The following is a 184,872-nucleotide window of genomic DNA, read 5'->3' on the forward strand; positions in this document are numbered from 1 at the left end:
CCCAGCAAATAAATAACTGGCATCATCAAAAACAAACAAACACGCTATTGAGTTCTCAAAGAACAGACACACAAACCGATCCAACCAGACACAAACAACGCCCAGCCCTCACCGAAAGGTGCTCTCCATATAATCGTTACAGCCAAACCGCTCACCCGGATATTCACGCACCGTTTCCGCTGCGTTCTCCCTGACGAACGAGTTGTAACTCTATCCCCACCCGAACCAGCTCCGCAAATCACCTTTACGTGATCCGCGTCACACCCCCGGAGACGCTGCGAAACCGCCGCGATCCAGAACCTCGAGTGGATGTTGCCGACTGCCGTTCCAGTGGTACCAGGCGACTGCGGTTCGTATGCGACCGGCCGTCCTGTTCTCTTCGGTGTTCCCGTCGAGCAACAGATGTAAATCTATGCCACGACCAGCGGACAGCGCAACTCGGAACGCGGTGTCACCGGTCACACCTGCGTCTTCAGGCGCCGGGAGCGCATCAGAGTCCCGCACAGGACCGCGCCGGCGAGCCCGAAGACGACCCATCCCGCGACGCCCAACGGACCAGCAGTCGCACCGTCGACGTCAGGACTGGCAGACACGAGCAGGTACAGGCCGGCCGCCGCATTCAGCGCGCCGTGCGCGACGATCGCAGGCCAGACGGAGCCTCCGCGGATCCGCAGCCAGGAGAACCAGGCGCCGACGCAGATGCTGCCGGTGATCATGAGGAGCAGTCCGTCGATCCCTGGACGCGAGAAGTTGTAACCCAGGAGGATGACAGGAGCGTGCCACAGTCCCCAGACCGCGCCGGACAGGGCGACTGCGGCGGGGATCCCGGTCAGCCGGACGAGACGGGGAAGCATGTATCCGCGCCACCCGATCTCCTCCCCTGCCGCGAACAGACCGTTCGGCATGACGGCGGCGACCGGTATCGCCACCACCTGGATGAGGACCAGCACCGCTGCCGGAATGCCTGCCGCGGTCGCGGACTCCGCGAGCAGGGGGAAGGACCAGTCCGGTTCGAGCAGGCCGAAGAGGATCGCGACCGCCACGCTGAGCATCACGAGCAGCACGGTCACGACGATCGCCGCGGCGCTCCAGAGGAGAGCGGTGACGGCAGGGTGTCGCCTCTGCTCCGCTCCCCGCCGCGGGGCGAGTCCGAGCTCCGCGAACATCGGCCGGAAGCGGATCCCGTCGACCCACCGCACTGCGATCCACGCAGCGAGCGCCGGGGTGAGCATCATCGCGGACGGGAAGACCTGGAGCATGAGCTGCCGCATGAGCTGCTCCGGCGAGGGAGCAGCGGTGGGGTCCGCCCCGAGCGAGTCCGACCCTGCGGCCTCACCGGCAGTGCGGGAACCGTAGACGGGTTCTCCGCCGACGACGATCCACAACGGGATCATCACGGCCCACCCGAGTACCAGAGCCGTGGTCGTGAAGACGAGGAGTCCGCGCAGGTCGGTCCTCTTCGACGCCACCGTCGACTCCGCTCAGCTGTTGACGATCGACAGCGCGCCCAGCGTCTTCTTGCCGCGGCGCAGGACGATGACGCCGGAGCCGCCGGCGTCAAGGACATCAGCCTGGGTGACGACGGCGTCCTCGCCCTCCACCTTCGCGTTGTTGACGTAGGCCCCGCCCTCACGCACGGCACGGCGTCCGTCCGACTTGGACTTGACGATCCCTGCCAGTGCCAGAGCGTCCGCGACGGGCACTCCGTCTTCCAGCTGCGCCGCCGTCACCTCTCCGCGCGGCAGCTCCGCCGTCGCCGCGGCCAGCGCCGATCCGTCGATGCCGCGCAGCTCACCGCCGCGGAACAGCGCGTCTGCGGCGGCGAATGCCTGCTTCGCCTGCTCGTCACCGTGGACCATCGCCGTGATCTCTTCAGCGAGTGCCTTCTGGGCGATCCGAGTGTGCGGTGCCTCCTCGAAGCGGACACGGATGTCCTCGATCTCCTCGAGCGACCGGAAGGAGAACACATGGAGGTACTTCACGACGTCGCGGTCATCCGCGTTGAGCCAGAACTGGCTGAACGCGTACGGGCTGGTGAGTGCCGGGTCCAGCCACACGGTGCCGGATTCGGTCTTGCCGAACTTGGTGCCGTCCGCCTTCGTGATGAGGGGCGTCGCCAGTGCATGGACGGTCTTGTGCTCCACGCGGCGGATCAGATCCGCGCCGGATGTCAGGTTGCCCCACTGGTCCGATCCGCCAGTCTGCAGTGTGATGCCGTGGCGGCGGTTCAGCTCGAGGAAGTCATTGCCCTGGAGGATCTGGTAGGAGAACTCCGTGAAGGAGATCCCGTGCTCGCTGTTCAGCCGGGTGGCGACCGTCTCCTTGGCCAGCATCCGGTTGAGCGAGAAGTGCTTGCCGATGTCCCGGAGGAAGTCCAGCGCCGTGAGGCTGCCGGTCCAGTCCAGGTTGTTGACCATCTGCGCGGCGACCGGGCCGTCGAAGTCGAGGAACCGTTCGATCTGCCCGCGGATGCTGTCGACCCAGCCGTCGACGACCTCGCGCGGGTTGAGCGTCCGCTCCCCCGACATCCGCGGGTCGCCGATGAGTCCCGTCGCGCCGCCCACCAGCGCGAACGGCTGATGTCCGGCCTCCTGCAGGCGCTTCGCGGTGAGGATCTGGACGAGATTGCCCATGTGCAGGCTGGGGGCGGTGGGATCGAAGCCCACATAGAACCGGACCGTCTCCTCGGTGAGCGCCCTGCGCAGCGCGTCTTCGTCGGTGGACAGCGCCACGAGATTCCTGGCCTGCAGCTCGCTGAGGATGTCAGTCACAGCATTCCTTCCTTCACAGTCGCCTTCCGCCCCTGCAGCCGATTCCCGGCCGGGTCGCAGTCGCGCGCCGCCCAACAGTGTAACCGTCCCGCACGCATCCGCCGGTCACCATCCTGCCCCTCGCCGTGCGGCCCGGCGCAGGCGAACGAAGCAGGCGAACGGCGCAGACGAACGAGGCTGCCGTCGAGGGCAGACGGACGAGGGCCGACCACGGCCGAGGTCGTCGTCACCGCTGCGGTGCGATCCCCGGCCGTGGTCGGCCCCGTGCCTGCCACCAGGCGGACGCTGCTCCCTGCTCAGCGGAGTCGCTGACCGGCGAACTCCCGCAGGCGAGCCGCCTCGGTCCGCGCGTTCTCCAGCTGACGGGCGACGGCGCTGCGAGCCGTCCCGCCCTTGGCGCTGCGGGAGTCGATCGAGCCGTGCGTCGTGAGCACATCGCGCACTGCCGGGGTGAAGTGCTCGGAGATCCCCGCGTAGTCGTCGTCGGTGAGATCCCACAGCTCGACCCCGCGGCCCTCCGCGAGGCGGACGGCCTCGCCGGACAGCTCGTGCGCGACGCGGAACGGCACGCCCTCGCGGACCAGCCACTCTGCCACATCGGTCGCGAGCGCGAATCCCCGCGGCGCCAGATGCTCCATCCGCTCGACGTCGAACACCAGGGTGGAGACCATCCCGGTGAACGCGGGCAGGAGCAGTTCGAGCGTGTCCGTCGCGTCGAACACCGGCTCCTTGTCCTCCTGGAGATCCCGGTTGTAGGCCAGCGGCATCGCCTTGAGCGTCGCGAGCAGGCCCGTGAGATCACCGATGAGGCGACCCGACTTCCCTCGCGTGAGCTCCGCGACGTCGGGGTTCTTCTTCTGCGGCATGATCGACGAGCCCGTGGAGAAGGCGTCGTCGAGGGTGACGAACGAGAACTCCTTCGTCGCCCACAGGATGATCTCCTCGCTCAGGCGCGACAGGTCGACGCCGATCATCGCGGCGACGAACGCATACTCCGCGAACACGTCGCGGGAGGCCGTTCCGTCGATCGAGTTCTCGACCGAGTCGACGAAGCCCAGCTCCTCCGCGACCGCCTGCGGGTCGAGGCCCAGCGACGACCCGGCGAGCGCTCCCGACCCGTACGGAGACACGGCGAGGCGCTGATCGAGGTCGACCAGTCGGGCGACGTCCCGCAGCAGCGGCCACGCATGCGCGAGCAGGTGGTGGGCCAGCAGGACCGGCTGTGCGTGCTGGAGGTGCGTCCGGCCGGGCATGGACGCCTCGGGGTGTGACGCGGCCTGCGCGATCAGGGCCTCGACCGTGTCCAGGAGCAGTCCCGCGACGACCCGCGAGTGGTCGCGCAGGTACATCCGCCCGAACGTCGCGATCTGGTCGTTGCGCGATCGGCCCGCGCGCAGGCGACCGCCCAGCTCCGGCCCCGCGATCTCCATGAGACCGCGCTCCATCGCGGAGTGCACGTCCTCGTCGTCCTGCGCGGGCAGGAACTCACCCGCGACGACCCGGCGCTCGAGCTCGTCGAGCGCCTCGATCATCCCGGTGAGGTCCCTCTCGCCCAGCAGCCCCGCGCGGGACAGCACGCGGGCGTGGGCGCGGGAGGCGGCGAGGTCGTAGCGGGCCAGCCGCCAGTCGAAGTCCGTCGACTTCGACAGCTGGGCCAGTGCATCCGCAGGCCCGGTCGCGAACCGGCCGCCCCACAGGGCGACCCGTTCGCCGTCGCCCTGCCCCGCGCCGGCGCCGGCGCCGGTGTGCGAGACCTTCTGCTCCTCGCTCACTTCAGCTTGTCCTGGCCGAACCGCACGTCGCGGGCCGCAGCCTGCTTGGACGAGAGGCCGTAGATGTCGATGAAGCCGCGGGCCGCGGACTGGTCGAAGGTCTGGCCCTCGTCGTAGGTGGCGAGGCCGAAGTCGTAGAGCGACGAATCGGAGCGGCGGCCCTCGACGGTCGCGCGACCGCCGTGCAGCACCATCCGGATCTCTCCGCTGACGTACTGCTGCGAGTCCTCGATGAACGAGTCGAGGTTCTGCTTGAGCGGGGAGAACCACTGGCCGTCGTACACCAGCTCGGTCCACCGCTGCTCGACCGTCTTCTTGAAGCGGGCCTGCTCGCGCTCGAGCGTGATGTTCTCCAGCTCGCGGTGCGCGGCGATGAGGGTCATCGCGCCCGGGGCCTCGTACACCTCGCGCGACTTGATGCCCACGAGGCGGTCCTCGACGATGTCGATGCGTCCGATGCCCTGTGCGCCTGCGCGCTGGTTCAGTTCCACGATCGCCTCGAGCGGCGTGACCGCGCGGCCGTCGATCTTCACCGGGATGCCCTTCTCGAAGGTGATCGTCACCTCGTCCGCCGGCGGCGGGAAGGCCGGGTCGTCGGTGTACTCGTAGACGTCCTTCGTGGGGCTGTTCCAGATGTCCTCGAGGAAGCCGGTCTCCACGGCGCGTCCCCACACGTTCTGGTCGACGGAGAAGGGGTTCGTCTTGGTCGTGACGATCGGCAGCTGGTTGCGCTCCGCGTACTCGATCGCGGCCTCGCGCGTGAGCGCCAGGTCGCGGACCGGGGCGATGCACTTGAGGTCCGGGGCGAGCGAGGTCAGGGAGACCTCGAAGCGGACCTGGTCGTTGCCCTTGCCCGTGCAGCCGTGGGCCACGGTCGTGGCACCGAACTGGCGGGCTGCGCGGACCAGGTGCTTCGCGATGATCGGGCGGGACAGCGCGGACACGTTGGGGTAGGCGTCCATGTACAGCGTGTTGGCCTTGAGGCCCGCCATGCAGTACTCCTCCGCGAACTCATCGCGGGCGTCCGCCACGTACGCCTCGACGGCACCGCAGTCCAGGGCGCGCTGGCGGATGGTCTCGAGGTCCTCTCCGTCCTGGCCGACGTCGACGGCCATGGCCACGACCTCGGCGCCGGTGGCTTCGTGGATCCAGCCGATCGCGACAGAGGTGTCGAGTCCGCCCGAGTAGGCGAGGACGATCCGTTCGGTCATGAGGGTTCTCCTTGTGTCTCGTGTGCGCCGCCCGCGGGCGGCGTGCTGTGATTGAAGTCTGCGGCATCGTGGGCGCGTGCGCGCGCCCGGGTGGTCAGTTCAGTGTGCCTGGGTCGCGGCGGGTCCCGCGACCTCGTGCCCGGCCAGTTCGAGGAAGAGCCGTGCGATCCGCTCTCCGCCCGCCTCCGCGGATGCGATGACGAGCACGGTGTCGTCCCCCGCGATCGTCCCGAGGACGCCCGTGAGGACGGATCGGTCGATGGCACTCGCCAGGTACTGGGCCGCGCCGGGAGGCGTGCGGAGGACGACGAGGCTGTCTGAGTGGACGGCACTCACGAGCACCTCCTCCAGCAGCCGCTGCAGGCGGGCGTCGAAGACGTCCTCCCCCTGCGCGGAGAAGAGGGTGCCCCTGTCGCCGCCTTCGCCGGGCACGGCGTACACCGCGCCCGAGGCCCCCCGCACCTTGACGGCCCCGATCTCCCCCAGGTCGCGGGAGAGGGTGGCCTGCGTGACCGTCACGCCCATCGCGGCCAGGCGGGTGGCGAGCTCGGACTGCGACGCGATCGTCTGCCGCTCGATGAGCGAGACGATGAGCTGCTGGCGCGCAGTCTTCGTGGTCAGTTGCTCAGCAGCCACGTGAGCAGCGCCTTCTGTGCGTGGAGCCGGTTCTCGGCCTCATCGAACACGACGGAGGCCGGCCCGTCGATCACGGACGCCGCGACCTCCTTGCCCCGGTAGGCCGGCAGGCAGTGGAGGAAGATCGGGTCGCGGCCCAGGCTCATGAGCTCATCCGTCACCTGGAACCGTGCAAACGGCGAACCGCTGTCGTCGCGCCCGGTGGAATCCTGTCCCATCGACACCCAGGTGTCGGTGACCAGGACGTCCGCATCCTGAGCGGCGGCGAGCGGGTCCTCCGTGACCGTGAGCGTCCCGCCCGTGCGCCGGCCCAGGGCCCGGGCCTCGGCGACGACGTGGTCCGCCGGCTGGTAGCCGGCGGGGGCGGCGATGCGCACGTGCATGCCCGCATTCACACCGCCCAGCGCATACGAGTTGGCCATGTTGTTCGCGCCGTCCCCGTAGTAGCTCATCGTCAGGCCTGCGAGTCCGTTGCCCTCTCCCGTGCCGCGGTGCTCGCGGATGGTCACGAGGTCGGCCAGGATCTGGCAGGGGTGGTAGTCGTCGGACAGGGCGTTGACGACGGGCACCGACGCGTGCTCAGCCATCTGCTCGAGGCCGGACTGCGCGAACGTGCGCCACACGATCGCGGACACCATGCGGTCGAGCACGCGAGCGGTGTCCGGGATGGACTCCTTGTGCCCCAGCTGGCTCTCCCCGGGGTTGATGATGAGCGGGGACCCTCCCAGCTGGCTCACGCCCGCCGCGAAGCTCACCCGGGTGCGGGTCGAGGTCTTGTCGAAGAACACCGCGACGGTCTGCGGACCCTCGAGGGGCCGCATCGAGTACGGAGCGGCCTTGAGCTCCTCCGCGAGGTCGAGGACCTCGGTGAGCTCGTCCGGCGAGAGGTCCGTGTCCTTGAGGAAGTGGCGGGTCATGCTGCTCCTTCGGCACCCGCGCCGCTGTGGGCGGCGGAGGCGATGATGCCGGGCAGCGCGTCCGCGAAGCCCAGCAGCTGGTCGTCGGTGATGATGAGGGGCGGTGCGAGGCGCAGGCGGGTCGGGGTCACGGGATTCACGATCCAGCCCGCTTCCAGCGCCGCGTCTGCGACGGCCTTCGCGTTCCCGTCGCGCAGCTCCATGCCGATGAGCAGGCCCGCGCCCGTCACCTCGGTGATCTGGGGCAGTGCGGCGAGCGTGCTCCGCGCCCGTGCTCCCAGGTCCGCCGCGTGTGCGAGCAGTTCCTGCTCCTGGACGGTGGTGAGGACTGCCAGGCCGACCGCGGTGGCGAGCGGGTTGCCGGAGAATGTCGAGCCGTGCTGCCCGGGCTGCAGGAGCTGGGTGATCCGCTCCCCGAACGTGAGTGTCGCACCGATCGGCATGCCGCCGCCCAGGCCCTTGGCGAGCGTGACGACATCGGGGGTGATGCCCTCGCCGATCTCCGACTGCTGGAAGGCGAACCACGATCCGGTCCGTCCGATCCCCGTCTGCACCTCGTCGAGCACGAGCAGCGCGCCGACGGCGTCCGTCGCCTCACGCGCGGCGCGCATGTACCCCGCAGGGTGGCGGCGCACGCCCGACTCCCCCTGGATCGGCTCGAGGACGACGGCCGCCGTGTCCGCGTCGACCGCCGCGCGCAGTGCCGCCTCGTCGCCGAACGGGACGTGGACGACGCCGGGCACCCCGGGGTCGAACGGTTCGCGGTAGGCGGCCTTCGCCGTGAGCGCGAGAGCGCCCATCGTCCGGCCGTGGAACGACCCCTCGACCGCGACGATCTTCGACCGCCCGGTGCGCCGGGTGATCTTGAGTGCCGCTTCGTTCGCCTCGGCTCCCGAGTTGGAGAAGTAGACGCTCGAGCCCGACGGGGCCTGCGCGAGTGCGAGGACCCGTTCGGCCAGCGCAATCTGGGGCGGGGACGCGAAGAAGTTCGAGATGTGCCCCAGCGTGGACGCCTGGTCGGTGAGTGCCCCGACGACAGCGGAGTGCGCATGGCCGAGCGCATTCACGGCGATGCCGGCGAGCAGGTCGACGTACTCCCTGCCCGCCTCGTCCCAGACGCGGACGCCCTCTCCGCGGACCAGCAGCCGCTGGGGCCTCCCCAGTGCGGGGAGGATCGCCGCTTCGTGGTGCGAGCGCCACTCGCTCGTGTCGGTCATCATGCCCGTGCCCTTCGTCTCAGTCATGCGTGGCCTCCGATGGACTTCTCCAGTGCGTCCGGATCCGCGCTCACCATCGTGCCGATCCCCTCGGTCGTGAAGACCTCGAGGAGGATCGAGTGCGCGACCCGGCCGTCGACGATGTGGGCGTGTCCCACACCGGCCTCCACGGCTTCGAGCGCTGCGGTCATCTTGGGGATCATCCCGGAGTCCAGGCGGGGCAGCAGGTCCCGCAGCTCGTCGGTCGAGATCTGCGAGATGAGGCTGTCCGTGTCCGGCCAGTTCCGGTAGAGGCCCGCCACGTCGGTGAGCATGACGAGCTTGTCAGCCTGCATGTGCCGGGCGATGGCGGCCGCGGCGAGGTCCGCGTTGATGTTGAGCGGCTTCCCCGGCTCTCCCCCCACCTCACCGGCGATCGAGCACACGACGGGCACCCGTCCGGCATCGAGCAGCTCGTGGAGGAGATCGGTCGATACCTTCTCGATCGTCCCGACCCGGCCCAGCTCGACGGGTTCGCCGTCGATGAGCACCTGCGCGGGCCGGGCGAGCAGGAGGTCCCCGTCCTCACCGGACAGCCCGACGGCCGAGCTGCCGTTCTGGTTGATGCGCGCGACGATGTCGCGGTTCACGTGCCCCGACAGGACCATGCGCGCCACGTGGGCGGCCTCGTCGCTGGTGACCCGCTGGCCGGCGCGGAACTCGCTCTCGATGCCCAGTCGGTCGAGCATCGCGGAGATCTGCGGGCCCCCGCCGTGGACGACGATCGGACGGAGCCCGGCGAACCGCAGGAACGCGATGTCGTCGGCGAAGGCCTGCTGCAGCTCCGGGCTGACCATGGCGTTGCCGCCGTACTTGATGACGATCGTCGCACCCGCGAACGTCTTGATCCAGGGCAGCGCCTCGGTGAGCACGTCGGCCTTCGCCTGTGCCTGGGCGAGCCGCTGCGCGGGCGTGGTGCCGGATGCGGCGCCGGGTGCGGTGGAGTCCTCTGTCGTATCGCTCATGTCGAGTATGCGCTGTTCTCTTCGACGTAGTCATGGGTGAGGTCGGAGGTCCACACGGTTCCCGTGTGGGCGCCGGACTTCAGGTCGATGTCGACGCTCACCTCACGGGTGAAGACGACGGAATCCGGGTCCTGGTCCGGTGTCGAATCGGTGCACACCCGCACTCCATTGATGGTCACGTCGATGCGTGCGGGGTCGAACGCCGCATCGGTCGTCCCGACCTGGGCGACGACACGGCCCCAGTTGGGGTCCTCGCCGAAGATCGCGGCCTTGAAGAGGTTCGACCGGGCGACGGAACGGCTCACGGTGACGGCGTCGGCGACACTCGCCGCGCCGCTCGTCGTGATCGCGATGTCGTGGTGGGCGCCCTCCGCGTCGACGTGCAGCTGACGCATGAGATCGAGGCACGCATCCGTGAGCAGGGCGGTGAAGGACTCCTCGTCCGGCACTGCGCCGGATGCTCCGGAGCCCATGAGGACGACGGTGTCGTTCGTCGACATGCAGCCGTCCGTGTCGAGGCGATCGAAGCTGTGCGCGGTCGCATGCCGCAGGGCGCGATCGAGCACAGGCGCCGGCAGGTCGGCATCGGTCGTGAGGACGACCAGCATCGTCGCGAGCCCGGGCGCGAGCATGCCGGCGCCCTTCGCCATGCCGCCCAGGCGGTACTCCCCCGCACCGGCCGCTTCGGTCCGCTCGATCGTCTTCGCCACCGTGTCGGTGGTCATGATCGCCTCTGCGGCCGCGCGTCCCTGGTCGGCACCGTCGGCCGCCGCCTCGACGAGGGCGGGAAGACCATCGACGATCCGGTCGCGGAAGTCCTGTCCGCCCACACCGATCAGTCCGGTCGAGCAGATGAGCACGTCGTCGGCGGACGTCTCGAGCAGCTCGCCCGCCCGTGCGGCTGTGAGGCGGGACGTCTCGAAGCCGAACTCTCCCGTGTAGCAGTTCGCACCGCCGGAGTTCAGCACGACGGCGCGTGCGCGACCGTCGCTGCTCGCCCGCTCCGACCAGAGGATGGGGTTCGCCTTGCAGCGGTTCGAGGTGTACACCGCCGCCACCGCATCGGAGGGTCCGTCGTTCACGACGAGCGACAGGTCGGGTCTGCCGGAGTCCTTGAGCCCGACGGTGAGGCCTGCAGCGCGGAACCCGGACGGATGGGTGACGGTCATGGTGCGACTCCATTCAGAGGGAGGGCGAGTGCTTCATCGAGGCCGAGCGCGAGGTGGGCGGACTGGAGCGCCTGACCCGCGGTGCCGCGCACCAGGTTGTCGAGCGCCACCGACACGAGGACCGTGCCCGCCCGCTCGTCGACCGCCCACTGGACATGGGCACTGTTCGAGCCGGTGACCGAGGAGGTGCGGGGCCACTGTCCGGCCGGCAGCACCGTGATGAACGGTTCGTCTGCGTAGGCCGCATCGAAGGCCCTCCCGATGGCGTCCGGGAGATCGGCGACCGATCCGGTCGTGGCCAGAGGTGCGGAGAGGGTCGCGTGGATACCGCGCACGACGGGCACGAGGGTGGGTGTGAACGCGATGCGGACCCCTCCGGCGTGCTGGGCATCCGTGCCGATGCCGAGCACTCCCGCGAGGTTCTGCTCGATCTCCGGCACGTGCCGATGGGTCCCGGCCTGACCGTAGGAGCTCACGTCGCCGATGATCTCGCCGCCCAGGAGGTGCGGCTTCATCGCCTTCCCCGCTCCGGACACGCCGTTCGCCAGCGTCGCCGTCAACCGGGTCGGATCGATGAGACCCGCCTGCACGAGCGGCTGGAAGCCCAGCGTGACCGCGGTGACGTTGCATCCGGGCACGGCGATGCGCGTCGCGTCGCGGAGGACCTCACGCTGCTTCGGTCCGTCCGCACGAAGGAGTTCCGGCAGGCCGTAGTCCCAGCTGCCCTGGTGCTCGCTGCCGTAGAACTCGACCCATGCGGCGGCATCTGTGAGGCGGTGATCGGCCGCGAGGTCCAGGATCAGGGTCCCCGGGCTCGTCGCCTCCAGTTCCGCGGCGATCGCTCCGGACGCACCGTGCGGCAGCGCGAGGACGACGACATCGTGTCCGGCCAGCGCCTCGGCGGTGGAGGGCTGGATCTCCATGTGCGCGAACGAGACCAGATGCGGCTGGTGGGTTCCCAGGAGATCGCCCGCGGTCGAATGCCCCGCGACCGTCGTCACCCGCAGCTGCGGATGGCCGGACAGCAGGCGGAGGACCTCGCCGCCGGCGAAGCCGGTCGCACCGGAGACCGCGACAGTGTATTCACTCATACGAATAATCATACGCCTTCCGGTGCCATCGTGCACGGCGTGCGGCTCCATCCTCACAGACGGCGCGGTTCCGGGCGATCGTCCGGCTGGCGGAAGGACGGATGCGGGCAGGTCCAGGCACGCTACGATCGCGGGGACGAAGCAGTCACGGTGCGCGCACGCGCACGATGAACCAGCGCGGAGGACGCGCGAGGAGGGGGACGACGATGGTCGCAGCGCACGGTGTGAGGGCGATGCAGGCAGGCGGACCGGAGGTCCTGGAATTCGGTGAGATCGAGGTCCCGGCGCCCGGACCCGGGGAGATCCTCGTCGAGGTGGGGGCCGCCGGCATCAACTTCATCGACACCTATCGGCGCTCCGGCGTCTACCCCATGGACTACCCCCACACGGTGGGCGTCGAGGGATCGGGGGTCGTCGCAGAGGTCGGCGAGGGCGTGACCGCCTGGAGCGCTGGTGACCGCGTCGCCTGGCACGACGGTCCGGGCTCATACGCCACCCGGGCGATCGTGCGCGCCGATATGGCGATGCGCGTGCCCGAAGGGATCGACTTCGACGTCGCCGCCGCGATTCCGCTGCAGGGGCTCACCGCGCAGTACCTGGTGACCGATTCCCACCGGATCGAGGCCGGGCAGACCGCCCTCGTCCACGCCGCGGCCGGCGGCGTGGGCCTGCTCCTCATCCAGCTGATCAAGCACCTCGGCGGACGTGTCATCGGGACCGTGTCGACGGAGGAGAAGGCGCAGCTCGCCCGCGCTGCGGGAGCGGACGACGTGTTCCTCTACGGCGAAGGCGTCGACGTCGCCGAGACGGTGCTCGACCTGACGGACGGCCGCGGCGTGGACGTGGCCTACGACGGAGTCGGCAGGGACACGTTCGACGCGTCGCTCAAGGCAACTGCGGTGCGCGGCTCGATCGTGCTGTTCGGCGGAGCGTCCGGCCAGGTGCCCGCGTTCGACATCCAGCGGCTCAACGGCGAGGGCGGAGTCTTCCTCTCCCGCCCGTCCCTGGTCTGGTTCGTGCGCACGCCGGAGGAGCTCGCGACGCGATCGGAGATGCTGTTCGCGGGTCTGACCGACGGCTGGCTCGACTTCCGCGTCGGCCAGTCCTTCGCCCTCGCGGATGCGGCCGAGGCACACCGCGCGCTCGAGGGCCGCCTGACGACGGGGAAGGTCGTCCTCACGACCTGAGGAACGACTCCTCACCCTCAGCTCATTCCGCAACGCCTGGCGGTTGCTTCTCAGATGGCAACCCGTGCGGAGGGCACACGTCCGGCGTTGGACGTGTGCCTCGTCAGATCTCGGCGCGTCTGTCGCGCAGTGCGGGAGCCAGCACGATGGCGGCGAGCACCATGCCGCCCAGCAGCAGCCACGCGCCGAAGTACGTGAAGATCGTGAACCCCGTCGCCAGCGGCGGCCCGAAGTCGAACGCCATCATGATGACTCCCCCGAGCACCAGCGCGGTCGCCAGGACCACCTGGACCAGCTGGTCCACGACCGTGCGCACGAGGTTCCTGATGAGGTCGATGTTGAGCCCGCTCGTCCCGATGTCGAGCGTTCCGTCCTGCAGGTGCTTCACGACGCGGGACAGTTCGACGGGGAAGTTCGCGAGGACCGGTGCCGTCGCCCCCGCGTAGAGCGCGGCGTCCTGCGCGCTCCCGCGCACGTCACGGGTGCCGGCGAGCAGATCCCGGCCGTGCTCGCGGACGAGCCCCAGGAGGTCGGCGTGCGGATCGAGTCGACGCAGGCTGTCCTCCAGCGTCGTGATCGCCCGGAACGCCTGGGCGACGGCGGACGGCATCGTGAACCCGTGGGACAGGATGAATGACAGCAGCTCGCGGAAGAACCCCGATGCCGCACCGCCGAAGCCGTCCGCCGTGCCGGCCGCTGCCGACGCCACTCCCCCGTCGTAGCGCAGCATGATCTGCCCGATCTCCCGCTGCACCTGGCGCAGGTCGAGCCCAGGCGGCATGCCGAAGAGGTCGATGACCGCGTTCGTGGCCGCCAGTGAGTTCTGGCGCTCGAAGGCCAGCAGCAGCTGGAGGACGTCGCGACGGTCCCGCGAGTCCAGGCGACCCACCGCGCCGAAGTCGATGAGGCCCACGCGCGCTGCGTCCGACACCATGATGTTGCCGGCGTGGAGGTCCGCGTGGAAGACCCCGGACTCGAGCATCTGCCGCGCGACGACGACGAACAGCTGCTCCGCCGCCTCGCGACGGGCGATCATCGACAGGCCGCCGAGGACGTCCTCGCCCCGGGTGAGGGGGCGGCCCGGCATCCGCTCCATCACGATGATCTGCCGCCCCGACAGTTCGACGAACACCTCCGGGATGCGCACCAGCGAACCCGGCTGTGCGCCCAGGTCCTCCCGCATGGCGAGCGTCTGCCGGATCTCTCCGCGGTAGTCGAGCTCCTCCGCCAGCGAGTCGAGGAAGCCGCGGGCGATGTCGGTGAGGCCGATCGTCTGCGCCCAGGACGCCGTCTTCTCGAACCGCTCCGCCAACGACATGATGATGTCGGAGTCCGCGCGGACCTGCCGGCGCAGGTTGGGCCGCTGCACCTTGACGACGACTTCCTCCCCCGAGCGCAGCACCGCACGATGGACCTGCGCCACGGAGGCGGCGGCGAGCGGCTTCTCGTCGAACTCGCGGCAGACGTCCTCGATCGGACGTCCCCACTGGCGTTCGATCTCCGGCCGGATCTCCGCGAACGCGACGGCTGGCACCTCTGACTGCAGTCGCGAGAACTCCTCGACGAACTCAGCGGGGATCATGTCCGCCCGCGTCGCGACGAACTGGCCCAGCTTGACGAAGGTGACGCCGGCCGCCGCGAGCGCCTGGGCGGCCGCCTGCGCGATCTCCGTCATCGACACTCGCAGGCTGGGGATGCGGGGACGCAGGTAGCGGCGCAGGCCGAAGCGGATGAGGAGGTTCTGGATCTCTCCGATCCTCCGCAGGCGGCGATACCAGGTGGGCAGTCGCGACACGGTGCGCGCCGCCTGCGAGAACGATCCGGACGGCAGGACCAGTTCGATCGCCAGCATGACGAACAGCTGGATCGCGACGAACCAGGCGAAGATCAGCAGGAACACCATGACGGCGGGGAAGCTCATCCCCAGGAACGGGACGTCGCCGCGCTGCACGATCTCGAGCATCTCGAACGCCTGGAGCGACACGGGCCAGATCGACAGGCCCATGACGAGGGAGACCAGCGTGTTGCGCAGCGCCCCCGTGCCCACGTTGATGAGTCGACGCACGAACACGCCGACGATGACGGCATTGACGAGGCCGAGCACGATCGTCCACAGGACGTCCACGGTGCCCCCTTCCCCAGGGTCGGTCCACTCCCTGCCCGGTGCCCGCTGCGGGCACCGGCGGCAACGCTACTGCATGCGCACGGCCAGCGTGCGGAAGCCGTCGCCGAGGTCCCCCGGCGTCAGCGTGTCCGCGGCACTCTCGAGCGACTCGGGTGTGTCGACACCCGCCCGGACGTAGCGTCCGGTCCACGCGTCGAGGCGTCCCGACGCGAGGGCGAGGGCGAGCTGAACCACTGCCTGCGGCGGGGTCCAGTCGTCCCCTGTCCGGTGATCGTGCATCGGCATCGATCTCGTCATGTCGGATGCGACGACCCCGGGCGCCATCTCGAAGACGCGCAGGCCCCGGTCGTGGCCGTGGTCGACGAGCGACTGGGCCAGCCGGAACAGTCCGGCCTTGGACGCCGAGTACGCGGCGTGCGCCGTCGTGCCGGAAGCGCCCGAACCGGAGTTCAGGTCGATGATCCGCACGGGCTCGCCCGACTGCGCGGCGCTCTCCAGGAGCGTGGGCACGAGCGCACGGACCACGCGGAAGACCCCGATGAGGTTCGTCTCGATGACCGATGCCATGTCCTCTGCATCGACCTCCCAGATCGGACCTTCGCTCGCCTCCACGGTGCCGGCGTTGTTCACCAGCGTGCGCAGGGGCGCGTCCCATTCAGCGGCGACGCGGGAGACCTCGTCGGTGAAGGCGGCCACCGAGTCGGGCGCTGTGACGTCGAGCGCGATGCCCCGCACGCGCGGGGTCACCTCTGCGCCGTCGACGTGCACGCAGGATCTGTCGACGATCCCCACTGCCGCGGCCCGTGCGGAGTCTGCGGAGCGCGCGGTGACGAGGACCGGGTGCCCCGCGTCGGCGAACCCCTCCGCGAGCGCTCGTCCGATCCCGCGCGACGCGCCGGTCACGACGACGAGGCTCGAGGTGGGATCGACCGCCGGAGCGTGCTCGGTCGGTGCGGTCACGAGCGGACCTCCGCGCCGTGCTTCGTCGCCGCCGCCGTCGTCGCCGCCTCGCGCAGTCGGGAGGCCTCGTCCGCCGTCAGAGTGCGGTCCGTCGCACGGAACGTCATGCGCAGCGCCAGTGACTTGGCACCAGCGGGCACCTGGTCGCCGGTGTACACGTCGAAGACTTCGAGCGCCTCGAGCTCCTCACCGGCGGCCGAGCGCAGGGTGTCCATGAGCTCAGCTGCCGGCAGTGCCTCGTCCACGACGAGCGCGACGTCCTGACGGGACACGGGGTATGTCGACAGTGCGCCCGTCCAGTCCCGTTCGTCGGGCTGGGCGAGCAGCGCATCGAGGTCGATCTCGAAGGCCGCGGTCCGCACCGGCAGACCGAGGTTCTCGCAGACCTTCGGGTGCAGTTCGCCGGCCCAGCCGAAGACCGATCCGTCGGCCAGGGTGAACCGCGCGCACCGGCCCGGATGCCACGGAGCCCGCGCGTCGGCCTCCGCCCGGACGGTCTGGCCGTTCACAGCTGCGATCCGGTGGACCAGGTCGATCGCGTCGTGGGCGTCTGCGCGCCGTCCCCCGCCGAGCACACCGGGCAGCACGGCGTGGCCGGCGATGACGCCCGCGATGTGGTGCGGCTGTGCGGGCACGGAGCCGCGGACCCGGTTCAGTTCGAGAGCGGTGGGGTGGTAGCCGGGGGCGAATCGCGGACCAGGCTCATCCGTGGGACGGCCCCCGTGCGTCACGAGGCCGGCTTCGAACACCGCCACGTCCTTGAAGCCGCGACCGGTGTTGCGCACCACTGCGTCGACGAGGGTGGAGAGGAGCGTCGACCGCATCAGCGGGCGATCCTCGCCGAGCGGATTGGCGAGCTTCACCAGCGTCCGCCGTTCGTCGTCCTCGGGATACAGCAGGTCGTCGGCTCGTGCCTGCGAGGTGAACGGGTAGGTGAGGACCTCGGTCAGTCCGCTCGCCGCGAGCATGTTCGAGACGCGGCGGCGCGCACGCTGGGACTCGGTGAGTCCGGCACCGCCGGGAGCCTGGGGCTCGACGGAGGGGATCCGTTCGTATCCCCCGGCCCGAGCGACCTCTTCGACGAGGTCGACCGCATGGGTGAGGTCTGAGCGCCAGGTCGGGACCGTGACGCGCAGCGTGGGCGCTTCGTCGGAGGTGTCCGAGGCACGCACGGCCTCTGCGCCCACCGCGGCGAGCAGCCGGGTGACGTCGTCGACCGAGTAGTCGACTCCCACCCGCGCGGAGGGCAGATCCGCTGCGAGTTCGATGACGCGCGGCTCCGGCGCATCCCCCGCCTGCGTGGTGTCCGTGCTGAGGACGCCTCCCGCCAGCTCGACCAGGAGGTCGGCGGCCCGACGTGCGGCCGCAGGGCCTACGGCGGGGTCGACCCCGCGCTCGAATCGCTTCGCCGCTTCGCTCGGCAGCCTGTGCCGGCGTGCCGTCCGCGCGATCGACACGGGGTCGAAATGGGCGGCCTCGAGGATGACCTCGCGCGTCGTATCGGTGACCTCCAGCTCTGCCGAGCCCATGACGCCGGCGAGGCCGACGATTCGGCTGCCCTCTGCGCCGTCGCCGGCATCGGTGATGAGGAGGTCCTCCGGGTCGAGTGTCCGCGTCGCGTCGTCCAGCGTCACGAGCGTCTCCCCCGCTCTCGCCCTGCGCACGGTGAGGGGCGCCGTGAGCTTCTGCGCGTCATACGCGTGGAGCGGCTGGCCGAGCTCAAGCATCACGTAGTTCGTGATGTCCACCGTGAGGCTGATCGGCCGCATCCCGGCCTCGAGCAGGCGGCGGGCCATCCAGAACGGGGTGCGCGCCGTCGGGTCGATGCCCGTGACGGTGAGCGCGGTGAAGCGGCTGCACCCGGGTTCTCCGTGGATCGGCGACGAGTCGTCCAGGACGACGGGGAAGCCCCTGTCCGTCGGCGCATCCGTCGGGATGTCTGCGGGGTCCGTGAACGCCTGGTCCTTGAGCATCGCGTACTCGCGTGCGATCCCGCGCATGCTCAGCTGATAGCCGCGGTCCGGAGTCACGTTGACGTCGAGGGTCACCCGGTCGAGTCCCAGCAGCGCGATCGCGTCGTCTCCGGGCGCCCCGTCGAGTCCGAGCTCGGACAGCACGATGATGCCGTCGTGGTCATCGCCCAGCCCCAGTTCCCGGGATGAGCAGATCATGCCGTCGGACACGTGGCCGTACGTCTTGCGCGCCGCGATGGCGAAGTCTCCCGGGAGGACCGCACCCGGCAGCGCGGCGACGACGAGGTCGCCGGGACCGAAGTTGTGAGCGCCGCACACGATCCCCTGCGGCTGGGGCCTCCCGACGTCGACCGTGCACCAGTTGACGGTCTTGCCGTTCGAGTGCTCCTCCGGTTCGGCGGTCAGCACACGGCCCACGACCAGCGGCCCGGTCACGGACGGACCGATGTACTCCTCCTCCTCGAGCCCGATCCCGGCGAACTCGGCCGCGAGCTCGTGCGGATCGTCGACCACGGAGAGGTCGACGTGGTCGGACAGCCATTCGAGTGGAACGCGCATCAGGCATCCACCCCGAACCGTGCGGAGAAGCGGAGATCGCCCTCGACCATGTCGTGCATATCGTTGATGCCCTCCCTGAGCATGAGTGTGCGTTCGATGCCCATCCCGAAGGCGAAGCCCTGGTACTCGTCGGGGTCGATGCCCGCCGCCGCCAGCACGTTCGGATGCACCATGCCGCAGCCGCCCCACTCGATCCAGCCGGGACCGCCGACCTTCTGCGGGAACCAGAAGTCCATCTCTGCGCTGGGCTCCGTGAACGGGAAGAACGAGGGACGCAGGCGGGTCCGCGAATCCGGGCCGAACATCGCGCGCGCGAACGCATCGAGTGTGCCTTTTAGATGCGCCATCGTGAGGCCCTTGTCGATCGCGATGCCCTCGACCTGATGGAACACGGGCGTGTGCGTCGCATCCAGCTCATCGGTGCGGAAGACCTTGCCGGGGCAGACGACGTAGAGCGGGACCCCCCGCTCCAGCAGGCTGCGCGACTGGACCGGTGAGGTGTGCGTGCGCAGGACGAGGCCCGCATCGGGAGGGTCCACGAAGAAGGTGTCCTGCATCTGCCGCGCGGGGTGGTCGGGACCGAAGTTGAGTGAGTCGAAGTTGAGCCATTCGGCCTCGATCTCCGGTCCTTCGGCCACTTCCCATCCGTGCCCCACGAAGTGATCCGCGATCTGCTCCTGCAGCAGCTGGAGCGGATGACGGGCGCCCTGGGAGGTCCGAGCGGACGGGAGCGTGACGTCGATGGCCTCAGCGACCAGCACCTCGGCCTCGCGCTTCGCCTCGAGCTGCGACTGACGTTCTGCGAGCGCGCGGGACACGCGCCCGCGGGACTGACCCACGAGCTTGCCGGCGACCGCCTTGTCCGCCTTGTCCAGGGCGCCGATCCCCCGGTTGGCGAGGGCCAGCGGAGACTTGTCCCCCGTGTGCGCGATCTTCGCCGTCTTGAGCTCCTCGAGGTCACCGGCGGCGCGAAACGCCTGGAGCGCGGCGTCGACGGCCGCGGTGACCGCGGCCTCGTCGCGGGGGTCGATGGTGGTCGGATCGACGGCACTGGGCTCGGACATCGGCCTTCTCTCATGAGTGCGTGACGGACAGGACGGGCGCACGCGACGCCGTGGAACAGTCTAGCCCCGCAGGTCAGTGCGCAGCACGGGGACCGGGTCTGCTCCGGTGGGGTCCCCGCAGAGGTGCCGGCGCGGTTCCCGCAGAGGTGCGGGCGCGGCCCCCACAGAGGCCGCAGGAGCGTGCCTCAGAGGTGGGCGTGGCTCAGAGATGTGCGTGTCTCAGAGATGGATTGTGCGGGCGGACTCGTAGATGCAGATGCTCGCGGCGGATGCGAGGTTGAGGCTCTCCGCCCGTCCGTAGAGCGGGATGGCCACGGCTGCGTCGCACTCCGCCCGATCAGCCTCCGGCAGGCCCCACGCCTCGTTGCCGAACACCCACGCAGTGGGACGCGACATGTCGAGTCCCGTGTCCCAGGGCGCGTGCAGATCGTGCGCGGGCGGATGGGCGTCGGCGGCCAGGACCTGCAGGCCCCGTGCGCGTGCGAGCTCCGCGACCTCCGGCAGGCCGACCCCCGTCACCACGGGGACGTGGAACAGCGAGCCGGCCGTCGATCGGACGGTCTTCGGGTTGTACAGATCCACGCTGGACGAGGTGACCACCACGGCGTCCGCCCCCGCCGCATCCGCCACTCGGAGCACGGTGCCCGCGTTGCCCGGGTCGCGCACCTGGGACAGCACGACGATCAGGCGGGCATCACGGTTCACGACATCCGTCAGCGGCACGTCGAGGCGCTCGACCACGGCCACCACGCCCTGCGAGGCGACGGTGTCCGTGAGGGTCCCCAGGACCTCGGCGGTGGCCTGGCGGATGCGGACTCCCGCAGTGCGAGCGGCATCGAGGAGGTCCTCGTTGCGGTCTGCCGCCTCTGCGGTGGCCCAGACGTCCAGGATCGCGCCCGCAGGCACCAGCTGGGGTGAGTCCTCGTGCGACGGCAGCGTCGCCGGTGCGGGCCTCAACTCGCCGTGCCTGACCAGCGCCTCCCGCAGCGCCTGCGGCCCCTCCACGAGGAACCGACCGGCCTTCGTCCTCCAGGATCGCTTCGAGAGCTTCGCCGCCTCCTTGATCCGCGGAGCATCGGGACGGGTGACGACGGGGCCGGTCAGGCGCGGGTGAAGGTCCATATAGGAAGAGTACCCAGCCACGGCCACCTGCGGCACGCTGCGTCACTGCGCCCGCACAGCACGAACGGGGCCGAAGACCCGGTGGGTCTTCGGCCCCGTTCGTGGGACGTCCCTCAGAGAGGGAAGCGGCTCAGGCCGCTGAAGTCTTCGGCGCGTTGACGTCCGAGGGGAGCGCGTCCTTGGCGACCTTGACGAGCGTGGCGAACGTCGCCTGGTCGTTGACGGCGAGCTCAGCCAGCATGCGACGGTCGACCTCGACGCCTGCGGCCTTGAGACCCTGGATGAAGCGGTTGTAGGTCATGCCGTTCGCGCGCGCACCGGCGTTGATGCGCTGGATCCAGAGGCGACGGAAGTCACCCTTCCGGGCGCGACGGTCGCGGTAGCTGTAGACCAGCGAGTGGATGACCTGTTCCTTGGCCTTGCGGTACAGACGCGAACGCTGTCCGCGGTATCCGCTCGCCCGGTCGAGGATGACCCGGCGCTTCTTCTTGGCGTTGAGCGCCCTCTTCACACGTGCCACGTGTACTCCTTGTGAATATCGCCACTGCGGCGGCAGTGGTCGCGCGCATCCGTCAGACCATCGGTCTGCTCGTGATGCGCAGTGCTGTCTGCGTTGTCAGGGACTCAGCGCTTGCCGAGGAGCTTCAGGCCCTTGGCCCGATCGCCCTTCGTGAGCACCTGGTCCATCGAGATCCGGCGCTTGCGCCGCGAGGACTTGTGCTCCGCGAGGTGGCGCTTGTTGACGCCCTCACGCATGACCTTGCCGCTGCCTGTGAGGCGCAGACGCTTCTTGGCGCCGCTGTGGGTCTTCTGCTTCGGCATGGTGCCGTTCTCCTTCACATCTCGTTATCGGCGTCGGCGGGTCAGGATTCCGCTGCGGAGGGCTTCTCCGAGCGAGCCTCAGCCTTGGCCTGTGCTTCGCGGTCGCGGCGGGACTTGACCTCCGCCTGCGATCCCTTCGATCCAGCGGTCGACTTGCGCGATTCCGCCTTCGCATCGGACTTGGACTTCGCCGGAGCGATGACCATGACCATGTTTCGTCCGTCCACGCGGGGCGAGGACTCGACCGAACCGAGTTCGGACACATCCTCCGCGAGCCGGTTGAGGAGCCTGACGCCCATCTCCGGTCGCGACTGCTCACGGCCGCGGAACATGATCATGACCTTGACCTTGTCCCCGCCGTCGAGGAACCGCGTGACGTGCCCCTTCTTGGTCTCATAATCGTGTTCGTCGATCTTGAGTCGGAAGCGGATCTCCTTCAGAGCCGTATTGGCCTGATTCTTCCGTGCCTCACGTGCCTTCTGAGCGGACTCGTACTTGAATTTGCCGTAGTCCATGAGCTTGGCGACAGGGGGCTTGGCCTGCGGCGCCACCTCGACCAGATCGAGGTCCGCTTCACGGGCGAGATCGAGGGCCTTCCGCATTGCGACGATGCCCACCTGCTCCCCGTTCGGTCCGACGAGGCGGACTTCCGGGACTCTGATCTTGTCGTTGATACGCGGCTCGCTGATGTGCTGCTCCTTCTCGGCTCTGAAGACGACTCTCCGACGGTCGGGAATGCAAAAGGCCCCGACTGCCGATGCAGAGGGGGCCTGAAGATACACCACAGGGACGCACGGCAAGAGCCTGCGTAACTGTAAAGTACGACCAGAAGGCCGTACTGGAGTACCCGATCACCAGAAGCGATCCAGGTGGGAGCCCGAAGCCCCGCTTTGCACTCCCACCACGATACTCCACTTCCGGCAGGAGTGCACATCGACCCGCGCGGGCGTGTGGGAGACTGGTCCTATGACCCAGTCGCACTCCTTCAGCTTCGACGCATCCGCCGGCGCACAGACCACGGCCGATGCCACTACTCCATCCTCCTCCTCGGATCAGCACGCTGCGGATGCCGCCGCCCAGGCTGTCCGCGACATCGCAGAGGTGCCCGCAGTGGAAGTGATCTCCACTGCGGCCGTCCACCTCATGAGCGCATCGGCGGTCAAGCTCGGCCTCAGCGAGGACACGGACGCGGAGAAGGCTGCGGATCTCGTCGACCTCGACGAGGCGCGCAAGCTCATCACGGCGCTCGCCGGACTGGTCACCGCCGGCGCGACGGAGATCGGGGATCACCATGCGCGACCGCTGCGCGACGGCCTCCGCTCTCTTCAGCTGGCGTTCCGCGAGGCCTCCTCAGTCCCGGATGAGCCGGGGAAGGGACCCGGGGAGAAGTACACCGGTCCAGTGCGCTAGCCGCGGCAGCCGCACTCCTGCGGCACGGCAGGCAAAGGCCGCCCGATGACTCTCAGCGTCCCCTTCCCGCGCATGGTGCCCGGCACCGCGCGTCGACGCTGAGGAAAGGGCCGGGGCCCGGAGCAGATGCTCCGGGCCCCGGCCCTTTCCGCTGGGTGCTCTCGTCAGCGCCGCACGAAGCCGAGCGTGAGGGAGTCGATGCGATCGGTCACTGTGGGATCCGCGGCCAGGGCCCGGCGGAACGCCGTCCTGTCGTCGTCGGTGGATGCTCCGTCCACTTCGTCCACCCGCACCTCGACCCGGACCTCCGGCCCCTCCGCGTGCACCGCTGGGGTCGCGGGCCCCATGCCCACTCCCCCGATCCAGGCGAAGTCCGTCGCGACGGAGCGCAGCGCTGATGCCACGACGGCATCTGCCCAGGCCGGCAGCCAGGGCTTCCGCTGGAGGAACGACCACAGCGCGGGTCGCCTCAGGAGGAATGTGTGCGGGGTGCCCGGATCGACCACGACCAGCTGGGCTCCCTCCTCGACCGCGGCGGCGCCCAGCCGCTCCGCTTCGATCGGCACGGGGCGGGCTTCCCGGTGCCAGGCGGTCAGCGACGGGATGTCGGTGAAGGCGGGCGTCGCCTCGCGCCCGTCGCCGGAGCGCAGCCGCACCATCGACATCTCAGACGAGTTGTCGTGGATGAGGCCCCGCTCGTCGACGGACTGCGTGAGCACCGACGGCAGGACCGGCGCATAGAGCCGCGCGTCCACGAGGGCCTCGACGACCGCGCGGTGACGCTGCGGATCGAGGGGCTCTGCGGCCACGGCCACCAGTGCCTCGCGCAGTGCGGGCTCGGCCTCGCCCGAATCGCCGGCGAAGGGATTCGAATGGAGTTCCCGCCCGCCCCAGGGCACACCGGCAGAGTCGGCCGGGCCGCCGATCGCGCCCCGCAGGTGTGCGGGGATCTGCGGCTCGCCCGGCACGCGGTCCTCCGATGAGTCCGGCATGTCAGCGTCCTGCGACGTCCAGCGCCTCGGCGAGGGTGAAGCGACCCGCGTAGAGCGCCTTGCCCACGATCGCCGCATCGACGCCTTCCGGCACCAGCGCGCGGAGCGCGGCGATGTCGTCCAGGGTCGAGATCCCACCGGAGGCCACGATCGGACGGTCCGTGCGTGACGCCAGCTCGGCCAGCAGCTGCGTGTTCGGCCCCTTGAGGGTCCCGTCCTTCGTCACATCCGTGACGACGTAGCGGGTGCAGCCTGCGGCCTCGAGCTGGTCGAAGACCTCGTAGAGGTCACCGCCGTCCTTCGTCCACCCGCGCGCTGCGAGGGTTTGTCCCCGCACGTCCAGGCCGATCGCGATCTTGTCGCCGTAGTGCGCGATGACCTCTGCTGTCCACTCCGGATTCTCCAGGGCCGCGGTGCCGATGTTGACGCGCTCCGCGCCGGTGTCCAGCGCGCGCTCGAGGCTCTCCGTGTCCCGGATCCCGCCGGACAGCTCGACCTTGATCGACAGCGACTTCGTGACCTTGCTGAGCAGGTCGTAGTTCGAACCGCGTCCGAATGCGGCGTCGAGGTCCACGAGGTGGATCCATTCGGCGCCCTGATCCTCGAATGATCCGGCCGCCTCGAGCGGCGAGCCGTACATCGTCTCCGTGCCGGCCTCGCCCTGGACGAGCCTCACTGCCTGTCCGTCTGACACATCGACGGCCGGCAGCAGGGTGAGTGCGGGGGTCTCCACGAGCGGGGTCATTGCTGTTCCTCCGAGTTCGGATGAGTGTGTGATCGAGTCTTCAGCGTGCGCAGCCAGTTCTCCAGCAGGGCCCGGCCCGCGTCCCCGGACTTCTCCGGGTGGAACTGGGTCGCCCAGGTCGCACCGTCTTCGACGGCCGCGACGAAGGGTGCGCCGTGGTCGGAGACAGTGGTGAGTGCGTGGTCGGGCCCGTGCGGCGCGGCGTACGAATGGACGAAGTAGAAGTGCTGGTCGCGGATCCCCTCGAACATGCGGGAACCCTCCGGCGTCCTGACCCGCGACCATCCCATGTGCGGAACGATCGGGGCGTCGAGGCGCGTCACCTCCCCCGCCCACAGCCCGATGCCGTCGGTCCGTTCACCGTGCTCGGAACCGGCGGCGAACAGCACCTGCAGGCCGACGCAGATGCCCAGTGTCGGGAGTCCCGCCGCGTGGCGCTCCCGGACGAGCGCACCGCCGTCGACGGTGTCCAGCCCCTCCACAACGGAGGCGAACGCACCCACTCCGGGGACCACGAGACCGTCGGCTTCCGCGATCACCGCATGGTCGTCGGTGAGGCTCACGCGAGCGCCCGCATGCTCGAGCGCGCGGACGACCGAGTGGATGTTGCCGGACCCGTAGTCCAGGACGGCCACGAGCGGTGCGGTCACCGCGCCGCCCCGGGATTGAGCACGCGTCGCACCCGCAGCAGGGACGCGCCCAGGACGAGCGCACCGAACACGGCCACGACCCAGCCCATCACGGATCCGCCGACGCCCTGCACGACGCCGAAGACCACGACCACCAGTGCGAGGAGGGCGGCGATCAGCCACAGCATCGCGGTCCGGGCCAGGGCGGCCCGCTGCGGGGTCATCGTGGCGCGCGATGCCTCGAGCTTCGACATGGATGAGGTGTCGATCCACCCGTCGACGTCACGCGGGTCCGTCACCTCGAGGAGGAGCTGCTCGAGCTCGCTCGGCAGGTTCGACAGCGCGAGCCCGGCCGGGACGTCCGCCTCCCGGTCGCCGCCGCGGTAGTGGGCAGCGTCGATCTGCTCCTCGCTGCGCACCATGAGGAGCACTTCGTGCTTCCCCGTCAGCTTCGAGATCGCGGCCGCCGCGCGGTTGCCCGCCTCGATGTCCGTCCCGCTCTGCACGATCGCGGAGAAGTCGCCGATCGGCACGACGTCGCCGGGGATCTCCGACAGCACGCACGCGGCCGCCAGCTGATCGGGACGGCCGAACGGCGTGACGATGACGGTCCTGCTCACAGAGCCCCCTTCGTCGACGGCACGCCGTGCGCCCGCGGATCAGGCTCCACCGCAGTGCGGAGCGCCCGCGCGAACGCCTTGAACTGGGCTTCGGCGATGTGATGCGCATCGCGACCGGCCAGCAGTCTCAGGTGCACGGTGAGACCGGCCTGGAAGGCCAGCGATTCGAGTGCGTGCCCCGTCATGGAGCCGGTGAAGTGCCCACCGATGAGGTGGTAGCGCTGCGCATCGGATTCGCCCTCGTGGACGAAGTACGGGCGTCCCGAGATGTCCACGACGGCCTGCGCGAGCGCTTCGTCGAGCGGGACCATCGCGTCACCGTATCGACGGATCCCGGCCTTGTCGCCGAGTGCGTCCCTCAGCGCCCATCCGAGGGTGATCGCAGTGTCCTCGACCGTGTGGTGCACGTCGATGTGGACGTCCCCCTGCGCGCGTATCTCCATGTCGATGAGCGAATGCTTCGACAGGGCCGTGAGCATGTGGTCGTAGAACGGGACACCGGTGTCGATCGTCGATGCGCCGGTCCCGTCCAGGTCGATCGAGACGGAGACGTCGGATTCGCTCGTCGTCCGCTGCGCGCTCGCGGTGCGTTGCGTCACTGCGGGCTCCTTCCAAGGGTGTCGGGGTGGGTGGAGAGGATCTCTGCCATGGCGGTGAGGAACGCGGTCGTCTCCGCGTCCGTCCCCGCGTTCACGCGGAGGGATCCGGGGATGCCGACATCGCGGATGAGGACCCCCTTCTCGACGAGGCGCGTCCAGAGTAGCGTGGGGTCTGCGACTCCTCGGAACAGGACGAAGTTCGCGTCGGACGCCACCACGTCGAACCCGTGCTCGCGCAGGCCCGCGACCATGCGATCGCGCTGGCGGGACAGCTCCTGGACTCCTGCGAGCAGGGAGTCCGGGTGCGCGAGCGCGGCCTCTGCCGCGGCCTGCGTGAGTGACGAGAGGTGATACGGCATGCGGACCAGCCGCAGACCGTCCACGAGTCCAGGGTCGGCGGCCGCGTATCCCAGACGGGCTCCGGCGAACGCGAATGCCTTGCTCATCGTGCGCGACACGACGAGGCGGGGTCGCCCGGGCAGCAGGCTCAGGGCCGTCCGGAAGTCAGGGCCCGCGAACTCCGCGTACGCCTCGTCGACGATGACGATCCCGTCTGTCGCGTCGTACACGGCCTCGATGACCTCGAGCGGAGTGCTGTTGCCCGTCGGGTTGTTGGGAGTGCAGAGGAAGACGACATCGGGCGAGTGCGTCCGCACCGCGTCCACCGCATGGTCGACCGTGATCGCGAAGTCCGCACCGCGGGGGACTTCGATCCAGTCCGCACCGGTGGACTGCGCGATGAGGGGGTGCATCGAATAGCTGGGCCCGAAGCCCAGGGCCGAGCGACCGGGCCCCGCATACGCCTGCAGGATGTGGAACAGGACTTCGTTCGAGCCGTTGGCGGCCCAGATCATGTCCGGGGAGATCGAGGAGGGCACCGGAGCCTGCAGAGCAGTGGGCCGACCCTCACGCCGCAGAACGCCGCTCAGGTAGTCGGCGAGCAGATTCCGCAGCGCGGTGAATTCCCGATCGGGATAGCGATTCAGGGTCGAGCTGATCGCCGCGACCCGTTCCTGCAAGGCCGCTGTGACGTCCGCAGGGACGTCGAACGCATTCTCATTGACGTTGAGGCGGACGGGCACATCGATGACGGGTGCACCGTAAGGAGAGCGCCCGCGGAGGTCGTCCCGCAGCGGGAGGGAGCCGAGTGAAGTCACGCATGGAGTTTAGCGCGCGGGGAGTACGAGCCTCTGCCCGGGGTGGACCACGCTCGACTCCATGCCGTTGAGGGTGTGGACCTCATCGATCACGACCCGCGGGTCGCGGTCGTACGCGCGGTCCCCGACCACGGACCAGAGGCTCTCGCCCTCCGACACCACGACCGTGACGGTGCCGGCTGCGGCCCCCTCATCGTCGGCCGCCGCACTGGGCGACCACGCGGCCGCGAACACACCGGCGAGCACCGCGATGAGCACGATGCCCAGCAGCACCGTCCGCGCGAGCCGGACGCGCCGCGGCACCCCGGCGCTGCGCGGGACCTCACGGGTCGTCGTGGACGACGACGTCCGCGACGCGACCTGACGCGAGCGTGCACCGGTGCCCCCGGCGCCGATGGCCGCCGCGCCGCCTTCGAGGACACGCAGCAGATCGCGCGGGACGACAGCAGGGACACGGTCTGTCGAGCGGGTGAGAGCGGGAGCACTCATGTCTGCACCTCCGTGGGGGATCCGGTCCGGCTGACGCCCGACCACATGCTTTCGAACACGTGTACTATTGAACACGCCGTTCGAAGATTTGTCCAGCCTGTATCGAACGGATATGCGATGATGGGAATCGAACGTCGATGGTGCGGTCATGTGGATGAGTCGATCACGAGGCACGGACACAGCCCCGCAGCACAGCGTTCATGCAGGTGAGAAGCGAATGATTACGGCAGCCGTCAGGCTCGGGAGGGGAACGCCGATGACTCCGGAACAGCAGCAGCGTCGCAGGGGGCGTCCGCGCAAGAGCGGACTCGACGAAGAGATCGAAGTGGTGCGCAGGGCGCAGAGCGAAGAGGTGGAGCTGCCGGGCGGCTCAGCGGCGGAGGGCGACAGCCGGCTCACGCAGCGCCAGCGCCTGGTGCTCGAGACGATCGAGCGTGCCGTGTACGTCAACGGCTATCCGCCGAGCATGCGGGAGATCGGAAAGGCCGTGGGACTCGCGTCCCTGTCGTCGGTCGCCCATCAGCTCTCCCAGCTCGAGCGGCTCGGATATCTCCGCCGGGACCCCAAGCGCCCGCGGGCGATCGAGGTCGTCACTCCACCGGAAGAGGTGCGCAAGGGCATCGATCCGTCCCCCAACACCGCGATGGTGCCCGTCGTCGGACGCATCGCCGCGGGCGGTCCCATCCTCGCGGAGCAGGACGTGGACGATGTCTTCGCCCTCCCCCGCCAGGTCGTCGGGTCCGGAGAGCTGTTCCTCCTGAATGTCGTCGGCGACTCGATGCAGGACGCCGCGATCTGCGATGGCGACTTCGTCGTCGTCCGCCGGCAGCCGGATGCGGAGAACGGACAGATCGTCGCCGCCCTGCTGGACGATGAGGCGACCGTCAAGACCCTCAAGCGCGTCGACGGGAAGCAGTGGCTCCTGCCGCAGAACCGCTTCTACGATCCGATCGACGGCGACTTCGCCTCGATCATGGGCGTGGTCGTCGCAGTGATCCGCAAGGTGGACTGATCCGCACCGGGAGCCGCACCGCAGTGACGCGGGGCGGCTCCTGACGGCGCGCCTCCGTCAGGCGTCGGCTCGACGGAGGCGCTCGAGGGCCCCGCGCACCAGCGCGGGGTCCTCCGTCTTCCACATGGGCGGAAGGGAGGCGAGCAGGAATCCGCTGTAGCGCGCGTTCCTCAGCCGTTCGTCGAGGACGGCCACGACTCCCCGGTCCGCCGTCGAGCGGACCAGTCGTCCGGCACCCTGAGCCAGCAGGAGGGCCGCGTGCGTGGCGCTGACGGACATGAAGCCGTTGGCCCCCGCCCGCTGCGCGGATTCCGTCCGTGCCCGCACGAGTGGATCATCGGGGCGCGGGAACGGGATCCGGTCGATCACGACGAGCCGGCACGTGCGCCCCGGAACGTCGACGCCCTGCCACAGGGACAGGGTCCCGAACAGCGACGATTCGTCGTCGGAGGCGAACCGGGAGACGAGCGAGCCCAGCCCGTCCTCTCCCTGCAGGAGTATCGGCAGGTCTGTGCGCGCCCGCATCTCCTCGGCAGCCCGAGTCGCGGCGGCTCGAGACGAGAAGAGGCAGAGCGCGCCGCCGCCCGATGCCCGCAGCAGCTGCTCCAGCTCGTCCAGCGATTCCTCGCTGGCACCGCTCCGACCGGGCCGCGGCAGGTGCGATGCGACGTAGAGGATCCCCTGACGCGTGTAGTCGAACGGTGAGCCCACGTCGATCGCGTCATAGCGCGGAGCACTGGGTCCGCCCAGCCCCAGCGCTCCTGCGACGGTCTCGAACCGTCCGCCCAGCGCCAGGGTGGCGGACGTCGCGACGACGGTCGACTTCTCGAAGATCCCCGACCGCATCGTCCCGGCCACCGACAGCGGAGCGACGACGAGCGAGGTCGTGGTCCGTTCGCGGAAGGTCGAGCGCGAGACCCACGCGACGTCGTTGTCCGCATCGTCGGCGAGACGCGACGCGACCTCGAACACCTCGAGCGCACGCGCCCGTGCGAGCTGCCGACCCGCGTCGGGGTCCGCATCACCGCCGGATGCACCGGAGCCGAGGTCGGCGATGAGCTGGCGAGACGCGTCGCGCACCTGGGCCACGCCCACGGCGAGGGCCTCCGGCCACCGCTCGATGAGTCCCTCCTCGGCCACCTCCAGTGCCTTCTCCAGCCGTGCGCCCGCTGACTCGAGCAGGCCGATCACACCGTCCTGCACGAGACCGCTCCTCCGCACCGACGAGGCGGCGTGGTCGATCATCGCGGCGGTGAGGGTCCCGGACAGCGCGTTCGTCACACGATCCCGCAGTTCGTGCGCCTCATCCACGATGACGGCTGAGTGCTCCGGGAGCACTGCGTGGTCCCCGAACGCGTCGATCGCCAGCAGCGCGTGGTTCGTGACGACGACGTCAGCGCCCCCCGCGCGGATCTTCGCCATCTCCGCGAAGCACTCCTCGAACGCCGGACACTTCGATCCGAGGCAGTCGAAGGCGTTGACCGATGCCTGCGACCATGCGCGGTCGGAGACCCCCGGGGTCAGGTCGTCCCGGTCACCCGTCTCCGTCGTGCGCACCCACGAGCGGATGCGCTGGATCTCCTCCCCCAGCGCACTCGCAGAGGCGCTCCCGTCGCCGGCGCGCCGCGAGGCCGCCTCGTCGGCGCCGAAGTCGAAGAGCATCCCCGCCCCGTCCTCCGGATAGCCGCCGTCCAGCTTGTGCCGGCAGGCGTAGTTCCGACGGCCCTTGAGGACTGCGAACGAGGGCTTCCTGGTGAGCTCGTCCTTGACCGCGCGGACCAGTCGGGGCAGGTCCCGATCGACGATCTGCGCCTGCAGCGCGAGAGTCGCCGTGGAGACGATCACCCGATCGCCGGTGCGGGTCGCGTGGTCGAGCGCCGGCACCAGGTACGCGAGGGATTTGCCCGTGCCCGTCCCCGCCTGCACCAGCAGGTGGCTGCCGCGGTCCAGGGAGCTCGCGACGGCCTCGGCCATGGTCCTCTGACCTTCGCGCTCACTGCCGCCCACCGCGTGGACGGCGGATGCGAGAAGGTCCGGAGTGTCGCTCACCCCTCGTCTTCCTGCGTCGTGCTCCGCTCTCCGTCGTCCTCCGGCTGCGGAGCGGTACCCCCACCCGCGTACATGTCGGGCTGGAGGTACGGCTCGAGCTCCGCTGCGAGTGCCTCGTCGACCCGGGCCTGCAGCAGAGTGCCCTCCGGGAGGAACCGTTCGTCGAGGACGGTGCCCCGGTCGTAGACGCGGCTCACCAGCTCTCCGCGGTCGAACGGCACGAGGACGGTGAGCTCGTGCGCCATCGCCGGGAGCATCCGCGCGATCGCCGCACGCAGCTCGTCCAGTCCGGCTCCCGTCTGCGCCGACACTGCGAGCGACCCCGGGTGATCCAGCAGCAGCCCCGCCAGCGCGGCGGGCTCCGCGGCGTCGGCCTTGTTGAAGACGAGGAGCTCCGGCAGCTCTGCGGCAGACGCGTCCGCGAGCACTTCGCGCACGGCTGAGATCTGCCCGCCGGGGTCCGGGTGCGATCCGTCCACGATGTGCACGACCAGGTCCGCGCCGGCCGCTTCCTCGAGTGTCGAGCGGAATGCCTCGACGAGCTGGTGCGGGAGGTTCCGCACGAACCCGACGGTGTCCGTGAGCGTGTACACGCGGCCTTCGTCCGTCTCCGCTCTGCGGACTGTGGGGTCGAGGGTCGCGAAGAGCTGGTTCTGCACCATCACGCCCGCGTCCGTGAGGCGGTTGAGCAGCGAGGACTTGCCCGCGTTGGTGTAGCCGACGATGGCGACCGACGGGATGGAGTGCCGGGTGCGGTCAGCGCGCTTCGTCTCCCGCGCAGGCGCCATCGCCCGGATCTGCTTGCGCAGCCTGGACATCCGCGTGCGGATGCGACGGCGATCGAGCTCGATCTTCGTCTCGCCGGGACCGCGCGAGCCGATGCCCTCGCCGCCGGCGACACGACCGCCCGCCTGCCGCGACATCGATTCGCCCCAGCCGCGCAGGCGCGGCAGGAGGTACTCGAGCTGGGCCAGTTCGACCTGTGCCTTGCCCTCGCGCGACTTCGCATGCTGCGCGAAGATGTCGAGGATGAGGGCGACCCGATCGATGACCTTGACCTTCACGACGTCCTCGAGGCCGCGTCGCTGGCTGGGCGCGAGCTCCGTGTCCACGACGACCGTGTCCGCCCCGACCGCTTCGACGATGTCGCGCAGCTCGCGGGCCTTGCCGCTGCCCAGGTAGGTCCCGGGATCGGGCTTGTCGCGCTTCTGCAGGACGCCGTCGAGGACTGTGGAGCCTGCGGTCTCCGCCAGCGCGGCGAGTTCGCGGAGGCTCGTCTCCGCATGCGCGGATCGCCCCTGACCGTAGAGTCCTGCGAGCACGACCTGCTCGAGGCGCAGCTGTCGGTACTCGACTTCGGTGACGTCCTCGAGCTCGGTCGACAGGCCGCTCACCCTCGTGAGCGCGGATCTGTCGAGGACGTCCAGCTGCGACGCCTCATCGTGCGAGACGCCTCCCGCGTCCAGCGCCGAGGCCCGGCCGAGGATGCGGTCGATCACTCGGTCCCCGCCCTCGTCGCTCCGACCGGTGGAGTCCGGTTCGGCCGCGTCGGGGTGGGTCGCCCCGTCATCGATCTGCGTCATGTACTCCCTCTCTGCAATGGATGACCATTCTCCCACAGCGCCTACACTTCCCCCATGGCCGATCACTACTTCTCCGCGGCACCCGCCAGTGCAGCCGAACGCCGGGACCGCTCCGTGCGGCTGGGAGGTCGTGACGTCGACGTCACGACCGCCGGCGGAGTCTTCTCTCCCGAGCACGTGGACACCGGCACGCGTGTCCTGCTGGATCACGTCCCGGAGCCGCCGAGCGGTGATCTGCTCGATCTGGGATGCGGCTGGGGTCCCATCTCCCTGGACGCCGCTCTCCGAGCGCGCGAGGCCGGTACGGCTGTGCGGGTGTGGGCGCTCGACGTCAACGAGCGGGCGCTCGGGCTCACCGCCGACAACGCGGCTGCGCTGGGTCTCACGAACGTGAACGCGGTGACGGACGCCGATGTTCCCGCAGACCTCGGCTTCTCCGCGATCTGGTCGAATCCCCCCATCAGGGTGGGCAAGGCGGCGCTGCACGACATGCTCCTGACGTGGCTGCCACGTCTGCTCCCGGATGCGAGCGCCCACCTCGTCGTCGCGAAGAAGCTTGGCGCCGATTCGTTCCTGCGGTGGCTGGACACCGAACCGGGAGCGGAGTTCTCAGCCGAGCGGATCGCCACGGCGAAGGGATTCCGCGTCCTCCGCGTCGATCGTTCCGCCTGAACCGCGCGTCACTCGAGCCGGTCCGCCCGTCGCGTCACGCGACAGAGAGCTCAGTCCAGCAGGGTCACGTCGGCAACGAGGACTGCGGGCCCGGACAGGAACACCCGGTCGGCTTCGATCTCGACCCGCACGGGTCCACCCGGCTGGTCCACCGTCCAGTCGACGGGTCCGTCGTGACCTGCCCAGAAGCGGGCGGCCAGCGCGGCGGCGCACGCACCCGTGCCGCATGCCATCGTCTCCCCCACTCCGCGCTCGTGCACCCGCATCCGGAGGCGACCGGTGCGCGGATCGTCGTCGCCATCGGCGTCGACGACGATGAACTCGACGTTCGTCCCGTGCGGCGGGACGGGGTCCACGTCCGGGACGGCTCCCAGATCGGCGCTGATCAGTTCGTGCAGGGAGGGCAGGGCCACCACGGTATGGGGATTCCCCATGTCGACGCTCACCGCGGGGCGGGCGACGTCCGTGCCGCGGGTCGTGACGATCGAGTCCGCGCCGCGCTCCACATCCCCCGTCCGCGCCGCGGGCAGGTCCCAGGCTCCCATGTCGACCCGGTACCAGGGTGCGGGTCCGCCGGCGGGATCCGGAACGACGGTGACGGTCTTCACGCCGCCGCGCGTGCCCACGAGGATGGGCGCAGAGGCGTCGACGAGCCCGTTCTCCACGAGGTAGTGCGCGAAGACGCGGACACCGTTCCCGCACATCTCCGCGATCGACCCGTCGGCGTTCCGGTAGTCCATGAACCACTCCGCCCCGGCAGCAGCGGCATCACCGGCACGATGCGCGGTCTGGTCGCCGTGCATGAGCGCGCTCGACCGGACGACGCGGATGAGCCCGTCACCACCGATCCCCCGTCGCCGGTCGGTCAGCTCGCGCACGGCTTCCGCGTCGAGCCGCTCGCCGGCGTCCGGATCGTCGATGAGGACGAAATCGTTGGCTGTTCCGTGTCCCTTGGTCACCCTGGCTGTGCTCACGCGCGCAGTCTACGACGTGAGGCTCAGGGCTCGCTCCACGAGGTCGGGGGCGTCTGCGGGCAGGAGGTGGACGCGGGCATCACGGCGGAACCACGTCACCTGGCGCTTCGCGAACTGCCGCGTGCGGATGATGGTCCGGTCGATCGCCTCCGCCCGCGTCATGGTGCCGTCGAGGTGTGCCGCGATCTCCGCATAGCCGATCGCCTGACCGGCCGTCGATGAGGCGCGCAGCCCCAGGGCGCGGAGCCCGACGACCTCGTCGACCCACCCCGCTTCCCACATGCGATGCACGCGATCCTCGATCCGGCGGTGCAGGACATCCCGGTCGAGGACGAGCCCGATCTGCACTGTGGGGCGCACGTACGTGTAGTCCGGGAGGTGGGCGGTGAACGGCGAACCGGTGATCTCGATGACTTCGAGTGCGCGGACGATCCTGCGCGAGTCCCCCGGCGCGATCGTGTCCGCAGCCGGCGGATCGAGCGCGCGCAGCCGGCTGTGGAGGGAGGCGGCTCCCTGCGACGCGACCTCCGCCTCCAGACGCGCGCGCACGTCCGGATCGGTCCCGGGGAAGCGGATGTCGTCGGTGACCGCACGGACGTACAGTCCGGAGCCGCCGACCATCACCGGCTGTCCGCTCCGTGCCTCGATGTCGCCGATCGCCTCCCGCGCGAGCCGCTGGAACTCCGAGACGCTCGCCGATTCGTGGATGTCCAGGACATCGATGAGGCGATGGGTGATCCCGCCGCGCTCGTGAGGCGGGAGCTTCGCCGTGCCGATGTCCATCCCGCGGTACAGCTGCAGTGCATCGGCATTCACGATCTCTCCGCCGAGCTGCCGGCTGAGTGCGATCGCGAGGTCGGACTTCCCCGTTGCCGTCGGGCCGACCACCGTGATGAGAGGACGGGTCATGCGCGCTGCTTCGCGGACTGCGCCATCCGGCCCACCCGCGTACCGGAGGCTTCCGGGACCGCCTCTGCGGGGTCCACTGCGATGAGTCGATACCGCACGTGGTGCACGTCGACGGCCGCGACAGCCGTCCCGTGCGCGCCTGCGAGGTCCACCGCCGCCAGCGCGTCCGTGCACGCAGCCGCAGCGTCAGTCTCGCCGTGGAGTATCGCCAGGACGGAAGTGTCGATGGGCCCGGTCAGCGCGCGCTCCAGCCGGTCGTCGAACTCCGCTGCTCCGGGGCGACGCTCCAGCGGGGCGTCGGGGTGGGCCGCCCCGGAGAAGTCGATGGGGACGAGCAGCGGCTCCGTCTGACCCGCTGTCAGGGGCAAGCGGGCTGGGGACGTCGGCACGAGGCGTACGGTGCGCGACGCCTCCAGCGCGACGAGCACGGCGACCGCGACACCGATCGGGATCTCGCAGTCACGGGCTGCCGCGGTGGACCCGTCCGCGCGCAGCCTCCGGACCTCGACGGCGAGGTCCTCGCCCGTCAGAACGGACGAGGGGTCCACGACGCATCCGCCTTCGGTGCGGTCGATTCGGACTCCGACCCCGATCCCGAGGCCGCCCAGGCTCAGCAGGGGCGGAACCGGGCCGTTGGGAACCGCGACCCGCCACGTCTGCGCGCGGCCGAGCCGGCGGTGCAGCGCCGTGCGGAACTCCCGCATCGCGGTCGGTTCGCGATGGTCGACGCCCTCCAGCAGGAGGGCGGTGCCGGGGATCACGAGCACGGTCAGGTCACCCGTCCAGGCCCGCACGCAGAGTCGGCATCCCGAGTGCGGTGGTCGCGGGGGCCTGTCCCGGACCCGCTGCGGGGGCACCGCAGGAATCCGCCTGCGCACGGTCGTATGCATCGCCCGCACCGGTCCTCCGGAGCGCATACCCGGAGTCGCTTAAGAGGAAGTAGGGCTTGGCGTCGTCGATGACGACGGAGACCACGTCGCCGGGACGGGGCACGGGTGCGCCCTCCGACACTCCGACGTGCACGAGGCGGTGGTCCTCGGCACGGCCGGAGAACCGCCCGTGCTGCGCATCGGGCAGCGAGTGCACCAGCACGTCCTGCCGGGTGCCGATGAGCTCTCGGTTCAGGTCGTGGGAGATCTCATCCTGCAGCGCGACGAGTCTCTCGAACCGCTCCTGCACGATCTCCTTGGGCACCTGATCGGGCATGGTGGCCGCGGGGGTGCCCGGACGGATCGAGTACTGGAAGGTGAAGGCCTGGGAGAAGCGGGCGGCGCGCACGACGTCGAGTGTGGCGTCGAAGTCCTCGTCCGTCTCTCCGGGGAAGCCGACGATGATGTCCGTCGTGATGGCCGCGTGGGGGATGCGCTCCCGTACCTGCTCGAGGATGCGGAGGAACCGTGAGGAGCGGTACGACCGTCGCATCGACCTGAGGATCGTGTCGGAGCCGGACTGCAGGGGCATGTGCAGCTGCGGCATCACGGTGGGCGTCTCCGCCATCGCATCGATCACGTCGGTGGAGAAGGCGGCGGGGTGCGGACTGGTGAAGCGCACCCGCTCGATTCCCTTCACACGGCCGACCGCGCGCAGCAGCTTCGCGAACGCCCCCTTGTCGCGGAACTCCGCTCCGTAGGAGTTGACGTTCTGGCCCAGGAGGGTCACTTCGACCACGCCGTCCGCCGCGAGCGCCTCGACTTCGGCGAGGATGTCCCCCGGCCGCCGGTCCTTCTCCTTGCCCCGCAGCGATGGGACGATGCAGAACGTGCAGGTGTTGTTGCACCCCACGCTGATGGAGACCCACCCGGAGTGGGTCGACTCACGGCGGGTCGGGAGCGTCGAGGGGAACACATCGAGTGAGTCGAGGATCTCCACCTGCGCTTCCGCGTTGTGCCGGGCACGCTCGAGAAGAGCGGGCAGGGACCCCATGTTGTGGGTACCGAAGACGACATCGACCCACGGCGCCCGCTTCACGATCTCGTCGCGATCCTTCTGCGCCATGCACCCGCCCACGGCGATCTGCATGCCCGGTCGCTGCTCCTTCACGTGGGACAGCCTGCCGAGGTTGCCGTAGAGGCGGTTGTCCGCGTTCTCGCGCACCGCGCACGTGTTGAAGACGACGATGTCCGCCTGCTCTCCGACCACCGCAGGCTCATACCCTGCGCCATGGAGCAGGCCCGACAGTCGTTCAGAATCGTGGACGTTCATCTGACAGCCGTACGTCTTCACTTCGTACGTCTGCGGGTTCGCAGGAGCAGGTGCGAGGGCGGTGGGAGAGATCTCAGTCATGGCGGGACCATCCTACCGATGGAGGACGCAGGCGCTCGCGCGCACAGGTGCGGCGATCAGGCGGGGTGATCACTCACATGCCGAGGCAGCTCAAGCGCCCGCCGTCCGACCACCCGACCGCGGCGAGGACGTCATCCGCCACCGCGCGAGCCGCCGCGTGGTCGAGGGGGCCGTTGACACCTCTGAAGGCCACCGCGAGGGTCGCGGTGCCGTCGATCTTCACGAACCGCGTCACCGCACCGCCGATGAACAGCGATCCGGCGTCGACGATCGCGGAGTACGCATAGGTCCAGCCCGGGGAGTCGAGGGGCACGATGCGCACGCCGGGGTGGTCATACTCCTCACGGACGGCGTCCAGCGAGTGATCGCGCGGTTCCGTATCGGAGGAGACGACGGAGACGAACACGTGGTCTGCACGGCCGGTCCTCTGCTGGTGCGCGCCCCCTGCGGGGTCGGTCCCGAACGAGAGGATCGCGCCGCTGCCGTCGGCGTAGACGCTCACCTGTGTGACGAGCAGGGCAGACTCCGGCAGGCCGAAGTAGGCGGCTGCTCGGGGTGTGAGGAGCTCTGCGGAGTCAGGAGGCAGCAAGTCGTCGACGTGCCTGCGTGAGTGCGCGGCACGGACATGGTCTGCGGACATCGTCGTTCCTGTTCCTCGCGGACGCACAGACCGAACGCCATCGTCGATCCGTGGAAGGACCAGCCTACGAGCGACGATCTCTCCTGCTGCGGCTGATGCACGATCTGTCACCAATCCGTTACAGGACGCGTCTCGTCACTGAGCTTCGCCGGACTCCTCTGCGAGCGCCTGCTCAGCCGCCCGGCGTCCGACGGAACCGCCGAAGCCGCGACGCGCCAGCAGTCCGAGGGTCCGCCGCAGGCGCACCTCATGAGCGAGTCCGCGAGTCCCGGCCGCCTTCTTCCTGGCTGCGGCCAGGGCCAGGGGGAAATCGTCCCCCAGGTCGTCCAGTGCGTCGCGCGCGTCGTCGTCCGACACGCCCTTGTCCCGCAGAGCGCGGCTGATGGCGGAGAGCGACTTTCCCCTGCCATCCCGCTGCGACCTCACGAACTGCTCCGCGAAGCGCGCGTCGTTCAGGAGACCGGCCTCTTCGAGACTCACGAGCAGCCGGTCGACGATGGGCTCCTCACACCCCTTGCGGATGAGCTTCTGCCTGAGCTCCGTGCGACTGTGGTCGCGCAGCGCGAGGATCGCGTAGGCCCGCTTCGTCGCCTCGCCGAAAGCCTGGTCGTCGTCCTCCGCTGCGCCCGCGGAGCCGGCACCGCTGTATGCGTCGCCGGCCCCGACCGGATCGGCACGGGGGGCATCAGGCACCGCGTCGATCGCCCGCTGGAGGGAGTCGAGCAGCGACGTGCGGTCGTCCGGCTCCCCCATCGGGTCAGAACTCCGCGTCGGCCGGAGCCGGAACGGCATCGACGGGTGCGTCGGCTGCGTCTTCCTCCACGGAATCAGCAGCATCTGCCGCGGGCTCCATGATGAGGCCGAGCTTGTGCTTGATCTTCAGCTCGATCTCCTCCGCGAGACCCGGGTTGTCACGGAGGAAGTTGCGCACGTTCTCCTTGCCCTGCCCCAGCTGATCGCCGTCGTAGGTGAACCACGAACCGGATTTGCGGACGATCCCGTTGTCGACGCCCATATCGATGAGGCTGCCTTCGCGGGAGATCCCCTGGCCGTAGATGATGTCGAACTCCGCCTGCTTGAAGGGCGGGGCGATCTTGTTCTTGACGACCTTGACGCGCGTGCGGTTGCCCACCGCGTCGCCGCCCTCCTTCAGCGTCTCGATGCGGCGGACGTCCAGACGCACGGATGCGTAGAACTTCAGTGCCTTGCCGCCCGACGTGGTCTCCGGAGACCCGAAGAAGACGCCCACCTTCTCACGCAGCTGGTTGATGAAGATCGCGGTCGTCTTCGAGCTGGCGAGAGCACCGGTGATCTTGCGCAGGGCCTGTGACATGAGCCGTGCCTGGAGGCCCACGTGCGAGTCGCCCATCTCCCCCTCGATCTCCGCCTTGGGCACGAGCGCGGCCACGGAGTCGATGACGATGACGTCCAGAGCACCGGAGCGGATCAGCATGTCCATGATCTCCAGTGCCTGCTCACCCGTGTCCGGCTGCGACACGAGCAGCTGATCGGTGTCCACACCGAGCTTCTTCGCGTACTCCGGGTCCAGCGCGTGCTCGGCATCGACGAATGCGGCGATGCCGCCCGCCTTCTGGGCGCTCGCGACGGCATGGAGCGCCACGGTCGTCTTGCCGGATGATTCCGGGCCGTAGATCTCGACCACGCGACCGCGCGGAAGACCGCCGATCCCCAGCGCGATGTCCAGTGCGACGGACCCGGTGGGGATCGCTTCGATGGGTGCGCGCGTCTCCTCGCCCAGTCGCATGATCGCGCCCTTGCCGTACTGACGGTCGATCTGACCCATCGCGGCTTCGAGCGCCTTCGCCTTGTCCGCACCTGCTGTGCGCGGCGTGCGGGTGTTCTTCCCTGCCATGTCTCCTCCTCCAGCGGATCTGCCGTGGTTGTCGGTACCAGCGTAGGCACCTGCACGGACACGGCACCGCGAGCGCTTCGAATCTGTGCACGGCCGCGCCCTTCGTCCCCAGGCGGATCGACGCATCGCGGCCGGTTCAAGAGTAACCCAATGGGAACACGTGTTCGAACGTCGAGGCGGGCGTGTCGCCCCCGGACCACGGCTGCGCGCCGCCCCAGTGGGACGGCGCGCAGCAGGTGAGGCCGTTCGTGCTCCCGCCTCTGGTCAGCGACCCCGGGTCACAGGGGTGCGGAGTTGGGCTTGTCCCGGCCCAGCCGGCGCTCTTCCGGCACACCGGCCGCATCGCAGACCGCGGCCCACACCTCGCGTGGACCGCTGCCGGCTTCGAAGGCCTGTGCGGGGGTGCGGGAGCCCAGGGTGCTGAGAGCGAGGTCCGTATGGAGCGACGAGGCCCGGACACGGCCGAACTCATCTTCCATGAGCTCCCAGTAGAGCGCGTGACGCACGGTGCGGGATCAGACCCGGCTCGCCATGGCGCGGCCGTCCGCCAGCGGGTCCTCGGACAGCACGCGGCGGGAGAGCTCGACCGGCACCGTGTCCGGGATCGCGACGCCTTCGTCGAGCGCGAAGCGATCACTCACATCCCGCAGGAGGATCGAGACCGGCATGTCGAGGGCTCCGCAGATCGATGCGAGGAGCTCCGAGGAGGCCTCCTTCTGACCGCGTTCGACCTCACTGAGGTAGCCGAGCGACACCCGGGCATCGGACGACACTTCACGCAGCGTCCGGCCCTGGCGTCGGCGTGCAGTGCGGAGCGCATCGCCTAGCTCGATTCGCAGAAGAGTCATGCGGATCCTTTCTCGCCGAACATCCGACCGGACTCGTCGCCGCGGTGGTTGACAGAGTGCATAACCGATGCGGTCCGGATTCTGTTCCCACAACTCTACAGGCGACCCCTGACACATCCCTCAGAGCGACCTGCCGATCGGGTGGACTCACGATCCGAAGTCCGCCGCAGCCGATCCGAAGTCTGCCGCAGCACCTGGAGCACGGTGGACAGGCATTCCTCGACGGTCGCCGTCCGGATCCGCTCGCGGTCGCCCTCGAGCGCGAGCTCTCGCACTGCTCCCGGATCGGTGCCGGCGTCCACCGCGATGAACACCCGCCCCACCGGATGACCGTCCTGGGAGTCCGGGCCCGCCACTCCGGTGCAGGCGACTCCGACGGTCGCGCCGCAGGCCGTGCGGGCTCCTGCCGCCATCTGGCGCGCCACCTCCGGATGCACGGGTCCGTGCTCGCGCAGCAGGGACTCGTCCACGCCCGCGAGAGATGCCTTGAGATCAGTGGCGTAGGTGATGAGGCCCCCGCGCAGCACTGCCGAAGCGCCCGGCACGGAGGCGACCGCAGCGCCGAGGAGTCCAGCGGTGAGGGATTCGCAGGTCGCGAGGGTCGCACCGCGGTCTGCGAGCGCCCGCACCACGTCCTCAGCCGTCACTGCCCGAACCCTGCCGTCACGACCCCTTCGCCTCACGGACCAGGCGGTAGGACTTCACGCAGTAGTCGATGCCGGTCACCAGCGTGACGACGATCGCTGCCGTCATCGCGATCCACGCGACGACGGTCCACACGACGAAGAGCGCGGGCACCCACGCCAGGACGGGGATCCACAGCAGCATGAGTCCGATCGCCAGCGTCTGGAGGACGGTCTTGAGCTTGCCGCCCTTCGACGCGGGGAGCACCACCCAGCGGATGATGACGAAGCGCAGCACCGTGATGCCGAACTCGCGGACGAGGATGACGATAGGCACCCAGAGGGGCAGAGTCCCCACGACCCAGAGGCCGATGAGCGCCGCGGCCATGAGTGCCTTGTCCGCGATGGGATCCGCGATCTTGCCGAAATCGGTGATCATGTCCCACCGTCGGGCCAGCGTCCCGTCGATCCAGTCCGTGAGCATCGCCACGACGAAGACGACGAAGGCCCAGACGCGCCACGTCGGATCCACGCCGTCCTGCCCCACGAGGAGCACGAGGAAGACCGGGACCAGCAGGATCCTCACCACGGTGAGGACGTTCGGCAGGTTCCAGTTGCTGGGTGCGGGCGTCGCGCGGTGGTCGTTCACGCCCACAAGCCTAGCCCTCTCCCATCGCGGTCGACCGGCCCGCAGGGATCCGCCGTGCGGACCGGGGCGATCATGGTCCTCCGGCTCACCGGCCGGTCAGCTCCCACGCGTCGTCCGACGTCTCCTCGACGACCTCGAGGCCTGTCGCGTCGTCGTACATGCGGTCGCCTCCTCCGCCGTCGGGTCGGTGATCGTGGGGGGCGGACCCCTCGTCGCCGTCGTCACCGTGTCCGTGGGCTGCGGATGCCCCTGCAGGTCCGGACGAGTCGTCGCCCGCCGGTTCGTCACCGCGGATGACCGCGAGGATCGACGGCAGGTCCTCGGGGCGCACGAGCACGTCGCGCGCCTTCGATCCCTCCGAGGCCGCGACGATCCCGCGCGATTCCATGAGGTCCATGAGTCGACCGGCCTTCGCGAAGCCCACGCGCAGCTTCCGCTGGAGCATCGAGGTCGAGCCGAACTGGGTCGTGATCACGAGTTCGGCAGCCTGCAGCAGCAGGTCGAGGTCGTCGCCGATCTCCTCGTCGATCTGCTTCTTGGGCGCTTCGACGGCGACGTCTTCGCGATAGTTGGGAGCGAGCTGCGACTTGACGTGCTCGACGACCTCTTCGATCTCCGACTCGTTCACCCACGCGCCCTGCACGCGGATCGGCTTCGCGGTGCCCATCGGGAGGAACAGCGCATCGCCCTGCCCGATCAGCTTCTCCGCACCGGGCTGGTCGAGGACGACCCGCGAATCCGCGAGCGATGAGGTCGCGAACGCCAGGCGGGACGGGACGTTGGCCTTGATCAGACCTGTCACGACGTCCACGGACGGACGCTGGGTCGCGAGCACCAGGTGGATGCCCGCGGCGCGCGCCAGCTGGGTGATGCGCTGGATGCTCGCCTCGACGTCGCGCGGTGCGACCATCATGAGGTCTGCGAGCTCGTCGACGATCACGAGCAGGTAGGGGTACGGGTTCAGTTCTCGCTCGGAGCCCGGCGGCACCTCGATGCGGCCCTCGCGCACCGCCTTGTTGAACTCCTTGACGTGCTTGAAGCCGAAGTACGCGAGGTCGTCGTACCGCGCATCCATCTCCCGCACGACCCATTCGAGCGCCTCCGCGGCCTTCTTGGGGCTCGTGATGATCGGGGTGATGAGGTGCGGGATGCCCTCGTAGATCGTGAGCTCGACGCGCTTCGGATCCACGAGGATCATGCGGACCTCATCCGGCGTCGCACGCATCATGATCGACGTGATCATGGAGTTCACGAAGCTGGACTTGCCGGCGCCGGTCGCACCCGCGACCAGGAGGTGCGGCATCTTGGAGAGGTCCGCGACGACGAAGCCGCCCTCGACGTCCTTGCCCACGCCCATGACCATCGGATGCTCGGTCTTCCGCGCCGCGTTGGACCGCAGCACGTCGCCGAGCGAGACCGTCTCACGGTCCGCATTGGGGATCTCGATGCCGATCGCCTTCTTGCCGGGGATCGGCGAGAGGATGCGGACATCAGCGCTCGCGACGGCGTACGAGATGTTCTTCGACAGCGCGGTGACCTTCTCGACCTTCGTGCCGGGCGAGAGCTCCACCTCGTACCGCGTGACGGTCGGTCCGCGGGAGAAGCCGGTGACCTCCGCATCGATCTTGAACTGCTGCATGACATCGCGCAGCGCTTCGACGACGCGGTCATTGGCCTCGGAGCGCTCCTTGGGCGGCGGCCCCGGGGTCAGGGCGTCCGACGACGGCAGCGTGTACGTGACATCGCCGTTGAGCTCCAGCTGCGTGACGCGCTGCGGGAGCTCGCCGGTCGCCTGCGGGACCGGTGTCGAGACGGTCGGCACCTGTGCGGTGTCGTCCTCGCTGCCCGCCGACGGATCGGTGGGCTTCCCCGCCGCGCTGCGGCTGTCGAGCACCCGCGTCTCGTCCTCCATGCCGACGTCGCGGCGGAGCTTCTGTGCTTGCTTCTCCGCCTTCGTCGGACGGCGCTCACCCGGACGGTAGGCGGGCTCGGACGTCGCATCGACGTCGTAGACGTCCGCGTCCTTCTTCGGCTCGCCCTCGACGTCGGCCTCGTGGATGTACGCCTTGTCGTAGGCGACGTCCTTCTCCTCTTCGTGCGACGGGGTCGAGGCGTCGTCCTGATCGGCCTTCTTCCGCGAACCGCGCTTACGGCCCATCGGCTTGAGGGTCGACGTGGTCTTCCCAGATGCGATGAGGTCGTCCTCACCCGCTTCGCCCGCGCCCCCCTCACTCGGCGCTCCGTCGACCAGACGGTGGTACGCGCCGACGAGTCGCGAGGGGATCTCGCGGACCGGCGTCGCTGTGAGCACGAGCAGCGAGAACAGGCCGAGGAGCACCAGCAGCGGGACCGTCACGTATACGGTCGTGGCCGCGATGAGCGGAGACGAGATGATGTACCCCACAGCGCCGCCGCCGTTGGCCATCGCCTCACGCGTGTTCACGAAGCTCGGATTCCCCGCAGCGACATGGGCCAGCCCGGCAGCCGCGATGATGAGTGCGATCACGCCGATGAGGATGCGGTTGTTGCCGCGTGTGTCGTCGCCCCGCAGGAACAGGCGGATCGCGTATCCCACCAGGATGATCGGCAGTGCCAGGGCGACCCTGCCGAACGTGCCCTCGACGACGGAGCGGACGCCGTCGCCGAATGCTCCGGGGATGTGCCACCACTCGAAGGCCGCGATGAGGATCGCCAGCGCGACGAGCGCGAAGCCCGTCCCATCGCGGCGGGTCGGCTCGTCGGCCGCCTCGTTCGGGTCGAGGTTCCTGCGTGTCCGGTCGCCGGCCATGTGAGCCACTCCCATCCATGCGCCGGTGAGGATGTTCCCACTCCGGGCAGCCTTGTCGGCATCGGGGCCCCCGGCGTTCCGGTTCGCGTTCGGTGTCCGCTTGCTGCCACGAGGCGCCTGTGAGGCGCCCCCTGAGCGCGGGGACGTGCGAGCGCGACCGTTCTTGGCGGGGGAAGTCGTACGGGTCGCCATGGTCCCCATGGTATTCCCAGGAGACGCTGTGCCCTCGGATCAGCCGGACGTCGGCGTGTGAGGGCACGGGACGCGCTGCACAGGTGCTGTCCGCGGATCAGCGCGGAAGACCGATAGGCTTCACCGCAGTCCTGTCATCCGCGATGAGCAAAGGGTCCCCCATGTCCCACGCCCCGTCCCCCACCGACTCCGCCGCTCTCAGCGCCTCACCGCGGCGGGAGGGCGGGCCTCCCGTCGGCTTCGACCGGGACCGGTACATCGCCCTCCAGTCCGAGCACATCCGCGAACGCCAGCGCAGGATCGGCGGTCGCCTCTACCTCGAGATGGGCGGCAAGCTCTTCGACGACATGCATGCGGCTCGGGTCCTGCCCGGGTTCGATCCGGACACGAAGATCGCGATGCTCGAGGAGCTGCGGGACGAGCTGGAGATCGTCATCGCGGTGAACGCGCGCGATCTCCAGCGGCACAAGGTCCGCGCCGACCTCGGGATCACCTACGAGGAGGAGGTCCTCCGCCTCGTCGACGCGTTCCGGTCACGGGGGTTCCTCGTCGAGAACGTCGTGCTGACCCAGCTCGACGACGACGACCAGTCGGGGCACGGATTCCGGAATCGTCTGGAGCGCCTGGGGCTCCGCACCGTGCGGCACCGGACCATCCCGGGCTATCCCACCGACGTCGCCCGCATCGTCGGCGATGACGGCTTCGGCCGGAACGAGGCGTTCTCACCCTCCCGCGACCTCATCGTGCTCACCGCGCCCGGCCCCGGATCCGGGAAGCTCGCGACGTGCCTGTCGCAGATCTACCACGACCATCGCCGCGGCGTGTCGTCCGGATACGCGAAGTTCGAGACCTTCCCCGTGTGGGACCTGCCGCTCGAGCATCCCGTCAACCTCGCCTACGAGGCCGCGACCGCGGACCTCGACGATCTCAACGTCATCGATCCCTTCCACCTGCGCGCCTACGGGGAGCAGGCGACGTCCTACAACCGCGACGTCGAGGTCTTCCCGCTGCTCACGGCACTGCTGGAGCGGATCGACGGGAGCAGCCCCTACCGGTCGCCCACGGACATGGGCGTCAACCTCGTGGGCAGGTGCATCTCGGACGACGCCGCGTGCCGTGACGCCGCGGGGCAGGAGATCATCCGCCGCTGGTTCCAGGCCCAGGTCGCCGAGCATCGCGAGGGGGCGGCGGAGGACGTCTCCAGCCGGGTGGGCCTCGTGATGAGCCGGGCCGGCATCGACGTCGGCGACCGGACCGTCGTCGCGCCCGCGCGCGGACTCGCGCAGCAGACCGACGCGCCCGCCTCCGCGATGCGCCTGCACGACGGCACCCTCATCACGGGGAAGACGTCCGCGCTCCTCGGGTGCTCGGCCGCGATGCTGCTCAATGCGCTCAAGCACCTCGCCGGCATCGACGAGGAGGAGCACCTCCTGTCCCCGGAGTCCATCGAGCCGATCCAGACGCTCAAGACTTCGCACCTGGGCAGCCGCAATCCGCGGCTGCACACCGACGAGGTCCTCATCGCCCTGTCCGTGTCCGCGGGATCCTCCGAGACGAGTCGCCTGGCGCTGTCCCGCCTCGCCGATCTCACGGACACCGACGCGCACACGACGACGATCCTCGGCTCCGTCGATGAGGGGATCTTCCGGAGCCTCGGCATCCGCGTGACGAGCGACCCCCAGTACCAGCGGAAGGCGGACCTCTACCACAAGAGGTGACCGCGGCCTCGGCGGCGGTCGCCTCATCCCAGTCGCCCACAGGCAGGCTGCGCCCTCGCGAAGCCCCTGCTCCGAACGACGAAGCGCCGGGTGCACCGTACGGTGCACCCGGCGCTCACGCGTCGGCGCTGAGACTCAGCCGAGCATCGCTCAGCCCAGCAGCTCGTACGCGGGGATCGTGAGGAAGTCCGCGTAGTCCTCCTGCGTCGCCATCGTCGCGAACAGATCGCGCGAGGTGGCCCAGTCGGACTCCTCGCCCGGCAGGTTCGCGACCTCTTCGGCGATGAGGCGGTCGACGAGCTCCTTCGAGACGCTCTCACCGGTGTCCGCGAGCTTCACGCCGAAGTGCAGCCACTGCCACACCTGCGAGCGGGAGATCTCCGCGGTCGCCGCGTCCTCCATGAGGCCGTTGATCGCCGCCGCGCCGTTGCCGCTCAGCCACGCCTGGACGTACTGGATGCCCACGGCGATGTTCGCCCGCAGGCCCGTCTCCGTCACGTCACCGGGGGTGTCCTTGACGTTGAGGAGGTCCGCCGCCGTCACGGAGACGTCCTCGCGCTTCTTCGCAATCTGGTTCGGCTCATCGCCCAGCACCTTGTTGAACTCGGTGCGGCAGGCCTCGACCATGCCCGGGTGCGCGACCCAGGAACCGTCGAACCCGTCGCCCGCCTCACGCGACTTGTCGTTCTCGACCTGCTTGAACGCCTTGGTGTTCGCCTCCTCGTCCTTGGACGGGATGAACGCGCTCATGCCGCCGATCGCGTGTGCGCCGCGCTTGTGGCAGGTGCGGACCAGGAGCTCCGTGTACGCGCGCATGAACGGCACGGTCATCGTCACGAGGCCGCGGTCTGGGAGGATCCAGTCCTCGCCCTTCGCACGGTGCGTCTTGATGACGGAGAAGATGTAGTCCCAGCGGCCGGCGTTCAGGCCCGCGGAGTGGTCGCGCAGCTCGTAGAGGATCTCCTCCATCTCGAACACGGCCGGGTAGGTCTCGATGAGGCAGGTCGCGCGGATCGTGCCCTGGGGCACGCCCAGCTCGTCCTGCGCGTGGACGAACACGTCGTTCCACAGACGCGCCTCGAGGTGCGACTCCATCTTCGGGATGTAGAAGTACGGGCCACGGCCCTTCGCCAGCTGCTCGCGGCCCGCGGTCGCGAAGTAGAGGGCGAAGTCGACGAGCGAGCCGGATGCGATCTGCCCGTCGATCTTCATGTGCTTCTCCTCGAGGTGCCAGCCGCGCGGGCGGACCACGATGGTCGGCAGCTCCTCGTCGGGGCGGAGGCTGTACGACTTGCCCTGCTCGGAGACGAAGTCGATCTCGCGACGTGTGGCGTCCAGCAGGTTGAGCTGACCGCCGATGACGGAGTCCCATGCCGGGGTGTTCGCGTCCTCCTGGTCGGCCAGCCACACCTTCGCGCCGGAGTTCAGCGCGTTGATCGTCATCTTCTTGTACGTGGGGCCGGTGACCTCGACGCGGCGGTCCTCGAGGCCCGGGGCCGGTGCCGCGACCTGCCATGAGTCGTCCTCGCGGATGGCGCGGGTCTCCTCGAGGAAGTCGAGCTCCTCTCCGGCGTCCAGGCGCGCCTGGCGGTCGACGCGCGCTGCGAGGCGCTCCTTGCGGGTCGCGGCGAACTTGCGGTGCAGCGAGACGATGAGGGACAGCGCGTCGGGCGTGAGGACCTTCTCAGCGCCCTCCGGCAGTGCGGTCGTGATCTCGAGGCCTTCCGGCAGCTCGACGGTGGATGCGGTCATGTCCTGCTCCTCTGGTGGTGTGTTCGTGGATGGACTGGCTGGTGTTTCGCTGTGGAGTGAGACGCGCTCAGGACGCGGTCTCTGCGGGATCTGCTCCCAGTGCGGCGAGGACCGCGTCCGCGATGGCCGCGTCCTCGGGCGGCTTGCCGCCGGCCACGCCGAGGCCGCCGACGACGACTCCGTCGAACGCGATCGGGACTCCGCCGGCGATGCTCGTGAGCAGGCCGCCGGTGCCGTGCTCGAGCTTCTGCGCGAGCTCCGGGAGGATGAGCGCGCTGGGGCGCCGGGTCGAGGCGGCGGTCTGCGCCTTCCTGCGGCTCGTCTCGACGCTGTGCGGGGTCATGCCGTCGGTGCGGCCGTAGGCCACCAGCTGGAGGGCCGGATCGACGATCGTCGCGCAGGTGCGCACGCCCGCCTTCTTCCCCTCCTCGATGGTGAGCGCGACGGCCCGCGCTGCGAGGTCGTACGTGATCGTCGGGGTCGAGAAGCTCACGGGTTCTCCTGTGGTCGAGGTCATGGGTGCGGGAGCATCAGTCTGCACCGCGGCCGAGGCTGCGGCGGCTCCTGCTGGGGCCGCCGCCGCAGCAGCTGCGCCGGCGGGTGCCTCCGCAGTCACGGGATCCGATTCCGGACGGGCGTCGAAGACGACGCCGGGGTTGAGGATCCCCTGGGGATCGAGCGCATCCTTGACGCGCTGGTTGATGTCAAGGACGTCCTCGCCCAGGTAGCCGGCCAGCCACGGCTGCTTGAGGCGCCCCACTCCGTGCTCGCCGGTGATCGTGCCGCCCAGCGAGACCGCCAGGTCCATGATCTCCCCATACGCCGTGTGGGCGCGCTCCCGCTGTTCCGCGTCCGTCGGGTCGAAGACGACCAGGGGGTGCGTGTTGCCGTCGCCGGCGTGGGCCATGACGGCCACGAGCACGTCGTGGCGCTGCGAGATCTCGTCGATGCCGGAGACCAGAGCGCCCAGGCGCGGCAGCGGCACGCCCACGTCCTCGAGCAGGATCGTGCCCTTCTTCTCCACGGCGGGGATCGCGATGCGGCGGGCGGCGATGAACGCCTCGCCCTCGTCCGCGTCGTCCGTGGAGAAGACCTCAGTGGCCCCGTTCGACTCGCAGAGCTGCGTGACCTCCGCGATCTCGACGCCCGCGTGGCCCGCGGGCTCGTCGGACTGCACGATGATCATGGCGGCCGCGTCGCGGTCCAGCCCCATCTTCGTCTCGTCCTCGACCGCGTTGATGGTCGGGCGGTCCATGAACTCGAGCATCGAGGGGCGCATGCGCTGCGTGATGGCGAGCACGGCCGCCGTCGCGGAGTCGAGGGTGGGGAACGTCGCCACGAGAGTGTGCGGAGGACGCTGGGCGGGCACGAGTCGCAGCGTCACCTCCGTGATGATCCCGAGGGTGCCCTCGCTGCCGACGAACAGCTTCGTGAGCGACAGTCCGGCGACGTCCTTGAGACGGGGACCGCCCAGTTCGATCGCGCGTCCGTCGGCCAGCACGACCTTCATGCCGAGCACGTAGTCGGTGGTGACGCCGTACTTCACACAGCACAGTCCGCCGGCGTTCGTCGCGATGTTGCCGCCGATGCTGCAGAACGTGAAGGACGCGGGGTCCGGCGGGTACCAGAGGTCGTGCTCTCCGGCGGCTTCCTTGACCTCGACGTTGAACGCGCCCGGCTGCGTGACCGCGGTGCGGGTGACCGGATCGATCGTGATGTCGCGCATGCGCTCGAGCGAGAGGACGATCCCGCCGTCGATGGCGGTGGAGCCGCCGGACAGGCTGGTCCCCGCGCCGCGCGGGACGACCGGGGTCCCCGTCGCCGCGGCGTAGCGGACGACGGCCTGGACGTCCTCCGTCGACGTCGCGCGCACGACGGCAGCGGGCGTGCCCGCGTTCGGATCCTCCGCGCGATCGCGACGGTAGGCCTCGGTCTTCACAGGATCGGTGATGACTGCGCCGTCGGGCAGCTGGGCGACGAGCTCGTCGAGAGTCGCCGCGGTCCGGCCTCCCGAGGCAGCGGATGGTGCGGTGGAAGTCAACTCTGGCCTTTCGTGGTCGGTCCGGCCGGACTGTATGTCGGTCGTCACGTCTCTGCCTGCACGCTAGCACCGGGACTCATCACTGGTGAAATCACGATCCCGTGTCGTGGAATCACGGCTGATTCTGTCCGGCGAAATCACGGTTTCATTCCGATTGGAGTCCGCTGTGCAAGATTCCCGACCGTCGCTCACGGCAAACGAGCAGGAACGTGATAGAAAACTCACAGTGACCGAACTCTCAGCACTGCGCTGGGTCCGGTCGACATCCGACTCTGAACACTCGACGGGACTCCCTCATGGACAACATCGCAGTCGCAGCTCTGCTGGCGGCTTCACCCATCATCGTGGCGGGCGTGCTCCTGCTCGTCTTCCGCACCCCCGCCACCGTCGCCATGCCTGCGGCACTGGTCGTCGCAGCACTCGTGGCGTTCTTCGGCTGGGGCATCTCCGCCGTCACGATCACCGCATCGGTGATCCAGGGGATCATCGTGGCCCTCGGCCTCCTCTGGATCGTCTTCGGAGCGCTCCTGCTCCTCTCGACCCTGACCAAATCCGGTGCGATCGACTCGATCAAGGCCGGTTTCGTCTCCATCTCCCCTGATCGCCGCATCCAGGTCGTCATCATCGCGTTCCTGTTCGGCAGCTTCATCGAGGGCGCCGCCGGTTTCGGAGCCCCCGCCGCCGTCGTGGCCCCTCTCCTGCTGGCACTCGGGTTCCCCGCCGTCGCCGCCGTGCTCGCGGGCCTCATCATCCAGTCGACACCGGTGAGCTTCGGCGCCGTCGGCACTCCGATGCTCACCGGCATCGGGCAGGGCCTCATATCCGGCGATTCCGGACGCTTCCCGCAACCAGTCCTCGACCGGATGGCGGAGCTCGGGATGACGGAGCAGTCAGCGTTCGTCGCACACACCGCTGTGCAGGTCGCCACCCTCCACGCGATCTGCGGCCTCATGATCCCACTGATCCTCGTGTGCTTCATGACGCGCTTCTTCGGTGAGCAGAAGAGCTTCCGCGCCGGTCTCGCCGTCGCCCCGTTCGCCTTCTTCGCCGCTGTGTCCTTCGTCGTCCCCTACCTGCTGGTCGCGATCTTCCTCGGCCCCGAGTTCCCTTCGCTCCTGGGCGGCATCATCAGCCTCCTGATCGTCGTGTCCGCGGCTCGCGCCGGATTCCTCCAGCCGAAGGACACGTGGGACTTCGCTCCGCGTCACCGCTGGCCCGACCGCTGGATGGGCAAAGTCGACCCGCGCACCGAGGAGGTCGTCCTCGAGAAGAAGATGCCACTCGTCCTCGCGTGGTCGCCCTACCTCATCATCGTCGCGCTGCTGCTCCTCACACGGAACATCCCGCCGCTCAAGGAGCTCCTCGGCACGACGCTGGCCATCGACTTCTCGAACCTCCTCGGTACCGGAATCAGCCAGACGTCCGACCTGCTGTACTCCCCCGGCTTCCTCTTCATCATCGCCGCACTGCTCACCATCCCGCTGCAGCGCATGGGCAGGAACCAGGTCGCCGGGGCGTGGCGGGTCGCGGGCAAGCAGATCGCCGGCGCCGCGTTCGCACTGCTGTGCTCCGTGCCGATGGTCCGCGTGTTCATCAACTCCGGCGCGGACTTCAACTCGTCCGGCATGGACTCCATGCCTCTCACCCTGGCGGAGGCGGCGGCGAACTCGATGGGCAGCGCGTGGCCGCTCGTCGCACCGTTCGTCGGAGCATTGGGAGCGTTCGTGGCCGGGTCGAACACGGTCTCCAACCTCATGTTCTCGCAGTTCCAGTTCGCGACCGGTGTGAATCTCGGCGTGGAGTCGCCGGAGACGATCGTCGCCGCCCAGGCCGTCGGCGGAGCCGCCGGCAACATGGTCGCCGTCCACAACGTCGTCGCAGCCGCCGCCACGGTGGGCCTGCTGGGACGCGAGGGCGAGATCCTGCGGAAGACCGCACTGCCGATGGTCGTCTACAGCCTCCTGGCCGGGTCCATCGCGTTCATGATGGTGTTCGGCGGTGGGCTGAACCTCGGCACGATCGTGTTCGCGCTGCTCGTCATCGGACTCGTCACAGCGTTCTTCACGCTGCGCAGGACGAACGACGTTCCGAACGGCGACCTGCTCCCCGACCGGCCCAGCGGGTCTGTCGAGGACGCGCCGGTGAGTCGCTGACGCACACCGCACGTAGCCGCCGCGGGGCCTCCCCGCGGCGGCTACGCTGGTGAACACGATGACTTCCCAGACCTCCCCCTCCCGCCCCGCCCGCGTCCAGTCGGTCGATCGCACGATCGACGTCCTCGAAGCCCTCGCCGAAGTCGGGGGCATCGCGCGGTCCAAGGAGATCGCCCAGGCGGCCGGGCTCCCGGTCCCCACGGTGCACCGTCTGCTCGCAACCCTGAACGTCCGCGGATATGTGCTCCAGCTCCCGGACCGTCGATATGCGCTCGGAGCACGCCTGGTGCGACTGGGAACAGTCGCGGCGCAGCAGTCGGGCGCCCAGGTCCAACCGGCACTCGACCGGCTGGTGACGCGGCTCGAGGAGACGGTGAATCTGGCATTCCTCACGCAGGACACGATGACCTATGTCGCACAGGCCTCGTCGCACCGCTCGATGCGCATGTTCACAGAGGTTGGGCGACGCGTGGCCCTGCACGCGTCCGGAGTCGGCAAGGCGGTTCTCACGACGCTGCCGGAGTCCCAGGTCCGCGACGTCCTCACGACAGCAGGCACACAGGATCTCGACGCGGTGCTCGCGGAGGTCGGCGCCAGCCGCGAGCGCGGCTACGCGATCGACGATGAGGAGCAGGAGGTGGGAGTGAGGTGCCTCGCGGTCGCGGTGCCGGGTGGCCCCGCACCCGCTGGGCTGTCCGTGTCCGGTCCCAGTTCCCGACTGGGACCGCTCGTGTACGAGCAGGTGGCCGCGCAGCTGCACGCGACTGCGAAGGAGCTCGCACAGGGCTGGGCGCTCGACACGGGCTTCTGACCTCGACGAGCATCACCAGCGCACGTCACCGTGGCGTACACGTCACCGCGCGCCGCGCATCGTCGCTGATCACCCGGAGACACAGACAGGGGGCCCTGGAGAACCTTTCGGTTCTCCAGGGCCCCCTGTCTGTGTCCGGCGACCGTCAGAGCACGACGACCATCGGGACGATCATCGGCTTGCGACGCAGCTTCGATGAGATCCAGCGTCCGATCGTGCGGCGGATGATCTGCTGGAGCTGGTGCCGGTCCTTCGTGCCGTTCCGCAGCGCATCCAGCACCGCAGCTTCCAGCTTGGGCGCGATCGAGGCGAACACCTTCGCCTCCTCCGCGACACCGCGCGTATGGATCTCCGGTCCCGCGATCACTTCCCTGCGGGATGCGTCGACCGCCATGAAGACGGAGACGAAGCCCTCCCCCGCAAGTGTGAGGCGATCCTTGAGGTCCGCCTCCGTGATCGCTCCGACGGACGATCCGTCGACGAAGAGGTCCTGCGTCGGATAGGCCCCCGCGACGGTCGGTACGCCGTCGACCAGGTCGACCGCATAGCCGTTCTCCGCCAGGATGATCCGATCCTCCGGCACACCCGTCTGAGCCGCCAGTTCGCCGTTCGCCAGGAGGTGGCGCCATTCGCCGTGCACCGGCATGACGCCCTTCGGCTGGACGATGTTGTACGTGTACAGGAGCTCTGCCGCGGACGCGTGACCCGACACGTGGATGTTGGCGGACCCTTTGTGCACGACCTTCGCGCCCAGCTTCATGAGTCCGTTGATGACGCGGAAGACGGCGTTCTCGTTGCCGGGGACCAGCGAGGACGCGAGGATGACCATGTCATCCTCGCCCACATCGATGGGGTGGTTGCGGTTGGCCATGCGTCCCAGCGCGGCCATGGGCTCGCCCTGGCTGCCGGTGCTCATGAGCACGATCTGGTCATCCGGGTAGTCGCCCACCCGCTTCATGTCGATGACGGTCCCCGGAGGTGCCGTGAGGTACCCCAGATCCTGTGCGATCTTCATGTTGCGGACCATCGACCGCCCGACGAAGGCGACCTTGCGGCCGTGCGCGCTCGCCGCATCGAGCACCTGCTGGACGCGGTGCATGTGCGAGGCGAACGAGGCCACGATGATGCGGCGGGGCGCCTGCGCGAACAGGTTCACGAGGACCGGTCCGATGTCCTTCTCGAACGGAGTGAAGCCCGGGACCTCTGCGTTCGTGGAGTCCGTGAGGAAGAGATCGACGCCCTCCTCCCCCAGCCGGGCGAACGCGCGCAGGTCCGTGATGCGTCCGTCGAGCGGCAGCTGGTCCATCTTGTAGTCGCCCGTGTGCAGGACGTTCCCCGCGCCGGTCCGGATCATGACGGCCAGGGCATCGGGGATCGAGTGGTTCACCGCGATGAACTCGAGGTCGAACGGACCCAGCTGGTCCTTGTCGTTCTCCTTGACCACCCGAGTGGTCGGCTTGATGCGGTGCTCCTTGAGCTTCGCCTCGATCAGCGCGAGCGTCAGCGTGGATCCCAGCAGCGGGATATCGGCACGCTTGCGCAGCAGGTAGGGCACAGCACCGATGTGGTCCTCGTGCCCGTGGGTGAGCACCATGCCGACGATCTTGTCGTACCGGCCCTCGAGGTAGGTGAGGTCCGGGAGGATCAGGTCCACGCCCGGCTGCTCCTCTTCCGGGAACAGCACGCCGCAGTCCACGATCAGGATCTTGTCGTGGTATTCGAAGACGGTCATATTGCGGCCGACTTCTCCGAGTCCGCCGAGTGCTACGATTCTCAGAGCATCGCGGGAGGCCTTTTTCGGCTCCGCGATCTCTGTCTGATAAGTCAACACGTGAGGTATTCGCTCCTTTGCAGGGCCAGGCGCACCGCCTCCACCTGCTGGGCGTCAGCCGGCAGCAGAGGGAGGCGCGTCGTGCGCGTCGGGATCACACCCAGGAGTTCGAGCGCCGCCTTCGCGGCGACGACACCGGGCATGTGGTTCATGATCGCGTCCACCAGTGGTGCCAGGTCCGCCGCGATCCGGCGGGCCGCCGCGACATCATTCGACGCGACGAGGGAGACGATGGTGCTGATGCGGTCCGCGGCGACATGGCCAACGACGGACACGACGCCGGAGGCGCCGATCGCGAGCAGCGGGAGGTTGAGTGCGTCCTCACCGGAGTAGACGGCGATCGCTCCGTGCCCCAGGACATCCTGGGACGCGCCCAGCGCGCCCTTCGCATCCTTGACCGCCAGGATGCGCGGATGCTCCGCCAGGGACAGGATCGTCGGGGTGGTGAGGGGGACGGCCGAACGGCCGGGGATGTCGTAGAGCATGACGGGCAGCTGTGTGGAGTCGGCGATCGCACGCGTGTGGGCGATGATCCCGTCCTGCGTGGGGCGCGAATAGTACGGGGTGACGACGAGGAGGCCGTCGGCTCCGCACTCCTCTGCGCTGCGCGACAGCGCGATCGACTGGGCCGTGTGGTTCGTGCCGACTCCGGCGACGACCTTCGCACGCCCTGACGTGGCGGAGATCACGGCGCGGAGGATCTCCGCCTTCTCCAGATCCGTCGTCGTGGACGCCTCCCCCGTCGTGCCGGACACGACCAGGAGGTCGTTTCCGAGCCGCACGAGATAGTCCGCCGTCGCTTCGAGCGCGGCGTAGTCGACAGCGCCGTCCGCGGTGAACGGGGTGATCATCGCAGTACCGACGCGGCCGAAGGCCTTTCGCGCCTCGATGCCTGCTGCGTCATCTATCATGGCCATGCTCCGATCCTACCCGCCGTGCGCGGGCGAACCCGCGAAGGCTTGCCGTGCCCCCCACTCCCGCATCGCACGATCCGCAGACACCGCGACCGCCCCTGCGTGCGCGGATCCTCGGCATCGACATCGCCCGCGGTCTCGCCCTCTTCGGCATGATGGCCACGCACGTCCTGCCCCGCATGGACGAGACCGGCGACCTCACGGCCGTCGCACTGCTCCAGGGGCGCGCGTCGGCACTGTTCGCCATCCTGGCCGGCTTCTCCATCATCCTGTCGACGCGCAGCGCGCTGGCGCACACCGGCGGTCGCGGGTGGGCCGCGGCGTCCGCAGGACTCGTGATCCGCGGCGCACTCATCGCGCTCATCGGATTCGCACTGGGCGAGCTGCCCTCCGGCATCGCGATCATCCTCGTCAACTACGGCGTGCTGTTCGTCATAGCCCCGCTGTTCCTGCGCCTGCCCACCTGGCTGCTGGGCGTGAGCGCGTGGGCCTGGTTCCTCGTCACCCCGCAGCTGTCCCACGCCATACGGTCCAGCGTCGATTCCGGCTTCGCCGATTCGGGGCTGACGGTGCCGGCGTTCTCCAACATGCACATGGCGGACACATGGGTCGGGCTGTTCCTGACCGGCTACTACCCCTTGCTGCAGTGGGTCGGATACATCCTGCTGGGCATGTGGCTCGCACGGATCGACTGGTCCGATCTCCATCGCCGGATCACGCTCCTCATCGCGGGCGGAGCGCTCACCACGCTCGCACTGTCCGCCTCGGCCCTCCTCATGAACATGCGCGGACGCTGGGAGCTGGATTCGCTCTACGGTGAGGAGTCCGTGACCGGGGTCCACACATACGTCGACCGCGTCATCATGCTGGGCGCCTACGGGGTCACTCCTGCGGACTCCCCCTGGTGGCTCGTCACCGCGGGCCCGCATTCGGGCACGACGTTCGACCTCGTGCAGACCGCCGGGGTCGCGATGGCGGTGCTCGCCCTCTGCCTCCTGCTGGGCCCGCTCCTGGACCGCGGCCCGGCACTCGTGCACGCGTGGCTGTCGCGTCCGGGCTCGATGCCCCTGAGCATGTACACGCTCCACATCTGCCTCCTGGCGCTCGGAGAGATGACCGCGCTGAGGACCGTGCCCTGGCTCGACACGCAGACGGAGTGGTTCTGGGTCAACGTCGTCGCGGTCATCGTCGCCGGACTGGTGTGGACCGGCCTCGTCTCGAGCCGGGGCCCGCTGGAGGCGGTGCTCACCGCGGCCGTGCGAGCGGTGCAACGTTCGGTGCTCGGCGACGGTCTGGATCCGTCCGGGGGCCAGACTCCTGCCGACGATCGGTCACCGCCCGACTGTCAGAATCCCCCCGACGGTGCGCGCGTCAGCGGGCCGAGGCGGCCGCAGCCTCCCCCATCTGCGTGACGGCCTCCGCGAGGATCTCCGGTCGTGTCGCGAAGTTCAGGCGCACCGCGTTCTCCCCGCCTCTCCCGAACACGTGCCCGGAGCTCAGCGCCACCTGAGCCTCGTCGAGGAAGAACTTCGCCGGTCCGGCGAGATCGGAGACCACTGCGAGCGCGTCTGCGGAGGCGGATGCCTCCAGACCCAGCGCCGAGGCGTCCAGCCAGGCGAGGTACGTGGCCTGCGGAGGCGTCCACGCCACCTGGGGAAGATGGGTCGACAGCAGATCGCCCAGGAGCGATCGGTTCTCCTCGAGTCCCGCGAGCAGGGCATCGAGCCAGTCCGCGCTGTGGGCGAACCCGGCGGTGTGCGCGAGGATGCCGAGGTGGCTGGGCCCGTGGCCGACCTCCTCCGGCAGGCGCGCGAGGTCGGACGCCGCATCGGGTCCGGCCATCAGCAGCGCCGCCTTGAGCCCTGCGAGGTTGAAGGCCTTCGAGCCGCTCGTGAGCGCGAACGCGTTCTCCGCACCCGCGACCGACAGCAGGGGCACGAAGGACGCGTCGGAGTAGACGAGCGGCGCGTGGATCTCGTCGGAGATGATCCGCGCGCCGTGGCGGCGTGCGACCTCTGCCGTCGCCTCGAGCTCCGTCCGCGAGTGCACCGTGCCCGTGGGATTGTGCGGGTTCGACAGGAGGACCACGGGATGTGCGGAGCCGAGCGAACGTGCGCGCACCAGTGCGTCTTCGATCGCGGCGGGGTCGAGCCTGCCGTCGGCCGTGAGCGGCGTCTCCACCACCTGCCGGTCCGCGTGCGTGACGAAGGCGAAGAACGGTGCGTAGACCGGCGAGGTGACGACCACGGCGTCCCCCGGTGCGGTCAGCAGGCGGAGCGTCTCGACGATCCCCATCATCACGTCCGGCACGAGTGCGGCGCGCGACGGATCCAGCCCGTCCCATCCCCAGCGCTCCGATGCGAAGCGGGCCACGGCCTCGGCGTAGTCCGTGCCGTACGGATAGCCGGTGTCACCGGATTCCGCCGCGCGGATGATCGCCTGGGACACGGCGGGCGCGAGCGTCACGTCCATCTCCGCGACCCACAGCGGCAGGACGGTGTCCGGATACAGGCGCCATTTCATACTCGTGCGCGCTCTGAGGTCTGCGCGCGTGGGGCCGAGGAGCGGGTTGGAGATCATGCGCTCACGCTATCGCGCTTCTCCATCCGGATGGCTCGTCGCATCGATTCCCGCGCGCGCTTGCGATCCCCCGCGGCGTCGTACGCGCACGACAGCCGGAACCAGGAGCGCCAGTCATCGGGCGCCGTATCGGTCTCCGCGCGGTAGCGCTCGAACTCCGCATCCGCCGCTTCCCGCACGATGCGGCCGCCGGGCGTGCGCGGGAGGTTGTCCGGGGGCAGTCCGCCCTCGCTGGCGAGCACATCGGCGATGCGCTCCGTCTGGGCACCGAACATCAGCTCGCGCACGAGCGTCCAGGCACCGACGATCGGCAGCGCGAAGAGCGCCAGGCCGAGTCCCTTCGCGAGCAGCGACTCGTCCGTCACCATGATCCAGGCCCGCTGATACGTGAACCAGAAGTAGAGCAGCAGCGCGATCGAGACGATCGCGACCCCCACCTTCGCCCGGGTCATGCGAGGTCCAGGTAGGACTCGAGCCCCACGTCCAGGCCGCTGCGCTCACCGATCGTGCGCACGGCGGTGAGGATCCCCGGCATGAAGGCACTGGTGGAGAAGGTGTCCGTGCGCAGGGTGAGCGCTTCGCCGTCGGAGCCGAACATGATCTCCTCGTGGGCGTTCATCCCCTGCTGGCGTACCGCGTGGACGTGGACGCCGTCGATCGCCGCACCGCGGGCGCCGTGGGGATCCGAGTCGGTGGCATCCGGCATGTCGGGCAGCCCGGCGTCCGCACGCGCCCGCGCGATGCGCTGTGCCGTGTGCACGGCGGTTCCCGACGGCGCGTCCAGCTTGCGCGTGTGGTGGATCTCGAGGATCTCCGCCGAATCGAAGTACGGAGCCGCGAGCTCTGCGAAGCGCATCGCGAGCACGGCACCGATCGAGAAGTTCGGAGCGATGAGCACGGCGGTCTGCGGCTGATCGGCGAGGCGGGTCCGGAGTCCGTCGAGGCGCTCCGCAGTCCACCCTGTCGTCCCGACGACTGTGTCGATGCCGTGATCGACCAGGAACGCCACGTTGGCCTCCGTCGCGCCGGGGACCGTGAGCTCGACGGCGACGTCGACCTTCGCGTCGAGGATCTGCTCGATCGGATCCGAGCTGCCGAGCGCGGCGGTGAGGACGAACCCGTCTGCGGCTTCGATCGCCTCGACGGCATGCGACCCCATGCGCCCCTGTGCTCCGATGACGCCCACTCGGATGTCGCTCACGTGTCACTCCCTGTTCCCCGATCCCGGTGGATCGGCCTGTGCTTCGCGGTCGTGACCGATTCTACGGGCCGGCGCCGAACGACGAAGCGCCCCCGCTCCGAAGAGCGGGGGCGCTGTCGCACTGGCAGTGGTGCGTCAGGCGATGAGGCCCGGCGTCTGCGTGCGTGCGCGCTCGAAGCGTGCCTGCACGTCCTCCCAGTTGACGATGTTCCACCAGGCCTTGACGTAGTCCGGCTTCACGTTCTGGTAGTCGAGGTAGAAGGCGTGCTCCCACATGTCGAGCTGCAGCAGCGGGATGTAGCCCACCTGCACGTTGCCCTGCTGATCGTAGAGCTGCTCGAGGGTGAGGCGCTGACCCAGCGTGTCCCACCCGAGGATGGCCCAGCCGGAGCCCTGGATCGACGTCGCCGCGGCCGTGAAGTGGCCCTGGAACGCATCGAATCCGCCGAACTGGTCGTCGATCGCCGCTGCGAGCTCTCCGGTGGGCTTGTCGCCGCCGTCCGGGCTCATGTTGTTCCAGAAGATCGTGTGGTTGATGTGGCCGCCGAGGTTGAAGGAGAGGTCCTTCGACAGCTTGCTCACCGTGCCGAATTCGCCCTTCTCACGGGCCTCCGCCAGCTGTTCGAGCGCGGTGTTCGCACCCTTCACGTAGGTCGCATGGTGCTTGTCGTGGTGCAGCTCCATGATGCGACCGGAGATGTGCGGCTCCAGCGCTGCGTAATCGTACGGAAGGTCGGGAAGGCTGTACTCAGCCATGTGATGCCTCCTTGTGTTCGTCGGGTGGGCGGAACGCCCCTCCACATTCATCGACCCTATCCCGGGCCGCTATCAGGGACAACGGCACCGGGACCTGCGGATATTCCCCCACGGCGGGACCTTCTGGAATCAGCGAAGCGAGGGCATCGGCAGATCGCCCCGCGGGCCGACTGCTGCGAGCGCCCATTCCTGGGAGAGCAACCCTACCGCGTGCGCACGGATCTGCTCCGGCGTCACGGAGCGGACCCGGTCGATGAGCACCTCGGCGCTCAGCAGGGGCACTGCCGTCAGTTCGTGGCGGGCGATCCGATTCATGCGCACCGCAGTCGATTCGAGTCCCAGAACGGTGCCGCCCGCCAGCTGCGACACGACGTCGTCCACCTCGTCCGCGCCCGGTGCGCGGTCCGCGATGCGGAGCAGCTCCTCCCGCACGAGCGCGAGGACCTGGTCCGAGGATTCCGGCGCGCACCCTGCGTACACGCCGAACAGTCCGGCGTCCGAGTACTGGCTGAGCACGGTCTGGACGGAATACGCGAGACCATGCTCTTCCCGTATCCGCTGGAACAGCCGTGACGCCATGCCTCCGCCCAGCAGGTTCGACAGGACGAGGTGCACGAAGCGGTCATCATGCCCTTCGGGCAGGCCTGCTGTGCCCAGGATGATCCCCTGCTGCTCGGTCGCACGTTCCCGCACATGGATGCCGGGGGTGAAGAGAGCGGGGGTCAGAGCGTCGGCAGCGGTGTCCCGGGCTTTCGCGCTCTGTGCGAGAGGCCGGACTGCGCGGGTACCGGCGATGTGCGCCGTGACCTGCTCGACGACCTCGGCATGGGATGCTCCCCCGGCGGCGGCGAACACCAGTCCGGGACCGGCGTACGCGTCCTCGTAGTGCTCACGCAGGACGCTGTGCTCGAGCACACGGATCTGCCGGCGCGTCGCCCCGACGGGGCGCCCGAGCGGCTGATCGGCGAACGCGAGCTGCTCGAAGTCCTCGAACAGCTGGTCCGTCGGATCGTCCGCGGCCATCGCGAGCTCCTCCACGATGACGCCGCGTTCGCGCTCGAACTCCGCTTCGTCGAGCGTGGACCGCAGGACCATGTCCCACAGCAGCTCGCCCACGCCGTCGAGGTCGCTCACGAGGCACCGCGCGTAGTAGCAGGTGTACTCCTTCGCCGTCACGGCGTTGGAATCACCGCCGGTGCGCTCGAGGCCGCGTGCGATGTCCCGCGGGCTGCGGGTCGCCGTTCCCTTGAAGAGCATGTGCTCCAGGAAATGCGTGGATCCCGCGGCGACGTGGGACTCGTGGCGTGAGCCCGAGCCCACCCAGACGCCGACGGTCTCCGACTGCAGGCCGGGAACGGTCTCGGTGATGATGCGAATGCCGCCGGGGAGGACGGTGCGCTCGATGCGACCGCCCTCCCCGGCTGAGAGGAGCTCACTCACGTGTGCGGATCAGGCCTCCTCGGCCGTCTCCGCGGCCGCGTCGTCGTCCGAATCGTCCGTCACCGGCACGAGCGACAGCTTTCCGCGATCATCGATCTTGGTGATCTCGACCTGGACCTTCTGGCCCACGCTGAGAACGTCCTCGACCTCTTCCACGCGCTTGCCCTCGTTCAGCTTCCGCAGCTCCGAGATGTGGAGCAGGCCGTCGCGGCCCGGGCTCAGCGACACGAACGCGCCGAAGCTCATGAGCTTGACGACGGTGCCGAGGTAGCGCTCTCCGACCTCAGGGACCTGCGGGTTCGCGATCGCGTTGATCGCACTGCGGGCGGCTTCCGCCGCGACGCCGTCCGAGGCACCGATGAGGACGGTGCCGTCGTCCTCGATGCTGATCTGCGCGCCGGTGTCCTCCTGGATCTGATTGATCATCTTGCCCTTGGGCCCGATGACCTCACCGATCTTGTCGACGGGGATGTTCACGGAGATGATCCGCGGTGCAGTCGGAGCCATCTCCGCCGGAGCGTCGATCTCCTCCTTCATCACGTCGAGGATCGCGAGGCGCGCTTCGCGCGCCTGCTTGAGCGCGGCGCTGAGCACGGTGGCCGGAAGGCCGTTGAGCTTCGTGTCGAGCTGGATCGCGGTGATGAACTCACCGGTGCCCGCCACCTTGAAGTCCATGTCGCCGAACGCGTCCTCTGCACCCAGGATGTCCGTGAGCGCGGCGTAGGCGGTCTGAGGTCCGTCCGGCGTGTCGACCAGGTCGGAGACGAGGCCCATCGCGATTCCGGCGACGGGAGCGCGCAGCGGCACACCCGCGTGGAGCATCGCCAGCGTCGAGGCGCAGACCGAGCCCATCGAGGTCGAGCCGTTGGAGCTCAGTGCCTCGGAGACCTGGCGGATGGCGTAGGGGAACTCCTCGCGCGTCGGCAGGACGGGCATGAGCGCGCGCTCAGCGAGGGCACCGTGACCGATCTCGCGGCGCTTGGGGCTGCCCACGCGACCGGTCTCACCGGTGGAGTACGGCGGGAAGTTGTAGTGGTGCATGTAGCGCTTCGACTTCACCGGCGACAGCGAGTCGATCTGCTGCTCCATCTTGAGCATGTTGAGCGTCGTGACGCCGAGGATCTGCGTCTCGCCGCGCTCGAAGAGGGCCGATCCGTGGACACGCGGCAGCACACCGGTCTCCGCGGACAGGGGACGGATGTCCTTGAGCCCACGGCCGTCGATCCGGACCTGCTCGGTGAGGATGCGCTTGCGGATGACCTGCTTGGTGAGCGCATTGAGCGCTCCCGCGATCTCTCCCTCGCGTCCCTCGAAGCGCTCTGCGAGCTGCTCGTAGAGGGAGGTGAGCAGCACGTCGCCGGCGGCTTCGCGCTCCTGCTTGTCCGCGATCTGGAAGTTCTTCGTCTGCTGCTCGAGCGCGAGCTCCTCGACGGCCGCGTAGACGTCGTCCTGGAATTCGCTGAAGACGGGGTAGTCGGCCGTGGGCTTCGCCGCACGGGCAGCGAGCTCGCTCTGTGCGCGGACGAGCTCACGGATGAAGGGCTTCGCCGCTTCGAGGCCGCTCGCGACGACGTCTTCGGTCGGCGCGGTGGCGCCGCCGCGGACCAGATCGATGACCCGATCCGACGACTCCGCCTCGACCATCATGATCGCGACGTCGTCACCGACGACGCGACCGGCGATGGCCATGTCGAAGACTGCGTCCTCGAGCTGCTCGTGGGTCGGGAACGCGACCCACTGGTCATCGATCAGTGCGATGCGCACACCGCCGATCGGACCGTTGAAGGGCAGACCGGACAGCTGAGTCGACATCGACGCGGCGTTGATCGCCAGCGTGTCGTAGAGGACGCCGGGCGCCACCGACATGACGGTGACGACGACCTGGACCTCGTTGCGCAGACCCTTGACGAAGGTGGGGCGCAGCGGGCGGTCGATGAGGCGGCAGGTGAGGATGGCGTCCGTGGACGGACGGCCCTCACGGCGGAAGAACGAGCCGGGGATCCGGCCGTCCGCGTACATGCGCTCCTCGACGTCGACGGTCAGCGGGAAGAAGTCGAAGTGCTCCTTCGGCTTCTTGCTGGCGGTCGTGGCCGACAGGAGCATCGTCTCGTCATCGAGGTAGGCGCAGACGCTGCCCGCGGCCTGCTGGGCGATGCGACCGGTCTCGAAGCGGACTGTGTGTGTACCGAAGCGCCCGTTGTCGATATGGGCGACGGTTGACTCGGGGTTGATCCCCACGGTGTCTCCGTTCTGCCGCCGCGCACGTCGAACGAGCGGGCGGCGGGATGGTTGCGCCGCGTCCCCGTGTGGGACCGGCGCGCTGTGGCCGACGGCAGTGCGCTGCGCGTTCGCGCGGCACGTCGTGTTTTCGGCGGCCTTCGATCGAAGCCCACGCACATCGTATTGCGGAGGCCACTGTCGAGGACCGACGACGCTGCCATCGGGTACTGGACTCGCCCATCGTAGCAAGTGGACCGGACCTCTCCGGCCACACGCTCCCGGCGGATGCGGGAAGCCCCCTCCCACCGCACGGTGGAAGGGGGCTTCGAAACGCTCAGCGACCGGCTCAGGCGCCGGGAGCGCTGGGCGGCGAGCAGGCGGACTCAGCGGCGCAGGCCGAGGCGGCCGATGAGCTCGCGGTAGCGGTTGACGTCCGTGTTCTGCAGGTACTTGAGCATCCGGCGGCGCTGTCCGACGAGCAGGAGCAGGCCACGACGCGAGTGGTGGTCGTGCTTGTGCTCCTTGAAGTGCTCCGTCAGATCGGCGATGCGGCGAGACATGACAGCGATCTGAACCTCCGGAGAACCGGTGTCGCCTTCGTGTGTCGCGTACTCCTTGATGATCTCCTGCTTGACCGTGGGGTCGAGAGCCATATGAGTCCTCCGTGGTGTCGCTGCGCGGCGCCCGGACCTTCTGTCCGAGCACTGTGGAACCGCGGCCGATGATAGAACGGCGACTAAGAGACTAGCACAGAGCGGGCACGGTCCACGTCCTCGTGCATCTGCGCGATGAGCGGCTCCATCCCCCGGAAGGCGACCTGGCCGCGGATGCGCTCGACGAAGGAGACCTCCATCGTGTCCCCGTACACGTCGAGATCCGCGAACCGGACGTCGAGCGCATGCCCCTCGACGGTCCGCACGCTGCCGTGGAACGTCGGGTTCGTCCCGACGGAGATCGCGGTGGGCAGCCGCAGCCCGCGGGAGGGGAAGTGCATCCACCCGGCGTAGACCCCGTCCGCCGGGACCAGGCCCTCGGCCTCCAGGTCCAGATTCGCCGTGGGGAAGCCCATCTCGCGCCCGCGCTTCTCTCCGTGCACGACGGTGCCCGTGAGCGTGTGGTTGTATCCGAGCTGGTCTGCGGCGGAGCGCACGTCGCCCTCTTCGAGCAGCCGACGGATGGCGCTCGAGGAGTGCCGCGTCCCCTCCCCCACCTCGTCGATGACGACGACGTCGAAGCCGTGGCGACGGCCGAGCGCGGTGAGCGCCTCCAGATCGCCCGAGTTCCCCCGGCCGAAGCGGACGTCGTGACCGACCACGACGGCGCTGGCGCGGAGCTTCCCCACGAGGTGGTCGAGCACGAACTCCTCCGCTGACTGGTCCGCGAAGGCGAGCGTGTACGGCTGGACGAGGACGGCATCGACTCCGGATCGCGCGATCCGCCCGAGGCGCTGGTCGAGGCTGCAGATCAGCTCCACCGGCGAATCCGACTGGTGCACGATCCTGGGATGCGGATCGAACGTCACGACGACCGACCGGAGGCCGCGGGAATCCGCCGCTGCTCGGAGCTCGTCGAGCACGACCGCATGACCGCGGTGCACACCATCGAAGTTGCCGATGGTGATCACTGTGCGGCCGTAGTCCGCGGGTATGTCCTCAGGCCTTCGGAAGATGTCCACCTGCGTCCTCTCAGTGAGCTCGGTTCAGTGCGGACCGCGCCGGCGACCGGCGCGGAGACGTCGCCTCCGCACATGCGCGAGGCACCCGGTCCAGGGTAGCGCAGGGTCTCACCCGACGAGCGCGCGGCCGATGACGCCGATGGCCAGCGCGACTCCGAGCGACGCCAGCGAGCCGATGATGAACCGTTCCCCGGCCGTGGGGCTGCGGAGGAGCTCCGGGACTCGCCCCAGCCCCTTGATCGCGACGACCACGGCGAGGATCGACGGCTCCCCCAGAGCGATCCCTCCTGCGACGAACCCCCGCTCCAGCAGTCCGATCCACAGCCCTCCGCGCAGGAGCCCGTCGTCGTCGACATCGGCGGCAGGCTCGACCTCGTCAGCGACAGTGGGCCGCCCGACGGTCTCGACATCCTCCGCGACCGCCTCCTCTGCGACCGCGCAGTCCTCTGCGACGTCCGCCTCAGCGTGCGCAGCCCGCGCGCGGTCCCGGCCGCCGGCCACCCGGAGCACCAGCCGCGTGAGCGGCCAGCCCAGCAGCGCGGCGACGATCCCGACCCCGAGCGCCGCGATGGTCGTGACGACGTCTCCGCCCATCACAGCTCCTCCTCCGCTCCACGAGTCGTGGCGGCTGTCATGCTCACGCCCGTGGGACACAGCTCGAGAGTGCGGGCGAGCAGGCGCGCCGCCGTGCGCAGGCCCTCGTCGACCGTGACCGCGTCGTGCGTGCGCAGGGCCTTCGAGACGGCCTGACGGGTGATGCCCAGCTGATCCGCGAGCTGCGCCTGCGTGGCATCCGGAGCCGCACGCGCCGCGTCGATGACTCGCCATCCGGCGTCGGTCCGCTCGTCGATGACGATCGAGAGCAGGCGGAGCACTGTCTGCGCGTCGCGCGCCGCAGCGCTCGCATCGCTGCCGCGGCTCTCGCTTTGGGAACTCTGGGAACTCTGGGACGCATCATCGACCGAGGGCGACACACGCACGGCGACCCGATCAGGATGTCCCTTCGCCTCGTCGACGGCGTCCCGCGCTCCGAGGAACGGCCCCCCGCGCGAGGCTCTGCTCGAGTCGGCGAGCTCCACATCGTGACCGATCCCGATGCCCACCCTCCACCGCCCGTCGCGGACGATGGCCTCCCACGCGTCGACGACCGCACGAGGGTCCTCGAGGACTGCCTGGACCTCGTCGCCCGCGGTGCGCTCGAAGGGAAGCCGCACCGGCACGCCCTGCAGAGTCGCCAGCAGCGCCGGCACAGCGTCTGCGTGAGCCCGGGAATCGACCTGGTCGACGGTCATGACGAACATGCTCCCAGTGAAGCGCAGATCACAGCTCGTGTCAATCTTTTTCGGTTGCATCGTAAAATGCAACTACATTAAGTTGCTTCCAGCCTCAGCGGGCGGCGTACTCAGGCAGGGAAGACGACTCTGGACTTGAACGAATCGTCGCGCCGATCGAGCACGGCCACCAGTTCGCCATGCTCCCCTCTCTCTGCACCGCTGATCGCGGCGTACGGCTCCGGAGCCGCGGGAGCGCTGAACGCGGACTGTGCGAGGAACCGACCCTGCCGCAGCTGCACGGCCTGCTCGGCGGACACCTCGATGGTCGGCAGCAGTGCGGCCGCGGCGGCGGCCGGCGTGATGAGCTCCGGAACCGGAGCATGCGCGTCGAAGTCGGGGACGGTGAGCGCCTCGTCGATCGGGAAGTCGCCGACGCGCGTGCGACGGAGTGCGGTGAGGTGGCCGAAGGCGCCGAGCGCATCGCCGAGGTCCCGCGCCAGCGCGCGGACATAGGTCCCGGATGAGCAGTCGACGACGACGTCGACGTCCACGACACCGTGCTCAGCCCCGTCCTCGGCGACGGCAGTCGAGCTGCGGAGAGCGGAGACGACGTCGAAACGGGAGACCGTCACGGGGCGGGCGTCGAGCTCGACGTCTTCGCCGGCCCGCACACGGGCGTAGGCCCTGCGGCCGTCCACCTTGATGGCCGACACGGCGCTGGGCCGCTGCAGGATGTCTCCGCGCAGGGACCCGAGGGCGCCCTCGATCCGCTCAAGATCCAGTGCTGCCAGGCGGTCGGCCTGGGCGAAGCGGTCCGGGGCGGAATCGGCGTCGTCGGTGGGCGTCGACGCGCCCAGCCGGATGGTGGCGGTGTAGGTCTTGCCGAGGCCCACGGCGAATGTGAGAAGCCGGGTGGAGGGCCCGACCCCGACGACCAGGACGCCCGTGGCCATCGGGTCGAGCGTGCCCGCATGCCCGACCTTGCGCGTCCCCAGCCACTTCCTGACGCGGGAGACGACACGGTGGCTCGACCATCCGGCGGGCTTGTCGAGCAGCAGGAACCCGTTCGGCGCAGCGGCCACGGCAGGCCGGATCAGTTCACCGAGACGTGGACGTGGTCGTAGTGGTTGGCGGTGACCGAACCGCGGTCCTCCATCGCACGACCGGACCAGCCCGTGTAGGAGGCGTAGATCTTCTGCTCCCAGATCACGTACTTGACGTTGAGCTTGTCCTTGTTCTGGATCAGGTAGTCCTTGATGGAGTCGCCCGTCGAACCGGAGATCATGATGTCGACGGCGTTGCCGCTGTTGTGATCCGAGCCCGGATCGGCACGGCGCCCGCCGTACGAAGAGACCTCGGGGAATTCGGCGCACACCGCGCGGTACGCCGCGGTGCCGCCAGGAGTGAGACCGGATTCGATCTCCGACGATACGGAGCAGGGCGCCTCGGACACTCCGCCCCCGGAGCCTCCGGACCCGGAGGAATCAGACTCGGAGGATTCGGACCCAGAACCCGATTCTGCGTCTGCACCGGCGCTGCCGTCCGCCGAGCTCACGCTGCGGTCAGCCGACGGCGAGCTCGGGGTCGGCGTGGGTGTCGGGACGGCGGTCATGCTCGAATCGCCGCCACCGCCGTACCGGTCGTCGTCCTTGAGGGACTCGGCGTAGTCCTCGCGCTCGCGATCGAGGTCCTCCTGCTGCTCCTCCTCAGAGGGAGCCGAGGCCTCCGCGTCGGCCGACTGCGTGTCGACGTCGCTCACCTGCGCGGTGTCCTCAGCAGTGACGGTCCCGCCGGACTCCGCCTGACCCATGGCGAAGGTCGAGGCGACGATGCCGACGGTCGCGGCGGCGGGGAGGGCGATCGCGGCGACCATGGGACGCTGGCGAACCGTGTGGAGGACACCCGTTGCGGTCATCTCCCGGTCCTGTGCGGGGCCGCCGTGCCTGCCCTGGGGCTTGCGGTGCAGCGTTGCCACCGCGCCCGCGAAATCGCGTGCGGTCGTGACCCAGGACTGCTGAGGTGTCGAGTGCTTACCCAATCGGATGTTCCTTCACAGATTCGTGATCGTTCCGTTACCTCGAGCAAGTGTACTCATCTCACGGGCGAGCACAAGTCTTCCCGTGAAACGCCTGGTCACACGCGTGGAGGGCGGCCTCTGCGGCCGCCCTCCACGGGTGTGATCTTCTGTAACGTGACCGTGACAGTCACGGTCGAACCATCAGTTCGAGTCAGTCATGAGACCGATCCTGCGCACCGGACTCCGCGTCCGATGCCTCCTCGTCCGGACCGCGACGATACGGGTCGGGGTCCCCCACGGGGTCAGCATCACGCGCCAGTTCCGCGATCTCCGCGTCACGGGCCTTCGCCCGTGCCAGGAGCTCATCGAGCTCTGCCGCAGCGGCGGGGACCGCGTCAGCCACGAACTCGATCGTCGGAGTCAGACGGATCGTCAGGCCCTTGCCGACCTCAGAGCGGATGAGCCCGCGGGCCGATTCGAGTGCGGCGCGGGTCGCCTCGAGGTCCGTGTCCGTCCCGAACACCGTGTAGAAGACGGTGGCGTTCTGGAGATCACCCGTCAGTCGGACGTCGGTCACCGTCACGAAGCCGAGCCGCGGGTCCTTGACCCGCTTCTCGAGCGTACTGGCAACGATCACCTTGATCCGGTCGGCGACCTTCCGTGCTCGTGTCGAATCTGCCATGGGGGCTCCCTGTCATGGATGGATGTGTGCGAGGACGCCCGCGGGCGGCTGCGATGACGCGGTCTGCGCTCCCGCAGCCGCCCCCGGACGGTCATGCGAGTCAGTCGCGCGGCTTCTCGCGCATCTCGAATGTCTCGATGAGGTCGCCCTCGCGGACGTTGTTGAAGCTGCCCAGGCCGATACCGCATTCGAAGCCCTCGCGGACCTCGGTGGCATCGTCCTTGAACCGTCGCAGCGATTCGATCGTGAGGTTGTCGCCCACGACCACGCCATCGCGCGTGAGACGCGCCTTGGCGTTCCGCTTGATGGTCCCGTCCCTGACGATGGAACCGGCGATATTGCCCCACTTGGACGAGCGGAAGACCTCGCGGATCTCCGCGGAGCCCGTGTGGGCCTCCTCGAACTCCGGCTTGAGCATGCCCTTGAGCGAGCCCTCGATGTCGTCGATCGCGTCGTAGATCACCGAGTAGTACCGGACGTCGACGCCCTCGGCCTCTGCCAGGTCGCGCGCCTTCGCCTCCGGGCGGACGTTGAAGCCGACGACGATCGCGTTGTCGACCGTCGCGAGGTTGATGTCGTTCTCCGTGATCGCACCGACACCGCGGTGGATGATCCGGATGTCGACATCGTCGCCCACGTCGATCTTGAGGAGCGAGTCCTCGAGTGCTTCGACCGCACCGGACACATCGCCCTTGAGGATGAGGTTGAGCATGTCGACCTTGCCCTCTTCGAGCGCCTGCGTGAACGATTCGAGGCTGATCCGCTTCCGGCTGCGTGCCTGCTGAGCGTTCCGCTCGATCGCATCGCGCTTCTCCGCGATCTGTCGAGCAGTCCGGTCATCGCCAGTCGCGAGGAACGTATCGCCGGCGCGCGGCACGGACGACAGGCCGAGCACCTGCACGGGGCGGGACGGACCCGCCTCCTCGACCAGGTTGCCGTTCTCGTCGAACATCGCACGGACGCGTCCGTGCGCGGTGCCGCAGACGATGGCATCGCCCTGACGCAGAGTGCCGGAGTCGACGAGCACGGTCGCGACGGCGCCGCGGCCCTTGTCGAGCTTGGCCTCGATCGCGATGCCCTGTGCACGACGGTTCGGGTTCGCCTCGAGCACGAGTGCCGCATCCGTCGTGAGGAGCACGGATTCGAGCAGCTTGTCGATGCCCTCGCGCTTGAGTGCGGAGATCGGGACGAACATCGTCTCGCCGCCGTACTCCTCCGCCACGAGGTTGTACTCGGTCAGCTGCTGCATGACCTTCTGCGGGTTGGCGCCCTCCTTGTCGACCTTGTTCACCGCCACCACGATCGGCACATCGGCCGCCTGCGCGTGGTTCAGCGCCTCGATCGTCTGCGGCATGACGCCGTCGTCCGCTGCGACCACGAGGATCGCGACGTCCGTCGCCTTCGCACCGCGGGCTCGCATCGCCGTGAACGCTTCGTGGCCCGGGGTGTCCAGGAACGTGATCGCACGCTCCGCGCCCTCGTGCTCGACGTTCACCTGGTACGCACCGATGTGCTGTGTGATGCCGCCGGCCTCGCCGCCGGCCACGTTGGCGGACCGCACCGCGTCGAGCGTCTTGGTCTTGCCGTGGTCGACGTGGCCCATGACGGTGACGACCGGCGGGCGGGGGCGCATGTCCTCTTCGTCGCCCTCCTCCGTCAGATCGATGTCGAAGGTCTCGAGGAGCTCGCGGTCCTCGTCCTCCGGGGACACCATCTCGATCTTGTAGCCGAGCTCGTCCGCGAGGACACCGAAGGTGGCCTCATCGAGCGACGCGGTGATCGTCGCCATCTCGCCCAGGTGGAAGAGGATCGTGACGAGGTTCGTCGGATCGGTGTTGATCTTGTCCGCGAAGTCCGCGAGCGACGAACCGCGGCGCAGGCGCAGCGGCGTGCTGCCGTCTCCGCGAGGGACCGAGACGCCGCCGACCGACGGAGCCTGCATCTGCTCGAGCTCTGCGCGCTTCGCCCGCTTCGACTTGCGTCCGCGTGCCGGACGTCCACCGCCGCGGCCGAATGCGCCCTGCGTATTGCCGCGACCGCGACCGGAGCCGCGACCGGGAGGGCCGCCACCGGGACGCCCCCTGTTCGCCGGTGCTCCGGGGGCACCGCCCGGCGCGCCGCCGGGACCGCCGCCGGGTCGGCCCCGACCGCCGGTGCCGGGCTTGGCGAGTGCCGAGTTCTTGAGCATCCCCGGGTTGGGGCGCGGAACTCCGGGGCGGGGTCCGCCGCCGCCGGGCTTCGGCGCTGCGCCGGGACGAGGTCCCGCAGCGCCGGCACCGGGCTTGGGGCCCGGCTTCGCACCCGGCTTGGGCATGCCCTGGGACGGAGCGAACGGATTGTTGCCAGGACGGCCGCCGCCGGCACCGCGCGGAGCACGGGGCCCCGGCTTGGGGCCTGGCTTCGCGCCCGGCTTGGGCATGCCCTGGGACGGAGCGAACGGATTGTTGCCGGGACGGCCGCCGCCGGGCTTCGGCGATGCGGAGTCCTGCTCAGCCGCCGGCGCCTCGGGAGCGGGCTTGGGACCCGGCTTCGCAGCGGGACCCGGCTTCGCGGCCGGTGCGGCGACGGGATCCGTCTTCTCCGCAGGTGCCTCGCTCTGCGCGGGGGCAGCCGGCTCTGCAACCGGTGCGGGTTTCGCAGCGGGCGCGTTCTTGGCCGCCGGCGCGGGCTTGGTCGCGCCGGGCTTCGGAGCGGAACCGGGCTTCGGCGCGGGTGCCTTGGGGCCGGGCTTCGCAGCCGGTGCCGGCTTCGCGGCTCCGGGCTTCGGAGCGGCACCCGGCTTGGGCGCCGATGCCTTCGTCTCCGACTTCGCGGAATCGGCGGTCCTGCCCTGCGCCTCGTACGCCTCTGTCAGGCGACGGACGATCGGGGCTTCGACCGTGGATGATGCGGAGCGGACGTATTCGCCCATCTCCTGAAGTGTGCTGAGCACTTCCTTGCTTGTTGTGCCGAGCTGCTTCGCAAGCTCATGGACACGGGGCTTGGCCACTTTTCTCCTGTCCGGGTCCTCCCGGGCAGGAAGGACCGCATCAGGGTCGTGCAGTCCTCATCTCACTGCTCACGACCGTTGTTTCGAGTCATCATCGGGCGACACTCATCTACACGGAATCCATCCGAGATACCTGCTTCCTGTGGTCCCATCCCTCGTCGCACGGCAGGTCCGGACCGGGTGCACCGGGTGACCTGAGCGCCGTGGCGAAGGCTCTCTTCGCGCGTGCCTTCTTCCAGCACGCGGCCGAATCATGGATCCATGCGCCCCGTCCGGGGAGCACGCGATCCGCGTCGACGACGATTCGGGGTTCGTCCGTCCCGCGCACGACCATCCGCAGGAGCTGCGTCTGGGGGGCGCGACGGCGGCAGGCGATGCACATCCGGGTCGGTACCCGGTGGGACTGCACTGCCATCGACACCAGAGCAGTCTACAGCACCGAGGCCTGGGCCCCTGCTCGCGCACGTGTGTCGTGCGCGACGGGCGGGCGTGCGGTGAGCGCCGTCAGCCTGCGACGATGTCGATCTTCCAGTTGGTGAGGCGCGCGGCCAGTCGGGCGTTCTGGCCCTCCTTGCCGATCGCGAGCGACAGCTGGTCCGCGGGGACCGTGGCCCGTGCGGATCGCTGCGCGGCGTCCAGCACCTCGACGCTCTTCACCTTCGCGGGCGAGAGTGCCTGTGCGATGAAGGCGGCGGGGTCCGTGGACCAGTCGACGATGTCGATCTTCTCCTGGCCGAGCTCAGCCATGACGGAGCGGACGCGCGATCCGAGTTCGCCGATGCACGCGCCCTTGGCGTTGACGCCCGCCGCCGTGGCATGGACCGCCATCTTCGTGCGGTGCCCGGCCTCCCGCGCCAGCGCCGTGATCTCCACGGTCCCGTCCGCGATCTCCGGCGCCTCGTGCGCGAAGAGTCGGCGCACCAGGTCGGGGTGGCTGCGCGACACGGTGATCGCGGGGCCCCTCGTCCCCTTCCGCACGTCGACGATCAGCACGCGGATGCGTTCGCCGTGGTCGTAGCTCTCGCCCGGCACCTGCTCGTGCGGCGGGAGGACGCCTTCGACGTCGCCCAGATCCACCTGCACCATCTGCGGATCCCGTCCCTGCTGGATGCGACCGGAGACCAGCTCCCCCTCGCGATCCTTGAATGACCCCAGCACGGAATCATCCGCGACATCGCGCAGACGCTGGTGGATGACGTTGCGGGCGGTCATCGCCGCGATGCGGCCGAAGTCCTCCGGAGTGTCGTCGAACTCACCGATCGGGATGTCGTCGTTGTCGAACTCCACCGCCCAGATGGTTGCCGTGCCCGTCTTCGTGTCGATCTGGGCACGGGCGTCCTGCCATGCTCCCGGCGTGCGCTGATAGGCCAGCAGCAGCGCCTGTTCGATGAGCTCGACGAGGGTATCGAACGGGATCTCCTTGTCCGTTTCGATCATCCTCAGGGCGCTGAGGTCGATGTCCATCTCTTCCCGTCCTTCTCAGTGGTGCGCTCAGTGGTGCTGCGCGGCGCGGCGTGTCCCGGGATGTCCGCCCCGCACTGCAGGGCCCGTCCCGGGCTCACCACTATAGGCGAACGTCCGCCCCGGTCAGCGCAGGGAGACGACGACTCGGGCCGCCGCGACCTCCGCGAAGGGGATCCGATCGCCGTCCCGGACGCCGTCCAGCACGATCCCGGCTGCGTCCGCGTCCGTGAGGACGCCCTCGACGGTCTCGCCGCTGTTCGGGGCCCCTTCCTCCGCCCGGAGTTCCGCGTGCACGCGCCGTCCACGGGCGCGCCGGAAGTGACGGGGCTCGGTCAGCGGACGCTCGGCGCCCGGGGAAGTGACCTCGAGCGTGTAAGGGTGCTCTCCCCAGACCTCGATCCCGTCGAGGACCTCGGAGACCGTGCGGGTCGCCTCCGTGACCGTGTCGAACGGCACGGGATCCGAGTGATCCGCATCGAGGTCGATGACGACGGTGAGCGTCCGATGCCGACCGGCGGCGTGGGCGCGGACCTCCTCGACGACCAGCCCCGCCTCGGCGAGTGGACCCGCGAGCTCGTCGCGGATGCTGTCTGTGTGGAGTGCCATGTATCCCTTTCGCGTGCGTTCGGGCGACCCGTCGGACGCCTCCACGGAAGCCTAGCGACCTGCGGCTACGATTGTCCCCATGCGCAGGCGAGGGAGTGTTCGAGGACCCATTCGTCGAACGGTGCTCGTCGCGGCCCTCGGCCTCGTCTCAGCGGGCGCCACCGGCTGCGGGATCCGCCTCGATCGGGATCCGCGGATGCCCGACCTCTCCCCCGTGGACGTGCTGCGCGACGCTGTGGCGCGCACGCTCGCGGCCACGGAGGCGGACGACGAGGCGGCAGACGCGATCACTGCGTTCGCCGCCGCGGTCGGACCTCCGTGGAACCCGCCCGAGGGCCTCGCCGAACCGGTGCCGCCGCCCAATCCGGAACCCTCCCCGCTCACCGCGGCGGACGGGCTCGCCGATGCGGCCCGGCGCTTCGTCGACGCCTCGCCCGGACTGGGCCGCGGCACGGACCTCACCGCCGTGGTCCTCGCGGATGTGGCCGCAGGTGCCCTGCTGCACCTCAGCGATCTGGACCCCGAGGCCGCGGGATCGATCCGCGACGACCTCGCCGGTGCGGTGCGGACCGCGCTCGACGGTGGGCGCACCGATGGCGACGCGACCGGCGCACCCGTCGACCCGAGCGGATCCTCGTCCGCCGCCGACGGCGCGGGAGTGCACCCGCTCGTCGCCCTCATCACCGCGGCGCACATAGCGGAGTACGTGTACGAGCGGGCGTCGGTGCACCTGCCCGCCGACGCGCCCGCGCGGCAGGAGTCGCACTCCAGGATCGCGGGGCTCAGCGGGATCACGGCGATCGCACCGTCGCTCGCGGAGAACGTGTCCGTCCCCTCCAGCTCCCCCGCCTGGGACGTGGCCGAACCGCCCGAGGACGCTCAGACCGCGCTCGCGGCGATCCGCGACGCGGAGGACTCCCTGGTCGGGCGGCTGTGGAGCGCACGCAGCACCGTTCCGCCCGCGGTCTTCCTGTCGTGGTTGGACGACAGCGCACGCGCGCGCCGCCGCGCCGACGGCTTCCAGGACCTGCGCTTCGAGGTCACCCAGCGGACTCCCGAGGAGGACGGATGAGAGTTCCGAACGTGCTGTATGAGACGGCGCGGGAGATCAACGGGGAGCATCACACCCACGCGTGGACCCGGGCGCTCGACTTCATGGTCATCGAGCTCGTCGATCGCTGGGGCCTCACCCTCGACCCGCAGCCCACGAGTCCGTGGGCTGGCTGCGAATCGCTGGTCCTCCCCGTCCTGACCCAGGAGCGTCGCCCCGCGATCATCCGCTTCGCGGCGCCGAACGTGGACAACCCGCGCGTCCACGCGCAGATCCTCGACGCGCTCCGCGCGTGGAACGGTCGCGGGGCCGTGCAGGTGCTGGCGGATGACTCGAGCTTCCGGGCGACGCTCCAGGAGCGGCTGCGGACGGAGACGAACCTCTCAGCACTCCCCCTGGACCAGGTGCCGGCGACGTGGGGGCAGCTCGCCCAGGCGCTGCGGGTGCCCGGGGTGCCGGGTCTGGTCCGCGTCCAGGACATCGCCGCAGGGTGGCTCGATCGCTTCGAGACCGACTCCGCCCTGCTAAGGGAATTCCCCGACTTCACCTTGGCGGACTGGTCCGTCGTGAACGCTGCGCGGATGTGGATCGAACGGCTCGCACGCTCGGAGGAGTCGTGGCTGCTCCACGCGGACCTCCACTACTACAACATCCTCGCCGGGCACCCCGACACCTCGGGGATCGCGACGTGGAAGGCCATCGACCCGCAGCCGCTCACCGGGCCCGCCGAATACATGATCGCGCCCCTCCTCTGGAACCGGATGGCGGAGATCCCCGCGGTGGACCCGGAGGGGCAGGCCGCGTGGCTGCGCGAGTTCGCCGCGGAGCTGTGCAGATGTGCAGCCGTCGACCCCGCGCTGGGCGTCGGCGCCGCCGTCGCACGCGAGGTGGAGAACATGTTCTGGTACCTGCGCTCCGCACTGGGCGGCACGCAGAAGGCCTGGGGCGATGCGGCCCGTTCGCTGTGGGTCGCCCGAGCGCTCTCGCACGTCAGCGTGCACGGCGTGAGTGCCCACCGGCTCAAGCCGCTGGGCTGAGCCTCAGCGCCCGAGTGCCCCGGAGAGCATGGACCATCCCATGCTCAGCACCATCGCACCCACGACCACGATGAAGACGACGCGGACGAACCCGCTGCCCAGGCGGATCGCCGTCCGCGCTCCGATGTAGCCGCCCGTCAGGTTGCCCAGCGCCATCGCCAGGCCCAGGGACCACACGACGTGGCCTGCGGGGATGAAGAACAGCAGCGCACCGAGGTTCGTGGACCAGTTGATGACCTTGCTCGAGGCGGACGCCTGCAGGAAGCTGAAGCCGATCAGTGCGACGAAGCCGATCACGAGGAATGACCCCGTCCCCGGCCCGAGCGCGCCGTCGTAGACACCGACGAAGAAGCCCAGCGCCCATGCCAAGGTGTGGTGGGCCGCGGAGTCCGGCGGGAACCGCAGACGCGCCTCAGCCCCCAGGCTGGGCTTCATGAGTGTGAAGACCGCGACTGCCACGAGCACGGCGAGGATCGCCGGGCGCAGCACCGCCTCGGGCATGAGCGCGGCGAGCATCGCGCCCAGCACCGATCCGACGAGCGCGAGGCCCGCGGCGGGGAATGTCGCGGACCGATCCGGGGTGACGCGTCGCAGGTACGTCAGGGACGAGACCGTCGTCCCGGCGATCGACCCCACCTTGTTGGTCGCGAGTGCCTGGACGGCGGTGATCCCGGGCACCAGCAGCAGCGCGGGGAGCTGGACGAGGCCTCCGCCTCCCACCACCGCATCGATCCACCCGGCGAGCAGTCCGACGGCGAACAGGAGCAGGATGAGCCCCAGCGTCACCTCGATGGCCGAGCCTGCCGCAGCGGTCACACGAGGTAGGTGGTGCGGGAATCGCCGACGAGCGCGTAGCCGGCGTCGACCTGGTCCACGACCGCCGCGACCGCGTCTGCGACAGCGACGTCAGCGGACGTGCCGTCTGCACGATTCCGCAGCTCGACGTTCCCGTCCTTGAGACCACGGCCCACCACGAGGACCGTGGGGATCCCCAGGAGCTCCGCATCGCCGAACTTCACACCCGGGCTCGTCTTGGGCCTGTCGTCGAGCAGCACGCGGAGGCCGCGGGTCTCGAGCTCAGCGGTCAGTGCTTCTGCGGTCTCGAAGATCGAGGCGTCCTTGCCGGTGGCGACGATGTGGACATCCGCGGGCGCGAGGTGCTGCGGCCAGATGAGACCGCGGTCGTCGTGGTACTCCTCCGCGATGCACGCCATGACGCGGGACACGCCCACACCGTAGGAGCCCATCGTCACGACGCGGGACTTGCCGTTCTCGTCGAGGACCGTCAGCCCCAGCGCCTCGGCGTACTTGCGGCCCAGCTTGAAGACCTGGCCGATCTCCACACCGCGGGCGAGCTCCAGCGGACCGGAGCCGTCCGGTGCCTCGTCGCCGGGACGGATCTCAGAGGCCTCGATCGTGCCGTCCGCCACGAAGTCGCGTCCGAAGACGAGGTCGAAGACATGGTGCCCGTGCTGGTTCGCACCGGTGACCCACCGGGTACCGTCCGCGATCCGCGGATCGACGAGGTAGCGGAGACCTGACGCGCCCTCGAGTCCCAGGAAGGGCTCCTCCAGCGAGATTCCGGGTCCGATGTAGCCCTTGACCAGCTGAGGCAGGCCCGCGAGGTCGGCCTCGGTCGCGGGCTCCACGGCGATCTCGCCGTCGCCCAGTCGTCCCGTGCCCTCGGCGCGGTCCAGGTCGACGTCGCGGTCGCCTGGCAGACCGATGACCATCACCTCGCGCTCACCGTTCGCATGGGTGACCGCGACGACGACGTTCTTCAGCGTGTCTGCAGCGGTCCAGGGCCGATCCTCGCGCGGCTGCTGCGCGTTGGCCGCGTCGACGAGCGTTGCGATCGTCGGAGTGTCCGGGGTCGGCTCGATGTGCGCCTGCGGGGTGTCCGTCCAGGCGACGGGCTCCGGAGCCACCGTCGTGACGGCTTCGACGTTCGCCGCGTAGCCGCCCGCGGTGCGCACATAGGTGTCCTCGCCGACGGCGGACGGGTAGAGGAACTCCTCTGTGCCGGCGCCGCCCATAGCACCCGGAGTCGCCTCGACGATCACATACGGCAGGCGCAGCCGGTCGTAGATGCGGACGTACGCCTCCCGCATCGCCTGGTAGGACGCGTCGAGGCCCTCGTCATCGAGGTCGAAGGAGTACGCGTCCTTCATGATGAATTCGCGACCGCGCAGCAGACCCGCACGCGGGCGGGCCTCATCGCGGTACTTCGTCTGGATCTGGTAGAGGCTGAGCGGCAGGTCCTTGTAGGAGCCGTAGAGGTCCTTGACGAGAAGCGTGAAGACCTCTTCATGGGTGGGCGCGAGCAGGTAGTCGCCCTCCCTGCGGTCCTTGAGCTCGAAGAGGAGGTCGCCGAACGCCTCCCAGCGGCCCGATGCCTTGTACGGCTCCGCCGGAAGCAGCGCGGGGAAGTGCACCTCCTGCGATCCCGCCCGCTCGATCTCCTGCCGCACGACCGTCTCGATGCGCCGCAGCACTGCGAGGCCCAGCGGCAGCCACGTGTAGATGCCCGGAGCGGAGCGGCGGATGTAGCCGGCGCGGTGGAGGAGCTTGTGGCTCGCGACCTCGGCGTCTGCCGGGTCCTCCTTGAGAGAACGCACAAACAGACTGGACATGCGCAGGGGCACAGGCACTCCTCGAAGGACGGATCGACGACGGGACGGACGCTGGAACTCTATCACCGGGCCGGTGACCGGACCGAGGAATCGCAGAGCCCCCGTGCCGAGGCGAACGCACGGGGCCTGGACCTTCCGCCGCAACAGTGAGTGCACTAACGTTCTGGATGGAAGCCCACCATCCCGAGGAGCACAGCATGAGCACGACGACCGTCGCCGTCATCCAGTCCGGACCCATCCCCTTCGACTCCCCTGCGACCGCACGGAAGGTCGCGGACCTCATCGCCGATGCGGCCGGACGGGGCGCACGTCTCGCGGTGCTGCCCGAGGCGATGATCGGCACGTATCCGAAGGGCCTCACCTTCGGCGCGCCCCTGGGGAAGCGCACCGAGCAGGGGCGCGATGAGTACGCGCGGTACGCCGCCGCGGCCGTCTCGCTCGACGGGGAGGAGATCGCCACGGTCGCGGAGGCCGCAGCGAGACACGATGTGTTCGTGGTCGTGGGCATCATCGAGAAGGACGGCGGGACCCTCTACTGCACCTCCGTCCACATCAGTCCCGAGGCCGGGGTCGTCGGACACCATCGCAAACTCATGCCGACCGGAGCCGAGCGGCTGGTGTGGGGCTTCGGGGACGGCTCGACGCTGCCCGTCGACGACACGGGCTTCGGACGCGTGGGATCGGTCATCTGCTGGGAGAACTACATGCCGCTGATGCGGCAGGCGATGTATGCGAAGGGAGTCGAGATCTACTGCGCACCCACCGTCGACGACCGCGACTCCTGGCAGTCGACGATGCAGCACATCGCACTCGAGGGACGGTGCTTCGTCCTCGGGTCGTGCCAGGCGATCCGACGGGATGCATTCGCCGACGACTACGACTCCGTGCTGGAGGGGGACGACGCGGGCTACCTGATCCGCGGCGGCAGCGTCATCATCGGGCCGTCCGGCGATGTGCTGGCCGGGCCCGTGTACGACCGCGAGGCGATCCTCACCGCCGACATCGACGTGGCCGAGCGCTCCCGCTTCACCTTCGACTTCGACCCGACCGGTCACTACGCACGACCCGACGTGTTCTCCCTGACCGTCGATGAGCGGCCCAAGCCCTCCGTCCGATTCGACGCCTGAGACGGCCTGAGACGGCCTGAGACGGCCTGAGACGGCCCCAGACTGCCCGAGGCGGCATCGCAGGACGCGCGAACGCCCGGCCCCATCATTCATGGGTGCCGGGCGTTCGCGCGTCCTGCGGACGGGGCTGAGGAGACCGCTCCCGTCAGCGGCTCACCTTGCCGAACATGTTGGCGATGGGGGTGAGGAAGATCGGCCGCGCCAGGAACCAGGCTGCGACCATGACGACGATCGAGAGCGCGAACATGATGAACGCGAACCACGGTGCGTCGGGGGACGCCGCATACATGTGCTGGAGGTTGCCGAAGATCCCGTGGCCGCCCACGACCGCACCGACGAACACGAGGAAGACGTGGATCACGATGAAGACGAGGAAGAACACCATCGTCGGGAAGTGGAGTGCGCGTGCCACCGGAGCCGGGAAGATCTTGTTGATCCCCGAGTCCTCCGGCCAGGCGTTCGACATCCGCAGGCCGGTGATGAGCGAGATCGGCGCAGCGATGAAGATGACCGTGAAGTAGGCGAGCAGCTGGAGGGCGTTGTAGTTCGTCCAGCCCATCTCCGCCGGCCAGTCCAGGGACGCGTACTGCAGCGCCGAGGAGATCGCATGCGGGAAGATGTCCCAGCTGAGCGGGACCACGCGCTTCCACTGGTCCGTCGCGAAGAGCAGCACGAAGAACACGATGCCGTTGAGGACCCACAGTGCGTCGACCATGTAGTGCGTCCAGAGGTTCATCGTGATCTTCGCAGGAGCCTTCTTCGTCTTGATGAGGCCCTTGTTGTTCCGGGTCCAGTGGCCCTTGGGCCGCTCCGTGATCCGCACGAGGATGCCGGTGCGGATGATGAGGAGCATGAAGAACGCGTTGAGGAAGTGCTGCCAGCCGAGCCATGCGGGCAGACCCGACTCGACCTCATTCACCGGGTCCTGCCCCGGGTACTTCTCGATGAAGGCCTCGACCGACGGGATCGTGCGCAACCAGATCGCGATGAGCACGATGATTGCGAGCACGACGATCGCGCCGCCGGCGATGAGGGCGGGCTTGATGAAGGGCTGGACGTCGAAGCCGCCCTTCTTCTTGTTCTTGGAGGACGTGTTCACGCGCGCCTTCCTGGTCCAGCGGCGGGAGCACGGACGGCCGGGACGGCCTCCACGACTCCGCACCGACGATGAGATGCAGACTGTTCGTGTCTGAGCATAGCGTGAGAGTTCTAACGACCGTTAAGTGACCCCTCTCGCCTGCGCCGTCGAACTCAATCGGCAGGGGTCAGCCAGCAGGGGTCAGCTGGACCTCAGTCTCCCCTGTGCTCTGGTCATTCACGGTGACCAGCGTCGGGTAGTGCTCGGAGAGCTCTGCGTGCATCGCCCCGGCCGCGGCCTCGAGCTCGTGCGGATCCCCACCCGCGTGCGTGAGATCGATGCCGACGGTGCACTCTGCACCCGCATAGGCCGCAACCTCGGCGTTCCGCCCGCTGCACACGACCCCGACGAAAGCGGCCTCCTCGAACTCACGGCTGTCCACGGCGGCCAGGACAGAGCCCACGAGCCCCCCTGCGGTTCCATAGCCGGGTCCCTCGACCGTGGCGTGGACCTCGGGCATCTCCTGCGCATTCGTGCTTCCCGTGACGGTCGTCGCGTCGAGCCCCGCCTGCTCCGTGGCGGACACCGTCGCGTCGAAGGCATCGACGAGCTCGGCCTGCGCCTCGGACGTCACACCGGCGCTGAGCTCGCCCGTCGGTGCGATGTCCAGTCTCACGCGTGTGGCCGGTTCGGCGTCCGTCACCAGCGGTGCGATGCGATCGTCCAGGAGGATCCCGACCGCAGCGGCGAGATGCTCCTGGGAGTCGGCGCCCTCGCGGAGGACGGAGAGTGACGCATCCTCCGGCGACTCGAGGTCGACTGTCCCCAGCTCGTCGTCGATGAACCGCCACGCGTGTTCGGACACCGACACCGCATCGGCGCCCTCGGCCACGACTCCGTGGAAGCCGTTCGCCCCGGCTTCGGCTTCTGAGAAGAGTCCGTCGGGCAGCTCACTGACGAATTCCTGACGCATCCGCTCAGCGTCCTCCGGGCTGGGCGGTCCGCAGCCGATCAGCCCGATCACAGCGACGGCGAGTATCACCGCGGTCTGGAGCGCTCGTCGTCCGACGCACTGAGATACCACGGGGATGTCCCTCTCCTCGAGCCACTCGGTTTCATCCACACGATATCCCCCGCGGGTAGTCTGCATGCATGCCGGAACCGGATGTCACCCCAGGAGCCTCGATGCGGGTCGACGTGTGGCTGTGGGCAGTGCGCATGTTCCGCGCACGCTCCGCCGCCACCGCCGCGGCGAAGGGCGGTCACGTCCACGTCGACGGAGCCCGGGTCAAGCCTGCTTCGAAGATCACGGCCGGGCAGACGATCCGTGCGCGCACTCCGGGCGGGGAGCGCATCCTCGTCGTCCGCGCGATGCTGTCCACGCGCGCCGGGGCACCGATCGCGCGGCAGTGCTACGAGGACCGCACGCCTCCCCCGGACCCCGCACTGCGCGCTCCTGTGCCGCGCCGGGACAAGGGGATGGGGCGGCCCACGAAGAAGGACAGACGGGACATGGACAGGCTGCGGGGACGGTCGTCCAGGTAGACGGGCACTCGTCAGTACATGACGGTCGCGAAGGTGCCGCGCTGGACGTAGCCGGCCTTCTCGTACACGCGCAGCGCAGGAGCGTTGTAGGAGTTCGCGTACAGGCTCACCGTCGGGGCGACATGCTGCATCGTGTGGGCCGAGACGGCCACCATCGCGGCACTCGCGATCCCCCGCCCGCGGAAGTCCGGGTGGGTCCACACCCCCTGCACCTGGACCGCGGAAGCGGACCGGATCCCCAGATCCGCCTTGAAGACCACCTGCTGCCAGCTGCCGGCTGCGGGCCATTCGCGGATCGGGCCGCCGTCGGGTCCCCGCTCCGACATGACGAGCAGAGTGCTGCGGTGGTCGAGCAGGCTGCGCACTCGCGCACGGTACTCGCGCTGCCCGTGCTCGATCGGAGAGAAGCCCACCTCCTCCGTGAACATCTCCACGGACGCGGCGAAGACCGGGGCGAAGTCTGCGGCGACACCCAGTCGCACACCGGGGTGGGCGAACACATCCGGGTCCCGTTCGCAGACGAGGAGGGGCTGCGCGGGCCGTACTCCCCGCGCCTCTCCCCAGTTCAGCTGATCCGTGAGGTCGAGGACCCATGAGGCGTCGCCGATGAACGAGGTCGACCAGCGTCCCCGCGCATTGAGCAGGGTGGCGATCGGCCTGTTCGTCTCCGGTGTCGCGTCGACGGCGACGACGCTCCCTCCCAGCCAGTACGCGGCGATCGGTCCGAACTCGTCGAACACTCCGTAGAGCGTGCCGGAGGGGCCGGAGATGTCCGCTGAGCCCCGCGCGTTCACGAGTGCCAGCAGATAGCAGTTCCGCGCCGGGTCCGCCTGCAGGACGTGCATGAGCCAGTCCGTGTACCGGTGTGTGAGCGGTTGGATCCTCACCGAGCGTGCGGGGTCATCCGACGACGACCTCGGCAGCGCCCTGGGCCAGGCCGCTCTCGTCCGCGATCCGCATGGCCTCTTCGATGAGCGTCTCGACGATCGCGGATTCCGGCACCGTCTTGATGACCTCGCCCTTGACGAAGATCTGTCCCTTGCCGTTGCCGCTCGCGACTCCCAGGTCGGCTTCCCGCGCTTCGCCGGGTCCGTTGACGACGCAGCCCATGACGGCGACGCGCAGCGGCACCTCGAGCCCTTCGAGGCCTGCTGTCACCTTGTCCGCGAGCGAGTAGACGTCCACCTGGGCGCGGCCGCAGGACGGGCAGGACACGATCTCCAGCTTGCGCGGGCGCAGATTCAGCGATTCGAGGATCTGATTGCCGACCTTGATCTCCTCGACCGGGGGTGCGGACAGGGACACGCGGATGGTGTCGCCGATCCCCTGGCTGAGCAGCGTGCCGAATGCGGTGGCGGACTTGATCGTCCCCTGGAACGCAGGTCCTGCCTCCGTCACGCCCAGGTGCAGCGGCCAGTCGCCGCGCTCTGCGAGCAGTTCGTACGCACGGACCATGATGACGGGGTCATTGTGCTTCACGGAGATCTTGAAGTCGTTGAAGCCGTGTTCCTCGAAGAGCGATGCCTCCCAGACCGCGGACTCGACGAGCGCCTCCGGCGTCGCCTTGCCGTACTTCTCCATCAGCCGCTTGTCCAGGGAACCGGCGTTCACGCCGATGCGGATGGAAACGCCGGCGTCGGCCGCCTCCTTCGAGATCTGCTTGACCTGATCATCGAACTTGCGGATGTTGCCCGGGTTCACGCGCACCGCCGCACAGCCGGCCTCGATCGCCTTGTAGACGTACTTGGGCTGGAAGTGGATGTCCGCGATGACCGGGATCTGGGACTTCTGCGCGATCGCCGGGAGCGCCTCAGCGTCCTCTGTCGCGGGGCAGGCCACGCGCACGATGTCGCAGCCGGCCGCCGTGAGTTCTGCGATCTGCTGCAGAGTGCCGTTGATGTCGGTGGTCTTCGTCGTCGTCATGGACTGGACGGAGACCTGATGGTCGGACCCGACACCCACCTTGCCGACCTTGATCTGCCGCGTCTTCCTGCGCGGCGAGAGGACGGGTGGAGGAGGTGCGGGCATACCCAGGTTCACTGCGGTCACAGATGTGGTTCCCTTCGAGCAGGTCGGGTCCGGACGTCGTCCACCATGGTACTCCGCGGCCCCGGGAACACCCTGGACGCCGGGGGTGAGGCGGGGCACGCCGCTAGGCGCCGAACAGGCGCACGGGTTTGACGATGTCGACGTACAGGAGCAGCGCCGTCATCGCCAGGAAGCACGCGACGACGACGTAGGTCAGCGGCAGCAGCCGCGCAGTGTCGAACGGGCCGACGATCCCCCGGCCCCGCCACGTGCTGATCCTCCGGCGGGCACCCTCGTAGAGCGCGACGGCGATGTGCCCGCCGTCCAGGGGCAGGAGCGGCACCATGTTGAAGGCGAAGAGGAACAGGTTGAGGGAGGCGAAGAGCCCGACGCCGGTCTGCGCCTTGTCGACCATGTCGAGCGTGATGACCTCGCCGCTGGCGGTCTCGACCTCGTCCGTCGACGCGATCTCACCGGCGACCCGGCCCACTCCCACCATGCCCATCGGGCCCTCCGGATCACGCGGCTCGTCCGAGAAGGCGACGTGCGCGATCTCCACGAGCTTCTGCGGGAGAGTGGCGAGCGCGTAGAACGTGTCGCCGACCGCCTGCGCGGCCTCCGCGGGGAACTCGACCACCGGGATCGGCTGGTACTCCTGCGTCGGGCCCACGCCCAGGAACCCTGCGGACACCGTCCTCGTGGTGCCGTCGGCTTCCACGATCGGCTCACCGTCGTCGTCGAGCGCAGGGCGCTCCGTCTCGATGATCGGCACGTCGAGGGTGCGCTCCTCGCCCGCGCGCTCGATCGTGACGGGCACGGTCTGCCCGGCGGCGTCGCGGATCAGCTCCGTCATCGTGTCCCAATCCGTCGCGGGACTCCCGTCGACGGCGAGGATCTCATCCCCCGGTTCGATGCCGAGCTCCCACGCGGGGGTGAGCTGGTCGTCGGGCTGGCACTCCGCCTGCTCCTCCGCTGAACGCTCCGCTGCGACCTGCGCGGGCACGGCGCATTCGACGACGGTCTGCACCGTGGTCGTGGGGGCGGGCACACCGATGGCCAGGAGGCTCACGGCGAGCGCGAGGATCCCCAGGACCAGGTTGACGAAGGGACCGCCGAACATGACGGCGAGTCGCTTCGGCACGCTCAGCGCGTAGAACGCGCGGTGCTCCTCCCCCGGTTCCAGCTCCTCGTTCGAGAACGCGCGTGCGTCCTCCATCGCCCCGGCGAACAGTCGGGGCCTCCTGCGGCGGGCGCGGCGGCCGCTGCCGTCCAGTCGGGTGTTCGACTTGTCCTCCGGCGGGTACATGCCGGGCATCGCGATGAAGCCGCCCAGCGGCAGCGCCTTGACCCCGTACACGGTCTCGCCGCGGCGCTTCGCCCACAGGGTGGGGCCGAATCCGATCATGTACCGGGTGACCTTCACCCCGAACCGCTTGGCCGGGACGAGGTGCCCGAGCTCGTGCAGCGCGATGGAGGCGGAGATGCCGACGAGGAAGAGGACGACGCCGATCGTGTAGAGCAGCGCGGTCATGCGGTGGCGGCTCCCTCACCGGTGCGGCGGGCTATCCACTCGCTGGCAAACACGCGCGCACGTTCGTCCGCCGCAAGCACCGCCTCGCGGGTGAGCGGTGTGGCCGCATCTGATCTCCCAACGTCAGAGCGGGCGGCCCCCTCCGCAGCGGTGAAGCCGTCCCCGTCGGTCTCGTGTCCGCGGCCGTGCTCCGCGAGTGCCGCGGCGATGCCGTCCGCGATCCCGGTGAAGGGGATGCGGCGGTCGTGGAAGGCGTCGACGAGCACTTCGTTCGCCGCGTTGTAGACGGCGGGGAAGGTCCCGCCGCGACGGCCCGCGTCCACTGCCAGCCCGAGTGCGGGGAACGCCTCGTGATCGACGGGTTCGAAGGTCCACGTGCTCGCTCGCGTCCAGTCGTTGGCGGGGGCACCGGAGCTGATCCGCTCCCCCGCTCCCAGCGCGTAGGCGATGGGCAGGCGCATGTCCGGGGGCGACACCTGGGCGATCGTCGAGCCGTCGGTGAACTCGACCATCGAGTGCACCTGGCTCTGCGGGTGGACGACGACCTCGATCCGCTCGTAGGGGATGCCGAACAGCAGGTGGGCCTCGATGACCTCGAGGCCCTTGTTGACCAGACCGGCGGAGTTCGTCGTGACGACGCGTCCCATGTCCCACGTGGGGTGGGCGAGGGCCTGCTCCGGGGTGACCGTCTCCAGCTGCTCGCGCGTGAAGCCGCGGAAGGGGCCGCCGGACGCGGTGACGATGAGCTTCGCCACCTCGTCCGCACGACCCGCGCGCAGCGCCTGGGCGATCGCCGAGTGCTCGCTGTCGACAGGGATGAGCTCCGCTCCCGAGGCCGCAGCGGCCCCCAGCACCACGTCGCCTCCGATGATGAGGGACTCCTTGTTCGCCAGTGCGACGTCCGTGCCGGCCTCCAGCGCCGCCAGGGTCCCGTCGAGGCCCGCGGCACCCGTCACGGCGTTGAGCACGACGTCGGTGGGCAGCGCGGCGATCGCCGCAGGGGCCTCCGGGCCGATCTCAATCACCTCGACCGGGTCCGGCAGAGACTGGCGGGCGGCTTCGGAGGCGAGGGCGGAGCGGATGGCGGCCCGGGCCTCGGCGGCGGTGCCGGCAGGCGGGAGCGCCAGACCGATCGCGGGGACGGAGAACTCCACGGCCTGGGCCGCGAGCTCCGCCAGGTTCCCGCCGGCGGCGAGCCCCGTCACGCGGAAGCGTCCCCGATGCAGCCGGAGCACGTCGCGGGCCTGGGTGCCGATCGAGCCTGTGGTTCCGATTACACTGAGTCGTCGTACAGTCACAGTCCCCGATCATCGCATCGTTCCTGAAGAGTTCGCTGATCGGGGGAACCCCACTGCGGCACCGCGAGGCGGCTTCCCGCAGTGATCGAGAGGAAGGACGCGCACATGGCCGTCACCAAGGGGAAGACCCAGACTCCGGATCAGATCCTGCAGGTCGATGAGATCTTCGAGAAGGAGGACCTGGAGTGGGCGGGGGTCGTCCGCAGCTGGCTGGACGAGCACGTCCGCGACAGCATCGGTGACTGGTACCTCGACGGCACCATCCCCGCTCGTGAGCTGGCCGAGGGCCTCGGCGAGCTGGGTGTGCTCGGCATGCACCTCGAGGGGTACGAGTGCGCAGGCTCCACGGCGACGCAGTACGGCCTGGCCTGCCGCGAGCTGGAGGCCGTGGACTCAGGTCTGCGCTCGCTCGTGAGCGTCCAGGGCTCGCTCGCGATGTTCTCGATCCACCACTGGGGCTCCGAGGAGCAGAAGCAGGAGTGGCTGCCGCGGATGGCCGCCGGCAAGGCGATCGGCTGCTTCGGCCTCACGGAGCCGGACGTCGGCTCCGACCCCGCGGGCATGAAGACCCGCGCGACGAAGGACGGGTCCGACTGGATCCTCAACGGCGCGAAGATGTGGATCACGAACTCGCCGGTCTCCGATGTCATGGTCGTCTGGGCCAAGACGGACGAGGTCAACGAGAAGACCGGCGAGAAGGGTGTCGTCCGCGGCTTCGTGGTGCCCTCGGACACCCCCGGTGTGGAGACCCCCGAGGTCCAGCGGAAGCTGTCGCTGCGCGCGTCGATCACCGGTGAGATCGTGCTCGACAACGTGCGCCTGCCGGAATCCGCCATGCTGCCGAAGGCGTCCGGCCTCAAGGGCCCGCTGTCCGCGCTGTCCGAGGCCCGTTACGGCATCGTGTTCGGCGTGACCGGCGCCGCGCGCGACTCCCTGGAGGAGGCGCTGCGCTACACCGACACGCGCATCCAGTTCGATCGCCCGCTGTCGTCGTTCCAGATCTCGCAGCAGAAGCTCGCGAAGGCGTTCGGGCAGTACTCCGCGATCACGCTCACGGCCGCCCACATCGGCCGCCTCAAGGACTCCCCCGCCGGGGTGCGTCCCGAGCAGATCAGCCTGGGCAAGATGGTGAACGTCGACACCGCCATGAACATCGCGCGCGACCTGCGCGCCCTGTTCGGTGGATCCGGCATCACCAGCGAGTACTCGCCGCTGCGGCACGCGATCAACCTCGAGACCGTCCTCACCTACGAGGGCACCCATGAGGTCCACCAGCTCACGCTGGGCCGTGCGATGACCGGCATCAACGCCTTCGCGAACTGAGAACTGAGGAGGACGACACTGTGGAGACGTGGAAGACGGAGCTCACGCCACTGACCTTCCTCGCGAGGTCGGCGGCGGTGTACCCGGACAGGACCGCCCTGGTCTACGGCGACGACACCTGGACCTACGCGCAGCTGCACGCGGCGGTCGAGCACCGCGCGCGTGCCCTGCGCGCCGCGGGGATCCAGCCCGGCGACCGGGTCGCCTACATGATGCCGAACCTGCCGGAGATGCTCATCGCGCAGTTCGCGGTGCCGCTCATCGATGCCGTGCTGGTGTCCATCAACACCCGCCTCGCTCCCGAGGAGGTCCGCTACATCTGCGACCACTCCGGCGCGAAGGCACTGGTCCTGGACACCGTCTACTGGCCGGACATCACGCAGGTCGCCCCTGAGCTCGAGTCGGTCCTCACCATCGTGCTGGCCGAGGACACCCAGCACGCGGACCAGCCCGCGGGCCGTGCGCACCCCGCGGGCACCCGCGTCCTGACGCTGGACGACTTCCTGGCGGGGGCCGACCAGGACGACACCGACCTCGTCTGGGCCGTCGCGGATGAGGACCAGACCCTGTCGATCAACTACACCTCGGGGACCACCGGGCGGCCCAAGGGCGTCATGTACTCCCACCGCGGCGCCTACCTCAACGCGCTGTCGGAGATCGTGCACTCCGGGTTCGGCAAGGACTCCGTCTACCTGTGGACGCTGCCCATGTTCCACTGCAGCGGCTGGTGCACCGGATGGGCGCTCGCAGCCGCGGGCGGCGTCCAGGTCTGCCTGCGCGAGGTCCGGGGCCCGGTCATCTGGAACCTCATCGACACGCACGGCGTCACGCACCTCAACGGAGCCCCGACCGTCGTCTCCACGATCATGGACGCGGCCGAGGCACATGATCTCGAGCACCGCCTCGTCATCACGACCGCGGCCGCACCGCCCAGCCCGTCGATGCTGTCGCGCATGGTCGCCATGGGCTTCGAGATCGTCCACGTGTACGGGCTCACGGAGACCTACGGGCCCTACACGGTGTGCGAGTGGCAGGAGACGTGGAGCGACCTGGACGGGGAGGCGCGCTCCGCGAAGCTCGCCCGCCAGGGCGTCGGCATGCTCACCGCCGACCGCGTCCGTGTGGTCCGCACCGACGTCGAGGGCGAGGAGCTGGTCGACGTGCCGGCCGACGCGACGACGATGGGCGAGGTCGTGATGCGGGGCAACAACGTCATGAAGGGCTACTACAACGACGAAGCTGCCACAGCCACCGCGTTCGCCGGCGGCTGGTTCCACTCCGGCGACCTGGGGGTCATGCACCCGGACGGGTACGTCGAGCTGCGCGACCGTGCGAAGGACGTCGTCGTGTCCGGCGGGGAGAACATCTCGACCATCGAGGTCGAGCAGGCGATCGCCGCGCACCCGGACGTCGACGACGTCGCGGTCGTGGGGATCCCCGACGACAAGTGGGGAGAGCGCCCCAAGGCGTTCGTCGTGCTCAAGGAGGGCTCGAGCGTCGCGGAGGAGGACATGTCCGAGTTCCTCCGCGACCGCCTCGCGCGCTACAAGACCCCTCGAGCGTTCGAGTTCCTCCCGGTCCTGCCCAAGACCTCCACCGGCAAGATCCAGAAGTACACGCTGCGTGAGAAGGAGTGGGAGGGCCACGGCTCGCGCATCAAGGGCTGAGTGGGTCGCTGGCTGGGTGAGGCGCGGGCTGAGTGGGTTGCAGACTGAGCGAGGCGCGGGCTGAGTGAGGCTCCGGTCGAACGGCGCCCGAGTAGTGTGAACTCCATGTCGAACGACCTCAGCTTCGCACTCCCCGGGCTCCACGTCCGCGACCTCACGATCGAGGTCCCGCTCGATCGCTCCCGCCCGCAGCGGGGCACGATCGAGGTGTTCGCCCGTGTCGTCACCGGCCATGGCGGCGAGGCTCGCCCATTCGCCGTGTACCTGCAGGGCGGACCCGGGGTCGAGGCGCCCAGGCCCTCGCTGGAGCCGGCGTCGCCGTCGTGGCTGCCGCGCGTACTCGAGGACTACCGTCTCATCCTGCTCGACCAGCGCGGCACCGGGCGATCGACACCGCTGGGCCTCGACACACCGGCCCCGGGGCTGCTGCCCGGGACCCCCGCCGAGGTGCCGGCTGGGCAGCAGCCGACCAGCACCTCGGCGGAGGTATCCGAGACCTCGGCCGGAGTGTTCGAGACCCCGGCAGGGGTGTCCGGCACGTCTGCGGATGCAGCCGGCACGACGCTGCGCACGGCGGACCCCGCCTCCGCCGCGGAGTACCTCACCCACTTCCGCGCGGACGCGATCGTCGACGACGCCCTGGACGTGCTGCACCGTCTGGGCGCAGAGACCGTCACGCCCATCGGGCAGTCGTTCGGCGGGTTCACGACCCTGCACTGGATGTCCACGCGCCCGGAGACGCTCGCCGGTGCGATCATGACGGGCGGCCTGCCCGCGGTGGGTCGGACTCCCGACGAGGTCTACTCCGCGACCTGGGAGATCATGCGCAGGAAGTCCCTCGCGTTCTACCGCCGCTTCCCCGATGACCGGGCGCGGATGGAGGAGCTGGCGGGGCTCGCCGCCGCCGGCGCGATCCGACTGCCGAACGGCGATGCGGTCACTCCCGCACGGCTGCGCTCCGTGGGGCACCGCCTGGGCGCGACGGGCGGTGCGGAGCAGCTGCACTGGCTGCTGCACCTCGATCATCGCGGCCCGGCGTTCCAGCACGACCTCGCCGCCGCACTGCCCTACGGGGGCCGCAATCCGCTCTATGCGGTCATCCATGAGTCCTCGATGGCCGACGGTCACGCCACCCGCTGGGCCGCCGAACGGACGATGCCCGACGACGTCCGCTCCGACCCCACGCTGCTGGGCGGCGAGCACGTCCACTCCGGGCTCTTCGACGAGGACGCGGAGATGGCGCCGTGGAAGGACATCGCGCACCGCGTCGCCGATGTCCCGTGGCCGTCGCTGTACGATCCGGACGCCCTCGCCGAGGTCCGGGCCCCGTCCGCTGCGATCGTCTACTTCGACGATGCGTACGTGCCGACCCGGTTCTCGCTGGAGACCGCGGACCTCGTCCCGTCCCTCACGCCGTGGGTGACGAACGAGTGGGAGCACAACGGGATCCGCGCGTCCGGGACCGAGGTCATCGACCGGCTGATCGGCCTGGTCACCGGTCGCAGGCTCCCGTAGACGGAAGCGGTCCGAGATAGCGGACCGGTACAGATATAGGTACAGGAGCAGGTGCAGGCACCCGTCGCAGGCGGTCCGCACCGCCGAGCATCAGTCCGTCTGCAGGAGGCTCAGCAGGTACGACGCGGCGTCTGCGAGGAGCACGTCCTCGCCCGCGACGACCAGCGCGCGACGGGTCCCGTCGCGCAGGCGCGAGGGTGCGGGCTGGATCCGCGAGTCGCGCACCAGACGATCCAGGTCGCGTGCCCGTCCCCCGCCCTCGACGGCCACGCCCTCGAAGTGCGAGCGCACGGTGCGGATGGCGGTCTTGAAGGCGTGGGCGCCCTCCTCCGCTGTGTCCTCGCCGTCGCGATGCGGGCGGATCGTGAGGGTCTCTGCGTCGGCGACCGGCGCCGTGGCGGATGATGCGCCGTCAGCGGCTGCGGAGGGGACCTCGACGAGCAGACCGATGCGGACTCCGGCCAGCACCGCGAACGTGCGGGACGGTTCCGGCACGTCGGAGGCGACGATCAGCTTCGACGCGCCGTCGCCGCCCAGCACCCGGAGCACTCCCCCGAGCTTCGCCACACGGTCGAGCACATCGGCGCGGGTGAACTCCTGCGGGACGGACAGCGCCTCGATCAGCCGCGGGTCCTCGACGGGACGCCCGTCGACCGTCGGGGCGTCCGGCGCAGGAGCGGTGAGGACGATGTCGTCGGCACTCTCCAGCGCCACAGGGCGGTCGAGCAGATCGAAGGTCGGATCGACCTGCACGGGAGGCGTCGTGGCATCCGCGGATGCGTCGTGCACGTCAGTCACGCTCAGTCCACACTCGCCATCACTTCGACGACCCGGTCGATGAACGCATCGACCTGGTCCTCGCTGTACGCACCATCGCCCTTGCGGGTGCGGAACAGCACGCGCCGCACCTCGTCGACGCTCATCGCCTTGCCCTGGGTGAAGTAGCCGTGGATGCGGTCGCACAGATCGTCGACCTCGCCCACGTCGTAGCCGACCTCGCCCTTCTCCGCCCGGTTGAAGCGCTCACCCGTCGAGCGCTCGAGCCGTCCCCTGAGGGAGCCGGCCGCGCGGGTGAGCTCCTTGATCCAGGCGTCATGGCCGGCCTGGGAGACCATGCGGTCGCGGGCCTGCTTCGCGAAGGCGTCCTCGAGCCGATCGAGTGCGGCGTCGACGACACCCACGTGGTAGCCCTTGCGGACCAGGTCGAAGCCGACGGTGCGCACGGCGCGCGCATCCAGGTCGCCCGGCTGCGGGGCCTCCCTGTTGTACGACTCCCGCGCTCGTCGGAAGAAGCTGTCGACCTGGGCCGGATCGTAGCCGGACTTCCAGCCCGTCATCCGGGGAAAGTTTGCGTCCATCCCTCTCCTCAGTCTCCTCAGTCCGCCGTGACAGCGTCGTCGTCCTGCTGCGAGGTGGCGAGCTGGCCGCACGCACCGTCGATGTCCTTGCCGCGGGTGTCGCGGATCGTCGTGGGCACGCCCGCGTCGCGGAGGACGCGGACGAACTCCGCTGCGACGTCCGGTTCGCTCGCGGTCCACACCGACCCCGGGGTCGGGTTGAGCGGAATGGGGTTGACGTGGACCCAGCCGCGCCCGCGCGCGTTGAGCTTCTTCGCGAGCAGTCCCGCACGCCACGCGTGATCGTTCATGTCCTTGATGAGCGCGTACTCGATGCTGACCCGCCGGCCCGACGTCTTGTAGTACGCGTAGGCCGCGTCGATCGCCTCATCCGCGTTCCAGCGAGTGTTCACCGGGATCATCTCGTTCCGCAGCCCGTCGTCCGGAGCGTGCAGCGACAGTGCGAACGTCACCGGGATCTCCTCCATCGCGAGCTTGTTGATGCCGGGCACCAGGCCCACCGTCGAGATCGTGATCCGGCGCGCGGACATGCCCAGTCCGGACGGACCCGGCTCCACGAAGCGGCGCACCGCGTTCATGACCCGCTTGTAGTTGGCCAGCGGCTCGCCCATCCCCATGAAGACGATGTTCGTGACCCGCTCCGCCGCACCGCCGGAGGCGGTCGCATGCGCACCGGCCGAGGTGCCGGTCGGCGCGGTCTCCGAGACGGCCTCGCCGCCGGACTCGTCTCCCACGCCCGCTGCGGCCTCACCGAGCAGATTGCGGTCCTCGTCGGAGGTGTCGGCGAGTTCTCCTGCGGCGATCACCTGGTTCGCGCGGACCACCTGGTCGACGATCTCTGCGGCGGACATGTTGCGGGTGAGGCCCTGCTGCCCGGTCGCGCAGAACGGGCAGTTCATCCCGCATCCGCACTGGGAGGACACGCACAGGGTGATCCGGTTGCGGTACCGCATGAGGACCGATTCGACGAGGGATCCGTCGAACAGCCGCCAGAGGAACTTGATCGTGTCGCCGTTGCCGGTCTTCAGACGATGTACCTCCGTGAGCAGCGTCGGGAAGAACCTCTCCCCCAGCTCTGCACGGCTGTCCTTCGGCAGATCGGTCATCTGGTCCACGTCCGACGAGTGGTGGACGAAGTAGTGGGTGGACAGCTGCTTCGCCCGGAAGGCGGGCAGGCCCATCTCCTTCACTGCGGCGATCCGCTCGTCCATCGACATGTCCGCGAGGTGCTGCGGGGGCTGAGAGACGCGGGGACCGCGGAAGTCGAGGAGGGGTCGTCCACTGCGGGTCGGCGTGCTCGACGTCGTCCCGTCTTCGTGTTCGACGATGGGACGGACCTGCTTCCGCGAGGAGGTCCGCCTGGGCACCGAGGAGGGAGTGGTCTCAGACATATGCGTTGATTATCTCATGCTCATGGGCTTCTGACGGGGAACGTCGCCTGACGCGCGCCTGGGAGGTGTCCGTCAGTCCACGAAGCCGGGCAGGAAGCTGAAGAGGACCAGGACGACCGGAGCGGTCGGCAGGATCGAGTCGAGGCGGTCCATGATCCCGCCGTGGCCGGGCAGGAGCGAGCCCATGTCCTTGAGCTCGAGGTCTCGCTTGATCATGGACTCGGAGAAGTCGCCCAGTGTGGCGAATGCGGGCACCAGCACCCCCAGAGCGATCCCGGTCCACATCGGCGCGTCGAAGGCCCAGATCGCCATCGCGACGCCCACCGCGGTGGACAGGAGCGCCGACCCCGCGTAGCCCTCCCACGACTTCTTGGGCGAGATCGACGGCGCGATGGGGTGCTTGCCGAAGAGGACCCCTGCGATGTACCCGCCGATGTCGCTCGCGACGACGAGTGCGAGGAAGCAGATGACCAGCAGATTCCCGTCCGGCAGCGTGAGCAGGTAGACGATGAGGCTGGCCATGAGGCCCACGTATGTGAGTGCGAAGAGGCTCAGGCAGACGTCCTTGACGGCGTTCCCGGTGCGCCTCTCCAGCAGAGCGAAGAGCAGGACGGCGCCGGCTCCCGCGGTGAAGGCGACCCACAGTGCCTCACGGCCGCCTGCGTAGGTCGCGAGGACCATGCAGGCGCTCGCGACGATCACCGGGATGCGCGACACGTGAGCACCGGAGCGGGACAGCGCCTCCGCCAGTTCCCACATGGCGAGGCACACGCCGACCAGCACGATGATGAGGAATGAGGGGGGATAGAAGATGAGCGACGCGAGGACGGAACCGCCCAGCACGACGCCCACGCCGATCGCCGCGGGCAGGTTGCGGCCGGCCTTCCCGTAGTCCCTGGGCGCGACCGGCTCCTCCGCCGGCTGTCCACGGGTCCCGCTCGGTGCGGCCGGGGTCACGAAGCCGTGGCCGATCGGGATCCCCGCAGTCGACGGACTGGTCGGGTCGGTCGGGATCCCCGCGGTAGACGGACTAGTCGGGTCGGTCGGGACTCGGCCCTCCGCCGCGTCACGGGACGCGACGGCGCGCCGCAGGAGCTCGTCCTGCGTCAGCGGACCCTCGCCGCGCGCTTCCGCCTCCTCCGCGATCCGGCGCAGCTCTCGCCGTGATGGCAGCGGGGAGTCAGCGGTGTGCGCGGCGTCCTGAGTCTCTGCCACGTCCGGTCAGACCTCGAGGAGTTCGGCTTCCTTGGCATCGAGCAGGCGGTCGACCTCGTCCGCCTTCGACTTCGTGATCTCGTCGAGCTCCTTGATGCCGCGGTCCGCCTCGTCCTCGCCCACGTCGCCGTCCTTGGACATGCGCTCGAGGGTCTCCTTCGCCTTCCGGCGGATGTTGCGGATGGACACCTTGCCGTCCTCCGCCTTCGTCTTCACGAGCTTGACGTACTCCTTGCGGCGCTCCTCCGTGAGCTGCGGCAGCACCACACGGATGACGTTGCCGTCGTTCGCCGGGTTCGCCCCCAGATCGGAGTTGCGCAGGGCGTTCTCGATGTCGCCCATCGCGCTGCGGTCGTACGGGGTGATGAGGACGGTACGGGCCTCCGGCACCTGGAACGATGCGAGCTGCTGCATCGGGGTGGGCGAACCGTAGTACTCGACGGTGAGGTTCGCGAAGAGCGCCGGGTTCGCGCGTCCGGTGCGCACGGCTCCGAACTCCTCCTGCGTCACTTCGACCGCCTTGTCCATCTTCTGACGAGCCTCGGTCAGAGTCTCTTTGATCACGGTGTCCTCGATTCCTCGATCATGCCGGGACCCCGGGTGCTTCTCATGCTGGTCCGGCCGGCAGGGGTGTGGTCAGTGCTGGTGTCGATTCTACGGTCTCAGTGCGGTCCGAGTGGTCAGGCGGTGACGAGTGTGCCGATCGGATCGCCCGCGATGGCCCGGCCGAGGTTCCCGTCGCCCTCCATGCCGAACACGCGCATCGGCAGCGCATTGTCCATGCAGAGGGAGAACGCCGTCGCGTCGACCACCTTGAGTCCGCGCACCAGTGCGTCCTGATAGGTGAGGGTGTCGAGCTTGACCGCGTCGGGGTTGCTCCGAGGGTCGTCGTCGTAGACGCCGTCGACACCGTTCTTGGCGATCAGGACCTCGTCCGCGCTGATCTCCAGCGCCCGCTGCGCGGCGACGGTGTCCGTCGAGAAGAACGGCATTCCCGCTCCCGCGCCGAAGATGACGATCCGGTCCTTCTCCATGTGTCGGATCGCCCGGCGCGGAATGTACGTCTCCGCGACCTGCGACATCGGGATCGCGGTCTGCACACGGGTGTCCACGCCCGCCTGCTCGAGGAAGTCCTGCAGGGCGAGGCAGTTCATCACCGTGCCGAGCATCCCCATGTAGTCCGCGCGCGTGCGGTCCATGCCGCGCTGCGACAGTTCGGCGCCCCGGAAGAAGTTGCCGCCGCCCACGACGATGCTCACCTCGACCTCGGGGATGGTCGTCGCGATCTGGCGAGCCACCTGCGACACGACGTCCGGGTTCACACCGACGGACCCGCCGCCGAACACCTCACCGGACAGCTTGAGCAGTACGCGCCTCTTGTGCGTCCTCAGCGACGGGGCGTTGTCGCGGGATGAGGTGTGGACCGGCGTGTGGTTCATTGTCGTATCTCCTGCGAGCTCGGGGGCCACCATTCCGCTGGCAGTCCGCTCGAGCGGATCATCGCCCAGCGGACCGCCGCCGATTCTACCGGTCGCCGAACGCGCGCACGCACGCGCCACCGGCGATCTCGGAGAACGAGCCCGGAATGCCGACAGGGCGGCACCCGTCGGGTGCCGCCCTGTCGTGGCGGAGCGAGTCCGCCGATGCTTCCTCAGTGAGGAGATTCCCGTCAGAGACGAGGCTCCCCTCAGAGAGGAGGCTCCCTCAGAGAGGGATCGGGTTCCGTATCAGGAGCCCACGCGGAAGCGCACGAAGCCCGTGGCCTTGACGCCGGCCTCCTCCAGGACGGAGGCGACAGACTTCTTCGGCTCCTTGGCGAAGCCCTGATCCAGCAGGACGTTCTCCTTGAAGAAGCCGTTCACGCGACCTTCGATGATCTTCGGCATGGCCTGCTCGGGCTTGCCCTCGTTGCGAGCAGTCTCCTCAGCGATCGCACGCTCCTTCTCGACCAGTTCGGCCGGCACCTCTTCGCGCGAGAAGTAGGTGGGCGTGAGAGCGGCGATGTGGACTGCCACATCATGTGCGGCAGTCGCGTCGTCGCCCTCGTACGCGAGGAGCACGCCGACCTGCGGAGGCAGGTCCTTGTTCGTGCGGTGCAGGTACGACTCGACCTTGGCGCCCTCGACGCGGACGACGCGCTTGAGCTCGACCTTCTCGCCCAGCGATGCGCCGCCCTCGGTGATGATCTGCGAGACCGGCTTGCCGTCGATCTCCAGAGCGGAGAAGGACTCCGCGTCCGTTGCGCCGTGCTCGACTGCGAGAGCGAGGATGCTGTCCGCGAGTTCGATGAACTTGTCCGACTTCGCGACGAAGTCCGTCTCGGAGTTGAACTCGATCATCGTGCCGACGCCGCCTTCGACGTGCGTCGCGACGAGTCCGTCCGAGGTCGAGCGGCCCTCACGCTTGGTCGCGCCCTTGAGGCCCTTCACGCGGAGGATCTCGATCGCCTTCGCGTGATCGCCGTCGGACTCGTCGAGAGCCTTCTTGACGTCCATCATGCCCGCGCCGGTCTTCTCGCGGAGCTCCTTGATGTCAGCTGCGGTGTAGTTGGCCATACGCACTCCTTCTTCTGGGAGGTCTGTGCCCGCAGCCGGCCGGTAGGCCGGCTGCGGGCGGGAACGATCAGGCTTCGGTCGACTCGGCGTCAGCCGCAGCGGCTTCGGTGGTCGCCTCAGCAGCGGGGGCCTCGGCGGCCTCGGCGGCGGGGGCTTCAGCTGCGGGTGCCTCTGCAGCAGGTGTCTCAGCAGCAGGTGTTGCTGCCTCAGCGGCCGGTGCCTCGTCGGACGATCCCTCGAGGAGCTCGCGCTCCCACTCCGGCATCGGTTCGACGGCGGAGACGTTCTTCTCGCCGCCCTCGTCGACACCGTGGCGGGTGATGAGGCCCTCCGCGACTGCATCCGCGATGACGCGGGTCAGCAGGCCGACGGAGCGGATCGAGTCGTCGTTGCCGGGAACCGGGTAGTTGACCTGGTCCGGGTCGCAGTTCGTGTCGAGGATCGCGATGATCGGGATGCCGAGCTTGCGCGCCTCATCGACTGCGAGGTGCTCCTTGTTCGTGTCGACGATCCACACGGCGGACGGGGTCCGCTGCATGTCACGGATGCCGCCGAGCGTGCGCTCGAGCTTGTCCTTCTCGCGACGGAGGATGAGGAGTTCCTTCTTCGTGTACATCGACGATGCGACGTCGTCGAAGTCGACCTCCTCGAGCTCCTTCAGACGCGCGAGGCGTCCGGAGATCGTCTGGAAGTTCGTGAGCATACCGCCCAGCCAGCGCTGGTTGACGAAGGGCTGGCCGACGCGCTTCGCCTGCTCGGCGATGGCCTCCTGGCCCTGCTTCTTCGTGCCGACGAAGAGGATCGAACCGCCGTGTGCGACGGTCTCCTTCACGAAGTCGTACGCGGAATCGATGTAGCCCAGCGTCTGCTGGAGGTCCACGATGTAGATGCCGTTGCGCTCGGTGAAGATGAAGCGCTTCATCTTCGGGTTCCAACGGCGGGTCTGGTGTCCGAAGTGGACGCCGCTGTCGAGCAGCTGGCGCATGGTGACGACGGCCATGCCGACGACTCCTTCCACGTGCGCCCCGCTTCCGCGGCTGCGCACGTCTGTCAGGCTGAGTGCACGGACGCCCGCGCGCACACCCGGATGTGGAAGCCATATCTGGGGGTGAGCGGAAGGGTCCGTTTCAGCGTTTCCGGTTTGTGCCTGGCATCCGCGATCCCCACCGGCGAGCAGTTGCTCGCACCGTCGGCCGGGATCGTAGAGATCGGATGCGCGAAGTCAGTCCGTGACCGTGCTTCCGGGAGCCGGCCGCGCGACCGGAGTCGCACGGCGAGAGCCTGAGAGCAGACGGACACAGCACTGCTGTCCGTATCGTACTGCCGTCCGCACGGCGAACCAAACGGCGAGGTCGGGGCGCGCACTGCGGCTGTGGGTCGCACACGTATCCGTGCGCACGCGCGGCTGTGCAGGAGCGGTGATCCGTCCACAGCTGTCGCGGCGCTCTGGTCGCGCCGCGGCGTCAGGGCTTTCCTGTGCACATGGACACGCGTCGGCACCCCGCACCAGGATCACCGCCTCCCGCACTGGGACGGTCATCCCCTCTGGGACGCAGCACCCGACGGCTCGTCGCAGCGGTGTGCTTCGTCCTGACCATGGTGATCGGTCCAGCTGTGGCGGCCGGGCAGGTGCTCGCCGCAGCGCCGCCCGCTCCAGCCGCCGATCAGTCGAGCCTGGATCCGGCAGCGCATCCCACCGACTGGATCGCACCGGTCCCGTCGCCGACCGTCGTGCGCGGATTCGATCCGCCGGACGCCGACTGGCACACGGGCCATCGCGGCGTCGACCTCGCGGCGCTCCCCGGAGAATCGATCCGCGCACCCGCCGCCGGCACGGTCCGCTTCGCGGGCGTGGTGGGCGGGAAGCCGGTCGTGAGCGTGGCAGTGGGTGCATGGGTCCTCAGCGTCGAGAACGTCGATGCCACGGTCAGCACAGGCGATCAGGTGCATCCCGGGCATCCGATAGGCGCCGTGGCCACTCCCGCGCACTGCTCGGACGGGTGTGTGCACGTCGGTGTCTGGCCCCAGGACAGGAAGACCGAGTACGTCGATCCCATGCCGTTCTTCGGCCGGGGCGACATCATCCTGCTCCCGGAGGCGGAGGCGCCGGAAGAGCTCCCCGAGGTCCCTTCCGATTCAGGTCACTCCGGTGCAGGCCCGTGGGGCGGGCATCGCAACGGCCGGATCCCCGCCGTCGCACTCTGCGCGGTGCAGACTGCACCGGGACACCTCCTGCGCTGCGACGCGGCACGTGCCTTCGACGAGATGAGTCACGCGTATGTACAGCGATTCGGCGCGCCGATCTCTGTCACGGACTCGTATCGCGACTACGACACGCAGGTGATCCTGAAGCGGAGGAAGGGACGCATGGCGGCCGCCCCGGGAACGTCGAACCACGGGTGGGGACTGGCCATGGATCTGGGCGGTGGGATCAACCGCTTCGGTGCGGAGACCCACATCTGGATGCAGACGAATGGGCCGCGCTTCGGGTGGATCCACCCGTCATGGGCACGGCAGAACGGATCGCTGCCGGAGGCGTGGCACTGGGAGTTCGCGGGCGGATGACGCGTCAGGCCCGGGGATGCGCTCGGTCGTACACCGCGGCGAGCCGGCCCAGCGACACGTGGGTGTAGATCTGGGTCGAGCTGAGTGCCGCATGCCCCAGATACTCCTGGACCTGACGGATGTCAGCGCCGTTCTCGACCATGTGGGTCGCAGCCGAATGACGCAGGCCGTGGGGAGACAGGTGGGGCGTACCGGGAACCGCATCAGTCGCCGCCTTCACGACGCGACGCACCTGTCGGACATCGAGGCGGGCCCCGCGCACACCGAGGAACAGGGCGGGGCCGGAGTCCTCGTGGGCGAGCGCGGGACGTCCTGCCTCGCGCCACGCGTCGACGGCTCGGGCCGCGGGCGCGCCGAACGGCACTCGTCGCACCTTGCCGCCCTTGCCCAGCACCGTGACGAGGCCCGCCGCCCCATCGACGTCGTCGAGGTCGAGGCCCACGAGCTCCGACACCCGCAGTCCCGTCGCGTACAGCAGCTCGAGCAGCGCCGCATCGCGCAGGCCCACCGCGCTCCTCGTCGGATCAGACGGCTCGGACGCCTTCGTCGCTTCCGGCACCTCCATCGCATCCGAGACGTCGGACAGTACCGCGGACGCAGGCGGCCTGTCTGTCCGCGCGCTGTCCGTCCGTCCATCGGCACCGTCCAGGACGCGCGCCGCGTGCTCCTGCTGGAGCACGGTGGGGAGCCGTGACGGCTTCTTCGGTGTGCGGAGCCGAGTCGAGGGATCCTGCGCGATCCTCCCCGACCGGAGGCACTGGCCGAAGAACCTCCGCACAGAGGCGATCCGCCGGGCGGTGGTCGCCGGTGACGACCCGGTGCGCGACATCGTCAGCACCCACTCCCGCAGATTGCCCGCCTCGATGTCGGTGAGCGGCAGCCCTCTGCCGTCCGGCCCCTCGAACGTCGCGAGCAGCCGACAGACGTCGCCGACGTACGCGCGGCGCGTGTGCTCGGATGCTCCGCGCTCAAGCCTCAGGTGCGCGTCGAAAGCCTCCACCGCGTCGATGTACGCGGGATCGTGCAGTGAACGGCCGATGAGATCGCCCGTGGGGGAAGCAGGCATGCTCCCAGGGTAGCCCCGTCACCCGGGGCACTTCACCCAGCCGTGATCCGTCCGCCGCGCATGGCCGGCGAGCTCCAGCATCCCCAGGGCCGCCATGGCCGCCCCGACGCCGAGCCCCGCACGAGCGGCCAGCGTCGGCACATCCACGCCCCTGCGGACAGGCAGCGCCGAATACAGCTGCAGCTCGTGAGGCTGCATCGCATCGGTGATCCGCAGGGCGGTCTGCACGTCGCCTCCCTCGTCCACCGTCTCCGTGAGCGGCGCGGCGAGCTCGATCACGTCCTGCGCATCCGTCACGAGCACCGCGGAGCCCTCTCGGATGAGCCGGTGGCAGCCGGCGGACTGGTCGCTCATGACCGATCCGGGAACGGCGCCCACGGGACGGAGGAGTTCCGCTGCTCGGTTCGCGGTGTTCAACGCCCCGGACCGGTGACCCGCAGCCGTCACGACGGTCGTGCGCGATGCGGCCGCGATGAGCCGGTTCCTCAGCAGGAAGCGGTGTCGCATCGCCGTCTGACCGGGTGCGGCCTCGGAGACGATCGCGCCTGACCTGAGGACATCGGTGAGCAGCTGGTCGTTGCCGCGGGGGTAGAGCGCGTCGGCACCGCCGGCCATGAATGCCACGGTCGACGCATCCGCGGCGAGCGCCGTGCGGTGGGCGGCGGCATCGACCCCGTAGGCGCCGCCGGAGACGATCGTCCATCCGTCACCCGCGAGGTCCCACGCGAGCATCTTCGTGACCGTCAGCCCGTACGAGTCCGCGGCACGTGCGCCCACGATCGCCACCGATCGCTGGAGCACGGTTCTCAGCCGTGCCGGTCCGCGCACCCACAGCGCGATCGGAGCGTGGGTCCCCAGATCGTCGAGGCCGATCGGCCATTCGTCATCGGTGGGGATCACCAGGCGTCCGTCGAGCCGTGCCATGATCCGCAGATCGCGGGCGCCGTCCAGCTCGTCGACGCGTACGGCCCACCGTGCGAACGCCTCCTCCATCCGCGTTCCGAGGCCGGCGGCATCCGCTCCTCCGCCGCGTCCGCCCAGCTCCTCGACCACCGCCTCCACTGCGCGTCGTCGATCCCCGCCGGCGCCGCTGACTGCCAGACCGCGTGCGTCGACGAAGCCGACGGCACGGACGAGTGCGGCCAGCAGCACATCGCCGGGCTCCGCCATCCGCACGAGGTCTGCCGCCGCCGCGCGCTCGCGCTGTGTTCCCCGGTCGCTCTGCAGTTCCTGGGCGTCCGGCGGTTCCTGGGCGTCCATCCCCGTCTGATCCGCATCATCCATGTGTGCGTCCACGTCTCAGGCCTCCTGTGTGCGCATGAGCAGGGCCGTGCCCAGTTCGTCGGCGCCGGGACGTTCCCGGCCGGCAAGATCTGCGATGGTCGTCGCGACGCGCAGCACCCGGTCATAGCCGCGCATCGTGAGGACTCCGGTCTCCAGCGCACGGTCGAGCACACGGGTCTCGCGTGCGGCGAACCGGAACTCCCCGCGCAGCCAGCCGCCGGGGGCCTGGCCGTTGGTGGACCATCCCATCCCCGCATAGCGATCCGCCTGCACGGTGCGTGCGGCGATCACACGACGCCGGACCTCCGCAGACGACTCACGCGGTTCAGCCGCGTGCACGTCGACTGCTGTGACCGGGAGCATCTCGAGTCGCATGTCGATGCGGTCCAGCAGCGGACCCGACAGTCGCCCCCGGTAGCGCAGCCGGTCACGCGGCGTGCAGCGACACCCTGCGGATCCGGTCGCGCCCATCCCGCACGGACAGGGATTCGCCGCCATCACGAGTTGGAATCGACTGGGCAGGTCGACAGACCCCCAGCTGCGGGACACGCGGCACCATCCCGACTCCAGCGGTTCGCGCAGTGCTTCGAGCACGTCGCGTGAGAATTCTGGAGCCTCGTCCATGAACAGGACTCCGTGATGCGCACGCGAGAAGACCCCGACGCTGTTCGGCCGTGAGCTGCCGAGCATCGCGGCCGTCGTCGTGCGATGGTGCGGCGTCTCGAACGGCGGCAGGGGCGGCACGTCCCGGGTGGAGAGGGTCCCCGCCAGCGAGGCCAGGGCGAGCACCTCGACAGCGGCGTCCTCGTCCAGGGACGGCAGGATCCCCGGCAGGCACCCGGCCAGGAGCGTCTTCCCCGCGCCGGGTGCACCGGTCATCAGCAGATGATGCCGCCCCGCCGCTGCGATCTCCAGCGCCTGGCGGGCGTCGTCCTGGCCCTGCACCTGAGCCAGGTCATGGACCTCCGGCCGCTGTGCGTGGGCCGTGCTGCGGTCACGAGCGATCTCGACCGGGTGCGGGACCATGTCCGCACCGAACCATGCGGCGCATTCGGCCAGGCTCGCGACCGGGATGATCTGCGCACCGGGGACCACGTGGGCCTCCTCCGCGCAGCCCGCGGGGACGACGAAGTGCGTGAAGCCGGACCGCAGGCCAGACACGATGGTCGGCAGCACTCCCGGCACGGGCAGGATCCTCCCGTCCAGTCCCAGCTCGCCGCAGAACACGACTCCGCGCGTCCGGTCCGGATCCACCACCTGTTCGGCTCCGAGGACGGCGGTCGCGATCGCGAGGTCGAATCCGCTTCCGATCTTCCGGACGCTGCCGGGAGACAGGGAGACCGTGTACCGCATCGCCTTGAGCCGCACCCCCAGATTGCTGAGTGCTGCGCGGATCCGCTTGCGGGATTCGCTCACGGAGGCGTCCGGCAGGCCCACGACGTCGATGCCGGGGATCCCGGGGTTCACACTCGCCTCGACCACGACGGGCGTGCCGTCCAGCCCGGAGAGTGCGATCGCATCGGTCTGACCCAGGGTCACCGGCGGTGGCGCGGTGGGCGGTCGCTCCGCCCCGGTGCGGCTCATTCCAGCCCCTCGAGGTGCGTGAGCTCCGGCTGCGTTCCGGCCCAGATGAGTCCGATCACGTCGATCCGGAACCGCGGGACGAACTCATCCTGCGCGGACAGCCACGCTCCCGCGGTGCGGCGCATCCTCGCGGCCTTGCGCACTCCGATCGTCTCCAGGGGATGTCCTGCGTTCACCGATGAGCGTGTCCGCACCTCGACGAAGACGACTGTCGTCCCGTCCGGTGTGATCGCGATGATGTCGATCTCGCCGTGGCGACAGCGCCAGTTCCGCTGGTGGATGGTCCATCCGCGCGCTTCGAGGTGCTGGACCGCGAAGTCCTCGCCTCGTCTTCCCAAAGTCTGTCTGGACATGCCCCCATGGCACGCTCACGAGGCTGCGGATGGAAGGCCCGCCGGCACCTGTGGACGGACGAGCGGCTGCCCACAGTCCGCTGTGCGCGCCGTGGCATCGCAGCGCGCGAGCCTGTGACCGCGAGTGACATGCTCGCGCGGATCACCGTCGCAGCGACATCACCACCGGAGCGACATCACCGTCGCAGCGACGAGGGCGGCTCCAGATCGGATTTCGCGAGCTCCTCGATGTTCACGTCCTTGAAGGTCAGCACGTGGACGTTCTTGACGAAGCGTGCGGAGCGGAACGTGTCCCACACCCACGCGTCCTTGAGGGTGAGCTCGAAGTAGACGTCCGTGCCCGCCTCGTGGGCCTTCAGATCCACCGAATTGGCCAGATAGAAGCGTCGATCGGTTTCCACCACATAGGAGAAGAGTCCGACCACGTCCCGGTACTCCCGGTAGAGCTGGAGCTCCTGGTCCGCTTCGTAGTCCTCAAGATCCTCGGCGCTCATAGGGGCCATCCTAGCCATGCAGCGCTCATAGGGCCCAGGACCTCCGGTGATGGTGTGTGACGCCCAGCGAGGCGATCGCCTCGCGATGAGCGGCCGAGCCGTACCCCATGTTCGACTCCCAGCCGTAGGACGGCACCTCACGGTGGAGGCTCCGCATCCTCGCGTCGCGATCGACCTTCGCGAGCACGCTCGCAGCCGCGATCGTCGCCACGGACCCGTCGCCCTTCACGATCGTGCGCACGCGCGGCACCTCGACATCGACTGCATCTCCGAAGACGAGCGCCGCATCGAGGGTCAGGGGTGTGGACAGCCAGTCGTGGCTGCCGTCCAGCAGGACGAGATCTGCAGGGCCGAACGGCGTGAGCGCAGCCAGAGCCCGGCGACCTGCCAGGCACAGCGCCAGAGTGATCCCCACCGCGTCGATCTCCTCCGCGCTCGCGTACGCGACCGCGTGCTCGGGCCGCCATGCTCCGACGGCCTCTGCGAGAGCGGTGCGACGGGAGACGGGAACCTGCTTCGAATCCCGCAGCCCCTCCGGGGTCCGGCACACATCGTCGTCGACGCCCGCAGCCAGCGCTTCCACGTCCACGCGGACGGCGCCGACTCCGACGGGGCCCGCGAGCGCGCCGCGGCCCACTTCGTCCATGCCGATGACGAACCGTGCACCCTCACGGTGACATGCGATCTCCACCGTGTGCTCGGTGATCGCCGGGACGGGCACTCAGCCCTCCCCCGCGTCGGGAACACCGTCGAACGCGGGCTCGTCGCCGCCCATCCACCGCAGGCGGTCCATCGGCCAGTTGATGACGAACACCTCGCCCACCACGTTGTCGTCGGAGACGAAGGGGCCCCCCTCCGCATCCGTGTTGTAGCGGGAGTCCAGCGAATTGCTGCGGTTGTCGCCCATCACCCAGTAGTGGTCCTCGGGGACTTCGACGGAGAACGGCACGTCGGACGGAGTGACCCCCGGCTGCAGGTACGCGGATTCGTCGATCGGCTCGCCGTTGACCATCAGCGTGCCGGCATCGTCACAGCATTCGATGGTGTCGCCCCCGACCCCGATCACGCGCTTGATGAGCTGAGTCCCCGCATCTGCGGGCTGGAGTCCCACGAACACGAGCACCGGATTCGGCTCGTACTGCGCGGCGACTCCCGGCTCCAGCCATCCGCCCGGATCGTCGAAGACCACGACATCGCCGCGCTCGACGTCGTTGAAGAAGAGCTGATTGACCATCACGCGGTCACCGACCTGGAGCGTCTGCTCCATCGACGCGGACGGGATGTGGAAGCTGCGCACGACGAAGGTCTTCAGTGCCCAGGACACGATGAGGGCGATGACGATGATGATCGCGAATTCGCGGAGGGTGCCCCACAGGGACTTCCTGTCACCGGGCTCGCCGTCTCTTCCACTCACGATCGCCAAGTCTAGCCGCGCGCAGCCTCCGGGCCGTCATCCGACGCTGGTGACGGTCCCGATGACCCGGTCGTCGCGGATCATGCCGCCGCCCGGTCGACCCAGCAGCGCGCGCGAATCGGTCGAGTCGTAGCGGTTGTCGCCCAGGACCCAGAACCTGTCGGCGGGGACTTCGACGGCGAACTCCACGCCCGAGGCCGCCCGGGACCGCTCCTTGAGATAGGGCTCGTCGAGGGGCCGGTCATTGACCAGCAGTCGGCCGTCGTCGTCGCAGCACTGCACCGTGTCGCCGCCGACCCCGATGACCCTCTTCACGTAGTAGACGTCGCGTGGGCCGATCCCGAACCAGGCTCCCATCTGGGCGAACGTGTCCGGCGGAAGGCTGCCGACGAAGGAGCCCCGACCGTCGAAGACGATGACGTCGCCGCGCCCGACGGTATCGAACAGCGCCGGCGCCCGCAGCGCGACGATCCGGTCACCGGGCTCCAGCGCAGGTGACATCGACGCGCTGGGGACGGTGAAGCTCTGGACGCCCACTCCTCGGATGAGGCCTGCGGCCACGACTGCGATCAGGACGACGATCCCGCCCACCCTCAGCCAGCGGCGCCACCCGCCGGACGACGCACGAGGGCGCGAACCGGTCGACCGGTTCGCGCCCTCGTGAGCAGCGTGCGAGTGGTGCACTGCGGCGGAGTCCGCCGGGTCAGCGCTTCTCGCGGATGCGTGCGGCCTTGCCGCGGAGGTTGCGCAGGTAGTACAGCTTCGCGCGGCGGACGTCACCGCGGATGTTGACCTCGATCGTCTCGATGCTGGGCGCGTGCAGCGGGAAGGTGCGCTCGACGCCCACACCGAAGCTGATCTTGCGAACGGTGAAGGTCTCGCCGACGCCGTGTCCCTGACGACGGATGACGACGCCCTTGAAGACCTGGATACGCGAGCGGCTGCCCTCGATGACGCGGACGTCAACGGAGACGGTGTCGCCGGCGCGGAACTCCGGGACGTCGGTCTTGATCGACTTCTGGTCGACGAAATCAAGCTTCTGCATGATGTCTCTCCTGATCGCGCGCCTCGGGTCGTGGGATCGTGGTTCTGCCCGCGGCCGTGCCGTGGGAGCGGTGGATTCGTCCGCCCGGTGCGGGCCCCGCGAGGGGTGACCCGTGCACCGCGTGCGTCGTCTCCCCCGAGGCAGAGCGACTGCAGCGAACGCAATCGCCTATTGTGCCAGATCCGGCCCGTCACGTTCAACACGGGCCCCATCCAGGACGGCGCGGTCCCTGTCGTCCAGCGATTCCGGCGGCAGCGCGGCGAGCAGGTCGGGTCGGGTCTCCGCGGTGCGACGCAGTCGCTGGTCGCGCCGCCAGCGAGCGACCTTCCCGTGGTCGCCCGAGAGCAGGACGGCCGGCACCTCGTGCCCCCGCCAGACGGAGGGCTTCGTGAAGACGGGGTATTCGAGGAGCCCGTCCTCGTGGCTCTCCTCGTCGAGCGACTCCGGATTGCCGATGACGCCGGGGAGCAGGCGTGCGATCGCCTCGACCATGGCGAGCACCGCCACCTCTCCCCCGTTGAGGACATAGTCGCCGATGCTCATCGGGCGGACGTCCATCCGCTCCGACGCCCAGTCGACGACCCGCTGGTCGATGCCCTCGTAGCGTCCGCACGCGAACACCAGGTGCTCGCGGCCCGCCAGCTCCCGCGCGGTCTGCTGTGTGAAGACCTCACCGGCAGGGCTCGGCACGATGAGGACCGGCCTCCCTGCGGCATCAGCGGCCGGGTGGTCGGCGGCGTCGGCCGCGTCGGCCAGCGCCCCGGAGGCTCCGAGCACCGCGTCGAGGGCCTCGCCCCACGGTTCGGGCTTCATGACCATCCCGGCGCCGCCGCCGTAGGGAGTGTCGTCGACTGTCCGGTGGCGGTCATGGGTCCAGTCGCGCAGGTCGTGGACCGTCAGCTCCAGCAGGCCCTTCTCCCGTGCCCGGCCGATCAGGCTGAGCTCCAGCGGCGCGAGGTACTCCGGGAAGATGCTCAGGACGTCGAGCCGCATCACGGCGCCGTGCCCTCCGCGGACTCGGCAGTCTCGTCACTGTCCGCAGTCTCGTCGTCCTCATCGTCCACTGCTTCGATCAGCCCGAGCGGCGGGGTCAGCAGGACGCGGCGGTCGTCGAGGTCGACCTCCGGCACGATCTCCTCGACGAAGGGGACGAGCACGTCCTCACCGGCGAGCGTCCGGACGTGGAGGAGGTCCTGCATCGCACCGACGGTGAGGTCGGTGACCGTTCCGACACGCGTGCCGTCCTCCAGGTGCACTGCGAGGTCCACGAGCTCTTCGACCCTCCATGCGTCGTCCTCGACCTCGTCGTCGGCGCCGTCGATCAGGATCTCCGTGTTGCGGACCTCCTCTGCACGGGACCGGTCCCCGACCTCCTCGAATGTGAGCAGGAGGCGATCACGGTGCCAGCGGGCGCGCTCGAGCGTGAGCGCGCCGATGTCCGGCTCCGTCGTGAAGACGGCCCCCGGCACGAACCGCGACTCCGGATCGTCGGTGCGGACCTGGACGGTGACCTCTCCGCGGATGCCGTGCGGCTTGCCCAGACGGGCGACGACCTGGCTCATGCTCCTCCTGGTTTCGTGCACGTGCACGTGCGCGTGCGCGTGCATGTGCGTGTGCGGCGTGGTGACTGCCGCGCGTCGTCCTCATGGTGCCACAGGAGCGCCCGGGGTCTCCCTCCCGACGAGAGCCTCCTTGCACCCCCTGGCACCGCAGACAGGAGGAAGGGCGGGCACGGGGTGATCCCGTGCCCGCCCTTCACCTGCGCCGTGCTCGTCCGGAGGCGTCCTCCGGCGAGCACGGATGCTCAGCTGCCGGTGTGCTCAGTCGTCGACGAGGTCGACGCGCACGCGTTCGCGTCCGGCCAGCGCACCGATGACGGTCCGCAGGGCCTTCGCGGTGCGACCGGCACGCCCGATCACACGACCGAGGTCGTCGGGGTGGACCCTGACCTCGAGCGTCGTCCCGCGCCCGCCTCCGCGCGTACGCACGGACACGTCGTCGGGATGGTCCACGATTCCGCGGACCAGGTGGTCGAGTGCGTCAGAGAGCATGATCAGGCCTCGGCCTGGTCGGTGTCCTCAGCCGGGGTCTCTGCCGGAGCGTCTGCCTCAGCCTCAGCGGGCTTCTCAGCCTCTGCGGGCTTCTCGACGATGACCGACTTCGCTGCGGGCGCTTCGAAGGATTCCTTCGCAGCGCGGCCGCGCACGGTGTTGACGGCTTCGCCCTCACCGGTGAACTTCTGCCAGTCGCCGGTGAGCTTGAGGAGGGCCTTCACCTGATCCGTGGGCTGTGCGCCCACGGAGAGCCAGTACTGAGCGCGCTCCGAGTTGATCTCGACGAACGAGGGCTCCTCGAGGGGGTGGTACAGACCGATCTGCTCGATCGCAGGGCCGTCCCGGCGGGTGCGGGAATCGGCGACGACGACACGGTAGGACGGTGCATGGACCTTGCCCAGGCGGGTGAGACGGATCTTGACTGCCACGAGAGTGGTGTCTCCTTCTGATGAGGTGTGAGGGTCCGGGCCCGTCCGTGGGGACAGACGGTGTGCGGACACTGCATGTAGTCGAGCGTCCGCGGTTGAGAGGGTCCGCGCACGCCCGGGTACAGCGACTGATTATGCCAGAGAAAGCGCGAGGATCGGAAACCGGGGCGTCAGAAGCCGCCGAAGCCCTTCGGCAGCTTCGAGAGGTCGAAGTCGTCATCGCCCATGTCGATCCCGCCGAACGCTGCGCCCTTCTGCTCGGGAGCCTTGCCCTGGCGCCGCAGTTCGGCCGCCTGGGCCTCCTGCGCCCGCTTCGCGGGATTGCCGGACTTGCCGGCGGGCTTCTTCTTGCCCTTCTTCCGCTTCGACGATGCTCCACCGCCGCCGTGACCGCCCATCCCCGGCATCGCGGGCATGCCCGGTGCGGCCTGGGGGCCTCGGGAGCGGCCGCCGCCCATCCCCGGCATGCCGCCGCCGTTGCGCATCTGCCGCATCATCTTCTGCGCCTGCCCGAACCGCTCCATGAGCTGGTTCACCTGGGTGACGGTCGTGCCGGCACCGCGCGCGATGCGCTGTCGGCGGGATCCGTTCAGCAGCTTGGGGTTCGCACGCTCCTGCGGGGTCATCGACCGCACGATCGCCTCGATGCGGTCGACCTCGCGCTCGTCGAATGACTCGAGCTGCTCCTTGTGCTCGCTCATCCCCGGCATCATGCCGAGCATCTTCTTGAGCGAGCCCATCTTCTTCAGCGACGCCATCTGCGTGAGGAAGTCGTTGAGGTCGAAGTCCTCGCCGGACTCGACCTTCTTCGCGAGCCGTTCGGTCTCCTTCTCATCGAAGGTCCGCTCCGCCTGCTCGATGAGCGTGAGGATGTCGCCCATGTCGAGGATCCGGTCCGCCATGCGGTCGGGGTGGAAGAGCTCGAAGTCCGTCATCGACTCGCCGGTCGAGGCGAACATGATCGGCTTGCCCGTCACCTGGGCGACGGAGAGCGCCGCGCCGCCGCGCGAATCGCCGTCGAGCTTGGAGAGCACGACGCCGGAGAAGTCGACGCCCTCGTTGAAGGCGTTGGCCGTTGCGACCGCGTCCTGACCGATCATCGCGTCGATGACGAAGAGGATCTCGTCCGGCTGGACTGCGTCGCGGATGTCCCGCGCCTGCTGCATGAGCTCCTCGTCGATGCCGAGGCGACCCGCGGTGTCGACGATGACGACGTCGTGCAGCTTGGACTTGGCGACGTCCATCGCGTCGGTCGCCACCTGGACGGGATCGCCCACGCCGTTGCCCGGTTCCGGCGCGTACACGTAGGCGCCTGCGCGCTCACCGACGATCTGGAGCTGATTCACCGCGTTCGGGCGCTGGAGGTCCGCCGCGACGAGCATGGGGCGGTGCCCCTCCTGCTTGAGCCAGTGCGAGAGCTTGCCGGCGAGCGTCGTCTTGCCCGCACCCTGCAGGCCCGCGAGCATGATGACGGTGGGCGGACGCTTCGCGAAGGCGATGCGGCGGGTCTGTCCACCGAGGATGCCCACGAGCTCCGCGTTGACGATCTTGACGATCTGCTGGCCGGGGTTGAGCGCCTGCGACACCTCTTCGGACAGCGCGCGTTCCCGCACGCTGCCGGTGAAGGCGCGCACGACAGGCAGCGCGACGTCCGCGTCCAGCAGGGCACGGCGGATCTCGCGGATGGTCTGGTCGACATCGGCCTCAGACAGGCGGCCCTTGCCGCGCAGGTTCTTGAAGGTCGTTGTCAGCCTGTCGGACAGTGAGTTGAACACAGCACTCCTCGCAGGAATCGGTCATGAGCTCCCCCGCAGGGTCAGCAGTCCAGCGTACCAAGCGTCCATGGGGACGCCGTCACGTCACCCGTCGACGATCGCGTCCACGAACTCGTGTGCGTCGAAGGGCGCCAGGTCGTCCGCGCCCTCGCCCAGACCGATGAGCTTCACGGGCACGCCCAGCGTCCGCTGGACAGCGACGACGATACCGCCCTTCGCGGTGCCGTCGAGCTTCGTGAGGACGATCCCGGTGATGTTCACCGCTTCAGAGAACACCTTCGCCTGCTGCAGCCCGTTCTGCCCGGTCGTGGCGTCGAGGACCAGCAGGACCTCGTCGATCTCACGCTCGTCGCCCAGCGGTCGGGCGGCGACGCGCTTGACCTTGCCGAGCTCGTCCATGAGCCCCTTCTTGTTCTGCAGCCGGCCCGCGGTGTCGATCATGACGACGTCGACGCCCTCGTCGATCCCCCGCTCCACAGCGGTGTACGCGACGGAGGCCGGGTCCGCGCCCTCCTCCTTGCGGACGGTCTCCACGCCCACGCGGGATCCCCAGGTGCTCAGCTGCTCTGCGGCGGCCGCGCGGAAGGTGTCCGCCGCACCCAGGAGCACCGACCGGTCCTGTGCGACGAGGACGCGCGCGATCTTCCCGACGGTGGTCGTCTTGCCCGCACCGTTGACGCCGACGACGAGCACGACGCGAGGCGAGCCGTCGATCGGTTCGACCGCAAGCGCCCTCTCCATCGTCGGGTCGACCGCGCGCACGAGCTCCTCACGGAGCAGCTCCGTGAGCGCCTGCGGATCGCGCGTGCCGAGTACCCGCACCCTCTCGCGCAGCGAGTCGACGATCTCCGTCGTCGGGTCGACGCCGATGTCCGCCATGATGAGGAGGTCCTCGACCTCTTCCCACGTCTGCTCGTCCAGCGTCTCGCGCGACAGGAGGGTCAGGAGTCCGCGGCCCAGCGTCGTGTTCGACTTGGCCAGGCGGTCCCGCAGCCGCGCCAGGCGCGATGTGGGTTCCGTGGGGGTCTCGAGGACCGGCGCCGAGGCCCCGGCCGGCTCCTCCTCCCCCTCGCCCGGAGCCGTCTCCCCCGGGCCGGTGCCGACGCCCGTGCCCGGTGCCCCGGGCGTGGTGACGGGTGCCGACTGGTCCCTGCGACGGCGTCGCGAGGGCGCCAGCAGGAACACCCCGCCGATGACGACGAGCAGAACGAGCAGGCCGATGCCCGCATAGATCAGGGATTCCATGACTCAACTCCCGGAAGACGAAGTGGTGGCGCGGGAAGCACGCCGGCTCAGCCCGCTCCCCGACCGAACAGCAGGCCCATCGAGGTGCGGAGTCCGGTGCCGGACTCCGGCTCCCTCCAGTGGCGCGTCCGCGGACGCAGGGAGCTCCACGGCGGCGCGGCGTGGCGTGCGGGCTGCGGACGCAGTGCGTAGGAGTGCTCGCGCATCGCGGTGACGGCGGCCTGTTCGCGTGTGGCGAGAGAGGCCGTCTCGTCATCGCCGAAGTAGCCGTGGACCTCTGATTCGTAGCCGGTCCAGGCCTGCGGCAGGCGGAAGCGGTCGTTCTCGTGGGAGCCGAACCGACCGTCGCGGCGCAGGCCGGGCAGTGCGACGAGCATGACGATCACGAGGCCGATCACGAAGGTGACGGCGAGCCCGATGATCACGACGAGGAAGCCGCCAGAGGCCATCAGGCGGCTCCCTTCATCATGAGTGCGGGCATGGGGAAGATCTCCTCGCGGTCATCACGGTCGTTCGACCCGGGCTCCGCAGCGCAGCGGTTCCGGCCGATCATCGTGCGACAGTCTATACGCGCCGTCCGCGCGACCGGTCGACCACACGACGTTGTCGTGCAGATCTCAGTCTCCTCAGAGGAAGTGCTCCCGCGGTGCGGATCGCTCATGCGTCGACTGCCGCGGGACGCGCCGCGGACTCTGCGGTCTCCGCATCGCCGGGAGTGTCCGCCTCACCGGCACGCGCCTCCAGGCGCTGGGAGATCACACGGGAGATGCCGTCGCCGTGCATCGTCACGCCGTAGAGCGCGTCGGCGATCTCCATCGTGCGCTTCTGGTGGGTGATGACGATGAGCTGGCTGGTCTCCTGCAGCTCGCGGAAGATCGTCAGCAGGCGGGACAGGTTGACGTCGTCCAGCGCCGCCTCGACCTCGTCCATGACGTAGAACGGACTGGGCCTCGCCTTGAAGATGGCCACGAGCATCGCCACTGCGACGAGCGACCGCTCGCCGCCGGACAGCAGGGACAGCCGCTTGACCCGCTTGCCCGCGGGCCGAGCGCTCACCTCGACGCCGGTCGTGAGCATGTCATCCGGATCCGTGAGGTCGAGAGAGCCCTCGCCACCGGGGAAGACGCGGGAGAAGATGTCCGCGAACTCTCGCTGGGTGTCGTAGAAGGCGGATTCGAAGACCTCCTGCACGTGGCGGTCGACGTCCTCGACGAGCCCCATCAGCTCCTCGCGGGTCCGCTCCACGTCCGTGATCTGCTTCTCGAGGTAGTCGTGCCTCTCCTGCAGCGCCGCGAACTCCTCGAGCGCCAGCGGGTTGACCTGTCCGATCGAGGAGCGCTCCTTCTTCGCCTTCGCCAGGGTCCTCTCCACGTCCGCGCGCACGTACGGCTGGGAGGGGACCTCGTCGGCCTCGCCCACTTCGTCTGCCTCGTCTGACTGGGCTGCAGCGGCTGACTGGCCCGCAGCCGCGCCGCCGTCTCCGGGCCGTGGGTCGAGGACCGGCACCGGGAGATGCGGGCCGAACTGCTCGATGAGGTTCTCCGCGGACAGGCCGACGTCGTCGACGGCACGCCGCTCGAGCTCCTCGAGGTGGAGAAGGTGACGCTCGCGGGCGAGCCGGGCCTCGTGCTCCGCATCCGCCGCCTTCGCGAGGTCGTCCGCGGCCTCCGCTCGGCGTGCGCGGAGTCCTGCCACGGCCTCCTCGAGGCGCCGGCGCTCGCCGGAGCGCTCCGCGAGAGCGGCCTCGGCCTCCTGCTGCCACACGCCCACGCGTTCGGCCACGGCCGCTGCGATCCTCGCGATCTCCCCCGCCGCATCGGCCTGGCGCCTGCGCGCCTCCGCCGTGCGCGCGGCCTGTGCGCGGGCCGCCTCCTCCTGGTCCGCCTGGCGGCGCAGCGAGCGGATGCGGTCCGCCAGGAAGGTCACCCGGTCCTCGGCGCTCCGCAGTCCGACCCGTGCGTCGACGGTCCGCTCGCCCATCGCGACGCGCGCGTCCGCCAGCTCGTCGCGCACGGCGGTGTCCGGCTCATCCTGATCGTCGCCGTCGGCCTCGTCGTCCGCGACCGCCCTGCGGGCGCCCTCGAGTTCCGCGACCGCGGCCTCCCTGCGCTTCGCCGCCTGCGTGAGTGAGTCCGCCGTCGCCGAGGCCCGCGCTCCGAGCCGTTCGAGCTCACCGGTCGCGCGGGCGAGCTCCTCGCCGGCGGCCATGATCGCGGCGTCGGATTCGTGGAGCGCCGCCATCGCGGTCCTCTCCCGTTCCCGCGCGGCGGCCAGCGGTTCGTCGAACGCCGCGATCCGCTCGTCCAGGTCGCTGATGCGCGTCTCAGCCTCATCCATCGCGGCGAGCGTCTCGTCGAGAGCGGCGCGGGCGGCGATCTGGCCGGCCTCCGGCGACCCGGCACGCGCTGCGCGGCCGTCCGCGTACACGGTGCCGTCGAGTGCGATGACGGTCTCCTGCGGATGCTCATCGAGCCGTGCGAGCGCCGCGTCGCGGGACCCGGCGAGCGTGATGTCGGTCAGCAGTCCGGCGAGGGCCTCTGCGAGGTCAGGAGCGGAGGCGGTGACGGCCGAGGCTGCGGGGAGGGTCGCATCCGGCTGGGGAGCCGCCTCTGCGGTGGGCACAGGGGCCGCGGAGCCAGCGGATGCCTGCTGCCCCGCTTCTGAGCGGGAGGACGCTGCGGTCGACTGCGATGCGCCGGCTCGCGGATGGAGGACATCGACGAGGCCCTCCTCCCCCACGTGATCGAGCAGGGCCAGAGCGGACGCGCGGTCCTCCGTGAGCACGGCGCTGGAGAGCGTGCCGATCGCCGCCGTGACCGCCACCTCGCAGCCGGGGACGATCCGCAGGTGCTGCGCGACGGCGCCGCGCAGACCCGGCAGTCCCGCATCGACGAGATCGGTCAGTTCGGCGGTGAGGCGACTGCTGGCGCGCTGTCCCTCGGCCTTCGCACGCAGGCCGACGAGCTCAGCCTGGCGGGCAGACCGGTCGTCGACGAGCGCCGTGCGCTCCTCCTCGAGGCCGGCGACCGCCTTCGCTGCGGCGGTGTGGTCCTCGTCCAGCGAGGATTCGCCCGCCTCCGTCGCAGTGAGCCGATCTCGTGCGGCTGCGACTGCGGCCTCGGCTCGCTCGATCTGCTCGTCCGACCCGGACGACTCCGCCTCGAGTGAGCTGATCGCAGACTCCGCGTGGGCGAGCGTGCGCTGGGCGACGGCGACGGCGGATGCCAGCTCCGCCCGGTGCTTCATGCGTGCGGCGATCCGGGCGCGCTCAGCGGCGAGTTCGCGCTCTGCGGCGGCGAGTCGCGCGTCGACGTCCTCCTTCTCCGCGGTGAGGTCGGCGAGGGTCGTGCGGCGCTGCTCGGCGTCGGACTCCGCCTCGCCGTGCTCCGCCTCGAAGCGCTCCGCCCGGCCGCGCAGGGCGTCCGGGGATTCGCCGGCGGGCCGCTGCTGCTGTGCCGCGGACCGGAGCATGCTGACGCGGTCGCCCGCCCGCTGGGCGAGTGCACCTGCCCTGGTGTGCTGCGCCGCGATCGTGGTGCGTCGCTCATGCACCGCGTCCGTCTGGGCATCGAAGGAGCGACGAGCCGCCTCGGCCTCCCCGATCTCCTCATCGAGCAGTCGGACGCGCTCCTCCTGGGCCCGCCTGCGCTCTGCGGGATCGTGATCCGGCGTCGTCGCGGCGATCCGCGCCTGGGTCTGGACCAGGTCATCCGCGAGCAGTCGGGCGGTCGCGTCACGCAGCACGGCCTGCACGATCTGGGCGCGCTGCGCGGCCTTCGCCTGCCTGCCCAGCGGGCCCAGCTGACGCGCGAGCTCGGAGCGCAGGTCGGAGAGCCGATCGAGGTTCGTCTGCAGTCCCGTGAGCTTCCGGAGCGCCTTCTCCTTCCGCTTGCGGTGCTTGAGCACGCCCGCCGCCTCTTCGATGAAGCCGCGGCGCTCGAACGGATCCGCGTGGAGGATCGCGTCGAGGCGGCCCTGGCCGACGATGACGTGCATCTCCTTGCCCAGACCGGAATCGCTCAGCAGCTCCTGGATGTCCAGCAGGCGCGCGGGCTCACCGTTCACCCTGTACTCGCTGCCGCCGGAACGGAACAGGGTCCGGGAGATCGTGACCTCCGTGTAGTCGATCGGCAGCGCACCGTCGGTGTTGTCGATCGTCAGTGCGACCTCTGCGCGTCCAAGCGCTTGCTTCTTCACGGTGCCGGCGAAGATGACGTCCTCCATCTTGCCGCCGCGCAGGTTCTTCGCGCCCTGCTCGCCCATCACCCACGCGAGCGCATCGACGACGTTCGACTTGCCCGATCCGTTCGGGCCCACCACACAGGTGATGCCGGGCTCGAGCTCAAGCTTCGTCGCCGACGCGAACGATTTGAATCCGCGCAGGGTGAGGGTCTTCAGATGCATGGTGGGTCGAGTCTAGCGAGACGGGACGCCGGTCGTGGTGGTTCGGGAGCGGCCGTCATGGGCGACGCGGACGCTGGGCCGGTTGGCACCGCGGACAGAAGTGCGTGCCGCGGGCGCCCACCACGATGCGGCGCACAGTCTCGCCGCAGTCGCCGCAGGGTCGCCCCACCCGTCCGTACACGCGCAGCGAGCGCTCGAAGTAGCCCGACTACCGCACTTAGTGACGCTTACCGAACGAATATGTCCGACCGTGTCCGGTCGTCAGCATTTAGGCCCGCTGTTTCGACACGAGCCTAGTGAAGATCAGATACATTACACCCCACAGCAGTGCCCCGACGGCCAAGAAGATACCCACAACGGCAAGATATCCACCAACCGAATCGAGCGGGAACCATCCGCTGAGAAGTAGCGCGGGGAGCACAGTCACGGCCATGAGAACGAAGTGAACAAGCGATTGCTTTGTCAGGCTCCATCGCTCGACTTGATAGATCACGGTGGCTCCAGAAACGGCTCCGACAATAACACCCACTGCCAGCGTCGAACGGGCGTCCTCCGGCTTGCCCTGCGCGAACAGCGCCAGCCCAATTGCAGTCATAATGACCAACGGAACTCCGGCAAGTAGGGTTGCTCTCCACGGTAAACGCACACTCGTCACCCTAGCGGTAATGCCCTCGGTTCACCCGCTGGCACCGCGGGCAGAAGTGCGAACCTCGTCCCCCAAAGGTGATCCGTTTGATCGGGCGCCCGCATCTCGGGCATGGCTCCCCCGTTCGCCCGTAGGCGTTCAAACTGTGGGAAAAGTACCCGGATTCGCCGTTCACATGGACGTAGAGCTCATCGAAGCTGGTGCCGCCCTGCGCGAGCGCTTCGAGCATCACGATGCGCGATTCCTCAAGGACGCGGCGGATGCGGGAGATCCTCATGCGCGACGGGATCGACTGGGGGTGCACGCGGGCTCGATGGAGCGCTTCGTCCGCATAGATGTTGCCGATCCCGCTCACCACGGCCTGGTTCATGAGCACCGACTTGAGTGCGGAGCCGGACCGCTGGACGACCCGTGCCGTCGCTTCAGCGTCCCAGTGGACGTCGAGGGGGTCGCGGGCGATGTGGGAGCTGCCGCGGGGCACTGCGTCCGGGCCGTCCTGCACCAGATCATCCACCCCGATGTGGCCGAAGATCCGCTGATCGAGGAAGCGCAGTTCGCGCAGGCCCTCTGCACGCTCCAGTGTGAGCACGGCGCGGGTATGGCGGTGGAGCTCATCCTGGGGCGCGTGGACGCGGAGCTGTCCGCTCATCCCCAGATGCAGCGTCAGCGCCGATGACGGGAGCTGCGACCGAGTCTCGGAACGGTCGGGCCGGTCGAACGGCACCCAGAGGAACTTGCCGCGGCGCTCAGGCGTCCGCAGGGAGATGCCGGCGACGGCCTCGGCGAAGGCACCGACGGCCTCGGGCGGGATGCGGCGCTGGGAGGTGGTGCCGAGGATCCGCGGGTCCAACACGCGGGCGGCCGTCACGCGTGTCCCGGTGATCCAGTCCTCGAGTCCGCGGCGGACGGATTCGACTTCGGGAAGCTCAGGCACGTCGGGAGTAGTCGGGATGCGCGGCGGAGATGGCCTGCATGGCTGCCTCCGCGGCGACCGCCTCGGCAGCCTTCTTCGAGGACCCGTCTCCGCGTCCCCACACCGTGCCGCCCGTGCTGGCGACCGCGGTGAACACGCGAGCGTGCGCGGGGCCGTCCCCGGTCACCTCGTAGTGGACTGTGCCCAGCGACAGGTCGGCGGAAGCCTCCTGCAGGGTCGTCTTGTAGTCCATGCCCGCGCCCAGGGTGACGGCGTCGGTGAGCATGGAGTCGATGAGGCGGTGCACCAGCGCGAAGGCGGGCTCCGGACCGCAGCTCACGTAGCAGGCGCCGATGAGCGCTTCGACGGTGTCGGCGAGGATCGAATCCTTGTCGCGACCGCCGGTCGCGTCCTCACCCTTGCCCAGCAGCAGCACCGACCCCACGTCGTGGCGGCGGGCGATGGATGCGAGCGCGCGGGTGTTGACCACCGCAGCGCGCATCTTCGCGAGTCGACCTTCGGGCAGGTCCGGGTTGTCCAGGTACAGCGACTCAGTGGCGACCAGCTGCAGCACGGAGTCCCCCAGGAACTCGAGTCGTTCGTTCGTGGGGATGCCGCCCTGCTCGAACGCGAACGAGCGGTGCGTGAGGGCAAGACGAAGCGTCTCGGGGTCGATATCGACCCCGAGACGCTCAGTGAGACCCGTGAGTCTCTCGTCAGTCATGCTGAGATCAGACGTCAGCGACCTTGCGACCCTTGTACTCGAGGAACAGCGGCGTACCGGCCGAATCCTCGACCACCTTGGCCTGGTGGGGGCGCGAGTACACGACGCGGCCGTTCTCGACGGTCTTGACCAGCGCCGGAGCTTTGGCCTTCCATGCCGAGCGACGGTGGCGCGTGTTGCTGCGCGACAGCTTGCGCTTTGGAACAGCCATGATCAGCTCTCCTTCTCTTCGTTCAGAACACTCTTGAGTGCCGCCCACCGAGGATCCTCCTCGGGTTCGTCCTCGGTGATGTCCTCACCCAGCGTGTAGTGGAACTCTCCGTCGTCCCCATCCTTGAGCGGACGGAACGGCAGAGACATCACCACAGCGTCTCGGACGGCGGGCTCGAGGTCCAGCAGACCGGCTTGCACCAGCTGCGATTCCTCGTCCTGCGGATCCGCTTCGTAGACGAAGAGCTCCTCGATGGCGGCATCGAGGGGCATCTCCAAATCGTCGAGTGTCCGGGCGTCCTGTCCCTTGGCCGTGGCGCGCACGGTGCCGGAGACGAAGATCCCTTCGACGACGCTCTCGAGTCGGAGGTCGAGGTCGACCGGATCGCCTTGCGGCACACCGATCAGCTCGACCCGCAGGTCCTCAGGTGCTCTGACGGTCGTCGCGATGGACTCCCACGAACCCGGGGAGCCGGCGAGGCCCAGCTTCCTCACGTCGATGACGAATTCCGACGATCGTTCCACTGTCCACCTCCACCCGGTCTCGTTCGAACACAGCGCACCCTGAGATGACACGCAAGGACCCATCTTAGACCTTCTGCAGACCCCGCACAAACTGCGGCGCAGCACGTCCGCGGGCGTCCTCGCGGGCGCGCGAGCGACCTTCGGGTGAGTGCTGCGGATGAGTGCTGCGGGTGACTCCGGGAACGGTCGACCTCGGGAGCGGGCAACCCCGGGAGTGCGCCTGCGTCCAGGTCTGCGCCCAGGTCGTCGCCCAGGCCTGCACCTCAAGTTCGAGATCAGCCCTGCGAGAAGTCCGGGATCAGCCCTGCGAGCGCGCCGCCCGCAGGTCGTCGAGGGCGGTGAGCACCGCGGTCGGGACGAGGCCCTCGACATCGCCGCCGAGCGTGTGCACCTCGCGGATCAGGGACGAGGACACGTGCTCGAACCGCGGGTCGCCCGGGATGAACACGGTCTCCAGCTCCGTGAGGTGGCGGTTCATGTGCGCCATCGGCAGCTCGTACGCGAAGTCCGTGGCGGACCGGAGGCCCTTGAGGACTGCGGTGGCGCCGATCCGGGTGCAGTAGTCGACCAGCAGGCCGCCGGCGACGTCGTCGATGATCAGCCGCCCGTCCGCGAGCGCCTGAGCCGTGCGGGGATCCTCCTCGAGTCCTGCGCGGATCAGCTCGACGCGCTGCTGGACCGGGAAGGCTCCGGACTTGTTGGGATTGTGGACGACGGCGGCGACGATCTGGTCCGCGAACCGCAGGCCGCGGGCGAAGACATCGATGTGGCCGCTCGTCACGGGGTCGTATGAGCCCGGGCAGACGATCTTCATGGGATCGATCGTATCGGTGACGCGCCCTGCCGCGAACACCCCTCCTCACAGCCACAGACCTGCTGCTCCACGCCACAGACCTGCTGCTCCACGAGGTGCACCTGCTGTCTTCCGGACAGTCCGCTCAAAGTCACGAACCTGTAACCATCAGGGCCTCCTCCCTGAATGTTCGGAGGATTCACATAGCGTGATGTGAAGTCGGTCATAGCGGACCGTCCTCACAGGACGACGAAACACGGAGGAACCAGGTTATGAGAACCACACGCATCGCACGCATCGCCGGATCGGCAGTCGCAGTCACAGCGCTCGCCCTGACCGCAGGCTGCGGCGGCGGCGACAGCGGTGGTGGCGGCGGCGAGGGCGGCGGCGAGGCCAGCACTCTGCAGGACGCGATCGACGCCGGGACCATCACCGTCGGGTTCGCGGGCGAGGTTCCGTACAGCTTCGAGGAGGGCGGCGAACTCACCGGAGCCACCGTCGCACTGCACCGGGAGATCTTCTCCGAACTGGGCATCGACGAGGTCGAGGGCGTCAACGCCGACTTCGGCGCGCTCATCCCGGGGCTCACGGCAGACAGGTTCGACGCGGTGTCCGCCGGCATGTCGATCCTGCCGGAACGCTGCGAGCAGGCCGCGTTCTCGAACCCCGAGTTCATGTACACGACCGCGCTCATGACCCCGGAGGGCAATCCGGAGGACCTCGCGACCATGGACGACCTGGTCGACACGGACCTCAACGTCGCCACCATGACCGGCGCGATCGAGTCCGACTACGCGACCAGCCTGGGCCTCAGCAACCACAGCGAGGTCTCCACCCCGCAGGACGGCATGGACGCCGTGAGCACCGGCCGCGCAGACGTGTTCGCACTCACCGGCATCTCGCTGAACTCGATGGCGGACAACAACCCGGACGCCGGCGTCGAGGTGACCGAGTCCTTCGTGCAGGAGATCGACGGCGTCCCGCAGGTGGGTGCCGGCGGCACCGTCTTCCGCACCGATGACTCGGAGCTGCTCGAGGCCTACAACGAGAAGCTCGACGAGATCGTCGCCGATGAGGAGCGCTACCTGGGCATCGTCGGCGACTTCGGCTTCACCGCGGAGGAGCGCCCCGACGGTTCGCTGACGACCGAGATGCTGTGCGAGGGCGACCTCCCCACCGGTGACGAGTGATCGGTTCCACCACCGCACTCTTCCCGCGCACACGCTCGGTCGGCCGGAGGTCCCGCACTGCGGAGTCTCCGGTCGACCGGGCGTGTGCGTGACTGAGAACGGATTCCCATGGGTGACAATCTCACACTTCTCATAGACTCCCTCCCCCAGCTCTGGGACGGACTCCTCATCACGCTGCAGCTCACCGTGGGCGGCGCGATCGGCACGGTGCTCATCGCGATCGTGCTGGGCCTCGGCATGCTGGCGCCTACGGGATGGATCTCCGTTCCGTGCCGCGTCATCGTCGAGTTCTTCCGCGGCACCTCTCTGCTCGTGCAGCTGTTCTGGTTCTTCTACGTGCTGCCGATCGTGCTGGACATCGACCTGGGGCCGCTCACCTGCGGCATCCTCGCGCTGGCGCTGAACTACGGCGCGTATTCGGCCGAGGTCGTCCGCTCGTCGATCGTCCACGTCCCGAAGGGCCAGTGGGAGGCGTCGATGGCACTGAGCCTGTCGCCTGCCCGCCGGATGTTCCGGGTGATCTTCCCGCAGGGCTGGGCGCTCATGATCCCGTCGCTCGCAACGCTGCAGATCCAGCTGCTCAAGGGGACGGCAGTCGCCTCCTTCATCACGCTGCAGGACCTCAACGACCGCATCGACATCCTCCGGCAGGCGACGGGCGACACGATGTTCTCCTACACCGTGGGGCTCCTCATCTACTTCGTCCTGGCCTGGCTCATCCAGGTCGGCATGGACGCGCTGGAGCGCAGCGCCAAACGGCGACTGGGCCGCGGCGACGGGAAGAAGGGGCTGTTCTCCCGACTCACCGGACGTCCTGAAGCGAAGGTGGTGACGGCATGAGCTGGTGGAACTGGCAGAGCGCGCTGGACGCGCTCCCCCTCCTGCTGCAGGGCTTCGGCACCACGCTCGTGGCCACCATCGGCGGTACGGTGATCGCGGTCTTCCTGGGCCTGCTCATCGCAGTGCTGCTGCGCACCCTTCCCGCCTGGGTGAACTGGCTGCCGAAGCTCGTCGTGGCGTTCATCCGCAATACACCGCTGATCGTGCAGCTCGTCTTCATCTACACGCTGTTCTCGATGAACGAGACCCTGATCCAGGTCCCCGCGCTCACCGTGGGCATCCTCGTGATCGGCATCCACTACTCGACCTACATGTCGGAGAGCTATCGCGCGGGGATCGACGCGGTGCCGCAGGGGCAGTGGGAGGCGATCAGCGCACTGTCGCTGCCGCCCGTCCGGTCCTTCCGGTCGATCGTGCTGCCGCAGGCGCTGCGCGCCACAGTCCCCTCACTGGGCAACTACGCGGTCGCGATGTTCAAGGACACCCCGTTCCTCATGGCGATCTACGTGACGGAGCTCGTGCGCACGGCCGAGCAGATCGGCGGCCGCACCTTCGCCTACACCGAGGCCTTCACGCTGGCGGGTCTGATCTTCCTCGCCGCGAGCTACCCGACCTCGCTCTTGATCCGACGATTGGAGAAGTCTCTTGCCACCTACTGAGTCCGGCGGAACGCCCGCCATCGAATTCCGCGATGTGGTGAAGCGGTTCGGCGACCACACGGTCCTCAAGGGTCTGAACTTCACCGTCAGCCCAGGTGAGCGCGTCACCCTCATCGGCCCCAGCGGGTCCGGGAAGACGACGATCCTGCGTCTCATCATGACGCTGGAGAGTCTGACCGGCGGATACATCGACGTCCACGGGGAGCCGCTGACCCACGAGCAGCGCGGCGGAAAACGAGTCGCCCTGCCCAGCAAGCGGGTGCGTGCGAACACCAAGCGGATCGGCATGGTCTTCCAGCACTTCAACCTCTTCCCGAACATGACCGTGATCGAGAACCTCGTCGAGGCGCCGATCCATGTGCTCGGGATGGCGAAGGCCGACGCCGTGGAGAAGGCTCGCGGCCTGCTGCAGAAGGTCGGGCTGTCCGACAAGGAGAACGAGCATCCGTCGCGGCTGTCCGGTGGTCAGCAGCAGCGCGTCGCGATCGCCCGTGCGCTCGCGATGGATCCGGACATCCTCCTGCTGGACGAGGTGACGAGTGCGCTGGACCCGGAGCTCGTCGATGACGTGCTGCAGGTGCTGCGCGACATCGCGGAGGAGACTGACATCACGATGCTGATCGTCACCCACGAGATGCAGTTCGCCCGCGATGTCTCGCAGCGGGTCATGATGTTCGACGGCGGTGTGATCCTCGAGGAGGGGCACCCGGACGACATCTTCACGAATCCTCGTGAGGAGCGCACCCGGAAGTTCCTGTCAGCCGTCCTCGACTGACCGCGCCTCAGCCTTCTCTGTCGCCCACAAGGTCGCCGCCTTCGCCCATCAGGTCGTCTCCTTCGCCCTTCTGGTCGTCTCCGTCGCCCACCAGCTGGAGCAGCCACATCCGCGTCTCCCCGTACGTGCGGTCGCGGTAGAGCTCGAGTCGTTCCGGCAGAGTGGGCTGGGGAGAGCGGACCGACCGTTCGACGACCGCCAGCGCGCTCAGATCCCGCAGCAGTCCGGCGACGGTCTTGAGCAGACGACCCACCTCGTCCTCCCCCATGGGGTACGGAGGATCCGCGAAGACCACGTCGAACCGCTGGTCGTCCTCGAGCAGCCTGTCCACGGCTGTCTGCGCGCGCTGGGACAGGACCTGGGTGCGGCCCTCCTCCCCCAGGTCTGCGATGCTGCGCGTCAGCGCGCTCACCGGCCCGGACGCCTGGTCCACGAACACCACGTCGTGCGCTCCGCGGCTCAGTGCTTCGAGCCCCAGCGACCCCGACCCCGCGAAGAGGTCCAGGACCCGGGCGTCCTCGAGGACGCCCATCCCATCCAGCGACGCGAACAGGGATTCCCTCACCCGGTCCGGAGTCGGCCGGGTGTCACGGCCCTTCGGTGCGTGGAGAGGACGCCCGCGGTGGCGGCCGGCGATGATCCTCATGCCAGCGCCCACGTATCGAGTGCACCGTTCAGCAGACTGCTACTCCTCGGCATGTTTCTCGTCGGCCCGCTTCTCGTCGGCCAGTTTCTCTTCGGCCTGCTTCTCTTCGGCCCGCTTCTCGTCAATCCGCGTCTCCTCGTCGGCCCGCGTCTCATCAGCCCGCCTCGATGAGGTCTTCGTCGGCGGTCGAGAAGATCTGGGCGATGAGCCGGGCGAGTGCGCGATTCTCGTCCAGCGCGGGGTCCGCCTCCAGCAGCCATGCCGCGTCCTCCCGCGCATCCTTGATGATCGCCTCGTCCCGGAGCACCGACAGGTGGCGGAGGCTCGACGTGCCGCCCCACTGCGCACGGCCCAGGACGTCGCCCTCACGACGGGAGCGGATGTCGTACTCTGCGAGTTCGAAGCCGTCCAGAGTCGACGCGACCGTCTGCAGCCGCTCGTACGCCTCCGATTCCTCGGACGCGTACGACAGGAGGAAGCAGAGGGAGGAATCGCCGGCACGTCCGACGCGACCGCGCAGCTGGTGGAGCTGCGCGACGCCGAACCGGTCCGCGTCGACGATCACCATGACTCGTGCGTTGGGGACGTCGATCCCCACCTCGATGACCGTCGTCGACACGAGGACATCGATGTCCCCCGCCGCGAACGCCTTCATCCGATCGTCCTTGTCCTGGGAGGGCATCTGTCCGTGGAGGACCTCGATCCGGGCGCCTTCCAGTGCCGACGCCCCGCGGAGGTGCTCCGCGTAGTCCTCGACGCCGGGCTGAGGAGCGCCCGTCGCCTCGTCCGGGGAGCTCGTCTCGATGCGGGGCAGCACCACGAAGGCCTGCTGGGAGCGTGCGGTGTGCTCCGCGATCACTTCGACGACGCGATCCGCCCAGTGGGGGTGCTGCGCCAGCGGCACGAGGTGCGTGGTGATCTCCCTGCGTCCTGACGGCATGTGGTTGAGCGTGGACACGTCGAGGTCGCCGAACACGGTCATCGCCGCGGTGCGCGGGATCGGTGTGGCCGTCATGACCAGTGTGTGAGGGGTCCTGCCCCCTGCCTTCTGCCGCAGCGCCTCGCGCTGCTCCACTCCGAAGCGGTGCTGCTCGTCGACGACGACCATCCCCAGGTTCGCGAAGATCGTCGTCTTCGACAGCAGGGCGTGGGTGCCGACGACCAGGTCAATGTCTCCGATCGCCAGGTCGATGAGGATCCGTCTGCGTTCGGCCGTCGACAGCGATCCGGTCAGCAGTGCGACGACCACGCCGTTCTCCTGGCGCAGGAGTGCGGATTCAGCGGCGAACTCGCCCAGTGCCGCGGTGATCGAGCGGTAGTGCTGAGCGGCGAGCACCTCCGTCGGCGCGAGCAGCGCGGCCTGTGCGCCGGAGTCGATGGCCTGGAGCATGCCCCGCACCGCGACGAGGGTCTTGCCCGACCCCACGTCGCCCTGCAGCAGGCGGTTCATCGGCACATTGCCCGTCAGCTCGCCGCCGATGTCTATGCCCGCATGCTTCTGCGACAGCGTGAGAGCGAAGGGCAGTGCCTTGTCGAATGCGGCGAGCACGCCGTGCTCCTTCCCCGCGAGCGCCGACGCGCTGAGTGCTTCGTGCTCCCTGCGGCGCTGCAGGAGCACCGTCTGGAGCGCGAGCGCTTCCTCGTAGGCCCACCGTGATGAGGCGCGCTTCACCTCATCCATGGTGGTCGGCCGATGCATCGCGTCATAACCCTCCCGCAGGCCGACGAGTTTCCGCTCGCGTCGCAGGGGTGCGGGGATCGTGTCCACGAACCATTCGTCGGAGACCGTGTCGAGCGCCGTCGTGATGAGAGTGTGCATCCGCGTGCTCGTCACCTTGCCGACCGTGGGATAGACCGGTACCGGCCGGGAAGGTGAGAGCATCGAGGTGTCCCCGGTGCGCTCGTCGTCCGCGATCCTCCCGTCGCCCGTGAGCAGTGTGGGCGACGAGAGCTGCACGCGACCCCGGTAGTACTTGATCCGGGCGCTGACGAGGATCCGCGTCTCTGCGGTCAGCACTCTGCCGATCCACGGCTGATTGAAGAAGACCACGTCGACGAAGCCTCCCGCGCTGTCGGTGACCGACACCGTGGAGATCGTGCCCCGCCGGTTCTTCATCCGCCGCGATGCGACGTCCGCGACCGTCACGTGGAGGACGACGTCGGTGCCCTCCTCGAGCGTCCCGAGTGCGCGGATGTCGGTGAACTGGCCCGGGTCGACCCAGCGACGGGGGAAGTGGCGCAGCAACGAGTCGACGTCGGTGATCCCGCCCTTCGCGAGCTTCGTCCGATCGGCCTGCCGCGGGAGGATCGTGCGGAACTCCTCGTCCCTGCGGAACCAGTCCGGCTCCGGGACGACGATGTCCTCCCCGGTGTCGTCGTCACTCAACACCGACCACCACCCAGGAGCCGCTCTGCCCCCCGTCGACGACCACGACTTCCGCGTCGGCGTGCTGGGCGTCGATGTGGGTGCGCAGCCGTCCGATCGCGGCCGCGGGAGCATCCGCGCCGGTGAGCAGGGTGACGAGGTCTCCACCCGCACCCAGCAGTCGATCGACGAGAGCGAGGGCCGCTGCCTCTGCGTCACTCTCCACTGCGCGGACACGACCGTCGATGACCGTCAGCGCATCGCCGGCCGCGTACATGAGCGGCCCTTCGCCGTGGTCCTCTCCTGCGGTCACGACCGCGCCCACGCGGGTGCCCGCGGCCGCTTCGGCCATGTCGGCGTGGAGGTCGTCCCCTTCCGCCCAGGGATCGAACACGGCCGCTGCCGCCACGACCGAGGCGACATCGCGCGTCCTCAGCGCCTTCGCGCCCGGGAGTCCGGCGACGGCGTCTGCGGCGGCGGCGGAGTCCGGGAGGATGAACACGGGGCCCTCCGCCAGCGCGACGAGGTCGGCGACGACCTCCCGCAGATCAGCGCGTCCGGAGTGGACGGCGACGGCTTCCGTCAGGGCGAGCGACAGCAGGAGGCCGGGTCCATCGGCCAGTGCGATGAGGCCCGACGGATCCCCGTCGGGTCGGCGCACGGACAGGTCTTCGACGCGCAGATCCACGACGCCGTGGGTGTCCATGACGTCGAGCAGCCTCCGCGCGTCATCGATGCCGCCGCCCTCCGCCGTGTGGACGTGCACCATCGGCCAGTTCACGACGATGCTCGTGCCGCCGGCGCGGGCCAGGGCACGCTTGAGCGGACGGGTCCGATCCTTCGACTCGCCCAGGTGCGCCACCAGTTCGAGTCCCGTCTCCCCGCCTCCCAGGTGGAGCGTCTCGAGCGGGCCGCGCTCGGCAGGCGCGTCGCCGCCGTCGTCAGCTGAGTCATCAGTCCCGCTGTCGCGGCCCGTGGGATCGCTGCCGGTGACCGTGAGGTAGAGCAGATCGAAGAGTTCGACGATGCCGGAGGACCCGGCGTCGACGACGCTGTTCTCCCGGAGGACGGGCAGCTGGCCGGTCGTCTCGCGCAGTGCTGTGCGGGAGCGATCGCGCACGGCACTCACGAGCCTGATCAGGTCGTCGCCGGCGTCCGCCCGCTCACGTGCCTCCTCCGCCATCGCATCGAGCACCGTCACCATCGTGCCGTCCACGGGTGCGACGATCGCTTCGCGCGCACGGGACGCGGCGAGCTCGAGCGCCGCGGCGAACGCGGGAGAGTCCGGCACTTCGACTCCCACCAGTGCGTCCGCGACACCGCGCAGCGCCACAGAGAGGATGAGGCCGGAGTTGCCGCGCGCTCCGCGCTGGGCGCCGGTCGCCATCGCGTCGATGACATCCGGTAGCGTCACCGCCCCGTCGAGCGATTCGACGGCGCGGTAGGCGGAGCGCACCGTGTGATAGAGGTTCGTGCCCGTGTCCCCGTCCGGGACAGGGAACACGTTGATCGCGTTGATGCCGCCGCGCTCGCGCCGCAGGCGGTCGACGGTGCGCTTCGCCCAGCGGGCGGCGAGGCGTCCATTGATGCGGACGTCTGCCCGCGGGTCACGCCCGGACCCGTTCCTCCTGCGCACTCATCCCTCCACACCACTGAAATGTCGGAAGCCGCCGTCAGGGTCCGCACGGACGAATCCCGAGTCCGCCAGTGGGACTCCGTCCACGCACACTCCTGGTGAGCCGAGCGCGTCGTCGCCTGATCCGGTGACCGATCGCACTCGTCCGATCGACGTCCACCCTAGCGGATCCGCACCTGCGGGCACCGCCGTGAGGAAGCCGTGGTCCTCGCCTCCTGTCAGCACCCATCGGCGCGCCAGGGCCAGCGCCCGGTCCTCGCCGGTCGCCGCGTCGTCATCCGAAGACTCCGGTCCCCCTCGCCTCGCGAGCACGTCCGCCGCGAGCGGGATGAGGTCCTGGGCAAGCGCATCGAGCGCCGTCCCGTCGAGGTCGATCACCACGCCCGAGGCCCGTGCCATCCTGCCGGCGTCCGATGCCAGGCCATCCGAGAGATCGATGAGAGCGGCACGCGTCGCGTCCGCTGCCCGGTGGCCTGCGCCCCGACCAGTAGTTCCCCGTCCGGCAGCCCCCCAACCAGCCGCGGAGTCTTCGCCGACTGCCCCGGACGCGACGAGGCTGGTGCGGAGCACGTCCACGGACTCATACTCCGGTCGCGGGGCGCGCTGGGCCTCGATGGCGCGGGCGTGCAGCGGAGTGACGCTGTCGGGGAGGACGCCTCCGGACGCGAGGAGGAGGTCGAGTCCGGCAGCCGCCCAGCCCGTCTGCCCACCCAGCAGGACGTCGTACCCTGCTTCCGCCGCGGTGCGGGTGAAGGGCAGCGCGTCGACGGGGAGGCTTCCGAGCGCGGTCACGGCGATGACGATCTGGGGTGCTTCGGAGAGGTCGCCCCCGAGCACCGATGCCCCTGCCCGTGCCGCCTCTTCGACGAGCCCGTCCACCAGTCCGTCCACGAACGCGGCAGACGTGCTCCCCGGTGCGGCCAACGACAGCAGCAGACCGGTGGGCCGAGCACCCATGGCGCAGACATCCGCGAGGTTCTGCGCGGCGGCTTTGACCCCGAGCCTGCGGGGGTCGAGCCAGCCGTGCAGGAAGTCCTCCCCCTCCACCAGCATGTCCGCAGTGCTCACGAGCCGTCCCGGCGCCTCCGACACCGCCGCGTCGTCACCCGGTCCGATGAGGACCTGTTCCGCGGCGGGGATGCGTGCGAGGATCCGGGCGACGATGCGGTCCTCGCCGAGGTCCGCGAAGGTGGGCTCTGTGCTCATTCCCCCAGTATGCCTGCAGGCACGGACTCGGGATCGACCACCGGCACGCGCAGTGCGTGCGTGAGGCGTGCGCGAGGCGTGCGCGAGGCACGCGCAGTGCGTGCGCGGGATCATCGGTCCCGTGCCGCGACACGACGGAACGGGTCTCCGCCACGACCAGTACCCTGAGCACTATGCGCTTCCGTCCCCTCCGCTCGCCGTCCCGCCGCACGCTCTTCCGGACTTCCGCCGGGGTCGCTGCGGCCGCGGCCCTCGTGACGCTGGCAGGCTGCACGAGCATGCTGGTGGTCGATCCCGCGGAGGACGCGGCGGACCCCGACTGCGCGCTGCCGATGCTCCTCATGCCGGATGAGCTCAATGAGCTGCAGCAGCGGACCACGTCGTCCCAGGGCACGACCGCATGGGGCGAGCCCGCGAGTGTGATCGTGCGCTGCGGGGTCGCACCGCCGGCACCCACGACGGACCCCTGCGTCAACGTCGACGGCGTCGACTGGGTGCAGGTGCGCGCGGACGAGGACACCTGGCAGTTCGTCACCTACGGCCGCACCCCCGCTGTCGAGGTGCTGGTCACCCCCACAGAGGTCTCCGGTGCCACGGCTCTCGCGTCGGTGTCCTCCGCAGTGAGCGACATCGAGCAGACGGCGGAGTGCGTGTCCGTCGAGGACGCGGAGCAGGTGGACGGCGAGGCTCCCGCAGGAGCCTGAGCCCGGTCGGATCTGCCGGACTCAGCCCGCCGCGCGGTGGTCGCGCAGTGCGATGTCCACAAGCGCCTCGACGAGCTCCTCGTAGCGCATGCCGCTGTGCTCCCAGAGCACCGGGAACATCGAGGTGGGGGTGAAGCCGGGCAGTGTGTTGATCTCGTTGACGAGGACCTCACCGGACTCCGTGACGAAGGTGTCGACGCGTGCGAGGCCCGAGCAGTCGAACGCGTCGAACGTCCGGCACGCGAGATCCTGCACCCGTGCCGATGCCGCCGCGTCGATGTCCGCCGGGCAGCTGATCCTCACGGCGTCCGCATTCATGTACTTCGTGTCGAAGTCGTAGAAGTCCGCGCCGGTCACCTCGATCTCTCCGGGCACGGAGGCCCGCGGACCCTCGTGGAAGCGCGTGCCGATCACTCCGCATTCGATCTCACGGCCGACGATCATCGGTTCGACGATCGCTGCGGAGTCGTGGGCGAATGCCTCTGCGAGTGCGGCGTCCAGTGCCGCGTCATCCGACGGATCCGACACCTTCGTCACGCCCATGGACGATCCCGCGTTCGCGGGCTTCACGAACAGCGTGGATCCCAGCGTGCGGATCCGTTCGACGACTGACGCGCGATCAGTGCGCAGCTGGCGCACGGTGACGGGCTCCCACGGGCTCGTGGGAAGCCCCGCATCGCGGAGCACGGCCTTCATGAACCGCTTGTCCATGCCGATCGCAGAGCTCAGGACGCCGCTGCCCACGTACGGCACGTCCATGAGCTCGAAGACGCCCTGCACGGTCCCGTCCTCACCGAACGGACCGTGGAGGACCGGGAAGAAGACGTCGACGACGGCGAGGTCCTCTACCATTCCGTCCGCGCCCCTGACACGCAGCGGACTGCGCCGCACGTCGAGGGGGAAGATGATCTCCGTCCCATCGTCGACGACCTCCGGCATCAGCTCCGGATCGAAGCGGAAGCCCTCAGCATCCTCGACGATCCGACAGACGCCGTCGCGGGTCATCCCGATCGGCAGCACCCTATAGCGCTCGTCGTCCAGCGCCTTGAGGACGCCGGCTGCCGTGACGCAGCTGACGGAGTGCTCGGACGAGCGTCCGCCGAACAGGACGGCGACGACGGGACGGGGATCAGGTGAGTTCATGCGCTGGTGTCACTTCGCTTCGTAGGTGGTCTCGATCCACGCACGGCCGATCGAGTGGAAGAACAGGTTGAAGCCGACGAATGCCGGCGTCGCGTCCGCGTCGACGTCCAGTGGCTCGTCGAGCGCGTGGACGATGAAGAAGTACCGGTGCGGTCCGTGCCCGGCGGGCGGTGCCGCACCCACGAACTCGTGCGCGCCGGCGTCGTTGCGGACGGTGATCGCGCCTTCCGGCAGCAGGCCGCTGTCCGGGGCACCCGCACCGGACGGAAGCTCGGTCACATCCGCGGGGAGATTCGTGACCGTCCAGTGCCAGAATCCCGAACCGGTGGGGGCATCCGGGTCGAAGCTCGTGACGGCGAACGCCTTCGTGCCCTCGGGGAATCCCGACCACGACAGCTGGGGTGAGACGTCCTCGCCGCCGGGGACGCCCATCTTCCCGGATGTCTGCGGTGCGGCGAGCTCCTGGCCCTCCGCGATGTCCGTGCTGGTCACGTCGAAGCGGGGAAGATCGTTGAGCTTGTGGAATGGGGAGTTCACAGGTGGTCCTCTCGTGTGCGTCGCGCCGGACCGCTCAGCGGACCGGAACTTCGTGCTTGCGCTTTCGAGCCAACAGGAGAGGTCCCAGTTCGTCAACCCGCAGACGACCGTCGATGACGGCGCTCACGGCCTGCGTGATCGGCAGTTCGACTCCGTTCGCCTCCCCGATCGCCAGGACCGCGCTCGCCGACTTCACACCCTCGGCGACCTGCTTCGTCCGCTCCGCGGCCTCCTCGACCGTGAGACCGGTGCCCAGCAGCCCCCCGAAGCTGCGGTTGCGCGACAGCGGTGAGGCGCAGGTGGCGACCAGGTCGCCCAGTCCGGCCAGGCCGGACAGTGTGTGGGCCTCGGCGCCCATCGCCAGCGCCAGGCGCGTCGTCTCCGCGAGCCCGCGCGTGATGATCGAGGCCTTCGAATTGTCGCCCAGTCCCTGGCCGTCGCACATGCCGACGGCCAGTGCGATGACGTTCTTGACCGCACCGCCCAGCTCGACGCCCACCACGTCCGTGTTCGTGTAGGGACGGAAGTAGGAGTTCGCGGACAGTTCAGCGACGATCTCCGCGGTCCGGACGTCCGGTGCGGCGACGACTGTCGCGGTGGGCTGCTCCTGCGCGATCTCCTTCGCGAGGTTCGGACCGGACACCACGGCGATGCGCGACGGATCGTGGCCGGTCGACTCCGCGATCACCTCGCTCATCCTCTTGCCCGTCGTCCGCTCGATGCCCTTCATGAGGCTCACGATGACCGCTTCCGGCGGGAGCGATGCGGCCACCGCTTCGAGGTTGTCCCGCAGCGACTGCGCAGGCACGGCGAGCACGACGACGTCGGAATCGGCGAGTGCTGCGGCGGCGTCGGTCTGCGCGGAGACGTTGTGCCCCAGCGGGATGTCACCGAGGTAGGCGCTGTTCGTCCCCTTCTCCGTGATCTCGCGCGCGACCTCGTCGCGGCGGGCCCACACCGTGACCGGATTGCCCGCGTCACCGACGACCTTGGCGAACGTCGTGCCCCAAGAGCCTGCTCCCAGCACTGCAGTCCTCATCGTGTCTCCTCATCATCCGCTGTAGCGGTATGCGCGTCTGTGCGGTTCTGAGCATCTGTGCGGGCCCGGGCGTCTGTTCGGTCGTCCGCGTCTGTGCGGTCGTCCGCGTCCCAGGCGTCGATCGTGTCCTGGAAGCGCTGCGGGAGGGGGACCCCGCGCAGCGCGGCGACATCCGCCGCGATGCCAGCCGTCACCCGATCGGCGAAGCCGCGGGCCAGAGCGGACGAGGTGTGCCCGTCGCCGCCGGCCGGCGGCATGAGCGGATCACCGAAGTGCACGCGCACAGCGCTGAACGGACGCGGGGTGAGCTTCTTCGCGCCTACCGGCATGACGCGATCCAGTCCCCAGTGGGCGATGGGGACCACCGGTGCCCCGGTCTCGATCGCCAGCCGGGAGACGCCCGTCTTCGCCGCCTGCGGCCACAGCTGCGGATCCTTCGTCAGCGTGCCCTGCGGGTAGATGACGACGGTCTGACCCGCCGCCAGCGCGCGCTTCGCATGGACGAGTGAGTCCCCGGCCCTGGTCGATGCGCGCAGCACCGGGATCTGCCCCATCGTCACCAGCGCACGCCCCATGAAGCCGCCGAAGAGGCTGGACTTCGCGAGGAAGTGCGGCAGGATGCCCTCGCGCCAGATCGCCATCGCGACGACCAGTGGATCGAGGGCGCTCGCGTGGAACGGCGCGAGGATGACCGGACCCTTCCCGATCTTCTCCTGTCCCGTCACGGACAGCCGGGTGACCAGGCGGAGGAGGAGGCGGATCGATTCCGCCGTGGGTCGTGCCCAGAACAGGCTCCGCCTGAGTGATGCTGCGTCGAACTCCGGGTAGCGGACCTCCGACGAGGGGACCGATCCCTTCGCTGCCTCATCTGTCACGCCGACGCCACCAGCTCTGTCCGGGCGCCGAGGCCGTCGAGCTTCTCGGAGAAGCGCTCGTAGCCGCGGTTGATGACGTCGATCCCGGAGACGCGCGAGGTGCCCTCCGCTGCGAGGGCGGCGACGATGTGGGAGAAGCCGCCGCGCAGGTCCGGGACGGTGAAGTCCGCTGCGGTGAGCGGCGTCGGACCCGACACGATCGCGGAGTGCAGGAAGTTGCGGCGTCCGAACCTGCACGGGGTGCCGCCGAGGCACTCGCGGTAGACCTGGATCTTCGCACCCATCGTACGCAGCGCGTCCGTGAAGCCGAACCGATTCTCATACACCGTCTCGTGGATGATCGACATCCCGGATGCGCGGGTGAGCGCCACGGCGAGCGGCTGCTGCCAATCGGTCATGAAACCCGGGTGGACGTCCGTCTCGAGGACGATGGACTGGAGCTCGCCGCCCGGATGCCGGAAGCGGATGCCGTCCTCCAGCACGTCGAACTCGCCGCCGATCTGCCGGAAGACGTTGAGGAACGTGATCATGTCCTGCTGGCGGGCTCCGGCGACCGTGATGTCGCCGCCCGTCGCCAGCGCCGCCGAGGCCCAGGATGCCGCCTCGTTCCGGTCCGGCAGGCTGCGGTGCACGTACCCCTGGAGGCGATCGACGCCCTCGATCCGCAGGACCCGGGCCGGGTCCACGGTGATCGATGCGCCCATCTTCTGCAGGACCATGACGAGATCGATGATCTCCGGTTCGATCGCTGCGTTCCGCAGCTCTGTCACGCCCTCTGCGCGCACTGCGGTGAGCAGCACCTGCTCCGTCGCACCCACAGACGGGTACGGCAGCTTCACCTTGGTGCCGCGCAGGCGCTGAGGCGCCGACAGTCGGATGCCCCCGGGCGTCTTGTCCACGACCGCACCGAACTTGCGGAGCACCTCGAGGTGGAAGTCGATCGGCCGGTCCCCGATCCGGCATCCGCCGAGGTCGGGGATGAAGGCCTCGCCCAACCGGTGCAGCAGCGGTCCGCAGAGGAGGATGGGGATGCGCGATGAGCCGGCGTGCGCATCGATGTCGACGATCGATCCCTGTTCGACGTCCGCGGGGTCAAGGACCAGCTCGCCGTCGGGCTCACCCTGGTCGGGGCCCTGCGTCACACGCACTCCGTGGAGCTCGAGCAGACCCGTGACGATCTCCACGTCGCTGATGGCCGGAACACCGCGCAGGATCGAGGGGGTGTCCCCGAGCAGGGACGCGACCATGGCCTTCGGGACGAGGTTCTTCGCACCACGCACCTGCACGGTCCCGTTCAGCGGCACTCCACCGTGGACGTTGAGCATTCAGGCTCCTCTGCTGTCAGGAACTGGCGTACGGACGGACACCGTATGCACACGGCCGCCCTGAGGACGACCGTGTGCATGGTATCGGATCTGAGTCAGAGGAGCGGGGACGCGAGGCTTCCTGCGGTCAGAGGACGGGCAGCGTCTTCGGCTTGTGCTCGGGACGCGAACCCTCGAACTCCTCGATGGCATCCGCGTGCTGGAGGGTGAGGCCGATGTCGTCCAGGCCCTCGAGCAGGCGCCAGCGGGTGTAGTCGTCGATCTGGAAGGGCACCGTGAGGGTGTCGACGGACACGGTGCGTGCGACGAGGTCGACCGTGATCTCCGTACCCGGATGGTTCTCGATCACCTTCCAGATCAGCTCGATGTCCGACTGCTCGACCTGTGCCGCCAGCAGTCCGCCCTTGCCCGCGTTCCCGCGGAAGATGTCGCCGAAGCGACTCGAGAGGACTGCGCGGAAGCCGTAGTCGTGCAGCGCCCAGACGGCGTGCTCACGGGAGGACCCGGTGCCGAAGTCCGGGCCGGCCACCAGGACTGACCCGTTCGCGTACACCTCGTGGTTGAGGACGAAGTCGGGCTCGTTCCGCCAGCGGGCGAAGAGCGCGTCCTCGAATCCCGTGCGGGTGACCCTCTTGAGGTAGACCGCCGGGATGATCTGGTCCGTGTCGATATTGGACCGGCGCAGCGGCACACCGACTCCGGTGTGGACTGACAGCTTCTCCATGGTCATGCCTCCTTGCCTGCGGATGCCGTGGGACGGACGGCGCCCGGGGTGACGCTGAGCGGGATCTGCGCGGGGCGCGCCTGCGCCTCGGCAGCGGCGGCGGCCTCCGCCTCGCGGGAGGCGGCCACGGCCTCGGGATCGGCAGGCGGCAGGTCCCCCGGTGCGGACAGGGTGCCGAGCACCGCAGTCGCCGCGGCGACCAGCGGGCTCACGAGGTGCGTGCGACCGCCCTTGCCCTGCCGTCCCTCGAAGTTGCGGTTGGAGGTCGACGCGCAGCGTTCGCCCTCCGCCAGCTGGTCGGGGTTCATGCCGAGGCACATCGAGCAGCCCGCGAAGCGCCAATCGCCGCCGGCGGCCTTGAACACCTGGTCGAGGCCCTCCTCCTCAGCCTGGAGGCGCACGCGGGCGGACCCGGGCACCACCATGAAGCGGATGCCGTCCTTCGTCCGACGACCGCGCAGCACGTCGGCCGCAGCGCGCAGGTCCTCGATGCGGGAGTTCGTGCAGGAGCCCAGGAAGACGGTGTCGATGTCGATCTCGCGCAGCGGGGTCCCCGGTGTGAGCCCCATGTAGGCCAGTGCGTTCTCCGCCGACTCGCGCTCGGATTCGTCGACGAAGTCCGCCGGATCCGGGACGTCGGCCGACAGGGGCAGGCCCTGCCCGGGGTTCGTGCCCCAGGTGACGAACGGCTCCAGGTCGGATGCCTCGAGGACGACCTCGGCATCGAATTCGGCGTCGTCATCCGTGCGCAGCGACTTCCAGTAGTCGACCGCGGAGTCCCACTCCTCGCCATGGGGCGCGTGGTCGCGGCCCTCGAGGTAGTCGAAGGTCGTCTGGTCCGGCGCGATCATGCCTGCGCGGGCGCCCGCCTCGATGGACATGTTGCAGATGGTCATCCGCGCCTCCATCGAGAGGCTCCGGATCGCTTCGCCGCGGTACTCGAGCACGTAGCCCTGTCCCCCGCCCGTGCCGATCTTCGCGATGACGGCGAGGATGATGTCCTTCGCAGTCGAGCCCTCGGGCAGCGTCCCGTCGACGGTGATCGCCATCGTCTTGAACGGCTTGAGGCTGAGCGACTGGGTGGCGAGCACGTGCTCGACCTCGCTCGTGCCGATGCCGAACGCCAGCGCACCGAACGCTCCGTGCGTCGAGGTGTGCGAATCGCCGCAGACGACCGTGGTCCCCGGCTGCGTGAGTCCCAGCTGGGGGCCCACGACGTGGACGATCCCCTGCTCCGCATCACCCAGGGAGTGCAGGCGGATGCCGAACTCCTCCGCATTGGTCCGCAGCGTCTCGATCTGCGTGCGCGACGTCGGGTCGGCGATCGGCTTGTCGATGTCCTGCGTCGGGGTGTTGTGGTCCTCCGTCGCGACGGTGAGGTCCGGCCGGCGGACAGGGCGTCCCGCGAGCCGCAGGCCCTCGAACGCCTGGGGACTCGTCACCTCGTGCACGAGGTGCAGGTCGATGTAGATGAGGTCCGGCGCGCCGTCCTCGCCCTTGCGGACGACATGGTCGGCCCACACCTTCTCCGCGAGTGTCCTGCCCACAGTCGGGCCTCCTCTGTTCAGTAGCCGCTCCTGCTCACTGGCGGTGCGAGCTGTGGCCCGCACGCGTCGCGATGAGCAGGTGCGCGCCTGCAGTCCCATGCCGCTGTCTCACGCTTCAGGACGTGCGGGGCGCGCTGTTCGTCCGGCAAGGATAGCTCCGGAATCCTGCATATCGGACTTGCATCTCGAATGGCAAGACGTCTAGATTGTGAGACATGACATCCACGAACAGCAGCAGCGGGGTCGGCGTCATCGACAAGGCCGCGCTCGTCCTCTCCGCCCTCGAGGCAGGGCCCGCGTCACTCGCGGAACTCGTGTCGCTCACCGGACTCGCCCGTCCGACGGCCCACCGACTGGCCGTCGCGCTGGAGTTCCACCGGTTCGTCAACCGCGACCTCCAGGGCCGGTTCGTGCTGGGGCCGCGGCTGGCCGAACTGTCGTCCGCCGCCGGCGAGGATCGCCTCCTGGCGGCAGCGGGCCCCGTGCTCGCGCACCTGCGCGATCGCACCGGCGAGTCCGCTCAGCTCTTCCGGAGGCAGGGCGACCTGCGGCTGTGCGTGGCCGCGGCGGAGAGGCCTGTGGGTCTTCGCGATTCCGTGCCGGTGGGAGCGACGCTCAGCATGCGGGCAGGGTCCGCCGCCCAGGTGCTCCTCGCATGGGAAGAGCCCGATCGGCTGCACACGGGGCTGCGCGGCGCGCGCTTCTCCGCCACGATGCTGTCCGGCGTGCGCCGTCGCGGGTGGGCCCAGTCGATCGCGGAGCGCGAGCGGGGCGTCGCCTCCGTGTCCGCGCCCGTCCGTGGCCCCAGCAACCGCGTCGTGGCAGCCGTCTCGATCAGCGGACCGGTCGATCGCCTCACCCGGCAGCCGGGCCGCCTGCACGCAGAATCCATCATCGAGGCCGCGCGCGTGCTGACAGACGCCCTCATCCGCGGCTGAGCACGCCGCTTGCGGGGCTGGTGCTGGTGGCCGGGCAGATGATCCGGCAGCAGGGCTGATCAACTCCGGTCTGGTCGCGTCTGGCGCGATCGCGTCCGGCCTGGTCACGTCCGGCCTGGTCACGTCCGGCCTGGTCGCGTCCGGCCCCGGGACCCCACCGCAACAGCATCGAGAGCTCGCAATCCGTACAGATCCAGTCAATGATCTGTGCGGATTGTGAGCTCTCGGCGGCATGCGGGTAGGACGCCGCGGGACGGGGGCACCGGAGCCCCGCAGCGCCGAACCCTCAGAGCTCGCGCCCACAGCAACCGGCCACCGGGACCCAGCACCGGCCACCGGGACCCAGCACCAGCCACCGCCCCAGCCACCGCTTCGCCGAGTGAGTGCAAACCGGTCCCCGAACAGCCTGCAGGGACCAGGTTGCACTCACTCGCGGGATGTGGCGGGACGCGGGACCCCGGGATGGCGGGACCCCGGGATGTCGTAGGCCCCGGGATGTCGCGGGCCCCGGGATGTCGCCGGATGTGGCGGAACCCCGGGATTTCCCGGGACGTCGCGGGATGTGAATGAGAAGGAGCCCGGTTCTTCGTGATGAAGAACCGGGCTCCTGACTGTACCCCCGAGCAGGTTCGAACTGCCGTTTCCGCCTTGAGAGGGCAGCGTCCTAGGCCACTAGACGACGGGGGCGCACTGAAGTGCATCCACTTCATGAGAGACTCGTGAGTCACTCGCTGGGGTACCAGGACTCGAACCTAGACCAAATGAACCAGAATCACACGTGCTGCCGATTACACCATACCCCAATGCCTGGAAGCTCCGGAGAACTCCTGGCAACGAGAGATAACATTACACGGACCCGCGCGCCGGTGCAAAGCGAGAGGGCGCCCCGGTGCGTGATGGTGGTCACGCAATCCGGGGCGCCCTCTCAGAACACGCAGAACCCGCAGGGTCACGCCCCGGCGAGGTGCTCCTGGAGTGCTCGCAGGCGCACCAGCGTCGAGTCCTTCCCCAGGATCTCCATCGACTCGAAGAGCGGGGGCGAGATCCGACGACCTGAAACGGCCACGCGCAGCGGCCCGTAGGCGAATCGCGGCTTGATCTCCATGCGCTCGACGAGAGTCTCCTTGAGCACCTCCTCGAGGCGAGCGGTCGCCCACTCCCCCTCGCCCACGGATTCGAGAGCCGACAGCGAGGCCCGGAGGACCTCGGAGGCAGTGTCCTTCAGTGTCTTGAGGCCGTCCTCCGTGAGCTCGAGGTCCGCGTCTGCGGTGAAGAGGAACGACACCAGATCGGGGGCCTCCCCCAGCAGGTTCATGCGGGTCTGAACGAGCGGAGCCGCCTGCTCCAGGATCCGCGCCTCCTCCTCCGTCACCGGATCGGACACGACCCCGGCCGCCTGCAGGTACGGCACCATGCGGTCGCGGAAGTCCGACTCGTCGAGCAGGCGGATGTGGTCGGCGTTGATCGCCGTCGCCTTCTTCACGTCGAACCGCGCCGGGTTCGGGTTCACATCCGCGACGTCGAACGCCTTGACGAACTCCTCTACGGAGAAGACATCGCGGTCCGGACCGATCGACCAGCCCAGCAGTGCGAGGTAGTTGATGAGGCCCTCGCGGATGAAGCCGCGTTCGCGGTGGTGGAAGAGGTTCGACTCCGGATCGCGCTTCGACAGCTTCTTGTTGCCCTCGCCCATGACGTAGGGCAGGTGGCCGAACTGCGGCGTCTGCTCTGCGACGCCGATCGCCTTGAGCGCTTCATAGAGCACGATCTGGCGGGGTGTCGACGACAGGATGTCCTCGCCGCGCAGCACGTGCGTGATGCCCATGAGGGCGTCGTCGACCGGGTTGACGAGCGTGTAGAGCGGCTGGCCGTTCGCGCGCACCACGACGAAGTCCGGGATCGAGCCCGCCTTGAAGGTGATGTCGCCGCGCACCACGTCTGTGAACGTGATGTCCTCATCCGGCATCCTCACGCGCAGCACCGGCTCACGGCCTTCGGCGCGGAACGCGGCCTTCTGCTCATCCGTGAGGTCGCGGTCGAATCCGTCGTAGCCCAGCTTCGGGTCGCGGCCTGCGGCGCGGTGCCGCTCCTCGACTTCCTCGTTGGTGGAGAAGGATTCGTAGACGTGGCCGCCCGCGACGAGCTTCTGGATGACGTCCTGGTAGACGTCACCGCGCTCCGACTGGCGATAGGGGCCGTGTGGGCCGCCGACCTCGATGCCCTCATCCCAGTCGAGGCCCAGCCAGCGCATCGCGTCGAGCACCTGCTGGAAGCTCTCCTCTGAATCGCGCTGGGCGTCCGTGTCCTCGATGCGGAAGACGAACGTCCCACCGGTGTGGCGGGCGTACGCCCAGTTGAAGAGGGCCGTGCGGATCATGCCGACGTGCGGGGTGCCGGTGGGCGAGGGGCAGAAGCGAACCTTGGTGGTCACGAGGACGTGGTTCCTTTCGGGTCTGTGTGAGGGGATGCGTGTGGAGGGGTGCAGCGAGGCTCTGCGAGGTGCTGCGCTCAGGCGTCCATGACGGGGTTCTCGAGGACTCCCAGCCCGTCGATGGCGATGGTCATGCGATTGCCCGCTTCGACCCTTCCGACCCCGGCCGGCGTCCCGGTGAGGATGACGTCGCCGGGCAGCAGCGTGATGGTCTCCGTGATGTGCTCGATGAGGGTGGGGATGTCGAAGACGAAGTCCTCCGTCGTCCCGTCCTGGCGGGGGTCCCCGTCGATCCAGCTGCGCAGCCGCACGGCCTCCGGGTCGTACTCCGTCTCGATCCAGGGGCCCAGCGGGCAGGACGTGTCGAAGCCCTTCGCCCGCGTCCACTGCCCGTCGGATCGCTGGAGGTCGCGCAGGGTCACGTCGTTCGCCGCGACGTAGCCGAGGACGTGGTCGTACGCCTTGTCCGCGCTCACGCCCTTCGCGACCCGGCCGATGACGACTCCGAGCTCCGCCTCATAGGACACGTTCTCGCTGACCGCCGGCAGACGCACGGGTTCGCCGGGGCCCACGACCGCCGTGTTCGGCTTGATGAAGGTCAGCGGCGAGACCGGCACGTCGTTGCCCATCTCCGCTGCGTGGTCAGCGAAGTTCCGGCCCACGCCCACGACCTTGGAGCGGGGGATGATGGGGGCGAGCAGCCTCACGTCGTCGTACGTGAGGCGCTCCCCCGTCGACTGTGCGGGGGTGAAGAAGGGATCGGAGTCGAGGACCGCGATCGACAGCCCGGAGGTGTCGACGCTGCCGTCGTCGCCGAGTTCCGGCAGGTCGCCTTCGACGACTCCGTACGTGGGTGCGTCCTTGTGGACGAATCGAACGATGCGCATGCGGACAGTCTAGGTCCGGGCACGGACACACGCCCGTTCGCACGGAACTTCCGTTGGCAGAGCACGCCTGCTCGCAGAGCAGGCCCACTCGCAGAGCACTCCCGCTCGCACGGCACTTCAGTCCGCGGTGTCCGTGCCGAGTGGCACACTGATGCACGTGACCGTGCACCCCGTCTTCGACCTCGACCGGATCGGCGCCGGGCTGCCCGCGGGAGGCCTGGTGGATCGCATCGCTGTGCTCGCGACGCCGCAGCGCGGACTGCGTGCGGTCATCGAGGCCCCGCCGGGGTCGGGGAAGACGACCGTCATCCCGCCCGCTCTCGCCGTGGCGCTTGCACCACAGACCACCGCTGCCGAGGCCCCAGGCACCCGCGCCCGCATCCTCGTCTCTCAGCCCCGCCGGGTCGCGGCCCGCGCCGCGGCCCACCGGCTGGCGCACCTGTCGGGCCAGGAAGTGGGCGGGGCCGTCGGCTACACCGTGCGCGGCGACCGCCGCACGGGCAGGGACACGCAGATCGAGTTCGCGACGACCGGGGTGATCCTGCGCCGGCTGCTGAACGATCCGGAGCTCTCCGGTGTCGACGCGGTCGTGCTGGACGAGGTGCACGAGCGCAGCCTCGAGACCGACCTGTCGTTCGCGATGCTGCGCGAACTGGTCGACCTGAGAGACGACCTGTCCCTCCTCGTCATGTCCGCCACACTCGATGCCGAAGACTGGGCGCGGCGACTCGCAGGCACAGAGTCTGCCTCCAGCCTCGGCTCCAGTGCCTCAGGCGACTCCGGCGACACAGGCGACTCAGGCGCCCGCAGTGCCGAAGAACCACATGCCGAAGAGGGCAGTGCCGATGGTAGCAGTGCGCCGATCCTGCGCGTCGCAGCGCAGCCGCACCCGCTCACCGTGCGGTGGTCGCCGCCGCCCCGCCGTGCTGTGGATGAACGAGGAGTGCGCCCGGACTTCCTCACCCATGTCGCAGCGACCGTGGACGATGCGCTGGCGGCGGGTCCCGGCGATGTCCTCGTCTTCGCCCCGGGGCACCGCGAGGTCGACCGGATCGCAGCCCAAGTGCGATCGCGCTGCGCGGACGTCGATGTCCTCACGCTCACGGGATCCACCCCGCGCCGGGAGCAGAGCGCCGTCCTCGCAGGCGGCGCCCCTGAAGGCAGGAGCCACGCAGGCGGGACCCCTGCAGGGAGGATCCCCGCAGGCGGGGTCCTCCCAGATGGCGATCGCACAGATCGCGACCACACAGATGGCGACCGCACAGGCGGAGACTACGCAGGCACGAAGACGTCGGGATTCGTCAGACGTCGGGTCGTCGTCGCCACCTCCGTCGCGGAATCGGCGCTCACGGTGCCCGGGGTGCGGATCGTCGTGGATTCCTGCCTGGCGCGAGTCCCGCACTTCGACACGGGCAGGGGGATCGGAGGCCTCACCACTGTGCGCGTGTCGAAGGCCTCCGGCGACCAGCGTGCGGGGCGTGCGGCTCGCGAAGCACCGGGAACGGTCTGGCGCTGCAGCTCTGAGGCCGAATGGGCAGCGTTCCCAGCCCACACGTCACCGGAGATCCTCACCGCTGATCTCACAGGTGCGGTGCTCGACCTCGCAGTGTGGGGGTCGCCCGGCGGTCAGGGCCTGCCTCTCCCCACTCCGCTGCCGGACCTGCCGCTCCGAGCCGCCGCACGCACTCTGCACGGACTGGGCGCGCTCGAATCACCGGATACCGCGGCGCGTGCGACGGCATTCGGGCGAGCGCTCGCAGCCGTCCCTGCGGATCCGCGGACCGCACGGGGGCTGCTCCTCGCGGCTCCTGTGATCGGTGCACGGCAGGCGGCGGAATGCGCCGCGCTCCTGTCCCTCGATGTCCGCGCTGACGGCGGCGACCTCACCGCACTGCTCAGACGTGCGCGCAACTCGCACGACGCCGCCCCTGCCGGCTGGCGGCGAGAGGTGCAGAGGCTCGAGCGCATTGCCCGCGCGCAGGCGGACACAACGCAGCCGGACACAACGCAGCCGGACACACGCGGGAGCTCAGCGTCCACCGCGGGATCGTCCGCGGCTCGCGACCTCGGCATCGTGCTCGCCCTGTCGCGACCGGACCTGATCGCGCAGCTGCGTGCCGGGTCGGACTCCGACTACCTCCTGGCCTCCGGCACCGGCGCGCAGCTGCAGCGCGGGTCAGCGCTGCACGGTGAGGACTGGATCGTCGTCGCGGACGCCGCGGTCGTCGGCGGTCGCACCCTCATCCGCGCCGGTGTGGGCATCGACGAGGAGACCGCTCTGTGGGCGGGGTCGGCTCTGCGCAGCGTCCGTGACTCCGCAGAATGGCGTGACGGCAGGCTGCGCGGCCGCAGGATCGACTCGCTGGGAGCGATCACGCTGACGTCGACTCCGGTCGGCGTGACAGAGGAGTCGGCGAGCGCCGGCATCGCAGACGCAGTGCGGACCGCACTGGGGCGCCTGGGCGACGGCGACTCTCCGGGAGCTGCGTTCGCGGGCCTCGCCGGTGAGGGAGAGGCGGACTCGTTCGCGCTTCTGCGCGGGCGACTGGGCCTGCTTCATCAGGTGCTCGGTGTCCCCTGGCCGGATGTCCGCTCCGCCTCGCTCGCGGACACCCTCGACGACTGGCTGGGACTGGAGATCCGACGTGCTGCCAGGATGCTCGCGTCCGGGAACGCCCGAGCCGCCGGCCCCAAGCGCACCGTGCGACTGCGTCTCCACGACGCACTCCAAGGGCTCCTCCCCTGGCCCGAGGCCGTGGACCTCGACCGTCTGGTGCCACTCCGGGTCGCGGTGCCGTCGGGCTCCTCCGTGCGCCTCGACTATCCGCGGCCGGAGGAGCACACGACCGATGACGGGCCACGCACGTCACCGCCCGTTCTCGCGGTGAAGCTCCAGGAGATGTTCGGAGCGTCGGAGGGGCCTGCCGTCATCGACGGTCGCGTGCCCGTCCTCGTCCATCTCCTGTCGCCCGCGCGCAGACCGCTGGCGGTCACTGCGGACCTCGCGAGCTTCTGGAGCGGCGCCTACGCACACGTCCGCGCGGAGAACCGCGGCAGGTACCCCAAGCATCCCTGGCCCGAAGACCCGCGTTCCGCCCCTCCCACCAAGCACACGTCGAAGCGCTCATCGCGCACATAAGCCCGCGCAGATGAGCCCGCGCACGTGAGTCCACCACCGCGAAGAGAAGGACACCTCCTCCGTGAAGAACTGCCTCTCCATCATCCTCGGTGGACTGTTCCTGCTGTCCAACCTCCTCGTCGTCCTCGCGGGAATCATCGTCGCCACCGACTTCGGCCACCCCGGCAAGTGGGGGTTCCTGGTGGGCACGCTCGTGCTCGCTGTCGTGCTCGGGCTGCTCTTCCGCCTCACCGGCCACCGCGTCCGCGACGCCTACGGCATTCTCGACCTGTTCAGCTGGTGACGAGCTGTCACGCTCCGGCACAGCGTCACCGCACGACACGCCGTCTCCGCACGACGCAGCCTCCCCACACGACGACACAGCCTCACCACACGCCACAGCGTCACACGTGAACAGACCTCGCGAGCACGTGATCGCGGAGCCGTCGTGCGGGCACACTCAGCGCCCCCGACGGCCACGCGAGCGCCACGGCCCGTGACAGCCCGCCGCTGATCGGCACCTCACACGTGCCATCGACCGGATCGCGCCTGCGCGGCAGGAGCGCGCACCCAAGATCGAGTGCGACGAGCCTGCGCATCGTCCCGAACTCTGCCGCTTCGACGGCGATGGCCGGCACCTCGTCCACGCGGCGGAAGAGCTCGTCGGTGAGCGCACGCAGATGGAACTGCGGCGGGTTCGCGATGAGCGGCTCGCCCACAAGATCCTCCACATCGACCTCACTGCGTCCGGCCAGTCGGTGGCCGTTCGGCAGCACCGCGACGATCTCCTGCTCCGCAACAACGGTGTGGGGCAGCTGCGCCGGCGGTGGGATGACGAGTGCGAGGTCAAGCGAACCGGTGACCAGGCGCTCGACCAGCGATGCCCCGTGTTCCTGCACGAGGTGGAGCTCCACACCCGGGAAGGCACGCCTGAAGCCTGCGATGACTCCGGGAACAGGTTCCTCGCCGAGGGTGAGCGGGAATCCGAAGCGCACCGTGCCGTGCTCCGCGTCCGTCTCCGCTGCCGCTTCGATGAGTGCACGGTCGATCTCCGCGAGAGGCTCCCCGAGACGGTCCGTGAGCGTTCTGGCACGCGGGGTGAGTGCGACGCGGCGGCCCTGCCGCACGACGAGCGGCACTCCCAGCGCATCCTCGAGTCCCCTGATCCGTCGGCTCATCGTCGACTGCGGCACCCCCAGGGCCGCCGCCGCACCCGTCATGTGCCCGTCCTCACGCGCCAGTGCCACCAGCGCACGCAGATCCGGGGCGAAGCGCAGCGTCCATTCATCCATGAACGGATCATATCGACCAGATCATTCATTGGACGGCGCACAGGGCCGGGGCGGAGGATGCAGGCAACGCCACTCACACAGGAGGACCGCCATGACTCGCACGATCGCCGTCACCGGAGCCGCAGGAAGCATCGCCTACTCGTTGCTCTTCCGGCTGGCCGCCGGAGCCGTCTACGGGGCGGAGCCCGTCCGACTGCGGCTGCTCGAGGTCCCCCAGGCCGTCGACCGGCTGGAGGGCGTCCTCATGGAGCTCGCCGACTGCGCGTACCCGACACTCCTCGAGGCGACCGCGACAGATGATCCGGACGAGGCCTTCGCCGAGGCCGACGCCGCTCTGCTGATCGGCGCCGCACCGCGGACACAGGAGATGGACCGTGCCGACCTGCTGCGCGCCAACGGCGAGGTGTTCCGCGCGCATGGCGCCGCCCTGGGGCGCAGCGCGAAGGCGGACGTGCGGGTCGTCGTCGTGGGGAACCCCGCGAACACCAATGCGCTCATCGCCGCCCATCATGCGTCCCACCAGCAACGTGCCGACGGGCAGAGGATCGACCCGTCGCGCTTCACGGCGCTCACCCGGCTCGACCACAACAGGGCCCTGGGCATGCTCGCGCAGAAGGTCCAGGCACCGGTCGAGTCGATCGAGCGTGTGGCCATCTGGGGCAACCACTCCAACACGCAGGTGCCGGACCTCGCCGATGCGCTCATCGACGGCCGCCCGGCACCCGCGGTGCTCTCCGAGGTCTGCGGAGGTGCGGCGAACGCGCGTGCGTGGGTGAGAGATGAGTTCATCCCTCAGGTGGCGAACCGCGGTGCGGCGATCATCTCCGCACGAGGCGCCTCGTCGGCGGCATCCGCTGCATCGGCCGCGCTCGACCACCTGCGCGACTGGACATTCGGCACGAACGGAGCACGCGTGTCGATGGCGGTGCGCTCCGGCGGCGAGTACGGGGTGCCGGAGGGGCTCGTCTCGTCCTTCCCCTGCACCGTCGATGCTGACGGCGCTCATCGGATCGTCGACGGGCTGGACCTCGACGACGACCGACGCGCACGCATCGGAGCCTCCGTCGCAGAGCTCGCCGCAGAGCGCGACGAGGCGGCGGCTCTGGGCTTCGTCTGATCGGTGTGCTGGACTCCGTGAGAGCTGCGAGTTGCCGCATCACGTGTGCGACGAACGTCGGGCACCACCGCCCGCCTTTGCCACCCACCCCTGTCGTCCTGCCACCCACCCCTCGCCGCCTGCCCGCGCCTACACTTGAGCCGTGTCCACACCCGCAGTCCTGACGTCGACAGTCCTCTCCGCCTCCGCCGCCGCGCAGCTGGCCGCCGACCACGCCGCCGCCGTGCACGAACGCACGGCCGCGCACCTCGCGCGCCGCGCCCGCGGGGAGAAGCACCCTGTCGAGGACTTCCTCCACACCTACTACCCCTTCACCCCCGGGCAGCTGTCGACATGGCACCCGGGCGCGGGCGTCGTGGTCCAGGCAGACGACCACGGCTCCGCGTTCCTCTCCGAGCTCGCCGGCCGGAAGTGGTACCGCGCAGTCGACCCGGCCCGGGCCTCGGCGGCGGTTCCGCTTGTCCGCGCCAGCCCGACCTCGGAAGCGGGCTCACCTCCGCAGGCCGCCCCGGCCTCGGCGGCGGCAGTCACCGTCGACCTCGCAAGCTGGCGGACCGCCCGCGGCGACGGCGCGCTGTTCATCCGCGATCTGCTGGCGCGGACGCTGGAGCGGGAGGGGACCTTCGGCTGCTTCGGGCTCCACGAATGGGCGATGGTCTACAAGCAGTCCCCCGACGAGGTCCGCCACGACCAGGTGCCGCTGCGGCTCACCCACGCGCAGACCGACACCGTCGTGGAATCGCACCGCGTCCGCTGCTCCCACTTCGACGCGTTCCGGTTCTTCACCCCGGAGGCCCGACCGCTCAACGAGCTCGCCCCCACCAGGGACACGATGCAGGAGATGGAGCAGCCCGGCTGCCTGCACGGCGGCATGGACCTCTACAAGTGGGCGATGAAACTGGGCCCGATCGTCCCGTCCGACGTCACCCTCGCCGCATTCGACCTCGCGCGCGACATCCGGACCCTCGACATGGAGGCGAGCCCGTATGACGTGCGCGACTGGGGATACGGAGTCGTCGCCATCGAGACCACGGCGGGCAAGGCGGAGTACGTCCGCCGCCAGCGCGGCTTCGCGGACCGCGGCAACGAGATCCGCCGCCGTCTCATCACAGCGATCGATACCGCCCTGGCTGACGAGGCCGCCGCGCTGGACACCGGATGCTGACGGGCGCACCACCCTCTAGACTCCGCTCCATGCGCGCAGTCGTCTACGAATCCTTCGGCCAGACTCCGTCCGTCCAGGACGTCGAATCGCCCTCCGCACCCGCACACGGCGTCGTCATCGCCGTCGAGGCCACCGGCGTGTGCCGGTCGGACTGGCACGCGTGGGCCGGGCACGACGATTCGGTGTCCGTCCCCCACGTCCCCGGCCACGAGCTCGTGGGCCGCGTCGCCCGAGCAGGTGAGGCCGTCACCCGCTTCACCATCGGGGACCGTGTGACCGTCCCCTTCGTCTGCGGATGCGGGACCTGCGAGTTCTGCAGATCCGGGAATGCGCAGGTCTGCCCCACCCAGACGCAGCCGGGCTTCACCCACTGGGGCTCCTGGGCCGACGAGGTCGTCATCCACCACGCGGACACGAACCTGGTGACGGCCCCGGAGGACCTGCCCGCCGAGGCCGTCCTCCCCCTGGGCTGCCGGTTCGCCACCGCGTTCCGCGGGCTCCACGACCGTGCCCGGCTGAGCGCCGGCGAGGTCGTCGCCGTGTTCGGGTGCGGCGGTGTCGGCCTGTCCGCGATCATGATCGCCAAAGCGATCGGCGCAGACGTCGTCGCCGTCGACATCTCCCGGGACGCGCTCGAACTGGCGCGGACGATGGGGGCCGGCGCCTGCGTCGACTCGACCGGGCTCACCGAGGCCGAGGTCGCCGCCGCCGTCCGCGACGCCGCTGCCGGACTCGGCACGGACGTCGGCCCGCATGTGACGGTCGAGGCGCTGGGCCTCGAGACCACGCTCAACGCGGCACTCCAGTCGCTGCGGCCGCTGGGTCGCCACGTGCAGATCGGGCTGCTCTCCGGTCGCCCCACCACCGCGGTGCCGCAGGTGATCGGCCAGGAGCTCAGCCTGCTGGGATCCCACGGGATGGCGGCTGCGGATTACGGGCCGCTGGTCGCGCTCGTCGTCGAGGGGCGCCTGCGTCCCCAGGACCTCGTGACGCGCACGATCAGTCTCGAGGAGGCGCCCGCGGCGATGGAGGAGATGGCGCGGGGAAGCTCCACCGGACTCACGATCATCAGGCCGTGAGGCTCATCGGGATGTGAGGCTCATCGGGCGTGAACCCAGTCGCGTCCTCTTAGGACCGCGGCAGATCACACGACGATGCGCGCGAGCGTCACCGGCGCCTTCTGACCGTCCCATGTGGCGACGAGCTGTCCGGCATCGACCGACCACCCGCCGGGAACGCCTTCTCCCTCTGCCGACGGGCTCCCGAGGTCCAGCACGTCGTAGACCTCCAGAGCGGTACCGCGCATGCTGATGAGCGTCCTGTCTCCCGCGTACCCGACTTCGGGCAGCGAAGCGGCGAGGGTCGGATCCGCAGAGCGCGCACCCTCGACGCCGGCTGCTTCGTCCGCGTCCACGGCCGCTCGGGAGGGGTCGATCCCCGGGCCCGTTCCGTTCACGTTCGCAAGCCCCTCCGTGATGCGCGACTTGCTGCCGTCGTCCTCGACCAGGAACTGCTCCGCCGCACCGTCGGCGTCGGTGATCGCGAGCAGCAGCTCCGTCACGTAGACCGGGTCGTGCGCCGCCTCGTACACCCACCGCTCGCCCAGCACCGAATGATCCATGGTGGTCACGAGCGCCTCATCGGGAGCTTCGTCGAGCGGCGCACCGCGGTAGGTCAGCGGCACCTGCACGACGACCTCTCCAGCATCCGGCAGCGTCACCGCGACGATGTGCGTCTCGCAGCCGACCTCGCCGGCTGGATCGTCGAAGCGGAATGAGGTGAGCATCCGCAGGTCGGCTGCGGTGAGCTCCGTTCCGAACCGCGCGGAGAGCCGTCGTGCGACGACCTCCGTCTTCCCCGGGTGCAGGTCTGCGGCGAAGATGTCGGACATGATGGATCAGGCCTTTCTGGTCCCCGGGACCCAGGCGCCGTCCTCCACCGAGTAGTCGGCGAAGACTGCGGGCGCCTCGTCCTTCATGATCTCTGCGAGCTTGCCGAACACGAGGCGGATCTCCTCTTCGGCGCCCGGCGCGGTGCGCATCTCGATGACGTGGCGCAGCGAGCGCAGGTTGGCGGTGTAGACGATGCCGGTCCCCAGCCCTTCCGGTGCGAAGCGGCGCATGAACGAGGTCATGTGCTTCTTGTGCGCGAACTTCGTCCCCTCCTCATCGAGGCCGAAGTGGGACGCCATCCACGCCTGGTGCTCCTCCAGCGTGTCGAGGACCTTGAGCGAGCGCTCCATGAGCTCCTCGTCCTCGCGCGCCCATTCGGGGAACCAGAAGGGAAGCTCGTCCAGACGGACGTACCGCAGTGATTCCTGGGAGAAGGCGCAGCCCGCGCGGTGGCGGATGAGCTCGTGTGTCAGCACGCGGGACACGTTGTGGAGGATGAACGTGTAGTTCGCGTGCTCGAGCACCGATCCGTGCTGCGAGCGGATGACGTTGCCGACGTATTCGGAGGAGTCCGTGCGCACGCGGGAGACGTTCGGGTTGAGGCCGGGCTCCCACGAGCGATAGCACATGCGACCGGAGAACTCGACGAGGTCCTCGCCATCGGGCGACTCGGACGGCTGGACGCGGTCCGACCATGCACGGCCTCCCACCTCATCGAGGTAGGCGTTGACCGACTCCCAGTCGATCTGGGGCTTGGCGATGAGCGAGACTTCCGGTTCGACGTGGCGCACTTCTGTCCTTCTTCGCGGTTTCCGGGACGAGGTGGAGCGCGGCGATGACGCCGCGTCCCACGGGTGTCGCCAGTCTCCCACATCGCGGGGCGCCTCACCCACCGTCGTCACGGCACGCGGCGGGTCCACTTCTCCGTGCCGAACTTCTCCTCCACGAGCTCCTGGGCCGCCGCCATCTCCTGGCCCGTGACCTCGCCGGTGCGCGCACCGTACTTCGCGGTGAAGGTCTCGATCATCGTGCGGATGATCTCCTCCCGCGACACGCCCGTCTGACTGCGCACCGGATCGACGCGCTTCTTCGCACTCGCGATTCCCTTGTCGGAGATCTTCGCCTTCCCGATCCGCAGGACGTCGGTCATCTTGTCCGCATCGATGTCGTAGCTCATCGTCGCGTGGTGGATGACGGCGTTCCTCGTCCGCTTCTGGGCGGCTCCGCCGATCTTCCCCTTCGACGAGGTGATGTCGTTGATCGGCACGTACCAGGCGTTCACGCCGTGCTTCGCGAGCGCTTCGATCACCCATCGGTCCAGGTACGCGTACGACTCCGTGTAGTCGAGCCCTGCGACGATCTCCCGCGGCGCATAGAGGGAGTAGGTGATGCAGTTGCCGCCCTCCATGAACATCGCGCCGCCCCCGGTCACACGTCGGACGACTTCCACACCGTGCTCCTCGACGCCTTCGGGGTGCAGTTCGTTCATGTACGACTGGAAGGCCCCGATCACCACTGCGCGGTCGTCCCACTCCCAGATCCGGAGTGTGGGCCCGCGCCGGCCGGCTTCGACCTCCGCCAGGAGCAGCTGGTCGAGCGCGACATTGAGCCGCGTGGGCAGCACCGGGGTGTGGATGACCTCCCACGGGTAGTCCGCGAACTCACGCGCGCCCGCCAGTGCGCGGCGCACGACCGTCACGACGTCGTCGAGGCTGAAGCCCTGCAGGTCGAGGTCCTCGTCGAACGGCGCGAGTGCCGCTTCGAGGCGCTGCACCAGCGCCTCCGGGCCCTCCGTCGCCGAGGCCCCCACAAGTGCCGGTGCCAGCGCATTGAAGGCGTCCTCCGGGTCGAGGAAGAAGTCCCCGGAGATCTTCGCCTCCACGATCCGACCGTCCGCGGTCGTGAGGTCCGCGACGACGAGCTTGCCGCCGGGCACCTTGTACTCGCCGTGGTGCTGCTGCCTGTGCGTGCTGGAGTGTTCTGCCTTCGAGTGATCCATGCTCGTCATGACTCCAACCTACTCGGTGCACATCGTCCTGCTCGGTGCGCATCGTCCTGCTGGGTACAGATCGTGCACCGACCCTTGACTCGACCCTCGGTTGAATGGTTACCTAGTCGAGTAACTAACCGATCCACCAGGGCAGGAGCTCGGATGTTCGATCAGGGTCGCCCCCTCTTCCTCCAGATCGCGGAATCGATCGAGGACTCGATCGTCGACGGCAGTCTCGAGGAGGAGTCCAAGGCGCCTTCCACGAACGAGCTCTCGACCTTCCATCGCATCAATCCGGCGACAGCGGCGAAGGGTGTCTCCGAACTCGTGGACCGGGGAATCCTCTACAAGAAGCGAGGAATCGGAATGTTCGTCGCCACCGGAGCCCGCACGCGACTCGTCGACGAGCGCACCCAGGGGTTCGCGCACGCCTACATCTCCCCTCTGCTCGCCGAAGCCCGCCGACTGCGACTGGGACCGGATGACGTCATCCGCCTCATCACAGAGCACCGGGACGACTCGGAGCGGACCGAACGGGCCGCAGAGCAGACAGACCCCACCGACCAGGCGGGCTCCACCGACCAGGCAGACCCCGCAGACCAGGCAGCCCACCGTGCACCACAGGAGGCATGATGACCGCCGTCATCGACGTCCAGAACCTCACCAAGCGCTACCGCAGCACCACCGCAGTCGACGACCTGAGTTTCCGCATCGAAGAGCATGCGATCTACGGGTTCCTCGGCAGCAACGGCGCCGGCAAGACCACGACGATGTCCATGCTCACGGCGCAGAACTTCCCCACATCGGGCAGCATCCGCGTGTTCGGGGAGCAGCCCTACGAGAACGCCCGCGTCCTGTCCCGGATGTGCTTCGTCCGCGAGAGCCAGAAGTACCCGGACGACTTCACCCCGCAGCACGCCTTCCGCTCCGCACGCCTGTTCTTTCCGCACTGGGACGAGGACTTCGCGCAAGAGCTCATCTCCGACTTCCGCCTGCCCCTGAAGACCACGATCAAGAAGCTGTCCCGCGGGCAGCTGTCCGCTGTCGGCGTCATCATCGGATTGGCAGCGCGGGCGGAGATCACGTTCTTCGATGAGCCGTACCTGGGACTCGATGCAGTGGCACGCGCGCTCTTCTACGACAGGCTCATGGAGGACTACGCGGAGCACCCGCGCACGATCGTCCTGTCGTCGCACCTCATCGATGAGATCGCGGACCTCATCGAGCGGGTCCTCATCATCGACGACGGGCACCTGCTGGTCGACGCGACGACTGATGACCTGCGCGGCCAGGCCGTGACGCTCACCGGCAGCGCCGACCAGGTGAACCGTTTCGTCGTGGGCCGCGAGGTCCTGCACCGTCAGTCGCTCGGCAACGTCTCATCCGCCACGGTGTTCGGCACGCTGAGCGATGCGGAGCTGACGGATGTGCGGGAGGCGGGCCTCGAGCGCACGCCCGTCCCGCTGCAGCAGCTCGTCGTCCACCTCACCCAGAAGAACCGGAACGGATCGTCCGAGGCACGACCCGGCGCACAGGCCGGTTCACAGGCCGGCACGGGATCCCGCTCCACTGATCCATCGGAGGCACGCACATGACCACCTCATCCACGACCACCACCTCGGCCAGTACCTCGGCCAGTACCTCGGCCAGCACAGGAGGCACGACCGTGACCACGACCGGCGACGCCGCCAGGGCGACAGGACCGATCCGCGCCCGTGCCGCTGATCCCCCGACGAGCGGCACCGCTTCGACCGGCTCACGCATCCTCAGCGTGGTACGGCTGCAGTTCGTCAATCGGTACACGTTCCTCTGGATCCCGCTCCTCATCATCGTCTCCGCCGTCCTCCTCTCCCTGGCGATCTACTGGATGGTCGACTCGGACTCCCCGGTGTACGGCGGCGGCGGTCAGGCTCCGCTCTGGTACTACCTGGCCGTGGGCGTCCAGGCGATGAGCCTCACGTTCCCGTTCTCCCAGGCGATGAGCCTCACGCGGCGCGAGTTCTTCCTCGGCACGGTCGTCGCCGCAGCGATCTCCGCCCTTGTGCTCGCCGCGTTCTACGTCCTCCTGGGACTCTTCGAGCAGGCGACCGACGGATACGGGATCAACGGCTACATCGCCTACCTCCCGTGGGTCTGGGAGAACGGTTGGGTGGGCACGGCAGCCGTCGTCGCCGCACTCACGATGTTCTTCTTCCTCACCGGGTTCTGGTTCGCCACGATCTACCGGCGCGCGGGGACGATCGCCGTCACGATCGCCGTCATAGGACTGGCCCTCGTGCTCCTCGCAGCGATCTTCATCATCACGCGGATGGAGGCGTGGTCGTCCGTGCTGGAGTTCTTCGCAACGATGGGACCGCTGGGGCTGGCAGGCATACTCGCTGGACTGGCAGTCGTCGTCGGGACAGGCTCCTGGGTCACCCTGCGCCGCTCGATGCACTGACGACTCGATGCAGTGAGGACTCGAAGCGCTGAGGCCCGGCACAGCCCTCGAGCAGCACCCGGCCTCGAGCAGCACCCGACCTGGAGTCAAGTGAGTGCAATATGGCCCAGAATCGCCGATTCTGGGCCATATTGCACTCACTCGATCGGGTGTTGAGGGGGGCGGGTCACGCTCGGTGTCCCCGCGGCTCCGTCACTCCCGCACTCAGCCGTCCAGCCGCTCCGTCACTCAACCGCCCAGCCGTTTAACCATCCAGCCGCCCAGCCGCCCAGCCGTCCAGTCACTCAGCCGTTCAGCTGTCGCATGAGGAACGCGTAGGACAGCGCGCGGGTCTTGGCGGCCTGCTCGTTGTCCGACGCGGCGGAGTGGCCGCCCTCCCGGTCTTCGAAGAACCACACATGCTCCGCGCCGGCCTTCTGCATCCTCGCCGCCATCTTCCGCGCCTGCACCGGGCCGACGCGGTCGTCCGAGGTCGCCGTCCAGAAGAGGACGGGAGGATACGTCGTCCCTCCCTCCTCGTCGACGAGGTGGTACGGCGAGAAAGTCCGGATGAAGTTCCAGTCCGCGGGGTCGTCCGGGTCGCCGTACTCGGCGGCCCAGGAGGCTCCGGCGGACAGCTTCGTGTAGCGGCGCATGTCCAGGAGCGGGACTCCGCAGGAGACCGCGCCGAAGTCGTCGGGGAACTGCGTGAGCATGTTGCCGACCAGCAGGCCTCCGTTGGAGCCGCCGGAGCACGCGAGCTTCTGCGCCACCGTCACGCCCCGGGCGACGAGGTCGCGTGCGACGGCCACGAAGTCCTCGTAGGCACGCTGGCGGTTCTCCCGCAGCGCTGCCGTGTGCCAGCCGGGGCCGTACTCCCCGCCGCCGCGGATGTTCGCGATGACGTACGTGCCGCCCTTCTCCAGCCAGCCCAGCCCGATCGTCGGCGCGTAGCCGGGCAGCCGGCTGAGCTCGAAGCCGCCGTATCCGTCGAGCATGACGGGGGCGGGTTCGCCGTCTCCGCCTCCGTCTGCGGGACCCACCTGGAAGTACGGCACGCGGGTGCCGTCCGCGCTGCGGGTGAAGTGCTGGGTGACGGTGAGCCCCGTCGCGTCGAAGAGCTCAGGAGCCTGCTTGACCGCAGTCAGATCGGCATCGGGTTCCCCCGCGGTTCCGAGCGCGCCTCTTTGCAGCGTCGTGGGCGTGAGAAATCCGCTCACCGTCATCCACACGTCATTCGCCGTCGCCGGATCATCCGGGTCGACGGCCCCCAGGCCGACCGACAGCATCGGGTCCACACCCGGCAGCGCACGACCGGGCAGCGCACCGGGCCTCCCCGCAGGTACGTCTCCTGACACAGCACCACCCTCGGACACAGCACCACCTTGGGACGCGGGCACGCCCCCGGAGACGAGGACCTCGCGGTCCACGACCCGCAGCTCCGCGCGCACATCGGTGAGGAAGGACAGCACCAGATGGTCCCGGGTGAGCGACCAGCCCTGCAGCGAGGTCCGCGGCTGGGGACCCTCCTCCGGGGCGAAGAGGACCATCGGCGCAGCGGACGCGGCTCCCCCGCCGTGGACGAATGTGTCATACGGCGCGACGGCGAGCGCCCCCGCCGGCACGGTGAAGGGAACGCCGTTCGGACCGGTGCCCGACCAGTCCGTGCGCGGCCGGAGGAGCAGGAGGTCCCGATCGACGTCGACGGAGACGTCCGTTGGGACGTCGATGAGCGTCCAGCTCACGGTGAGGTCATCCGCCTCTGCGATGCCGTCGTCGGTGACCGGGAGCTCTCGCATCCAGGTGCGGGAGTTGTAGAAGTCGATCGCCTCGACGATGACGGCCCGCTCGAATCCCGGTGTGCGGTCGACGCCGGTGAAGATGGACAGGAGCTCGACCGGCACGGACATGATCTCGCGGGCGTCCTCGAGCGCCTCTCCGCGTCGCAGCAGACGGGCGCTGCGCGGGTAGGTCGAATCGGTGAGCGATCCGGGTCCGAAGTCCGTCGCGATGAGCAGGGTGTCGTCATCGATCCAGCTCGCCTGCGCCTTCGCGGTGGGCAGCACGAAGCCGTCCGCCGGGTCGACGAACTCCTTCGTCTCGAGGTCGAACTCCCGGATCATATGGGCGTCGCCGCCGTCCGGGGACAGCGAGACGAGCGCACGACGGCGGTCGGTGCGGCGGACCCGGGCGCCGTGGAACACCCACTCCGTCTCGTCGGCCGCGGCCAGCGCGTCGACGTCGAGCAGCAGCTCCCACTCCGGGCTGTCCGTCACGTAGGACTCCCAGGTGGTGCGGCGCCACAGGCCCTTGGGGTGGTCCCGGTCGCGCCAGAAGTTGTAGTAGAGGTCGCCCAGCTTGCTCACGCCGGGGATGCGGTCCTCCGAATCGAGGGCCCCGCGGATCGCGTCCGAAGTCGCCTTCGCATCGTCATCGAAGAACTCCGCGAGAGTTGCCTGGTTCTGCTCGTCCACCCACGTGAGCGCATCTGCTCCCTCGATCTCCTCGAGCCAGAGGAACTCGTCGTGGGGCATGGGGGCGGCACCGGACTGCGCAGACGTTTCGACCATGGGCCCACCCTACGCACAGCCCACCTGCGCACAGCTCCTCAGCTCTCTGCCCCGATCCTTTCTGCTCCGCTCCTTTCCACCCCGATTCGCTCCGGCCGCAGGTCGAGCCGGCGCAGCAGCTGCGCGTTGAGTGCGACGACAACGGTCGACAGCGACATGAGGATCGCTCCGACGCTCATCGGCAGGACGAAGCCCACCGGCGCCAGGACGCCTGCGGCCAGGGGCACGGACAGCAGGTTGTAGCCGGCGGCCCACCAGAGGTTCTGCACCATCTTCCGGTACGTCGCCCGCGACAGGTCGATGACGGACAGGACGCTGCGCGGATCCGAGCTTGCGAGCACCACCCCCGCGGAGCCGATCGCCACATCCGTGCCGGCGCCGATCGCCAGCCCCACGTCCGCGCGGGCGAGCGCGGGAGCGTCGTTCACGCCGTCACCCACCATCGCGGTGATGCGGCCCTCCTGCTGGAGGCGCTCGACGGCGGCCGCCTTGTCCTCCGGACGCACGTCGGCGAAGACGCGGTCGATGCCCAGTTCTGCCGCCACCGTCCGTGCGACGGACTCCGCATCGCCGGTGATCATCGCGACGTCGACCCCGCGATCGTGGAGCGCGTCGATCGTCGCTCGCGACTCCGGGCGCACCTCGTCCTCGACGCGCAGTGCGCCGACGACGACGCCGTCTGCGAACACGTGCAGGACGGTCGCCCCTGCGACCCGCCACGGAGCCGTCGCGTCGAGCGCCTCGCCTCCCAGCCTCGTGACCAGGTGCGGGCCGCCCACGTGGACGTCGATGCCGACAGTGCCGTCGGTGCCGACAGTGCCGTCGATTCCGTCAGTGCTTTCGACGCGAGCGTGCACTCCCTCCGCGGGATGCGAGGAGAAGTCGGTGGCCCGGGGCACGGTGAGTCCCCGCTGCTCGGCCGCCCGGACGATCGCCCGGGCCAGCGGGTGCTCGCTGTCGGCCTCCGCTGCCGCGGCGAGCCGCAGCACCCAGTCCTCCCCCGCGCCCGAGGCGGAAGCCGGGTCCCGCCGGAACCGGCCGGCTGGGGCGTTCTGCTGGTTCTGGACCACGGCCTCGGCGGCGGGGCTCTCCCCAGCAGTGCGGTTCTCCGCAGCGATGGGGTTCTCTGCAGCAGTGAGGTCCTCAGCGGCTGTGGTGCGAGCCGTCGCGACCACGTCGGTGACGGCGGGTTCGCCCTTGGTGAGCGTCCCGGTCTTGTCGAAGAGGACCACGTCGACGCGGCGCATCGACTCGAGCGCCAGCCGGTCCGTCACGAGCACGCCCGCGCGGGCGGCCCGCTCCGTGGCGATCGACACGACGAGCGGGATCGCCAGCCCCAGTGCATGCGGACACGCGATGACGAGCACGGTGATCGTGCGGACGACGGCGTCATCGGGTGTGCCGAGCAGCCCCCACACGATCGCGGTGACGATAGCGGCGACGAAGGCGAACCAGAAGAGCCAGGCCGCGGCACGATCAGCGAGCCGCTGGGCGCGGGAGCTGGAGGACTGCGCTTCCTCGACCAGACGGCTGATGCCGGCGAGGGTGGTGTCGTCGCCCACCGCCGTCACCTCGACGCGCAGGCCGGAGTCAGTGGCGATGGTGCCGGCGATGACGAGATCACCCTCGCCACGGCGGACGGTTGTGGACTCGCCGGTGACCATCGACTCGTCCATGCTCGCGGACCCCTCGGCGACGCGGCCGTCGGCCGGCACGGACGCACCGGGGCGGACGACGACGAGGTCGCCCACCACCAGCTCGGCAGGATCCACCTGGACGGTCTCGCCTTCGCGGACCACCTCTGCGGTGTCCGGCAGGAGGGCGGCGAGCGCGGTGAGGGCGGAGGCCGTCTGCGCGGTGGAGCGCATCTCCACCCAGTGGCCCAACAGCATGATGACGACGAGGAGCGCCAGCTCCCACCAGAAGTCCAGTTCAGCACTCAGCACGCCCAGGGTGGAGCCCCAGGACGAGAGGAACGCGACGGTGATCGCGAGCCCGATGAGGAGCATCATCCCGGGACGAAGGGCCCGGATCTCGTCGACCGCGCCGGTGAGGAAGGGGCGGCCGCCCCACACGTACATGACAGTGCCGAGGACCGGAGCGACCCACGTCAGCCAGCCGGACTCGGGGAGCGGATAGCCGACGAGTCGCGCGAACATCGGGTCGAGGGCGACGGTGGGCACCGCGAGGACCAGCATGATCCAGAAGAGGCGCCGGAACTGCTCCGCGTGAGCGGAGTGGTCGTGGTGACCGTGGCCTCCGGCGTGGTCGTGCTCGTGCTCGTGCTCGTGCTCGTGCTCGTGACCAGCATGGCTGTGGCCATGGGAACCGTGCTCGTGGTGGCCGTCCTGGTGATCGCCGGGTCCGTCCCGGTGATCGCCGTCGCCAGCTGGGTGCTCGCCATGGCTACCCGCATGCTCGCGGTGGTCCGCGTCAGAGTTATGAGGGGGATGGCGCCGAGAGTCAGTCATACTCCATATATACCCCCATGGGGTATATATGGCAAGCCGCTCACAGGTGGTCCAGGGCGTCCACCTCCCGCGCCAGACCGCCCCTCACTCCAGCTCGCGCCCCGTCGTGTCGTGGGCGAGCACCGCCATGAGGATGACCGCGATGACCACCAGCGCACCCGTCAGCGCGAAGGTCCACGTCAGCCCGAGGACTGGCCACAGGAACGACCCGAACGCCAGCGGCGCGATGCCCGTCGCCCAGCGCGATGCGCTCGACGCCCAGCCGAAGCCGGAGGCGCGCAGCTTCGTCGGGTAGAGCTCGGAGACGTACGTGTAGAGGGTGGGGATCGCGATCTGGATGACGAACCCGAACACGAGGATGAGGGCCTGCGCCGTCGCACTCAGGTTGGCGCCGGACGATTCCAGCACCCATGCGAAGCCCACCAGGGCAGCGACGCCCGCGAGCGACGACAGGGCCAGCTGCCAGCGCCGACCGATGTACTCGATCAGCAGCGCGGACGCGATGACGCCGACGATGCCCACCGCCGTCATCTGCCCCGTCACGATGAAGGCGGCCTCGTCGCCCAGGCCCTGCTCGCGCAGGATCTTCGGCAGCCAGGTGAGCGCCGCGTAGTACAGGAGCAGGATCGAGACGAACAGCGACCACGCCACGAGCGTGATCGGAGTCGACCACTTCCACAGATCTGCGACCTGCCCGGTGACGGCCGCGACCTTGCCCGCCCATGTGCCGGGCGCCGCCGCGGGAGGCTCGACCTCCGCACGGCGCCATTCCGTCACGTCGGAACCGGTCGCCTTCACAAGCCGGCGGACGATCACGTCGGCCTCGTCGTGGCGCCCGACGCTCGCCAGGTACATCGGGGACTCGGGGACGAAGAGGCGGATCCCGAACACCAGGAAGGCCGGCACGATCATGATGAGCATGACGGCGCGCCAGTCGGTGAACGAGATCAGCCAGGCGGACACGAACGCACACAGGGTCGCACCGATGGGCCACCAGCCGTCCAGCGCCGTGAGCACCCTGCCGCGGTGCTTCGCGGGAGAGAACTCGCCCACCAGCGCGTAGTCGACCGGAATGCAGCCGCCCAGGCCGAATCCGGCGAAGAAGCGGAAGAGGCAGAAGATCCAGATGTTGGGGCTCATCGCACCCAGTGCAGTGAAGACCGAGAAGCACAGCAGCGTCAGGGTGAACGCCTTCTTCCGCCCGATCCGGTCAGCGATGCCGCCCCAGACGAACGCGCCGATCGCCATGCCGACCAGATTGACCGTCGCGATCCAGGCGGCCTCACCGACCGTCAGGCTCCAGTGGTCGCTCAGCAGCGGGATGAGGAAGCCGTTGAGCGCGACGTCCCAGGCGTCGAACATGAAGCCCAGGCCACCCACCAGGAAGATCGCACCCTGGGTTCTCCACCTCCAGGGGAGGCCGGCGATGACGTCTGAGGTCGTCGGAAGCTCAGCGCGCTGCGCGAGCGTTCCCGCATCACTGCGGGAGTCTGAAGAAGACATGGGGAGACAGTACACCGGCTTTTTCGCTCTTCTGCGAAAAAGGGGTGACACCGAGAATCATCGTGACCGTTTCGTAATATTCTTGGGTCAGCGGCGGCGCGGGAGCAGCCGGTCGACCGCCAGCTGCGCGCGGATGGTGCCGCCGAGCATCGCCGAGGGCCCGCCGCCCTTCGACAGCCCCTCGAGCCGCACCTCGGGCGAGCTTTCGGCGCCGGTGCCGTGCAGCACGTCGGTTCCGTCGCCCTCCCCCATGCGTGCGATCGTCAGGCGGATCGACGCGAACAGCGCTTCGACGTGAGTATCCAGGGCACTGTGGCCGTGGTCCGGGACGGTGGCCAACAGTCCGCGAGGCGCCAGTTGCGCGATGCGCTCCGCGACGGGACGCGGGGTCCGCAGGTCGCGGTCCCCCGACAGCGCGACGACCGGGACGGTCAGCGACGGAAGCGATGCGGCGAGGTGGAAGGGCTCAGCGCTGAACGGCGAGAACTTCTTCGCGACCTCGTGGAACGAGGCGCCGGTGTCGAAGAACGCCTCCGAGTCCGAATCAGCGAAGTCGAGTTCCCGGAACGCGATCTCTCCGACCCGGTCGAACTCCATGTAGTACGGGAGCGATTCGTCGGTGTCCGACTGGCCGAGCTTCCCGAGGGTCGCGAGAGTGGTCCGGGCCTTCCCCACCGCGATCTGGTTGAGCAGCGCGTCGAGAGTGCCCATCCCTGCGAACTCGTAGACGATGCGGACTGCGCGGGACAGCCGCTCTGGTGAGAGGACACCGTCCATCGCGAGGTCACGCACCTTGCGGGCCAGCAAGCGGTGCTCGTCGTCGCCGTGGGTCCCGTCGTAGAGCAGACCGTCCGCCCACGCGCGGCTCTCCGCCCTGCTCGCCTCCAGCATCGGAGAGTCCAGCACGATCGCCGCCACCCGATGAGGCAGGGTCACGGCGAACGCCAGCGCGACGTACGAGCCGTAGGACGAGCCCACGATGGTCACCCGGTCGATGCCCTCGGCATCGAGCACGGCGCGGATGTCGTCGACGACGAGAGAGATGCGCATCGCCTCCAGCGGCAGATCCGACCCGTCGGCGGAACGGCGAGAGAGCCCGACTCCGCGGTGCTCGAGCATGAGGACGTCCAGGCCCTGCCTGACGGCCTTCTGCCGCAGCGCCCGGTACGGCACTGCAGACGCCAGCCCGGGTCCACCCGGGATGATGAGGACGGGAGGACCGGAGTCATCCGCCGCCCGCGGTGCATCATCGCCCAGTCCGGGCGTCGTGCGGACATAGGCCAGGGAGAACGTCGCCGAATCCCGCTCATCCGTGACCGGTCGTTCGATCCGATGCAGTCCGGGGGTGGCCTCAGCGGCCGTGCGCAGTCGCTTGCTCATATGCGGTCATCGTATGCGCCCGACACCCACGCCGCATATCGGTCCGCCGACTCTGCGATGGCACGCGCCCCGCCGTGCATGAGCCGCTGCCCGAAGCTGCCGTAGATCCTCTCCACGTCCAGGTCCGCGACGCGCTCCGCGATCATCCGGACCGCTCGTGCGGACAGTGGCAGGTAGTTCGGGAACGACCGCATGAAGGTGACCCAGCCGGCGCGGGCCACGGGCGACACGGAGTCGCTGCCGAGCATCACCAGCGCACCGTCGCTCGGCGCGCGCCACAGCGCCACGGAGCTGCCGGGGAAGTGCCCGCCCACCTGGCGCACGCGGATGCCGGGCAGGGGCTCCGCCTCCTCGTCGTAGAGCTCGATCGCGGGTCCATGGCACTGCACCCAGCCCGAGTCCTTCCGCGACACGAGGATCGGGGCATCGTCGAAGGCACGGCTCCACTCGAGCTGCAGTCCGTACATGTGCGGGTGGCTCGCCACGATCGCGCCCACTCCCCCGCGCGCCGCCACCGCCTGGACCGCGGCGTCGTCGATGAAGGGCGGGACGTCGAAGAGCAGCCCGCCGGTGCGATCCGCTCCCGAGGCCGCCGCCAGATAGCAGGTCTGTCCGATTCCCGTGCGGGGCTGGGTCCGCAGTGAGTGGAGGCCCGGCTCGACCTCGGCGACCTCGATCGATCGCCCCGAGTCAGCGAGCTCTCCCACCGTCGTCCACACCTGGCCGACGGCGGGGACGAATTGGCGCTCGTCCTCGCAGATCGGGCAGACGGCGGGCGGCGGATCCGCCGCCTCCACGCCGCAGGTCGCGCACAGCGTCACGCGCGCGACGGAGCGCGCTCCGTCATGGCCGGGGACGGCACCGCCTGCAGAAACAGCAGAGGGGGCCGGGGCACCTTCGTCTTCGGGCATCCCGACCCCCTCCTCGTCGAACAGAGCGTGCATGGATCAGCGCGTGTGTGGATCAGCGCGTGCGGTCGATGCGGTCTGTGCTCGCTCAGGCGAGCTTGACCATCCAGCCCTCCGGCGCCTCGGCCCGGCCGTACTGGATGTCCAGCAGAGTCCTGCGCATCGCCACCGTCGTCTCGCCGGGCGTCTCACCGTGGTCGACGGTCCAGTCGTCCGTGACGAGCTTCCCGATCGGGGTGATCGCCGCGGCGGTGCCGCAGGCGAATGCCTCCACGATCGTGCCGTCGGCGGCACCGGTGCGCCATTCCTCCACAGTGATGGGGCGCTCCTCCGGGGTCAGCCCCAGACCCGATGCCAGGTCGAGCACCGACCGGCGGGTCACACCGTCGAGGATCGTCTCCGACACCGGTGGGGTCAGCAGCCTGCCGTCCGAGGTGACGAGCATGAGGTTCATGCCGCCCAGCTCTTCGAGGTGGGTGCCGTCCACGGCGTCCGTGAACATGACCTGCTGGCAGCCCTTCGAGTTCGCCTCGATCATCGCCGCCGTGGACGCCGCGTAGTTGCCGCCGGTCTTCGCGAAGCCGGTCCCGCCGGCACCCGATCGCTTGAGGTTCTGCGACAGCCAGATGCTCACCGGCTTGATACCGCCGGAGAAGTACGCGGCGGCTGGAGACGCGATGACGTAGTAGTCGGCCTGCTGCGTGGGGCGCAGCCCCAGGAAGCGCTCTGCGGAGATCATGAAGGGGCGCAGGTAGAGGCTCACCTCGTCGGCGTCGTCCTTCGGGGTGGGCACCCACGCCGCATCCTGCTCGACCAGCGCGCGCAGCGAGTCGACGAAGTCATCTCCGTCCATCGGGGGCAGCGCCATGCGGGCAGCGGAGGAGTTCATGCGGTCTGCGTTGCGGTCCGGGCGGAACGTCCAGACGGATCCGTCGGCGTGGCGGTAGGCCTTGAGCCCCTCGAAGATCTCCTGCGCGTAGTGCAGGACCGCGGCGGCCGGATCCAGGGCGAGAGGACCGTAGGGGACCACCTCATGGTTGTGCCATCCCTGCTCCTCGGTGAACCGGATGTGGGCCATGTGGTCCGTGAACTGCGTCCCGAACACGGGGGCACCCAGAATCGCGTTCCGCACGGTCTCGCTCTGCGGCTGCGGATTCTTCTGGAGTGCGAACGTCGTCATTGCATACTTCTCTCTGATGAGGAATCGGTTGTGTCTGCGGTCACTCTAACGCAGGGACGACGAACGCCCCCACCCGGTGGGCGCACCCGACTCCGGAGTGCTGGGAAGGGGGTTCGACGGCCTCGGCGAACCGCTGGTCAGTCAGTCAGCCGACCAGCCGGACCGGCGTCCAGCCGGCCCGGCGTTCAGCCGGCCCGGCCCGTCAGGCCAGGCGTGCTGCGATGGCGTCTCCGACCTCGGCGGTGGTCCGGGGTGCCGTACCGCGGTCCGCGAGGTCGGCCTCGACGGCTGTCTGGATGGCCTCGGCGACAGCGGTCAGACCCAGGTTCTCCGCCATGAGCGCTCCGGAGAGGATGCAGGCGGTGGGGTCCGCCTTGCCCTGGCCCGCGATGTCCGGGGCCGATCCGTGGATGGGCTCGAACAGGCTGGGTGCCGTGCCCGCGACGTTGATGTTGCCGCTGGCGGCCAGGCCGATCCCGCCGGTGACGACGGCCGCGAGGTCCGTCACGAGGTCGCCGAACAGGTTGTCGGTGACGATGACGTCGTACTGCGACGGGTTCGCGACCATGTAGATCATGGCGGCGTCAGTGTGCTGGTAGGCCACCTCGACGTCGGGGTACTCTTCGCCGACCGATTCCACCACGCGGCGCCACAGGTGGCCCGCGTGGACCATGACGTTCGTCTTGTGGAGGTACGTGAGCTTCTTCCGGCGGGCGCGCGCCTGCTCGAAGGCGAAGCGGACTGTGCGCTCGACGCCGTAGCGGGTGTTGACGGAGACCTCGGTGGCCAGTTCGTTCGGGGTGCCTTCGCGCAGCGTCCCGCCCTGTCCGGTGTAGGAGCCCTCCGTGCCTTCGCGGACGACCACGAAGTCGATGTCGCCGGGGTTGGCCAGCGGTGAGGTGGCTCCCGGGTACAGCTTCGACGGGCGGAGGTTCACCGCGTGCTCGAAGCCGAAGCGCATCTTGAGGATGATGCCGCGCTCCAGGACGCCCGACGGCACCGACGGATCGCCGCATGCGCCGAAGAAGATGGCGTCGAAGGCGCGCAGGCGCTCCATCTCCTCGTCGGTGAGGGTCTCCCCCGTCTCGTGCCAGCGACGGGCGCTGGCATCGAACTGCTCGGTGTCGAGGACGGCATCCGAACCGGTGGCCTCGATCGCGCGGGTGAGGACCTTGAGGCCTTCGGGGACGACTTCCGTGCCGATGCCGTCACCGGGCATCACAGCGATCTTGAACGTTGTCATGGGGATGACAGTAGCGCGCGGGTCTCACCATTCGACTGCTCATCTTGAGAAATGAGACTCGGACAGGCGAGGGGTGTCTTCGCGTCGTTCAGGCCGGTCGATTCCGCGTGCCACGACGCATCGCCGCCGGGTGCATTCCGGCGACAGCGCCGGGTGCATTCCAGTGACAGACGGCAATAGACTCGGAGCATGTCGACGACTCCCATTCGCAATGCTCGCGCCGCGGCGCTGCCCGCCAAGCTGTCCCGGACCTGGCTGCTCGTGAACGCCGCCAAGCCAGAACTGTTCGAACCCGGTCAGCGGTCCGAGGCGGACTCGGTGATCTTCGACATGGAGGCCGCCGTCGCGGAGGACCAGAAGGATACGGCGCGCGCGCACGTCGTCGAGGCCCTGTCCGGCCGCGACTCTGACACCGGCGAACCCCAGATGACCGCATGGGTGCGGATCAACGGGACGCGGACCCCTCACTGGGAGGACGACCTCGCAGCGCTCAACGGGCTGGCCGGTCTGCGCGGCGTCATGCTTCCGAACACGGAGGCGCCCGAACAGGTCAGCTGGACCTCGATGAAGGCGGGGGCCGGAGTGCCGGTGCTTGCGCTCGTCGAGACCGCGATCGGTGTCGAGCACGCGACGCAGATCGCGAACGCCCCCGGCACGTTCCGCCTGGCGCTGGGCACGAACGATCTCCGCAAGGACACCGGCATGTCCGACGATCCGCTGGCGCTGGCGTACGTGCGCTCGCGGCTCGTCATCGCATCCCGCGTGGGCGGACTGCCGGGCGCCATCGACGGGCCCTCGCCCGCCGGCGCCTCGGAGGATCGCGTCCGTGAGGACTGCGAGTGGACCATCAAGATGGGTATGGCCGGGAAGCTCACGCTCACGCCCTCGATGACGCCGATCATCAACGATTCCCTGGCCCCGTCCGAGGACGAGCGCCGCTGGGCGCGCGAACTGATCGAGGGCGCGCAGAGCAGCGGCGGGGAGATCACGGACGGCTCGTACCTGCCGCGCCTGGCCCGCGCGAAGAAGATCGTGGAGCTCGCAGACTCCTACGGTCTCTGGAACGCCTGACGGAAGTCGCACGCGCTTCCCACCGAGTGAGTGCAAACCGGCCCAGAATCTAAGGTTCTGGGCCGGTTTGCACTCACTCGGTATGGGGTGACTGTAGATACGGGGTGACTGTCGGTGTGGGGTGGGCGTCGGTATGGGGTGGCTGTGAGGCACGCGACCGCGCGGGCACGGGCCGCGCGGCGGGACAGAGTGCCAGCGCCGCGATGAGTCCACCCTACGCCCGGATCAGCCCAGACCAGTCCGGAGACCCTACGCCCCGATCAGCCCTGAGACTGTCTCCACGACCTGGACGCCTGCCAGCACTGTGAAGAGCACGAGGCACACGGTGAGCACGGTGTTCGACAGCCATCCGTTGCGCAGCTGCGGCGCGACCGACTTCCGGTTGAGCAGCAGGAGCAGCACGATCGCGAGTACCGGCAGGATGAACGAGCTGATCGCCGCGTAGACCAGCACCAGCGTGACAGGGCGGTCGAAGCCCAGCACCTGCTCCACGGTCAGCAGACCCAGCGTGCACACCGTCAGCCAGATGAGCGCCGCCTTGAACTCCACCGCATCCGATGACATCGCGTGGGCAGGATCGTCCTGGTGCGGGTACCGGCGGAGCACGCGCAGGCAGTCACCGGTCACGTACGCGATGCCCTGGAATCCTCCGAGCAGGCTCGTGTAGGTCACGGCGAAGAACGACAGCAGGAACAGGATCCACGCCCAGCCGCCCAGCCGCTCTCCGATGAGCTCGCCTACCATGAAGACCGCGTCGTTGCTCTCGATCGAGTGCCCCTGGCCGTAGAGCCAGAAGGCTCCGACGACGGTCATCGAGACCGCGAAGAGCCCCACGAGCAGGTAGCTGAATGCCAGGTCGCCGCGCACGACGCTCTTCCACGCCGCCCCGCTCCAGCGCTTCTCCTGCACGAAGAACGTGTAGGCCATGATCCCGGTCGCACCGCCCACTCCGCCGACCAGCGACAGCACCGTGATGAGCGACGTGTGCGGGTACATCGGCATGATCGTCTGCGCCGCGGTCGCCTGCGCGTCGCCGTCACCGGCCGACCCGATCGCCAGGGACACGATGCCGAGGAACATGAGGATCGCGAAGCCCATCATCGCCTTCTCGACGATGCCGTAGCGGCCCACCCAGAGGAGGACGACGGCGGACAGGAGGATCACGACCAGCGTCGGCCAGAACGGCAGGGCGGGGAACAGCGCCTGGGCGATGAGCGTGGTGATCGCGGCGACTCCCGCGCCGAAGAACAGCCCCACCAGGAGTTCCGCGATGAGCAGGACGACGGGGAACAGCCGTCCGCCCACATCCGTGATGTGTGAGAAGAGCGAACGGTCCGCGGTGAGCTGGAGGCGGGTGATCGCCTCGGACAGCCCGAACTTCAGCAGCAGCCCCAGGGTGAACACCCAGATGAGCGCGAGGCCGTACTCGGCTCCCGAGTTCAGCGTCGTCACCATGTCCGACGCGCCGACGCTCGCAAGTGCCAGCACGACGCCCGGGCCGAGCAGCCTCAGGTGGCCCGCCCAGGAGCGCGGCGCGACAGGGCCGGCCTCCCCCGGGGCGCCGGCCTCGCGTGCCGCAGCACCGACTGGCTGAGTTGCCCCGGCAGACTGAGCCGCACCCGTCCCGCGTGCAGCCCCGGCCTCGCGCGCAGCACCGGCCTCGCGTGCCGCGCCCGTCCCGCGTGCCGCGCCGGTCCCGCTGTTCTGTTCCATCGTGCTCGTCCTTCCGGAGGATGGTCTCGTACACACGAAGAGCGGCCGGGCTGCGAAACCCGACCGCTCCTCGCGGTGATGCCCGTGGTGGTGCGGAGGTCAGACCTCCGCGAGGTCAGTCCTCCGTGAGGTTGACCGCTGCGGCGTGCTCCGCATCGGCCGCCGCCGCGACGGTCTGCACGATCTCCGTCGTGACCGCGGTGTCGACGGCGAGCACGGACAGCGCGCGGCCGCCCTCCCCCGCACGCGACACCTGCATGCCGGCGATGTTCACGTTGTTGCGGCCCAGAGCCTGGCCGAAGACGCCGATGACGCCTGGACGGTCCACGTACTCGAAGATCAGCAGGTGGTCGGTCAGCGAGATCTCCAACTCGAAGCCGTTCACCTCGACCAGCTTCTGCACCTGCTTGGGTCCGGTGAGCGTGCCGGACACGGACACCTGTGCCCCTGCCGAGGTCGTCGCCACCAGGGTGATGACGTTGCGGAATCCGTCTGCGACGTCGCTGGTCTCGACCGCGACGTCCACGCCCCGCTCGTCCGCGAGCACGGGGGCGTTCACGTAGGAGACGGGCACGTCGACGCGGTCCTTGAAGAGCCCCTTGAGTGCTGCGAGCTTGAGCGCGCCCACGTCCTTCGACGCGATCTCGCCCTTCACCTCGAGCTTGAAGTGGGTGACGGTGTCCGTCAGCGCGGCGATGATCCGGCCCAGGCGCTCCGTCAGCGGGATGCCGGGACGGACGTCCTCGTCGATCTTGCCGCCGGCCACGTTCACCGCGTCCGGGACGAGCTCGCCGGCGAGTGCGAGGCGCACCGACTTCGCGACGGCGACTCCGGCCTTCTCCTGCGCCTCGTCGGTCGATGCGCCGAGGTGCGGGGTGACGTTGACCGCGTCGAGCTCCATGAGCTCCGAGTGCTCCGGCGGCTCGGTGGACCACACGTCGATGCCGGCGCCGCCCACACGGCCGGATGCCACGGCCTCGGCGAGTGCCTCCTCATCGACGATCCCGCCGCGGGCGACGTTCACGATGCGCACGCCCTGCTTCGCCTTCGCGAGCTGCTCGCGGCCGATCATGCCGACCGTCTCCGGGGTCTTCGGCATGTGGACCGTGAGGAAGTCCGCCTGCTCGACGAGCTCGTCGAGCTCCATGACCTTGACGCCCATCTGTGCGGCGCGCGAGGCGGAGATGTAGGGGTCGTACCCGATGAGGTTCATGCCGAACGACTTGGCGCGCTCCGCGACGAGCCCGCCGATCCGACCCAGGCCGATGATGCCGAGTGTCTTGTCGTAGAGTTCCACACCGGTGAGGCGCTTGCGCTCCCAGCGGCCCTCCTTGAGGGAGGCGTGGCCTGCGCCGAAGAAGCGGGCCGAGGCCAGCAGGTGCGTCATCGTGAGCTCTGCGGCGGAGATGATGTTCGAGGTCGGCGCGTTCACGACCATGACGCCGGCGGTCGTCGCGGCGGGCACGTCGACGTTGTCGAGTCCCACACCGGCGCGGGCGATCACCTTGAGGCGCGGCGCGGCGGCGATGGCCTCGGCGTCCATGTGGGTCGCAGACCGGACGAGCACGGCGTCTGCCTCTGCCAGGGCTGCCAGCAGGGCCGGACGGTCGGTCCCATCGGCCTGGCGGACATCGAAGTCGGGACCGAGGGCCTCGACGGTGGCCGGTGAAAGGTTCTCAGCAAGCAGCACGACGGGCTTGGGCACAGTTCTCCTCCTGGGGAGCGTCTTCGCGGACCGTGCCCACTGTAGTGACCGCGGCTGGAGATCGCGCGGTCGGGTCACATCGTGAGCACAGATGGCGGATCGCACGATATATCGCTTCTTGTCATAGTGTGCGACACACAGTATCGTTGCCGTCATGGTTCCCACCGACTCAGCCGACCCCCTCGCGCTCCACCTCCAGGAGGTGCGGCGCGGCACAGTGGTGCTCGCATGCCTGACGGCGTGCAAGGAGCCCCAGTACGGCTACTCACTGCTGGACACGCTCGCTCGGGCACAGATCCAGGTGGAGGCGAACACCCTCTATCCGCTTCTGCGCAGGCTCGACAAGCAGGGGCTGCTGACGGCCGAATGGAACACCGATGAGCCGCGTCCGCGGAAGTACTACACGCTCACGGACGCGGGCTCTCGGGTCGCCGAGGACCTCCGCGCCGAATGGCTCGCACTCACGGAGAGCCTCACTGATCTCTGGAAGGACATCTGACATGCGCACGCTCACAGACAGGTACGTGCACGCCGTCGTCCGCCGCGTCCCGGAGGCCATGCGGCCCGAGGTCACGGCGGATGTCATCGCGATGATCGCAGACATGGTCGAGGCACGACAGGACGACAGGACGGCCGGCGCCGGGGCCGACGGCGATCTCGCCGTCGAGGTCGCCGTGCTCGAGGAACTGGGCGACCCCGCCGTACTCGCGCGGGAGTACTCGGACTCGCCGCAGCACCTCATCGGCCCGCAGTACTTCCCCGTCTACACATGGTTCCTCATGTGGGTCCTGCCGGTGGTGCTGGTCATCGCACTGGTGGCGCACGGGCTCTCCTACACCCTCAGCACTCCAGATGCGCACATCGGCGGCCTGCTCGGCACAGCGATCGGCCAGTCCATCCCGGCGGTGCTCATCGCGTTCGCGGCAGTGACCCTCCTCTTCGCGATCATCGAACGCGCCACCCCCATGGGCGCGCAGTCCGGCGGCCGGGTACGGGCGAGCGCAGCGAGTCCTGGGCATCGTCCCCAGTGGACCGTCGACAGCCTCGAGGACGTCCCGCCCGGCGGTGCATCCGTCCGCGCCGATGCGATCGTCTCGCTGGTCCTCCTCGTGCTGCTGGCGCTCGTGCCGTTCGTGCCCACGACCGCTGTCTACGTCGGGGGCCTCAACGATGGGGAGACGTTCGTCAACCCGGATCTGGGTCTCTTCTGGCTCATCGGGTACTGGGTGCTGCTCGCGGTCACCGCGGTCGGTGCGGTGCTGAGGATCCGCCGCAGGCGCCTGAGCACGGGTCTGGTCGCGCTGGACATGATCACCGACCTCGTCATGGCGGTGTTCCTCACGATCGCGCTCCTCACGCAGGACGTGCTCCATCCCGCGATCGAGGCTCTGACGTCCCTGCCCGTGGAGCTCTGGGCGATCCCCCTCATCTGGGCGATCACGATCTGGGACCAGGTGAGCACGGTCCGCGGCTACCGCACCCACCTCGCCGCGCACGGCCGGTCATGACGAGGCGGAATGCTGCGGGGTGGAATAGCGCCGGGCCGAACGTGATGAGCTGGAACGTGAACAGCAGGACTGTGACCAGCCCAGCCCACCCCCTGCCGAGGATCATCCCTGAGGACGATGTCCGACCGCTCCCCCACCGCTAGCGTGGCACGCATGTCCTTCTCCTCCACCGCCTCTCGCGCCCGATCCGTCCTCCGCGCTCATCCGTGGATCACCGACGGTCTGCTGTGGGCGGCGCCGGTGGCCTGGTTGAGTGTGAGCTCTGTTCAGGGCCGCGTGTGGGTCGATACGACGAGCACCACGCCGCAGTGGGTGCACTTCGCGGTCGCTCTGCTCATGACGGCGCCGCTCGCGCTGCGGCGACGGGCTCCGCTCGTGAGCTCAGTCCTCATCGCGACCGGCTGCGCGCTCTCATTGCTGACCGGGGCCGGTCCGTCCATGGCGGTCATCGCGGTGCCCCTCACGGTCTTCTCCTCTGCCAAGTGGGGGTCGCGGACGGACTCGCGGATCGTGCTCGGGCTGGGTCTGGTCGGTTCCCTCGCCATGGGCCTCTGGGCGTATATGGCTGCTCTGCAGAGTTCGATGGGACCCGGTGGCCGACCGATCGACGGCAGTGAGTACTCCGCGCTGAGCGCGCTGATCATCCTGTGCGCGGCGATCGTGCTCTCCGCGTGGCTCCTGGGGATACTCGCCCACCGCCGGCGCACCGCCGTCGAGGACATCCGCGAGCGCAACCGCCTCCTGGAGAAGGAGCGGGAGTCGGAATCTCGACTGGCCGCGGACGCCGAGCGCATGCGGATCGCCCGGGAGATGCACGACATCATCGCCCACTCGCTGTCGGTCGTCATCGCGCAGGCGGACGGGGGCCGCTATGCGGCGAAGAGCAATCCGGCCGCCGCCGAGGACGCGCTCACGACCATCGCGGCGACCGGACGCGACGCCCTCGCGCAGACGCGGAATCTGCTGGGCGTCCTCCGGACCGATTCGCTCACGGATGCGGCGACCTCGCCGATGCCGGGGCTGGCGGCCGTCCCCTCCCTTGTCGACGACCTGCGGGCCACCGGACTCGCTGTGAGCATCGACGGCTTCGACGCTCCAGAGAAGGTGGGGCACCTGTCGGAGGGCGCGGGACTCGCGGTCTATCGGATCGTGCAGGAGGCGCTCACGAATGTCCTCAAGCACGCGGGGTCGGGGGCTCGGGCGCAGGTGGCGCTCTCGACGACGGACCAGGGACTCATCGTCCGCGTCAGCGACGACGGCGGCCCGGTGCGCTCGCACGCTGGCCGCGCGGGTGCTGCTGAGGCAGGAGTTTCTGGGGCAGGAGTGTCTGGGGCGGGCGTTTCTGAGGCGGGTGCTGCTGGGGCTGGAATATCTGCAGCTGGAGCGTCCGGGAAGGACACCTCCGTGCTGGAGGGAGCCGGCAGCGGGATCATCGGAATGCGCGAGCGCGCCACGCTGTACGGCGGGTCACTCGAAGCGGGACCCCGTCGCGGAGGCGAACGCGGGTTCACGGTGACAGCCCGGTTCCCGTCCGCGGGCCGCCCGGCGTCGGAGCCCACAGCAGGCGGTCGTCCTGCAGGCAGTTCCCCAGCAGCCGGTCCTCCAGCATCCGATCCGCCAGAAGCCAGGCCTCCAGAAGCCAGTGCCCCAGCAACCAAGGCTCCAGAAGCCACGCCCCCAGCACAGACTGCTCTCGCACCCTCCGCGACCGAGGCGCCGGTGCCGGAGGCGAGCACGGACCCGGCGCCTGCCGGAGCGACGAACAACAGAGGGGCGAGCGCTGAAGTGGCGAGTGCTGGGGTGCCGAGCGTTGAACTGGCGAGCGCAGGGATGACTGCCGAGGACCCTCGTGCAGACAAACCGCATGCTGAGGAATACCAGCAGAGGAGCGCACACCATGACTGACCCGATGGCCTCCTCAGCAGATGGGACAAAGGCTCCACGCGACGTGCCTACCCATGGAGAGTCCCCCGACGCCGCTCCCGGAACCACCCCCAGCGACTCCTCCGCGCCCATCCGTGTGGTGCTGGTCGACGATCAGGCTCTCGTGCGCGCGGGGTTCTCGATGGTCATCGACTCGCAGGACGACCTGGAGGTCGTGGGGCAGGCCGGCGACGGCGAGGAGGCGGTCGCGATCATCGCCCGCGTCCAGCCGGACGTCGTGCTCATGGACGTGCGCATGCCGCGGCTGAACGGGATCCAGGCGACGGGTCGGGTCCTCGCCCTCGCCGATGAGGGAGCGATCCGCGCACCGCGGATCATCGTCCTCACCACGTTCGACGAGGACGAGTACGCACTCGCGGCGCTGCGCGGCGGGGCGTCCGGGTTCCTGCTCAAGGACGTCCTGCCGGAGATCCTGCTGGACTCGATCCGCACGGTCGTCAGGGGAGGTGCTGTGATCGCGCCGACGACGACCCGCCGGCTGCTCGACACGCAGCTGTTCCAGGCCACTCAGGGAGTCGGCGCTGACGACGCACACGCGGCGACCTCGGCGGCTGTGCCCTCAGACACGGTGCCCTCAGACGCTGTGCCCTCAGACGCTGTGCCCTCAGACACTGCGACCGCAGCCGGTGCGACCTCAGCCGGTGCGACCTCAGACGCTGCGACCTCGGCGGCTTCACCCTCACCTGCGGCCCCCACGTCCACCCCGCCCAGCGCCCCGCCGGCCCCACCCGCACTCGACCCCGAACGGGCCCGGATGCTCGCCTCGCTCACGCCGCGCGAGCGAGAGGTGCTCGCACTCGTGGGGCAGGGCATGAGCAACGCTGAGATCGTCGACTCCCTGGTCCTCGCCGAACCCACCGTGAAGACCCACGTGGGGCGCATCCTCATGAAGCTGGAGGCGAGGGACCGCGTCCAGGCCGTCGTCTTCGCCTACGACGCCGGGATCGTCACGCCCGGGCACTAACCCACTCCCCTGCAGCAGGTCGTGCTAGCAGCACGTCGCCCGCCGAGTAGTACTCCGGTATGACGCGGATCGTGCATCGTCGCACCGCACCGTGCTCCGCGCCACATCCAGGACCATCCTCCAGTCCGATGTGCGCACGGCCGTCGGCGACGAGGCTGGAGTCATGCACACACCACAGCAGCCACCTGCACGAACATCCACTCACGCAGCATCCGCCGCTCCGGCCACCGCGTCGGCCTTCCCAACGTCCCAGGCACCGACCCACACACCGACCACAACCACCGCCCCAGAAGCCTCCCCCTCCTCCGCGCCCACCGCCGAGCCTGCCATCCGTGCGATCGGCCTCGTGAAGACGTACGGCGAAGGTGACGCGCGCGTCCGGCCGCTGGACGGGCTCACGCTCGACATCGCTGCGGGGAGCTTCACCGCGATCATGGGGCCCTCCGGCTCCGGCAAGTCCACCCTGCTGAACATGCTCGCCGGCCTCGACGTCCCCGATGCGGGTGATGTCATCCTGGCCGGCACGCCGATCACCGGCCTGAAGGACTCCCAGCTCACGGCCCTGCGACGCGACCGGATCGGGTTCGTCTTCCAGGCATTCAACCTCGTGCCCGCGATGACGGCGGAGGAGAACATCCTCCTGCCCTCCCAGCTGGCCGGGCGGAAGGTTGACCGTCGGTTCTTCCACCGGATCGTCGACCTCCTGGGGCTCACGGACCGCCTGCGGCATCGTCCGCACGAGCTGTCCGGCGGCCAGCAGCAGCGCGTGGCCGTCGCTCGTGCGCTCGTCACGAGCCCCGAGGTCATCGTCGCCGACGAGCCCACCGGCAACCTCGACTCCGCGAGCGGTGCGGAGGTGCTGGGGCTGCTCCGGGCCTCGGTCGACGAGTTCGGCCAGACCGTCGTCATGGTGACCCATGACCCGCAGGCCGCCGCGCGGGCGGATCGCGTCGTCATGCTGGCCGACGGTCGGCTGGCCGGCGAGCTCCGGTCCCCCACCGCCGAGGCCGTCGCCACCGCACTCGCCCACATCACCACCCAGCCCAGCCCCACTCAGGCCGGTGGTGCACGATGATCCGCATCGCATTGTCGAACCTCCGCAGCGCGTCGGGCAGGCTCGTCGCGGCCGGCATCGCGGTCGCGGTGTCCGTCGCGTTCATGGTCGCCTCGCTGCTCTTCGCGCAGGGCTTCGGCGATACGCTCGCGAACCAGGTCAGATCGTCCTGGGCCGGGGCGGATGTCGCAGTCCTCGCCGACGAGCGTGAGGATCCGGCGGATGCGGCCGACGTCCTCACCGACGACCTCCTCGACGAGGTCGCGGCGGTCGACGGCGTCGAATCCGCTCACATCGAGGAGACCGGCTACCTCATGGCGAGCGCGGGCACCTCGAGCGTCTCTGCGGCTGTCACGGGGCTGCCGACGAACGGCCAGGATCCCGTTGACGGGACGCTGCCGGCGGCCGCCGACGAGCTCGCCCTCACCGAGGCGGACGCAGAGGCGCTCGGGGTCGCGGTCGGCGATACCGTGACGCTCGAGGCGTACGCGGCCACCCCGGGGACGGAGGAGACCGACTACACGGTCTCCGGCCTGCTGCCGGATTCCTCATCCCTCCAGCTGACCCTCCACCTCACCGATGACGGCCTCGAGGGCGCTCCGGCAGAGATCATTCCCGCCGCGATCCGTGTGAGCGCCGCGGACGGCACGGACCCGGCGACGCTGTCGACGGCGATCGACGAGGCGATCGGTGAGAGAGAGTCAGGCAGCGGGGCAGGGTCGGCCGGCGAGGCAGAGTCGGCCGGCGAGGCAGAGTCGGCTGGCGAGGCAGAGTCGGCCGGCGAGGCACCTGTCGACGTGTCCACCGTCGAGGAGGTCGTCGAGCAGCAGATCCAGGACCTGTCCGGATCGACGAACATGCTCGCGACCGTGGGGATCGCGTTCGGGCTGCTGTCCGTCGGCGTTGCGTCCCTCGTCATCTCGAACACGTTCCAGGTGCTCGTCGCCTCCCGTGCCCGCGTGCTCGCCCTCTACCGAGCGGTGGGAGCCACGGCGCGGCAGCTGCGCGGCGCGACCCTGCTCGAGGGGCTCGTCCTGGGAGTCGTCGGCGCGGCGGCGGGCGTGGTGCTGGGACTGCTGATCGGCTGGGGACTGTCAGGGCTGGTCCGCGCACTGTGGATGCCCGACTTCGCGCAGATCTCCCCCACCCCGGCGGCACTGCTCGTGGGTCCGCTCGTCGGCATCGCCGTCACGGTGCTCGCGGGGATGGTCCCGGCGTTCCGGGCGGGAAGCGTCTCCCCCATCGAAGCGCTGCGTCCCGCCGATGTCCGCCCTGCTCAGGCACGTTTCCCCTGGGTCCGCATGATCATCGGCGGACTGCTGGGAGCGGGCGGGCTCGCGCTCTGCCTCCTCGCGGTATCCACCCAGTCCGTACTGATCGGCATCGTGGGTTGCTTCACGCTCTTCATCGCTGTGCTCGTCGCGGCGCGCGTCTTCGTGCCGCCGCTCATCGGCGTCATGGGCCGCGCACTGTCCGCTCTCACCGGTCGGTCGCCGTCCATCCTGCTGGCGGGCCGGTCCGCGAGCTCCGCGCCCGGGCGCACCTCGTCGACGACTGCGGCGCTGCTCATCGGTGTCACCCTCGTGTCCGCCGTGCTCGTGGGCGCGGCGAGCCTCCAGCGCACGATCGAGCTGTCGACGGCGGAGGACACTCCGGTCGACCTGGTGGTGGACGGGTCCGGCGACCAGGTCGCGGCGGCGCTCGACGAGTCCACTGTCGTCGAGGAGCGCGCGGTCGTCCCCGCGGTCCGTGCAGAGGTGACGGTCACGGATGCGCCGGCCGGGGCCTCGGGCTCGGATTCCGACGCCGAGGCGGCGGGAGCCCTGACAGGTGACCTCACCATCGCGAGTGCGCAGGACGCCGAGGACTCCGTGCTTCGGAGCGACGGCTTCGAGGTCGAGCCGGGGACGGTTCGCCTGGCGCCGGGTGAGCTCGGGGGCGACGGTGCGACGGCCGACTACGAGGGACTCGAGACGACGATCGCCGTGGGCGGCGAGACCTTCACGCTCACCGTGGATCCGACACTGGACGTGCCCGCCGGCACGGCGCTCGTGAGTGGCGCGGACGCGGAACGGATCGCGGAAGCGGCTGATCCAGCGACCGCAGCGGGTTCAGCTGAGACAGCGGACGCCGCGAATGCAGCTGAGCCTGCCGAGCAGACGTGGGTGCGGCTCGCGGATGATGCGACGATCGCGCAGATCGAATCGCTGACCTCGCAGCTGTCGGCGCTGGACGTCACGGCGGACGCGGATCCGTCGCTCATGCGCGCTCAGTACGCGGACATCTTCCAGGTCGCGATCACCGTGGTCCTGGGGCTGCTCGCCGCGGCCGTCGTCATCGCCGTCATCGGGGTGAGCAACACGCTCACGCTGTCGGTCATCGACCGGAGGAGGGAAGGTGCGCTGCTGCGTGCGCTCGGTTTCAGCCGTGGCGCGCTGGGCCGGATGATCACGGTCGAGTCGCTGCTCATGACGGTGATCGCGCTGGTCGTCGGCGTGGGTCTGGGGACGTTCTTCGGGTGGGTGGGCACGGCCTCGCTCATCGGGGTGTCGATCGATCCCACCCTGAGCGTGCCGCCTCTGCCCCTGGCACTCATCGGGGTCGCGGCGGTCGCCGCTGCGGTCCTCGCGTCCGCGCTGCCGGCACGGACGATGTCCCGCGTGGTGCCTGCGGAGGGCATGAGCGAGGAGTGACGGGAGTCGGAGAGGTGGGAGGACGCGTGCATGAGCGCCTGCGGTCCCACCTCTCCAGCTCCGGGCACGTCTGCCGACTCCCCGGTTCCAGACACGTGTGTCGACCATGAGAACGTCGACCGCGCCCGGGTCGATGATCGTGCCCGGGTCGATGATCGTGCCCGGGTCGATGATCGTGCCCGGGTCTCCTCAGTACGTCCCCTCGCCGTCTGCGGCCTCTTGATTCGTCGCGTCTGCCTGCTGCGGCCCCTCAATTCGTCGCGTCTGCCTTCCGCGCGAAGGCGAGCGCGAACTCCTTCCGACTGTCGGCGAGGGCAACCTGCTCGTGGGTGTTGCGCCATGTGCGGAAGAGGCGCTTCTGCTGGGCGATAACCGCACGGTCGGATTCCATCGTGTCGCGCAGGTAGCTCAACGCTGTCTCACGGACCTCGGCGGGCTCGACGAGCGCGTTGAGGAAGCCGCAGCGGTCCATGTCCTGCGCGGAGAACCTGTTGGCGGTCAGGATGAGCTCCGTCGCCTTCGTCCATCCCATGATCCTCCAGAGGTTCGCAGCGTCGAGGACGGAGGGGATGCCGATGCGCACCTCCGGCATCGAGTACCACGAATCCGTGGCGGCGACGCGGTAATCCGCGGCCGCAGCGATCTCGAGCGCTCCGCCGATGCAGTACCCGTGGATGGCTGCGGCGACGGGCAGGTCGCAGTTCTTCACCGCTTCGCACACCTCGCCGAGGTGGCTGATCGTGGCGTATGCGCGTTCCGAGTCCTGGTGCTCGAACTGGGCGGTGTCCATTCCGGCGGAGAACCCCCGATCCCCTGCGGAGGTGAGGAGGATCGCTCGCAGCGACTCGTCTGCGGACGCGATGGTGAACGCGTCGATCAGCTGCGTGAGCATCTCCGCGTTGAGGCTGTTCGCCCTCCGCTCGTTGTCGATCGCGATCGTGAGGATGCCGGCGTCGCGGGTCTGAGTGATCACAGAGGGTCCTTCCGGATGGTGTGGTGGCATGAGCCCACCGTCGGGCGTGGGTCCACGACCACACTGGCACAGCACCATGCACTTCGCACCGCATCATGCGGACGGGTCCGGGCCTGGTCGCTCAGACTCCCAGTTCAGAAGGGTGGAGGAACATCACCTGGTTCATTCACCTCCTCTGGCTCATCCGACTCGGCTGGCTCATCAGAATCGTCTGACTCAACCGCGCGGGTCAGAAGAGTTCCCGCTTCAACGGTTCGATCGCTCACAGCCACCGGAGGTGCCGTCCGCATCGCGCGCACCCCCATGGGCAGCACCCAGCACGCCTCATTCGGACCGAGCTTCTCGAGCCGAATCACGCCCTCCGTCTTGAGACCGTGGTGATGCTTGCACATCGGGTGCAGGTTCTCCATGACAGTCAGCCCGCCAGTGGCAGGGTCCATCTTCGAGAACCGGCAGCAGTGCTCCATCTCGCACCACTGCGCCGGCTGACTGCATCCGGGAACGGTGCAGGTCCGCCACTTCTGTCGGACCGTGCGCCGCATCGCCGCAGTCGGCTCGTACGTGTGCGCGACGTGATCGGTCACGATGCTCGTCGCCGGATCCGTGAGAACCCGGAACCAGGACGTCGCATGCGCGGCCGCCTCACGGCACTGCTCGGCAGCGAGCGGCACATCGCCGTTGACCATGCCCGGGCTGTCATCCAGCGACAGCACCGTGGTGATCGGAACCGTGATGGTGACCGCAGCCTGTTTCCGCAGCCAATCACCATCGGTCGGGCAGAACACATCGATCAGTTCTTCCTGCTCTGCACCGTCCTGTGGCGAAGCACTCCCCTGTCCCGCTTCGGAACCCGGACTCTTCACTCGCACCTGCGTGTGCAGACGCGACGAGGCCAGCAGATCGAACATCAGCTGCGCGACGGTCCGCTCGTCGACAGTGCCGAGTTCGACACGGCTCGGGTCAACAGCCCGCCCGAACGAGTCCGACTCCATCGACTCGAGCTGATTGCGACGTATCGATCGCGCCATCGCACATAGACGCTGATACAGCCCTTCGACCACGAGGATCGGCCCGTGCAGCTCCAAGCGCGCAGTGCCGTCATCGAACCGCTCGTAGCGCACGCAGCGCTGCTTGCGCGGCGCCTCAGGATCAGCCGGCACGGGCGCGAGCGAACGGATGTGCCGGCGTGCGAGCTTCTCGAACTGATCCAACGACAGCTGCGGACTCAGCTCCGCGAGGAAACCGTCCAGCTTCCTCACCTCATCCACTGGGAGCAGTGAATCATCGATACGACGATGGAGCCGCTCAACCCGTTCGAACCTCACGCGACCAGTCGCCGCTGATTCGAGCAGGCCGTGCAGACCGATGAACGCGACGACCGCGCTCGCCGCGGCACGGCGGGCGAAGTCCAAGCGAGTGTTCAGCTTCGCCGCGACGAGGATCGCATCGGCCGGATCGAGCAGTGCCCGAGCCCGCGTCGACAAGCGATTGTCCTCGAAGACCTCGACGCCCGAACCCGAGGCCGAGGCGGCCGACGAACCGGACGCGGAGGCTGCCGACGAACCATCGTCTCGGCCTGCAGTGCCCCTGGCCGGAGTCGCCAGGAAGTCGCTCAGCTCAACGTCCCCATCCCTGCGCGCGAGGACACGTGCGAGCACGAACGCCCCCAGCCGAGCGGTTTCAGCCGCCCGCATCCGGTCCGCGGCGCGAGAGCTCTCCGCCCACTCCTCCAGCAGTGCGAACGATGAGACAGCCTCGCGTTCGCCTGACGACGGTTCCTTGGCGGATCCACCCGTAGTCGCATGCGAGGGACTCCGATCACCGCACACATCCAGAGCGTCGAACTGACCACGAGCGACCCGAGCGATCGCCGTACGGACGTTTTCAACAGTCCACGGCTGCACCGCCGGGTCCGGTGGCTCCGGTCCAGCATCGCTGCTGGGAGCCGACTCAGTCCTATCAGTCACGTCCCACACCTCCTCCCGTGTCGAACATGTGACCTATCGGTCACATCGAACGGGCATCTTTGCCCATCGATGTTCTACACAGTATTCGGAGGCACGGACATAACTGGCTCTTCGCGGTTCGTGGTGAATGACCCTGCTGTGGCGGGTATTCACGCTACGGTTCTCGCGGCGCTGGTGAGCAGGATACGCGTCCGGTAGTTCTCCGCGTTGCGGAATCCGCGGCCGGTGCGTT

General features: G+C 69.2%; 166 protein-coding genes, 2 tRNA genes and 2 pseudogenes. 40 read left to right on the forward strand and 130 right to left on the reverse strand.

Features of this window, described 5'->3' with window-relative positions:
• A partial coding sequence (locus BSP109_RS17455) for a hypothetical protein (protein ID WP_219618494.1) occupies positions 1-194 on the forward strand: 194 nt, incomplete at its 5' end.
• A 264-nt stretch (positions 195-458) separates the two neighbouring features.
• Here the strand turns inward: BSP109_RS17455 and BSP109_RS03285 are convergent.
• From BSP109_RS03285 to argC, 10 genes are all read right to left on the reverse strand, one after another.
• The gene (locus BSP109_RS03285) at positions 459-1,469 is read right to left on the reverse strand and encodes a CPBP family intramembrane glutamic endopeptidase (protein ID WP_087008348.1); all 1,011 of its coding nucleotides are present in this window, start codon (positions 1,467-1,469) and stop codon (positions 459-461) included.
• Between the two features lie 12 nt (positions 1,470-1,481).
• Complete coding sequence (gene tyrS / locus BSP109_RS03290) at positions 1,482-2,771, reverse strand: tyrosine--tRNA ligase (RefSeq protein ID WP_087008346.1); 1,290 nt, start codon at positions 2,769-2,771, stop codon at positions 1,482-1,484.
• 296 nt (positions 2,772-3,067) lie between these two features.
• The gene (gene argH / locus BSP109_RS03295; protein WP_180959603.1) at positions 3,068-4,468 is read right to left on the reverse strand and encodes an argininosuccinate lyase; all 1,401 of its coding nucleotides are present in this window, start codon (positions 4,466-4,468) and stop codon (positions 3,068-3,070) included.
• Between the two features lie 71 nt (positions 4,469-4,539).
• Positions 4,540-5,754, reverse strand: coding sequence for an argininosuccinate synthase (locus tag BSP109_RS03300; protein WP_087008344.1), 1,215 nt, complete (start codon positions 5,752-5,754; stop codon positions 4,540-4,542).
• Between the two features lie 99 nt (positions 5,755-5,853).
• Positions 5,854-6,390: an arginine repressor gene (argR, locus tag BSP109_RS03305; protein WP_087008342.1), complete on the reverse strand. Its 537-nt coding sequence runs from the start codon at positions 6,388-6,390 to the stop codon at positions 5,854-5,856.
• Positions 6,372-7,307 (reverse strand): ornithine carbamoyltransferase, encoded by a 936-nt coding sequence (argF, locus tag BSP109_RS03310; protein WP_101599371.1) that lies wholly within the window; start codon positions 7,305-7,307, stop codon positions 6,372-6,374. The genes argR and argF overlap by 19 nt, the downstream gene beginning before the upstream one ends.
• Entirely contained in the window at positions 7,304-8,551 is a 1,248-nt protein-coding gene (locus BSP109_RS03315) for an acetylornithine transaminase (protein ID WP_257944534.1), read from the reverse strand. Before BSP109_RS03315 ends, argF begins: the two co-directional genes overlap by 4 nt.
• Positions 8,548-9,528, reverse strand: a complete 981-nt coding sequence (argB, locus tag BSP109_RS03320; protein ID WP_101599372.1) for an acetylglutamate kinase — start codon at positions 9,526-9,528, stop codon at positions 8,548-8,550. The genes BSP109_RS03315 and argB overlap by 4 nt, the downstream gene beginning before the upstream one ends.
• Positions 9,525-10,697 carry a bifunctional glutamate N-acetyltransferase/amino-acid acetyltransferase ArgJ gene (gene argJ / locus BSP109_RS03325; protein WP_101599373.1) on the reverse strand — a complete coding sequence of 391 codons (1,173 nt, stop codon included), beginning with the start codon at positions 10,695-10,697 and terminating at the stop codon, positions 9,525-9,527. Before argJ ends, argB begins: the two co-directional genes overlap by 4 nt.
• Positions 10,694-11,788 (reverse strand): N-acetyl-gamma-glutamyl-phosphate reductase, encoded by a 1,095-nt coding sequence (gene argC / locus BSP109_RS03330; protein ID WP_101599374.1) that lies wholly within the window; start codon positions 11,786-11,788, stop codon positions 10,694-10,696. The genes argJ and argC overlap by 4 nt, the downstream gene beginning before the upstream one ends.
• 206 nt (positions 11,789-11,994) lie before the next feature.
• Here argC and BSP109_RS03335 point away from each other — a divergent pair, with 206 nt between their 5' ends.
• Positions 11,995-12,975 carry a quinone oxidoreductase gene (locus BSP109_RS03335; RefSeq protein ID WP_101599375.1) on the forward strand — a complete coding sequence of 327 codons (981 nt, stop codon included), beginning with the start codon at positions 11,995-11,997 and terminating at the stop codon, positions 12,973-12,975.
• 103 nt (positions 12,976-13,078) lie between these two features.
• Here BSP109_RS03335 and BSP109_RS03340 read toward each other — a convergent pair whose 3' ends face one another.
• From BSP109_RS03340 to infC, 8 genes are all read right to left on the reverse strand, one after another.
• Positions 13,079-15,100 (reverse strand): AarF/ABC1/UbiB kinase family protein, encoded by a 2,022-nt coding sequence (locus tag BSP109_RS03340; protein WP_101599376.1) that lies wholly within the window; start codon positions 15,098-15,100, stop codon positions 13,079-13,081.
• Between the two features lie 66 nt (positions 15,101-15,166).
• Positions 15,167-16,060, reverse strand: coding sequence for an SDR family oxidoreductase (locus BSP109_RS03345; protein ID WP_101599377.1), 894 nt, complete (start codon positions 16,058-16,060; stop codon positions 15,167-15,169).
• Positions 16,057-18,591, reverse strand: coding sequence for a phenylalanine--tRNA ligase subunit beta (gene pheT / locus BSP109_RS03350; protein WP_101599378.1), 2,535 nt, complete (start codon positions 18,589-18,591; stop codon positions 16,057-16,059). The genes BSP109_RS03345 and pheT overlap by 4 nt, the downstream gene beginning before the upstream one ends.
• Positions 18,591-19,655 (reverse strand): phenylalanine--tRNA ligase subunit alpha, encoded by a 1,065-nt coding sequence (gene pheS, locus BSP109_RS03355; protein ID WP_087008320.1) that lies wholly within the window; start codon positions 19,653-19,655, stop codon positions 18,591-18,593. The genes pheT and pheS overlap by 1 nt, the downstream gene beginning before the upstream one ends.
• A 219-nt stretch (positions 19,656-19,874) precedes the next feature.
• Positions 19,875-20,777, reverse strand: coding sequence for an RNA methyltransferase (locus BSP109_RS03360; protein WP_101599379.1), 903 nt, complete (start codon positions 20,775-20,777; stop codon positions 19,875-19,877).
• A gap of 130 nt (positions 20,778-20,907) precedes the next feature.
• A complete protein-coding gene (gene rplT / locus BSP109_RS03365; protein WP_087008317.1) occupies positions 20,908-21,297 on the reverse strand; it encodes a 50S ribosomal protein L20 in 390 nt (129 codons plus the stop codon).
• Positions 21,298-21,401: 104 nt separating this feature from the next.
• Entirely contained in the window at positions 21,402-21,599 is a 198-nt protein-coding gene (gene rpmI, locus BSP109_RS03370; protein ID WP_087008466.1) for a 50S ribosomal protein L35, read from the reverse strand.
• A 41-nt stretch (positions 21,600-21,640) separates the two neighbouring features.
• Complete coding sequence (gene infC / locus BSP109_RS03375) at positions 21,641-22,384, reverse strand: translation initiation factor IF-3 (protein WP_374700129.1); 744 nt, start codon at positions 22,382-22,384, stop codon at positions 21,641-21,643.
• Between the two features lie 181 nt (positions 22,385-22,565).
• Here infC and BSP109_RS03380 point away from each other — a divergent pair, with 181 nt between their 5' ends.
• Positions 22,566-23,009: a DUF1844 domain-containing protein gene (locus tag BSP109_RS03380; protein ID WP_087008315.1), complete on the forward strand. Its 444-nt coding sequence runs from the start codon at positions 22,566-22,568 to the stop codon at positions 23,007-23,009.
• A 164-nt stretch (positions 23,010-23,173) separates the two neighbouring features.
• On the opposite strand, the gene BSP109_RS03385 is transcribed toward BSP109_RS03380, so the two are convergent.
• Genes BSP109_RS03385 through BSP109_RS03415 form a run of 7 tightly spaced genes read right to left on the reverse strand, consistent with a single transcriptional unit; the run spans position 23,174 to position 28,240 of the window.
• Positions 23,174-24,001, reverse strand: a complete 828-nt coding sequence (locus BSP109_RS03385; protein WP_087008313.1) for an SseB family protein — start codon at positions 23,999-24,001, stop codon at positions 23,174-23,176.
• A 1-nt stretch (position 24,002) separates the two neighbouring features.
• Positions 24,003-24,746, reverse strand: coding sequence for a bifunctional 1-(5-phosphoribosyl)-5-((5-phosphoribosylamino)methylideneamino)imidazole-4-carboxamide isomerase/phosphoribosylanthranilate isomerase PriA (gene priA / locus BSP109_RS03390; RefSeq protein WP_087008311.1), 744 nt, complete (start codon positions 24,744-24,746; stop codon positions 24,003-24,005).
• Positions 24,743-25,396 (reverse strand): imidazole glycerol phosphate synthase subunit HisH, encoded by a 654-nt coding sequence (hisH, locus tag BSP109_RS03395; protein WP_087008310.1) that lies wholly within the window; start codon positions 25,394-25,396, stop codon positions 24,743-24,745. Before hisH ends, priA begins: the two co-directional genes overlap by 4 nt.
• Positions 25,393-25,995: a hypothetical protein gene (locus tag BSP109_RS03400; RefSeq protein ID WP_087008308.1), complete on the reverse strand. Its 603-nt coding sequence runs from the start codon at positions 25,993-25,995 to the stop codon at positions 25,393-25,395. The genes hisH and BSP109_RS03400 overlap by 4 nt, the downstream gene beginning before the upstream one ends.
• A complete protein-coding gene (hisB, locus tag BSP109_RS03405) occupies positions 25,992-26,594 on the reverse strand; it encodes an imidazoleglycerol-phosphate dehydratase HisB (protein ID WP_087008306.1) in 603 nt (200 codons plus the stop codon). The genes BSP109_RS03400 and hisB overlap by 4 nt, the downstream gene beginning before the upstream one ends.
• Positions 26,591-27,751, reverse strand: a complete 1,161-nt coding sequence (locus BSP109_RS03410) for a histidinol-phosphate transaminase (protein ID WP_101599380.1) — start codon at positions 27,749-27,751, stop codon at positions 26,591-26,593. The genes hisB and BSP109_RS03410 overlap by 4 nt, the downstream gene beginning before the upstream one ends.
• A gap of 9 nt (positions 27,752-27,760) precedes the next feature.
• Positions 27,761-28,240, reverse strand: coding sequence for a hypothetical protein (locus BSP109_RS03415; RefSeq protein ID WP_087008302.1), 480 nt, complete (start codon positions 28,238-28,240; stop codon positions 27,761-27,763).
• A 352-nt stretch (positions 28,241-28,592) separates the two neighbouring features.
• Between BSP109_RS03415 and lexA the strand changes: the two genes are divergently transcribed.
• Positions 28,593-29,252 (forward strand): transcriptional repressor LexA, encoded by a 660-nt coding sequence (lexA, locus tag BSP109_RS03420; protein ID WP_087008462.1) that lies wholly within the window; start codon positions 28,593-28,595, stop codon positions 29,250-29,252.
• 57 nt (positions 29,253-29,309) lie between these two features.
• On the opposite strand, the gene BSP109_RS03425 is transcribed toward lexA, so the two are convergent.
• Together BSP109_RS03425 and hflX are read right to left on the reverse strand one after the other, a co-directional pair.
• Entirely contained in the window at positions 29,310-31,301 is a 1,992-nt protein-coding gene (locus tag BSP109_RS03425) for an ATP-dependent DNA helicase (protein WP_101599382.1), read from the reverse strand.
• A complete protein-coding gene (hflX, locus tag BSP109_RS03430; protein ID WP_087008298.1) occupies positions 31,298-32,884 on the reverse strand; it encodes a GTPase HflX in 1,587 nt (528 codons plus the stop codon). The genes BSP109_RS03425 and hflX overlap by 4 nt, the downstream gene beginning before the upstream one ends.
• 54 nt (positions 32,885-32,938) lie before the next feature.
• On the opposite strand from hflX, the gene BSP109_RS03435 reads away from it, so the two are divergent.
• Positions 32,939-33,556: a class I SAM-dependent methyltransferase gene (locus tag BSP109_RS03435; protein WP_101599383.1), complete on the forward strand. Its 618-nt coding sequence runs from the start codon at positions 32,939-32,941 to the stop codon at positions 33,554-33,556.
• Positions 33,557-33,606: 50 nt separating this feature from the next.
• Here the strand turns inward: BSP109_RS03435 and dapF are convergent, their stop codons facing one another.
• The 12 genes from dapF to BSP109_RS03495 all read right to left on the reverse strand — a co-directional run bounded on the left by dapF (position 33,607) and on the right by BSP109_RS03495 (position 45,143).
• Positions 33,607-34,530: a diaminopimelate epimerase gene (gene dapF, locus BSP109_RS03440; protein ID WP_256970359.1), complete on the reverse strand. Its 924-nt coding sequence runs from the start codon at positions 34,528-34,530 to the stop codon at positions 33,607-33,609.
• 9 nt (positions 34,531-34,539) lie between these two features.
• Positions 34,540-35,439: a tRNA (adenosine(37)-N6)-dimethylallyltransferase MiaA gene (miaA, locus tag BSP109_RS03445; protein WP_087008292.1), complete on the reverse strand. Its 900-nt coding sequence runs from the start codon at positions 35,437-35,439 to the stop codon at positions 34,540-34,542.
• Entirely contained in the window at positions 35,436-36,233 is a 798-nt protein-coding gene (locus BSP109_RS03450) for a hypothetical protein (protein ID WP_087008290.1), read from the reverse strand. Before BSP109_RS03450 ends, miaA begins: the two co-directional genes overlap by 4 nt.
• The gene (gene miaB / locus BSP109_RS03455; protein WP_101599384.1) at positions 36,214-37,722 is read right to left on the reverse strand and encodes a tRNA (N6-isopentenyl adenosine(37)-C2)-methylthiotransferase MiaB; all 1,509 of its coding nucleotides are present in this window, start codon (positions 37,720-37,722) and stop codon (positions 36,214-36,216) included. The genes BSP109_RS03450 and miaB overlap by 20 nt, the downstream gene beginning before the upstream one ends.
• Before the next feature lie 73 nt (positions 37,723-37,795).
• Positions 37,796-38,362 carry a hypothetical protein gene (locus BSP109_RS03460; RefSeq protein WP_087008286.1) on the reverse strand — a complete coding sequence of 189 codons (567 nt, stop codon included), beginning with the start codon at positions 38,360-38,362 and terminating at the stop codon, positions 37,796-37,798.
• A gap of 135 nt (positions 38,363-38,497) precedes the next feature.
• Positions 38,498-39,115 carry a regulatory protein RecX gene (locus tag BSP109_RS03465; RefSeq protein WP_180959601.1) on the reverse strand — a complete coding sequence of 206 codons (618 nt, stop codon included), beginning with the start codon at positions 39,113-39,115 and terminating at the stop codon, positions 38,498-38,500.
• 4 nt (positions 39,116-39,119) lie between these two features.
• Positions 39,120-40,235 carry a recombinase RecA gene (recA, locus tag BSP109_RS03470; protein WP_087008282.1) on the reverse strand — a complete coding sequence of 372 codons (1,116 nt, stop codon included), beginning with the start codon at positions 40,233-40,235 and terminating at the stop codon, positions 39,120-39,122.
• 278 nt (positions 40,236-40,513) lie between these two features.
• Positions 40,514-40,741, reverse strand: coding sequence for a DUF3046 domain-containing protein (locus BSP109_RS03475; RefSeq protein ID WP_087008280.1), 228 nt, complete (start codon positions 40,739-40,741; stop codon positions 40,514-40,516).
• 9 nt (positions 40,742-40,750) lie between these two features.
• The gene (locus BSP109_RS03480) at positions 40,751-41,083 is read right to left on the reverse strand and encodes a helix-turn-helix domain-containing protein (RefSeq protein ID WP_087008278.1); all 333 of its coding nucleotides are present in this window, start codon (positions 41,081-41,083) and stop codon (positions 40,751-40,753) included.
• A 95-nt stretch (positions 41,084-41,178) separates the two neighbouring features.
• The gene (locus BSP109_RS03485; protein ID WP_101599386.1) at positions 41,179-41,730 is read right to left on the reverse strand and encodes a CinA family protein; all 552 of its coding nucleotides are present in this window, start codon (positions 41,728-41,730) and stop codon (positions 41,179-41,181) included.
• Positions 41,731-41,746: 16 nt separating this feature from the next.
• Positions 41,747-42,355 carry a CDP-diacylglycerol--glycerol-3-phosphate 3-phosphatidyltransferase gene (gene pgsA, locus BSP109_RS03490; protein WP_257944535.1) on the reverse strand — a complete coding sequence of 203 codons (609 nt, stop codon included), beginning with the start codon at positions 42,353-42,355 and terminating at the stop codon, positions 41,747-41,749.
• Between the two features lie 85 nt (positions 42,356-42,440).
• Complete coding sequence (locus BSP109_RS03495) at positions 42,441-45,143, reverse strand: DNA translocase FtsK (RefSeq protein WP_180959604.1); 2,703 nt, start codon at positions 45,141-45,143, stop codon at positions 42,441-42,443.
• 353 nt (positions 45,144-45,496) lie between these two features.
• Between BSP109_RS03495 and BSP109_RS03500 the strand changes: the two genes are divergently transcribed.
• Positions 45,497-47,053: a DUF1846 domain-containing protein gene (locus tag BSP109_RS03500; RefSeq protein WP_101599388.1), complete on the forward strand. Its 1,557-nt coding sequence runs from the start codon at positions 45,497-45,499 to the stop codon at positions 47,051-47,053.
• Positions 47,054-47,203: 150 nt separating this feature from the next.
• Here BSP109_RS03500 and aceB read toward each other — a convergent pair whose 3' ends face one another.
• Positions 47,204-48,805, reverse strand: coding sequence for a malate synthase A (aceB, locus tag BSP109_RS03505; protein WP_101599389.1), 1,602 nt, complete (start codon positions 48,803-48,805; stop codon positions 47,204-47,206).
• Positions 48,806-48,872: 67 nt separating this feature from the next.
• Complete coding sequence (locus BSP109_RS03510) at positions 48,873-50,846, reverse strand: FAD-linked oxidase C-terminal domain-containing protein (protein ID WP_101599390.1); 1,974 nt, start codon at positions 50,844-50,846, stop codon at positions 48,873-48,875.
• Positions 50,847-51,142: 296 nt separating this feature from the next.
• Between BSP109_RS03510 and BSP109_RS03515 the strand changes: the two genes are divergently transcribed.
• Entirely contained in the window at positions 51,143-52,999 is a 1,857-nt protein-coding gene (locus BSP109_RS03515; RefSeq protein ID WP_101599391.1) for an L-lactate permease, read from the forward strand.
• Between the two features lie 58 nt (positions 53,000-53,057).
• Entirely contained in the window at positions 53,058-53,810 is a 753-nt protein-coding gene (locus BSP109_RS03520) for an IclR family transcriptional regulator (RefSeq protein ID WP_101599392.1), read from the forward strand.
• A gap of 145 nt (positions 53,811-53,955) precedes the next feature.
• Here the strand turns inward: BSP109_RS03520 and BSP109_RS03525 are convergent, their stop codons facing one another.
• Positions 53,956-55,641 (reverse strand): ribonuclease J, encoded by a 1,686-nt coding sequence (locus BSP109_RS03525; RefSeq protein WP_087008262.1) that lies wholly within the window; start codon positions 55,639-55,641, stop codon positions 53,956-53,958.
• Positions 55,635-56,558 (reverse strand): 4-hydroxy-tetrahydrodipicolinate synthase, encoded by a 924-nt coding sequence (gene dapA, locus BSP109_RS03530; protein WP_101599393.1) that lies wholly within the window; start codon positions 56,556-56,558, stop codon positions 55,635-55,637. The genes BSP109_RS03525 and dapA overlap by 7 nt, the downstream gene beginning before the upstream one ends.
• A 47-nt stretch (positions 56,559-56,605) precedes the next feature.
• On the opposite strand from dapA, the gene BSP109_RS03535 reads away from it, so the two are divergent.
• A complete protein-coding gene (locus BSP109_RS03535; protein WP_101599394.1) occupies positions 56,606-57,967 on the forward strand; it encodes a heparan-alpha-glucosaminide N-acetyltransferase domain-containing protein in 1,362 nt (453 codons plus the stop codon).
• Here the strand turns inward: BSP109_RS03535 and BSP109_RS03540 are convergent.
• The 17 genes from BSP109_RS03540 to rimP form a co-directional block, all read right to left on the reverse strand.
• The gene (locus BSP109_RS03540; protein ID WP_101599395.1) at positions 57,927-59,135 is read right to left on the reverse strand and encodes a MalY/PatB family protein; all 1,209 of its coding nucleotides are present in this window, start codon (positions 59,133-59,135) and stop codon (positions 57,927-57,929) included. The two genes, BSP109_RS03535 and BSP109_RS03540, sit on opposite strands and share 41 nt — an antisense overlap.
• A complete protein-coding gene (locus BSP109_RS03545; protein ID WP_087008255.1) occupies positions 59,132-59,587 on the reverse strand; it encodes a tetratricopeptide repeat protein in 456 nt (151 codons plus the stop codon). The genes BSP109_RS03540 and BSP109_RS03545 overlap by 4 nt, the downstream gene beginning before the upstream one ends.
• A complete protein-coding gene (dapB, locus tag BSP109_RS03550; RefSeq protein ID WP_087008252.1) occupies positions 59,584-60,336 on the reverse strand; it encodes a 4-hydroxy-tetrahydrodipicolinate reductase in 753 nt (250 codons plus the stop codon). Before dapB ends, BSP109_RS03545 begins: the two co-directional genes overlap by 4 nt.
• 135 nt (positions 60,337-60,471) lie before the next feature.
• Positions 60,472-61,092: a superoxide dismutase gene (locus BSP109_RS03555; protein ID WP_087008250.1), complete on the reverse strand. Its 621-nt coding sequence runs from the start codon at positions 61,090-61,092 to the stop codon at positions 60,472-60,474.
• 129 nt (positions 61,093-61,221) lie between these two features.
• On the reverse strand, positions 61,222-62,532 hold the full coding sequence (locus BSP109_RS03560) for a pitrilysin family protein (RefSeq protein WP_087008248.1): 1,311 nt from the start codon (positions 62,530-62,532) through the stop codon (positions 61,222-61,224).
• A 9-nt stretch (positions 62,533-62,541) separates the two neighbouring features.
• Entirely contained in the window at positions 62,542-64,770 is a 2,229-nt protein-coding gene (locus BSP109_RS03565; protein ID WP_087008246.1) for a polyribonucleotide nucleotidyltransferase, read from the reverse strand.
• 365 nt (positions 64,771-65,135) lie between these two features.
• Positions 65,136-65,405: a 30S ribosomal protein S15 gene (rpsO, locus tag BSP109_RS03570; RefSeq protein WP_101599396.1), complete on the reverse strand. Its 270-nt coding sequence runs from the start codon at positions 65,403-65,405 to the stop codon at positions 65,136-65,138.
• A gap of 83 nt (positions 65,406-65,488) precedes the next feature.
• Positions 65,489-66,427, reverse strand: coding sequence for a bifunctional riboflavin kinase/FAD synthetase (locus BSP109_RS03575; RefSeq protein WP_101599397.1), 939 nt, complete (start codon positions 66,425-66,427; stop codon positions 65,489-65,491).
• Between the two features lie 108 nt (positions 66,428-66,535).
• Positions 66,536-67,021: a hypothetical protein gene (locus BSP109_RS03580; RefSeq protein WP_087008238.1), complete on the reverse strand. Its 486-nt coding sequence runs from the start codon at positions 67,019-67,021 to the stop codon at positions 66,536-66,538.
• Positions 67,021-67,719, reverse strand: a complete 699-nt coding sequence (locus BSP109_RS03585) for a helix-turn-helix domain-containing protein (protein WP_180951822.1) — start codon at positions 67,717-67,719, stop codon at positions 67,021-67,023. The genes BSP109_RS03580 and BSP109_RS03585 overlap by 1 nt, the downstream gene beginning before the upstream one ends.
• Positions 67,720-67,829: 110 nt before the next feature.
• Positions 67,830-68,783: a tRNA pseudouridine(55) synthase TruB gene (gene truB, locus BSP109_RS03590; RefSeq protein ID WP_101599398.1), complete on the reverse strand. Its 954-nt coding sequence runs from the start codon at positions 68,781-68,783 to the stop codon at positions 67,830-67,832.
• 11 nt (positions 68,784-68,794) lie between these two features.
• Positions 68,795-69,739 (reverse strand): ligand-binding protein SH3, encoded by a 945-nt coding sequence (locus BSP109_RS17650; RefSeq protein WP_101599399.1) that lies wholly within the window; start codon positions 69,737-69,739, stop codon positions 68,795-68,797.
• Between the two features lie 190 nt (positions 69,740-69,929).
• Positions 69,930-70,400, reverse strand: a complete 471-nt coding sequence (gene rbfA, locus BSP109_RS03600; protein WP_101599400.1) for a 30S ribosome-binding factor RbfA — start codon at positions 70,398-70,400, stop codon at positions 69,930-69,932.
• Positions 70,401-70,500: 100 nt separating this feature from the next.
• Positions 70,501-73,389 carry a translation initiation factor IF-2 gene (gene infB, locus BSP109_RS03605; protein ID WP_101599401.1) on the reverse strand — a complete coding sequence of 963 codons (2,889 nt, stop codon included), beginning with the start codon at positions 73,387-73,389 and terminating at the stop codon, positions 70,501-70,503.
• Between the two features lie 109 nt (positions 73,390-73,498).
• On the reverse strand, positions 73,499-73,804 hold the full coding sequence (locus tag BSP109_RS17950) for a YlxR family protein (protein ID WP_087008457.1): 306 nt from the start codon (positions 73,802-73,804) through the stop codon (positions 73,499-73,501).
• Positions 73,805-73,893: 89 nt separating this feature from the next.
• A complete protein-coding gene (nusA, locus tag BSP109_RS03615; protein WP_087008229.1) occupies positions 73,894-74,853 on the reverse strand; it encodes a transcription termination factor NusA in 960 nt (319 codons plus the stop codon).
• A 123-nt stretch (positions 74,854-74,976) separates the two neighbouring features.
• Positions 74,977-75,459 carry a ribosome maturation factor RimP gene (gene rimP, locus BSP109_RS03620; RefSeq protein WP_101599402.1) on the reverse strand — a complete coding sequence of 161 codons (483 nt, stop codon included), beginning with the start codon at positions 75,457-75,459 and terminating at the stop codon, positions 74,977-74,979.
• Positions 75,460-75,538: 79 nt separating this feature from the next.
• Between rimP and BSP109_RS03625 the strand changes: the two genes are divergently transcribed.
• Together BSP109_RS03625 and BSP109_RS03630 are read left to right on the forward strand one after the other, a co-directional pair.
• A complete protein-coding gene (locus tag BSP109_RS03625) occupies positions 75,539-76,531 on the forward strand; it encodes a hypothetical protein (protein ID WP_146001075.1) in 993 nt (330 codons plus the stop codon).
• A complete protein-coding gene (locus BSP109_RS03630) occupies positions 76,528-77,547 on the forward strand; it encodes an aminoglycoside phosphotransferase family protein (RefSeq protein WP_101599404.1) in 1,020 nt (339 codons plus the stop codon). The genes BSP109_RS03625 and BSP109_RS03630 overlap by 4 nt, the downstream gene beginning before the upstream one ends.
• Before the next feature lie 3 nt (positions 77,548-77,550).
• Here BSP109_RS03630 and BSP109_RS03635 read toward each other — a convergent pair whose 3' ends face one another.
• Complete coding sequence (locus BSP109_RS03635; protein ID WP_101599405.1) at positions 77,551-78,363, reverse strand: TSUP family transporter; 813 nt, start codon at positions 78,361-78,363, stop codon at positions 77,551-77,553.
• On the reverse strand, positions 78,360-80,192 hold the full coding sequence (locus tag BSP109_RS03640) for a proline--tRNA ligase (RefSeq protein ID WP_101599406.1): 1,833 nt from the start codon (positions 80,190-80,192) through the stop codon (positions 78,360-78,362). Before BSP109_RS03640 ends, BSP109_RS03635 begins: the two co-directional genes overlap by 4 nt.
• 185 nt (positions 80,193-80,377) lie before the next feature.
• On the opposite strand from BSP109_RS03640, the gene BSP109_RS03645 reads away from it, so the two are divergent.
• Positions 80,378-81,307 carry a carbon-nitrogen hydrolase family protein gene (locus BSP109_RS03645; protein WP_087008218.1) on the forward strand — a complete coding sequence of 310 codons (930 nt, stop codon included), beginning with the start codon at positions 80,378-80,380 and terminating at the stop codon, positions 81,305-81,307.
• A gap of 145 nt (positions 81,308-81,452) precedes the next feature.
• On the opposite strand, the gene BSP109_RS03650 is transcribed toward BSP109_RS03645, so the two are convergent.
• Together BSP109_RS03650 and BSP109_RS03655 are read right to left on the reverse strand one after the other, a co-directional pair.
• Entirely contained in the window at positions 81,453-82,406 is a 954-nt protein-coding gene (locus BSP109_RS03650) for a cytochrome b/b6 domain-containing protein (RefSeq protein ID WP_087008217.1), read from the reverse strand.
• A gap of 166 nt (positions 82,407-82,572) precedes the next feature.
• Entirely contained in the window at positions 82,573-83,508 is a 936-nt protein-coding gene (locus BSP109_RS03655; protein WP_101599407.1) for a hypothetical protein, read from the reverse strand.
• Positions 83,509-83,537: 29 nt separating this feature from the next.
• On the opposite strand from BSP109_RS03655, the gene BSP109_RS03660 reads away from it, so the two are divergent.
• Positions 83,538-83,930 (forward strand): RNA-binding S4 domain-containing protein, encoded by a 393-nt coding sequence (locus BSP109_RS03660; RefSeq protein WP_087008211.1) that lies wholly within the window; start codon positions 83,538-83,540, stop codon positions 83,928-83,930.
• An 11-nt stretch (positions 83,931-83,941) separates the two neighbouring features.
• Here the strand turns inward: BSP109_RS03660 and BSP109_RS03665 are convergent, their stop codons facing one another.
• From BSP109_RS03665 to dxr, 4 genes are all read right to left on the reverse strand, one after another.
• On the reverse strand, positions 83,942-84,775 hold the full coding sequence (locus BSP109_RS03665) for a DUF4081 domain-containing GNAT family N-acetyltransferase (protein WP_256970356.1): 834 nt from the start codon (positions 84,773-84,775) through the stop codon (positions 83,942-83,944).
• A gap of 55 nt (positions 84,776-84,830) precedes the next feature.
• Positions 84,831-85,979: a flavodoxin-dependent (E)-4-hydroxy-3-methylbut-2-enyl-diphosphate synthase gene (gene ispG, locus BSP109_RS03670; RefSeq protein ID WP_087008207.1), complete on the reverse strand. Its 1,149-nt coding sequence runs from the start codon at positions 85,977-85,979 to the stop codon at positions 84,831-84,833.
• 103 nt (positions 85,980-86,082) lie between these two features.
• Positions 86,083-87,489 (reverse strand): RIP metalloprotease, encoded by a 1,407-nt coding sequence (locus BSP109_RS03675; RefSeq protein WP_101599408.1) that lies wholly within the window; start codon positions 87,487-87,489, stop codon positions 86,083-86,085.
• The gene (gene dxr / locus BSP109_RS03680) at positions 87,486-88,787 is read right to left on the reverse strand and encodes a 1-deoxy-D-xylulose-5-phosphate reductoisomerase (RefSeq protein WP_101599409.1); all 1,302 of its coding nucleotides are present in this window, start codon (positions 88,785-88,787) and stop codon (positions 87,486-87,488) included. The genes BSP109_RS03675 and dxr overlap by 4 nt, the downstream gene beginning before the upstream one ends.
• A 105-nt stretch (positions 88,788-88,892) precedes the next feature.
• Here dxr and BSP109_RS03685 point away from each other — a divergent pair, with 105 nt between their 5' ends.
• The 3 genes from BSP109_RS03685 to BSP109_RS03695 all read left to right on the forward strand — a co-directional run bounded on the left by BSP109_RS03685 (position 88,893) and on the right by BSP109_RS03695 (position 93,292).
• Positions 88,893-90,110, forward strand: coding sequence for an acyl-CoA dehydrogenase family protein (locus BSP109_RS03685; RefSeq protein ID WP_087008202.1), 1,218 nt, complete (start codon positions 88,893-88,895; stop codon positions 90,108-90,110).
• A 20-nt stretch (positions 90,111-90,130) separates the two neighbouring features.
• Positions 90,131-91,777: a long-chain-fatty-acid--CoA ligase gene (locus tag BSP109_RS03690; RefSeq protein WP_101599410.1), complete on the forward strand. Its 1,647-nt coding sequence runs from the start codon at positions 90,131-90,133 to the stop codon at positions 91,775-91,777.
• A gap of 105 nt (positions 91,778-91,882) precedes the next feature.
• Positions 91,883-93,292 (forward strand): alpha/beta fold hydrolase, encoded by a 1,410-nt coding sequence (locus BSP109_RS03695; RefSeq protein WP_101599454.1) that lies wholly within the window; start codon positions 91,883-91,885, stop codon positions 93,290-93,292.
• Positions 93,293-93,382: 90 nt separating this feature from the next.
• Here BSP109_RS03695 and BSP109_RS03700 read toward each other — a convergent pair whose 3' ends face one another.
• The 8 genes from BSP109_RS03700 to rpsB all read right to left on the reverse strand — a co-directional run bounded on the left by BSP109_RS03700 (position 93,383) and on the right by rpsB (position 100,811).
• Positions 93,383-94,090 carry a hypothetical protein gene (locus BSP109_RS03700; RefSeq protein WP_087008200.1) on the reverse strand — a complete coding sequence of 236 codons (708 nt, stop codon included), beginning with the start codon at positions 94,088-94,090 and terminating at the stop codon, positions 93,383-93,385.
• Positions 94,091-94,092: 2 nt separating this feature from the next.
• Positions 94,093-94,650, reverse strand: a complete 558-nt coding sequence (locus BSP109_RS03705) for a DivIVA domain-containing protein (protein WP_087008198.1) — start codon at positions 94,648-94,650, stop codon at positions 94,093-94,095.
• Between the two features lie 17 nt (positions 94,651-94,667).
• Positions 94,668-96,041, reverse strand: a complete 1,374-nt coding sequence (gene rlmN, locus BSP109_RS03710; protein ID WP_101599411.1) for a 23S rRNA (adenine(2503)-C(2))-methyltransferase RlmN — start codon at positions 96,039-96,041, stop codon at positions 94,668-94,670.
• A gap of 72 nt (positions 96,042-96,113) precedes the next feature.
• The gene (locus BSP109_RS03715; protein ID WP_308297899.1) at positions 96,114-97,256 is read right to left on the reverse strand and encodes a phosphatidate cytidylyltransferase; all 1,143 of its coding nucleotides are present in this window, start codon (positions 97,254-97,256) and stop codon (positions 96,114-96,116) included.
• 6 nt (positions 97,257-97,262) lie between these two features.
• Positions 97,263-97,820, reverse strand: coding sequence for a ribosome recycling factor (gene frr / locus BSP109_RS03720; RefSeq protein WP_087008194.1), 558 nt, complete (start codon positions 97,818-97,820; stop codon positions 97,263-97,265).
• A 116-nt stretch (positions 97,821-97,936) separates the two neighbouring features.
• Positions 97,937-98,695, reverse strand: a complete 759-nt coding sequence (gene pyrH, locus BSP109_RS03725; RefSeq protein ID WP_087008193.1) for a UMP kinase — start codon at positions 98,693-98,695, stop codon at positions 97,937-97,939.
• Between the two features lie 288 nt (positions 98,696-98,983).
• Entirely contained in the window at positions 98,984-99,811 is an 828-nt protein-coding gene (tsf, locus tag BSP109_RS03730) for a translation elongation factor Ts (protein WP_087008191.1), read from the reverse strand.
• Positions 99,812-99,878: 67 nt separating this feature from the next.
• Positions 99,879-100,811 (reverse strand): 30S ribosomal protein S2, encoded by a 933-nt coding sequence (gene rpsB, locus BSP109_RS03735; RefSeq protein ID WP_087008189.1) that lies wholly within the window; start codon positions 100,809-100,811, stop codon positions 99,879-99,881.
• Between the two features lie 482 nt (positions 100,812-101,293).
• On the opposite strand from rpsB, the gene BSP109_RS03740 reads away from it, so the two are divergent.
• On the forward strand, positions 101,294-102,376 hold the full coding sequence (locus tag BSP109_RS03740; RefSeq protein ID WP_257944536.1) for a D-alanyl-D-alanine carboxypeptidase family protein: 1,083 nt from the start codon (positions 101,294-101,296) through the stop codon (positions 102,374-102,376).
• 4 nt (positions 102,377-102,380) lie between these two features.
• On the opposite strand, the gene BSP109_RS03745 is transcribed toward BSP109_RS03740, so the two are convergent.
• The 24 genes from BSP109_RS03745 to coaD all read right to left on the reverse strand — a co-directional run bounded on the left by BSP109_RS03745 (position 102,381) and on the right by coaD (position 123,354).
• Positions 102,381-103,442 (reverse strand): tyrosine recombinase XerC, encoded by a 1,062-nt coding sequence (locus tag BSP109_RS03745; RefSeq protein ID WP_087008187.1) that lies wholly within the window; start codon positions 103,440-103,442, stop codon positions 102,381-102,383.
• A gap of 18 nt (positions 103,443-103,460) precedes the next feature.
• Positions 103,461-104,738 carry a DNA-processing protein DprA gene (dprA, locus tag BSP109_RS03750; protein ID WP_257944537.1) on the reverse strand — a complete coding sequence of 426 codons (1,278 nt, stop codon included), beginning with the start codon at positions 104,736-104,738 and terminating at the stop codon, positions 103,461-103,463.
• A gap of 3 nt (positions 104,739-104,741) precedes the next feature.
• Positions 104,742-106,310 (reverse strand): YifB family Mg chelatase-like AAA ATPase, encoded by a 1,569-nt coding sequence (locus BSP109_RS03755; protein ID WP_101599412.1) that lies wholly within the window; start codon positions 106,308-106,310, stop codon positions 104,742-104,744.
• Positions 106,307-106,663 carry a YraN family protein gene (locus BSP109_RS03760; protein WP_101599413.1) on the reverse strand — a complete coding sequence of 119 codons (357 nt, stop codon included), beginning with the start codon at positions 106,661-106,663 and terminating at the stop codon, positions 106,307-106,309. The genes BSP109_RS03755 and BSP109_RS03760 overlap by 4 nt, the downstream gene beginning before the upstream one ends.
• Positions 106,664-106,839: 176 nt before the next feature.
• The gene (locus BSP109_RS03765; RefSeq protein ID WP_101599414.1) at positions 106,840-107,157 is read right to left on the reverse strand and encodes a DUF2469 domain-containing protein; all 318 of its coding nucleotides are present in this window, start codon (positions 107,155-107,157) and stop codon (positions 106,840-106,842) included.
• Between the two features lie 25 nt (positions 107,158-107,182).
• The gene (locus tag BSP109_RS03770; RefSeq protein ID WP_257944538.1) at positions 107,183-107,878 is read right to left on the reverse strand and encodes a ribonuclease HII; all 696 of its coding nucleotides are present in this window, start codon (positions 107,876-107,878) and stop codon (positions 107,183-107,185) included.
• Positions 107,879-108,571 (reverse strand): signal peptidase I, encoded by a 693-nt coding sequence (gene lepB, locus BSP109_RS03775; protein WP_257944539.1) that lies wholly within the window; start codon positions 108,569-108,571, stop codon positions 107,879-107,881.
• A 36-nt stretch (positions 108,572-108,607) separates the two neighbouring features.
• A complete protein-coding gene (lepB, locus tag BSP109_RS03780; protein ID WP_101599415.1) occupies positions 108,608-109,255 on the reverse strand; it encodes a signal peptidase I in 648 nt (215 codons plus the stop codon).
• A gap of 19 nt (positions 109,256-109,274) precedes the next feature.
• Positions 109,275-109,616, reverse strand: coding sequence for a 50S ribosomal protein L19 (gene rplS / locus BSP109_RS03785; protein ID WP_087008179.1), 342 nt, complete (start codon positions 109,614-109,616; stop codon positions 109,275-109,277).
• Positions 109,617-109,784: 168 nt separating this feature from the next.
• The gene (trmD, locus tag BSP109_RS03790; protein WP_101599416.1) at positions 109,785-110,609 is read right to left on the reverse strand and encodes a tRNA (guanosine(37)-N1)-methyltransferase TrmD; all 825 of its coding nucleotides are present in this window, start codon (positions 110,607-110,609) and stop codon (positions 109,785-109,787) included.
• Positions 110,609-111,178: a ribosome maturation factor RimM gene (gene rimM / locus BSP109_RS03795; RefSeq protein WP_101599417.1), complete on the reverse strand. Its 570-nt coding sequence runs from the start codon at positions 111,176-111,178 to the stop codon at positions 110,609-110,611. Before rimM ends, trmD begins: the two co-directional genes overlap by 1 nt.
• 258 nt (positions 111,179-111,436) lie before the next feature.
• Positions 111,437-111,667 carry an RNA-binding protein gene (locus BSP109_RS03800; protein WP_087008174.1) on the reverse strand — a complete coding sequence of 77 codons (231 nt, stop codon included), beginning with the start codon at positions 111,665-111,667 and terminating at the stop codon, positions 111,437-111,439.
• Positions 111,668-111,669: 2 nt separating this feature from the next.
• Positions 111,670-112,098, reverse strand: coding sequence for a 30S ribosomal protein S16 (rpsP, locus tag BSP109_RS03805; protein ID WP_087008172.1), 429 nt, complete (start codon positions 112,096-112,098; stop codon positions 111,670-111,672).
• 170 nt (positions 112,099-112,268) lie between these two features.
• Positions 112,269-113,873 (reverse strand): signal recognition particle protein, encoded by a 1,605-nt coding sequence (gene ffh, locus BSP109_RS03810; RefSeq protein WP_087008170.1) that lies wholly within the window; start codon positions 113,871-113,873, stop codon positions 112,269-112,271.
• Positions 113,874-113,957: 84 nt separating this feature from the next.
• The gene (gene ftsY / locus BSP109_RS03815) at positions 113,958-115,118 is read right to left on the reverse strand and encodes a signal recognition particle-docking protein FtsY (protein ID WP_087008168.1); all 1,161 of its coding nucleotides are present in this window, start codon (positions 115,116-115,118) and stop codon (positions 113,958-113,960) included.
• Positions 115,119-115,165: 47 nt separating this feature from the next.
• Positions 115,166-115,567 (reverse strand): hypothetical protein, encoded by a 402-nt coding sequence (locus BSP109_RS03820; RefSeq protein WP_101599418.1) that lies wholly within the window; start codon positions 115,565-115,567, stop codon positions 115,166-115,168.
• Between the two features lie 208 nt (positions 115,568-115,775).
• On the reverse strand, positions 115,776-119,522 hold the full coding sequence (gene smc / locus BSP109_RS03825; RefSeq protein WP_101599419.1) for a chromosome segregation protein SMC: 3,747 nt from the start codon (positions 119,520-119,522) through the stop codon (positions 115,776-115,778).
• Positions 119,523-119,577: 55 nt separating this feature from the next.
• Entirely contained in the window at positions 119,578-119,703 is a 126-nt protein-coding gene (locus BSP109_RS03830; RefSeq protein WP_308297900.1) for a zinc finger domain-containing protein, read from the reverse strand.
• 87 nt (positions 119,704-119,790) lie between these two features.
• The gene (locus BSP109_RS03835) at positions 119,791-120,117 is read right to left on the reverse strand and encodes a DUF3021 domain-containing protein (RefSeq protein ID WP_101599421.1); all 327 of its coding nucleotides are present in this window, start codon (positions 120,115-120,117) and stop codon (positions 119,791-119,793) included.
• A 61-nt stretch (positions 120,118-120,178) separates the two neighbouring features.
• Positions 120,179-121,102, reverse strand: a complete 924-nt coding sequence (gene mutM, locus BSP109_RS03840) for a bifunctional DNA-formamidopyrimidine glycosylase/DNA-(apurinic or apyrimidinic site) lyase (protein WP_101599422.1) — start codon at positions 121,100-121,102, stop codon at positions 120,179-120,181.
• Complete coding sequence (rnc, locus tag BSP109_RS03845; RefSeq protein ID WP_087008161.1) at positions 121,095-121,805, reverse strand: ribonuclease III; 711 nt, start codon at positions 121,803-121,805, stop codon at positions 121,095-121,097. The genes mutM and rnc overlap by 8 nt, the downstream gene beginning before the upstream one ends.
• Positions 121,806-121,812: 7 nt before the next feature.
• A complete protein-coding gene (rpmF, locus tag BSP109_RS03850) occupies positions 121,813-122,016 on the reverse strand; it encodes a 50S ribosomal protein L32 (protein WP_087008160.1) in 204 nt (67 codons plus the stop codon).
• Between the two features lie 2 nt (positions 122,017-122,018).
• On the reverse strand, positions 122,019-122,540 hold the full coding sequence (locus tag BSP109_RS03855; RefSeq protein WP_087008158.1) for a DUF177 domain-containing protein: 522 nt from the start codon (positions 122,538-122,540) through the stop codon (positions 122,019-122,021).
• A gap of 298 nt (positions 122,541-122,838) precedes the next feature.
• Positions 122,839-123,354: a pantetheine-phosphate adenylyltransferase gene (coaD, locus tag BSP109_RS03860; RefSeq protein ID WP_087008443.1), complete on the reverse strand. Its 516-nt coding sequence runs from the start codon at positions 123,352-123,354 to the stop codon at positions 122,839-122,841.
• A 251-nt stretch (positions 123,355-123,605) separates the two neighbouring features.
• Between coaD and BSP109_RS03865 the strand changes: the two genes are divergently transcribed.
• From BSP109_RS03865 to ehuA, 4 genes are all read left to right on the forward strand, one after another.
• Complete coding sequence (locus tag BSP109_RS03865) at positions 123,606-124,523, forward strand: transporter substrate-binding domain-containing protein (RefSeq protein WP_087008157.1); 918 nt, start codon at positions 123,606-123,608, stop codon at positions 124,521-124,523.
• Between the two features lie 108 nt (positions 124,524-124,631).
• The gene (ehuC, locus tag BSP109_RS03870; protein ID WP_087008155.1) at positions 124,632-125,363 is read left to right on the forward strand and encodes an ectoine/hydroxyectoine ABC transporter permease subunit EhuC; all 732 of its coding nucleotides are present in this window, start codon (positions 124,632-124,634) and stop codon (positions 125,361-125,363) included.
• Positions 125,360-126,022, forward strand: coding sequence for an ectoine/hydroxyectoine ABC transporter permease subunit EhuD (ehuD, locus tag BSP109_RS03875; protein WP_101599423.1), 663 nt, complete (start codon positions 125,360-125,362; stop codon positions 126,020-126,022). Before ehuC ends, ehuD begins: the two co-directional genes overlap by 4 nt.
• Complete coding sequence (gene ehuA / locus BSP109_RS03880) at positions 126,009-126,797, forward strand: ectoine/hydroxyectoine ABC transporter ATP-binding protein EhuA (protein WP_087008152.1); 789 nt, start codon at positions 126,009-126,011, stop codon at positions 126,795-126,797. Before ehuD ends, ehuA begins: the two co-directional genes overlap by 14 nt.
• Positions 126,798-126,804: 7 nt before the next feature.
• On the opposite strand, the gene rsmD is transcribed toward ehuA, so the two are convergent.
• The 4 genes from rsmD to BSP109_RS03900 all read right to left on the reverse strand — a co-directional run bounded on the left by rsmD (position 126,805) and on the right by BSP109_RS03900 (position 132,650).
• Positions 126,805-127,455: a 16S rRNA (guanine(966)-N(2))-methyltransferase RsmD gene (rsmD, locus tag BSP109_RS03885; protein ID WP_256970350.1), complete on the reverse strand. Its 651-nt coding sequence runs from the start codon at positions 127,453-127,455 to the stop codon at positions 126,805-126,807.
• 142 nt (positions 127,456-127,597) lie between these two features.
• Positions 127,598-129,829, reverse strand: a complete 2,232-nt coding sequence (locus BSP109_RS03890) for an ATP-dependent DNA helicase RecG (protein ID WP_180959605.1) — start codon at positions 129,827-129,829, stop codon at positions 127,598-127,600.
• The gene (locus BSP109_RS03895; RefSeq protein WP_101599424.1) at positions 129,822-131,444 is read right to left on the reverse strand and encodes a DAK2 domain-containing protein; all 1,623 of its coding nucleotides are present in this window, start codon (positions 131,442-131,444) and stop codon (positions 129,822-129,824) included. Before BSP109_RS03895 ends, BSP109_RS03890 begins: the two co-directional genes overlap by 8 nt.
• Positions 131,445-132,650, reverse strand: coding sequence for a thiamine-monophosphate kinase (locus BSP109_RS03900; RefSeq protein ID WP_101599425.1), 1,206 nt, complete (start codon positions 132,648-132,650; stop codon positions 131,445-131,447). It lies immediately after the preceding gene.
• Between the two features lie 173 nt (positions 132,651-132,823).
• On the opposite strand from BSP109_RS03900, the gene BSP109_RS03905 reads away from it, so the two are divergent.
• Positions 132,824-133,354: a DUF3515 domain-containing protein gene (locus tag BSP109_RS03905; protein ID WP_101599426.1), complete on the forward strand. Its 531-nt coding sequence runs from the start codon at positions 132,824-132,826 to the stop codon at positions 133,352-133,354.
• Between the two features lie 21 nt (positions 133,355-133,375).
• Here BSP109_RS03905 and BSP109_RS03910 read toward each other — a convergent pair whose 3' ends face one another.
• The 7 genes from BSP109_RS03910 to leuC form a co-directional block, all read right to left on the reverse strand.
• Positions 133,376-134,497 (reverse strand): D-alanine--D-alanine ligase family protein, encoded by a 1,122-nt coding sequence (locus BSP109_RS03910; protein WP_101599427.1) that lies wholly within the window; start codon positions 134,495-134,497, stop codon positions 133,376-133,378.
• A 9-nt stretch (positions 134,498-134,506) separates the two neighbouring features.
• Positions 134,507-135,034, reverse strand: coding sequence for a YbhB/YbcL family Raf kinase inhibitor-like protein (locus BSP109_RS03915; protein ID WP_087008145.1), 528 nt, complete (start codon positions 135,032-135,034; stop codon positions 134,507-134,509).
• A gap of 34 nt (positions 135,035-135,068) precedes the next feature.
• Positions 135,069-136,073 (reverse strand): NAD(P)H-dependent glycerol-3-phosphate dehydrogenase, encoded by a 1,005-nt coding sequence (locus tag BSP109_RS03920; RefSeq protein WP_101599428.1) that lies wholly within the window; start codon positions 136,071-136,073, stop codon positions 135,069-135,071.
• Entirely contained in the window at positions 136,070-136,948 is an 879-nt protein-coding gene (locus tag BSP109_RS03925) for a 1-acyl-sn-glycerol-3-phosphate acyltransferase (protein ID WP_218777945.1), read from the reverse strand. Before BSP109_RS03925 ends, BSP109_RS03920 begins: the two co-directional genes overlap by 4 nt.
• Positions 136,945-138,273, reverse strand: a complete 1,329-nt coding sequence (gene murA, locus BSP109_RS03930; RefSeq protein ID WP_087008141.1) for a UDP-N-acetylglucosamine 1-carboxyvinyltransferase — start codon at positions 138,271-138,273, stop codon at positions 136,945-136,947. The genes BSP109_RS03925 and murA overlap by 4 nt, the downstream gene beginning before the upstream one ends.
• A 127-nt stretch (positions 138,274-138,400) precedes the next feature.
• Positions 138,401-138,997 (reverse strand): 3-isopropylmalate dehydratase small subunit, encoded by a 597-nt coding sequence (gene leuD / locus BSP109_RS03935; protein WP_087008139.1) that lies wholly within the window; start codon positions 138,995-138,997, stop codon positions 138,401-138,403.
• Between the two features lie 2 nt (positions 138,998-138,999).
• Positions 139,000-140,544: a 3-isopropylmalate dehydratase large subunit gene (gene leuC / locus BSP109_RS03940; protein ID WP_101599429.1), complete on the reverse strand. Its 1,545-nt coding sequence runs from the start codon at positions 140,542-140,544 to the stop codon at positions 139,000-139,002.
• Between the two features lie 215 nt (positions 140,545-140,759).
• Here leuC and BSP109_RS03945 point away from each other — a divergent pair, with 215 nt between their 5' ends.
• A complete protein-coding gene (locus BSP109_RS03945; RefSeq protein WP_101599430.1) occupies positions 140,760-141,482 on the forward strand; it encodes an IclR family transcriptional regulator in 723 nt (240 codons plus the stop codon).
• Between the two features lie 614 nt (positions 141,483-142,096).
• On the opposite strand, the gene BSP109_RS03950 is transcribed toward BSP109_RS03945, so the two are convergent.
• The 4 genes from BSP109_RS03950 to BSP109_RS03965 all read right to left on the reverse strand — a co-directional run bounded on the left by BSP109_RS03950 (position 142,097) and on the right by BSP109_RS03965 (position 144,800).
• Positions 142,097-142,169, reverse strand: a tRNA-Glu gene (locus tag BSP109_RS03950).
• A 44-nt stretch (positions 142,170-142,213) separates the two neighbouring features.
• Positions 142,214-142,285, reverse strand: a tRNA-Gln gene (locus tag BSP109_RS03955).
• Positions 142,286-142,431: 146 nt separating this feature from the next.
• Entirely contained in the window at positions 142,432-143,913 is a 1,482-nt protein-coding gene (gene gltX / locus BSP109_RS03960; RefSeq protein ID WP_101599431.1) for a glutamate--tRNA ligase, read from the reverse strand.
• A 77-nt stretch (positions 143,914-143,990) separates the two neighbouring features.
• Positions 143,991-144,800, reverse strand: coding sequence for a fumarylacetoacetate hydrolase family protein (locus BSP109_RS03965; RefSeq protein ID WP_087008132.1), 810 nt, complete (start codon positions 144,798-144,800; stop codon positions 143,991-143,993).
• A gap of 157 nt (positions 144,801-144,957) precedes the next feature.
• Here BSP109_RS03965 and BSP109_RS03970 point away from each other — a divergent pair, with 157 nt between their 5' ends.
• Positions 144,958-147,939: an ATP-dependent RNA helicase gene (locus tag BSP109_RS03970; RefSeq protein WP_257944541.1), complete on the forward strand. Its 2,982-nt coding sequence runs from the start codon at positions 144,958-144,960 to the stop codon at positions 147,937-147,939.
• A gap of 61 nt (positions 147,940-148,000) precedes the next feature.
• On the forward strand, positions 148,001-148,222 hold the full coding sequence (locus tag BSP109_RS17225; protein WP_087008128.1) for a hypothetical protein: 222 nt from the start codon (positions 148,001-148,003) through the stop codon (positions 148,220-148,222).
• Between the two features lie 100 nt (positions 148,223-148,322).
• Here the strand turns inward: BSP109_RS17225 and BSP109_RS03980 are convergent, their stop codons facing one another.
• Complete coding sequence (locus tag BSP109_RS03980) at positions 148,323-149,210, reverse strand: LysR family transcriptional regulator (RefSeq protein ID WP_101599434.1); 888 nt, start codon at positions 149,208-149,210, stop codon at positions 148,323-148,325.
• 91 nt (positions 149,211-149,301) lie between these two features.
• On the opposite strand from BSP109_RS03980, the gene BSP109_RS03985 reads away from it, so the two are divergent.
• The 3 genes from BSP109_RS03985 (at position 149,302) to BSP109_RS03995 (ending at position 152,571) form a co-directional block, all read left to right on the forward strand.
• On the forward strand, positions 149,302-150,327 hold the full coding sequence (locus BSP109_RS03985) for a malate dehydrogenase (RefSeq protein WP_101599435.1): 1,026 nt from the start codon (positions 149,302-149,304) through the stop codon (positions 150,325-150,327).
• A gap of 142 nt (positions 150,328-150,469) precedes the next feature.
• Positions 150,470-151,492: a 3-methyladenine DNA glycosylase gene (locus tag BSP109_RS03990; RefSeq protein WP_257944542.1), complete on the forward strand. Its 1,023-nt coding sequence runs from the start codon at positions 150,470-150,472 to the stop codon at positions 151,490-151,492.
• 29 nt (positions 151,493-151,521) lie between these two features.
• Complete coding sequence (locus BSP109_RS03995; protein WP_087008122.1) at positions 151,522-152,571, forward strand: alcohol dehydrogenase catalytic domain-containing protein; 1,050 nt, start codon at positions 151,522-151,524, stop codon at positions 152,569-152,571.
• Positions 152,572-152,636: 65 nt separating this feature from the next.
• On the opposite strand, the gene BSP109_RS04000 is transcribed toward BSP109_RS03995, so the two are convergent.
• The 3 genes from BSP109_RS04000 to BSP109_RS04010 form a co-directional block, all read right to left on the reverse strand.
• Positions 152,637-153,383 carry a hypothetical protein gene (locus BSP109_RS04000; protein ID WP_101599436.1) on the reverse strand — a complete coding sequence of 249 codons (747 nt, stop codon included), beginning with the start codon at positions 153,381-153,383 and terminating at the stop codon, positions 152,637-152,639.
• A 6-nt stretch (positions 153,384-153,389) separates the two neighbouring features.
• Positions 153,390-154,175 carry an FAD-dependent thymidylate synthase gene (thyX, locus tag BSP109_RS04005; protein WP_087008119.1) on the reverse strand — a complete coding sequence of 262 codons (786 nt, stop codon included), beginning with the start codon at positions 154,173-154,175 and terminating at the stop codon, positions 153,390-153,392.
• A gap of 107 nt (positions 154,176-154,282) precedes the next feature.
• The gene (locus tag BSP109_RS04010) at positions 154,283-155,392 is read right to left on the reverse strand and encodes a lipoate--protein ligase family protein (RefSeq protein WP_374700131.1); all 1,110 of its coding nucleotides are present in this window, start codon (positions 155,390-155,392) and stop codon (positions 154,283-154,285) included.
• Positions 155,393-155,536: 144 nt separating this feature from the next.
• Between BSP109_RS04010 and BSP109_RS04015 the strand changes: the two genes are divergently transcribed.
• Genes BSP109_RS04015 through BSP109_RS04025 form a run of 3 tightly spaced genes read left to right on the forward strand, consistent with a single transcriptional unit; the run spans position 155,537 to position 157,814 of the window.
• Entirely contained in the window at positions 155,537-156,007 is a 471-nt protein-coding gene (locus tag BSP109_RS04015; protein WP_087008117.1) for a GntR family transcriptional regulator, read from the forward strand.
• Positions 156,007-156,969 (forward strand): ABC transporter ATP-binding protein, encoded by a 963-nt coding sequence (locus BSP109_RS04020; RefSeq protein WP_101599437.1) that lies wholly within the window; start codon positions 156,007-156,009, stop codon positions 156,967-156,969. The genes BSP109_RS04015 and BSP109_RS04020 overlap by 1 nt, the downstream gene beginning before the upstream one ends.
• Positions 156,966-157,814, forward strand: coding sequence for a hypothetical protein (locus BSP109_RS04025; protein WP_257944543.1), 849 nt, complete (start codon positions 156,966-156,968; stop codon positions 157,812-157,814). The genes BSP109_RS04020 and BSP109_RS04025 overlap by 4 nt, the downstream gene beginning before the upstream one ends.
• A gap of 284 nt (positions 157,815-158,098) precedes the next feature.
• Here BSP109_RS04025 and BSP109_RS04030 read toward each other — a convergent pair whose 3' ends face one another.
• The 7 genes from BSP109_RS04030 to BSP109_RS04060 all read right to left on the reverse strand — a co-directional run bounded on the left by BSP109_RS04030 (position 158,099) and on the right by BSP109_RS04060 (position 169,048).
• Positions 158,099-160,363 (reverse strand): prolyl oligopeptidase family protein, encoded by a 2,265-nt coding sequence (locus tag BSP109_RS04030; protein ID WP_101599438.1) that lies wholly within the window; start codon positions 160,361-160,363, stop codon positions 158,099-158,101.
• Positions 160,364-160,401: 38 nt separating this feature from the next.
• Entirely contained in the window at positions 160,402-162,834 is a 2,433-nt protein-coding gene (locus tag BSP109_RS04035; protein WP_101599439.1) for an HAD-IC family P-type ATPase, read from the reverse strand.
• Positions 162,835-162,918: 84 nt separating this feature from the next.
• On the reverse strand, positions 162,919-164,337 hold the full coding sequence (locus tag BSP109_RS04040) for an MFS transporter (RefSeq protein ID WP_101599440.1): 1,419 nt from the start codon (positions 164,335-164,337) through the stop codon (positions 162,919-162,921).
• 87 nt (positions 164,338-164,424) lie between these two features.
• Positions 164,425-165,717, reverse strand: a complete 1,293-nt coding sequence (locus BSP109_RS04045; RefSeq protein ID WP_101599441.1) for an alpha/beta fold hydrolase — start codon at positions 165,715-165,717, stop codon at positions 164,425-164,427.
• Positions 165,714-166,661 (reverse strand): hydrolase, encoded by a 948-nt coding sequence (locus BSP109_RS04050; RefSeq protein WP_257944544.1) that lies wholly within the window; start codon positions 166,659-166,661, stop codon positions 165,714-165,716. The genes BSP109_RS04045 and BSP109_RS04050 overlap by 4 nt, the downstream gene beginning before the upstream one ends.
• Positions 166,662-166,713: 52 nt before the next feature.
• Positions 166,714-167,805, reverse strand: coding sequence for a branched-chain amino acid aminotransferase (locus BSP109_RS04055; RefSeq protein WP_101599442.1), 1,092 nt, complete (start codon positions 167,803-167,805; stop codon positions 166,714-166,716).
• Between the two features lie 202 nt (positions 167,806-168,007).
• On the reverse strand, positions 168,008-169,048 hold the full coding sequence (locus BSP109_RS04060) for a 3-isopropylmalate dehydrogenase (RefSeq protein ID WP_087008105.1): 1,041 nt from the start codon (positions 169,046-169,048) through the stop codon (positions 168,008-168,010).
• Between the two features lie 189 nt (positions 169,049-169,237).
• On the opposite strand from BSP109_RS04060, the gene BSP109_RS04065 reads away from it, so the two are divergent.
• On the forward strand, positions 169,238-170,119 hold the full coding sequence (locus tag BSP109_RS04065; RefSeq protein WP_101599443.1) for a CoA ester lyase: 882 nt from the start codon (positions 169,238-169,240) through the stop codon (positions 170,117-170,119).
• Between the two features lie 249 nt (positions 170,120-170,368).
• Here the strand turns inward: BSP109_RS04065 and BSP109_RS04070 are convergent, their stop codons facing one another.
• Together BSP109_RS04070 and serA are read right to left on the reverse strand one after the other, a co-directional pair.
• Positions 170,369-171,832, reverse strand: a complete 1,464-nt coding sequence (locus BSP109_RS04070; protein ID WP_101599444.1) for an Nramp family divalent metal transporter — start codon at positions 171,830-171,832, stop codon at positions 170,369-170,371.
• Positions 171,833-171,947: 115 nt separating this feature from the next.
• On the reverse strand, positions 171,948-173,537 hold the full coding sequence (serA, locus tag BSP109_RS04075; protein WP_101599445.1) for a phosphoglycerate dehydrogenase: 1,590 nt from the start codon (positions 173,535-173,537) through the stop codon (positions 171,948-171,950).
• 154 nt (positions 173,538-173,691) lie between these two features.
• Here serA and BSP109_RS04080 point away from each other — a divergent pair, with 154 nt between their 5' ends.
• From BSP109_RS04080 to BSP109_RS04105, 8 genes and pseudogenes are all read left to right on the forward strand, one after another.
• The gene (locus BSP109_RS04080; RefSeq protein WP_101599446.1) at positions 173,692-174,036 is read left to right on the forward strand and encodes a PadR family transcriptional regulator; all 345 of its coding nucleotides are present in this window, start codon (positions 173,692-173,694) and stop codon (positions 174,034-174,036) included.
• A 1-nt stretch (position 174,037) separates the two neighbouring features.
• Positions 174,038-175,045, forward strand: a complete 1,008-nt coding sequence (locus BSP109_RS04085) for a hypothetical protein (protein WP_101599447.1) — start codon at positions 174,038-174,040, stop codon at positions 175,043-175,045.
• A gap of 153 nt (positions 175,046-175,198) precedes the next feature.
• The gene (locus BSP109_RS04090) at positions 175,199-176,950 is read left to right on the forward strand and encodes a sensor histidine kinase (protein ID WP_180959602.1); all 1,752 of its coding nucleotides are present in this window, start codon (positions 175,199-175,201) and stop codon (positions 176,948-176,950) included.
• A gap of 4 nt (positions 176,951-176,954) precedes the next feature.
• A pseudogene (locus BSP109_RS17955) lies at positions 176,955-177,404 on the forward strand (response regulator transcription factor); the annotation flags it as partial.
• Between the two features lie 179 nt (positions 177,405-177,583).
• A pseudogene (locus tag BSP109_RS17960) lies at positions 177,584-177,814 on the forward strand (hypothetical protein); the annotation flags it as partial.
• A complete protein-coding gene (locus BSP109_RS17965) occupies positions 177,744-177,953 on the forward strand; it encodes a response regulator transcription factor (RefSeq protein ID WP_374700134.1) in 210 nt (69 codons plus the stop codon). The pseudogene BSP109_RS17960 and the gene BSP109_RS17965, both read left to right, overlap by 71 nt.
• Before the next feature lie 346 nt (positions 177,954-178,299).
• Positions 178,300-179,028, forward strand: a complete 729-nt coding sequence (locus BSP109_RS04100; RefSeq protein ID WP_374700133.1) for an ABC transporter ATP-binding protein — start codon at positions 178,300-178,302, stop codon at positions 179,026-179,028.
• A complete protein-coding gene (locus BSP109_RS04105) occupies positions 179,025-181,700 on the forward strand; it encodes an FtsX-like permease family protein (RefSeq protein WP_101599449.1) in 2,676 nt (891 codons plus the stop codon). The genes BSP109_RS04100 and BSP109_RS04105 overlap by 4 nt, the downstream gene beginning before the upstream one ends.
• A 250-nt stretch (positions 181,701-181,950) precedes the next feature.
• Here BSP109_RS04105 and BSP109_RS04110 read toward each other — a convergent pair whose 3' ends face one another.
• Positions 181,951-182,673 (reverse strand): enoyl-CoA hydratase/isomerase family protein, encoded by a 723-nt coding sequence (locus BSP109_RS04110; protein WP_101599450.1) that lies wholly within the window; start codon positions 182,671-182,673, stop codon positions 181,951-181,953.
• A gap of 134 nt (positions 182,674-182,807) precedes the next feature.
• Positions 182,808-184,640, reverse strand: a complete 1,833-nt coding sequence (locus tag BSP109_RS04115) for an HNH endonuclease signature motif containing protein (protein WP_146001077.1) — start codon at positions 184,638-184,640, stop codon at positions 182,808-182,810.
• Positions 184,641-184,872 lie beyond the last annotated feature (232 nt).

This window comes from Brevibacterium sp. Mu109 (genome assembly GCF_900169375.1).
Classification (GTDB): Bacteria; Actinomycetota; Actinomycetes; order Actinomycetales; family Brevibacteriaceae; genus Brevibacterium; species Brevibacterium yomogidense_A.

What these genes read in the sequence shown, in the direction of transcription:
- hflX (WP_087008298.1), bottom strand. Translation starts at nt 32,884, where the DNA reads ATGACGCAGATCGATGACGGGGCGACCCACCCCGACGCGGCCGAACCG.
- BSP109_RS03540 (WP_101599395.1), bottom strand. Translation starts at nt 59,135, where the DNA reads ATGATCTCCAACCCGCTCCTCGGCCCCACGCGCGCAGACCTCAGAGCG.
- BSP109_RS04040 (WP_101599440.1), bottom strand. Translation starts at nt 164,337, where the DNA reads ATGTCTTCTTCAGACTCCCGCAGTGATGCGGGAACGCTCGCGCAGCGC.
- BSP109_RS03865 (WP_087008157.1), top strand. Translation starts at nt 123,606, where the DNA reads ATGAGAACCACACGCATCGCACGCATCGCCGGATCGGCAGTCGCAGTC.
- argC (WP_101599374.1), bottom strand. Translation starts at nt 11,788, where the DNA reads ATGAGTGAATACACTGTCGCGGTCTCCGGTGCGACCGGCTTCGCCGGC.
- BSP109_RS17965 (WP_374700134.1), top strand. Translation starts at nt 177,744, where the DNA reads ATGCTCGCCTCGCTCACGCCGCGCGAGCGAGAGGTGCTCGCACTCGTG.
- BSP109_RS04085 (WP_101599447.1), top strand. Translation starts at nt 174,038, where the DNA reads ATGCGCACGCTCACAGACAGGTACGTGCACGCCGTCGTCCGCCGCGTC.
- smc (WP_101599419.1), bottom strand. Translation starts at nt 119,522, where the DNA reads ATGCATCTGAAGACCCTCACCCTGCGCGGATTCAAATCGTTCGCGTCG.
- BSP109_RS03480 (WP_087008278.1), bottom strand. Translation starts at nt 41,083, where the DNA reads ATGACTCTTCTGCGAATCGAGCTAGGCGATGCGCTCCGCACTGCACGC.
- argF (WP_101599371.1), bottom strand. Translation starts at nt 7,307, where the DNA reads ATGACCCGCCACTTCCTCAAGGACACGGACCTCTCGCCGGACGAGCTC.
- BSP109_RS03660 (WP_087008211.1), top strand. Translation starts at nt 83,538, where the DNA reads ATGCCGGAACCGGATGTCACCCCAGGAGCCTCGATGCGGGTCGACGTG.
- BSP109_RS03515 (WP_101599391.1), top strand. Translation starts at nt 51,143, where the DNA reads ATGGACAACATCGCAGTCGCAGCTCTGCTGGCGGCTTCACCCATCATC.
- dapA (WP_101599393.1), bottom strand. Translation starts at nt 56,558, where the DNA reads ATGGCCATGATAGATGACGCAGCAGGCATCGAGGCGCGAAAGGCCTTC.
- pyrH (WP_087008193.1), bottom strand. Translation starts at nt 98,695, where the DNA reads ATGAACCACACGCCGGTCCACACCTCATCCCGCGACAACGCCCCGTCG.
- pheS (WP_087008320.1), bottom strand. Translation starts at nt 19,655, where the DNA reads ATGTCCGAGCCCAGTGCCGTCGATCCGACCACCATCGACCCCCGCGAC.
- ehuC (WP_087008155.1), top strand. Translation starts at nt 124,632, where the DNA reads ATGGGTGACAATCTCACACTTCTCATAGACTCCCTCCCCCAGCTCTGG.
- BSP109_RS03755 (WP_101599412.1), bottom strand. Translation starts at nt 106,310, where the DNA reads ATGAGCCGCACCGGGGCGGAGCGACCGCCCACCGCGCCACCGCCGGTG.
- murA (WP_087008141.1), bottom strand. Translation starts at nt 138,273, where the DNA reads ATGCTCAACGTCCACGGTGGAGTGCCGCTGAACGGGACCGTGCAGGTG.
- BSP109_RS04000 (WP_101599436.1), bottom strand. Translation starts at nt 153,383, where the DNA reads ATGTCCGACATCTTCGCCGCAGACCTGCACCCGGGGAAGACGGAGGTC.
- BSP109_RS03520 (WP_101599392.1), top strand. Translation starts at nt 53,058, where the DNA reads ATGACTTCCCAGACCTCCCCCTCCCGCCCCGCCCGCGTCCAGTCGGTC.
- coaD (WP_087008443.1), bottom strand. Translation starts at nt 123,354, where the DNA reads ATGAAGATCGTCTGCCCGGGCTCATACGACCCCGTGACGAGCGGCCAC.
- BSP109_RS03335 (WP_101599375.1), top strand. Translation starts at nt 11,995, where the DNA reads ATGGTCGCAGCGCACGGTGTGAGGGCGATGCAGGCAGGCGGACCGGAG.
- BSP109_RS03625 (WP_146001075.1), top strand. Translation starts at nt 75,539, where the DNA reads ATGCGCAGGCGAGGGAGTGTTCGAGGACCCATTCGTCGAACGGTGCTC.
- BSP109_RS04035 (WP_101599439.1), bottom strand. Translation starts at nt 162,834, where the DNA reads ATGACTGACTCTCGGCGCCATCCCCCTCATAACTCTGACGCGGACCAC.
- rpmF (WP_087008160.1), bottom strand. Translation starts at nt 122,016, where the DNA reads ATGGCTGTTCCAAAGCGCAAGCTGTCGCGCAGCAACACGCGCCACCGT.
- BSP109_RS03820 (WP_101599418.1), bottom strand. Translation starts at nt 115,567, where the DNA reads ATGGCCTCTGGCGGCTTCCTCGTCGTGATCATCGGGCTCGCCGTCACC.
- rimM (WP_101599417.1), bottom strand. Translation starts at nt 111,178, where the DNA reads ATGAGCCAGGTCGTCGCCCGTCTGGGCAAGCCGCACGGCATCCGCGGA.
- pheT (WP_101599378.1), bottom strand. Translation starts at nt 18,591, where the DNA reads ATGCGCGTTCCACTCGAATGGCTGTCCGACCACGTCGACCTCTCCGTG.
- BSP109_RS03920 (WP_101599428.1), bottom strand. Translation starts at nt 136,073, where the DNA reads ATGAGGACTGCAGTGCTGGGAGCAGGCTCTTGGGGCACGACGTTCGCC.
- BSP109_RS04070 (WP_101599444.1), bottom strand. Translation starts at nt 171,832, where the DNA reads ATGGAACAGAACAGCGGGACCGGCGCGGCACGCGGGACGGGCGCGGCA.
- BSP109_RS03545 (WP_087008255.1), bottom strand. Translation starts at nt 59,587, where the DNA reads ATGACCCGGGCGAAGGTGGGGGTCGCGATCGTCTCGATCGCGCTGCTG.
- ftsY (WP_087008168.1), bottom strand. Translation starts at nt 115,118, where the DNA reads ATGGAATCCCTGATCTATGCGGGCATCGGCCTGCTCGTTCTGCTCGTC.
- BSP109_RS03665 (WP_256970356.1), bottom strand. Translation starts at nt 84,775, where the DNA reads ATGCACGTCCTGCAGGCGGACCCGGCGCGGAACTGCTATCTGCTGGCA.
- BSP109_RS04020 (WP_101599437.1), top strand. Translation starts at nt 156,007, where the DNA reads ATGACCGCCGTCATCGACGTCCAGAACCTCACCAAGCGCTACCGCAGC.
- BSP109_RS03995 (WP_087008122.1), top strand. Translation starts at nt 151,522, where the DNA reads ATGCGCGCAGTCGTCTACGAATCCTTCGGCCAGACTCCGTCCGTCCAG.
- rimP (WP_101599402.1), bottom strand. Translation starts at nt 75,459, where the DNA reads ATGGCACTCCACACAGACAGCATCCGCGACGAGCTCGCGGGTCCACTC.
- rnc (WP_087008161.1), bottom strand. Translation starts at nt 121,805, where the DNA reads ATGACTGACGAGAGACTCACGGGTCTCACTGAGCGTCTCGGGGTCGAT.
- BSP109_RS03360 (WP_101599379.1), bottom strand. Translation starts at nt 20,777, where the DNA reads ATGGACCTTCACCCGCGCCTGACCGGCCCCGTCGTCACCCGTCCCGAT.
- BSP109_RS03380 (WP_087008315.1), top strand. Translation starts at nt 22,566, where the DNA reads ATGACCCAGTCGCACTCCTTCAGCTTCGACGCATCCGCCGGCGCACAG.
- BSP109_RS03645 (WP_087008218.1), top strand. Translation starts at nt 80,378, where the DNA reads ATGAGCACGACGACCGTCGCCGTCATCCAGTCCGGACCCATCCCCTTC.
- BSP109_RS03385 (WP_087008313.1), bottom strand. Translation starts at nt 24,001, where the DNA reads ATGCCGGACTCATCGGAGGACCGCGTGCCGGGCGAGCCGCAGATCCCC.
- BSP109_RS04055 (WP_101599442.1), bottom strand. Translation starts at nt 167,805, where the DNA reads ATGACGACGTTCGCACTCCAGAAGAATCCGCAGCCGCAGAGCGAGACC.
- BSP109_RS03580 (WP_087008238.1), bottom strand. Translation starts at nt 67,021, where the DNA reads ATGGGCGGAGACGTCGTCACGACCATCGCGGCGCTCGGGGTCGGGATC.
- aceB (WP_101599389.1), bottom strand. Translation starts at nt 48,805, where the DNA reads ATGACCGCATCCACCGTCGAGCTGCCGGAAGGCCTCGAGATCACGACC.
- BSP109_RS03745 (WP_087008187.1), bottom strand. Translation starts at nt 103,442, where the DNA reads ATGCCTGCTTCCCCCACGGGCGATCTCATCGGCCGTTCACTGCACGAT.
- trmD (WP_101599416.1), bottom strand. Translation starts at nt 110,609, where the DNA reads ATGCGGCTCGACGTCCTGAGCATCTTCCCGGAGTACCTCGCGCCGCTG.
- BSP109_RS03555 (WP_087008250.1), bottom strand. Translation starts at nt 61,092, where the DNA reads ATGGCTGAGTACAGCCTTCCCGACCTTCCGTACGATTACGCAGCGCTG.
- argB (WP_101599372.1), bottom strand. Translation starts at nt 9,528, where the DNA reads ATGAGCGATACGACAGAGGACTCCACCGCACCCGGCGCCGCATCCGGC.
- BSP109_RS04030 (WP_101599438.1), bottom strand. Translation starts at nt 160,363, where the DNA reads ATGGTCGAAACGTCTGCGCAGTCCGGTGCCGCCCCCATGCCCCACGAC.
- BSP109_RS03740 (WP_257944536.1), top strand. Translation starts at nt 101,294, where the DNA reads ATGGACACGCGTCGGCACCCCGCACCAGGATCACCGCCTCCCGCACTG.
- BSP109_RS03705 (WP_087008198.1), bottom strand. Translation starts at nt 94,650, where the DNA reads ATGGACGCAAACTTTCCCCGGATGACGGGCTGGAAGTCCGGCTACGAT.
- BSP109_RS03945 (WP_101599430.1), top strand. Translation starts at nt 140,760, where the DNA reads ATGACATCCACGAACAGCAGCAGCGGGGTCGGCGTCATCGACAAGGCC.
- BSP109_RS03800 (WP_087008174.1), bottom strand. Translation starts at nt 111,667, where the DNA reads ATGCTCTCTGACGCACTCGACCACCTGGTCCGCGGAATCGTGGACCAT.
- argJ (WP_101599373.1), bottom strand. Translation starts at nt 10,697, where the DNA reads ATGACCGTCACCCATCCGTCCGGGTTCCGCGCTGCAGGCCTCACCGTC.
- BSP109_RS04090 (WP_180959602.1), top strand. Translation starts at nt 175,199, where the DNA reads ATGTCCTTCTCCTCCACCGCCTCTCGCGCCCGATCCGTCCTCCGCGCT.
- BSP109_RS03900 (WP_101599425.1), bottom strand. Translation starts at nt 132,650, where the DNA reads ATGAGCACAGAGCCCACCTTCGCGGACCTCGGCGAGGACCGCATCGTC.
- BSP109_RS03905 (WP_101599426.1), top strand. Translation starts at nt 132,824, where the DNA reads ATGCGCTTCCGTCCCCTCCGCTCGCCGTCCCGCCGCACGCTCTTCCGG.
- BSP109_RS03460 (WP_087008286.1), bottom strand. Translation starts at nt 38,362, where the DNA reads ATGTCCGCAGACCATGTCCGTGCCGCGCACTCACGCAGGCACGTCGAC.
- BSP109_RS03300 (WP_087008344.1), bottom strand. Translation starts at nt 5,754, where the DNA reads ATGACCGAACGGATCGTCCTCGCCTACTCGGGCGGACTCGACACCTCT.
- BSP109_RS04010 (WP_374700131.1), bottom strand. Translation starts at nt 155,392, where the DNA reads ATGACGAGCATGGATCACTCGAAGGCAGAACACTCCAGCACGCACAGG.
- recA (WP_087008282.1), bottom strand. Translation starts at nt 40,235, where the DNA reads ATGGCAGGGAAGAACACCCGCACGCCGCGCACAGCAGGTGCGGACAAG.
- BSP109_RS03835 (WP_101599421.1), bottom strand. Translation starts at nt 120,117, where the DNA reads ATGACTGCAATTGGGCTGGCGCTGTTCGCGCAGGGCAAGCCGGAGGAC.
- BSP109_RS04050 (WP_257944544.1), bottom strand. Translation starts at nt 166,661, where the DNA reads ATGCACGCTCTGTTCGACGAGGAGGGGGTCGGGATGCCCGAAGACGAA.
- BSP109_RS04080 (WP_101599446.1), top strand. Translation starts at nt 173,692, where the DNA reads ATGGTTCCCACCGACTCAGCCGACCCCCTCGCGCTCCACCTCCAGGAG.
- rlmN (WP_101599411.1), bottom strand. Translation starts at nt 96,041, where the DNA reads ATGTCTGAGACCACTCCCTCCTCGGTGCCCAGGCGGACCTCCTCGCGG.
- BSP109_RS03965 (WP_087008132.1), bottom strand. Translation starts at nt 144,800, where the DNA reads ATGCGCATCGTTCGATTCGTCCACAAGGACGCACCCACGTACGGAGTC.
- BSP109_RS03500 (WP_101599388.1), top strand. Translation starts at nt 45,497, where the DNA reads ATGTCCCACGCCCCGTCCCCCACCGACTCCGCCGCTCTCAGCGCCTCA.
- BSP109_RS04045 (WP_101599441.1), bottom strand. Translation starts at nt 165,717, where the DNA reads ATGAGCAAGCGACTGCGCACGGCCGCTGAGGCCACCCCCGGACTGCAT.
- BSP109_RS03910 (WP_101599427.1), bottom strand. Translation starts at nt 134,497, where the DNA reads ATGAACTCACCTGATCCCCGTCCCGTCGTCGCCGTCCTGTTCGGCGGA.
- BSP109_RS04065 (WP_101599443.1), top strand. Translation starts at nt 169,238, where the DNA reads ATGTCGACGACTCCCATTCGCAATGCTCGCGCCGCGGCGCTGCCCGCC.
- miaB (WP_101599384.1), bottom strand. Translation starts at nt 37,722, where the DNA reads ATGACTGAGATCTCTCCCACCGCCCTCGCACCTGCTCCTGCGAACCCG.
- BSP109_RS03685 (WP_087008202.1), top strand. Translation starts at nt 88,893, where the DNA reads ATGGCCGTCACCAAGGGGAAGACCCAGACTCCGGATCAGATCCTGCAG.
- BSP109_RS03695 (WP_101599454.1), top strand. Translation starts at nt 91,883, where the DNA reads ATGTCGAACGACCTCAGCTTCGCACTCCCCGGGCTCCACGTCCGCGAC.
- BSP109_RS03760 (WP_101599413.1), bottom strand. Translation starts at nt 106,663, where the DNA reads ATGTCCAGACAGACTTTGGGAAGACGAGGCGAGGACTTCGCGGTCCAG.
- ehuD (WP_101599423.1), top strand. Translation starts at nt 125,360, where the DNA reads ATGAGCTGGTGGAACTGGCAGAGCGCGCTGGACGCGCTCCCCCTCCTG.
- rplS (WP_087008179.1), bottom strand. Translation starts at nt 109,616, where the DNA reads ATGCAGAAGCTTGATTTCGTCGACCAGAAGTCGATCAAGACCGACGTC.
- rpmI (WP_087008466.1), bottom strand. Translation starts at nt 21,599, where the DNA reads ATGCCGAAGCAGAAGACCCACAGCGGCGCCAAGAAGCGTCTGCGCCTC.
- BSP109_RS03465 (WP_180959601.1), bottom strand. Translation starts at nt 39,115, where the DNA reads ATGGGGGAGCCGGACGACCGCACGTCGCTGCTCGACTCCCTCCAGCGG.
- BSP109_RS03415 (WP_087008302.1), bottom strand. Translation starts at nt 28,240, where the DNA reads ATGAGTGCTCCCGCTCTCACCCGCTCGACAGACCGTGTCCCTGCTGTC.
- BSP109_RS03495 (WP_180959604.1), bottom strand. Translation starts at nt 45,143, where the DNA reads ATGGCCGGCGACCGGACACGCAGGAACCTCGACCCGAACGAGGCGGCC.
- rpsB (WP_087008189.1), bottom strand. Translation starts at nt 100,811, where the DNA reads ATGGCCGTCGTCACCATGCGCCAGCTGCTCGACAGCGGCGTCCACTTC.
- tsf (WP_087008191.1), bottom strand. Translation starts at nt 99,811, where the DNA reads ATGGCCAACTACACCGCAGCTGACATCAAGGAGCTCCGCGAGAAGACC.
- BSP109_RS03985 (WP_101599435.1), top strand. Translation starts at nt 149,302, where the DNA reads ATGACTCGCACGATCGCCGTCACCGGAGCCGCAGGAAGCATCGCCTAC.
- BSP109_RS03315 (WP_257944534.1), bottom strand. Translation starts at nt 8,551, where the DNA reads ATGACTGAGACGAAGGGCACGGGCATGATGACCGACACGAGCGAGTGG.
- miaA (WP_087008292.1), bottom strand. Translation starts at nt 35,439, where the DNA reads ATGACCCGTCCTCTCATCACGGTGGTCGGCCCGACGGCAACGGGGAAG.
- BSP109_RS03980 (WP_101599434.1), bottom strand. Translation starts at nt 149,210, where the DNA reads ATGGATGAATGGACGCTGCGCTTCGCCCCGGATCTGCGTGCGCTGGTG.
- BSP109_RS04015 (WP_087008117.1), top strand. Translation starts at nt 155,537, where the DNA reads ATGTTCGATCAGGGTCGCCCCCTCTTCCTCCAGATCGCGGAATCGATC.
- BSP109_RS04025 (WP_257944543.1), top strand. Translation starts at nt 156,966, where the DNA reads ATGACCACCTCATCCACGACCACCACCTCGGCCAGTACCTCGGCCAGT.
- priA (WP_087008311.1), bottom strand. Translation starts at nt 24,746, where the DNA reads ATGACCCCGCTCGTGGAGACCCCCGCACTCACCCTGCTGCCGGCCGTC.
- BSP109_RS03765 (WP_101599414.1), bottom strand. Translation starts at nt 107,157, where the DNA reads ATGAGCGCCGAGGATCTTGAGGACTACGAAGCGGACCAGGAGCTCCAG.
- BSP109_RS03585 (WP_180951822.1), bottom strand. Translation starts at nt 67,719, where the DNA reads ATGACCGTCGACCAGGTCGATTCCCGGGCTCACGCAGACGCTGTGCCG.
- BSP109_RS04060 (WP_087008105.1), bottom strand. Translation starts at nt 169,048, where the DNA reads ATGACAACGTTCAAGATCGCTGTGATGCCCGGTGACGGCATCGGCACG.
- BSP109_RS03435 (WP_101599383.1), top strand. Translation starts at nt 32,939, where the DNA reads ATGGCCGATCACTACTTCTCCGCGGCACCCGCCAGTGCAGCCGAACGC.
- nusA (WP_087008229.1), bottom strand. Translation starts at nt 74,853, where the DNA reads ATGGACATCGACCTCAGCGCCCTGAGGATGATCGAAACGGACAAGGAG.
- BSP109_RS17950 (WP_087008457.1), bottom strand. Translation starts at nt 73,804, where the DNA reads ATGGCAGTGCAGTCCCACCGGGTACCGACCCGGATGTGCATCGCCTGC.
- rbfA (WP_101599400.1), bottom strand. Translation starts at nt 70,400, where the DNA reads ATGGCAGATTCGACACGAGCACGGAAGGTCGCCGACCGGATCAAGGTG.
- BSP109_RS04105 (WP_101599449.1), top strand. Translation starts at nt 179,025, where the DNA reads ATGATCCGCATCGCATTGTCGAACCTCCGCAGCGCGTCGGGCAGGCTC.
- leuD (WP_087008139.1), bottom strand. Translation starts at nt 138,997, where the DNA reads ATGGAGAAGCTGTCAGTCCACACCGGAGTCGGTGTGCCGCTGCGCCGG.
- BSP109_RS03675 (WP_101599408.1), bottom strand. Translation starts at nt 87,489, where the DNA reads ATGACCGCGCTGCTCTACACGATCGGCGTCGTCCTCTTCCTCGTCGGC.
- BSP109_RS03630 (WP_101599404.1), top strand. Translation starts at nt 76,528, where the DNA reads ATGAGAGTTCCGAACGTGCTGTATGAGACGGCGCGGGAGATCAACGGG.
- rpsO (WP_101599396.1), bottom strand. Translation starts at nt 65,405, where the DNA reads ATGGCTCTCGACCCCACGGTCAAGCAGGAGATCATCAAGGAGTACGCG.